Annotated in this window: 206 protein-coding genes, 6 tRNA genes and 1 pseudogene (1 of these 213 cut by a window edge); 117 read left to right on the forward strand and 96 right to left on the reverse strand. The window is 55.1% G+C overall.

Annotated elements, in window-relative coordinates; genetic code table 11:
- The first annotated feature begins 148 nt into the window (after positions 1–148).
- From AB1724_02750 to AB1724_02760, 3 genes are all read left to right on the forward strand, one after another.
- Positions 149–625, forward strand: coding sequence for a hypothetical protein (locus AB1724_02750; protein ID MEW6076712.1), 477 nt, complete (start codon positions 149–151; stop codon positions 623–625).
- 173 nt (positions 626–798) lie between these two features.
- A complete protein-coding gene (locus AB1724_02755; GenBank protein ID MEW6076713.1) occupies positions 799–1104 on the forward strand; it encodes a BrnT family toxin in 306 nt (101 codons plus the stop codon).
- The gene (locus tag AB1724_02760) at positions 1097–1366 is read left to right on the forward strand and encodes a BrnA antitoxin family protein (protein MEW6076714.1); all 270 of its coding nucleotides are present in this window, start codon (positions 1097–1099) and stop codon (positions 1364–1366) included. The genes AB1724_02755 and AB1724_02760 overlap by 8 nt, the downstream gene beginning before the upstream one ends.
- Before the next feature lie 297 nt (positions 1367–1663).
- Here AB1724_02760 and AB1724_02765 read toward each other — a convergent pair whose 3' ends face one another.
- From AB1724_02765 to AB1724_02775, 3 genes are read right to left on the reverse strand one after another with little or no spacing between them, the layout of a single operon-like run.
- Complete coding sequence (locus AB1724_02765; GenBank protein ID MEW6076715.1) at positions 1664–2761, reverse strand: hypothetical protein; 1098 nt, start codon at positions 2759–2761, stop codon at positions 1664–1666.
- 3 nt (positions 2762–2764) lie between these two features.
- Positions 2765–4147, reverse strand: a complete 1383-nt coding sequence (locus AB1724_02770) for a TIGR01777 family oxidoreductase (GenBank protein MEW6076716.1) — start codon at positions 4145–4147, stop codon at positions 2765–2767.
- 4 nt (positions 4148–4151) lie between these two features.
- A complete protein-coding gene (locus AB1724_02775; protein ID MEW6076717.1) occupies positions 4152–6146 on the reverse strand; it encodes a cation:proton antiporter in 1995 nt (664 codons plus the stop codon).
- 285 nt (positions 6147–6431) lie between these two features.
- Between AB1724_02775 and mltG the strand changes: the two genes are divergently transcribed.
- The 6 genes from mltG (at position 6432) to AB1724_02805 (ending at position 12884) form a co-directional block, all read left to right on the forward strand.
- Positions 6432–7436, forward strand: a complete 1005-nt coding sequence (gene mltG, locus AB1724_02780) for an endolytic transglycosylase MltG (GenBank protein MEW6076718.1) — start codon at positions 6432–6434, stop codon at positions 7434–7436.
- A 150-nt stretch (positions 7437–7586) separates the two neighbouring features.
- Positions 7587–8240, forward strand: coding sequence for an XTP/dITP diphosphatase (locus AB1724_02785; GenBank protein ID MEW6076719.1), 654 nt, complete (start codon positions 7587–7589; stop codon positions 8238–8240).
- Positions 8230–8811, forward strand: coding sequence for a nitroreductase family protein (locus AB1724_02790; GenBank protein ID MEW6076720.1), 582 nt, complete (start codon positions 8230–8232; stop codon positions 8809–8811). Before AB1724_02785 ends, AB1724_02790 begins: the two co-directional genes overlap by 11 nt.
- Positions 8812–8843: 32 nt before the next feature.
- Positions 8844–10796 (forward strand): phosphoenolpyruvate carboxykinase (GTP), encoded by a 1953-nt coding sequence (locus AB1724_02795; protein ID MEW6076721.1) that lies wholly within the window; start codon positions 8844–8846, stop codon positions 10794–10796.
- A gap of 281 nt (positions 10797–11077) precedes the next feature.
- Positions 11078–12028, forward strand: a complete 951-nt coding sequence (locus tag AB1724_02800; protein MEW6076722.1) for an NAD-dependent epimerase/dehydratase family protein — start codon at positions 11078–11080, stop codon at positions 12026–12028.
- A gap of 370 nt (positions 12029–12398) precedes the next feature.
- Positions 12399–12884 carry a hypothetical protein gene (locus AB1724_02805; protein MEW6076723.1) on the forward strand — a complete coding sequence of 162 codons (486 nt, stop codon included), beginning with the start codon at positions 12399–12401 and terminating at the stop codon, positions 12882–12884.
- A gap of 163 nt (positions 12885–13047) precedes the next feature.
- Here AB1724_02805 and AB1724_02810 read toward each other — a convergent pair whose 3' ends face one another.
- Positions 13048–13332 carry a hypothetical protein gene (locus AB1724_02810; protein MEW6076724.1) on the reverse strand — a complete coding sequence of 95 codons (285 nt, stop codon included), beginning with the start codon at positions 13330–13332 and terminating at the stop codon, positions 13048–13050.
- On the opposite strand from AB1724_02810, the gene AB1724_02815 reads away from it, so the two are divergent.
- The 10 genes from AB1724_02815 to AB1724_02860 all read left to right on the forward strand — a co-directional run bounded on the left by AB1724_02815 (position 13307) and on the right by AB1724_02860 (position 23040).
- Complete coding sequence (locus AB1724_02815) at positions 13307–14563, forward strand: AmpG family muropeptide MFS transporter (protein ID MEW6076725.1); 1257 nt, start codon at positions 13307–13309, stop codon at positions 14561–14563. The genes AB1724_02810 and AB1724_02815 overlap by 26 nt on opposite strands.
- Entirely contained in the window at positions 14560–16260 is a 1701-nt protein-coding gene (locus tag AB1724_02820; GenBank protein MEW6076726.1) for a DUF6178 family protein, read from the forward strand. The genes AB1724_02815 and AB1724_02820 overlap by 4 nt, the downstream gene beginning before the upstream one ends.
- On the forward strand, positions 16260–17036 hold the full coding sequence (locus tag AB1724_02825; GenBank protein ID MEW6076727.1) for a biotin--[acetyl-CoA-carboxylase] ligase: 777 nt from the start codon (positions 16260–16262) through the stop codon (positions 17034–17036). Before AB1724_02820 ends, AB1724_02825 begins: the two co-directional genes overlap by 1 nt.
- 25 nt (positions 17037–17061) lie before the next feature.
- Positions 17062–17373: a DsrE family protein gene (locus AB1724_02830; protein ID MEW6076728.1), complete on the forward strand. Its 312-nt coding sequence runs from the start codon at positions 17062–17064 to the stop codon at positions 17371–17373.
- Positions 17374–17474: 101 nt separating this feature from the next.
- Positions 17475–18332 (forward strand): outer membrane lipoprotein-sorting protein, encoded by an 858-nt coding sequence (locus tag AB1724_02835; GenBank protein MEW6076729.1) that lies wholly within the window; start codon positions 17475–17477, stop codon positions 18330–18332.
- Positions 18333–18349: 17 nt separating this feature from the next.
- The gene (locus tag AB1724_02840; GenBank protein ID MEW6076730.1) at positions 18350–19816 is read left to right on the forward strand and encodes a DUF1302 family protein; all 1467 of its coding nucleotides are present in this window, start codon (positions 18350–18352) and stop codon (positions 19814–19816) included.
- A 72-nt stretch (positions 19817–19888) separates the two neighbouring features.
- Positions 19889–20542 (forward strand): hypothetical protein, encoded by a 654-nt coding sequence (locus tag AB1724_02845; GenBank protein MEW6076731.1) that lies wholly within the window; start codon positions 19889–19891, stop codon positions 20540–20542.
- Positions 20543–20758: 216 nt separating this feature from the next.
- Entirely contained in the window at positions 20759–21409 is a 651-nt protein-coding gene (locus AB1724_02850; GenBank protein ID MEW6076732.1) for a hypothetical protein, read from the forward strand.
- 55 nt (positions 21410–21464) lie between these two features.
- Positions 21465–21728, forward strand: a complete 264-nt coding sequence (locus AB1724_02855; protein ID MEW6076733.1) for a hypothetical protein — start codon at positions 21465–21467, stop codon at positions 21726–21728.
- Between the two features lie 418 nt (positions 21729–22146).
- A complete protein-coding gene (locus AB1724_02860) occupies positions 22147–23040 on the forward strand; it encodes an alpha/beta hydrolase (protein MEW6076734.1) in 894 nt (297 codons plus the stop codon).
- Here AB1724_02860 and AB1724_02865 read toward each other — a convergent pair.
- Positions 23037–23924, reverse strand: coding sequence for an MBL fold metallo-hydrolase (locus AB1724_02865; GenBank protein ID MEW6076735.1), 888 nt, complete (start codon positions 23922–23924; stop codon positions 23037–23039). The genes AB1724_02860 and AB1724_02865 overlap by 4 nt on opposite strands.
- A gap of 105 nt (positions 23925–24029) precedes the next feature.
- Here AB1724_02865 and AB1724_02870 point away from each other — a divergent pair, with 105 nt between their 5' ends.
- From AB1724_02870 to AB1724_02890, 5 genes are all read left to right on the forward strand, one after another.
- A complete protein-coding gene (locus AB1724_02870) occupies positions 24030–25538 on the forward strand; it encodes a TolC family protein (GenBank protein ID MEW6076736.1) in 1509 nt (502 codons plus the stop codon).
- Positions 25535–26653 (forward strand): efflux RND transporter periplasmic adaptor subunit, encoded by a 1119-nt coding sequence (locus AB1724_02875; GenBank protein MEW6076737.1) that lies wholly within the window; start codon positions 25535–25537, stop codon positions 26651–26653. Before AB1724_02870 ends, AB1724_02875 begins: the two co-directional genes overlap by 4 nt.
- Positions 26650–29757, forward strand: coding sequence for an efflux RND transporter permease subunit (locus AB1724_02880; protein MEW6076738.1), 3108 nt, complete (start codon positions 26650–26652; stop codon positions 29755–29757). Before AB1724_02875 ends, AB1724_02880 begins: the two co-directional genes overlap by 4 nt.
- A 284-nt stretch (positions 29758–30041) precedes the next feature.
- On the forward strand, positions 30042–30425 hold the full coding sequence (locus AB1724_02885; protein MEW6076739.1) for a hypothetical protein: 384 nt from the start codon (positions 30042–30044) through the stop codon (positions 30423–30425).
- A gap of 99 nt (positions 30426–30524) precedes the next feature.
- A complete protein-coding gene (locus tag AB1724_02890; protein MEW6076740.1) occupies positions 30525–33491 on the forward strand; it encodes an insulinase family protein in 2967 nt (988 codons plus the stop codon).
- A 294-nt stretch (positions 33492–33785) separates the two neighbouring features.
- On the opposite strand, the gene AB1724_02895 is transcribed toward AB1724_02890, so the two are convergent.
- Together AB1724_02895 and AB1724_02900 are read right to left on the reverse strand one after the other, a co-directional pair.
- Positions 33786–34058 carry a type II toxin-antitoxin system YafQ family toxin gene (locus tag AB1724_02895; GenBank protein ID MEW6076741.1) on the reverse strand — a complete coding sequence of 91 codons (273 nt, stop codon included), beginning with the start codon at positions 34056–34058 and terminating at the stop codon, positions 33786–33788.
- Complete coding sequence (locus AB1724_02900; protein MEW6076742.1) at positions 34058–34318, reverse strand: type II toxin-antitoxin system RelB/DinJ family antitoxin; 261 nt, start codon at positions 34316–34318, stop codon at positions 34058–34060. The genes AB1724_02895 and AB1724_02900 overlap by 1 nt, the downstream gene beginning before the upstream one ends.
- Positions 34319–34852: 534 nt before the next feature.
- Between AB1724_02900 and AB1724_02905 the strand changes: the two genes are divergently transcribed.
- Positions 34853–36505, forward strand: a complete 1653-nt coding sequence (locus AB1724_02905) for an ATP-binding protein (GenBank protein MEW6076743.1) — start codon at positions 34853–34855, stop codon at positions 36503–36505.
- A gap of 99 nt (positions 36506–36604) precedes the next feature.
- Positions 36605–37044 (forward strand): annotated as a pseudogene (locus tag AB1724_02910) (YqaA family protein).
- A gap of 237 nt (positions 37045–37281) precedes the next feature.
- Here the strand turns inward: AB1724_02910 and AB1724_02915 are convergent.
- The 11 genes from AB1724_02915 to AB1724_02965 form a co-directional block, all read right to left on the reverse strand.
- Entirely contained in the window at positions 37282–37626 is a 345-nt protein-coding gene (locus AB1724_02915; protein ID MEW6076744.1) for a hypothetical protein, read from the reverse strand.
- Positions 37627–38124: 498 nt separating this feature from the next.
- Positions 38125–38412, reverse strand: a complete 288-nt coding sequence (locus AB1724_02920) for a hypothetical protein (protein ID MEW6076745.1) — start codon at positions 38410–38412, stop codon at positions 38125–38127.
- 632 nt (positions 38413–39044) lie between these two features.
- Positions 39045–39392, reverse strand: a complete 348-nt coding sequence (locus AB1724_02925) for a hypothetical protein (protein ID MEW6076746.1) — start codon at positions 39390–39392, stop codon at positions 39045–39047.
- Between the two features lie 369 nt (positions 39393–39761).
- Positions 39762–40022, reverse strand: coding sequence for a helix-turn-helix transcriptional regulator (locus AB1724_02930; protein MEW6076747.1), 261 nt, complete (start codon positions 40020–40022; stop codon positions 39762–39764).
- Position 40023: 1 nt separating this feature from the next.
- The gene (locus tag AB1724_02935) at positions 40024–40305 is read right to left on the reverse strand and encodes a type II toxin-antitoxin system mRNA interferase toxin, RelE/StbE family (protein MEW6076748.1); all 282 of its coding nucleotides are present in this window, start codon (positions 40303–40305) and stop codon (positions 40024–40026) included.
- A gap of 491 nt (positions 40306–40796) precedes the next feature.
- Positions 40797–41423: a hypothetical protein gene (locus AB1724_02940; protein MEW6076749.1), complete on the reverse strand. Its 627-nt coding sequence runs from the start codon at positions 41421–41423 to the stop codon at positions 40797–40799.
- A gap of 148 nt (positions 41424–41571) precedes the next feature.
- Positions 41572–44196, reverse strand: a complete 2625-nt coding sequence (locus AB1724_02945) for a hypothetical protein (protein MEW6076750.1) — start codon at positions 44194–44196, stop codon at positions 41572–41574.
- A 32-nt stretch (positions 44197–44228) separates the two neighbouring features.
- On the reverse strand, positions 44229–45512 hold the full coding sequence (locus AB1724_02950; protein ID MEW6076751.1) for a hypothetical protein: 1284 nt from the start codon (positions 45510–45512) through the stop codon (positions 44229–44231).
- Positions 45493–46329, reverse strand: coding sequence for a M48 family metalloprotease (locus tag AB1724_02955; protein ID MEW6076752.1), 837 nt, complete (start codon positions 46327–46329; stop codon positions 45493–45495). The genes AB1724_02950 and AB1724_02955 overlap by 20 nt, the downstream gene beginning before the upstream one ends.
- Complete coding sequence (locus AB1724_02960; GenBank protein ID MEW6076753.1) at positions 46313–46807, reverse strand: hypothetical protein; 495 nt, start codon at positions 46805–46807, stop codon at positions 46313–46315. The genes AB1724_02955 and AB1724_02960 overlap by 17 nt, the downstream gene beginning before the upstream one ends.
- A 54-nt stretch (positions 46808–46861) precedes the next feature.
- Positions 46862–49033, reverse strand: coding sequence for an adenylate/guanylate cyclase domain-containing protein (locus tag AB1724_02965; GenBank protein MEW6076754.1), 2172 nt, complete (start codon positions 49031–49033; stop codon positions 46862–46864).
- A gap of 236 nt (positions 49034–49269) precedes the next feature.
- Between AB1724_02965 and AB1724_02970 the strand changes: the two genes are divergently transcribed.
- Entirely contained in the window at positions 49270–49710 is a 441-nt protein-coding gene (locus tag AB1724_02970) for a YqaA family protein (GenBank protein MEW6076755.1), read from the forward strand.
- A 117-nt stretch (positions 49711–49827) separates the two neighbouring features.
- Here AB1724_02970 and AB1724_02975 read toward each other — a convergent pair whose 3' ends face one another.
- From AB1724_02975 to amrB, 3 genes are all read right to left on the reverse strand, one after another.
- Entirely contained in the window at positions 49828–50112 is a 285-nt protein-coding gene (locus tag AB1724_02975) for a hypothetical protein (protein ID MEW6076756.1), read from the reverse strand.
- Positions 50113–50164: 52 nt separating this feature from the next.
- On the reverse strand, positions 50165–50737 hold the full coding sequence (locus AB1724_02980; protein MEW6076757.1) for a hypothetical protein: 573 nt from the start codon (positions 50735–50737) through the stop codon (positions 50165–50167).
- 296 nt (positions 50738–51033) lie between these two features.
- Positions 51034–51888, reverse strand: coding sequence for an AmmeMemoRadiSam system protein B (gene amrB / locus AB1724_02985; protein MEW6076758.1), 855 nt, complete (start codon positions 51886–51888; stop codon positions 51034–51036).
- A 139-nt stretch (positions 51889–52027) separates the two neighbouring features.
- Between amrB and AB1724_02990 the strand changes: the two genes are divergently transcribed.
- Positions 52028–52273, forward strand: a complete 246-nt coding sequence (locus AB1724_02990) for a DUF2191 domain-containing protein (GenBank protein MEW6076759.1) — start codon at positions 52028–52030, stop codon at positions 52271–52273.
- 5 nt (positions 52274–52278) lie between these two features.
- The gene (locus AB1724_02995) at positions 52279–52707 is read left to right on the forward strand and encodes a TA system VapC family ribonuclease toxin (protein MEW6076760.1); all 429 of its coding nucleotides are present in this window, start codon (positions 52279–52281) and stop codon (positions 52705–52707) included.
- Positions 52708–52721: 14 nt separating this feature from the next.
- Here AB1724_02995 and hypB read toward each other — a convergent pair whose 3' ends face one another.
- From hypB to AB1724_03065, 14 genes are all read right to left on the reverse strand, one after another.
- A complete protein-coding gene (hypB, locus tag AB1724_03000) occupies positions 52722–53393 on the reverse strand; it encodes a hydrogenase nickel incorporation protein HypB (protein ID MEW6076761.1) in 672 nt (223 codons plus the stop codon).
- Between the two features lie 23 nt (positions 53394–53416).
- Entirely contained in the window at positions 53417–53764 is a 348-nt protein-coding gene (locus tag AB1724_03005) for a hydrogenase maturation nickel metallochaperone HypA (protein ID MEW6076762.1), read from the reverse strand.
- Positions 53765–53987: 223 nt separating this feature from the next.
- Entirely contained in the window at positions 53988–54860 is an 873-nt protein-coding gene (gene sucD, locus AB1724_03010; protein ID MEW6076763.1) for a succinate--CoA ligase subunit alpha, read from the reverse strand.
- A gap of 48 nt (positions 54861–54908) precedes the next feature.
- Positions 54909–56075, reverse strand: a complete 1167-nt coding sequence (gene sucC / locus AB1724_03015; protein ID MEW6076764.1) for an ADP-forming succinate--CoA ligase subunit beta — start codon at positions 56073–56075, stop codon at positions 54909–54911.
- A gap of 80 nt (positions 56076–56155) precedes the next feature.
- Positions 56156–58219 carry a pyruvate carboxylase subunit B gene (locus AB1724_03020; protein ID MEW6076765.1) on the reverse strand — a complete coding sequence of 688 codons (2064 nt, stop codon included), beginning with the start codon at positions 58217–58219 and terminating at the stop codon, positions 56156–56158.
- Between the two features lie 32 nt (positions 58220–58251).
- Positions 58252–58482: a hypothetical protein gene (locus AB1724_03025; protein MEW6076766.1), complete on the reverse strand. Its 231-nt coding sequence runs from the start codon at positions 58480–58482 to the stop codon at positions 58252–58254.
- A 17-nt stretch (positions 58483–58499) separates the two neighbouring features.
- The gene (locus AB1724_03030; protein ID MEW6076767.1) at positions 58500–60050 is read right to left on the reverse strand and encodes a carboxyl transferase domain-containing protein; all 1551 of its coding nucleotides are present in this window, start codon (positions 60048–60050) and stop codon (positions 58500–58502) included.
- A 132-nt stretch (positions 60051–60182) separates the two neighbouring features.
- Positions 60183–61175, reverse strand: a complete 993-nt coding sequence (gene meaB, locus AB1724_03035; GenBank protein MEW6076768.1) for a methylmalonyl Co-A mutase-associated GTPase MeaB — start codon at positions 61173–61175, stop codon at positions 60183–60185.
- Positions 61175–63295: a methylmalonyl-CoA mutase gene (scpA, locus tag AB1724_03040; protein ID MEW6076769.1), complete on the reverse strand. Its 2121-nt coding sequence runs from the start codon at positions 63293–63295 to the stop codon at positions 61175–61177. Before scpA ends, meaB begins: the two co-directional genes overlap by 1 nt.
- A gap of 20 nt (positions 63296–63315) precedes the next feature.
- Entirely contained in the window at positions 63316–63717 is a 402-nt protein-coding gene (gene mce / locus AB1724_03045; protein ID MEW6076770.1) for a methylmalonyl-CoA epimerase, read from the reverse strand.
- A gap of 23 nt (positions 63718–63740) precedes the next feature.
- Positions 63741–64919 carry a pyridoxal phosphate-dependent aminotransferase gene (locus AB1724_03050; GenBank protein MEW6076771.1) on the reverse strand — a complete coding sequence of 393 codons (1179 nt, stop codon included), beginning with the start codon at positions 64917–64919 and terminating at the stop codon, positions 63741–63743.
- 121 nt (positions 64920–65040) lie between these two features.
- On the reverse strand, positions 65041–66174 hold the full coding sequence (gene tgt / locus AB1724_03055) for a tRNA guanosine(34) transglycosylase Tgt (GenBank protein ID MEW6076772.1): 1134 nt from the start codon (positions 66172–66174) through the stop codon (positions 65041–65043).
- A 41-nt stretch (positions 66175–66215) separates the two neighbouring features.
- Positions 66216–67259 (reverse strand): tRNA preQ1(34) S-adenosylmethionine ribosyltransferase-isomerase QueA, encoded by a 1044-nt coding sequence (gene queA / locus AB1724_03060; protein ID MEW6076773.1) that lies wholly within the window; start codon positions 67257–67259, stop codon positions 66216–66218.
- 90 nt (positions 67260–67349) lie between these two features.
- Positions 67350–67535: a DUF2065 domain-containing protein gene (locus tag AB1724_03065; protein MEW6076774.1), complete on the reverse strand. Its 186-nt coding sequence runs from the start codon at positions 67533–67535 to the stop codon at positions 67350–67352.
- A gap of 214 nt (positions 67536–67749) precedes the next feature.
- Here AB1724_03065 and gatB point away from each other — a divergent pair, with 214 nt between their 5' ends.
- The 10 genes from gatB (at position 67750) to AB1724_03115 (ending at position 77523) form a co-directional block, all read left to right on the forward strand.
- Positions 67750–69183: an Asp-tRNA(Asn)/Glu-tRNA(Gln) amidotransferase subunit GatB gene (gatB, locus tag AB1724_03070; protein ID MEW6076775.1), complete on the forward strand. Its 1434-nt coding sequence runs from the start codon at positions 67750–67752 to the stop codon at positions 69181–69183.
- 9 nt (positions 69184–69192) lie between these two features.
- The gene (locus AB1724_03075) at positions 69193–70875 is read left to right on the forward strand and encodes an FG-GAP-like repeat-containing protein (protein ID MEW6076776.1); all 1683 of its coding nucleotides are present in this window, start codon (positions 69193–69195) and stop codon (positions 70873–70875) included.
- 157 nt (positions 70876–71032) lie between these two features.
- Positions 71033–71488, forward strand: a complete 456-nt coding sequence (rpsF, locus tag AB1724_03080; protein MEW6076777.1) for a 30S ribosomal protein S6 — start codon at positions 71033–71035, stop codon at positions 71486–71488.
- A 33-nt stretch (positions 71489–71521) separates the two neighbouring features.
- A complete protein-coding gene (gene rpsR, locus AB1724_03085; protein ID MEW6076778.1) occupies positions 71522–71788 on the forward strand; it encodes a 30S ribosomal protein S18 in 267 nt (88 codons plus the stop codon).
- Positions 71789–71847: 59 nt separating this feature from the next.
- On the forward strand, positions 71848–72819 hold the full coding sequence (locus tag AB1724_03090; GenBank protein ID MEW6076779.1) for a YybS family protein: 972 nt from the start codon (positions 71848–71850) through the stop codon (positions 72817–72819).
- Between the two features lie 27 nt (positions 72820–72846).
- On the forward strand, positions 72847–73302 hold the full coding sequence (gene rplI, locus AB1724_03095) for a 50S ribosomal protein L9 (protein MEW6076780.1): 456 nt from the start codon (positions 72847–72849) through the stop codon (positions 73300–73302).
- A 109-nt stretch (positions 73303–73411) separates the two neighbouring features.
- On the forward strand, positions 73412–74812 hold the full coding sequence (dnaB, locus tag AB1724_03100) for a replicative DNA helicase (protein ID MEW6076781.1): 1401 nt from the start codon (positions 73412–73414) through the stop codon (positions 74810–74812).
- A gap of 15 nt (positions 74813–74827) precedes the next feature.
- A complete protein-coding gene (gene hflX / locus AB1724_03105) occupies positions 74828–76483 on the forward strand; it encodes a GTPase HflX (protein ID MEW6076782.1) in 1656 nt (551 codons plus the stop codon).
- A 48-nt stretch (positions 76484–76531) separates the two neighbouring features.
- The gene (locus tag AB1724_03110) at positions 76532–77314 is read left to right on the forward strand and encodes an inositol monophosphatase family protein (protein ID MEW6076783.1); all 783 of its coding nucleotides are present in this window, start codon (positions 76532–76534) and stop codon (positions 77312–77314) included.
- Between the two features lie 11 nt (positions 77315–77325).
- The gene (locus tag AB1724_03115; GenBank protein MEW6076784.1) at positions 77326–77523 is read left to right on the forward strand and encodes a hypothetical protein; all 198 of its coding nucleotides are present in this window, start codon (positions 77326–77328) and stop codon (positions 77521–77523) included.
- A gap of 12 nt (positions 77524–77535) precedes the next feature.
- Here AB1724_03115 and AB1724_03120 read toward each other — a convergent pair whose 3' ends face one another.
- Together AB1724_03120 and dnaA are read right to left on the reverse strand one after the other, a co-directional pair.
- Positions 77536–78924, reverse strand: a complete 1389-nt coding sequence (locus AB1724_03120) for an FAD-linked oxidase C-terminal domain-containing protein (GenBank protein MEW6076785.1) — start codon at positions 78922–78924, stop codon at positions 77536–77538.
- A gap of 26 nt (positions 78925–78950) precedes the next feature.
- Positions 78951–80336 carry a chromosomal replication initiator protein DnaA gene (gene dnaA / locus AB1724_03125; protein MEW6076786.1) on the reverse strand — a complete coding sequence of 462 codons (1386 nt, stop codon included), beginning with the start codon at positions 80334–80336 and terminating at the stop codon, positions 78951–78953.
- Positions 80337–80907: 571 nt separating this feature from the next.
- Between dnaA and AB1724_03130 the strand changes: the two genes are divergently transcribed.
- The 4 genes from AB1724_03130 (at position 80908) to AB1724_03145 (ending at position 83385) form a co-directional block, all read left to right on the forward strand.
- Positions 80908–80983 (forward strand) — tRNA-Lys (locus AB1724_03130).
- 11 nt (positions 80984–80994) lie between these two features.
- Positions 80995–81072, forward strand: a tRNA-Glu gene (locus tag AB1724_03135).
- Positions 81073–81239: 167 nt separating this feature from the next.
- Positions 81240–83144 carry a SurA N-terminal domain-containing protein gene (locus AB1724_03140; protein MEW6076787.1) on the forward strand — a complete coding sequence of 635 codons (1905 nt, stop codon included), beginning with the start codon at positions 81240–81242 and terminating at the stop codon, positions 83142–83144.
- Positions 83145–83157: 13 nt separating this feature from the next.
- Complete coding sequence (locus AB1724_03145) at positions 83158–83385, forward strand: hypothetical protein (GenBank protein MEW6076788.1); 228 nt, start codon at positions 83158–83160, stop codon at positions 83383–83385.
- A gap of 13 nt (positions 83386–83398) precedes the next feature.
- Here the strand turns inward: AB1724_03145 and AB1724_03150 are convergent, their stop codons facing one another.
- The 3 genes from AB1724_03150 to AB1724_03160 all read right to left on the reverse strand — a co-directional run bounded on the left by AB1724_03150 (position 83399) and on the right by AB1724_03160 (position 85171).
- On the reverse strand, positions 83399–84091 hold the full coding sequence (locus tag AB1724_03150; GenBank protein MEW6076789.1) for a hypothetical protein: 693 nt from the start codon (positions 84089–84091) through the stop codon (positions 83399–83401).
- Positions 84092–84260: 169 nt separating this feature from the next.
- Positions 84261–84650, reverse strand: coding sequence for a hypothetical protein (locus AB1724_03155; protein MEW6076790.1), 390 nt, complete (start codon positions 84648–84650; stop codon positions 84261–84263).
- 47 nt (positions 84651–84697) lie between these two features.
- On the reverse strand, positions 84698–85171 hold the full coding sequence (locus AB1724_03160) for a MarR family winged helix-turn-helix transcriptional regulator (protein ID MEW6076791.1): 474 nt from the start codon (positions 85169–85171) through the stop codon (positions 84698–84700).
- 254 nt (positions 85172–85425) lie between these two features.
- On the opposite strand from AB1724_03160, the gene AB1724_03165 reads away from it, so the two are divergent.
- The 4 genes from AB1724_03165 to AB1724_03180 all read left to right on the forward strand — a co-directional run bounded on the left by AB1724_03165 (position 85426) and on the right by AB1724_03180 (position 88740).
- The gene (locus AB1724_03165; GenBank protein ID MEW6076792.1) at positions 85426–85665 is read left to right on the forward strand and encodes an amphi-Trp domain-containing protein; all 240 of its coding nucleotides are present in this window, start codon (positions 85426–85428) and stop codon (positions 85663–85665) included.
- An 11-nt stretch (positions 85666–85676) separates the two neighbouring features.
- Entirely contained in the window at positions 85677–86972 is a 1296-nt protein-coding gene (locus tag AB1724_03170) for a DUF362 domain-containing protein (protein MEW6076793.1), read from the forward strand.
- 230 nt (positions 86973–87202) lie between these two features.
- Entirely contained in the window at positions 87203–88132 is a 930-nt protein-coding gene (locus AB1724_03175; protein ID MEW6076794.1) for a PHP domain-containing protein, read from the forward strand.
- Positions 88133–88293: 161 nt separating this feature from the next.
- Entirely contained in the window at positions 88294–88740 is a 447-nt protein-coding gene (locus tag AB1724_03180; GenBank protein ID MEW6076795.1) for a PilZ domain-containing protein, read from the forward strand.
- A gap of 18 nt (positions 88741–88758) precedes the next feature.
- Here the strand turns inward: AB1724_03180 and AB1724_03185 are convergent, their stop codons facing one another.
- Genes AB1724_03185 through AB1724_03195 form a run of 3 tightly spaced genes read right to left on the reverse strand, consistent with a single transcriptional unit; the run spans position 88759 to position 90973 of the window.
- Entirely contained in the window at positions 88759–89469 is a 711-nt protein-coding gene (locus AB1724_03185; protein ID MEW6076796.1) for a DUF2760 domain-containing protein, read from the reverse strand.
- A 33-nt stretch (positions 89470–89502) separates the two neighbouring features.
- A complete protein-coding gene (locus AB1724_03190; protein MEW6076797.1) occupies positions 89503–90156 on the reverse strand; it encodes an ABC transporter substrate-binding protein in 654 nt (217 codons plus the stop codon).
- Between the two features lie 4 nt (positions 90157–90160).
- On the reverse strand, positions 90161–90973 hold the full coding sequence (locus AB1724_03195) for a VacJ family lipoprotein (protein ID MEW6076798.1): 813 nt from the start codon (positions 90971–90973) through the stop codon (positions 90161–90163).
- Between the two features lie 349 nt (positions 90974–91322).
- On the opposite strand from AB1724_03195, the gene nifJ reads away from it, so the two are divergent.
- Both nifJ and AB1724_03205 read left to right on the forward strand, forming a co-directional pair.
- The gene (nifJ, locus tag AB1724_03200) at positions 91323–94847 is read left to right on the forward strand and encodes a pyruvate:ferredoxin (flavodoxin) oxidoreductase (protein MEW6076799.1); all 3525 of its coding nucleotides are present in this window, start codon (positions 91323–91325) and stop codon (positions 94845–94847) included.
- Between the two features lie 984 nt (positions 94848–95831).
- Complete coding sequence (locus AB1724_03205) at positions 95832–97010, forward strand: (Fe-S)-binding protein (GenBank protein ID MEW6076800.1); 1179 nt, start codon at positions 95832–95834, stop codon at positions 97008–97010.
- 11 nt (positions 97011–97021) lie between these two features.
- Here AB1724_03205 and AB1724_03210 read toward each other — a convergent pair whose 3' ends face one another.
- From AB1724_03210 to AB1724_03250, 9 genes are all read right to left on the reverse strand, one after another.
- Positions 97022–97774 (reverse strand): hypothetical protein, encoded by a 753-nt coding sequence (locus AB1724_03210; GenBank protein MEW6076801.1) that lies wholly within the window; start codon positions 97772–97774, stop codon positions 97022–97024.
- A gap of 32 nt (positions 97775–97806) precedes the next feature.
- Positions 97807–98340: a universal stress protein gene (locus tag AB1724_03215; protein MEW6076802.1), complete on the reverse strand. Its 534-nt coding sequence runs from the start codon at positions 98338–98340 to the stop codon at positions 97807–97809.
- A 53-nt stretch (positions 98341–98393) separates the two neighbouring features.
- The gene (gene dctP / locus AB1724_03220) at positions 98394–99722 is read right to left on the reverse strand and encodes a TRAP transporter substrate-binding protein DctP (protein MEW6076803.1); all 1329 of its coding nucleotides are present in this window, start codon (positions 99720–99722) and stop codon (positions 98394–98396) included.
- A 275-nt stretch (positions 99723–99997) separates the two neighbouring features.
- The gene (locus AB1724_03225) at positions 99998–101299 is read right to left on the reverse strand and encodes an MFS transporter (protein MEW6076804.1); all 1302 of its coding nucleotides are present in this window, start codon (positions 101297–101299) and stop codon (positions 99998–100000) included.
- Positions 101300–102115, reverse strand: a complete 816-nt coding sequence (locus AB1724_03230; GenBank protein MEW6076805.1) for an SDR family oxidoreductase — start codon at positions 102113–102115, stop codon at positions 101300–101302.
- The gene (locus AB1724_03235; GenBank protein ID MEW6076806.1) at positions 102115–102858 is read right to left on the reverse strand and encodes a YkgJ family cysteine cluster protein; all 744 of its coding nucleotides are present in this window, start codon (positions 102856–102858) and stop codon (positions 102115–102117) included. The genes AB1724_03230 and AB1724_03235 overlap by 1 nt, the downstream gene beginning before the upstream one ends.
- Positions 102859–102887: 29 nt before the next feature.
- Positions 102888–103412, reverse strand: a complete 525-nt coding sequence (locus tag AB1724_03240; protein MEW6076807.1) for an adenine phosphoribosyltransferase — start codon at positions 103410–103412, stop codon at positions 102888–102890.
- 17 nt (positions 103413–103429) lie between these two features.
- Positions 103430–104179: an S-methyl-5'-thioadenosine phosphorylase gene (mtnP, locus tag AB1724_03245; protein ID MEW6076808.1), complete on the reverse strand. Its 750-nt coding sequence runs from the start codon at positions 104177–104179 to the stop codon at positions 103430–103432.
- 170 nt (positions 104180–104349) lie between these two features.
- Positions 104350–105849: a sigma 54-interacting transcriptional regulator gene (locus AB1724_03250; GenBank protein MEW6076809.1), complete on the reverse strand. Its 1500-nt coding sequence runs from the start codon at positions 105847–105849 to the stop codon at positions 104350–104352.
- 244 nt (positions 105850–106093) lie between these two features.
- On the opposite strand from AB1724_03250, the gene AB1724_03255 reads away from it, so the two are divergent.
- The 9 genes from AB1724_03255 (at position 106094) to AB1724_03295 (ending at position 114073) form a co-directional block, all read left to right on the forward strand.
- Positions 106094–107068: an ACP S-malonyltransferase gene (locus AB1724_03255; protein MEW6076810.1), complete on the forward strand. Its 975-nt coding sequence runs from the start codon at positions 106094–106096 to the stop codon at positions 107066–107068.
- Positions 107055–107993 carry an SDR family oxidoreductase gene (locus AB1724_03260; GenBank protein ID MEW6076811.1) on the forward strand — a complete coding sequence of 313 codons (939 nt, stop codon included), beginning with the start codon at positions 107055–107057 and terminating at the stop codon, positions 107991–107993. The genes AB1724_03255 and AB1724_03260 overlap by 14 nt, the downstream gene beginning before the upstream one ends.
- A gap of 73 nt (positions 107994–108066) precedes the next feature.
- On the forward strand, positions 108067–108807 hold the full coding sequence (locus AB1724_03265) for a 3-oxoacyl-ACP reductase family protein (GenBank protein ID MEW6076812.1): 741 nt from the start codon (positions 108067–108069) through the stop codon (positions 108805–108807).
- On the forward strand, positions 108797–109267 hold the full coding sequence (locus AB1724_03270) for a beta-hydroxyacyl-ACP dehydratase (protein ID MEW6076813.1): 471 nt from the start codon (positions 108797–108799) through the stop codon (positions 109265–109267). Before AB1724_03265 ends, AB1724_03270 begins: the two co-directional genes overlap by 11 nt.
- Positions 109264–110607 (forward strand): beta-ketoacyl-[acyl-carrier-protein] synthase family protein, encoded by a 1344-nt coding sequence (locus AB1724_03275; protein ID MEW6076814.1) that lies wholly within the window; start codon positions 109264–109266, stop codon positions 110605–110607. Before AB1724_03270 ends, AB1724_03275 begins: the two co-directional genes overlap by 4 nt.
- Positions 110585–110851, forward strand: a complete 267-nt coding sequence (locus AB1724_03280; protein ID MEW6076815.1) for a phosphopantetheine-binding protein — start codon at positions 110585–110587, stop codon at positions 110849–110851. The genes AB1724_03275 and AB1724_03280 overlap by 23 nt, the downstream gene beginning before the upstream one ends.
- Positions 110848–111588, forward strand: coding sequence for a lysophospholipid acyltransferase family protein (locus AB1724_03285; protein MEW6076816.1), 741 nt, complete (start codon positions 110848–110850; stop codon positions 111586–111588). Before AB1724_03280 ends, AB1724_03285 begins: the two co-directional genes overlap by 4 nt.
- The gene (locus tag AB1724_03290) at positions 111572–112207 is read left to right on the forward strand and encodes a 4'-phosphopantetheinyl transferase superfamily protein (protein ID MEW6076817.1); all 636 of its coding nucleotides are present in this window, start codon (positions 111572–111574) and stop codon (positions 112205–112207) included. The genes AB1724_03285 and AB1724_03290 overlap by 17 nt, the downstream gene beginning before the upstream one ends.
- A gap of 126 nt (positions 112208–112333) precedes the next feature.
- Positions 112334–114073 carry a YadA-like family protein gene (locus AB1724_03295; protein MEW6076818.1) on the forward strand — a complete coding sequence of 580 codons (1740 nt, stop codon included), beginning with the start codon at positions 112334–112336 and terminating at the stop codon, positions 114071–114073.
- Positions 114074–114412: 339 nt separating this feature from the next.
- Here the strand turns inward: AB1724_03295 and AB1724_03300 are convergent.
- From AB1724_03300 to dapF, 9 genes are all read right to left on the reverse strand, one after another.
- A tRNA-Arg gene (locus tag AB1724_03300) sits at positions 114413–114489 on the reverse strand.
- Positions 114490–114541: 52 nt separating this feature from the next.
- Positions 114542–114617, reverse strand: a tRNA-His gene (locus AB1724_03305).
- An 85-nt stretch (positions 114618–114702) separates the two neighbouring features.
- On the reverse strand, positions 114703–115599 hold the full coding sequence (locus AB1724_03310) for a TRAP transporter TatT component family protein (GenBank protein ID MEW6076819.1): 897 nt from the start codon (positions 115597–115599) through the stop codon (positions 114703–114705).
- A gap of 91 nt (positions 115600–115690) precedes the next feature.
- A complete protein-coding gene (locus AB1724_03315) occupies positions 115691–116998 on the reverse strand; it encodes a TRAP transporter large permease subunit (protein MEW6076820.1) in 1308 nt (435 codons plus the stop codon).
- Positions 116999–117007: 9 nt separating this feature from the next.
- Positions 117008–117553: a TRAP transporter small permease gene (locus AB1724_03320; protein MEW6076821.1), complete on the reverse strand. Its 546-nt coding sequence runs from the start codon at positions 117551–117553 to the stop codon at positions 117008–117010.
- Positions 117550–118575 carry a TRAP transporter substrate-binding protein DctP gene (dctP, locus tag AB1724_03325; GenBank protein MEW6076822.1) on the reverse strand — a complete coding sequence of 342 codons (1026 nt, stop codon included), beginning with the start codon at positions 118573–118575 and terminating at the stop codon, positions 117550–117552. The genes AB1724_03320 and dctP (AB1724_03325) overlap by 4 nt, the downstream gene beginning before the upstream one ends.
- Positions 118576–118597: 22 nt before the next feature.
- On the reverse strand, positions 118598–119122 hold the full coding sequence (locus tag AB1724_03330; GenBank protein ID MEW6076823.1) for a 3-isopropylmalate dehydratase small subunit: 525 nt from the start codon (positions 119120–119122) through the stop codon (positions 118598–118600).
- Positions 119119–120414, reverse strand: a complete 1296-nt coding sequence (locus AB1724_03335) for a 3-isopropylmalate dehydratase large subunit (protein MEW6076824.1) — start codon at positions 120412–120414, stop codon at positions 119119–119121. The genes AB1724_03330 and AB1724_03335 overlap by 4 nt, the downstream gene beginning before the upstream one ends.
- A complete protein-coding gene (dapF, locus tag AB1724_03340; GenBank protein MEW6076825.1) occupies positions 120414–121280 on the reverse strand; it encodes a diaminopimelate epimerase in 867 nt (288 codons plus the stop codon). Before dapF ends, AB1724_03335 begins: the two co-directional genes overlap by 1 nt.
- A 348-nt stretch (positions 121281–121628) precedes the next feature.
- On the opposite strand from dapF, the gene AB1724_03345 reads away from it, so the two are divergent.
- The 10 genes from AB1724_03345 to AB1724_03390 all read left to right on the forward strand — a co-directional run bounded on the left by AB1724_03345 (position 121629) and on the right by AB1724_03390 (position 130965).
- On the forward strand, positions 121629–123371 hold the full coding sequence (locus tag AB1724_03345) for a hydantoinase/oxoprolinase family protein (GenBank protein MEW6076826.1): 1743 nt from the start codon (positions 121629–121631) through the stop codon (positions 123369–123371).
- Positions 123341–124660: a histone deacetylase gene (locus tag AB1724_03350; GenBank protein MEW6076827.1), complete on the forward strand. Its 1320-nt coding sequence runs from the start codon at positions 123341–123343 to the stop codon at positions 124658–124660. Before AB1724_03345 ends, AB1724_03350 begins: the two co-directional genes overlap by 31 nt.
- 65 nt (positions 124661–124725) lie before the next feature.
- Positions 124726–125634 carry an EF-P lysine aminoacylase EpmA gene (gene epmA, locus AB1724_03355; protein MEW6076828.1) on the forward strand — a complete coding sequence of 303 codons (909 nt, stop codon included), beginning with the start codon at positions 124726–124728 and terminating at the stop codon, positions 125632–125634.
- Between the two features lie 145 nt (positions 125635–125779).
- Positions 125780–126127, forward strand: coding sequence for a cytoplasmic protein (locus AB1724_03360; GenBank protein MEW6076829.1), 348 nt, complete (start codon positions 125780–125782; stop codon positions 126125–126127).
- A gap of 171 nt (positions 126128–126298) precedes the next feature.
- Entirely contained in the window at positions 126299–127501 is a 1203-nt protein-coding gene (pncB, locus tag AB1724_03365) for a nicotinate phosphoribosyltransferase (protein MEW6076830.1), read from the forward strand.
- Between the two features lie 161 nt (positions 127502–127662).
- The gene (locus AB1724_03370; protein ID MEW6076831.1) at positions 127663–128508 is read left to right on the forward strand and encodes a lytic murein transglycosylase; all 846 of its coding nucleotides are present in this window, start codon (positions 127663–127665) and stop codon (positions 128506–128508) included.
- Positions 128505–128726: a PLD nuclease N-terminal domain-containing protein gene (locus tag AB1724_03375; GenBank protein MEW6076832.1), complete on the forward strand. Its 222-nt coding sequence runs from the start codon at positions 128505–128507 to the stop codon at positions 128724–128726. The genes AB1724_03370 and AB1724_03375 overlap by 4 nt, the downstream gene beginning before the upstream one ends.
- Before the next feature lie 91 nt (positions 128727–128817).
- Positions 128818–129990 (forward strand): methionine adenosyltransferase, encoded by a 1173-nt coding sequence (gene metK / locus AB1724_03380; GenBank protein ID MEW6076833.1) that lies wholly within the window; start codon positions 128818–128820, stop codon positions 129988–129990.
- Between the two features lie 99 nt (positions 129991–130089).
- A complete protein-coding gene (locus tag AB1724_03385; protein ID MEW6076834.1) occupies positions 130090–130407 on the forward strand; it encodes a phosphoribosylaminoimidazole carboxylase in 318 nt (105 codons plus the stop codon).
- 72 nt (positions 130408–130479) lie between these two features.
- Positions 130480–130965: a cupin domain-containing protein gene (locus tag AB1724_03390; GenBank protein MEW6076835.1), complete on the forward strand. Its 486-nt coding sequence runs from the start codon at positions 130480–130482 to the stop codon at positions 130963–130965.
- Positions 130966–131002: 37 nt separating this feature from the next.
- Here the strand turns inward: AB1724_03390 and AB1724_03395 are convergent, their stop codons facing one another.
- The 4 genes from AB1724_03395 to AB1724_03410 all read right to left on the reverse strand — a co-directional run bounded on the left by AB1724_03395 (position 131003) and on the right by AB1724_03410 (position 136128).
- Complete coding sequence (locus AB1724_03395) at positions 131003–131797, reverse strand: response regulator (protein MEW6076836.1); 795 nt, start codon at positions 131795–131797, stop codon at positions 131003–131005.
- Between the two features lie 154 nt (positions 131798–131951).
- Positions 131952–132770, reverse strand: coding sequence for a 4Fe-4S binding protein (locus AB1724_03400; protein MEW6076837.1), 819 nt, complete (start codon positions 132768–132770; stop codon positions 131952–131954).
- Positions 132771–132808: 38 nt separating this feature from the next.
- Positions 132809–134194, reverse strand: coding sequence for an asparagine--tRNA ligase (gene asnS, locus AB1724_03405; GenBank protein MEW6076838.1), 1386 nt, complete (start codon positions 134192–134194; stop codon positions 132809–132811).
- 146 nt (positions 134195–134340) lie between these two features.
- Positions 134341–136128, reverse strand: a complete 1788-nt coding sequence (locus AB1724_03410) for a radical SAM protein (protein MEW6076839.1) — start codon at positions 136126–136128, stop codon at positions 134341–134343.
- A 178-nt stretch (positions 136129–136306) separates the two neighbouring features.
- Here AB1724_03410 and AB1724_03415 point away from each other — a divergent pair, with 178 nt between their 5' ends.
- Positions 136307–136969, forward strand: coding sequence for a metallophosphoesterase family protein (locus AB1724_03415; protein MEW6076840.1), 663 nt, complete (start codon positions 136307–136309; stop codon positions 136967–136969).
- Here the strand turns inward: AB1724_03415 and AB1724_03420 are convergent.
- Positions 136959–138752, reverse strand: coding sequence for a radical SAM protein (locus tag AB1724_03420; protein ID MEW6076841.1), 1794 nt, complete (start codon positions 138750–138752; stop codon positions 136959–136961). The genes AB1724_03415 and AB1724_03420 overlap by 11 nt on opposite strands.
- A gap of 325 nt (positions 138753–139077) precedes the next feature.
- On the opposite strand from AB1724_03420, the gene AB1724_03425 reads away from it, so the two are divergent.
- From AB1724_03425 to AB1724_03475, 11 genes are all read left to right on the forward strand, one after another.
- Positions 139078–141132 carry a (Fe-S)-binding protein gene (locus AB1724_03425; GenBank protein ID MEW6076842.1) on the forward strand — a complete coding sequence of 685 codons (2055 nt, stop codon included), beginning with the start codon at positions 139078–139080 and terminating at the stop codon, positions 141130–141132.
- A 93-nt stretch (positions 141133–141225) separates the two neighbouring features.
- A complete protein-coding gene (locus AB1724_03430; protein MEW6076843.1) occupies positions 141226–142005 on the forward strand; it encodes an electron transfer flavoprotein subunit beta/FixA family protein in 780 nt (259 codons plus the stop codon).
- Positions 142005–142964 carry an electron transfer flavoprotein subunit alpha/FixB family protein gene (locus AB1724_03435; GenBank protein MEW6076844.1) on the forward strand — a complete coding sequence of 320 codons (960 nt, stop codon included), beginning with the start codon at positions 142005–142007 and terminating at the stop codon, positions 142962–142964. Before AB1724_03430 ends, AB1724_03435 begins: the two co-directional genes overlap by 1 nt.
- 222 nt (positions 142965–143186) lie before the next feature.
- Positions 143187–144116, forward strand: coding sequence for a J domain-containing protein (locus AB1724_03440; GenBank protein MEW6076845.1), 930 nt, complete (start codon positions 143187–143189; stop codon positions 144114–144116).
- Positions 144117–144442: 326 nt separating this feature from the next.
- Positions 144443–146266, forward strand: coding sequence for a DUF3426 domain-containing protein (locus tag AB1724_03445; protein ID MEW6076846.1), 1824 nt, complete (start codon positions 144443–144445; stop codon positions 146264–146266).
- Between the two features lie 189 nt (positions 146267–146455).
- Positions 146456–146532 (forward strand) — tRNA-Met (locus tag AB1724_03450).
- Positions 146533–146606: 74 nt separating this feature from the next.
- The gene (locus AB1724_03455) at positions 146607–146987 is read left to right on the forward strand and encodes a DUF1992 domain-containing protein (protein MEW6076847.1); all 381 of its coding nucleotides are present in this window, start codon (positions 146607–146609) and stop codon (positions 146985–146987) included.
- A gap of 30 nt (positions 146988–147017) precedes the next feature.
- Positions 147018–147962, forward strand: a complete 945-nt coding sequence (locus AB1724_03460) for a D-alanine--D-alanine ligase (protein ID MEW6076848.1) — start codon at positions 147018–147020, stop codon at positions 147960–147962.
- 40 nt (positions 147963–148002) lie between these two features.
- Positions 148003–149778 (forward strand): phosphoribosylamine--glycine ligase, encoded by a 1776-nt coding sequence (gene purD / locus AB1724_03465; protein ID MEW6076849.1) that lies wholly within the window; start codon positions 148003–148005, stop codon positions 149776–149778.
- Positions 149762–150415 carry an L-threonylcarbamoyladenylate synthase gene (locus AB1724_03470; protein MEW6076850.1) on the forward strand — a complete coding sequence of 218 codons (654 nt, stop codon included), beginning with the start codon at positions 149762–149764 and terminating at the stop codon, positions 150413–150415. The genes purD and AB1724_03470 overlap by 17 nt, the downstream gene beginning before the upstream one ends.
- A gap of 65 nt (positions 150416–150480) precedes the next feature.
- A tRNA-Leu gene (locus AB1724_03475) sits at positions 150481–150567 on the forward strand.
- A gap of 119 nt (positions 150568–150686) precedes the next feature.
- On the opposite strand, the gene AB1724_03480 is transcribed toward AB1724_03475, so the two are convergent.
- The 3 genes from AB1724_03480 to AB1724_03490 form a co-directional block, all read right to left on the reverse strand.
- A complete protein-coding gene (locus AB1724_03480) occupies positions 150687–151718 on the reverse strand; it encodes an inorganic phosphate transporter (GenBank protein ID MEW6076851.1) in 1032 nt (343 codons plus the stop codon).
- 1 nt (position 151719) lies between these two features.
- Positions 151720–152346 (reverse strand): DUF47 family protein, encoded by a 627-nt coding sequence (locus tag AB1724_03485; protein ID MEW6076852.1) that lies wholly within the window; start codon positions 152344–152346, stop codon positions 151720–151722.
- A 138-nt stretch (positions 152347–152484) separates the two neighbouring features.
- The gene (locus tag AB1724_03490; protein MEW6076853.1) at positions 152485–153708 is read right to left on the reverse strand and encodes an acyl-CoA dehydrogenase family protein; all 1224 of its coding nucleotides are present in this window, start codon (positions 153706–153708) and stop codon (positions 152485–152487) included.
- Between the two features lie 554 nt (positions 153709–154262).
- Here AB1724_03490 and AB1724_03495 point away from each other — a divergent pair.
- The 8 genes from AB1724_03495 (at position 154263) to hemW (ending at position 159763) form a co-directional block, all read left to right on the forward strand.
- Positions 154263–154481, forward strand: coding sequence for a type II toxin-antitoxin system HicB family antitoxin (locus AB1724_03495; protein ID MEW6076854.1), 219 nt, complete (start codon positions 154263–154265; stop codon positions 154479–154481).
- A 44-nt stretch (positions 154482–154525) separates the two neighbouring features.
- Complete coding sequence (locus AB1724_03500; GenBank protein MEW6076855.1) at positions 154526–154657, forward strand: addiction module toxin, HicA family; 132 nt, start codon at positions 154526–154528, stop codon at positions 154655–154657.
- A gap of 67 nt (positions 154658–154724) precedes the next feature.
- On the forward strand, positions 154725–155888 hold the full coding sequence (locus tag AB1724_03505; GenBank protein MEW6076856.1) for a radical SAM protein: 1164 nt from the start codon (positions 154725–154727) through the stop codon (positions 155886–155888).
- 5 nt (positions 155889–155893) lie between these two features.
- Positions 155894–156106, forward strand: coding sequence for a 4Fe-4S binding protein (locus AB1724_03510; GenBank protein MEW6076857.1), 213 nt, complete (start codon positions 155894–155896; stop codon positions 156104–156106).
- Positions 156103–157251, forward strand: coding sequence for a 2-oxoacid:acceptor oxidoreductase subunit alpha (locus AB1724_03515; protein ID MEW6076858.1), 1149 nt, complete (start codon positions 156103–156105; stop codon positions 157249–157251). Before AB1724_03510 ends, AB1724_03515 begins: the two co-directional genes overlap by 4 nt.
- 2 nt (positions 157252–157253) lie before the next feature.
- Positions 157254–158054, forward strand: a complete 801-nt coding sequence (locus tag AB1724_03520) for a 2-oxoacid:ferredoxin oxidoreductase subunit beta (GenBank protein MEW6076859.1) — start codon at positions 157254–157256, stop codon at positions 158052–158054.
- 3 nt (positions 158055–158057) lie between these two features.
- Positions 158058–158603 (forward strand): 2-oxoacid:acceptor oxidoreductase family protein, encoded by a 546-nt coding sequence (locus AB1724_03525; GenBank protein ID MEW6076860.1) that lies wholly within the window; start codon positions 158058–158060, stop codon positions 158601–158603.
- Positions 158603–159763 (forward strand): radical SAM family heme chaperone HemW, encoded by a 1161-nt coding sequence (gene hemW, locus AB1724_03530; GenBank protein ID MEW6076861.1) that lies wholly within the window; start codon positions 158603–158605, stop codon positions 159761–159763. Before AB1724_03525 ends, hemW begins: the two co-directional genes overlap by 1 nt.
- 7 nt (positions 159764–159770) lie before the next feature.
- On the opposite strand, the gene AB1724_03535 is transcribed toward hemW, so the two are convergent.
- Entirely contained in the window at positions 159771–160277 is a 507-nt protein-coding gene (locus AB1724_03535) for a nucleoside deaminase (GenBank protein MEW6076862.1), read from the reverse strand.
- Between the two features lie 150 nt (positions 160278–160427).
- On the opposite strand from AB1724_03535, the gene AB1724_03540 reads away from it, so the two are divergent.
- The 18 genes from AB1724_03540 (at position 160428) to AB1724_03625 (ending at position 179908) form a co-directional block, all read left to right on the forward strand.
- Entirely contained in the window at positions 160428–161483 is a 1056-nt protein-coding gene (locus AB1724_03540; GenBank protein ID MEW6076863.1) for a deoxyguanosinetriphosphate triphosphohydrolase, read from the forward strand.
- 35 nt (positions 161484–161518) lie between these two features.
- On the forward strand, positions 161519–162124 hold the full coding sequence (locus tag AB1724_03545) for a hypothetical protein (protein MEW6076864.1): 606 nt from the start codon (positions 161519–161521) through the stop codon (positions 162122–162124).
- Positions 162121–162915 (forward strand): YkgJ family cysteine cluster protein, encoded by a 795-nt coding sequence (locus AB1724_03550; protein MEW6076865.1) that lies wholly within the window; start codon positions 162121–162123, stop codon positions 162913–162915. Before AB1724_03545 ends, AB1724_03550 begins: the two co-directional genes overlap by 4 nt.
- Positions 162916–163070: 155 nt before the next feature.
- Positions 163071–163751, forward strand: coding sequence for a menaquinone reductase multiheme cytochrome c subunit QrcA (qrcA, locus tag AB1724_03555; GenBank protein ID MEW6076866.1), 681 nt, complete (start codon positions 163071–163073; stop codon positions 163749–163751).
- 59 nt (positions 163752–163810) lie between these two features.
- Positions 163811–165952 (forward strand): menaquinone reductase molybdopterin-binding-like subunit QrcB, encoded by a 2142-nt coding sequence (gene qrcB, locus AB1724_03560; GenBank protein ID MEW6076867.1) that lies wholly within the window; start codon positions 163811–163813, stop codon positions 165950–165952.
- Positions 165953–165971: 19 nt separating this feature from the next.
- On the forward strand, positions 165972–166772 hold the full coding sequence (gene qrcC, locus AB1724_03565) for a menaquinone reductase iron-sulfur cluster-binding subunit QrcC (protein MEW6076868.1): 801 nt from the start codon (positions 165972–165974) through the stop codon (positions 166770–166772).
- A 44-nt stretch (positions 166773–166816) separates the two neighbouring features.
- A complete protein-coding gene (qrcD, locus tag AB1724_03570; protein MEW6076869.1) occupies positions 166817–168049 on the forward strand; it encodes a menaquinone reductase integral membrane subunit QrcD in 1233 nt (410 codons plus the stop codon).
- Positions 168050–168090: 41 nt separating this feature from the next.
- Positions 168091–168264: a hypothetical protein gene (locus AB1724_03575; GenBank protein MEW6076870.1), complete on the forward strand. Its 174-nt coding sequence runs from the start codon at positions 168091–168093 to the stop codon at positions 168262–168264.
- 115 nt (positions 168265–168379) lie between these two features.
- Positions 168380–169630, forward strand: a complete 1251-nt coding sequence (gene murA / locus AB1724_03580) for a UDP-N-acetylglucosamine 1-carboxyvinyltransferase (GenBank protein MEW6076871.1) — start codon at positions 168380–168382, stop codon at positions 169628–169630.
- Positions 169631–169790: 160 nt separating this feature from the next.
- Positions 169791–171488 (forward strand): methyl-accepting chemotaxis protein, encoded by a 1698-nt coding sequence (locus AB1724_03585; GenBank protein ID MEW6076872.1) that lies wholly within the window; start codon positions 169791–169793, stop codon positions 171486–171488.
- Positions 171489–171613: 125 nt separating this feature from the next.
- On the forward strand, positions 171614–172774 hold the full coding sequence (locus AB1724_03590) for a hypothetical protein (protein ID MEW6076873.1): 1161 nt from the start codon (positions 171614–171616) through the stop codon (positions 172772–172774).
- Between the two features lie 24 nt (positions 172775–172798).
- Positions 172799–173065: an amphi-Trp domain-containing protein gene (locus AB1724_03595; GenBank protein MEW6076874.1), complete on the forward strand. Its 267-nt coding sequence runs from the start codon at positions 172799–172801 to the stop codon at positions 173063–173065.
- Positions 173066–173070: 5 nt separating this feature from the next.
- On the forward strand, positions 173071–174708 hold the full coding sequence (locus AB1724_03600) for a PhoU domain-containing protein (protein ID MEW6076875.1): 1638 nt from the start codon (positions 173071–173073) through the stop codon (positions 174706–174708).
- Positions 174709–174754: 46 nt separating this feature from the next.
- Entirely contained in the window at positions 174755–175636 is an 882-nt protein-coding gene (locus AB1724_03605; GenBank protein MEW6076876.1) for a GAK system ATP-grasp enzyme, read from the forward strand.
- Entirely contained in the window at positions 175633–176727 is a 1095-nt protein-coding gene (locus AB1724_03610) for an HprK-related kinase B (protein MEW6076877.1), read from the forward strand. Before AB1724_03605 ends, AB1724_03610 begins: the two co-directional genes overlap by 4 nt.
- Before the next feature lie 13 nt (positions 176728–176740).
- A complete protein-coding gene (locus AB1724_03615; GenBank protein ID MEW6076878.1) occupies positions 176741–177931 on the forward strand; it encodes a GAK system CofD-like protein in 1191 nt (396 codons plus the stop codon).
- 49 nt (positions 177932–177980) lie between these two features.
- Positions 177981–178451 (forward strand): amphi-Trp domain-containing protein, encoded by a 471-nt coding sequence (locus AB1724_03620; protein ID MEW6076879.1) that lies wholly within the window; start codon positions 177981–177983, stop codon positions 178449–178451.
- 107 nt (positions 178452–178558) lie between these two features.
- Entirely contained in the window at positions 178559–179908 is a 1350-nt protein-coding gene (locus tag AB1724_03625; GenBank protein MEW6076880.1) for an FAD-dependent oxidoreductase, read from the forward strand.
- 17 nt (positions 179909–179925) lie between these two features.
- On the opposite strand, the gene AB1724_03630 is transcribed toward AB1724_03625, so the two are convergent.
- The 6 genes from AB1724_03630 to AB1724_03655 all read right to left on the reverse strand — a co-directional run bounded on the left by AB1724_03630 (position 179926) and on the right by AB1724_03655 (position 190208).
- Positions 179926–181551 carry a methyl-accepting chemotaxis protein gene (locus tag AB1724_03630; protein MEW6076881.1) on the reverse strand — a complete coding sequence of 542 codons (1626 nt, stop codon included), beginning with the start codon at positions 181549–181551 and terminating at the stop codon, positions 179926–179928.
- Between the two features lie 143 nt (positions 181552–181694).
- Positions 181695–182744 (reverse strand): prolipoprotein diacylglyceryl transferase, encoded by a 1050-nt coding sequence (locus AB1724_03635; protein MEW6076882.1) that lies wholly within the window; start codon positions 182742–182744, stop codon positions 181695–181697.
- Positions 182745–182757: 13 nt separating this feature from the next.
- Positions 182758–183822: a phosphatidylserine decarboxylase gene (locus tag AB1724_03640; GenBank protein MEW6076883.1), complete on the reverse strand. Its 1065-nt coding sequence runs from the start codon at positions 183820–183822 to the stop codon at positions 182758–182760.
- Positions 183791–186220, reverse strand: a complete 2430-nt coding sequence (locus tag AB1724_03645) for a hypothetical protein (GenBank protein MEW6076884.1) — start codon at positions 186218–186220, stop codon at positions 183791–183793. The genes AB1724_03640 and AB1724_03645 overlap by 32 nt, the downstream gene beginning before the upstream one ends.
- Positions 186221–186354: 134 nt before the next feature.
- The gene (locus tag AB1724_03650) at positions 186355–187740 is read right to left on the reverse strand and encodes a radical SAM protein (protein ID MEW6076885.1); all 1386 of its coding nucleotides are present in this window, start codon (positions 187738–187740) and stop codon (positions 186355–186357) included.
- 17 nt (positions 187741–187757) lie between these two features.
- Positions 187758–190208: a glycosyltransferase gene (locus AB1724_03655; GenBank protein ID MEW6076886.1), complete on the reverse strand. Its 2451-nt coding sequence runs from the start codon at positions 190206–190208 to the stop codon at positions 187758–187760.
- A 259-nt stretch (positions 190209–190467) separates the two neighbouring features.
- Here AB1724_03655 and AB1724_03660 point away from each other — a divergent pair, with 259 nt between their 5' ends.
- Positions 190468–191169, forward strand: a complete 702-nt coding sequence (locus tag AB1724_03660; GenBank protein ID MEW6076887.1) for a DUF3313 domain-containing protein — start codon at positions 190468–190470, stop codon at positions 191167–191169.
- 44 nt (positions 191170–191213) lie between these two features.
- Here AB1724_03660 and AB1724_03665 read toward each other — a convergent pair whose 3' ends face one another.
- The 11 genes from AB1724_03665 to AB1724_03715 form a co-directional block, all read right to left on the reverse strand.
- The gene (locus AB1724_03665) at positions 191214–191894 is read right to left on the reverse strand and encodes a hypothetical protein (protein ID MEW6076888.1); all 681 of its coding nucleotides are present in this window, start codon (positions 191892–191894) and stop codon (positions 191214–191216) included.
- Positions 191895–192009: 115 nt separating this feature from the next.
- On the reverse strand, positions 192010–192441 hold the full coding sequence (locus AB1724_03670; GenBank protein MEW6076889.1) for an ACT domain-containing protein: 432 nt from the start codon (positions 192439–192441) through the stop codon (positions 192010–192012).
- A gap of 35 nt (positions 192442–192476) precedes the next feature.
- Entirely contained in the window at positions 192477–193016 is a 540-nt protein-coding gene (locus AB1724_03675; GenBank protein MEW6076890.1) for a 2-oxoacid:acceptor oxidoreductase family protein, read from the reverse strand.
- A 1-nt stretch (position 193017) separates the two neighbouring features.
- Positions 193018–193761: a thiamine pyrophosphate-dependent enzyme gene (locus tag AB1724_03680; protein ID MEW6076891.1), complete on the reverse strand. Its 744-nt coding sequence runs from the start codon at positions 193759–193761 to the stop codon at positions 193018–193020.
- A gap of 4 nt (positions 193762–193765) precedes the next feature.
- Positions 193766–194836, reverse strand: coding sequence for a 3-methyl-2-oxobutanoate dehydrogenase subunit VorB (locus AB1724_03685; GenBank protein MEW6076892.1), 1071 nt, complete (start codon positions 194834–194836; stop codon positions 193766–193768).
- A complete protein-coding gene (locus AB1724_03690) occupies positions 194826–195062 on the reverse strand; it encodes a 4Fe-4S dicluster-binding protein (GenBank protein MEW6076893.1) in 237 nt (78 codons plus the stop codon). The genes AB1724_03685 and AB1724_03690 overlap by 11 nt, the downstream gene beginning before the upstream one ends.
- Positions 195063–195146: 84 nt before the next feature.
- The gene (locus AB1724_03695; protein MEW6076894.1) at positions 195147–196313 is read right to left on the reverse strand and encodes a cysteine desulfurase family protein; all 1167 of its coding nucleotides are present in this window, start codon (positions 196311–196313) and stop codon (positions 195147–195149) included.
- Positions 196314–196331: 18 nt separating this feature from the next.
- Entirely contained in the window at positions 196332–196847 is a 516-nt protein-coding gene (gene nifU, locus AB1724_03700; GenBank protein ID MEW6076895.1) for a Fe-S cluster assembly scaffold protein NifU, read from the reverse strand.
- Between the two features lie 164 nt (positions 196848–197011).
- Complete coding sequence (locus AB1724_03705) at positions 197012–198016, reverse strand: kinase (protein MEW6076896.1); 1005 nt, start codon at positions 198014–198016, stop codon at positions 197012–197014.
- The gene (locus tag AB1724_03710) at positions 198013–198735 is read right to left on the reverse strand and encodes a nucleotidyltransferase family protein (protein MEW6076897.1); all 723 of its coding nucleotides are present in this window, start codon (positions 198733–198735) and stop codon (positions 198013–198015) included. The genes AB1724_03705 and AB1724_03710 overlap by 4 nt, the downstream gene beginning before the upstream one ends.
- Positions 198736–198743: 8 nt before the next feature.
- Positions 198744–199682 (reverse strand): NAD(P)-dependent oxidoreductase, encoded by a 939-nt coding sequence (locus tag AB1724_03715; GenBank protein ID MEW6076898.1) that lies wholly within the window; start codon positions 199680–199682, stop codon positions 198744–198746.
- Positions 199683–199855: 173 nt separating this feature from the next.
- On the opposite strand from AB1724_03715, the gene AB1724_03720 reads away from it, so the two are divergent.
- The 4 genes from AB1724_03720 (at position 199856) to AB1724_03735 (ending at position 206829) form a co-directional block, all read left to right on the forward strand.
- Positions 199856–200452: a thiamine pyrophosphate-dependent enzyme gene (locus AB1724_03720; protein ID MEW6076899.1), complete on the forward strand. Its 597-nt coding sequence runs from the start codon at positions 199856–199858 to the stop codon at positions 200450–200452.
- Positions 200436–200978 carry a hypothetical protein gene (locus tag AB1724_03725; protein MEW6076900.1) on the forward strand — a complete coding sequence of 181 codons (543 nt, stop codon included), beginning with the start codon at positions 200436–200438 and terminating at the stop codon, positions 200976–200978. The genes AB1724_03720 and AB1724_03725 overlap by 17 nt, the downstream gene beginning before the upstream one ends.
- Positions 200979–200983: 5 nt before the next feature.
- Positions 200984–202459, forward strand: coding sequence for a radical SAM protein (locus AB1724_03730; protein ID MEW6076901.1), 1476 nt, complete (start codon positions 200984–200986; stop codon positions 202457–202459).
- 86 nt (positions 202460–202545) lie between these two features.
- Complete coding sequence (locus AB1724_03735; protein MEW6076902.1) at positions 202546–206829, forward strand: acyl-CoA dehydratase activase; 4284 nt, start codon at positions 202546–202548, stop codon at positions 206827–206829.
- A 49-nt stretch (positions 206830–206878) separates the two neighbouring features.
- Here the strand turns inward: AB1724_03735 and AB1724_03740 are convergent, their stop codons facing one another.
- The 4 genes from AB1724_03740 to AB1724_03755 form a co-directional block, all read right to left on the reverse strand.
- The gene (locus AB1724_03740; protein ID MEW6076903.1) at positions 206879–207583 is read right to left on the reverse strand and encodes a glycosyltransferase family 2 protein; all 705 of its coding nucleotides are present in this window, start codon (positions 207581–207583) and stop codon (positions 206879–206881) included.
- 69 nt (positions 207584–207652) lie between these two features.
- The gene (locus tag AB1724_03745; GenBank protein ID MEW6076904.1) at positions 207653–208603 is read right to left on the reverse strand and encodes a transketolase C-terminal domain-containing protein; all 951 of its coding nucleotides are present in this window, start codon (positions 208601–208603) and stop codon (positions 207653–207655) included.
- A 30-nt stretch (positions 208604–208633) separates the two neighbouring features.
- On the reverse strand, positions 208634–208822 hold the full coding sequence (locus AB1724_03750; protein ID MEW6076905.1) for a hypothetical protein: 189 nt from the start codon (positions 208820–208822) through the stop codon (positions 208634–208636).
- Between the two features lie 562 nt (positions 208823–209384).
- Positions 209385–210221, reverse strand: coding sequence for a transketolase (locus AB1724_03755; GenBank protein ID MEW6076906.1), 837 nt, complete (start codon positions 210219–210221; stop codon positions 209385–209387).
- Positions 210222–210399: 178 nt separating this feature from the next.
- Here AB1724_03755 and AB1724_03760 point away from each other — a divergent pair, with 178 nt between their 5' ends.
- Positions 210400–212445 carry a glycosyltransferase gene (locus tag AB1724_03760; protein MEW6076907.1) on the forward strand — a complete coding sequence of 682 codons (2046 nt, stop codon included), beginning with the start codon at positions 210400–210402 and terminating at the stop codon, positions 212443–212445.
- 15 nt (positions 212446–212460) lie between these two features.
- On the opposite strand, the gene AB1724_03765 is transcribed toward AB1724_03760, so the two are convergent.
- From AB1724_03765 to AB1724_03775, 3 genes are all read right to left on the reverse strand, one after another.
- Complete coding sequence (locus tag AB1724_03765) at positions 212461–214035, reverse strand: radical SAM protein (protein ID MEW6076908.1); 1575 nt, start codon at positions 214033–214035, stop codon at positions 212461–212463.
- A gap of 49 nt (positions 214036–214084) precedes the next feature.
- Entirely contained in the window at positions 214085–215530 is a 1446-nt protein-coding gene (locus AB1724_03770; protein ID MEW6076909.1) for a radical SAM protein, read from the reverse strand.
- Between the two features lie 98 nt (positions 215531–215628).
- Entirely contained in the window at positions 215629–217068 is a 1440-nt protein-coding gene (locus AB1724_03775) for a radical SAM protein (GenBank protein MEW6076910.1), read from the reverse strand.
- Positions 217069–217422: 354 nt separating this feature from the next.
- Here AB1724_03775 and AB1724_03780 point away from each other — a divergent pair, with 354 nt between their 5' ends.
- From AB1724_03780 to AB1724_03800, 5 genes are all read left to right on the forward strand, one after another.
- Positions 217423–219027, forward strand: a complete 1605-nt coding sequence (locus AB1724_03780) for a radical SAM protein (protein ID MEW6076911.1) — start codon at positions 217423–217425, stop codon at positions 219025–219027.
- Between the two features lie 93 nt (positions 219028–219120).
- Positions 219121–220470, forward strand: a complete 1350-nt coding sequence (locus AB1724_03785) for a radical SAM protein (GenBank protein ID MEW6076912.1) — start codon at positions 219121–219123, stop codon at positions 220468–220470.
- A 133-nt stretch (positions 220471–220603) separates the two neighbouring features.
- The gene (locus AB1724_03790; GenBank protein ID MEW6076913.1) at positions 220604–223174 is read left to right on the forward strand and encodes a hypothetical protein; all 2571 of its coding nucleotides are present in this window, start codon (positions 220604–220606) and stop codon (positions 223172–223174) included.
- A 129-nt stretch (positions 223175–223303) separates the two neighbouring features.
- Positions 223304–225637, forward strand: a complete 2334-nt coding sequence (locus AB1724_03795) for a hypothetical protein (GenBank protein ID MEW6076914.1) — start codon at positions 223304–223306, stop codon at positions 225635–225637.
- Positions 225637–228072 (forward strand): hypothetical protein, encoded by a 2436-nt coding sequence (locus AB1724_03800; GenBank protein ID MEW6076915.1) that lies wholly within the window; start codon positions 225637–225639, stop codon positions 228070–228072. The genes AB1724_03795 and AB1724_03800 overlap by 1 nt, the downstream gene beginning before the upstream one ends.
- Before the next feature lie 14 nt (positions 228073–228086).
- Here the strand turns inward: AB1724_03800 and AB1724_03805 are convergent, their stop codons facing one another.
- Positions 228087–229493 (reverse strand): radical SAM protein, encoded by a 1407-nt coding sequence (locus tag AB1724_03805; GenBank protein MEW6076916.1) that lies wholly within the window; start codon positions 229491–229493, stop codon positions 228087–228089.
- Positions 229490–230686, reverse strand: partial view of a hypothetical protein gene (locus tag AB1724_03810; GenBank protein ID MEW6076917.1) — the 3' portion only. Its footprint extends 597 nt past the window's final position; the window shows 1197 of its 1794 coding nt (coding positions 598–1794); its start codon lies off the right edge, out of view; its stop codon occupies positions 229490–229492. The genes AB1724_03805 and AB1724_03810 overlap by 4 nt, the downstream gene beginning before the upstream one ends.

Here is a 230686-nt window from a genome sequence, read left to right on the forward strand (position 1 = left end):
TTACCTGAACCTGCCGTTGAAACTGTCAAACTGGCTGCCATTAAACACTGACGCGGAGAAAAGAAACCAAATGACGAACATTAATTATTTCTCTCCTCGCCAGTTAGCAGCTTAACTCAGACGTTAGGCGTCGGAGAGAAAAGAAGAAATGAATAAATACACATGGCCCATAACGTTCCTGTTTATTTTGATGAGTACATATGCTCTGGCACTTTCTATAGAACCTAAAGATGATTTTGAAATCGTGATCAACAAAGAAAAGAACGAGTACATGGGGATAAAATTTGACTTTCATTGCTCCAGTCATTTTGCCGACAATGGAATATACGATATAGTTATTACAGCAACGCAGAAAGAAAACGCTGCGTACATAATAGATAATACCGGAACGATAGTAATTTATGAGGGTGAAAAATTTGTATATGGCGGTAACATAACAGGTTACGAGAATGAAAAGTCGCCAGTAGAAAATATCGTGAACAAGAAGGGCGAAAGGTATAGTACTTTTTCGTTTTATCTGAACAAAAAATATATCAAAAACAGCAGATTCGGTTGCAAAATAAAAGATTCTAAAAGTAAATGTGGTGAAACTGTTAGAGTGTATTTAAAAGAAATTGTTGAATAAGCGCCTAACAACGCCACCCACACGGACTCGCAGGGGCGGTCTGTTTTTCCCCTGGCATAGTGTGGTGTTGAACTAACTTTAGCGAAGTCCGCAATCCCTGCTCTCCGGTGGTGGCGGACGTTATCTCAAAAAATATTGACATTTGTATATAATCAATATATACATAAGATGCTATGGATAGATATATATTTTTACAGGAATGTATCGGTTTCGAATGGGACCAGAACAATATTGAAAAGAATTGGGGAAAACATAATGTTACTCCGCTTGAATGTGAACAGGTTTTTTTCAATCAACCCCTTGTCATAGCTGATGATACTAAACACTCTCAAACCGAACAAAGATTCTATGTGCTTGGTCAAACAGATCTCGGGCGGAAACTATTTATCGTTTTTACAATCAGAAAGAAAAAAATCAGAATAATTTCCGCCAGAGACATGAACAAAAAAGAAAAAAGGAGCTATGAACGATATGCCTAAGAAAAAAATTCCCGTGTTTAAAAACGAAGATGAAGAGAGGGAATATTGGGCGTCTCATGATTCAACAGACTATATTGACTGGTCAAAAGCTAGAAAATCGACTTTATCAAATCTAAAGCCCTCTTTAAAAACCATCTCAATACGGCTTCCTGAAATTATGCTCGAAGAATTGAAACTACTGGCCAATAAACGAGATGTGCCTTATCAGTCCCTCATGAAAATGTTTATTGCTGAACGAGTTGAGCAGGAACTGAACAAATAATTAATTGAGATAACAATCTGCTGGTAGGGACGCGCCAACAGCCGCGCGCCCCACAGCTTGAGACGTTCCCCCTGCCCGTTGCAGCGCGGCCGGTTTTTTCGGAAAAAGCGGACAGGCTGTTTGAGTCCCGCGAAGCGGGACGAGTTCCTGTCCGCGCCGAAAAAAGCGTTTGCGCGAGGGAAGCCACGCCCTGGCGTGGCCAAGCTGCCGGGTAATATTTCTTTTGGTACTTTTCTTTGTGCCAAAGAAAAGGACACACTAAAAAGCAAAAATTCCTTATTAAAAACAACAAAAAAACTATCCCCCCTCCCCGGTTCGCTTCGCAAACAGAATAACATAAAGAAGAACGGCAAACGCCGCCACGGCCACCACGGCCGCGGCGCGGCTGTATACCCCGGCCGGCGCCAGGATCAGGGCCGCGACCCAGTGCAGCAGGACCAGTTCCCGGGAATGAAGCTGAATGGGAAAATCATCATACCGGCAGATTACGGCCAGACCGCACAGGTTCCAGCCGTACAGGGAGGCGAAGGCGTGAACCTTCAGCAGCCAGTGATAACCCTCGGGTGTATACCCGGGCAGGGTCTCCGCCAGGATATAGGCCATGCCTGAAACGGCGGTGACCATGAGAAAACAGACCCCGGAGCTTAAAAAGTTCTTTTGCTGGATGTTTTCTCCGAGCCGGTAATAGAGGATAAACGTCATGACCACCGCCGCCGACAGAATGATCGTGACGATGATCTGGGCGGAGAACATCCCCAGCAGGATGAATCCAAAAAAAACAATGACGCCCAGGTTAATGGCCCAGAAGGCCACCTCCTTGAGAGCCCGGACGCCGCCGCGGTCGGCCTGATCCAGAAAGGAAAAGATTACCGAGAGCGTGATCAGGGACACCGGAAAGGAATACCCCAGGAAAAAGACATCCAGCTCCAGCTTGGGGACGGTGATCAGTTTCAGATATTCGTTATTGGCTACCACGGCTGTTGAAAACACCAGGCCGATGGAAAGACAGAGCAGGGAGGCCTGGTGAAACTTACGGCTGACCGGCTCCCGGCGGCGGAAGAACCCGATGGGGAAAAGGGAAAAATGCCGGATCCGCGATCGCTCCACCAGAATCGCCAGCAGGAGTGAAACGATAATGGACGGCAGGTAGAAATGGAAAAACACCAGAACGGCGTAGGTCAGAGACAGAGCCAGAAACGCGGTCGCGCTGACGGAAAGTGTTCCCCGGCCTTGAGTGAAATAAAGGATAATGGTCCCGCCGGCGCAGAGGTTGAACAGAAAGATGTGCAGCCGCTGGAAACTGTACGGGGCGGCATCGACAAATAGATGCAGAAACCCGAATATCAGGGCGGTCAGAATCAGAACAAGGAAGATGGCTTTTAATCGTACGCTCACTGGTTAACCCTCTTTTCCCAACAAATGCGCCAGGCACGATGGCAGTTGCGGATACTGAAAGGAATAGCCGTGCTCCAGAAGTTTTTCCGGTAAAACCCGCGTGCCGGCCAGGGGCACTTCCCGGCCCATTTCGCCGAACGCCAGCTTGATCATGATCTCCGGGACCGGCAGAACAGCCGGCCGCGACAGCACCTTTCCCAGGATCCGGGCAAACTCGGTGTTGGTCACCGGCTCGGGCGAAACCAGATTGACCGGTCCGGCGATATCCGGCCGCATCAGCAGGTGATAAATGGCGCCCACGGCGTCATCCATGCCGATCCAGCTTAAATATTGTTTTCCCGTTCCCATCCGGCCGCCCAGGCCGGCCCGGAACAGGGGCAGCATCTTTTTCAGCGCCCCGCCTTCGGGCGTTAAAACAACGCCGATGCGCATGAGGACCACCCGGATACCGGCGTCAACGGCGGGTTGAACGGCCGCCTCCCACCCGGTGCAGACCCGGCTGATAAAGTTGCCGCCCGGGCCGGAGGTTTCGGTCATGATCTCGTCGCCGCGATCGCCGTAATAACCGATGGCCGAAGCCGACAGGAACGAGCCGGGCGGACGGGCCATGCGGGCCATGGCGCCGGTGATCAGGGTCGTCCCTTTTTCCCGGCTGTCGATGATGCGGCGTTTTTTTTCCGCTGTCCAGCGGCCTTCGCCGATGTTTTCCCCGGCCAGGTGAATGACCGCGTCCGGCCGGGCGGCCTCCAGGCGTTCGCTATCGATTTGTCCGGCGGCCGGATTCCAGAAAATTTCACTGTCTGTTTTCGGCGGACGCCGGACCAGGGTCAGAACCCGGTGGCCGCCGGTGGTTAAAAAAGGAACCAGCCGGGAACCGATGACCCCGCCGGCGCCGGTGATGACAATGGTCTGCCGGGGCCGGTCACCAAATTGCCGGTGCAGGGCCAGGTCGGCGGCCGTGACCCGGTGTCGGAAAGCGAAAATACGTTCCAGTTTCCGTATAACCAACGGACTGAATAGCGGCTGGGTGACGGCGGCCAGGGGCAGGCGAAACCGTACCGTGTCTGTCAGCCGACATTGCCCGTCCCCGGCCGGCTCAAAGGCATGGGTATGAACCCATTCCGCGAACGGCCCGCGCACCTGCCCGTCCTCAAACAGCCGATCTTCCTCATAACGGGTGTGCCGGGCGTGCCAGTGATAAGGCACGGGACCGGCCTTCATCCGCAGTACTACCTCGGCGCCGGGAAGAATCCCCCCGGAGCGGCGGATCACCTTCAGCGGATCCCAGGGCGGACTCAACCGCTCAATGGCGCCCGGCCGGGCATGCCAGGCGAAAACATCCTTTACATCCGCGTCCAGCAACGCTTGGCGGGAAAAAATGGCCATGGTTTTATCCTTTCATGACGTCGGAGCCGGGGACGGACGGCGTCGAAGCGGCCAGAAGGGAAAAATTTTCGCGACTCTTCCGGTTGCCGATGATGGCCACCAGGTCCCCGGATTCCAGCACAAAACCCGCGTCCGGGTTCGGCATCAGGCTTTTTCCCCGTACGACGCCGACCACCGAGGCGCCGGATTTTTTTCTGATTTCACTGTCGCCGATGGAATGCCCGGCCAGGGGACTGTGGGGGTTTAGGCGGAACCACTGCAGGTCGAACTGCTGTTCCGCGGCGCGGAGCTGGGAGAGAAAATGGTAGTCGTCGTTTCCCGAAAACAGGCGGCCGTAAAGCTCATGCCGGGCGGTGTCGGTGTGCCGCTGGATTTCGGTCGGCGGCACGTTCAGATGCAGCAGGGACTGGCGGGCCAGTTCCAGGCTGGCTTCGAACTCCGGCAGAACCGCCACCGCCACCCCCAGATCTTCGAACAGGGCAAAATAATCGGGGCCGGGCGCCCGGGCGATGATGTGCAGCTTCGGGTTCATGCGCCGGACCTGGCGGATGATATCCTTCGCGGCCGCCAGCCCCGGTACCGCCAGGATGAGCAGGGCCGCTTCCCGGATACCGGCCGCCTCCAGCACGAATTTCTGGGCCGCGTCCCCGAACACCACCGCCATCCTTTCGTTTTTTGCCTTTTCAAAACGGCGGTGATCCAGTTCGATTACCGCGAAGGGCGTATCCAGTTGCTTGAGCACCCGGGCGATCTGGAAGCCCACCCGTCCACCGCCGGCCACCACCACGTGGCCGCGCAGGCCTTCGTCGGGCAGGTTGAAGGTCTCCAGGGTTTCGTGGCGGAACCAGCGTTTTTTCAAGGCGTAAAGGCGGGCGGTCTGACCGGAAACCATCGGGGTCAGGACCATGGTCAGCACCGCCGCCGTCAGGATCAGGGAATAAAGGTCATGGCCGATGGAACCGGTGGTCAGCCCCACCCGGGCCAGGACGAATTCAAATTCGCCGATCTGAAACAGGCCCAGACCCACGGCCAGAGGAATAACGTTGCGGTATCCGAAAATCCGTGCGATGGCCGCGAAGATCAGTCCCTTGCCGACGCTGACCGCCAGGACCACCAGAAACACCAGGCGGAAATGGGAAAACAGATAGGTCAGATCAAAGAGCATGCCCACCGAGGTGAAAAAGAGCAGACCGAACAGATCTCGTAACGGGATGATTTCACTCAAGGCCTGGTGGCCGAAATCCGATTCGCTCAGTACCATGCCGGCCACAAAGGCACCGAAAGCAAAGGAAAGACCGGCCAGGTGGGTGATGTACCCTATTCCCAGGCCGATGGCGGTGATGGCCAGCAGGAACAGCTCCCGTGATCCGATCCGGGCGATATGGCCCATCAGCATGGGCAGCAGCCGCGTGCCCAGGATAATCATGCCGGCGATAAAGGCCGCGGCCTTGACGGCCGCGAAGCCGATCACCGGCAGTCCCGCCGCCGGGTCGTTCAACTGCGGCAGGATGATCATCATGGGAATGACGGCCAGATCCTGAACGATGAGCATGCCGATCATGACCCGGCTGGAAAGGGTGCCCATCCAGCCCTGGTTCATCAGGGTCTTGAGCAGCACCATGGTGGACGACAGGGAGATCAGCGCGCCCAGCCAGAGGGAGGCATGCCAGTCCCAGCCCATTATCCGGCCGATGCCCATGCCCAGGCCGATGGTCAGTAGCAGTTGAAGGGGGGTGCCGGCCACGGCGATCATTTTGACCGGTTTGAGGTCTTTTAAGGAAAATTCCAGGCCCAGGCCGAACAGCAGCAGGGCGATGCCGATTTCCGCCAGCAGTTCGACCTCATGGATATTGGAGACCGTCAGCCCGCCCGTGTACGGGCCCAGCAGGACGCCGGCCAGGATATAGCCGAGGATCAAAGGCTGGCCCAGGCGCTTCATCAGCAGGCCGCAAAAGAACGCGGCCACGATCAACATAATGATATCAGCGGTGATGCCCATTGTCTGTCCGGTTGTCTGGTGAGTAAATCCGGTCCGGTCAACGTGATGACCTGCCTGATCGTAAAATAGCATCATTGTTCGGTCTTACACAAGACCGTTTCCCGGATATCCGCGGATGACGGATTGCCGGATATGGCATGGGTTTTTTCGATGACCGGGAAACAACCCGGCCACAATACCGCTTGCGGTTTTTCATGGAAAACAGCAATATCATAGAGCCCAGACAGAAAGGCCTGTGAAGATTATTACCTTCATAACGCAACCGGGGAAGAACCAAACATAATAATGTACGGTAAATCCAGAATACTGACCGGGATCATCATCGCGCTGGTCCTGACTGTTGTTTCCGGATGGAAATACCTGGATTATTACGCCGTTACCCCGGCCGATCCCGGCGCGGATAAACAGGTGGTCATGGTCCGGCCCGGCCTGGGGATCAACGCCCTGTCCCGGGTGCTGGAAGAACGCCGTATCATCGACAGCCACTTGAATTTCAGGGTTTTCTTTTATCTCAAGCACCGTTATGACCGCATCAAGGCCGGTGAATACAGCCTGTCCGCGGCCATGCCGCCGGCGGAAATCATCCGCAAGCTGGTCAAAGGCGAGGTGGTCCTTCACCGGTTGACCATTCCCGAGGGGTATACCGTCCGGCAGATCGCGAAACTGGTTGACCAGACCGGCCTGGCCGACGGCGAATCGTTCCTGTGGCTGACCGCTGATAGTAAATTCCTATCCGGGCTGGGGATTTCCGCCGATACCGCCGAAGGCTATCTGTTTCCGGAAACCTATTTTTTTTCAAAGCCGATAACGGCCGAAGACATCGCCGCCGCACTGGTCGGACGCTTTCAGTCCGTGTTTTCCGCGGAATGGAAAACACGGGCCCAAGCCCTCGGCTTTTCGGTGCATCAGATCGTCACCCTGGCCTCGATTATTGAAAAGGAAACGGCGGACCCCGCGGAACGGCCCCTGATCTCCTCGGTGTTTCATAACCGCCTGAAACGGGGCATGCGGCTGGAAAGCGACCCCACCGTGATCTACGGCATTTCGGATTTTAACGGCAATATCACCCGGAAGCACCTGGATGCCCCGACGGCCTACAATACCTATCAGATCAGCGGTCTGCCGCCCGGCCCCATTGCCAGCCCCGGCCGGGCCTCCCTTGAAGCCGCTTTATACCCGGCGGAATCGGCCTTTCTTTTCTTTGTTGCAACCGGCCAGGGCGGGCACTTTTTTTCCACCAGTTATGCCGACCACAGCCGGGCCGTCCGGAAATATCAGCTCCACCAATAGGGCGCCCCCGCGCGTTTTTTTGCAAAGCGCTTTACAAAAAAAATGGGATCAAGTATAGGTTGATCGGCGGTCTGGAGGTCGCCCAAAGCGGCCAGTCGGGCCGGCGAATGTTATTAACGCGCGGATCTTAAACACGAGACGAGGGTTATTATGCAGCCGGAAACGGTTCTGGTGCTGGCCACCCGCAACCGGGGAAAAACCGAGGAGCTTCGGTCGCTGCTGGGTGCTACCGGCATTACCATAAAAAACCTGAATGATTTCGGACCAACGCCTGAAGTTGTCGAAGACGGCGCCACTTTCGACGAAAACGCCTACAAGAAATCGAGCTTTTATTCCCGCATTCTGGGGCTGCCGGCCATGGCCGACGATTCCGGGCTGGTGGTCGAAGCCCTGGGAGGCGCGCCCGGGGTCCTGTCCGCCCGGTACGGCGGCGAAAATGCCACCGACGAAGACCGCTTCCGCAAGCTCCTGGCTGAAATGACGGGCCAAACCAACCGGGCCGCGGCTTTTGAGTGCGTGATTTCCATCGCGGTTCCCACCGGCGCCGCCCTGACCTACGAGGGCCGCTGCCAGGGAGTGATTGCCGATGCCCCGGCCGGAGACGGGGGCTTTGGCTATGATCCGATCTTCTACTACCCCCCTCTTAAAAAAACTTTTGCCGAGATGAACGCGGCGGAAAAAAATCAGATCAGCCACCGGGGCCGTGCCCTGGCCGAAGTGGTGGCGGAGATGGACAAAGTAAAAACCTGGATCCGGCAGAATATGCCGGTTTTTGAAAAAGTGGCATGCAGAGATGACGATTGAAGAACTGATCATTAAAAACCGGACCTGTCGCCGGTTTTACGAAAATCACCCGGTTTCAAAAGAAACGCTGCTGTCCCTGGTGAACCTGGCCCGGTTGTCGGCCTCGGCAGCCAACCGGCAGCCCCTGCGGTATATCCTTTCCTGGGAAAAAGCGCGCAATGACAAGATTTTCCCCTGCCTGGCCTGGGCCGCCTATCTGACGGACTGGACCGGCCCGGTCGAGGGGGAGCGGCCGGCGGCCTATATCATCATCACCGGCGACACCACCATCACCGACAATTTCTGGTGCGACCACGGGATCGTCAGCCAGAGCATGCTCCTCGGCGCCCGGGAAGCGGGCCTGGCCGGCTGCCTGGTCGGCGCTTTCAATGAAAAGAAGCTGCGGGAGGCGCTGGGGATTCCGGACCACTTAAAGATCCTGCTGGTGCTGGCCCTGGGAAAACCCAAGGAAAAGGTGGTCATCGACGTGTTGGGACCGGACGGCGATATCCGCTACTGGCGGGATGCCCACGGCGTTCACCACGTTCCCAAGCGGAGTCTGGATGATGTAATCATTGAGGTTGTTGAATAAAATATATTGTCACCCAAAGGAGGAGGTCTGGCATGACACAAATTGATATCGCACGGATCATCGGCGGCATCGGGACGCTGGATGAGGCCCGGAAGGTTTTTGAAAAGAAGATGGACGCGGCCAATCTGGCCAAAATCAATAAAATCAAAACCGAGGCGGCCCTGATCAAGATCGCCAACGCCATTGCCATGGGCCAGCCGGACGCGGTTTTTGTCAACTCCGGTTCGGCCGAGGACAAGCAGTGGGTCCGCAACCACGCCCTGGAAAAAGGCGAGGAAGCGCCCCTGGCCATGAAGAACCACACCATTCATTTTGATTTAAAGGACGAGCAGGGACGGATCATCGACCGGACCTACTATATCATCAATGAAGGCGAACCCATCAGTTCCCTGGCCAAGAAAATGCTCCGGCAGCAGGCTACCGAAGAGGTCCGCGCCCACATGACCGGCATCATGCGCGGCAAGACCCTGATCGTGGGATTTTACTCCCGGGGACCGGCCGGCGCGCCGGTCTCCAATCCGGCCATCGAAATTACTTCTTCGGCCTACGTTACCCACAGCGCCGAAATTCTCTACCGCAATATTTTCGACCGGTTTGACGCCGAAGTGAAGGCCCGGGGCCACTTCTTCGCCAACATTCACAGCGAAGGGAAAAACCGGACCGAGGACCTGCCCAACGCCCGGGTATTCATGGACAGAAAAGACCGCACCACCTACAGCTTCAACTGCACCTACGCCGGCAACACCCTGATGATGAAAAAAGGCAACCATCGCTTCGCGGTGGACAAGGCGGTTTACGAAGGCCAGGGTCTGGAAGCGGCCGAGCACATGTTTATTACCGGTATCCAGGGGCCCGGCGGCCGGGTGACCTGGTGCGCCGGCGCGGCCCCCAGCGGCTGCGGCAAGACCACCACCGCCATGGCCGGGAACTTTTTCGTGGGCGATGACCTGGCCCAGATGTGGATCGAAAAGAGCGATGGCTCCATCCGCTCCATCAACCCGGAGTGCGGCATCTTCGGCATTGTCGAGGACGTCAACATGGAAGGCGATCCCATGCTCATGGCCAAACTCAGAAACGAGGGGGCCGAGGTCATCTGGTCCAACGTGCTGATCGACGAGAACAAGGTCCCCCACTGGGTCGGCAACGGCGAAATCATGCCGGACAAGGGGTTTAACTTCCAGGGCAAATGGGAAAAGGGCATGGTCGACGCCAAGGGCAAGCCCGTGCCGCCGTCCCACCCCAACGCCCGCTGCACCATCTCCTCCACGGCCCTGGCCAACTACTCGGACAAGGCCGAGGACCCGGCCGGCGTGGAGACCCGGATCATCACCTACAGCGGCCGCGATGCCGACACCATGCCCCCGGTCTGGGTGGCCCCGGATTCCGAGTACGGCGTCTTTATCGGGGCCTGTATCGTTTCCGCGGCCACGGCCACGGAAGTCGGCGCCTCCGGCGTCAAGCGGGCGCCCTGGGCCAACGCGCCGTTTATTCCGGGCGCACTGGGAGACTACATGGCCTCCCAGTTCGAGTTCTTCGGCAGCAAAAAGATCGCCGCCGACAAGCGGCCCATCATGGCCGGGCTGAACTATTTTCTCACGGACGCGGCCCGGGGCGGAACATCGCCCAAACTCCTGGGCGAGAAAAAGGACGTCAAGGTCTGGCTGGGCTGGCTGGAGCGCATGGCCCACGGCGATGTCGCGTCCATTGACACGCCCATCGGCCGGCTGCCGAAATACGATGACCTTAAGGCCCTGTTCTCTTCGCTGATCAACAAGCCGTACTCCTACGAACTGTACGAAAAGCAGTTCTCGATTTACGTGGACAACATCCTGGCCCGGCTGAATCTGCAGGAAGAAGCCTACCGTAAGGACGAAAACATCCCCGACCGTTTCTTTGAAATCCTGAACGAGCAGAGAAAGGCACTGGAAGCGCTCAAGGCGAAGTTCGGCGCCATCGTCAAACCCAAGCAACTGGAAAGCATGTAGCGCCCGCTGCTATAATTTTACAAAAGGCCATCCGCGATCACCCGATCCGGATGGCCTTTTTTGTAAATCCCGCGGTCGGCGGATTATAAGTCAGGATGTAAAAGAACATAAGCAACGATGCCCCTGCCCGTTGACATTCCCTCTGTTTTCCTTCAATATCAAACAAACATTTATTTGAAGGAAAACCGTTTGAATTCTTTTGCTTTTCACCCACAAACCGGTTCATTAACGACGCATTATATTGGCGATAAGCGCAAACCCGGATGACCCAGGAAGATAATATGAAAAAAATTTTGATAACCGGAGCGGCAGGTAACCTGGGCAGCCTGCTGGCCAGATTCATTCTCGAAAATGAAAAAGATCTTAAACTGATTCTCATGCGGCACCAGGCAAAGGTACCCGATGATATCTCAGAGAGCCCGGGAGTGACTCTAAGACAAGCCGATCTTTCCAATCCGGATACGCTCTACGACTGCCTGGATGGCGTGGACATCATCGTCCATTTTGCCGGCGTGCTGTTTAAAGCCAATCCTGAAAAATTTCTCCCTGTAACCAACACCCGGTATTTCCAGAATCTGGTTGACGTTGGAAAGAAGAAGAATGTTAAAAAAATCATATTGATCAGTTTTCCGCATGTGGAGGGGCCTACCGGCCGAAATAATCCGGCCATCGGCAGGCTGGACGGTCAGCCCGTGTCGGTTCATGCCACAACGCGGCTCGAGGAAGAACAATACCTGTTTAAAGAGGTGGAACAACCCATATCTCTCCGGGCGGGCATGGTATACGGCCAGGGAATTTTGATGATCGATGCCGCGCAATGGTTCGCGAAAAAATGGCTTCTCGGGGTCTGGAAGGAACCGACGGAAATCCATCTGATCTCAAAAACCGATTTCTGCCGGGCGGTGGTGGCGGCCGTGAAGAACGGGGACGCCAAAGGCATTTATCATATCGGCGACGAGGGCGATGATACCCTCCAGTCCTTTCTCGATCTGGCCTGTGACGCCTGGGGCTGTAAAAGGCCATGGCGGATGCCGCTGTGGCTCATTTATGCCGCCGCCGCCGGATTTGAGATGGCTTCCAGTATTTTCGGCACCAAAAGTCCCCTGACCCGGGACTTTATCGATATCGGCCGTGTTTCTTACTTTGGCGATACGTCCCGTTTCAGACGAGAGTTGTTGCCCGACCTTACATTTCGGAATATTGCTGAGGGGCTCGAAGAACTGAAAGCATAAATCCCTGCCCGTTGCAGCGCCGTCACGCTGAAGGCCGGGTGCTGCCGGACGGATAGTAAAGATAAGGACATATAATAAGGAAGACCGCGGGGAATGGTTTTGTTCGCTCACCTGATCATTTTGGGCGGGTTCATCGTCCCCGGCTGAATTTCTCGAACTCGGGCTGACGCCCTCAAACAGCGAGAAATTCTTTACGCCGGGGACATCGAACCCTTTCTCCCCAAAATGATCAACGTTCGCTCCCAAAGCCCTTTTCCCGCGGTCGGTAATAATCTTAGATGAATCACCATTCGGATCGATTCGAAGCGGTAATAATAAAACCGGCAATTTAAAAAATTGTTTTATATTATTGGGTAATAAGGGCGAAGATATGGAATGGGTTTCAGCTTTGTTTGGATTTGCTATGGGGCTACTTGCTACCCTGGTTGGGGTTAGACTTCAAAGGAGTTGGCAAGAGCATGATGATAACCAATTTTGTCAGAATATTCTTAAAAGCCTCATTGTTGAAATTCAAAACGGCCTTGAACGAACAAAGAGTCTAACCAGTTTGCGCGATCAAAGTAAAATTTCATTCGGACGTATTTATATTGCCTTATGGGGTTCTGTCAGTCAGAGGTTAGCTGGAAGTTTAAAAGATGGTGAGGTCCTCAACCTGCTTCATCAAATTTATTATCGTTTTGACCTGATAAATTTCAACTTTGAAAAAAACCGTCCGGAAGCAAGTGGAGCGTTTGCTGCAACTTATGTCGAAGAGATAGAAAACAATCTTAATCTGTTGAAAAACCGCATTGGTTTGAAGGACACAGCTATTCTAACGACCGGTTCAGCCGATGCAAAAAGAATTGTAGCGAACTAATAGAGATGTTTGAAATTCGGGGCTTGTCCCTGCCCGTTGCAACGCCGCCGAGCGTGAGCGATTTTTTCGGGGAAAGCGGGCAGACTGTTTGAGCGCCGGTTCCCGGAGAAAATATGATAAAGGGAGGTTATGCTCGATCTGGAAGTCATGTTTTAATGCCGGTTCACAAGCGAGTTTCTGCCCGCGCCGAAAAAAGCGTTCGCGCGAGGGAAGTCACGCCGCAGGCGTGGCCGGCGCTGCCGGGAAATGTTTCTTTTGGTACTTTTCTTTGCGCCAAAGAAAAGTACATATAAAAAAAATAAAATAAAGATAAACTACCTTCATTATAAAAAAGAAAAAAAACAATAATGACCAACACCCCCCACTCCCCACAAACCCCACAAAAAAAAATAAAAACCTGGGCCGTGGAAACGGCCCGGGTCATGTTCACCCGTCGCATGGCCGCCATGTTCTTTCTCGGCTTTTCCTCCGGCTTTCCGTTCTATATTATCAAAGACGTGCTCAAGGCCTGGATGACGGACGCCGGCATCGACCTGGCCACCATCGGCCTGTTCTCGGCGGTCAGCCTACCTTATACCCTCAAGTTCCTCTGGTCGCCCCTCATGGACCGGTTCGTGCCGCCTTTTTTCGGCCGCCGCCGGGGCTGGATCCTCATCGCCCAGATCGGACTGGTGGCCGCCATCGCCGTTCTGGGGCAGTTTGATCCCGGGAAATCCCTGATCTGGATCGCCATCGCGGCCATGGCCGTGTCGTTTTTCGGGGCCAGTCAGGACATTGCCCTGGACGCCTTCCGGCGGGAGTACCTCTCGGAGGAGGAACTGGGCTTCGGCACCGGTGTGTGGATGAACGCCTGGCGTCTGGGCATGTACGTGTCCGTTGGCCTGGCTTTTCTCACGGCCGACGCCCGCGTGGATTGGGCCACCATCCACCTGCTGCTGGCGGCCATGATGGTTGTGGGCATCGTCACCACCCTGATGGTGCGCGAGCCGGACATGCCGCCGGAAGCGCCGCGCTCCCTGCAGGCCGCCATCATCGAACCGTTTACCGAATTCTTCCGGCGGGACGGGGCTTTCATCATTCTGCTGTTCATCCTGCTCTATAAACTCGGGGACAACATGGCCGGCGCCCTGAACATTCCCTTTATCCTGAAAATGGGCTTTTCCAAAACCGAATATCTTGTTATTGTCAAGGGCATCGGCATGATGGGGATGTTCGGCGGCGTCCTGCTGGGCGGCGCGCTCATGATCCGCCTCGGCATTGCCCGGTCCCTGTGGGTATTCGGCGCGTTCCAGGCCGTTTCCACGGCCGGCTTTGCCCTGCTGGTCATTATCGATCATGAGTCCCGGTTCTGGGTCGCGCACCGCCAGTCCCTGCTCTCCGCCATTGTCTGCTTTGAATTTTTTTCCACCGGCCTGGGCCAGGCGGCCTACGCCACTTACATGGCGGTGAAAACCAACCGCCAGTTCACCGCCACCCAGTACGCCCTGCTGACCAGTCTCATGGCCGTGCCGGGCGCCCTGGCCGCCATGGTCACCGGGTATATGGCGGAGTATCTGGGCTGGAGCGGGTTTTACATAACCTGCGCCCTGCTGGCCGTTCCCGGCATGCTGCTGCTCTTAAAACTGGCGCCCTGGAACGCCACCAACCGGGAACTGGATGATGGAGGATCGGAAAAATGAAAGCCATTCAGAAGAAGATCACGGCCCTGGCCGAAGAACGGCGGCGCATTCTGGCTCTGCCGCCCGGACAGGCCATGGACGCCATCATCAGCTCACCGGACGGCCAGGCCATCGTCCACTCCATGGCCGACCAGGATTTTCACCTGCTGGTCAACGGAATCGGCCCGGATGACGCCCTGGAGCTGCTGTCCCTGGCGTCCAACCGGCAATGGGAATATATCCTGGACATGGAGGCCTGGAACCGGGAGCAGATCGAAAGCAAGCCGGTGGTCACCTGGTTCAACCTGCTCATGGAGGCGGATGAAGACCGGTTTGTTACCTGGATGCTAACGGAGAAGATCGACTTTCTGGAGTTGTTTCTGAACTACAATATCGAAAGCGGTTTCCGGGCCCACGACCAGGATGCCTCTGAAATCAGCGACGACTATTTTACTTTTGACGACATCCATTATGTCCGCTTTGTCCGCCGGGAGCATCCCGGTTCGGTCGTTAATAAGGAGGACGTGGCTTTCCGCGACGACGTGCTCTTTCGCTTTCTGCGCAAAGTGGCGGAAAAGGATCACCCGGCTTTTCAGGCGATTCTGGCCTATGCCGCCAATGTGCTGCCGGCCGAAGCCGAGGAGGAAGCCTACCGGCTGCGAAGCGTCCGGCTGGCTGAAAAAGGGCTGCTGCCCTTTGCGGAAGCCGTCGGTATTTACCAGCCGGTCCGGTCCGGTACACCGCTGCCAAAAAAACGCAAAGGCGTGGCGGTGGTGGATATCCGCCTCCCGGTTCCGGTCACGCCTTCCGGCCTGCCCGACCGCGAAACGGTTTTTTCGCGTGCCCTGGCCCTGATCGACTCGTCGCAAACCCTGCTCGAACTTCAGGCCGAATTCGCCGCCCTGTGTAACCGGTTGGCCGTGGCCGATCAGTTGACGATCCGGGAAAAACGCGATTTGGAACACATTGTCCGCAAGGCCTGCGGCTATCTTCATATCGGGTTTACCGAACTCACCGGGCAGACCCTGCCGGATCCGGTCCGGGCGGCGGCGCTCATGGCCGGCCATTTTCTGGCCGATATTTTTAAAACCGGCTACAGCCGTGTCACGGCCGTCAAGAGCCGGGCCGAAAAATGGTACCGGAACAGCTGGTGCCGGAAAAACAACCTGCCGGTCAGTTTCTGGGGGGAAGAGCGTCAGGGAATCCTGGGCGGGCTGCTGGTCAAGCGGCCGCTTTTCTGCGATGCCCAACGTAACGGCATGTTCCGGGAGTTTGAAGGCCCGGCGGACGTGGCCGTGGCCCAGAGAGCCCTGGATCAGGTCATGACGCTGGACGCCCTGCTGTCGGTGATGGGCCTTGATCTTTCCCCGGTGTCACAGGAGGTGCTGACGGTCGAAAACCTGCTGCTGACCCTCTGGGCCAGGCACCATCTGGGGCTGCCGGAGATTGTGGATTTTATCGATATCCGGGAGTTCCGCCCGTTTCTCAAGGAACTCCTGGGTGATGACGCCGGGCAGCCGGTTCCGGCCATCGGCGATGACATGAAGGAATCCTTTGCCTTCTGGCTGGCCGGCCGGACAGGCCGGGCGCCGGAAGACATCATTCAGGATGCCGGCCCGGTTCTGGAATCCTTTTTTTCCGGCATCGTGGAGGAGTACGGCGCGGTACCGCCGGAATCCCTGGACCCCAAATTCATCGACCTGTTCCTGGTGTGCTGATGACCGACCTGATATCCGCCCCTGATATCCCCTGGCCCTGGGCGTTTCCGGGCCGGCAGGACCGGATTCATTATTTCCCGCGAACCGGCTCCACCATGGACGACGCCCGCCGCCTGGCGGACCGGGGCTGCCCTCATATGACCGTGGTAATCGCCGGCGTTCAGACCAAGGGGCGCGGGAGGATGGACCGGACCTGGGCCTCGGACGACGGCGGGCTTTATTTTACCATGGTGATAAAGCCGGAAGGGGTGGTCCGGCCGGCGGAGGCCGTCAAATTCAATTTCATGGCCTCTCTGGCCCTGGCGGAGACCATCCGGGAGGAGTGCCGCGTCGACGCCCGGGTCAAATGGCCCAATGACCTGATGGTCGAGGGCCGGAAACTGTCGGGCATGCTTTCCGAAATGGAGGCCCCGGACGGCGTCATCGATTATGTGAATATCGGCATCGGCCTTAACGTCAACAACGACCCGCCGGCCATTGATCCCCCACCCGTCTCTCTCCGCTCCCTGACCGGCCGGTCATTCTCCCGGATCAGAATCCTCGGTCTTTTTCTGGACCGCTTCGAGGCGCTGCTGCAAAACCGCCCGGATTTTGCCGCCGTCATGACCGGATGGAAAAAATACGCCGGCAGCCTCAACCGCGAGGTGACCATCGTCACCCTCAGGGAAACCCTGCATGGATTTGCCGAGGACGTGGACGGCCAGGGCGCGCTGGTCCTGCGTCTTGCCGACGGAACGCGGCGGACCGTCTGCTGCGGGGACTGCTTTTACGGGTAATGCCAATTTGATGGAGGAAGAAAAAATGCAGGTTCTCTTTATCATCAAATCCGATGACGCTGAAACCGTGTATAACGCCATGCGCCTGGCCAATACCGGGGTGAAAAAAGGCGATGACGTCAGCGTGTTCATGCTGGGCAAAGGCGTCCTGTTCGAGCAGATCAGCACCGAGGCCTTTCCCGTGGCCGGGGAGATCGAACGGTTCGAAGGAGATTTCTATGTTTGAGGGGTGTGCATGAAAGCCCACGGTCTGGTGGGCAATAAAACCTGCCCCATCGCCTGGATGGACGACCTGTATGGCCTGATGGCGGAAGCCGACAAGGTGCTGACGTTTTAGCCCCGGATGACGTCCGGGCTTGAAAAAGCATGGTATCTGGTTTATTTTCTTTTAAAAATCAAACCGATTAACCCGGGAAGGGAACCAAGAGGAGGTATTTCATGATGGTAAAACGTTTCAGCGACATGCTTTTAAAAAACTTCGGGCGTTTAAACTGCTGGTCGATGGCGGCCTTTCTGGCGGCCCTGGCCGTTGTCTGTCCGCCGCCCTGCCCGGCGGCTGATGATGACCCCCGGGCCCGGGCGGTCATGGAAAAGGTGGACGCGCGGGATGACGGCGACAATATGGTGGCCGACATGAAGATGATCCTGATCGACAAGAACGGCAAGACCCGCGAGCGCATCATGCGGACCTTCAGCAAGGACGTGGGGCCGGACACCTATCAGATCATCTTTTTTACCGAACCGGCCCAGGTCAAGGACACCGGTTTTCTGACCTATGATTACGACGACCCCAATAAGGATGACGACCAGTGGCTGTATCTGCCGGCCTTAAAGAAAACCAAGCGCATCGCCGCCAGCGACAAGACCGACTCCTTCATGGGATCGGATTTTTCCTACGCGGACATGACCGAAGCCGAGCTCGAAAACTATAACTACAAGCTGATCAAGGAGGACGAGGTTTACGGCAGCAAGGTCTGGGTGATTGAGGCCGTGCCCGTCAACCAGAAGGTCATCGATACCTTCGGTTACAGCAAGTCACTGATTTTCGTGCGCCAGGACAATTTCGTCATTGTCCGGGCGGTACTCTGGCTGGCGGACAGCAGCGACGTTAAATACATGGACGTTAAGAAGCTGGACCAGGTGGACGGCATCTGGGTGGCGGCCGAAACCCACATGACGGTCAAAAAAGGGGATGAAACGGTTCATCAGACCATCATGCTCAGAAACAATGTCGCCTTCAACCAGAAGCTGGAAGAAGGGCTGTTTACCGAACGCAGTCTGGAAAAAGGGTTGTAGTCAGCCGGGGGGAAATCATGAAACATGTTTGTTTGTTGAAACGACTGTGCGGTCCGGTGCTGGTCGCCGTTGTGTTGCTGCTGCCGCTGACGGCGGCGGTGGATTCGTATGCCGGCGCCACCGGTTATGAAGACGTCATGTCCGGTTTTGATGAGAAAGGCGCTTCGGCCGCGAACGCTCCGGCGGCGGGTGAAGACGAAGGCCTGGCCGGCCGCCTGGACTTAAGCGGCGAGGCGACTCTGTCCTCCGTCTGGAACGTGGCCCATGAGAAGCCGGATCCGGGTCAGACCGACTATCGCGGCCTGTCCCGCCTGCGGGCGTCTCTGGATCTGACCCTGGAAGCGAAATTCACCGACACCTGGGGCGGCCAGGTCAGCGGCCGGGGGTTCTATGATTTCGCCTACCACATCCAGGGCCATGACGAGTTCACCCGCGACGTGCTGGATGAATACGAGGACGAGCTGGAATTCCGCGAGACCTATATCGAGGGCAAACCGGCACCGGGCCTGGACATCCGGGCGGGCCGGCAGCTGGTAATCTGGGGCAATTCGGAAACGTTCCGGGTGACGGACATCATAAACCCCCTGGACAGCCGCGATCCGGGCCTGGTGGATATCGAAGACCTGCGGCTGCCGGTGTGCATGATCCGGACGGACTATCAATGGCGGAACCCCTCGGGCTATTATGACCTTACCGGCATCGTCATTCCGGAACTGCGTTTCAACAAAACGCCGGTGTACGGCAACGATTTTTACCCCTTTGACATGTCCCTGCCCCACGAAGAAATTCCCGGCCAGAGCTTTGAGAACAGCGAGTATGCCATGGCGCTCAAGGGGGTGTTCCCGCACTGGGATTTTTCCCTGTACGGCGCCTATTATTACGACAATGAAAGTTACATGGAAAAAACCGGGGTCATTTCCTACCCCATTCAACTTCCCGACAACAGCGTCATCTGGCAGACGGTGGACATTTATGAACGCTGGCACTCCCGCCTGTGGATGACGGGCCTGTGCGTCAATTACGCCGTAGGCGACTGGCTGCTCAAAACCGAACTGGCGCGATCCGACGGCTACCAGTACGCCAATGACGACGGCCGCAAGTCCCAGACCCGGGGATTGGCCGGCGTCGAATACATGGGCTTCACCGACACGACTCTGACCCTGGAGTTTATGCAGTCCGTCCTCAACGGGTATGACCACGACATGGGCGAGGCTCCGGATTATGCCGATTCCAGCCGCTTTGACACGGCCTTCCGGTTCACCCAGAACCGGATGAACGACCGCCTGGAACTGGTCTTCGTGGCCGTGGTCATGGGCATGGAGGCCGAGGACGGGCTGATCGAGCGTCTCTCCGCCGCCTACGACATCACCGATGCCTTCACGGTGACCGGGGGCTGTATCTTCTACCAGGACGGCGACAGTGTGCTCAACGACAACATTCACGACAACAACCGGGTATTTATGGATCTGACGTATGCCTTTTAACGATACGGAAGAACGGCCTTTCGCAGGGGCACGGCGCGCCACGCCCCTGCCGGTTTATCAAAGGAGAAAACAATGACTGACGCCACCACCGCCGCTTTAAACGGCCTCAGGGACCTGTCCATGGTCAAATGGTACGCCATCCCCCTGCTGGCCATCGTCTGCTACATCTACGCCCGGGAAGCAAAAGAGGCCCGGCAGACCGGCAACTGGGACCCCGTCCTGGCCGGCCTGACCGTGTTCGGCATCGACTTCTTCAACGAAACCTGGAACAGCTGGGTCATGGTCCTGACCGGCCGCTCCGCCTTCTGGACGACCCCCGGAGACACGGCCCTGCGGATTTTCGTGGGCTGGAACCTCGAAATCATCTTCATGTTCCTGATCCTGGGCATCATCTATTATCATACCCTGACCAACAAACCCGGCCTGAAGATTCTGGGCCTGCCGGAAAAATGGTTCTTTGCCGTCTTCTATTCCGCCTTCTGCGTGTTTATCGAGTGCCTGCTGAACATGGGCAACCACCTGGTCTGGGAGTATACCTTCTGGAACCTGTCTTTTGCCGGAGTCTGGCTGATCTTCCTCATCGGGTATTTCCATTTCTTCTGCGGCGCCATCCTGGTCATCACCCGCAAAACCCTGAAGACCAAGATTACGATTGTCGCCGCCATTTACGCCGTGGCGATTGTCATGAACGTGATCGGCCTGGGGGTGCTGGGCTGGAACTACTAAAGGCAAGTCAAATGACAATCAGGGGGAGACGACCTTTACTGATTCGTCATTCCCCGGCTTGACCGGGGAATCCAGGATGAGCGGAGAGCCGCTTAATATAATGTGGTCGCTTCGTCAACGTCTCTTGTTCGCTCCGCGATCATTTTGGGCGGGATCAGAAGTCCTTCGCTAAATCCCTCGAACTCGGGCTTCGCCCTCAAACAGCGAGGAATTCTTATGCAAATTCCAAATCAAAGCGCTCTCTTCGTTGGCTGCGTCGTCGGCTCCTCGGCGTATTACAATACGCCTGCGTCGCCTCCTCCTGGCCGCCTTGAGATCATCTTCGATTTGAAATTTGCATCACGCGAAGGCTTTGATCCCTTGTTTCCCAAAATGATCGGAGTCGCTCACGAAGAGACGTTTGACGAAGCCGGCAATCGAAGAAGTTTCGGGGGGTGCACAATGAAAAAACTCATAATTGTAATTCTTGCTACTCTCAATTTTATCTCTTGTTCTTCTATTTTTTATGTCCGAGCGCCTATGCTATCTATTAATAGGCCATGTGCAATTTTCATTAATCCAAATGGCGCTGACACTCAAAAATTTGTTGCTGATAATAGTAATGAAGCGCGTGATGAAATTATGAGCGACATGTCCTATTATAATAGTGAGGCAGAAGAATTTTTAAGACGTGAAGGATTAGAAGTAATACACACAAATAATAAAAAAATTGAATTTATTACGAGTAATAAAGCAAAATATTTTTTAGAGTACGATCCTTCGAGTGGCGAAATATCTCCTTTGTATTTATTCAATGGTATTGATGGTCCTTTTAAAGCCTCAGCACCAGATATAAGAGGTGAATATAAGGAATATTTTAAGAATTAAGCATATAACCCTTCGCCGCGCCTGATCGGCGAAGACGTTCGGCAGAAACATGCAAATGACCACGACAATATCATACGCGCCCTTCGAAAAACTGATCGCCAGTCTCCGCGCTGATGGTCTCGCGAAAGATGCTGATTTACTTAACTATATGGTTAACAAGGTCGCATGGTCGACAGGTTCAGAACTAATGGAAGAACTTGGGGCGACTATCACCAAAATCAAGAAGGCAAAACCAAGGGAACTTTCCGATAAGAGTATCAAGAATATAAATGAGGCCATGGACATGGTGAATCGTGTTTGTCCTGACTTCCCAAGATAGAATAAGCTGCCGAACAAGCGCATGAACTTCGGGCTGGACGGGTGGCGCTGGCAACTTGTTGCCAGTGTTCGAAGTACAAGAGGAAACACCGCTAAAGTCAATCCAGGGGTGCGAGTTCCGAGGGATACAAAGCCCTGGCGCGCCACGGAAGTGCGTTATGGGTGGGGATGATTTTGTGAGCGACATTGATTGTTTTCGGGGATCAATTCAGCAAGTGCCGGAGCGCGGAAATCGCATACTGTTTGAGGCCGATAGGCCGAGTTTATGCGATTTCAGCGGAGGCGTTTGCTGAATCCCGAAAAGAATCAGTCGCGAACCAATCATCCCCGGACATAACACTACGATCCCTTGACCCCTTGATTCCTTGAACCCTTGAACCCTGCAAGCCAACCAACTTGAAGAAGAACAAGGCAGACAAATGGTCAGCACAGAGATGCACAACCTGATCACCTTCCTGCAGCACACGGTGGACAAAGGCCGCGAGCCGCACGTGGCGGCCATGCGGAACGGCCTGGAACAACTGGCGGCCATGGCCCCGCCCTATGAAGGCGTGTTCCTGAGCGGCGTTGACGCCGGCGGGGTTCCGGCGGAGTGGGTCGCGGTTCCAGGCAGTGACGGCAAGGGCGTCATTCTGTATTTCCACGGCGGCGGATACACGGCCGGCTCCCTGTCCTCCCACCGCAACCTGGTTTCCCGGCTGGCCGTCGAAGCCGGCCGGCTCCTGCTGGCGGTTGACTACCGGCTGGCGCCGGAGCATCCTTTTCCGGCGGCGGTGGATGACGCGGTCGCCGCCTATCGCTGGCTGGTGAATAGCGAAGGGGTGCCGGCCGGAATGGTGATTATCGGCGGAGATTCCGCCGGCGGCGGACTGGCCCTGGCGGCCTTGATCAAACTCAGAGAAGAGGGCGACCGGCTGCCCCGGGCCGCCTTCTGCCTTTCCCCCTGGACCGACCTGGCCATGACCGGCGACTCCATCCGGACAAAGGCCGACGAGGACCCGTTTGTCGAGCCCCGGGCTCTGGGCTTTCTGGCCGGCCAGTACCTTCAGGGCACGGACCCGGAACATCCCCTGGCCTCTCCGCTTTACGCCGATCTGACCGGCCTGCCGCCGCTGCTGATCCAGGTGGGGGAACGGGAATGCCTGCTGGATGACTCGCTGCGCCTGGCGGAAAAGGCCAAAGCCGCCGGGGTGGACGTCACCATTGATGTCTGGCCGGAGATGATCCATGTCTTCCAGAGTTTCGCGCCGGTGGCGCCCGAAGGTGTGGCCGGCATCCGGCGCGTCGCCGAATACCTGAACGCTTTGGATTAAATCCGCCGGTACAAATCGCCGTCCCTGGCCACCTTTCCGCCGGCGATCAGGTGTTCCAGGTGCTTGGCCGCCATGCCCCGCTCGCCGAAGAGGTAAAAGGCCTCCGGCTGCCGGGGCTTTTTGTAGATGAACCACTGGCGGGCGATCTCCTCCAGGGTTTTCGGCGCGTCCAGAAAATTGAAAATCTTCTCCTCCCGCTCGTCGATCACCGCCAGGTAAGCCTCGGCCGCTTTGCTGATGTCCCCCTCCATCACGCCCATGTTGTGTGAGGTGATGTAAACCCGGGCCGGGATCTCCATCAGCCGCCTCACGGACCGGATGGTGTCGTCAATATCCGACACCCGGTCCCCGTACCAGGGGCCGAAGGCGGTCATGTCCAGGTCACCGGTAAACAACAGGCCCTCTTGTTCGCAGTAGAGGCTGATATGGCCGGGCGTGTGGCCGGGCGTGTGAATTACTTCCAGGCGGGTATGGCCGAAATCAAGGACATCCCCGTCGGCCAGCAGCCGGTCCGGCGTTCGTTCCTGGTAATGAAAGGACTGCACCAGGATCTGTCTCCAGAAAACCGCTTCCTCTTCACCCAGAACACCGTACGCCTCCAGCAGGGCGTCCAGGGACCGGAAACAGGGGGCATCGGCGCCGTGGACCAGCAGGGTGGCGTCGGCAAACAGGTGGTTGAAGGCAAAATGGTCTTCATGGTAGTGGGAGTTGATCAGCAGGTCCGCCGGTCCGAACCGGGGCAGGGCGGCCAGCCGGCTTTCGTCGCAGGCCGGATCGACCACGCCTTTAATGTCATCGTCGATGAACAGGGAATTGCAGAAAGGATATTTGCCGGAATTGTTCCCCGGCATAAACACCAGATGGCCGAACCGCCGTTGCTCCATATTGCTCTCCTGTGTTAATCCGAATATATATTGCGCCGGTGATATGGCCCAATATATTATCGTTATTGCCGGTTTTTTGACAGCGGCTTTTTTTATGGGAATTGTATGAACCATAACCAACTATCGCAAATCTTGCCGCCGGTTATCCGGCTGATCATCGTCTTCAGCCTCCTGCTCTTTGCCGGATGCGCCCATCGGGGCAATGAACAATCCCTGAACGAGTATGTGGCGCCTTCGGCCGATCAGCTATGGACCCCGCCGAAAGCAGACATCTCAGCCCTCCTCCCTGCCGAAAAAACCGTCGATATCCCGGAAAACCTGCTGCGGCCCGGCAGCCAGTGGCAAATCACGGATGTGATTGAGGTGGCCCTGCGCAACAATCCCCAGACCCGGGCGGCCTGGTACACGGCCCGGTCGGCGGCCGCCGATCTTCTCAGCGAAAAAGGAACCTATTATCCGCAACTCGATATAAACACCGACGCCGCCGTTCGGGAAAATCTCGCCCCTGACGAGGTCGAGGGCGAATCCGTCCGCAGTTTTGAGCCCGCGCTGGAATTGTCCTGGCTGCTGTTTGACTTCGGCGGCCGGAGCGCCTCGGTCAAAGAAAAGCGTCAGGCCCTGCTGGCGGCCGACTTTTCCCACAATGCCGCTATCCAGGACGCGGTGCTGCTGGTGCTGCAGACCTATTTTCAGTATGTGAAAGCAAAAGCCCTGGTCAAATCCGCGGAAGCCTCTTTGCAGGAAGCGACGCAGAGCCTGGCGGCCGCGGAGAAACAACACGAGCAGGGGTTGGCCACCATTGCCGATGTCCTCCAGGCGAAAACAGCGCTTTCCCAGGCCCAATTGAATCTGGACGACGCCGCCGGGCAGGTGCAGGTGCTGCGCGGCGCCCTGGCCACGGCCATGGGCATGCCGGCCAACACCCCCTATGATATCGAGGACCTGACATGGAATCCGCCCCTGGACCGGGTGACGGATCAGGTGGATGACTGTATCCGCCGGGCCCAGGCCAGTCGCCCGGACCTGGCCGCCCGGAAAAGTGCCGTGGAACAGGCCATGGCCAGGGTCGGCCGGTTCCGCTCCGAACTGTTCCCGACCGTTTCCCTGCGCAATCGCCTGGAGGGTCGGGTGGACAGCGACACCGACCAGTGGGAAAGCGGCAACACCACCGAGCTTCTGGTGAACGTCCCCCTGTTTTACGGCTATTCCAGGCGCTACGACCTGGTCAGGGCGCGACAGGAGGCCCTGGCTCAACAGGAGCAATTCAATACACTGGAGCAGCGCGTCATTTTTCAGGTCTGGTCCAGCTACTTCAACCTGAAGACCGCCGCCAAGCGTGTTCATACCAGCGAGGACCTGTTGAGCAGCGCCCGGCAATCCTACGACGTGGCCCTGGGGCGCTACCAGGAGGGCGTGGGCGGATTTCTGGATCTGCTGGCCGCCCAGAGCACCCTGGAAAATGCCCGGGCCCAGCGGGTCGAAGCCGTGGCTGACTGGTATGTTTCCCTGGCCAATCTGGCCCGGGACACCGGCGCCCTGTGGAGCCGAAATCCGGATGAAAGAGGCGTACTGGACATGCTGCCGTCCGCGACCATGAAGGAAAACAAACCATGACCTGTTTGAAAAGACTCCTCCCGATTGTTCTGCCCGCCATCCTGGCGACGCTGCTGTCCTGTTCGGACAGGGAACAGAACCGGCCGGTTCCCGAGGTTCCGGTCAAAACCGCCGCGGCTGTTTTAAAAGACATGCCCGATGAAATCACGGCCGTTGGCACGGTGGAAGCCTATGCCACGGTCAATATCACCTCCCGGGTGGACGGACAGGTGGTGAAAATTCATATCCGGGAAGGCCAGGAAGTGGCCAAAGATCAGCTCCTGATCCAGATTGATGAGCGGCCCTATCAGGCCATGCTGGAATCGGCGCTGGCCGCCCTGTCCCGGGACCGCGTCCGCCTGGAAAAGGCCAAAAAAGACGCCGCGCGCTATGCCGAGCTGCTGAAAAAGGATTATGTCACCAGGAATCAGGCGGAACAGGCCCAGGCCGATGCCGAAGCGTTGGAAGCGGTGGTCAAGGGGGGTGAGGCGGCCGCGGAAAACGCCCGGCTCAATGTCTTTTATTGCCGGATAACGGCGCCCCTGAACGGCCGGGCCGGCGCGCTGCTGGTCGATGAGGGCAATCTGATCAAGGCCAACGAAACCACCCGGCCCCTGATGACCATCAACCAGATTCAACCCATATACGTCCGGTTTGCCGTGCCCGAGCAGCGCCTGCCGGATTTCCGGGAGTGGGGCGCCGACCGTGAACTGGCGGTTATTGCCCGCCCGGCGGGGAAAACGGAAGCGGTCAGGGAAGGCCGCCTGGTCTTTGTGGACAACGCCGTTGATCCGAAAACCGGCACCATTGACCTCAAGGCCGTATTTGAAAACAGGGACAGCGGGCTGTGGCCGGGTCAGTTCGTCAATGTCGTTCTGACGGTCGGCGCCCGTCCGCAGGCCGTGGTGGTGCCATCCGCGGCCGTGCAGATGGGCCAGCAGGGCAATTTTGTTTTCGCGGTCAAAAGCGATATGACCGTGGAAATCAGAAATATTACCGTCGCCGTCCAGGCGGGTCAGGAAACGGTAATAGAAGACGGGCTGGCCGCCGGTGAGCAGGTGGTGACCGACGGTCAGCTGCGGCTGACGCCCGGCGCCCGGATTGTCATCAAAAACGGGGAGGCCGGCCAGCCATGAGAGGCATGTCCGACCTGTTCATTTTCCGTCCCGTCATGACCACCCTGGTCATGCTGGGCATCCTGATCTTCGGCCTGTCGGCCTACCGCCGGCTGCCGGTCAGCGATCTGCCCAACGTGGATTTTCCCACCATCCAGGTGTCGGCCGGTCTGCCCGGGGCCAGTCCGGAAACCATGGCCTCGGCAGTGGCGACGCCCCTGGAAAAACAGTTTTCCACCATCGCCGGCATTGATTCCATGACCTCCACCAGCGTCATCGGCCGGACCAGCATCACTATCATGTTCGACCTGGAGCGGAATATCGACGCCGCCGCCCAGGATGTCCAGGCCGCCATCTCCGCCGCCCTGAGAAACCTTCCCGACGACATGCCGACGCCGCCGACCTTTCAGAAAGTCAACCCCGCCGACCAGCCCATTGTCTATGTGGCCCTGACCTCGCCGACCCTGCCTCTGTATGAACTGAACGAATACGGGGAAACCCTTCTGGCCCAGCGCATTTCCATGGTCAGTGGCGTGGCCCAGGTCATGGTGTACGGGTCCCAGAAATACGCCGTCCGGATCCAGGTGGACCCGGAGAAGCTCTCCAATAAAGACATCGGTCTGGACGAAGTGGCTCAGGCCATCGGCGCCGCCAATGTCAACCTTCCCACCGGCACTCTGTATGGCCCGAACGTGGCCTACACGGTTCAGGCCGACGGCCAGATCCGACGTGCCGCCGGTTACCTCGACCTGATCGTGGCCTATCGTGACGGCCGCCCGGTCCGGATACAGGACATCGGTATAGCCGTCGACAGCGTGGAAAACAACAAGGTGGCCGCCTGGTTCGGGGAACCGGAAAAGATTCAGCGGGCCATTGTTCTGGCCGTTCAGCGTCAGCCCGGGACCAACACCGTGGAGGTGGCCCGCGATGTCCGCCGGCTGGTGGACAAGCTGGGGGAGCAGCTGCCCGCTTCGGTCACCATGAAGCTTCTTTTCGACCGTTCCGAATCTATCCGCCAGTCGGTGGTCGACGTCAAGCTGACCCTGGTGCTGACCCTGTTTCTGGTGGTGGCGGTCATCTTTGTCTTCCTGCGGAACCTGTCGGCCACCACCATTCCCAGCCTGGCTCTGCCCATGTCGGTCATCGGCACCTTTGCCGTCATGTATCTGCTGGATTACAGCCTGGACAACCTGTCCCTGATGGCCCTGACCTTAAGCGTCGGGTTCGTGGTGGATGACGCTATCGTCATGCTGGAAAACATCGTCCGGCATATGGAAATGGGCAAGGACCCGCACACGGCCGCGGTGGACGGCTCCCGGGAAATCGGCTTCACCATTCTGTCCATGACCTTTTCCCTGGCGGCGGTGTTCCTCCCGGTGCTGTTCATGGGCGGCATCATCGGCCGCCTGTTCAAGGAGTTTTCCGTCACCATCGGCGTTGCCATCCTGATTTCCGGGTTTATCTCCCTGACCCTGACGCCCATGCTGTGCAGCCGTTTTTTGAAGCCGCCGGGGGAGAAACGCCATGGCCGGGCCTACAATGCCTTTGAACGGCTTTTTGAAAAAATGTTGAACGGGTACAGGATCGGCTTGCGCTGGTCCATGGCCCGCCGCCGGCTGGTGATGATTTTTTCGGCCCTGATCCTGATCGGCACCGGGGTGCTGTTTGTGAAAATTCCCAAGGGATTCATCCCCACCGAGGACAATGATCAGATCTTCGCCTTTACCCAGGGCGCTCAGGGCATTTCCTTTCAGTCTATGATGGCCCACCAGCAGGAGCTGGCGGCCATTGTCCGCCAGGATCCGGATGTGGCCGCCTTCATGTCCAGTTCCGGATCCCGGGGAACCTCCAGCAGCAACACCGGGGTGCTGTTTATCCGTCTCAAGCCCCGCGCCGAACGGCAAAGCTCGGCGGATGAAGTTGTCGTTCGGCTGCGGCAAAAGCTTGCCCAGGTGCCGGGCATCATGGCCATGCCCCAGGTGCCCCCACCCATCCGCCTGACGGGCCGCATGACCAAAGGCCTTTACCAGTATACGCTGCAGGGGACCGATACCGATGAGCTTTACCGGTACGCCGCGCGCATGGAGGAAAAGATGCGGGGCCTGCCGGGCCTGACCGACATCAACTCCGACCTGGAGATGAAGAATCCCCAGACCGATATCCGGATCAATCGGGATAAAGCCGCCAGCCTGGGGATATCCGTGGAGCGGATCGAGGACACCCTGTATTACGCCTACGGCTCGCGGCAGATTTCCACTATTTACGCGCCGAACAATACCTATGAAGTCATTTTTGAGGTGGCCGAAGACTTCCAGGAAGAACCGGCCGACCTTACCCTGCTGCATGTGCGATCCGACGCCGGAGAACTGGTTCCCATCACCGCCGTGGCGGAGATCGGCAGCAGCCTGGGCCCCCTGTCCATCAACCACACCGGCCAGCAGATTTCCGTCACCATCTCCTTCAACCTCCATCCGGGTCACCCCCTGGGGACCGCGGTCAGGGACATCGACCGTCTGGCCGCTTCGGTTCTGCCGCCTTCCATCACCACCGCCTTCCAGGGCGCGGCTCAGGCGTTTGCCTCTTCCATGCAGGGACTGGGCCTGCTGCTGATCATGGCCATCCTGGTCATCTACATGGTGCTGGGCATTCTGTACGAAAGCTTTATCCATCCCGTCACCATTCTTTCGGCCCTTCCCTTTGCCGGGTTCGGTGCGCTGGTTACGCTGATGATCTTCCAGGTGGATCTGAGTATTTATGCCTTTGTCGGCGTTATCATGCTCATCGGTCTGGTCAAGAAAAACGGCATCATCATGATCGATTTTGCCATCGAAGCGCGGCGGACCAGGCAGGCCGACCCGGAGGAGGCCATTTTCGAGGCCTGCGTGGTGCGGTTCCGGCCTATCATGATGACCACCATGGCCGCCCTGGTGGGCACCATTCCCATCGCCCTTGGCCTGGGCGCCGGCGCCGAATCCCGCCAGCCCCTTGGTCTGGCAGTGGTCGGCGGGCTGATTTTTTCCCAGTTCCTGACCCTGTTTGTCACCCCGGTTTTCTACCTGTACATGGAGCAGTTCCGGGCCTGGATGGGAGAACGATTCAAAAGGCCCGGCGCCATCGCCAAATGATTCCTTACCCTCCTTTTTTTGAGGCAATTCCGGCTTGCATTGCGTATTGCTTGTCTTTGCCGATCGCATACCCTTGATTTGTCCCATAAATTATCTTGCTTTTTGCTTTTTCATTTACTAAAAACAATTTCAGGCAATGACTTACATTTAAAGGGTGGTGGCCGCGTCAGCGGCATCCTGATGCCGGCGGGACGGCGGATTTCTGCTTGAGAGAAACACTGTGTGACTTTATGGCTGCTTCCGGGACCGACATGAATTGCTAATTTTTAACGAGGAGAATGCTCATGGCAAGAAAAGCAAAAGCCGTATCCATGGACGCAGCCTTTAAATCGCTGCTGAGAAACCTCGATATTCCCGGGAAAAAGGACATCGAGAAGCTGAACGCCAAAATTGACCGCCTGGAAAAGATGGTCAAAAAGGCCGCGGCGGCGCAACCCCTGAAGGTGAGAATCGCCGCCGGACCAAAAGGGAAAAAAGGCGGGGCCCGTCGCCTTTCCGCCACCAGCGTTGTCCTGGAAGCGATTACCCGCGCCAAAAAAGGCGCGGATTTTGCCGCGCTTCAGAAAAAAACCGGGTTTGAGGAAAAAAAGCTGCGAAACATCATTTTCCGGCTGAACAAGCTGGAAAAGATCAAGCGCGTCGGACGGGGCCAATATTTTCCAGCCTGACGTCTAACTTCAAGTCCTAATCTGCTTGTTTGCCAACACCGGTGGCGCCCGGTCGCCAATCTCCTGCCGTCCGTATGCCGCCGCCACATGGAGACCTCTATGACCTGTCGCGGGAACGCCCTTACCGTGGGCCGGGAGTGCCACGGCTATATCGTTAGAAAAATTATTCCCTTCAAAGAAATTCACGGCGTTGTTTATGAATTCGAGCATCTGGCCACCGGCGCCCGGCACCTGCATGTCGCCGTCGAGGATCAGGAGAACTGCTTTGCCGTGGGCTTTAAGACCATCCCCCGGGACTCCACCGGCGTGGCCCACATCCTGGAGCACACCATCCTGTGCGGTTCAAAGAAGTATCCCGTCCGGGACCCCTTCTTCTCCATGATCAGGCGAAGCCTGAACTCCTTCATGAACGCCTTTACCGCTTCCGACTGGACCATGTATCCCTTTGCCTCGCCCAATCGCAAGGATTTCTACAACCTCATGGACGTCTACCTGGACGCGGTTTTTTTCCCGGTTCTGTCCGAGCTGAGCTTCAAGCAGGAAGGACACCGGCTCGACACCGCTGGCGGCGGCGACGACGACAACAAGGTCCTGTCTTACCAGGGCGTGGTCTACAATGAAATGAAAGGCGCCATGTCCTCCCCGGACCAGGTGCTGTCCCACGCGCTCCTGGAACACCTTTATCCGGACACCACCTATCATTTCAATTCCGGCGGCGATCCCGGCGTCATCCCGTCCCTGTCCCACGAACAGCTGGTGGCCTTTCATCGCCGGCACTACCATCCCAGCAACGCCTTTTTCTACACCTACGGCGACATCCCGGCGGCCGACCACCTGGAATATATCAGCCGCCGGGTGCTGGACGGCGTCGGCCGCATCGACCCCGGCACGGAGGTGCCTTCCCAGCCGAGATGGCAGGCGCCCCGTCAGGCTGCCTGCGCTTATGCCATTTCTGAGGACGAGGAGGACATTGACCGGAAGCACCAGGTCTGCGTGGCCTGGCTGACGTCCGACATCCGCGACAGCTTCACGGTCCTGGCCCTGCTGGTGTTAGAAGAGGTGCTGCTGGGCAACCCGGCGTCCCCCCTCTACAAGGCCCTGATCGATTCCGGAATGGGATCTTCCCTGTCCGACGGCACCGGGTTTTCCGCCGACATCCGGGACACCATGTTCGCCTGCGGCCTGAAGGACGTGAAGAAAGAGGACGCGCCGGCTGTCGAAGCCCTCATCATCAAGACCCTGGCCGGACTGGCCGATAACGGCATCGACCGCGACCTGGTCGACGCGGCCGTACACCAGATCGAATTCCACCGCAAGGAGATCACCAACTCGCCCTACCCATACGGCCTGAAACTGTTTTTAAGCCTGGCCTCCGGCTGGTTCCACGGCGCCCCGCCCGAGGAGATGATCAACATCGATCCGGATATCAAACGCCTTTACGATGAAATGGCGGCCGGGCCGTTTCTGGAAAACATGATCCGGACCTGCTTCTTGGACAACCCCCACCGGGTGACCCTGACCCTTTCCCCGGACACGGAACTGGCCGAGCGGGAGAACCGGCAGGTGGCCGAAACCCTGGAGAAAACCCGGCAGGCACTGTCCGAAGCGGACATGAAAAAAATCGAGGAAGACAACGCGCTTCTGCTCCGTCTTCAGGAGGCCGAGGAGGATTTATCGGTGCTGCCGACCCTGGAGTTGTCCGACATCCCGCCGGAGGTCGCCAGGATCAGGGAGCAGGCCGGGCCGCCATCCGTCGTCTGCTTCCCCCAGCCGACCTCGGGCATCTTCTATTTCTCGGCCGCGGCCGGGACCGCCGAGTTGCCGGAGGACCTGACGCTGCTGGCCCCGTTTTTCTGCGCCGCCCTGCCGCGCATGGGCACCAAGAAAAGGGATTATCTGGAGGTGGCCCGGTTTATCGATCGCTATACCGGCGGCATCGGCCTGTCCGCCCAGTCCCATACCCGCTACACCCCGGCTGGAGAATGCGTGGCCTATGTTTCCTTTACCGGCAAGTGCCTGGAGAGAAACCAGGAGCGGCTGTTTGAAATCATCCGGGAACTTTTCTGCGAGTTTGATTTCTCCAACCTCGAACGCCTCCGGCAGCTGCTGATGGAATACCGGGCCTCCCTGGAATCGGCGGTGGTGCACAACGGCCACCGCCTGGCCATGTCCCTGGCCTCGCGCAACTTCTCGCCTGCCAGCGCCCTGTCCGAGCAGTGGTACGGCGTCCGGCAACTGCAATACATTAAAGCCATCACCGCCGACCTGAATGAGACGGCGCTTGCGGCCATCGCAACTGACCTGCGCCGGGCAGCGGTTGCCCTGCTGCGGCAGGGGAACTTGAGAACCGGTCTGACCGGCGATGACCCCATGCTGGGCCCGGCCGTTTCTTTTGCCGAGTCCCTGGCGGCCGCGCTGCCCGAAGCAGCCGGCAGTGATGCTTTCGCCCCGCCGGTCATCGCCCCGCCGGCGGACATTCCCCTGGAGGGGTGGAGCACGGCCACGGCCGTCTCTTTTGTGGCCTCGGTTTTCAACACCATCCGCCTGGGTCACCCGGACGCGCCGGCCCTGGCCGTCATCGCCCGGCTGCTCAAATCCTCCTTTCTGCACCGGGAGATCCGCGAAAAAGGCGGGGCCTATGGCGGATACGCCCTCTACAATTCCGAGGACGGCCAATTCTGTTTTGCCTCTTACCGGGATCCCCACATCGTCAATACCCTGGAGGTTTACCGCCGGGCGGCGGCGTTCATCCAGGAGGACAACTTTTCCGACGAGGAGATCAAGGAGTCCATCCTGCAGGTCTGCTCGGACATTGACCGGCCCCTGACGCCGGCGGAAAAGGGGTTGCGGGCCTTTCAGCGCAAACTGATGGCCCTGTCCGACGATCAGCGGCAGTCCTTCAAGGAGGGGGTGCTGGCCGTCACCAAAGCCAGGGTCGTCGCGGCCGCCCGCGCCTGTTTCCCGGGCGATACGCGTCAATACGGCATCGCCGTCATCTCGGATAAAGACAAGCTGGAGGCGGCCAACCACGAACTCGTCCCGCCGCTGGCGTTAAACAAGATTTGATGCAGGGGCGGCCTTCAGGCCGCCCCTGGAATCCTGCGGTCCTGCAAAAAGCATGCTTGTTCGCGCCCCGACCCTTTTGGGGCCGGCTGTCCTCATCCGCGGCGTTTCTCGAACTCGGGCTGTTCTGAATATTTCTGAAACATCTGCCTACACCCTCAAACAACGAGATACGCTTTTTGCGGATGAAGGCACCCGGCTTTCTCCCAAAAGGCTCAAAGGCGCTCACACTCACGCTTTTTGCAACGGCCGGGATTTGCCGCGAGGGAACCGAGTCGCCGTGAGCCTTAATCCTTTTTATTTTTGAAATAAATCAGCGTGCGTGCCGGTCCGCTCGAAAATAACGAGATCTGAATCAACCACATAAATCAACAGCCAGTCAGATTCAATGTGGCATTCCCGTCGTCCCTTCCAGTTGCCAAGCAACTTATGGTCGCGATGAATGGCATCAAGCGGTTCTTCCGTCATTATGGAGCAGATGATTATTTTCAGCTTATCAAGATTTTTCCCTTGCTTTCTCATCCGCTTGATGTCGCGCTCAAACTGCTTTGTATAGGAAGGGGTAAGCATCAGAGGCCTAACTTTTTAAACATATCGTCAGTATCTGTGCAAACAATCAAATCGCGACCGGCATCCGTATCGGAAAACGTTTTACGGGTGATCTTATTCGGAATGGCTACATCAAAAGGGAGCCCCTTTTTTAATTCAACCTGCTTATAGAACAGGGTTATTGCCTGAGTTGTCGTCAATCCAAGCTTTTGAAATATGTTCTCAGCTTTCCCTTTTAAGGCTGGTTCAATTCGCGCTCTGATGGTGGATGTTTTACCCATGAGTAACCTCCATTTATTTTCTTGTATTTGTACCTCAAATGGGGTGCATTGTCAAGAGTTGCAAAAGGCTTCTGTCGGGATGAATTAAGGTGCCCAAACCCCTTTTCGTATGTGACCCACTATTTGTGAATAAATTTTTGCTGGTGGAAAATATAACATGCGGTCCCGCAAAACGCATGATTGTTCGCGCCGTGACCCTTTTGGGGCCGGCTGTCCTTATCCGCGGCGTTTCTCGAACTCGGGCTGTTCAAAAATATTCCTGAATTATCTGCCTGCACCCTCAAACAGCGAGAAACGCTTTTCGCGGATGACGCCACCCGGCTATTTTCCAAAAGCTCAAAGGCGCTCACCCTCACGCTTTTTGCAACGCTCAAGGGCTCACCTGTCAATGGCCCGTCCAAGAGAGTGTGAAATTGGTTTTATGTATGATTACATTTATGATATATTTTATTCAGAAATGGGGGAGAAAAAACAACCAATATCGATCAGCGGCGCGCATGGATGACGCCATGATCAAGCGCTGTTATTTCGAATATGTTTAAAACAGACCAGCCCAGTTACGAAGCTTTGAAAAATCGGGTCAGAGAACTCGAAAAAACCGAAAAAGAACTCAAGCAGTCCCTCCAGGCCCTTTCCCATAATCAGGAGATGCTGTCCCGGACGGAAAGCGTGGCCGAGGTCGGCAGTTGGGAATGGGATATCGCCACGGACAAGGTTATCTGGTCGGAGGGACTTTACCGTCTTTTTCGGCTGGATCCAGCCGAAAAGCCCGGCCGCTGGTCCGAGCATGGCGGTTACACCCATCCGGAGGACATGGCCCGGCTGCGGCAGGCCGGCCTGACGGCCAAAGAAGGCGGCACGCCCTATGAAATGGAGATCCGGACTTATCGCAAGGACGGCGAGCCCCGCTGGTGCCTGGCCCGTGGGTTTCCGGAAAAAGACGCGGACGGCCGGATCTTCCGGCTTTACGGGACGGTACAGGATATTACTGCGCGCAAAAGAGCCGAGGCGGAAAAAGCGCGCCTGGAGGAGCAGTTTTATCAATCCCAGAAACTGGAATCCATCGGTCGCCTGGCCGGCGGTGCCGCTCACGATTTGAATAACCTCCTGACGCCGATTCTCGGTTATGGAGAACTGCTTCGGGATCAGATGGAGTCCGATGATCGCCGCCGGCAGGCAATCGAGGTCATCCTTCAAGCAGGTCGGCGGGCGAGCGATCTGGTCCGGCAATTGCTGGCTTTCAGCCGCAGGCAGCCCTTGGAATTCCGGCCGGTGGATGTGAACGTTCTGCTGACCGGATTTGAAAAGCTGCTGCGACGGACGATCCGGGAGGACATTATCATCCGCATGAATCTGGCCGATCGTCTACCCTGCATTAAAGGAGACCATGGCCAGCTGGAACAGGTCGTCATGAATATGGTTCTTAATGCCCAGGACGCCATGAACGGGGGTGGAGAGTTAACCATAACAACTGCGACCGACGAACTGAAAGGCGGAGAGGCCGACCGGTGCCCGGACATTCTTCCCGGCACATACGTCAAGCTGATGATTCAAGATACCGGTTGCGGTATGGACGACACGGTCCGGTCGCATCTTTTCGAGCCGTTTTATACAACCAAAGGGGTGGGCCGGGGAACCGGCCTGGGCCTTTCCTCCGCCTATGGCATTGTCAAGCAGCACGGCGGTGATATCCAGGTGGACAGCCATGTCGGTCGGGGCACCACCTTTAGCGTTTTTTTGCCCGTCACCCATGAGACGGCCGGCGTTTCCGCGGCTCTGGTCGAGGCGTTGGGCGCTGAAGCGTTGCCGGCCCCGGGCGGTTCGGAAACAATCCTGCTGGTGGAGGATGAAGAGCATTTGCGCCAGATGTCGCGGCAATTGCTCGAAGCCTGGGGCTACCATGTTCTGGCGGCAGCCGGGGGCGAGGAGGCCCTGTCGGTGATGGACCGCCATGACGGCCGGATCCACCTGCTGCTGACTGATATCATCATGCCGGGAATAAGTGGAAAAGAACTTTCCTTTCAGGCGCTTTCGCGGCGGCCCGAAGTGAAGGTGCTGTTTATGACCGGATATGCCGACGACGTCATCGCTCCCCACGGGATGCAGGCGGAAGGCGTCCGGATCCTGCGCAAGCCCTTCAATGCCCGTGCTCTGGCCGCCAAGGTCCGGGAAACCCTGGACGGTTGATTCGCCTGGGCCGTCTTGCCCCTGCCGCCCTGGTTGCCGGATCCGGCCTTTCTGGTTTGACCGGGCTATCCTTATTCATATTCAGAACTGTCAGGAGAGATGGAGTACTTCAGCGAATTCGGCTACGCCGGCCTTTTTATGGCCGCGTTTCTGGCGGCTACTGTTTTACCGTTAAGTTCAGAGGTGGTGTTGACCGCCCTGCTGCTGAACGGCTTATCGCCGGTCGGGCTGTGCTGGTCGCGACCACTGGAAACGTGCTGGGCTCTTTGACGAACTACGCGCTGGGATATTGGGCCAGTCTGGGCGTGATAAAAAAATGGCTGAAAATGTCCGAGGAGGATTTTGTAGCGGCCGAGCGGCGTTTTGAAAAATACGGGCTGGTTTCCCTTTGTTTTGCCTGGGTCCCGGTCATCGGTGATCCCCTGACTGTTGTCGCCGGCGTATTGCGCATCCGCATGCTGTGGTTTGCGCCACTGGTTACCGCCGGCAAACTGATCCGGTATGTCGTCATCGCTTATCTGACACTGAAAATTTCCTGACCGGGTATGTCGCCAGTCGATTGGGCCGCGGAATTGCAAAAAGCATGTTTTTTCGCGCCGTGACCCTTTTGGGGCCGGCTGTCCTCATCCGCGGCGTTTCTCGAACTCGGGCTGCACGGGATGTTTTAAAAAGACCTGCCTTACACCCTCAGGCAGCGAGAAACGTATTTCGCGGATGATGCCACCCGGCTATTTTCCAAAAGGCTCAAAGGCGCTCACAACCACACTTTTTGCCACTTATTGAATCGCTCGGTTTTTTCCCAAAAACAGAACGGTTACATCATCTCCGGCTTGGAAGGCCGCATAAAGCAGGTAAGGGGCGAGAAACATCATGCCACCGAAGAACGCTATGACGCCTAAGATAATACCACCGGCGGAAAACTGATGGCGCCAGGCCACCCAGATTCCGGAAAGGCTTAGAAACGTCATAAAATCAAAATTGAACTGACCGGACCATGACATTTCGAAAATATTGGAAAAGAAAATCGGAAGAAGGTTCCACCCATGTTTGTTCGCGACCATGAGCGTGTAAGCGGTTAAGACAATCAGAAGAATGACAAGATACACACGAAAAATCTTCATGGTGTTAATCCTCCCTGTCTTTTATTGAGGCACAATTATATCGCCCAACCTTGGGCCCGCCCAAAAAGCCCGGGGAGCGAGCCAAAACCCCTTGCCGAATGCGACCCCCTATTTGTGAATAAATTCTGCTGGTGAAAAATATAGCCTGCGGTCCTGCAAAAAACATGCTTGCTCGCGCCGTGACCCTTTTGGGGCCGGCTGCCCTCATCCGCGGCGTTTCTCGAACTCGGGCTGTCCGGAATATTCCTGAATTATCTGCCTGCACCCTCGGACGGTAGGGGCACGGCGCGCCGTGCCCCTACGACTTTTAGCGGATGACGCCATCCGGCTATTCCCCAAAAGGCTCAGAAGCGCTCACAACCACACTTTTTGCAACGGCGGCAACCAAAGGAGCTAGTGTTACTGCCTTAAAGACGGTTAATGTTCAAAATTCTCCCCGGTTAATCAATACGCGCCCACCCTGGCTGTCCTTAATGCGTTTCCTGGTTTTATTAACTGTTACTTATTCTTATCTTCAATTGGTACAAATATTCCGAGAACCATAATAATATCAACAAGCGCGGCAAAGATCGGTACTAGAATGTAACCAGCTACTAACCCTATAAAACCTATTATAAATAGGAGTACATGAATCTTTTTGCTTACAAATTTTTTATCTCCCGTTTTTTTAACACTTAGTTCTTGAAGTGAGTTATTGCTTAATTCATTTAATCCTCGACCACATGCGCATGTTCTTTGAGAATCATCTGAATTTTCAAGCCCGCAAGAAGGGCATATCCAAGCCACTAATTTCTTCTAAATATCTTTATGCTTAACATTGAAAATTTATAGAACTTTTTCCACCTATTCTCATAATAAAACCGCCGCATTCGGGAAAGGGGTTTTGGTGAGCGACCTGCGGGCATTTTGGGAGCCAAGGGCTCAAGGTTTCCGGCGTAAAGAATTTCTCGCTGCCTGAGGGTGAAGCCCGGACATTTCATGACCAGTTGAACAGCCCGAGTTCGAGAAATTCAGCCGGAATCCTTGAGCCCGCCCAAAAGCCCGGGGAGCGAACAAAATCCCCTTCCGAATGCTACCCCCTATTTGTGAATAATTTTTGCTGGTGGAGAATATAGCATGCTGTCCTGCAAAAAGCATGCTTGCTCGCGCCGTGACCCTTTTGGGGCCGGCTGCCCTCATCCGCGGCGTTTCTCGAACTCGGACTGCACGGGATGTTTTAAAAAGACCTGCCTTACACCCTCAGACAGCGAGAAACGCATTTCGCGGATGACGCCACCCGGCTATTTCCCAAAAGGCTCAAAGGCGCTCATAATCACACTTTTTGCAAGGTCAGCAGTCATAAGTAGCCGGGGCTCCCATCGGATTGATTAAAGATGGTTTAAGCGTTATGGGTTAATTCCCCGTAGCTTGCGGCTGGGTCATTCCTTTTTATCTTGCACAATAACAACCTTTTGGCCTTTCTCTATGATGCCAAAGCCTTCTTTTTTCAATTCCTCTATAAAAATATTGTAAAGCTCATCTTTGGTTACACTTTTTTGGGTCTTAAGCGTTAAATTTCCTTTCACGCCGTTATCCAGCTCAAACTTCTTTCTAGTCCATTCGCTCATTGTTGTTGCCAATACTGCGAGATCGACATCTTGAAGATCAAGATTATAAAGTTCTTCGGCGTTTGTTGAAAGCGTCTCTTCTGCATAACAATAGTTTTTACCTATAAAACCAGAAGCGAGGAGCATATAACAGATTAAGATCACAATTCGTTTTGCCAATTTAATTCTCCATTTTATTTTAGCAAGTTGGACTTAATATTGTAATCAAGCAGAAAGGTTCCCACCTGTTAGAATCAAAAACCCGCCGCATTCGGGAAAGGGGTTTGGTGAGCGACCTGCGGGTATTTTGGAAGACAAGGGCTCAAGGTTTCCGGCGTAAAGAATTTCTCGCTGTCTGAGGGTGGATTCCGGACACTCATGACCAGTTGAACAGCCCGAGTTCGAGAAATTCAGCCGGAATCCTTGAGCCCGCCCAAAATGCCCTGGGAGCGAACCCAAACCCCTTCTGAATGCGCCCCGTAAAAGCATTTCCATTCCAATCCCATTAGTATAATTTGTTAATTGAATTTACAGTTTATGCGCCAAGGGTCAGGCTGCGGGCTGTTCTTTTGTATCCCAACCAGGAAATACGAGTACCGCAGGATGGCATTTCAGCGCTCTGGCAAGAACTTTTGCCCGTTCAACACCAAGCTGGATGCGGTCGTTTTCTATAGCAGAAATGGTAGATTGAGGAATGCCGGTCAATTCAGCCAGCCCATTCTGGCTTAATTCCTGAAGCTCTCGGATAATCCGTACGGATTCTCCTACGGAAACATTTATGTTTTTTTTTGCAAGGCTGTAATCTTTCATATCACTTTCTCCTGTAATCGTGGGCGGTGATGTCAATCACCTCCACGAAAATTTTGTCGCTCTCAACCCGATAAATTATACGATACTGAAGTCCGAGGCGCGATGACCGGTGCCCAACCCACTGTCCACTCAACGCCTCATCATGAAAGCCTTTAATCAAGCGTAATCCGTCAGGCCCGGAAATGGCAACGATGTCTTTCCATTTTTCGTATCGTTTCAACGTCTCTTGAGGCAGGCGGGGTAATTTTCGAGACGCGTTTCGGTGTTCATAAATAATCCACATACTAAATATATACTATACGATATATGATATGTCAATAAACATTTAACAGGCTAACAATGTAGCTGGATAGAAGGGCTTTCGCCTATACAGACCGCCGCACTCGAAAAGGGGTTTTGTGAGCGTCCAAAATGGCCGGGGAGCGAACCCAAACCCTTTGCCGAATGCGATCCCCTATTTGTGAATAAACTTTGCTGGTGGAGAATATAGCCTGCGGTCCCGCAAAAGGTATGTTTGCTCGCGCCGTGACCCTTTTGGGGCCGGCTGACCTCATCCGCGGCGTTTCTCGAACTCGGGCTGCACCGAATATTTTTGAAAGACCTGCCTGCACCCTCGGACAGCGATAAACGCATTTCGCGGATGACGCCACCCGGCTGTTTCCCAAAAGGCTCAAAGGCGCTCACAACCACACTTTTTGCAACGCAAAGATTACCGGCTGGTACTCAGCGGCAGCGTATCACCAGTCCGCGTATAGCGACAGGTTATATGCTTTTTTAGCACCCACAGTCGCCAAAAAGGTCCATTGTTTCAACTTTTCCTGCCTTATCAATTGTCAGTTTTGTCTTGAATCTTGTGACTTCACATCCACCCTCAGATCCATTAGGGCAGACAAAAGTAATCGTATTAAAAAAATGAAGGTTTATATCTTTGTATCTAAATTGTTGGGAAAAGGTATCACCAATTTTGGGTTTATCAGGGATTTGTTCAATTTTGATGGGTTCAAGCTTAATAAGTTCGCCTGAAATGTATACTTTTGGATTTTCATAATTTGGTTCTGATTGAAAAACAAATTTATAAGGAGCTGAATCGTTGAGTCGGTAACTACAACCACAACCATATTCGATTTGAGTATTTGGGATAGGGAGAATAATGCTCTCTGCGAATGAAGTCGTAGCAGATAACCATAACAACGTAAATTGGAGTATTGTGACTAATTTCATATTCTTTTGCATATAACATAATAATTGGGCAGAAGGGTCTCCACCTGTTTGTATATTAAAACCGCCGCATTCGGGAAAGGGGTTTTGTGAGCGACCTGCGGGCATTTTGGGAGACAAGGGCTCAAGGATTCCGGCGTCAAGAATTTCTCGCTGTCTGAGGGTGAAGCCCGGACACTTCATGACCTGTTGAACAGCCCGAGTTCGAGAAATTCAGCCGGAATCATTGAACCCGCCCAAAATGCCCGGGGAGCGAACCCAAACCCCTTCCGAATGCAACCATTTTTAATTGCTCTGGATCACCCGGTCAAGCCGGGTGATGACGAAATTTCTATTCACCCTCCTCCAGCGGATACCCGTCGATATACTTGAGCTCGGCCGAAGCCGGCACCTCGCCCATGCCGTGCTCGGCATAGATGGGCACCTCGGCCAGGTCCAGGGCCTGCGCGGCGACGATGTTCAGGTTGCCGGGGTCCGTGGTCTCGGTCAGGTACAGGCTGACCTCCAGGGGCTTGATGAGATAGGACTTGCCGGTGCCGGTCTCCTGGACGGTGGTCCCGGGCGGAATGTTGATGATCTTTTCCTTGATGTCATCGGTCATTACCCAGTCGGACGCCATGAGCATGTCCTCGGCGTAGGGCACCCCGTTCAGCCAGCCGTCATAGGACAGGGCCAGCCGCCGGGAAGCGCCGTCGGGTCTGTTGACGGATATGGGATTGAACATGATCGGGTCATCGATGAGTTTGTACGCGCCGTCCTTCATGAGGTAAGTCACACTCCCCCAGCCGCCTTCGCCTTCAGGCCGCTCCCAGTTGAAAGAAACGGTTTCCCTGTTGATGACGGCTTCCAGCCCCCAGAAGCTTCCGGCCGGTTTGCCCACTTCAACGCCTTCCCTGGTCCCGGCCATATCCCGGTCATTGTCCCCGATGGTCTTGTACACCAGCATGAGATAGTACTCGCTGGAGGGATCGGTGATAAATTCATAGGTGGAGTTGTATTCCGGGTTCCAGGGATCGTAAAAGACCGTGCCGTCCGGCACGATGTCTTGGGCGTTGCCCGGGTTGCAGACGGTCTGAAGTTCCATGTGGACGTTATATTCATCCCCGGTCCTCTGGACAATATAGTTGACCCCCTGGAAATTGATATAAAACTCCCTGTCCTCCGGCATGACGAAGGGCTGGTCGCCGTCTTTTACAAACACCGGCCGCCAGGTTCGATCATCGAAATAATCCACCTGCTTTTCCACCCATCCGGTGTCGGCTCCCCTGTACTCGATATAGATGCTGCCGCCGATGTAAACAAACAGGTGCCGGATCGATTCCGTGTCCAGCGGTACCCTGGGGATTACAGGCCGCTTAACCGGCTCACCGTTGTCACCGGTGACGATTTCAGCCTCGTAGAACCCGGCGGTCATGCCGTTGGCCGCATTCGCGTTTTCATAAATGAACTGGACGTCTCTTTCTGTCGTCTCATCCCAGCCGAAAATTTCCACCATTTTTCTGGTGTTGTTTTCTCCCACGATCAGGGTTTCAAACCCCACGATTTCGTCAAAGGGCTTGGCGCCGGTTACGCAAGTGGGTGGATCCGTGGACCAGTCTGTCTGAGGACAGTAAAACCATTGCCCTCTTTCCGGATCGTAATTCAGGTTGCACTCCTGCTCCACCCAGCACTCCAGCGGGATCTTCTGGATGTCATCAAGATGGGCCTGCTGGTAGGTCCGTTTGACCAGAACGCCGCTGAAGGTTTTCCCTACGGTATAGGTTTCCGGCTCCTGGTCCGGCGGAGTGTCTTCCCGGGTGACGACAGTGCCTTCGTTCAGGGGCGTTCCGTCCTGGTCCCTGAGTTCATGGCGGCCCTCATATGAACCATAGTAAGCATAACGGATCATGTTGCCCGCGGTATACCGGACCGGGAAGCCGAAGGATTTTGTCTTCAGTACATCTTCGCCTGTTTCCCCGTCAAAGACGCCGTAAAACAGGCAGACCGGAACCATATCGTTTCTGTCCTTGTAAGTAATGCTTCCGCCCTCGGTTTGAACCGCCAGCGTGTTCCGGTCGTAGGCATAGACTGATAACGCATGGGGAATCTCGCTTCCGCCCTCGCAATCCGGGCAGAAATAGGCATCATAATCGGGGTAAGAGACCTTGCCGTATCCGGTTGAAGCCGAACGGTACATGATGGCTTTTACCTTGGTGGGAAGTCCTTCTACGCCCTCGCTTAGATCACCGGAAAATTTTTCATAAAGCCTGATCAGGGACAACCCCTCTTCACTGGTCGTGCAGGAAGCGGCAACGTAATCCTCCTCGCCGGTGTCATCAAACTTCAGGTTCATGATCCATTCGCCGTAATTTTCATACGAACCGTCATCGTTTCGCGTCGGTGGAGAAAACACTTTGAATTCCGCCTTTAAATGAAAATCCTCTTCGTCCATCCAGACCTGGATCCTCAAGGCGTCCCGGCCGTCCTCCCGGATCGAGTCCGACTGCACCACCCATTCATGGGGAATGACCTGGGTATAACCGTTTACCGTTTCCCGGGAGGACACGATGGCCCGGTAGGGGCCCTGATCGATTTCTTGGGTATAATTGGTCTGGGCCAGCAGGTCCAGGATGGAATCCAGGTGCTCATAGTGATGCAGGCTTTTCTCCTGGATATATTTTTGCGTCACCGCGCTGGAATAATCCGTTCCCGGATCCGCGGCGGCCCGGGCGATGACGTTGTTGCCCGCGGCCGCATCGGCTCCGGCCGGGATGGCGGAAATTTCATTGGGCAGGGTGAAACGGGAAAGGGTGATGGACCCGCCCCCGCCCTGCGTATCCTGTCCGCTGTTGCTTTGGGCATTGAATGAGGGCGTGCTGTTGCAGCCGGTCAGCAGGCCGACGACACACCAGATGATGATGCCGATGACGGCGGCTTTTCCACCGGACAATTTCATATTTTCTGTAATAACCATCATGTTTGCACCTTTGATAAAAAGGGTTGGGGCTATCAATATTTATAGGCGGCCGACAGATACACGGAGATATTTTCGATGACCGCGTCCTGGATCAGGGTGCTGTCGGTAATCATCTGGGCCTCACCTTCGCCGTATCCGTAGGAGAACCCCAGGGTGATGTTGGACAGTTTGTGAAACAGGGTCAGGCTGGTGTTGAACCCGTAAATATCGATGTTCTCGTCCTGGTTGACGGCCCCCCTGGACAAACTGTCCGTATTGGCGAAATCGGTATAGGCGCCGCACCGCCAGGCCAGGCGGGGGGTGACATAGTACTCGCATCCCAGGGCGAAGTTGATCACGGACTCGATATCCTTTTCCGAATCGTGGAAGGTCACATCCCCGGTAAAAAGGAGGCTGGGAGAAACAAACCAGGCCGAACTGAAGGTCCCGGACCAGGGATAATCTTCCTCGTCATCCAGGCCGCGGCTCTGAAAATAAATGGCGTCGGTATCGCTGAAATCGTACTCCTGCCCGTCAATCACCACGGGGTCGTCCGACAGGGTCTCCCGGAAGATGTCGGTGGTGTGGGTGTCATTGTCCATGATGTGGGTCTGGGACACGGACAGGCCGATGGCGACGGTATCGGCCGGTTCCCAGATAAGGCCCAGGATCGGACGGACTCCCTCGTCCTCGCGGGTTTCATAATAATTGATCAGAAAGTGCTCGCCCTGCTCAAACTGCAGGAGCTGGTTGCGGATGATCTCCGCGTCCCGGTAATAATAGTACAGGGTCGCGCCGATGGACAACGAGTCGGACAAGGGCAACGCGTAGGACGGCCCGAACAGATATTCCTTGTCGTCGTCGTTGATGTAAATCAGGTAGGATTCGACGGGATTGTCCGGGTGGGAGGAGGCGATGTTTTTAAAATAGTCCTTCTGCCTCCGGTTGGTGGAATCCGGAACCGCGTAGGACAGGCCGAGCCGGCCCGGGCCGAGCTTTCTGACAATGCCGAAGTAGTTGGGCAGCAGGCTGGAGGATTCCTGTACCCAGTCCAGGGTATGACCGCTGGCGGTGGTGAGGACATCCTCATAGGTCTTGTCCGACGTGCCGAAAACATTGACGCTGGCCGACAGGCTCATCTCCGGCGCGAAAGCGATACCGGCCGGGTTGTAATAGCACCCGGAAGGATCGTCGGCCACGGCGCCATAGGCCCCGCCTAGACCCGAAGCCCTGTCTCCCACGATCATGTTGACATAATGAAAGTCGTCGGCCAGAACAGGGCCGGGGATGATAACGGCCACTATTATCAACAGCCAGTTACGGATGAATGTTTTCATCAAACCTTCCTTTCATCAAGGCGTTGTCGTTTCCGGTCATTCCGTTGGTTTTGAGGGTGTCGCCAATTTTCGCCAGGCGCACGGCCGACAGGGGGTGCTCTTTGTCGGTATAGGTGGCGTCTTCGGGCTCAAAGCGCCGGGCTTTGGCCAGAAAGCTCCCCAGGGCCGCGGGGTTGTAGCCGGCCAGGGAGGCCATAAGCAGGCCGATCTGGTCCGCCGCCAGTTCGTCTTCCATTTTATAGCCCCGGTTAAAAAGAATATCCGCGGCCGACTCCATGGCCTGCTCCAGTGTTTTCCGGAACGTGTCGGTGGACCCGCCGATGAGGTTGCCCAGAGCGCCGGCGACCGAATCGTCTTGGCCCCGGATTTTAAGCTCCTTTATGATGTGCTTTTCGTTGATATGGGCGATTTCGTGGCCCAGCACGCCCGCCAGCTGGGCTTCATTTTCCATCAGGTCCAGGGCTCCCCGGGTGATAAAGACATAGCCGCCGGGGGCGGCGAAAGCATTGCATTCGGCCGAATCTAAAACCGCGAAGTGGAATTTGATTTCCGGCCGGCCCGCGTACAGGGCCACCGCGTTGCCGACCAGGTTGACATAACGGTTGACGCGGTCATTATCCAGCAACTGGTAATTGCCGAGGATCCTGGCGGCCAGGTCCCGGCCGAAAACGATTTCCGCTTCCAGGTCGCTCTGATCATAATAGGTTTCATTCAGAGTGGAAATCCGCGCTCTTCCTTCCCGCGCCAAAAGGCCGTCAGCGGCGGCCAGAAAGAAGATTAGAAAAAGCGGAAGCAGGACGTTAATCCTTTTTTTCATTTTCAATCCCCTCTTTAATAAATGACGTCACTTCCTCCCGGGAAACCGCCATGGCCTCTATCCTGGCCAGGGCCTCATAGTCAAGATGGTACTTTTCGGCGAAGCGCTGACGTTTTTCCCGGAGCCCCCGGGCCGCGGCCGCGGCCGTGTAGGATGACGGCCGCCGCCTGGCCTTGCTTTCCTGCTCCGCATATTGACCGGCCAGGGAACCGTCCCCGGTGTCCGCAAGCGGTTTGTCACCCACCAGAAAGCGGTATACCCAGCCGGTGTGGTCGCCCGCTTTGACCATGTGCCAGTTGCCTTTGTTTTCAATGCCGGCCAGTTTTGTCCCCTGCCCGACCGTGGTCACGACCCCCGAGGCGGTATCCGGCATCGCATACACCGGCGCGTTGACGCTGCGGACATAAAGATCGTAGGCCGGCGACGTCGCGGGCAGGAAAAGAACGCCGAGCAGAATCATTAGTGATTTTCTTGTCATACGGACCTCCTTAGAAAGGCGCCCTTAAATAGTAAACGAAAAACGGTTTTTCCGCTACTTGCTGGTCAGCACATGGGCGCCGTTCCAGTCTGCCGGCGGCGGCGCGGTCATGTGCCCGTTTATTCTTTCCATGAACATGGCCGCCAGAAAGTCATCGGGCCGGATTTTCCGTATCTCCCGGTACACGGCCATGGCCTCCTCAAACCGCCGTTCACGATAAAGGTCAAAAGCCTTTTCGGACAGGGCCGCGATTTCCAGTGCATCCCGGTCCGCCGAAGCCAGGTGCCCCAGTACCGAATAAATCATGACGGGTTTATTTTTCCCTTTGACGATCACATAATCGACCAGCCGGCACAGCACCCTGTCCCGGACATGCTGACAGGTGTCGCCGGAAATTATTATCCCGCAGTGATAGGCCTTGGTCAGCCCTTCCAGGCGCGAGGTGAGGTTGACGTTATCGCCGATGATGGTGTAGTCCAGTTTTTTCTCGGAACCGATATTGCCCAGGATAACGCTGCCGGTATTGATGCCGATGCCGATGGCCAGTTCGGGCAGGTCGCTTCTCCGGTTGTGCTGGTTGATTTCCTTTACGGCCTCCATCATGGCCAGGGCGGATTTTACCGCCCGGTAGGGGTCGTCATCGTGCCGCAGGGGCGCCCCCCAGAAAGCGACCACGGCGTCGCCGATGAATTTATCCAGGGTCCCTTCATTATCGAAAATGATGTTCACCATTCGTGACAGGTAGGTGTTCAGGATTTCCACGACCTGTTCTTCTCTGAGCTGCTCGGAAAGGGTGGTGAACCCCCGGATATCAGAAAAGAAGATGGTCAGCTCTTCCCGGGTGCCCACTTCGGCCTTGAAATAGTCCTCCTTGTGGTTTTTCAGCACGTCGTTGAGCATGGCGGGAGAGACATACTGGCCCAGGATGTTCTTGATCTTGCGCCGGTCCCGCCCGGCGGTGAGGCCGACATAGGTAAAGCTGAGAATATAGGCCCCGGCAAACGAGAGAAACGGATTGGCCGCCGGCAGGACGGTATTGCCCTCAAACATCTTGTACGCCGCGAAAAGGTAAAGGGAAACGGCGGAAATGGGGATGAGCACCTGGGCAAAAATATTCTTCAGATAGAAAATCGGCAGGACGGTTAGTATAACAAGGATGAAGATGACAACCAGGGAAACGGACCGCGGCGCGAACCTCAGAAAATCCCGGGTGATCATATTGCCGAAGATGGACGCGTGCAGGTACACCGCCGGTGTCTTGGTGGCGACGGCGGTGTGCTTGAGGTCCCCCGCCCCCACGGCGGCGCCGCCGACAAACACGGTCTTGCCATCAAACTCTTCGGGCTTGACCGGCAGATCATCCAGAATCCCTTCGTTAAGCTTTCCGATGGTAACCAGGACACCGCCATAAGAATAGACGCTGTCCTCATAGCGGCCGTACATGTTGACATAGTATTTCCCCTGACGCAGCGGGATGGTCAGGCCGGGAAGGGCCAGGGCATCGTCCGTCAGGGCGCACGCCTTGGCGTTGAGCCGGCTCAACAGCGGTGAAAGGGAAAGGCCGGGAAGATATTGGCCCTTGTAATTAAACAGGAGCCGTTCCTCCCGGAAAACGCCGTCCTGGTCGTTGTCAAAGGTGACGACCCCGACTCCCGCAGCCGCCTGATAGAGTTCCGCAAGGGGCAGATAGTAATTGTTGTACGCGGAGTAGGCGGCGTCCGCTTTAAGCCTGACCGCGTGGCTTTCCAGAAAGTCTTCCGGCATGTCCCGGTTGAGCAGGGTCTTGTTGACTTCGTCTTCATCGTCACACACCAGTTGCACGGCATGAAAGACATTGCCGGAAGAAGCGGTGACGGCGGCCAGCCGGGAATCGTCGGCTCCGGTCACGACCCCGGTATTCTGGTTTTCGGTAAACAGAACATCCAGGACAATGTCTTTTGCCCCCCATTGCTTCAGGGCGTCGATCAGGTCGGCGTGAATGGCCCTCGGCCAGGGCCATCGCCCGGCAATATTATTGACATAATTCAGGGAGGCTTCATCGATAATAATGACGGCGATGTCCGGCGGCAGGGGGAGGTTCTTTCTGATCAGGCGGGTTCGCCAGTCAATGGTCTGCCGTTCCGGGATGTCATACAAACCGGACAGGTCGGCATACACGGCCAACAGGCAAATGACGGTAATGATGAGTAAGCAGGGTCTGGTTCTGTTTTGCCATGATGTCATCATCGCTGTTTGCTTATGCCAAAAGGAATAACGGACCCCGTAAAAAGAAGGGCGAAAAACGGCTTTAATGACTGTATGTTATAGCAAACCGGGCCTGCCTGTCAATGGCCGGATCAGGAGAAACGGAACCGCAGGGGCGACCCGCGGCCGCCCGTATGTTTTACTAACGTTCTCGACAGACCCGTGTTTTCATACCATACTGTTTCCTTATTATATATTCATATCTGGCGTCAGGAGAGATGGAATACTTCAGCGAATTTGGCTACACCGGCCTATTTATGGCCGCTTTTCTGGCGGCTACTGTCTTGCCCTTAAGTTCGGAGGTGGTGCTGACCGCCTTGCTGGTTACCGGCTTATCTCCGGTCGGGCTGGTGCTGGTCGCAACCGTTGGAAACGTGCTGGGCTCTTTGACGAACTACGCGCTGGGATATTGGGCCAGTCTGGGCGTGATAAAAAAATGGCTGAAAATGTCCGAGGAAGATTTCGTAACGGCCGAGCGGCGCTTTGAAAAATACGGCCTGGTTTCTCTGTGTTTTGCCTGGGTGCCGGTCATCGGCGATTCCTTGACCGTTGTCGCCGGCGTGTTGCGGATCCGCATGCTGTGGTTTGCGCCCTTGGTTACTGCCGGCAAGATGCTCCGGTATGTCGTCATCGCTTACCTGACACTGAAAATTTCCTGACGCTGGTATGTCGCCAGTCGATTGGGCCGCGGCGGCAATGCCCGGCTTGACATTCGTCGCAGGGGCGACCCGGCGGTCGCCCTTCGGCAACGGTGTGGGGGCGGCCTTCAGGCCGCCTTATATATTCCGATAAAGGATATTGCCTGCGGTCTTGCAAAAAGCATGGTTGTTCGCGCCCTGACCCTTTTGGGGCCGGCTGCCCTCATCCGCGGCGTTTCTCGAACTCGGGCTGATCTGGATATTTTTGAAAGACCTGCCTGCACCCTCGGACAGCGAGAAACGCTTTTCGCGGATGACGGCATCCGGCTTTTCCCCAAAAGTCTCAAAGGCGTTCACAACCACGCTTTTTGCAACGGCGATAGCCAAAGAGGGTTGAGGTTCCACTGACTTGCTTAAATTCAATTCCTCCGATTCTTCAAGACCCGAAAGCCATGGCAGTCAATATTGCGTCTAGTCAAGACCCTTGTATTTTTTCTTCGAGCTCTATAGCTAGCCGATCTATAGTATTAAATGAATTTTTAATGTCAGATTCGCTTACTGAATTTAAGGGAGCATAGCCACTATTTTTTTGGTATCTTGGAATAAGATCCGTATATTCCAAAGGGCCTGGAAACTTTCCAGCCCATATTACAAACTGCTCTAAGACTTCCATCAAATATTGTTCTTCCTCAGAAAGACTAAGATCAATCTTCTCGCAAAGTACAAGTAACTTGTGCGTAGTAAACTTAAACTTATTGTTTTTGTTGAAGGCTCCGAATTTTGAAACACAAAGACCTTTTAAAAGATTTTCGATAGATAAGCCCAATAACATTAAGCAATGATGAGAAATAGACCGTTGAATTTCTTCTAACTCATCATTAAGAAATTTATCATTGTCTTTTTTAACATCTTCCCACAAAACTGCAGCAGCCCTTCTTAGTGATAGCGCGACACTTAACCAAGACATTGGCCATGATAGTCTTCGGCTATATTGCTCTATCCATTTTTCATGGTTTGCGTGTCCAATCTGTTTTGAACGTTTCATCATTTCAATTCCAGAAAAAATTGTAATTAGGCAGAAAGGGCACCACCTCTTCACATATTAAACCAGCCGCATTCGGAAAAGGGGTTTTGTGAGCGACTTGCGGGCATTTTGGGAGACAAGGGATTAAAAGCCTTCGCGTAAAGAATTTCTCGCTGTCTGAGGGAGAAAGCCGGCCATTTCATGAAATATTGAACAGCCCGAGTTCGAGAAATTCAGCGAAGGACTTTAATCCCGCCCAAAATGACCGGGGAGCGAACCAAAACCCCTTCCGAATGCTACCTTCTACTGCCTGGCCGTTCCTACTTTAAAAACACGATGCCCGCGTACCCCACGAAGCTTTCGCCCGGACTCTTGTCATAGCTGGTGGCGTATTCGGTCAGGGCCGCTTCCGTGGCGCCGAGTGCTTTGGCGGCGGATATGGCCGCGGCGGCCGCGCCGGAACAACAGGCATTGCTGCTGGCCAGCGCCTCGCGGATGACCGGCAGCGGATCCATGGCCAGCATGCGCTCGATGATGCGGCGGTCTTCCCGGTCGCGCACTTTTTCGTGGGCTTCCTGGCCGAAGCCGTAATGGGTCATGCTGAAATTGGCGCCGTAATGGGTCAGGTCGGTGGACCCGACCACCGCGATGTTCCGGCCAATCTCATTGGCGATTGCGACCACGGCCGCGCCGATCTCGACGGCCGCCGGGTTCGGCGGTACGCCGATGGGAACGATTTGCGCGTCCCGGAAAAAGTGCTTGATGAACGGCAACTGCAGCTCGATGGTGTTGTCCTGGGAAAAACGCCGGGTGGTTTCTTCCTGAAAAGAAAACCGCTCCAGAAGAGGACGGGTGATGGCCTCATCCACCTCAAGGGCGCCCAGCGGGGTTTCGATCCCCCCGGCCGCCATGATGCGCGGCTGGGCGCCCGGCGGCAGATGCATGCCGAAAACGACGATCGTCTCGGGCAGCGGCTTCCGGGCCAGCAGAGATATGGCCCGGCAGGCGATACCGCCGGAATAAACCCAGCCGGCATGAGGCACGATCACCCCGACCGCCTGCTTTTCCGGTTTTACCTTGACGCCTTCCTTGAGAAAACCGAGAATCTGCCGCTCACATTCGGCGATCGTACCCGGATACCAGCTGCCCGCGAACACAGCTCTCCTGACATCCATGATGCCCCCCCACAAATCGTTAATGACGGCAAAAATTTTTCCTCATTAAAACGATTGAACCTTTTTTTCCCCGAATGATCAACCGTAAAAGCACATAGTGATGCCTTGACATCACTCAAAATGATGCTATGATGACATCATGAGAACCACCATTACCATAGAAAATGATGTGTTGGAACGGGCGAGAGCGATTGCGGCCAAACGGCGGACCCCGTTCAAAAGGGTCATCAATGAAGCGTTGAGGGCCGGCCTGGACCAGGTGGAGCGGCCTGTCAAAAGCGGACGCTATAAAACAAAACCGCATGCCATGGGTCTTAAAGCCGGTCGAAACCTGGATAACATCCAGGAGTTGCTGACGCAGATTGAAGGAGAGGATTCCCGTTGATCCTGGTGGACGCCAACATTCTATTGTATGCGGAAGACGCGCTGTCCCCGTTTCATCGTCAGGCGCTCGGCTGGTGGGATGATCAGCTTTCCGGGAGCGATCCCGTCGGCCTGTGCTGGCCGGTTCTGTCCGCCTTTATCCGGATAGGAACCAATCCGCGGGTATTCGAGCATCCGCTCTCTCTGGATCAGGCGATTGCGCGGGTCCAGAGCTGGCTGAATCAGCCCTGCGCGCGAATCATCCGGCCGACGGAACAGCACTGGACGGTATTTGAAAGGATGCTCAAGGGAGGGCAGGCGGTCGCCAACCTGGTGGCCGACGCGCACATCGCCGCCCTGGCCGCGGAACACGGCTGCGACCTGGCCTCAACCGATGCTGATTTTTCCCGGTTTCCCGGCCTGAAATGGTTTAACCCGCTGGCTTTAAACCCGTGATAAAAGTTTCCCGCCTACCCCTTCTTTTTGGCGGCGACCTTCTTTCGGATCCAGTCCAGCCACTGGTCCAGGCCTTCCCCCGTTTTGGACGAGGTCTTGAATATCGGCATTTCCGGATTGATGCGGTGAATGTTCTCAACCGTCAGGTTGATGTCGTAGTCCAGATAGGCCAGCAGGTCGATCTTGTTAAGCAGGGCCACGTCGCAGACGCGGAACATGAGCGGGTACTTGACCGGCTTGTCCTCGCCCTCGGTGACGCTCAGCACCACGGCCCGGGCGTCTTCGCCGATGTCGAACTCCGCCGGGCAGACCAGGTTGCCGATATTCTCCACGATGAGCAGGTCGATCTTGTCCAGGTCGAAATTGGCCGCGGCGGTTTCGATGACATGGGCCGCCAGGTGGCAGTCGCCGCCGAACTCGTCGGTGTTGACCTGGACCACCTCGGCGCCGGTCACGGCCAGGCGGTCGGCGTCATTGGAGGTGCAGATGTCGCCCACGATGACGGCGCTGGTCATCTCCGGCATCAGACGCGTCAGGGTTTTCTGCAGCAAGGTCGTTTTGCCGGAACCGGGCGAACTCATGACGTTTAAGACAAACACTTTTTTATCCGCGAACTGCTTGCGGTTCTTGGCCGCCATGGTTTCGTTGACGTCCAGGACCCGGCGCACGACTTTGACTTTTTCCATGATTTTCTGCCTCCTTATTTCTATTAATCCGCAAGCTCCAGGGAGACGATATCCAGTTCCCGGCCGGAAATAATGTCCACCTGGCCACCCTGACATTTGCCGCAAATGAAATTCGGGGTCGTGACCGTCCATTCATTTCCGCATGATTTGCAGCGGACGACCACGGGAATTTCTTCGATGGAGAGCGTGGCGCCGGCCAGGGGCGTGCCCTGAGTGGCGATATCAAAGCAGAAGGTCAGGCTGGCCGGGACAATGGCGGTCAGTTTGCCGGCTCTCAAGTTGACTTTGGCGACCTTGGGGTTCTTGGCCCCGGCGGGGATGGACGAGACCGCGATATCCACGATCTGCATGGCGATTCCCATTTCGTGCATGAGCTGGCTCCTTTATCGATCATCCGCGCCGGATATGAAACAACACCCGCCGCATTAAGGCCGCGGCTGACATTCACAACTTAAGGGCGTCTCTAAAATTAGAATTTTGGTTCGAGGTCAAGGCTTGCGAAAATTTTAACCGCAGGAATACTTGCAGTATTTCGAGGATTAAAATTTGAGCATAACGCCGACATCGAGCCAAAAGGCAATTTTAGAGATGCCCTTACGAAAACACCCTGGCGCAAAGTTCGCCCAGAGTCCCCAGGTCGCGGCAGACATGAATGCCGGCTTCCTTCATGGCGGCGATTTTGCCTTCGGCCCCGCCGCTCTTGCCGCTGATGATGGCGCCGGCATGGCCCATGCGCCTGCCCGGAGGCGCCGTCAGCCCGGCAATAAAACCCACCACCGGCTTGGACACCTTTTCTTTGATGAAGGCGGCGGCCTTTTCTTCGGCGTTGCCGCCGATCTCGCCGACCATGACAATGCCCCGGGTGTCCGGGTCCTTCTGAAAAGCGTCCAGGCAGTCGATGAAATTGGTGCCGTTGACCGGATCGCCGCCGATGCCCACGCAGGTGGTCTGGCCGATATTCTGGCCGGTAAGCTGGTGGACCACTTCATAGGTCAGGGTCCCGGAACGGGAAACGACACCGACGGGTCCGCCGGGCTTGTGAATGCTGCCGGGCATAATGCCGATCTTGGCCTCGCCCGGCGTGATGATGCCGGGGCAGTTGGGACCAATCAGGCGGGAGCCCGAGCCGTCCAGGATCTTTTTGACGCGCATCATGTCCATCACGGGAATGCCTTCGGTAATGGCCACGACCAGCGGGATGCCGGCGTCGACCGCTTCCCGGATACCATCGGCCGCGAAGGGCGGGGGTACGAACACCATGCTGCAGTTGGCTCCGGTCGCCTGGACGGCCTCGGCCACGGTGTTGAACACCGGTACGCCGTCCATCTCCTGGCCGCCTTTGCCCGGTGTCACCCCGGCCACCACTTTGGTGCCGTAAGCCAGGCATTGCCGGGTATGAAACTGTCCTTCCTTGCCGGTGATTCCCTGCACCAGCAGACGGGTGTCTTTATTTACGAATATGCTCATCTGAATACCTTTTTGTTGAAATAGACCTTTGATGTTTGAAAATGCTGCTTACGCGGCCTTTACTGCCTGGGCCACCTTGCGGGCGGCGTCGCTCAGGTTTTCCGCGGCCAGCAGGTTCAGTCCGGAATCGGCCAGAATTTTTTTGCCGGCCTCCACGTTGGTCCCTTCCATGCGGACCACCAGCGGCACGTGAACGTCAATATTCCGGGCCGCCTGCACGATGCCCTGGGCAAGGATGTCGCAGCGCAGAATGCCGCCGAAAATATTGATCAGGAGGCACTTGACCTTTTTGTCGCTTAAGATGATGCGGAAGCCGTTCTCAACCATTTCGGCGTTGGCGCCGCCGCCGACATCCAGGAAGTTGGCGGGTTCGGCTCCGGCCAGCTTGATGATGTCCATGGTGGCCATGGCCAGGCCGGCGCCGTTGACCATGTTGCCGACGTTGCCGTCCATGTTGATGTAATTCAGGTTGTACTTGGACGCCTCCACCTCCAGGGGATCCTCTTCTCCGGTATCCCGGTAGGCCAGGATGTCCTTGTGCCGGAACAGGGCGTTATCGTCAAAGTTGATTTTGGCGTCCAGGGCGACCACCGCGTCCTCGGCCGTGATCACCAGGGGATTGATCTCCACCAGGGAGGCGTCCAGGTCGACAAACAGGCGGAACAGGTCGCTGACCACCTGGGTGAATTGCTTGACGGCGGCCGCCGGCAGGTTCAGGCCGTAAGCCACCCGGCGGCAGTGAAAGGCGGAAAGCCCGGACAGGGGATTGACAAAAACCTTGATAATCTTCTCCGGCGTCTTTTCCGCCACCTCCTCGATATCCATGCCCCCGGCCTCGCTGGCCATGATGACGATGCTGGCCGTTTCCCGGTCGGTGATGATGGACAGGTAAAGCTCCCGGGCGATGTTGACGCCCTGCTCCACCAGCACCTTGCGGACCAGGGTGCCGCCGGGGCCGGTCTGGGGCGTTACCAGTTGCGAACCGATCAGTTTGCCGGCAAAGGCCTCGGCTTCGTCCGCGGAACGGACCACCTTGACGCCGCCGCCCTTGCCGCGGCCGCCGGCATGGACCTGGGCTTTGACCACCACCGGAAACCCGCCCAGGGTCCCGGCCGCTTTCCCGGCGTCGGCCGCGTTTTCCGCCATGACCCCGGAAGGCGTGGGGATGTTGTATTTACGAAACAACTCTTTGGTCTGATACTCATGAATTTTCATATAAACCTCATTCTGGCGGCATGGCGACAACCTCTCGCCCGGTTTTAAGCCACCGTTTTATTCGAATTTTCGCGAGCGGATTAACCGATCACGCACAGCACCGCATCTTTTTTGACGGTATCCCCGGCTGAAAAATTGATCGCCTTGACCGTTCCGGCGGCCGGTGAGGGCAGGGCGTTTTCCATTTTCATGGCTTCAAGGACCACCACCGTTTCACCTTCGGCAACGGAATCGCCCACATTTTTTGCGTACCGGACGATCATTCCCGGCATGGGCGCGGTCAGGGGCGTTCCCTTGGCGCCGTCGGCAGCCTTCGCCGGAGCCTTTTTCTCCTCCGCTTTGACCGGTGCCGGTGACGCCTTGGGCGAAGCAGCCGGAGCCGCAGGCGCGGCCGCAGTCGGGGCCGACGCGGGAGCCGGCCTGGAAACCGCCGGCGCCGCCATAACCGGACCGGAACCGATGCGGGCGGCGGCCTGCTGGATGTAGGCAATGGCCGGAGAATCGCCGGTTTCATCCACGCCGACTTCGTAGTACTCGTTGTCCACAAACACGTTGAAGGTGCGCAAGTGTTCGCTCTTTTTGGGCATGTCCGCCTTTTCCGGCTTGACCACCAGCTTGCCGGCTCTGGCCTTTGCCATCAGCGTCTCTTCCGTCTTGGCCTCGTCCAGGGTCTTGGCCCGCACGGACTCGGGCGGATTCTCGAATCCGTACTTCCATTTTAAGAATTTTCGACCGGTCACGGGATAAAGGGCGTAAATCAGGGTGTCGTCGATGTCCACCGCCAGATCGCTGATCTCGGTCTTGGCTTTTTCCATTTCCGGCTCCAGGATCTCAGCCGGCCGGCCGGCGAACGGTTCTTCACCCCGGGCGTATCCCTTCAGGGCCTTTTTCTGGACGTCCGGATTGATGGGCACGGCTGTCTTGCCGTACAATCCGAAACACAGGTCCTTGACCTGATCGGTGATCCGCTGATACCGCTCGCCGCCCTTGTCGAACAGCACGTTGTTGACCGTCTGAACGCCGACGATCTGACTGGTCGGCGTGACCAGGGGAATCTGTCCCAGGTCTTTCCGGACCTTGGGCAATTCCTTGTACACTTCGTCCAGTTTGTCCAGGGCGTCCATTTCTTTGAGCTGGTTAAAAAGATTGGAGAGCATGCCGCCGGGGGTCTGGTGCAGGAGCACGTCGATATCGATGATGGACATTTTGGGCTCGTTGAGCAGATGCCGGTACTTGGGCATGATGTCCCTTTCCAGCACGGTGTTGATGGCCACCAGGTGTTTGATGTCAAAACCCGTGTCGCGGTTGGTGCCCAGCAGCGCCATGACCAGGGGTTCGATGGCCGGATGGGAGGTGCGGTAGGCATAGGGAGAAAGACAGGTGTCGACGATATCCACGCCGGCTTCCACCGCCTTGAGATGGGACATGGGCGCCAGCCCGGAGGTGAAATGACTGTGAAAATGGATCGGCGGTTTAACCGTTTCCTTCAGTGCCTTGACGATCTGATAAATGTCGTAGGGCGCCACCAGTCCGGCCATGTCCTTGATGCAGATGGTGTCCGCGCCCATGGCCTCAAGCTCCTTAGCCTTGGTGACGAAATAATCGACGTTGTAAACAGGCCCGCCCAGGCGCGGTTCGGTCAGGCTGTAGCAGATGGTGCCCTGAAAATGCTTGCCCATTTTTTTGATCACGGAGACCACGGTCTCAAAGTTGCGGAAATCGTTTAAGGCGTCGAAGGTCCGGAAAATATCCATGCCGTTTTCAGCGGCCCTTTCCACAAAAACGCGGGCCACGTCATCGGCATAGTTGCGGTAACCCACCAGGTTCTGCCCGCGCAGCAGCATGGAAAAGGCGGTCTTCTTAAAATAACGCTTCAGGGTCCGGATCCGCTCCCAGGGGTCTTCATTCAGGAAACGGTGCATGGTGTCAAAAGTGGCGCCGCCCCACATCTCCACGGCCCAGAAACCCACTTCATCCATCATTTCCGCCACCGGGATCATGTCTTCGGTTCTTCCCCGGGTGGCAAACAGCGATTGATGGCCGTCCCGCAGGGACAGGTCCATTACCTTCAGGGGGTTCTCCGCCTTGGGACGGTCTTTGTCATAGTTCATCTTGGTCATTTTTACCTGGCTGTGGTCACTCATATCTTCTCCTTCTATTAAAAATAGACATTTTCCTATCGATGAAACGCCTTTAACTGCATCATGACGCGGTTCTGCATCTGCGCCTGCCGGCCCTGGATGCCCCAGTTGTTCCGGAACGTGAACGGGCCCTGCTCCAGGGCGGAGGTGCCCCGGGCCGACTCGGCCATTTCCGAAATCACGGCCATCTCTTCCTGACCGGCGATGTAGGTCATCACCGCCGCGCAGATGGCGGCCCTGACTTTGTTGTTGTTTTCTTTCATCATCCGACTCTCCTGGCTGGTTATACCGGAATATTGCCGTGTTTCTTGGGTGGCCGGGTTTCCCGCTTGGTACACATCAACTCCAGGGCCTCACACAGGCGCTGCCGGGTGTGCCGGGGCTGGATGACCGCGTCCACGTACCCCCGCTGGGCCGCGCAATAGGGATTGGAGAACTGCTGCTTGTATTCCTCGATTTTTTCCTTTCGTCTGGCTGCGGGGTCTTCGGCTTCCTTGATCTCTTTTCGGTGAATGACATTGGCTGCGCCTTCGGCCCCCATGACCGCGATCTCCGCCGTGGGCCAGGCATAAACCATGTCGGCGCCGAGATGGCGGGAGCTCATGGCGATATAGGCGCCGCCGTAATCCTTACGGGTGATCAGCAGGAGTTGCGGCACGGACACCTCCGAATAGCACCAGAGCAGCTTGGCGCCGTGCCGGATGATGCCGCCCCATTCCTGGTCGCTGCCGGGAAGGTAGCCGGGCACGTCGGCGATGGTCAGCAGCGGGATGTTGAAGGCGTCGCAAAAACGGATGAACCGGGTGGCTTTGTCCGAGGCGTTGATATCCAGGCACCCGGCCAGTACCTGGGGCTGATTGGCGATGACGCCGATGGTCCGGTTGTTGAGCCGCGCGAAGCAGACGATCATGTTTTTGGCGAAATAAGCGTGAGGCTCGAAGATTTCACCATTGTCCACGATGGCCCGGATGACCGCCTTCATGTCGTAGGACTGGTTGACGTCATCGGGAATGAGAGTGTCCAGTTCCGGCGCTTCCCGAAAGGGGTCGTCGCCGGTGGCCACGACCGGCGGGTCTTCCATATTATTGGAGGGGATATAGGACAGCAGCCGCTTGATCTGCTCGATGGCGTCAAGATCGCTCTCGCAGGCGAACTGGGCCACGCCGCTTTTTTCATTGTGGGTCATGGCGCCGCCCAGGTCCTCGAAGCTGATCTCTTCGCCGGTCACGGACTTGATGACTTCCGGGCCGGTGATGAACATGTAGCTGGTGTTCTTGACCATGAAGACCCAGTCGGTCATGGCCGGGGAATATACGGCTCCGCCGGCGGTGGGCCCCATGATGGCTGAAATTTGCGGGATGACGCCGGAGCACATGGAGTTGCGGTAAAAAATTTCGCCGTATCCGGAAAGGGCGTCGACGCCTTCCTGAATCCGGGCGCCGCCGGAGTCATTCATGCCGACCATGGGAACCCCGGCTTTCAGAGCCATATCCATGACCTTGGTAATTTTTCTGGCGTGCATCTCCCCCAGACTGCCGGCCCGGGAGGTAAAATCCTGGGCATAGGCGCAGACCGGACGGCCGTTGACCAGGCCGTGCCCGGTGATGACGCCTTCGGCCGGTATATCCACCTTTTCCATGCCGAAATTGGTGCAGCGGTGGGTGACGAACATGTCCAGTTCCCGGAACGTGCCCATGTCGAACAGTGCCTCCAGCCGCTGCCGGGCGGTCAGGCGACCTTTTTCCACCTGTTTGGCCACGGCCTTGTCGCCACCCATGGCCCGGACGGCTTCTTCCTTCTGTTTTAATCCCTTGAGCTTGTCAGCAGTACCCATTTTACAAACTCCTTCCATATAATACCGGTCAACAAATATTTTTACCAAAACTCCCCAAAAACGGTCAGGCCATGACGAAAGACCCGATGCCGGCGGTGATCGCCGCGGGACGGTTCAAATCGTTAAAAATTCTTATGTTTTTGAACGCTTGTCAAGATAAAAGAGCAACCGTCCGGCGCCCCCGGCGGCCGTAATTTCACCGTCGGCCACCTGCCGGGTGATCTTCTGCAGCTGGTCTCTCACTTCCGGCAGATCCAGAAAATGAGCCCTGATGCCTTCTTCGATCAGATTCCACATCCAGCGCGTGTTCTGTTCCGAACGTTTCTTTTCGAACTCGCCGGTCCGCATCATGGCGGCCTGGTGATCGCGGATCACCTGCCAGATTTGGTCAATACCGATACCGGTCAGGGCGCTGCACGTCAGCACCGGCGGATGCCAGGCCGACCCGGTCGGCGCCAGCATGTGCAGGGCCGTTTCATAATTTTTCGCGGCCCGTTCGGCATTGGCGACATTCTCTCCGTCGGCCTTGGTGACGACAACGGCGTCGGCCAGTTCCAGGATGCCCTTCTTGATGCCCTGAAGTTCATCGCCGGCGCCGGCCAGCATGAGCACCAGAAAAAAATCGACCATGCCGGCCACGGCGGTTTCCGACTGGCCCACGCCCACGGTCTCGACGATGACGATCTCGTATCCGGCGGCTTCGCAGACCAGGATGTCTTCCCGGGTCTTGGCGGCGATCCCGCCCAGGGTTTTTCCCGAAGGCGATGGCCGTATATAGGCCCGGGGGTCGGCGGCCAGCTTTTCCATCCGGGTCTTGTCCCCCAGCACGCTGCCGCCGCTGCGGACGCTGCTGGGGTCTACGGCCAGCACCGCCACGGTGGATCCCCCGGCCGTCAGATGGGTACCCAGCGCTTCAATAAAAACGCTCTTGCCTACGCCGGGCACGCCGGTCACGCCCACCCGGATCGACTTTCCGGAATGGGGCAGCAGCCCTTCCAGTACCTGACCGGCTGCTTTTTTATGTTCCGGCAGGGAGCTTTCCACCAGGGTGATGGCCTTGGCGATCATCCGCCGGTTGCCGGCCAGCACCCCGTTGATGTACTCCTCTGGCTGGATGCCCTTCATCAGGCCCCTTTTTCAAGGACGTTCAACACCTGGTTGGCTGAATCCGTGATGACCGTGCCGGGACCGAACACGCCGGCCACGCCCTGCTGATAGAGAAAATCATAGTCCCGGGGCGGAATGATGCCGCCGACCACGACCTTGATGTTCTCGCCGCCCTCGGCCTTCAGGGCCGCGATCAGCTGCGGCACCAGCGTCTTGTGACCGGCCGCCAGGCTGGAGACGCCGACCACGTGGACGTCGTTTTCCACGGCCATGCGGGCCGCTTCTTCCGGCGTCTGGAACATGGGTCCGATATCCACGTCAAAGCCCAGGTCGGCGTATCCGGTGGCCACCACCTTGATGCCCCGGTCATGGCCGTCCTGTCCCATCTTGACTACCAGGATTCTCGGCTTGCGCCCGTTTTTGGCGGCAAAGTTGTCGGTCCGTTTGCGCAAGGAGGCGATGATTTCGCTGTTGCCGTACTCCCCGGCATAGATCCCGGAGATGCACTGGGTGGTGGCCACGTAGCGGCCGAAGACCTTTTCAATGGCGTCGCTGACCTCGCCCACGGTGGCCCTGGCCCGGATGGCGGGGATACAGGCCTCCAGCAGGTTGCCGCCCTGTTCGGCGCAGCGGGTGACGGCTTCCAGGGCCTTTTTGACCTGGGCGTTGTCCCGTTTCTGCCGGAGCTCTTTAAGCCGGGCGACCTGCTCGTCGCGCACCGCTTCGGACACTTCCAGGGTTTCCAGGGGCGTCTCATCCTTGAGCAGGTACTTGTTGACGCCGACAATGGTCTCTTTGCCCTGGTCGATCCGGGCCTGGCGCCGGGCGGCCGACTCTTCGATCCGCATCTTGGGCATGCCGGACTCGATGGCCTTGGCCATGCCGCCCAGGTCCTCCACCTCTTTCATGATGGCCCGGGCCGCGTTGGCGATTTCAGCGGTCAGGGATTCGATGTAGTAGGAACCGCCCAGGGGATCGACCACCCGGGTGATCTGGGACTCTTCCTGGACGATGATCTGGGTGTTGCGGGCGATGCGGGCGGAAAACTCGGTCGGCAGGCTGACGGCTTCGTCAAAGGAGTTGGTGTGCAGGGACTGGGTGCCGCCCAGCACCGCCGACAGGCATTCTAAAGTGGTGCGGATGATATTGTTGTAGGGATCCTGCTGGGTCAGGCTCCAGCCCGAGGTCTGGCAGTGGGTTCTCAACATCCGGGAAGTGGGTTTCTTAGGATTGAAACGGCCGACGATTTCCGACCAGAGCAGCCGAGCCGCCCGCAGCATGGCGATATCCATGAAAAAATTCATGCCGATGCCGAAGAAGAAGGAGAGCCGCGGGGCAAAATCGTCGATGGCCAGGCCGGCGTTAAGGGCCGCTTTGATGTATTCCAGGCCGTCGGCCAGGGTGAAGGCGGTCTGCAGCACCGAGTCGGCGCCGGCCTCCATCATGTGGTACCCGCTGATGCTGACGGTGTTGTACTTGGGGATGTTGTCGGAGCAGTACTTGATGATGTCGGACACGATCCGCATGGACGGTACCGGCGGATAGATGTAGGTGTTGCGGGTCAGGTATTCCTTTAATATGTCGTTCTGGATGGTTCCCTGAAGCTGGGCCTGGGCTACGCCCTGTTCTTCGGCGGTGACGATGTAGGCGGCCAGGATGGGCAGGACCGCGCCATTCATGGTCATGGAAACGGTCATCTTGTCCAGCGGGATGCCGTCAAACAGGATCTTCATGTCCTCGACCGAGTCGATGGCCACGCCGGCTTTGCCCACGTCGCCGGCCACCCGGGGATGGTCGGAATCGTAGCCGCGGTGGGTGGCCAGGTCAAAGGCGACCGACAGGCCCATCTGACCGGCGGCCAGGTTTTTCTTGTAAAACTCATTGGACGCCCTGGCGGTGGAAAACCCGGCATACTGCCGGATGGTCCATGGCCGGTAAGCGTACATGGTGGCCCGGACGCCGCGGGTAAACGGGTCAAGGCCGGGGGTCGTATCCGTGCCCTCCAGCCTGTCCAGGTCTTCCCGGGTGTACAGCGGTTTGATGGTGATGCCTTCCGGCGTCAGCCAGTTCAGGGTCTCCAGGGGCTTGTCTTTCAGGTCTTTCTGGGCGAGTTCGCTCCATTTTTTCACGTCAGCCATTTTCTTTTCTCCTTACGGCCTTATCGTTCACACAATTCCACCAGCACGCCGCTGGTCGCCTTGGGATGCAGGAAGGCGATCTTCGCTCCACCGGCGCCCATGCGGGGCTTTTCATCAATCAATTGGATCCCCTTGGCCTTCAATTCCGCCAGGGCCGCCTCGATATTATCGACCCGGAAGGCCACATGCTGGATGCCTTCGCCCTTTTTTTCGATGAACTTGGCGACGGGCCCGTCCGGAGCGGTTGACTCCAGCAGCTCCACTTCGCTTTCCCCCACCGGCAGAAAAGCCGTGGTGACCTTCTGCGCTTCCACGGTTTCGGTGCCTTCAAAGGAAAGCCCCAGTACATCCGACCAGAAATTTTTCCCTTTTTCGATGCTGTTGACCGCGATGCCGAGATGATCGATCTTTAACAGTTTCATATTCAGCTCCTTGAAAGTGGTTTTTATTTTACCGCCTCAATGGCTTTCTTAAAGCCGGGCGCGGCGTTTTCAATGGTCCGGTCATCCACGCAGTAGGCCAGCCGGAAGTAGCCGGGGCCGCCAAACCCGCTTCCCGGAACGGCCAGGACCAGTTCCTGTTGGAGTCGGCGCACAAAGGCCACGTCATCGGCCAGGGGCGATTTCGGGAAAAGGTAGAAGGCGCCGGCCGGTTTGATAAAATCATAACCGCAGTCCGAGAGAATGGCGCACAGTCGTTCCCGTTTCCGGGCGTATTCATTAATATTGACATGCTCTCCCGGCATCCGGGCGATGACGCGCTGCATCAGGGCCGGGGCGTTGACAAATCCCAGGACCCGGTTGGTGAACACCATGGCGGCCAGCAGGTCCTGCTTGTGGGCCATGGCCGGATTGACGGCGACAAAGCCAATGCGTTCCCCGGGCAGGGAAAGGGTCTTGGAATAGGAGGTGACCACCAGGCTGTCGGCGTATTTGTCGAAGATCGCGGGCACGACCGCGTTGTCATAAACAATATCCCGGTAAGGTTCGTCGGCGATCAGGTAGATGTTCCGGCCCATGCCCCGGGACTTTTCCGCCAGCATTTTCCCCAGGCGGTCGAGGGTGTCGGCGGAATAGACTACGCCGGTGGGATTGTTGGGCGAGTTGATCAGCACGGCCCGGGTGTTTTCGTCGATGGACCGGGAGAGGGCCTCCAAATCCAGGTCGAAGCCGGGCAGGGAAGGGGCGGTGATCAGGCGGCCGCCGTGATTTTGGACGTAAAACCGGTATTCCACGAAAAAGGGTGTCGGGGTCACCACGGTTTCGCCGGGATTGAGAATGGCCTTGAGGATGACGTTCAGGCCGCCGGCCGCGCCGCAGGTCATGATGATGTCGTCGCCGGTGACGGGACTGTTCTGCTCCCGGGCCACCTGTCCGGCTACGGCCTGCCGGGTCTCCGGATATCCGGCGTTGGACATGTAGGCATGGTCGATGGCAGCATTCCCGGCCACGTCCCTCAGCGCTTTTTTGAAACTTTCCGGGGGCGGAACATTGGGGTTGCCCAGGGTGAAATCACAGACCCGGTCGGCGCCGTGTTGCGCCTTCAGGGTCGTGCCCTCTTCGAACATCTTCCGGATCCAGGAGGAGGCTTGAAGTGATTCGGCGATGTGCCTGGCGATTGTCATGGATTCATCCTAACCATTTAATTTTAATGTTTTATGAAATAAATCCGTGTTTGCCCAGCTTTTGTTTCCATCATTTGATGGATAGCGTAAGAAAACTTTTTGTCCTTGTCAAATACTTTTTTTAATCATCATTTTTGTTTCCTTCCAACTGGCTGTAAAACTGCTTGCGAAACGAATCAAAGGCGCCGCTGGCGATGGCGGTCCGGATGCTGTTGAGCAGTTGCACAAAATAATAGACATTGTGGATGGTTGCCAGGCGGTAGGCCAGCAGCTCCCGGGACATGAACAGATGCCGCAGGTAGGCCCGGGAAAACCGGCGGCAGGCATAACAGCCGCACCGGCCGTCAACCGGCCCGTCATCAGCGGCGTAACGGGCGTTGCGGATATTCAGCGTGCCGCCGGCGGTAAAAAACTGGCCGTTGCGGGCGTTGCGGGTTGGCATGACGCAGTCGAACATGTCCGCACCCAGGGACACCAGCTCCACCAGTTCCGCCGGCGTGCCCACGCCCATGATATAGCGCGGTTTGTCGGCCGGCAGCAGGGGCAGGGACAGACCGGCGATTTCAAGCCGCGTTTCCACGGATTCACCTACGCTCAAACCGCCCAGGGCATACCCGGGAAAATCCAGGGCCGTCAGTTCCGCCGCCGATTGTTGCCGCAGATCCGGAAACATGCCGCCCTGGACGATGCCGAACAGGGCGCTTCGTTTGTCGGCGCCGGTCTGCCGCCATCTGTCCAGGCAGCGGCGGGCCCAGCGGGTGGTCAGGTCGGCGGCCTGCCGGGCGGCCTGCCTTTCGGCCGGAAAGGAAATGCACTGATCCAGGCACATGCGGATATCCGAATCCAGGCTGGCCTGGATGTCCATGACGCTTTCCGGGGTGAGCAGGTGGGCGGAACCGTCGATGTGAGACTGAAAGGCGGCTCCCTCCTCGGTCACTTTGGACAGTTTGGCCAGGGAAAACACCTGAAAGCCGCCGCTGTCGGTCAGCACCGGCCGGTCCCAGCCCATGAACCGGTGAACGCCGGAAAACCGGTCGATTACGTCGCAGCCGGGCCGTAAATATAAATGATAGGTATTGGCCAGAATGATCTGGGCGCCGCATTCCTCCAGGTCCTCCGGCGACAGGGACTTGACCGTGGCCAGGGTGCCGACGGGCATGAACACCGGCGTATGCACCGCTCCCCGACCTGTTTCCATGACGCCGGCCCGGGCCCGGGTGGCGGTGTCTTCGACTGATTTTATAAAACTGAACATGACGTTTCCGTAAGTTAAGATGATCCGGGGCCAGGCGGATATTACGCTATCAGCATGGCGTCTCCATAACTGTAAAACCGGTATGCTTCGGCTATGGCGGCGCGGTAGGCCGCGAGAACGTTTTCCCGGCCGGCAAAGGCCGAAACCAGCATGAGCAGGGTGGACCGGGGCAGATGAAAATTGGTGACCATGGCATCCACCAGTCCGAAGGAAAAGCCCGGGTAGATGAACAGGTCGCACTCCCCGTCAGCAGCCGCCAGGCCGCCGCCGTTTTTGTGCAGATACTCCAGCACCCGCACCACGGTGGTGCCCACCGCCACGACCCGGCCACCTTCGGCTTTTGTCCGGTTGATGGCGGCGACCGTGTCCGGGGAGATGGAAAACCGCTCCCGGTGCATGCGATGCTGGCGAATGTCCTCCACCCGCACCGGCAGAAACGTGCCGTGGCCCACATGCAGGGTCAGGGGGGCGACGGCCACGCCCTTGGCGCGGATCATGTCCAGCAGTTCCCGGGTAAAATGCAGGCCGGCGGTAGGCGCGGCCACGGCTCCTTTTTCAACGGCGTAGACCGTCTGGTAGCAGACACTGTCGTCGCACGGTGTCCGGCGGTCATCACGCTGGATATACGGCGGCAGCGGCACCCGGCCTTTCTGATACAGGAATTCCGTCAGGTCGCCGTCAAACCGGATACGATAGAGGCCCTCCTTGCCGTCCACGACGGTTGCCCGGCAGGACTCTTCAAAAACAAGTGACTGGCCGGGCTTAAGCCGTTTGGATGATTTGACCATGCACTGACAGACCGTCCCGTCCGGCGCCTGTTGTCCGGGATAATCAAGGACCAGGGCCTCGACGGCGCCGCCGGTCTCTTTTTTTCCGATAATCCGGGCCGGCACCACTTCGGTATTGTTGATCACCATAACATCCAACGGCGACAGGAAATCGGCCAGTTCATGGAAGCGGTGGTGAGCGATCCCGCCCGTGCGGCGGTCCAGCCGCAGCAGGCGGCTGGCATCCTTCCGGCGGACCGGCTGCTGGGCCACCAGTTCCGGCGGCAGATCATAGTCATAGTCATGGATGGCAAACATCAGCCCAACTTATTGTCGAACAAATAAAAAGATTACAAGGGATATTACAGCTGCAGGGACAGGCGGACGACGACCCGGGTCGCTGCCGTGTCAGCTCCGGCCGAGATACACCAGGCACAGACCCAGAACCATCAAGATCAGCCCGAAACCTCTCAATACCGCCGGATTCATCTCCAGCATCTGCGCCAGCCAGAATTTTATTTTTTCCGGAAAGGCGAAATAGGGCAGGCCCTCAATGATCATCACCATGCCGATCACACACAAGAAGAATTTCATGGTTCTCTCCGTCCGGGCACCTTCTGTCCGGGGTCTCGCCGGTAAGGCGACGCCCCCTTCCGGGTCCACAGCCGTATATACCTTGCCGCGCCGCTCTTTGTCAAAGCCAAACCCCCTGGAACAACTCCAAAAAAATCTTGACTATTAATCCTCCCTGATAGAGCATAACGGCGAAAAAACCGTTGCAACCGTAATTCTTAAAAGGCTTATTTTCATGGACTTTGAACCGGTAATCGGGCTGGAGGTCCACGCCCAGCTCAAGACCGCCACCAAAATATTCTGCGGCTGCTCCACGACGTTCGGGGCAACGCCCAACTCCCAGACCTGTCCGGTTTGCACCGGTATGCCGGGATCGCTACCGGTATTGAATCGAACGGCCGTGACCTTTGCCCTGACCATGGCGGCGGCCACGGATTGCAAGACCGCTGAAGTCAGCCGCTTTGCCCGGAAAAACTATTTTTACCCGGACCTGCCCAAGGGGTATCAGATCTCTCAATATGAACAGCCGCTGGCTGAACACGGCAAGATCGTCATCGACACGCCTGACGGAGAGAAAACCATCCGGCTGACCCGTATCCATATGGAAGAAGACGCCGGCAAACTGATCCATGATGACGGCCGGGGAGTGTCTTACGTAGATCTGAACCGGACCGGGACCCCTCTGATTGAAATCGTCAGCGAACCCGACCTGCGGTCGCCGGAGGAAGCAGGCGCTTATTTGAGGGAACTGCGGGCCATTCTCCGTTATCTGGATATCTCCGACGGCAACATGGAGGAAGGAAGTTTCCGCTGCGACGCCAATGTCTCGGTCCGCCGCCGGGGGGAAACGGCTTACGGAACCCGGACCGAACTGAAAAACCTCAACTCCTTCCGGCATGTGGAACAGGCTCTGGCTTATGAAATCAAACGTCACATCAATATTATTATGGAAAACGGCCGGGTGGTCCAGGAGACCCGGCTGTGGGACGCGGGCAGGATGATGTCCTTCTCCATGCGGGGCAAGGAAGACGCCCATGACTATCGGTACTTCCCCGATCCCGATCTGGTCCCGCTGGTGGTGGATACGGCCTGGATGAAAACCGTCCGGGAAGGCCTGCCCGAGCTTCCCAGGCCGAAACGGGAACGGTTCATGGCCGATTACGGCCTGTCATCAACCGACGCGGAGGTGCTGACCGCGTCGACCGCGCTGGCCGATTATTTTGAAGCCTGCGCGGCAACGGCAGGAAATCCCAAGCAGGCCGCCAACTGGGTGATGGTGGAACTGCTCGGCCTGCTGAACGCGCAAAACCGCACCCTGGCCGATGTGCCCATTTCCGCGGCGTACCTGGGCGCCCTGGTCCGGTTGATCAACGAAGGAACCATCAGCGGTAAAATCGCCAAGACCGTGTTTGAAAAAATGGCGGCCACCGGTCATTCCCCGGAAACCATCATCCGGGAGGAAGGGCTGGTGCAGATGACCGATTTGGATGAAATCACGGCCGTGGTGGACGCGGTCCTGGGGGAAAATCCCGGAGAGGTCGAAAAATACAGAAGCGGCAAGACCAAGGTGATGGGATTTCTGGTGGGACAGGTGATGAAGAAAACCGGTGGCAAGGCCAATCCCCAGTCCGTCAATGAGCTGCTGGCCAGAAGACTGACAAATCAATAGCAAGGGATGATGATGCGTATTAAACTCATTCGAGTCTCCGCGCTGCTGGGACTGCTGGGCGGGGTCTGGTTGTGCGTAACCGGCGCCGCTGCTCCGGCCCGGACCCTGGCGATCTTGCCCCTGACGGTGCATGCGGAAAAAGACATGGGCTATCTTTCCCGCGGAGCGGCCGACATACTGGCTTCCCGGATTTCAGCCGGAACCGGGATGACCGTTCTGGATATGCGTCAGGTGGAGGCCGCCGTGACCGAGTCGGGACAACCCGTCAGCCGGGTTACGGCCGGGAAAATCGGCCAATCCCTGAAGGCGGACTATATTGTTTATGGCAGCATCACCCGGCTGGGCGACAGGTTCAGCCTGGACGTTACCGTATTGGATATCGCCGGGGAAAAAGCGCCGTCTTCGTTTTTCGGGCAGGCGGCCGACGACAACGACCTGATCCCGGCGATCGGTGGCCTGGCTGAAAAGATTAACCAGGATTTTTTCGCTGGTTCGCCGTCGGATCAGGCGGTTTCTTCCCCAGGGATAAAGGCTGGCCCGTCTGTTTTGCAACCGCCACCGGCCGATGCTTCCCCGGTGGCCCCGGCCGCGCAGGCGTCTGGCCCGCGACTGTCGAACCCGACCCCGGCCTCCGGCAGCACGGCCGCGGCATCTCCATTGGTGGCCGCCCGTCCCGCCGAAGCGCAAAACGAATTCTGGAAAAGCCCGGACCTGGCCATAGAGGGCTGCGGTCTGGCCGTGGCCGATCTGGACGCAGACGGGAAAAACGAAGTGGTTATCGCTTTCCCGGACGGCTTGCACGTGGGACGAATAGACGGCAGCCGACTGGACAACGTGTCGAAATACCAGGCTAAATCGAATGACCGACTGATAGCGGTTGATGCGGCGGATACAGACCGGGACGGCCGGGCGGAAATTTTTGTCACCTGCACCAAAAACACCACCCAGCGACTTTGTTCCTTTGTCCTTTCTCTTTCCGGAAATCAATTGGAAACAATTGCCGAGAATCAGAACTGGTATTTCCGGTCCCCTGGAAAGGACCGGGTGTTCGGCCAGAAAAGGGGGCTTTCTGAAATTTTTATGCCCGGGGTCTGGCGCCTTGAAAAAAACGGCGCCGATTATGTCGAAAAGGAAGAAGTGTCCCTTCCGGACCCGTTTTCCGTTTTCAGCTTTTATCCCGGCGACATCGACCATGACGGTATTTCCGACCTGGTCATCATGGATAACGACGACAGGATCAGGATATATGACCAGAACAATCGATTGGCCTGGAAAACCGGCGATTATTTCGGCGGCGGCGAAACCCGCCTGACGGACGGGAAGGACCGGAAAGACGATTCTGTAGGGGAACAGGTGTTTCTGCCTCAACGGGTCGTCGTCTGCGACATCAACGCCGACGGGAGGAACGAAATCCTGACCGTTCTGAATAAGACGGTCGGCGGCCGGGTGTTTGAACGCTTTCGCAGATACAACCAGGCTTCCTTTTCATGCCTTTCCTGGGACGGTCTGGGCCTGTCTGAAATATGGCACACCAACCCGGTTTCGGGTTATGCCGCCGACTTTTCCCTGGCGGATATAGACAACGACGGACAAAACGAAATCGCGGCCCTCATGGTTACCTCACGGGGCTCCGTCATCTCAAGTCCCAGATCGGCCCTCATTTTTTACGAAACCGAAAACAGCCCGAAATAAAAGAAAAAACGAGTGGGGACGGAAAAGTATTGACTTTTGCCGGTATTTCGCGGTAAGCAGTTCGGATATTTTTACAGCGGATGGGTTTTTGTCAAATCCATCCACCCTTGCTTTGGAAACCAGGTGTCCAAGGCTTAACAACCAAAAGGAGGTGTACATGAGACATTACGAAACCGTCTTTATTGCCGACCCTGACCTTTCCCCCGACGTTCATCAGAACCTTTTTGAAAAAGCCAGAAACCTGATCAGCGGTAATGCCGGGGAACTGATCGATTTTGATGAGTGGGGGAACAAACGTCTGGCGTATGAAATCCGGAAAAAGCAGCGCGGCCATTATGTCCGTCTGGATTACTGCGGCAGCGGCGCTACGGTCAGCAGCCTGGAAAACGCCCTGCGGATTGATGAACGTGTACTCAAGTTCATGACGGTCCTGGTGGACCCGGAGTCTGACCCCGAACAGCTTAAAGCCGCTCTTGAAGCCAGCCGGCAACCGGCCAAACCCGCTGCCGATGAAGGCGAAAAGGTCGCGGCGGCGGAAGCGAACGAAGATACCGGTGGTGATGACCGGGAGGCACCGGCCGAAGGGGAAAACAACGATCAAGACAACGCCTAACAGCGTTTTTAATCAGCCAGCGAGGTGTAAAAAATGAGAAGCCCACTATCTACTGGGGGAGAACCCACGAGAAAGAAAGTGTTTCACCGGCGGAAATACTGCCGCTTCTGCGCGGACAGCAGCCTGGTGATAAATTATAAAAACACGAAACCGCTGAAAAGCTTTCTGACGGAACGCGGCAAAATAATCCCCAGGCGTATTTCAGGGACCTGTGCCAAGCATCAGCGGTTTCTGGCCCGGGAGATCAAACGGGCAAGAACCATCGCGTTGCTTCCGTACGTCGGTAATCCCAACGGCTAATCCGCCGCCGCCATCCCGGTCATTTCCGGTGGAACAATAGGAGAGGGAGGCATTGATCGGTGCCCCAGACAGTGTTCAACGGCATATCCAGAGACATCATCAGCGGCGTGGCCATATCCAGCCTGATTGTCTTTGTTTCCAGCCGGCTCCCGGTGCTAGGGGCGTTGGGACTGTTATCCCTGCCGCTGCCGATTTTTTACTACCGGGCCAAGCTCGGCAGGAAAAACGGCCTGATCATGCTGGCCGCTGTCATCGGGGTCATCTCCCTGATCATCGGGGGCGCTTCTCCGGATTTGATATTCGTGGCCGGTTTGCTGATGACGGGATTTGTGCTGTGCGAACTGGTGGAAAGGCAAATGAGTATCGAACAGACCCTGATGCTTACCGGCGGACTGGTTTTTTTCGCCGGGGTGTTTGGTCTAATCGTGTACAGCAACATGGCCGGCGCGCATCCGTGGGCGCTGCTGACCGCTTATATTGGAGAGAACCTGGCCTTTTCGCTGAAACTTTACAAAGATGTAGGCATGCCGGCGGAACAGGTGCAGATCATCTCCCAGTCCCTGGAGACCATTCAGTACTATCTGGTTCGCATCCTTCCTTCCCTGTGCGGCGCCTTTTTGCTTCTTGTCGCCTGGATCACGTTCCTGGGCGCGCGGACCGTCCTGATCAAAAGGGGGATGGGGTTTCCGGATTTCGGCCGCTTGAATACCTGGCAGGCGCCGGAACCGTTGGTCTGGGGTGTTATCGCCTCCGGCGGCCTGCTGCTGCTGTCATACAGCCCGGCCCGGCTCATTGCCTTAAACGCCCTGATCCTGCTGATGACGATTTATTTCTTTCAGGGCATTGCCATTGTTTCTTACTGGTTTGAGAAAAAACATCTGCCCGCGGCCATGCGGTTTTTCATTTACAGCCTGATCGCTCTGTGGCATGTGCTGCTGGTGTTTATCGTCGGACTGGGTTTTTTTGACGTTTGGGCGGATTTCCGGCGCCTTAAACAACCCGAAACCGGCGATACTAACCTTGATGAATGACGACGAGAATATTGTGGAGGTTATATTATGCAGGTAATACTAAAAGAAAGCATTGAATCCCTGGGAATGGCGGGTACTGAAGTCAAGGTGTCCGACGGGTACGCGCGCAACTACCTTTTCCCTCAGAACAAGGCGGTAGAAGCAACGCCCGCTAACCGCAAGATCATGGAGCAGAACCGTCAGAAACTGGAACTGCAGATCGCCCGGGAAAAAGAAGCGGCCATGGAAGCGGCTGGAAAGCTTGCCGGTGTGGTCTGCCGGGTGATGGCCAAAGCCGGACCCGAAGGACGGCTTTACGGATCGGTTACCGCCAGCGACATTTCCGCCGCGCTGAAGGACCAGGGTATTGACGTCTCCAAACGAATGCTTTTAATCCGTGAGCCCATCAAGGAAATCGGTACGTTTACGATCGCCATCAACCTGTACAAGGACATTCATCCGGAAATTACGGTTGAGGTGGTGAAAGAGGAAGACGAGGCATAGGCCTTTGTCTGGCGTTCCGGTGTAAGCGCCTGCTGTCTTTCCGGAGACCGGAGACGCAGGCGCAAAGCATATCCGCAATCGTCGATTGTGAAACGGGAAGGAGAGAGGCATGCAGAAACCCGCCCCCAAAAAAGGTCGGGCTGGCTCAAAAACGACCTCAGATCCCTGGATTCACAATCTGCCTCCCCAGAATCTGGAAGCCGAGGAATCCATTTTAAGCTCGATCCTGATTGATCCGGATACGGCCGCCCTGTTTGATACGCTCGAAGTTCTGTCACCGGAAGATTTTTATAAAACCGCTCACCAGAAAATTTTTGCCGCCATTCAGGAACTGGTCGTTAAAAACGAGCCAGTGGACCTGATTACGGTCAAAAATCATCTTCAGGAATCCGGGGCGCTGGAAGACATCGGCGGCGGCGGGTACTTGGCGAATCTGGTCGCGTCCGCGCCCTATGCCATCAACATCAGGCATTACGCGGCCATTATCAAAAACAAATCGATTCTTCGGCGGCTGATTGAGCATTCCAGCGAAATCGTCCGCAAATGCTTTGAAAATCCGTCCGAGATCGAGGCGGTGATCGATTTTGCCGAGCGGTCAGTCTTTGAGGTCGCGGAAAAAAAAACCGCCAAGGCCTATTTCCAGCTCAACCAGATCATCCAGTCCAACATCAGCACCATCGCGGCCAACCAGGGCAAATGGATCACCGGCGTGGCCAGCGGGTTTGAGCGGCTTGACAATCTGACCTCCGGTTTTCAGAATTCCGACCTGATTATTATTGCCGCCCGGCCCAGCATGGGAAAAACCGCCTTTGCCCTGAATATCACCCGCAACGCCGCGGCGTTCTCCGGACTTCCCGTCGCGTTTTTTTCCCTGGAAATGTCCAAGGAGCAGTTGTCCATGCGGCTGCTCACGTCGGAAGCCCGGGTCAACGCCTTTCGCCTGCGAAGCGGCCACATCGGCAAGGATGACTGGATCAGGATTACCGACGCGGCCAGCGTCCTGGACACGGTACCGATCTATATCGATGATTCAGCCGGCCTGACCGTCATGGAAATCAGGGCCAAGGCACGCCGGATGAAAAAAGAAAAAAAGATCGGCCTGATTGTAATTGATTATCTCCAGTTGATGCGCCCGACGGAAACCGGAGAGCGGCGGGATCTGGAAGTGTCCGAAATGTCTCGTTCCCTGAAAAGCCTCGCCAAAGAATTGGACATCCCCATTATTGTCCTTAGCCAGCTCAACCGGGCACCGGAACAGAACCACGACAAGCGCCCCCTGCTTTCCCATCTGCGGGAATCCGGCTCTCTGGAACAGGATGCCGATGTGGTGTTGTTTATTTACCGGGATGAAGTTTATAATAAAAATGAAGACAACCCCAACCGGGGCATTGCCGAAATTATTATTGGCAAACAGCGCAACGGCCCCATCGGGAAAGTGTTTCTGCAGTTTGAGCCTTCCTATACCCGGTTTCAGGATCTGGCTACAGAAAATTATCCGGAAGAAACGTAGTGTGCCCGTGCATCGATGAAGAATAAACTGGAAGGTCATGTTTCCGGACTAAAGGCGGATCAGAACCGCCGCCTGAACAACCTCTTCCGTCGTAAAATCCCCCCTGAATATATCATCACGCCGGAAATCGGCCGGGAACTGATGGACCTGTCCGACGAAATCCGGAGACAGATCGGGCTGCTGGTGGACCGCCACGGCCGGGTGGCAGAAGTCCTGGTCGGCGATCACGCCGGTATCGTCATTCCCGATATCAGCCATTACCGGACCGCTGCCGGCCGGCTGCGGGGGCTGAAATGCGTTCATACCCATCTGGGTCAAGACCCCCTGACCCGGGATGACCTGACGGACCTGTCTCTGCTACGGCTGGATATAATGGCCGCCATTGTAAAAACCGGCGGCAGCGGCCTTTTCCGGGTCTACGCGGCTCACCTTCTGCCGAACGGGCCGGACAGGGCCCCTTATAAAATAATGGAACCCCTCCCGCCTGACCGGTTGAATATCGGTTGTGATAAACTGATCGCCGAGATTGAAGATGAACTCGGCCAGTCGGGCGCTCTTCGCAAAGCCGGAACCGGCAGGGAGAAAGCCATTCTGGTAAGCGTCACCACCGCGTCCAGGACCAGAGCCGATGAGTCTCTCAAGGAGCTGGCGGCCCTGGCGGAATCGGCCGGTATCGAGGTTGTCGATACCGTCCTGCAGCAGAAGAAGGCCGTGGACGCCCGGTTCCTGTTGGGCCGGGGCAAATTGAGCGAACTGGTGGTTTTGGCGTTGCAACAGTCGGTGAATCTGCTGATTTTTGACCAGGAGTTGAATCCTTCCCAGAGTCGTTCCATCGCCGATCAGGTGGAACTCAACGTGATTGACAGAACCCAGCTCATCCTAGATATTTTTTCCCGGAGAGCCCAGTCCCGGGAAGGTAAACTGCAGGTGGAGCACGCTCAGCTTAAATACCTGCTGCCGCGGCTGGCCACGAAAAACACGGCCATGTCGCGTCTGACCGGCGGCATCGGCGGCCGCGGGCCCGGCGAGACAAAACTGGAGATCAACCGCAGACGGGCGCGGGAAAAGATCGTCCGCCTGGAAAGAGAGCTGGAGGCAATCCAGGGCCAGCGCCGGCAGCAGCGTACCCTGAGAAACAAAAAAGGGGTTCCCGTCGTCTCGATTATCGGCTACACCAACGCCGGCAAGTCAACCCTGCTAAACACCCTGACGAAAAGCGCCGTGGCCGCCGAGGACCGTTTGTTCATGACACTGGATCCATCCAGCCGGCGGTTGCGCTTTCCCCGGGACATCGAAGTCATTATCACCGACACGGTGGGCTTTATCCGGGATCTCCCTAAAGAATTGATGGTGGCCTTCCGCGCTACACTCGAAGAGCTGGAGCACGCCGATCTTTTTATCCATGTGGTGGATATCAGTAACGACCAGTATGAAAACCAGATTGCGGTCGTCAAGAAAATCATAACCGACCTGAACCTTGACGATGTTCCGATAATATACGCGTTGAATAAGCAGGATCGGCTGGACTTTGAGGCCGCCGACCGCATCGCCCGTTCCCTCGGAGGGATTCTCATATCCGCCAACGATGAAACCACGTTGATACCGTTTATTCAGGCGGTTCAGGAGCGCGTCGAACAGATTGTTCGCAACAGCGCCGCCTTCCCTTCCTGAGGTTTATCCGTTGACATACCGGCCCCGGCATGCCATATTAATTAATATATGTGCATTGATTTTGAGTATGTGAAACGGGTAGGGATCGGGGCTGCCTGCCAGGGAGCGGCGGTGCTCCGGTCTTATTTCGGCAAGGCCTTCGAAGTGAACCGGAAAGGCGAGAAGGATCTCGTCACAACGGCGGACACCACTTCCGAAAAAGCGATCATTCAGGCCATTCGTTACCGTTTTCCGGATCATGCCATCATGGCTGAAGAAAGCGGCAGGACGGACGGCTCTGCCGCCATGCAGTGGATTATCGATCCCCTGGACGGTACCACCAATTTTGCTCACGGGCTGGGGGTGTATGCTGTCTCCATTGCCTTTGCCTGCGATAATGAAGTGGCGGTCGGTGTGGTGCTGAACCCGGAAACAGGAGAACTGTTCACGGCTGTTCGCGGCAAAACCGCTGAACTGAATGGACAAGTCATCCATGTTTCGGAAACCGCTGCGATATCGGATGCCCTGCTGGTAACCGGTTTTCCATACGGCTGCAGGCAAAGCCTTCCGTCTCTGATGAACCGCTTTGGCAAATGCGTTGAAGCCGCCCAGGGAATCAGAAGGCTGGGCTCGGCCGCCCTGGATCTGTGCTATGTCGCCTGCGGCCGGTTTGACGGGTTCTGGGAGGAGCAGTTGAAGCCGTGGGACACTGCGGCGGGTATGCTGATCGCGCGTCAGGCCGGCGCGGAAATAACCGATTTTTCGGGGTTGCCATATTCCATCGACAAAAAAGAAATACTGGCGACAAATGGTGCCATTCATGAATCCATGCTGGCCATTCTGAAGGGATAAAGAGGTAAACGATGAGTGACCGTCAAGGTTCAACAACTATCAGCGATGAAGTCGGATGCGTTGGAAATTTCGATCCTTATGACCATCTCTGTTGCCGGAAATGTTCATTGGCCTTGCGTTGCATCGTGGAATGCAATCGCAGGGCCCGCCTGGAACAGGTCATGGGGTTGCTGGAATTTGAAGATATCGGGCCGGCCGATCTGCAGTAAGCCGGAGCCCGGTTATTTCCCGGTGGAAAATATCTTGCCGGGATTCAGTATATTGAAGGGATCAAACAGCGCCTTTATTTTTTTCATCAACGCCATCTCCGTCGGGCCGATCTCTTTTCCCATATAAGCCGACTTGGTGATGCCGATCCCATGCTCCCCGGAAATGGTTCCCCCTAAAAGAAGCGTATAGTCAAACAGTTCGTCTACCGCCTTCTCGGCTGCCTGCAGCTGCCGGCTGTCGCTTTTGTCCAGCATGATATTGACGTGAATGTTGCCGTCACCGGCATGGCCGAAACTGGCTGTTACCAGGCCGGTTTCGTCGCCGATCCGTTTGATCATTTCAACCATATCCGGAATACGGTTTCTGGGAACCACGATGTCCTCGTTGATTTTGTCCGGGGCAAAGGCATAAAGTGCCGGAGAAACCGCTTTCCTGGCTCGCCAGAGCCGGTCGGCCGCTTCCCTGTTTTCCGCCGTTTTGATGTCCACCGCACCTTGATCGCGGCAGATTTCCTCAAGGCGGGTCAGGGCCTCACGGTTGGCTGAAGGAGAGCCGTCCACCTCCAGCAGGAGAATGGCGGCGGCGTCAACGGGAAGCCCGGCGTTAAGACTCGTCTCCACGCAACGGATGGAGTTGTTGTCCATGTATTCAATGGTTCGGGGGATGAGGCCCTGCTGAATGATACGGGACACGGTTTGGGCGGCGGATTTCATGCTGGGAAAAACCGCCGTCATGGTTCTGATGTCTTCAGGCAGGGGCAGCAGCCGCAGCGTGATTTCCGCAATAATGCCCAGGGTCCCTTCCGATCCCGTCATCAGTCGCGTCAGGTCATAACCGACTACGCCCTTGGCGGTCGACACTCCGGTGTGAATAATTTCTCCGGTGGGCAGCACCACCTTCAGGCCCAGTACATAATCCCGGGTGACGCCGTATTTGACTGCCCGGGGGCCTCCGGCGCATTCGGCGACATTGCCACCCAGGGTGGAAAATGCCGAGCTCGCCGGATCCGGGGGATAAAAAAGGCCGAGTCGCTCCACGGCGGCGTGAAAATCCCCGGTGATGACACCCGGTTCAACCCGGGCTACCAGGTTATCCCGGTCGATATCCAGGATGCGGTTCAACCGGCTGGTAACCAGCACCACGCCGCCGTTTACGGCCAGTGACCCGCCGGTCATGCCTGATCCGGAGCCGCGGGGGACAATAATGAATTTTTCGCGGCAGGCCAGTTCAAGAATACGCGAAATTTCCTCCGCGCTCGCCGGGAAAACAACGGCATCAGGCGGGTATTTCCGGGCAGTAGCGTCATAGGCGTAACAGACCAGATCTTCTTTCTTCCGGGTACAGTAATTGTGGCCGGTGATCTGCCGCAGTGCCTGAAAAGCCCTTTCGGATAGCGTCATCGCTTATTATGCCTGTAAAGTTCAAGTTATAATTTGCCGTCTTCTATTTTTTTGCTCAGCAGATCGATCTCCTGCATGGCCGATCGCTTGGATTTGATAGCGCTTTCAACGCAATTGACGGAGTGAATGACGGTGGCGTGGTATCGATTGTAACAGCGGCCGATTTCCTTGAGGGACCGGTCCGTAAACCGCCTGGACAGAAAAATGCCTACCTGCCGCGGCCAGGTCAGACGCTGTTTCCGGGAGCGGGACATAATATCTTTTTCCAGGATGCCGTACTCTCTGCAGATGAGTTTTTTTATGGTATCAAGGGTTATCCGGCTGCGGGCGACGCTCATATTCTGGACGACACTGGCGGCCAGGGTGAGATCGACCGGTATCCCCAGCAGCGACGATTTCATGGCCACATTGTTGAGCCCGCTTTCCAGTTGACGCACATCGTCGACGAGGTTGTCTGCCAGATACTCCATGACATCAAAAGGCACCTGATAGCCATAAAGCTGTGATTTTTTCTGTAGGATCCGCACCCGGGTTTTAAAGTTCGGCGGCTCCATGGCGGTGATCAGACCGCATGCCAGCCGGGACTGCAACTGCCGGTTTAACCCGGGGATATCACCGGGAAGGCAGGCGTCGGTAAACAGCACCTTCCGGTCCGCATCCAATAGATAATCGACCACCATGGCCAGTTCAGATTGAGTCCGCTCTCGCCCGGCCAGGGAATGAACATCCTCCAGCAGCAGCATATCGCATCCGGTCCTGTATTTTTCCTTGAAACGGCTGATGGATTTGGTGTTGAAGGCATAGACCATTTCATTGGAAAAGTCATCGGCAGTAATATAGTAGACCCTCGCAGATGTATCCGTCCTCAAGGCGTGATGACCCAGCGCCTGGGTCAGATGGCTTTTGCCCATGCCCGGTTTGGACGTAAGGAACAGGGATTTGTTTAAACTGCTTTTTTTCGTTCCCATGGAGAGAACCGCCGAAAAGGCGAAGTCGTTATTTTCTCCGACAACAAAATTTTCAAAGGTAAAATCTTTTTTCAACATTCGGCCGCCATTAGGCCGGACATGGAGGTCGGGCAACAGAAGCTGTCGCTCCGGCTTTGTTTTTTTTGTCTGTTTTTCAGGGCGGTGCGTCTCGGAAACGGATTCCCCCCGGGGTGGTTGGTCGCCGGCGGTCATAACGCCCAAAGACAGGGCATATGGCTTTCCCGCTGCCTGGCTGATTCTGGACGTCAGCAGTTCGCTGTAATTTCCTTCAACCCATTTTTTTGAAAATCCGTTAGGGCAGTCGAGCGCAATCGTGCCGTTTTCAGAACCACGCCACTTCAACGGCTCTATCCACATCATATAATGACTCGACGGGATGTCTGTTTTTAATTCCGCCTTAACTTTTTCCCAGACAGATTCCATAACCCCAGCAGCAAATGAACTTTCTGTTTGAATGATGACGGCCGCCCCGGAAAGGCCCAGAGGGGCTGGCAGGCGCAAAGACCAGCCAACAATCAACCGGCATCGTATGTTGTTAGAAAACCATTACGAGACGATGAGCAAATCTAAACAAATCAATATTTTCCTAAAATACGACAAGTATGAGGCCCCTTCCCCCAAATTATTCTTTCAGATAAACCGGATCGAAAAGCAGGTCAAGCCGGGAAAAAATCGGTTTTCTGAAAGAGAAACAATGTTTGCGCCAAAATATATATATTTGAAATTATTATATATCTTTTTTCTATTTCGGCAACCTATTCGAATTAGGGCATCTATTTTTGTTTTAATTTTTTGATACTTTTCAGGGCAGTTACCGTGTTTTCAGTTTACCGCCTTCATACTTTACTTCCATTTTCTTTTTTTTTCTTAATTTTTCTTTTATTTTCTTTTTCGAAGAAATAACCGTCGGGAGGCACCATAAAAATTATTTTTGGGCCTTATAAAAATTTATATTGACACCGAAACCTCAGAAAAATATATTATGCAGATTTTAGGGCCGTTAACTCAGGCGGTAGAGTATCTGCCTTTTAAGCAGAGAGTCGTTGGTTCGAGTCCAACACGGCCCACCAGATGGGAATGCGTCCCCATCGTCTAGTCCGGTCCAGGACACCGGCCTTTCACGCCGGCGACAGGGGTTCAAATCCCCTTGGGGACGCCACTCCTTTCCCTTGTTGTCTGTCCCAGCAAACCTTTTGCATCAATCTGACCCGCAAATAATGTTTTCGAAAACAGGTCAAATCGCTTGACCTGTTTTGTTTGATATAATAAATAGAAATGCGCAGTCATCTACTAATGCCCGTCGTTTTTAATTAGGAGCGTCAAGATATGCTTCAGTTCATGCGTCAGAAAGCGTCCTCTTGGATCATCAAGGCATTATTGTCACTTATTGTGCTGGCCTTTATCATCTCAATGGGAGTAGGCAGTTATCGTAATCGCGATGATATTGCAGCGGCGGCAACCGTTAACGGAGAGGAAATCAGCGTTACCCAGTTTCAGGAACGTTATTATGTTCTGCTGGATAATGTCCGGCAGCAATTCGGTAATCAGCTGAATGAGGAACTGCTGAAGATGATGAATCTAAAGGAGCGAGCTCTGGACCAGCTGATATCGGAGACGCTTCTGGTTCAGAAGGCAAAGGAACTGGGGTTTGACGTGTCTGACCGGGAACTGTCCAGGAGCATCAAAGAGATGAGCCTTTTTCAGCGGGACGGTAAGTTCAACAAGGCTCAATACAATGGAATTCTGCAGCGGAACCGGTTGACGCCGGAAATATTCGAGCAGCAACTCCGGCGCGACATGCTGACGCGGAAAGTCAGGGACCTGATTACAGACAACATCAAAGTGTCCGAAGATGAAGCCCGCCGCTGGTATGACTGGCAGCACTCGAAGATAAAAATAAAGGTGGCCGTATTCGGCCCGGAAAACTTTCTCCCGCTCAGTCCGTCGGAAGACGAGATCGGACGTTATTTCACTGAAAACAAGGGAAAATACAAATCCGGAGAAAAACTGGAGGCGACTTATCTCCGCTTCAATCCGGATGATTATATCTCCAGAGCAGCCGTGGATGATGCCGCTATTCAGCAGTATTATGATGATCATCAGGACATCTATCAGAAAGAGAAGACCGTAGACGTCAGCCATATTTTATTTAAGGTGGATGAGAACGCCTCGCAGGAAACAGCAGCGGCCAAAGAGACGGAAGCCACGAAAGTATATGACATGGTTACCTCCGGCCAGGATTTTGCCGCCTGCGCCAAACAATATTCCGAAGATACCAGCAGCTCGGCCGGAGGAAAGCTGGGGACGTTTACCAGGGAGGAACTGGTCGCTCCTTTTGCCGATCAGGCCTTTTCCATGGAAGCAGGTGAAATCAGCCGGCCGGTTCGGACGCTGTTCGGATGGCATATCATCAAGTTGGACAGGGTGACGGAAGCCTCGGTGACGCCGCTGGAGACGGTAAGGGTCAACATCAACAAAACGCTGGCTCAAAAACAGGCCAGGGATCTGGCCCATGAAGAGGCATTAAGGTTGTTTGACGCGGCCATTAATAAAAATAGCGTGAAAGAAGCGGCGGAACAAAATGGGATGACACCTCAAACCACCCCGTTGTTTTCAATGACTGACAGACTGGAGGGAATCCCCGGAGACAGCGAATTCATCCGCCAGGCGTTTGATCTCCAGGAAAACGAGATCAGCGATGTGGTCGAAATAAACGGCAGTTATTATCTGCTCCAGGTCAACCGGCGCCTGGCGCCGGAGGAACCGGAACTGGTGGCGGTGCGGGACAAAGTGGTGGCGGACCTGGCCGCCCGGATGAGAAGGGATGAAGCTGAAAAAGCGGCTAATGCATTTTTAAATAAGCTTCAGGCCGGAACCGGAATGGATCAGGCTGCCGAAGAAGCGCATACCGAGATAATCGCCACCGGCTATTTCGGCCGTGGAGAAAACGTTCCGGAGTTGGGCCGGGAAGCCGAACTATCACAGGAGGCCCAGGCGCTTAACAGTCAGGATCGTTTTGTCAACAAGGTGATCGCCGGTCAGGACGGCAAATATTATGTCGTCTGGCTGGAAGACCGAAAGGGACCGGAGCAGGATGCCTTTTCCAGAGACAAAGAAAGCATAATGTCACAACTGGTGCAGGCTAAGAAACAGGAGATTTTTAATTCCTGGCTGTCATCCATGAAAGCGCAGAGTGAGATTACGCAGGATGATCGCATCCTGAAGCGGTGAGGAGGAATTTGGAATGGGGGATAATGAAATTAAATTGCCGCGGGCGTACAAGCAATGCCCGGATTGTCTTGAAAAACTGCCCGTACACGCAAAGCGTTGTACCCAGTGCGGGCTGCGGGTGGGCAAAATCATGCCCGATGGTAAAGCGCGAAAACCCATCGACTGGAAGGGGTATTTCATCAGCGCCGTTCTCATTGCGGCGCTGGTCTATTATGTTAAATGGGCGTTTTTTTCCGATTGATGGCGGCGCCTGATCAGAAGCTGGCGGTATAGTTGAAAAAAACCTGCGGGCCATTGATATCGACGTCACCCAGCGTGTCATTGAAATCCAGGGAGGCCGTGAACCACCTGAAGCCCATACCCAGCGCCGAGTCCCGGCTGATGCTGAATTCGGCGCCAAATCGCAGATACCCCCCGACACCTAAAGCCGAGTCGTTTTCGCTGATGTCGATCTCATCCGTTTCTTCCGTGCCGTCCTGCTCAAAATCGGCGGAAATGTGCCCGTACATCAATAGCGGTCCCGCGCCGCAATAAAACCTGATCTTGTCGCCGGCACGTGTGTTTATTTGCGGCCCTAAAAAAATATCAAAAAGAAGCAGTGAGCCGTCGGCCGACATTTCCGTCTGACCGTTTGCCGTTGTGGAGTCCACGTCGTCTGCCATCCCGCTGAAAATGGCTCCATACTCAACCCCCAGAGCGGTCTTTTCCCCGGCCAAATTGCTGTAACCGGCGGCGCCGATGGAAATCATATCGGATAAGTTCATCTTATCTTTCAGGTCAAAATTTTCCAGGCCCTCAACCTCCTTAAAATCAATCTCATCTTCATCCAGAGCAGTAAATCCAATTAAAAACTGTGAGCCGGTTTCGCCTGAAAAACCCCATACGGGTACCATCAGGCCAAGACATAATATCACCCCTCCCAGAATGAGCGAATGCCGATATTTCATTTTGGAATCCTCAATTTAATTTTTGTGTAATTGTCCCGGGCGAAGATTTCTTCCCTCCCGGAGTCGGCCTCTAACGGCCCATGTCCCTCGTGCCAGGCGTCGTATCACGTTTTGCAGATAATGAAGGTTTTGTGAAAATATTTTTACAATAAAATTTCTAAAAAACAGATTATCTGCAGCTCCAGAAAGGTTCGTCCCGCCAGTACCCGGGCCGCACTTCCAGGTTGATCCATTGGCCGGGAACCCACCGGCCGCACTCGTAGTGCGCCGGGTTCCAGACCCGTTCACAAACGGGAGGAACCCAGACCCTCCGGGTTTCACAGTAATGGTCGCGGGGCCTTGGCGGAGGGCTCGGGCAGGAATACGTTACATGCCTAACCACCGGCTGTCCTTCGGGCGCGGAACAGTTATTGATGATCGCGCTTCCCAGTATGGCGGCGCCGAGGCCGATGGCAACGCCCTGCCATTGATATCGCTGCTTGCTGCCGGCGAATACCGGATTCACGGAAAGAGACAGAAGAAAAACGACCGCTAATGATACCAGACAAAGTTTTTTCATGGTTGCCTCCTTGTTGATGTTGCCCGGTCCATTGTTTTCATGGACATTCAATTCGCTTTCTTTGATTCCGCGTAGTTGTTGATTTCGATATTGACCAACTCGACCGCTTTATTGACGATCTGGTTTAACAAATGAATATGCTCGGGGTCTTGTCCTATTGCCGCCGCCAGGGGCAGATAGGATTTTGCCCGCTGGGCTTTTATCTCTTTCACCTTTTTCTTCCCTCTTCCGGACAATTCGATCAGGTGAACCCGCATATCGGTTTTGGAAACGCTCATATCAATCAGGTCCAGATCTGACCTGAGGCGTTTGATGTCCATGGATAGGGCGCTCTGTTTTACACCCGGGAAGAAATGAGACAGTTCCGTCATACTCATGGCTCCCTGGATGTTGAGCAGTTCGAGAATCAAAACCTCCCGCTCTTTTAGATCATCGGCATCATTTTCCGCCATTTGGATGGCGCGATAGATTCTCATCTTGATGCTCAACCGCGCTATGCTGTTAAATAAGTCATTTACCATACTTTCTCCTGTTTGATTTATATTTTAAATTAAAAAATATGTTTGTCAACAAAATTATTTAAAAAAATTTAAATAAAACCAATATGCCTATTATTTAAAAAATACTTACCCTTTTCCGCTGTATTTTTAAACAGCATTTTTATATAATAAAAAAATATGGTTATAATATTAAAATATAACGCTAAAAAGTATTCTGCCGCGCTGATCGTTTTGCATCAGGGAAAAGAAATCCAAAAAAATCGGAGAGAATCGACATGACTACCAACCGGAAAAAAAGAACACGGGACATTGAGAAAACCTACCCGAGGAAGCTGTTTATCGCCAAGCTTCGCCGCCTGGCCGATTGCCTGGAGCAGGGGAAACGGTTCCGCATTCAGATCGCGGATGAAAAAATTACTGTTCCCCTGGATGCCGTCGTTACCATCGAGCACGAACGGGAAGGCAGAAACGAGGAAATCGAGTTCCAGCTGAAGTGGCACAACGAGCCGCGATAAAGGGACCACCAATGAAAAAACCCAGGGTTATACTCCGCTCTTGCCCGGAATATGATGCCGACGCTATATCGGGCATCCTGAATGAATCGGTCCGCGATCTGGGCGTGACCTTTACGGGCAATGTCTTCATCAAGCCCAACGTCGTCACTGCCAATAAAAAATATATCCATAACTCCTACACCCATCCGTCTGCGGTGGCTGCCATGGCGGAGATTGTAAAGGGAAATGCCGTCCGTCGCATCACCATCGGCGAGTCCGGCGGCTATGGCATCCCTTCCCGGCTGTTTTTAAAAGAAGCGGGTTATTATGAAATGGCCCGGAAATCAGGCGTGGACCTGGTTGATTTGAACGAGCATCCGGTGGTAAAAAAACCGCTGTCCAGAGCCCGCTGGCACAAGCACATTCTCCTGTCCAGATATATAGCCGAGGCTGATGTCAAGATCTGGATGCCCAAGCTTAAGTACCATATTTTTGCCTCCATCACCAATTGCCTTAAGCTCAATATCGGAATTCTAACCCACCGTGAAAGAATGCTTTACCATGACCACCGCATACATGACAAAATCGTGGATCTGCTGGAGCCGGGTTACCCCGACCTGATTGTGTCGGACGCGATTGACATCACCTATGGGTTTGAGTCCGCTCCCTATCCGGTCCGGCTGGGGCTGCTCATGATCGCCGATCATCCTCTGGCCGTCGATGTGGTCGCCGCTCACATCATGGGATATAATCCCGGTGATGTTTTGCACCTGAAAATAGCCGCCGAACGCGGATACGGTTCGCTGGATCTTAACGACATCGATATCTCCGGTGACATCGGTTTGGAGGACCTCAAGGCCCGTCCGAAAGGGGAAAGACGGCTGTTTCAATCCCTTCAGGCGCTGGACACCCCCATCCGTTTTTTTTCCGGTCAGGCATGGGAGACCGGACAATTGTGCGACGGCGGCTGTGAGGGCGCCGTTAAGGGATGCCTGGGGACCATCGAAAAGCGCCGTTCGGGATCCCTGCGCAGGGCCCGGGAAGGCGCCATCGTCTGCGGGGTGTATGACGGAGATGTCATCCTGCCGGCCGGCCGCCCGGTACTGATGGTGGGAGACTGCACCCGGGTCATGGGCAGGCTGGAAGCAGAAAAAATATATCGCGTCAGGGGCTGCCCTATCGGCGCCCGGGATCTGATGCTGAAAATACCTTTCATCTTTAAACTTCCCAGCCCCATGCTGGATGCGCGGGACGCGGCTCTTTTTGTCTGGAATTCCATTGTTAAGATATTTTATATATTGAAAAATCGTTTGCTGCGTCTTTCCTGAAAAGCGGCGGATGACAGGCGAACGGAGGCACCGATGGGTATCAGCAAAGCCTGGCTGGTTCATATATTATATTTTCAGTCGCTTACCATCCGCTGGAACAACCATGGACGATTGCGGACCATCTTTTGTCGGCCCGTATGATTGATTTTCCGGGAATAAAGCCATATATTAAAAAGAGACGGGTTTCGAAGAACCTGACAACGAAGTATCGGATAGGAGTCTGTAAGTACATGCACAGCAGTAACAGTTCCTTTGATGTGATGGGAGCATGCCATCGGGTTTTGTTTCAGTCGCCGGATATTCCTCAATTATGCCAGGCCGGAACCGTCGTTGACCTTCATTTTCATTCACATTATTCCGACGGCGCCAATTCCCCTCGGAAAATAGCCGAAAAAGCCGAACGGCTAGGCATCGGCATCGCCATTACCGATCACAACGGTATTGAAGGGGCGCTGGCTCTTGACCGGCAGTCAACGATCTTAAATATCCCGGGGATTGAAATCACTTCCCGTGAAGGCGCCCATATCCTTCTTTATTTTTATACCGCCCGGTCTTTGAGGCGGTTTTTCGAGGCTGACGTCAAACCGTTTCTGGGGAAGGAAAGAATGTCCTCTATCGCGCTGTCAATGGAAGACATCATCCGAAAGGCGCGGCCTTATGAGCCCGTGATCATCTTTCCTCATCCGTTCAGCGCCATGTATACCGGAATCTGTAATCCGATGTTTTCGCAGGAGAGGCAAGAAACTCTCCTCTCCTCCGCAGACGGCGTCGAAGTCATTAATTCCGGCAACCTGAAAAAGTGGAATTTACAGTCTGCTCTTCTGGGGTTTAATCTGAACAAAATCATGACCGGCGGCAGCGACGGCCACAGCCTTTACCAGATGGGTAAAGCCCTGACCTGCGCCTCCACCCCTCCGGACCGAACCGCTTTCCTGGATGCGCTCAAAGCCGGGAACACCCGGGTGGTAGGAAAAGAAATCGATTTTATTCACAAAGTCGCCTCCAACGGCGCCAAACTACCTGCCAGCGTGAAAAACTCCGGCGATCTGATGGGGAAAAACGTCCGTTACGGCTACGCGCTGTTCAATCATAAATCCCGCGGAGTGAAAACCAGTATGCGTCGCCTGTTCAACCATCACCTCATGAAAAAGTCCGCCTGATCATTTCCCGGACGTTTCTTTTTTCGGTATAATAAGGTATATTTTATCCTTGATTTCCTGTTTCCCCCTGAATATTATCATAAAAATTTAAGCGTCCGGCCAAAACTTGATTAACCGGACAACGGTTCGCAGTTGAAAAAGGGGGAGGGGAAAGATCGACGATGTCAACGGAATATTACAAAACACGACCGGTGCAGGTCGAAACTACCGTAAAACAGCCGACGGGATTGCGTAGAAGCAACCGTTTTCAGGTTACCAACGCCAGCATCAAGCTGCGCAAATCAGGCATGCTGCAGTATCTTTTGAATTCCAACAACCATGCCTCCCTGGTCAACTTGAGCATCAGCGGTATCCAGTTGATGATTACTCAGGCATTAAAGGCGGAGGACAACTACCAGATAAATCTGTATACCCCTGCTTTCATCAACCCGGTTATCATGAAAGCCAAAGTCGTCTGGTGCCGGCCCTACAAGAAGTTTTTCGACAAAACCTATTACCGGGCCGGGTTTCAATTCGTCAAGATCAGTCAGGAGGTAACCTGCGAATTGAAACGGTTGGAGGATATCGCTACCAAGCGCGTGTCAAGGCCGAAACTGCAAGCGGTCTGAATCCTATCGAAACAAGGCTTATTCCACGCCAATTTCCATGGGGGCGATGATCTCCGGGTCTCCGGAAAAGGAAAAACCGGGCAGATCCAGCTTACCGGCCCTCCAGCCTCTGTGAAGCAGCTTCCCCGAAAAAGGCGGGTCCCCCGTAACATTTCCGCTTAAGCGGTAGGCGCCGGGATCAAAACCAGCCGGTACCGATACTGTCTCCCCCTCACCCTGGCTGGATAAAGGCTGCAGGGTGACATACCGGGCCAGGGCCGCCTTGCAATGCGCATGAATACCCCGGGCCGCCGCTCCGATCTGGCCGTCTTCGTACTGTTCCAGGTCTTCGTTCAGAAAATCCAGCAGACGCCCCTCGGTCTGCAGCACGGAGAGCAGATGAAGGTAAAGCCTCTGGTCGTGGTGCAGGCGCTGCTTCTTCTCATTTGGCGATGGCTCCCGAGGCCCGGGTTTCTCCTGACCGGCGGCAGCGGCTTCTATCTCCTGCTCTTTGGGGCACGCCCGCCGCAGGCCCAGCCACAGCATCAGGCTCCAGAGTATGATCAGGACGGCCACGGCGGCCATCAGAACGGGTTTTGCCAGACCGGCGGGAATCAGGCTGCCCGGCCAGGCAGGTGATCCGTCCGGTATCAGTAAAAAGCACAGGACTTCCGTCACACAGAGGAGCAGCACTGCAAACAGGCCTGTCCACATTGCAAGACGGGCGCTTACGGAGACAGATTTTTTCATGGGAGATTTGTCTTTCTTATCGATTTTTTTCGCTTACTGCTGGCCAGCCGCTTGAGACTGACCACCGGCTTCCGGTCTGGCGGGGACGGGTGTTTCCTTCTTATTCAGTTCAACAAAAAGATCGGCGACACTCCCCTTGGCGAGGATCTCGTCAAACTGGGAGCGGTAGCTTTTAATAAAACTGACGCCTTCGATTTCCACATCGTAGACCTGCCACCGGCCTTCGGCGGAATAAAACCGGTACACCACTTTGATCACATCATTTTTGGTTTTCAAAAGGGTGGGCACAAACACCTTGTCGCCTTCTTCCGTAGCTGCTTCATAGGTTATGGTCAAATCGGAATAAAGCGATGTCTTATCCAGATATGAATTTTTGAGGCGCGTCACAAACAGGTCCACAAACCGGTCCCGTTCTTCCGGCGACAATCGGGCCCAGTTTTCCTTGCCCAGGGAAAGTTTGGCCATGAGCGGGAAATTAATGACCGGGTTGACGACATCCATGATCTGTTTTCTCTTGTCCGTTTCCGCCAGGCCTGTCTGTTCCAGAATGGCCAGAATGGCGTCGGTTCTGGTTTTCAGCAGGGTGACGACTTCGGCGGTACGGTCTCCGGCCTGGGCCGAGTAAGACAGGATGACGAACACCATCGCTATCAAGACGACCGCGACGGCACCATATCGCTTCTTCATTTTACTACTCCCTGATATTTTTGTTCCTGTTGCTCTCATAGGAATCCCGAAGAAGAATATATAGATCCAGGGAGTCCTGGGTCAAGGCCTCGTATTGGCCGATCCGGAGAGAGGTCCCGTTGACCATATTCACCGTGGTTATCGCCGCTCTTGCTTCGGAATCTTCAATATAATGAACCGGGTTCAGGAACCAGTCGGCGACTTTGCCGCAGGCGTCCCGGACATTGGAGGGGCCGAACAGGGGCAGGACGACATGAAATCCGCCGCCCATACCGAAATTGCCCAGGGTCTGCCCGAAATCCTCATCATAAACAGGCAGATCCATCCAATTGGAGGCGGGATCCCAAAACCCGGCGATCCCCGCCGTGGTATTCACAACAAACCGCGCGGTCTCCGCTCCGGCTCTTTGCAATTTAAACTGAAGCAGGTTATTGACCAGCCTGACCGGAAATCCCAGGTTGACAAAAAACCGGCCGATGCTCACCCGGATTGGTTCCGGCAGCACGAATTTGTATCCGCGGGCTATCGGTTTTAGCACCCAGTAATAAAGCCGGTCATTGACCGTGGTCATGACCCGGTTATATCCGGCCAAAGGATCAAAGACCTCTTCCCCGACGGCTTTTTCAAATTCGTCAAAGTCGCTGAATTCATCATCTCCGGCGCTTTCGGCAAAGTCGCTTCCGTCATCGACCGCCGCGGCGGTGGTCTGTCCCTGATCATCCGCCACTGTCAGATTCGAAGAGAACCCGGCGGCCATTCCGGGGGTATCGGCCGCGACCGTCGAAAACGGGCTCATGCCCGCAAGTACTATCGCCATCAGCAGGACCGCCCCGAAACTTTTTGTCTGTCGCCCACTGTTCTGATTTGTATTCATCATTACTGGCTAATATTTTTTTAAAAAGTCATGAGCCGAATTCGCGGTGGCCTTTATCCGGATCAACCCCCATGAGTCGTCCCGTTTCAACCGGAACATCAAAATACACAGTCCGGGATGAAAAATCAAGGCCGCCTGTTTTGTCCTGCTGCGTCTCCATTAAGAAGGCGGGGAAGGCAACTTTTTGATTTACATTCTATTTTTATTTGGGTATAAAAAAAATCTGCGCCTTGAATGTTCTTTGTTTCCCTTAACCGAAACCTTTGATTTCATTAGATTTTAAGGAGCTCCTATGGCAACGATGCAAACGATTGACGGCAATACGGCTGCCGCTTATGTGGCTTACGCCATGAGCGATGTAGCGACACTGTATCCCATTACGCCTTCTTCACCCATCGGTGAAACCGCGGATGAATGGGCCGCCAAAGGCAAAAAGAATATTTTCGGTCAGGCCATGCTGGTTCGTCAGCTTCAATCCGAAGCCGGCGCCGCCGCCGCGGCCCACGGTTCCCTTGCCGGAGGCTCCCTGACCGCCACCTTTACCGCCTCTCAGGGGTTGCTGCTCATGATCCCCAACATGTATAAAATGTCCGGCGAGCTGCTGCCCGGCGTTATTCATGTCACGGCCCGCGCCGTGGCCGGCCACGCCCTGTCCATTTTCGGGGACCATCAGGATGTCATGGCCGTCCGTCAGACCGGCTTCTGCATGATCGCTTCGGCGTCGGTTCAGGAGGTCATGGACCTGGGTCTGGTCACCCACCTGTCGGCCATTGAAGCCAGTCTGCCCTTTGTTCATTTCTTTGACGGATTCCGCACCTCCCATGAAATTCAGAAAATCGCCACTATTGACTATAACGACATGGCCAAACTGGTCAATCAGGAAGCAGTGAAGTCTTTCCGCGCCCGGGGCGCCAGCCCGGAACGGCCGGAACTGCGGGGAACGGCCCAGAATCCGGACATTTATTTCCAGAACATGGAGGCCTCCAACCTTTACTACGAAAAAGTGCCGGCCATTGTAGCCAAATACATGAAGAAGGTCAGCGACCTGACCGGACGAAAATACAATCTGTTTGATTACGTGGGCGCGCCGGATGCCGAACGGATCATCATTTCCATGGCATCCTCCTGCGAAACTATCGAGGAAGCCATCAACTATATGACCGCCCGGGGCGAAAAGGTCGGGCTGGTCAAGGTCCGGCTCTTCCGGCCTTTTTCCGCTGCTCATCTGCTGGCCGCTATTCCTGCCACGGCCAAAATCATTACCGTGCTTGACCGGACCAAGGAGCGCGGGGCCATGGGTGATCCCCTCTTCGAGGATGTCTGCACCGTTTACCTGGAACGTCGCGAAACCCCGACCATTCTCAACGGACGCTATGGGTTGAGCTCCAAGGAGTTCACCCCCAGCATGGTCAAGGCCGTTTATGACAACATGAAGGCCGCTGCCCCGAAAAATCATTTTACCGTTGGCATTAACGATGATGTCTCGCATACCTCCCTGCCCGTGACCGAAACCATTGATACGGCGCCGGCCGGAACGGTGCAATGCAAGTTCTGGGGACTGGGCGCGGACGGCACTGTCGGCGCCAACAAGAGCGCCATCAAGATTATCGGCGACAATACCGACATGTATGCCCAGGCCTATTTCGCCTATGATTCCAAAAAATCCGGCGGGGTGACCATGTCTCACCTGCGTTTCGGCAAGAAACCGATTCAGTCCACCTACCTGATCGATGCCGCCGATTATATCGCCTGCCACAAGGACAGTTATGTCAATGTCTATGATTTGCTGGAGGGGATCAAGGAAGGCGGCACTTTTCTGCTGAATACCAACTGGACCCTGGCGCAGATGGAGGAAAAACTTCCCGCATCCATGCGGCGAACCATTGCCGCCAAAAAACTCAAATTCTATACCATTGACGCCGTGAAGATCGCCGAAGAACTCGGGTTGGGCGGCCGCATCAACATGATCATGCAGACCGTTTTCTTCAAGTTGGCCAACGTCATTCCGGTGGAGGACGCCATTGCTCATCTCAAGGATGAAATTAAAAAGATGTTCGGAAAGAAAGGCGACAATATCGTGGCCATGAACTGCGGGGCCGTGGACCAGAGCCTGGCCAATCTGGTCGAAATCGCCTATCCGGCCTCCTGGGCGACGGCCACGGACGCAGGTGACGCCGGCGCCGGCTTGCCCGATTTCGTGAAGAACGTGATGATGCCCATGCTGGCTCAGCAGGGCGACAAGCTGCCGGTGAGCGCTTTCCGGCCGGACGGCATTTTCCCGACGGGCACGACGAAATATGAAAAACGCGGCATCGCCATCAAGGTTCCGCAGTGGGTTCCGGAAAACTGCATCCAGTGCAACCAGTGTTCCATGGTCTGCCCGCACGCGGCTATCCGGCCGGTCCTGCTGACGGAAGACGAAAAGAAGGGCGCCCCGGAATCCTTTGTCACGATTCCGGCACAGGGCAAGGAACTCAAAGACCATCATTTCCGGATCCAGGTCTATACACAGGACTGTCTGGGTTGCGGCAATTGCGCCGATATCTGCCCGGCCAAAAAGCCCGCCCTGGTCATGCAGCCCCTGGAAACCCAGCTTGACCCGCAGGTGGCCAACCATAAGTTCTCGGAAACCGTATCCATCAAAGACCAGTTGCTCAAACGCGACTCCATCAAGGGCAGCCAGTTCTGCCAGCCCCTGCTGGAGTTCTCCGGTGCCTGCGCCGGTTGCGGGGAAACGCCTTATGCCAAACTGGTGACCCAGCTCTTTGGGGAACGCATGATCATCGGAAACGCCACCGGCTGTACCTCCATCTGGGGCGGTTCGGCTCCGGCCATTCCTTACTGTACCAACAAAGACGGCTTCGGTCCCACCTGGGGCAACTCCCTGTTCGAGGACCCTGCCGAATTCACCTACGGCATGCTCCTGGCCGACAAGCAGCAGCGCGCCCGTCTGGCGGACCTGATGAACCAGGCCATGGCAGCGGATATCGACGCCGCCGTCAAAGAGGCCATGACCGGGTGGCTGGAAAAGAGGAATGACGCCTCCGGTTCACGGGAATACGGCGACAAGCTGAAAGCGTTGCTGCCGAAATTCGCTAACGATCCGCTGCTGGCGGAGATCAATGCCATGTCCAGGCTGTTTACCAAGAAATCCTACTGGGTTTTTCTGGGCGACGGCGCGGCTTATGACATCGCCTTTGGCGGCGTGGATCATGTCCTGGCCTCGGGCGAGGATATCAACGTCATTGTGTACGACACCGAGGTGTATTCCAATACCGGCGGCCAGTCCTCCAAGGCCACGCCCACCGGCTCCATCGCCAAGTTCGCCGCCTCGGGCAAAAAGACCGCCAAGAAGGACATGGGCGGCATGTTCATGACCTACGGTTACGTCTATGTAGCCAGCGTGGCCATGGGCGCCAACAAGCAGCAGCTGATGAAGGCCCTGACCGAGGCGGAGTCCTATCCCGGACCGTCGCTGATCCTGTGCTACGCGCCCTGCATCAACCACGGCATCAAAAAAGGCATGGGCAAGAGCCAGGAGGAGATGAAACTGGCCGTGCAGAGCGGGTACTGGCCGCTGTACCGGTTTAATCCCCTGCTGAAAGAAGAGGGGAAAAATCCCTTTACGCTGGAATCCAAGGAACCGGACGGAACCCTCCAGGAGTTTCTGGCCGGCGAAGTGCGTTACGCCGCCCTGCAGAAGTCCTTCCCGGAAGAGTCCAAACGGCTTACGGTTCAGCTGGAAAAGGAATACCGGGAACGGTACCAGCGACTCAAAGCCATGGCCGGCGGCGGGGAAGCCGGGAAGGCGGAATAAGTCTCGGCCGGCAAAGCGTGGACGGTACCAGCGGATCAACGCCATGGCCGGCAGTGACTTTTTTCGCGACTGATCGCTTTCGGGATTCAGCCAACGCCTCCGCTGAAATCGCATAAACTCGGCCTGACGGCCTTAATCAGTGGCATCCGGGAGCGCAGAAAGTATATTTTGTTCGCTCCCCCGAGCATTTTGGGCGGGAGCAACGTCCTTCGCTGAATTTCTCGAACTCGGGCTTCGCCCTCAAACAGCGAGAAATTCTTGACGCGAAGGACGTTGCTCCCTTGTTTCCCAAAATGCTCGAAGGTCGCTCACAAAAATACTTTTTCCGCCGCCATCTGATATTGACTATTCTTTCTCAAGCCGGACCTGTTCAATCTCTCTATTGCCCTGATTTTCATTGTGCCGGATGCTGGTTGAATTAAATCCACAGGGTTTTAAATGTATTGGAAAAATCAAGAGACGATCGTTTTTTATATTGTTGCGTTCGTGGTATTTATTATTCACCTCTGCTCCACAAATGCTTATTTTGTCGTCAGCAATATCCCGTGGCCTTAGACTTTATTGATGATTGCCTTTAATTTTCTTATGTTTGTCGGGTTAGTCGCTTATACTAAATGGTGCTGGAAGGATAAGGCGGTCGCAACAAGTCTTTACCGGATTTTTAAAATATATTTTGTGCTACTGATTTTTACGGCTGTTTTCATCGTGCGCTTAAAATCAGCAGGTAGACTATAATTAGCGCATAGCCGCCAAGTTCAAAAAAAGGTACTCAGGGCAAGTACGTTTTGAGAAAGTCCTTTGTGAGCGATCTTGATTATTTTGGGGAGAAAGCGCGAGCGACGCTGGCGTTAAAATTTTCTCGCTGTTTGAGGGCGAAGCCCGAGTTCGAGAAAATTAGCCAGGGGAGAGAAGCGCGCCCAAAATAATCAGGGAGCGAACAAACGGCTTTCTCAAAATATTTACCCAAGGGGGATGGTTGATAGCATGCAACCGTTGGATCTACGAAAAACCCTCAACTGGGACGCCTGCGTCGAATGCGGGGAGTGTCTGGTCAATTGCCGGTATATTGACTTTACTCGGGACGAGGCCGTCCGGGAAATCAAAAAGGTCAACCGGGGGGACACCTCCGGCATTCTGGAAAAATGCGTCAGCTGCTACGCCTGCGATGCCTTCTGCCCCAACGACGCCCACCCTTACGAACGGATCATCTCCGGCTGGGACGAACGCAACAAGCAGCAGGGACTGCCCATGCGGGCCGCTTACCTGATGCCCGGCCGCCGACCCAATTTCCGGGAGGACATCCCTTTTTACGCCAGCGAAAAAGAAATCCTCAACAAATGGAACCAACCCGATCCCCCGGCCCAAACCGTTCTTTACCCCGGCTGCAACCTCCTGGCCATGCCTTTTCTGGCGACGGGGAAAATCTTCGACCTGCTGCCGGTCTGGGGAAACTTCGATCTGTGCTGCGGTGAGATGTTCTTCCGCACCGGCAATCTGGACAAAACGCGAGAGATCGCGAAAAAACTGACGGAATTTTACCGGGACAAGCCGGTCCGGGAAATGGTTTTCATCTGCCCGGCCTGCTTCAACATGTTTACCAATGTTCTGCCGAAGCAGTTCGGGGCTGAGTTCGACTTCAAGACCACTTTTCTGACCGACTGGCTGACGGCGGCGCTGGCTGACGGCCGCCTGTCTATCACCCGGCCCCTGACCGGCAGCGTGGTCATGCACGACTCCTGTCATGCCCGGGTTTTAGGCGGCGCATTCATGGAGTCCCAGCGTGCCATCTTAAAGCGCCTGGGGCTGACCGTTCATGAAACACCGCAAAACAGACAGCACGGGCTGTGCTGCGGCATGGCCGCCGGCGCCAACAGGTTTTCCGTGGTCGATCTGGTCAAAAACGCCCTGCGACAGTTGCTGACCCTGGACCGGGCCGAGGGAGATGCCGCCGCCATTTACTGCACCGGCTGTCTGCTCATGCTAAGCTGCGTCCGGCCATTGGCTCCCTTCGGCAAACCGCTGGTTCACCCGCTGGAATACATCCGCCGGGCCATGGGCGAATCTGTTCCCCGGCGAAACATTCCCCGGGCCCTGTCCATCACCGCCGGGATTCTCTCCCACAGCCTGCCATGGTATTTCAGCCGGAAAACATTCCGTCCTTAGAATGACACGTGCTACGGTTTTTCCTTCCAGACCAGCCGCATCTGATTGAGTTTCAAATCCATCGTGTTGTCCATGATATGCAGATTGGGTATCTCTTCCGCCCCGTCCCCCTCCAGAGAGACGTTCGCCAGAACCTGCTCTTTAAACGGAATCGTCAACTCCGTTTTCAGGGGAATCTCTGCGGAAAAAACGGTACTGATCGGAATTTCGAAGGTGTCTTTGATCTCAACGCTTACGGGTGATTTCAGGGCCAGTTGAAAATCCTCCTTGACCACCACCTGCTGATCGACCGGAATGGTCGCTTTAACCGGAATATATCCCTTGATGGGAACAGCGATCGGAACCCCCAGTATCGTGGTTTTAATGACCGTATCCACAAAAACCTCCGTTTCAATGGGAATGTCCGACTTGAAGGGGACGGTCATGTAAACCGGGATGGTGGTATTCAGCTCAACCGGAACATCCAGCGTTTTGTTGAAGGGAATGGAGAAATGCTGCTTAAAAGGGATTGTTACGGAAATAGTATCATTGAGCGGCACGCGCAACAACTGGTCAATCTTGGCGACCACCGGGAAAGAAGCCGCCATCCGGGCTTTCAGGTCCTGCTGCCCCAGGGCTACTCTCAAACTGATCCTGTCTAAAGGGTCATAGGCCAGGAACAGGTACGCCAACCCCGCTACAATCACTACCATGCCGAACGCAAGGCCGCCCAAAGCGACAAGAAGCCCGCGACCTGCCCTGATCGTGATATGATACTCCCGCATGTCGCTGTTCCGATCGACAGGAAAAGGTCGCGTTATTTCTTGGGTGTGGGAATCACCAGAACCGGGATCCGGCTTTTCTTTAAAACGCTTTTGGTCGTGGAACCCATGACCGCCTCCGCCAAGACATTATATTTGCCGTGGCCCATGACGATCAGGTCACAGTCGTATTTTTTTACCGCCGCGAAAATTTCTCCAACCGGGTCGCCTTTTTTGACGATGATTTCATCCGCCGGGATGTCATGCTGCTGGAGTTGCCGCTTGACGTCCTCGATGCCTCCCCCCAGGGTGTCCCGGACGATATCCGCTTCCCGGCGTTTGCCGATAAGAATATCCCGGGCGCTCTGGGCATGTTCGTCATGCTGTTCATCAAGCTCCCTCATTTTTTCGCTGCCGAGAAATACGGACAGCATGTTTCTCGTGTTCTGGGGCGGATCGTCCCCCATGACATGAAGAATGACAATGCCCGCGTTGCAAAAAGCGGCGACGCTGGACGCGTATTGAAAGGAATAACGGGCATGCTCGGAAAGATCGGTGGGGAAAAGGATCTTTTTAAATTTCGTGATCACAGTTGACGCTCCTCACTGTTTTTATTGGTTTAATAAATAACGCTATGACGTTTTTATTTTTTGTGCGCTCTGTACTCTTCCAGCGCTTTCAGCACCTGATCCATGAGTTCCTTGGAAAAGGCCTGGCCGGCAAGTTTTTCACGTGTTTTGATGCCGGCCTTCCGGATCGTCTCCATATCTTCAGGAGACAGGGTCACGGGCTTTATGTTGCATTTTTGTTCAAAGGCCGCCAGGCTCTTTTCCTCATAGGCACGGCTCTGTTTCCTCCACTCATCTTCCAGGGTATTGACCTCATAAACGAGCATTTCCTGAATATTCAGCGCAAATGTTTCGGACACGTTAAACTGCTTGCGCAGCCTGTCTTTCGTATTGATGCTGACCAGCGCGGCGCCGGGGGAATACAGCAGCGGCTGCTTGACATAATAATTCACGTATTGATATGCCTGCATGCCGAGCATCCATGCCGCGGGCGCCAGATTGGTATCGGCCAGCCCGGTGCTCATGGCCGAGACGATTTCAGGGACGGCCACGGGCGTCGCGTCAATTCCGAGTTCGCCCAGAAAAGTGGTTTCCATGGTGCCGAACCAGGTCAGCACCTTCTGCTTTTTAATGTCGGCCAGGCTTGAAATCTTGTTTTTGGAAAACAGATAAAAATTACCGGTATCGATAAGGGATGACAGGATATAGCCCCGTTTCTCGCAGGCGCTGTCGAGTTCTTTTCTGAATTTTTTGGTAATGTAATCCACCTCATCGTAGTTGTTGAAAAGCCCTGGCAGAAGCAGCACGGACGTTTCCGGCGACGCCGCCAGGATACCCAGGGCGGTACAGCCGCAGGAGTCGATCTGGCCGATATCCATCTTTCGCAGAATATCGGTATCTTCACCCATGACACCGCCGCTGTATATTTTCATTACCACCTTGCCCCCGCTCAGCCTGTCGATCTGGGGGATGAGAACTTTTTCCGGCAGATTCAGCCAGGGCGTGCCGGTCGGAGCCAGGGTGGCAATGGTTATCGTCATTTTCTCGCCGTCGGGAATGACCGAGGCGCCCGCCTTCCAGACCATTTCCCTGACCTCTTCCCAGTTCATGTGGGGAGCAAGCAGTGCTTCCACGCGTTTGGGGACTTCCTGTAAAATATACCGTGAAGTCCTGATACTATTCAGGATGGAAAGGAGGGCTTTTTGTGTGGAAGCGTCTTTCAACTCCTCCTTGGTTATGGCGCCTTTGTTCACCATCTCTTTCAGCGTTACCTGCTTCTGTTTCAGGGCCGGGCTGAACTCCTCGCCGGTGAGCAGCGCTTTGATGCTTTCATTTAAGACCCCCCGGGCATCTTCCTTGGAAAGATCCGCACCGAAAGCACTTGCTGCGAGAGCGATTATCATACAGAACGCAACAGCGAGTGATAAGGCTTTTTTTCCGGATGGTTGGCGTGATGCATCACCCATGGTAATCTCCTTTCTGGTATATACTATTTGCGCATCCCTTTTGCGGCGAACGGTGGATATGATCGTTCCGGTTCAGGCCAGCCAGGTGCGTGTTTCATCAATCCCCTGTATTATGGATTTTGTCTGTATCATGTTTGCGGTTTGTTGTCAAAACACCGATTCGGGCAAATTGTGCAGCCATGCGCGGCAGCAATAAAACGCACTGTTTTTATTTATAATACAGGTCTCCGGACCGAAAACACGATAACCGCCGCGATCAAATCAAGGCCGATAAATATACCGTAAGCTCTGTTATAGGAACCGGTCAGGTCAAAGCTCGCTCCGGCAATGATGTAACCTGCCATCTGCATGACCAGAAAAACAGCCATGAACCGGAACACCGCGGTGAACGACTCTCTTCCAAACAGATCCGCTACGATAATGGGATAGGTTGCCATTACCCCTCCCATGGCAAAGCCGAACAGGAGAATAAACACGCCGATCGCCACGGCCGAATGCGCCGCCAGTGCCGCCACCAGACCGACGGCGTTGGCGATCATGATGGCCGAAACCACCCGGGTCGGGTTGATGGAGTCGCACAGGACCCCCCAGATATATTTTCCGACTGCCCCGACAAACGCCGTCACGGTCATTAAAATCATGGCGGTTGAATCGGAGAACCCCACATCCACAAATCTTGGTTTTAACTGGGACATGACGCCGACCACCCCCATCATGGCCATGGCATAGGCCAGTCCCAGCTGCCAGAACGCCGGAACCCGGATCAACCGAGCCAGGGTCCAGTAAGTCTGTCTGTTGCGGCCGCCATCGGCCGGGAGTGGAACCGCGCCGGTTACGCCGACGGCAGATGGCGGCGGATCGGGGTAGCTATACTTACCCGCTGAGGCCGGGTCACTGCTCCCCCCATCCGGGAATAAACCGCGTTTTTCGGGCCAGTCTACCACTACCAGCCAGAACAGGGGGGCCAAGGCGATAACCATCGCTCCAAGACAAACGGATGCACCGGTCATCCCCATCCGGAAAATCAGCGCCATGGCGATAATCGGCAGAACCGCCCCGGAAAAGGAGATGCCCGAGGTGGCAATACCCAGGGCCGCACCTTTTTTTTTGATGAACCAGTTGTTGACGGCTGAATTGGCGACGATGCCGCCATAGGCATAATTACCGAAAAACAGCAGCACATAAAAAAAATAGAACAGCCCCAGGCTGGATGTCTGAAAAAGCAGAATAAAAGCGACACCGCCGAGCAGTGATCCAGCCATCATCAGCTTTTTGATGCCCAGCCGCATGATCAGTGTGCCGTAAATGAACTGTCCCAGAAATCCAAACGGCGTACTGATGACCAGCGCCATGTTCACCTGGGTCCGGGTCCAGCCGTGGGCCTGGCAGAGGGGCTCCAGAAAGGCGTTAAAGGCGTAAAACCCCGTGCCGGTAGACATGAAATTGGCGATAAACGCTACTGCTACAATATACCATCCATAAAATATCGGCTCCGGACCGGATGACTCGCGCATCTATTCCATCCCTTCCGGCAGCGGTGTCATGGCTTCGCCGCCCAGTACATAACCGCCGTCAAGCCTTAACACGCTTCCGGTCATGAAGGGGGCGTCCTCGATGATATACATCACGGCCTTGACCACATCCTCCAGGCACCCGGTCCGTCCCATCAGGGTATGGCCGATAATCGCCTGTCTCTGGTCGTCGGTCAGCAGCCCCCATCCGCGGGTGTCCCGCGCGTGGCGGGTGTCAAAAAACCCCAGCATGATTTCATTGACCCGCACCTCCGGCGCGCCCATGCGGGCCCATGTTTCCGTTAAAATAGATATCCCCCGGCTGGCGGCGGCGTAACCGTCGTTAAAGACAGGTGCGGCCGGCCCGGCCCGGCCGACGATAGCCGCGATGGAGGAAAAATTGATGACTACCCCTTGGCCGGACGTTTTCAGATGCGGCAGGGCCTCTTGGAAAACCCATTGCTTGGCCCGCAGGGTGGTGGCCATTTCCATGTCCCACTGAGTCGCCTTGTAGGGGCCGTGAACCACCGGCCAGCCGCCGCGTTCAATATTATTGATCAGAATATCGAGCCGGCCGAACCGGGCGACGACCCGGTCGATCAGAGCGGGTATCCGGTCGGTTTGATTGAGATCGATCTTCAGGACTTCATAGTCTGTTCCGGTGGCGGCAAAAGCGGCCTTCATCTCCGGCAGGCGCTCTTCCCAGTCATTATAAGTCAGGCCCAGACGGACCCCCCGGCGGGCCAGGGCCAGGCCGATTTCCCTGCCGATTCCTTTTATGGCGCCGAGCACCAGGGCGGTTTTCCCGGTCAGTTCCATCAAGCCCCCGCCTGTTGCGGAAACAGCATACGGCCTGTCCAGGTCAGAGCCAAATGCAGCAGTGCCCGGTCATCCTGTTCCGCCGCCGTCAAGTCAACGCCTGTCATACCGGTCTCGGCCAGCCGGCCGGTTTCAAAGATCTCTTTCCGGAACCGGTCCAGGTCGTAACAGCCGGTATAAAAAATATTGGCTTCCGCCAGGGACAGTGAACGGCCCGGCGCAAGCCGGTTTTTAGCGCTGATCAACTCCATCATCCGGTCATTCATCCGGTTGTACTCCGCCAAGCCCTGTTCTTCTACCCACTGGCGCACCGTCTGAGTCCGGTCCTGATCAAAGCCAAGGCAGTGATCTTCCCGGATCAGGAAAAACCGTTCGCTGATTTGTTCGGTTTCTCTTGACCGGGATGCCAGCCGGATCAGGGGATAAGAGCGGCAGGAGGAAGGACGGTCTTCATAGACGCCGCATCCTTCGGGCGCGACAAACGGGCAGCGGAGATCATCTGGTGAGCCCGTCGTCAGAGAAACGACGACCAGGCCGGTTTCCCCGCCGGTCTGCTGTCGGGTGTAGCGGGAGAGAAACTCGCCCGAGGTCAGGCCCAGGCGGTTTTTAAGGCGCAGAATATCGTACGGCGTCAGGAACTGAACCAGGTCGCCGCAGCACTGGTTGAAGCAGGTCACCTTCCGGTGGCAGGCGAAACGGAACGAATCTCCCGGCGAAAGTTCAATAGGGTTATGATTGTCCATATGGTTTCGGGATAAAGCGGCGGACGCGGCTATTCCCCTTCGAACTCAACCAGAGTAAAGATGGAATACTCCTTGATCTTCTCTTTTCCCTTCAGGTCCGGCAGATCGATGACGAACGCGCACTCCACCACCTCGCCTCCCAGCTTTTCGGCCAGGTCAATAGCGGCCTTGACGGTTCCGCCGGTGGCGATAAGGTCGTCGATGATCACCACCCGGTCGCCCTTTCTGATGGCATCCTCGTGAACCTCAATGCTGTCCTGGCCGTATTCCAGGGCGTAAGACTGGCTCACGGTGCGGTATGGTAATTTTCCTTTCTTCCGGACGGGGATAAAGGGAATTCCCAGAAGGTAGGCCAGCGGTGCTCCGAAAATCAGCCCCCTGGCGTCAATCCCCAGGATGGCGTCAAGATTCATGGCCTTGTACCGGTCATAAAAGCAGTCAATAACCTTCTTGAATGCGGCCGGCTCCTGCAGCAGCGTGGTGATATCCCGGAACATGACTCCCTTGGCCGGCCAGTCAGGCACGGTCCGGATGGCTTTTTTTATATCCGACATGACACTTCCTCCTTGATTTATATTTTAACTATTGCCGCCAGTAGAATCCGCTTCACTTTTTCGGCGTTGCTGTTGAACACGGCCATGATTTCCTTCCAGGTCACCGGCTCCTCATCTTCCTTCCAGCAGTCGTAATCAGTGGACATGGCCACAGCCGCGTAAGGGATGCCCGCTTCATTGGCCAGGGTCACTTCCGTGGCCACGGTCATGTTGATGACATCCGCCCCCCAGATCCGGAACATACGGGATTCCGCCCGGGTGGAAAACCGGGGGCCTTCAATAGTGACCACGGTCCCGCGGTCGTGAACGTTAACCCCCATTTCAACGGCGCAGCCCAGCAGGATCCGGCGCAGATTTTCGTCAAAGGGGTCGGCCATGGGCGTGTGAGCGCTCAAATCCATGCCGACGAATGATTCAAAAAAGGTATTCTTTCTGTTCTTGGTAAAATCGATGAACTGATCCGGGATCACGAAATGCCCCCGGTCGATCTCCTGTCGCAGGCTGCCGCAGGCGGTCGTGGCCAAGATATGGGTGACGCCGTTGTCCTTGAAGGCCTGAATGTTGGCCCGGTAATTGACCCCGGACGGAGAATGCTGATGTTTTTTGCCGTGCCGGGGCAGAAGGACCACTTCCACGCCTTCTACCTTGCCGCACATCAGCGGCGCCGAAGGCTCTCCATACGGGGTGATGACGTCGATTTCATGGGGTTCTTTCAGCAGGTCCGGGTCGTCCAGCCCGGAGCCCCCGATAATGCCGATCTTTTTCATGGTTCCCCCTGATTTGGAAATTGACATGACGATTTTTCTTCAACAGGCCTCGGCATTGAATGCGTCGAGGTCGCCGAGAGCCTGACGCGCAATCCTGTGTTCAATAATATGGAAACAATATATTGTCAAGATATTGTGGCGTTTTGAAGTCGTCGCGCGCAACTGGAACGTTATGAGCCGGTATCCCTGTCCGAATCCCATTCCTTTATATATTTGGCGACGGTGCGCCGGTCGAGGATCGTCCGCCTGGCCACCTCTTCGAAGGTCCCGAGGCGTTCGTACAGCAGTTTGCAATAGCCCGCGATAAGCCGGTTGGCGGGGATGTTGCCCTGTTCGAGGCCGTCGGCCAGCTCATCCTTGATGTCATTGCTGACAAGCTTGTTATCCCCGGTGTAGTCTTTTTTCAGCAGAACCCTGCGGACGCACTGCTCCAGCTCCCGGACATTGCCGGGCCAGGGATAAGTCTTGCCCAGCCGGGTAGCGATCACTTCATGCACCATCTCGACAAATTCAGGGGCGTTCCGGCCGACGGTCCGCTTGACGATAACGGCGATCAGGTGGTCCAGTTCTTCCTCGTCCTGCTGGATGCGCTCCCTGAGGGAGGGGACGTAAATCACGTCCGAGCACAGGCGGTAATAAAAATCATCCCGGAAAGTCCCCTCGCTGCGGAGCTTGTCGATGGAGCCGTTGGTCGCGGCAATGACCCGACCGTAGAAACGTTCCTGTTTACGGCTTCCGACCGGGTAGTAGATCCTCTCCTGGAGAACCTGGAGCAGCTTGATCTGCATGGGCAGCGAGATCTCGCCTATTTCATCAAGAAAGATGGATCCATGCAGGCCGCATCGCGAAAAAACGCCGCTGTAATCCTCGATGGCGCCGGTAAACGCCCCTTTTTTGTGGCCGAAGAGCTCCGATTCAATGATGGACTCGGGAAACTGGGAGAGATTGACGGGGACAAAAAACCGGGTAAAGCTTTCGGCAAAACGGTTTTTTTTCATGTCAAAGGGGATATAACCTGAGTTCCCGATGGCGGCCGCCACGGCGCCTTTTCCGGCGCCTGTCTCTCCCAGGATGATGGTGGAAAAATCCTCCATGCGGTCCCGCAAATACGCCCGGTAAAGTTCAAAGTTGTGGGTAAAGATGTTGTTCCACAGATCCAGGCGCAGCTTCTGCATCACCGCGCTCCGGCCCACCAGGTTGCGGTTGATGAAAAAGAAGGCGCGCCGGAACTGATAGGACTCTTCGACAATCCGCTGGATGCTGTCTTCGTCAAACCCTCTTTTCTGGAGGGATGCCCGGGCGGCGCCGGCAAAGGGAAACTTGATGACCTTGTCGCCGGCGTCCATCTGGTCCTGTATAAGTTGATCAAACTGCTTGCGGAAGCTGTAAAAGAAATCAAAGGCGAAAAGGCCTTCGACCAGCTGCCGGTCCATTCCCGAAAACAGATTGATGTTGCCGCGGTCCGTTGCGTCCAGCACCTGGATGCGCTGCTTGACCGCGTCAACCGCCATTTCAAGGGGTCTGGCTTCCCCGGCGTCGTCGGTTGCGCCCGAGATTTTCCTGTCAATCTCGTCTCGTTGCGGGCTGAAGGGGTTGGCCAGCGTCGCCTGTTTTATAAGAAGGAGGAACTCCCGCTCCTCACCTGCCAGTTCTTTTTTTCCCTGAAGCATGGTCGCGTCTCACCGGAATCGTTTTAGGTGGGTTACCGTACATATTTTGCATAACCAATGTACACGGCATGATGATTGTCTTTTCCGAAACAAAATTCAAGCAAAACCATAAACCTGTTTTTATCTGTAATTCAGGCCAGTTGTTTAATCGCGTAAACCTGGCACGCCTTTTGTAGTCACAACGGACTTCACAAAGCAATAACAATACCAGAGAGACGGAGACTGACAGAAGGAGAGTGCCGGAATGACTGAAATAGAGACAGCGGTTGTTTTCCCCGGACAGGGAACCCAGCGCAAAGGCATGGGCGAAGATTTTTTCAACGCCCTGCCCGAGTGCCGGGAAGTATATGAGGAGGCCTCCGATACGCTTGGCTGGAACGTGGCGGACATGTGCTTTCGGGACGATCTGTTGATGAATTTGACCGAGTACGCCCAGCCGTGCATCTTCACCACGGAAATAGCGATGTACAGGGGGCTTCAGGAGAGATACGGCCTGGCCGCCGATTATTTCGGGGGCCACAGCGTCGGCGAATACGCGGCCCTGGTCGCGGCCGGTGCTTTGTCGTTCTCCGCGGCCCTGCAAATCGTTCAGGTCCGCGGGCGGTTGATGCAGTCCTGTTTCCCGACCGGCGCCGGCGGCATGTCCGCGGTGATCGGAGAAAATTTGGATGCCGATTCTATCCGTCGGGTCATGGCGGATCTGCCCGTAGACGTGGCCAACATCAATTCCGCCGGTCAGGTAGTGATCAGCGGCCGGATCGAAGCCCTGGATGAGGCGGAACAGCGGATTACCCGGGCTGCCGGCGATCCTCCGTCCCTTCGGTTCGTCCGACTGAACGTGAGCGCGCCGTTTCACAGCCGCTTCATGGCCGGCATTGAAGAGCCGTTCCGGGCCTGCCTGAACGCCGCCCGGGAGCAGATTCAGGCCCCACAGGCGGCAAAAGTCACATCTAATTATACCGGTGATTTTCACACACCCGCCCGGGAGGCCGTGATTGATAATCTGGTCCTTCAGATCAGCGGGACCGTGCGCTGGCGGGACAACATGGGCTGCCTGGCGGAAAAGGCGAAAACTTTTTTCGAGGTGGGGCCCCACCGGCCGCTGAAGGCGTTTTTCGCCTCGATCAACGTGGCCTGCCGCGCCGTCACCAGCCTGGCGGCGGCGGAAAAAACATTCGGCGCTGCAGCCGGAAAGGAAAAAGAACATGTTCTCGTTTGATTCGGGCTACTGGGCGCTGATCATCGGCGGCTCCAGCGGTTTCGGTCTGGCCTGCGCCCGGAAGCTCTCCCGGCACGGCATGAACCTGTGCATCGTTCACCGGGACCGCAAAGGCGCCATGTCCCGGATCGAACCCCTGTTCGACGAAATGCGGTCGACCGGAGTGAAGGTGGTGACGTTTAACGCCGACGCGACCGCTGCCGAGACCATCACCCGCGTGCTCGACCGCCTGGAGGAAACGTTCGCGAGAACAGATCGGATCAGACTGGTTTTGCATTCCATCGCCTTCGGAAACCTCCGGCTACTCGCGCCTTATCATCCGGCCGACACGGCGGAAAAGACCCGGGAGCTTCTCGCCCGACGGGTTGCGCTGCCGCCGGAATGGCTGGACAGCGCCGTGGAGGGCCTCTTTGAGGAAGGCGCTGACGCGCTTCATCCGCTGGCGTCGCCTCCCGAATACGCCAACGATCTGCTTCTGGAGGCCGGGGATTTTGCCCGCACCATCCAGGCCATGGGATCAAATATTGTAGAGTGGGTGCAGGAAATAAACCAGCGCGGGCTGTTCGCGGAAGACGCGCGAGTGCTGAGCCTGACCAGCGAGGGCAACACCGTGGCCTGGCGGGGCTACGCCGCCGTTTCCGCGGCCAAGGCCGTCCTGGAATCCGTGTCCCGGTCCCTGGCGGTCGAGTTCGCGCCCTATGGCATCCGCTCCAACGTGATCCAGGCCGGGGTCACGGATACGGCCGCCCTGCGGGCAATTCCGGGCAACCGCCAGATCTCGGCCCGGGCTTGCCTGCGCAATCCCTTCGGCCGGTTGACGCGGCCCGAGGATGTGGCTGATGTCATTTTTCTCCTCTGCCAGGACGAGGCCGCCTGGATTAACGGAGCCCTGATCTGCGTGGATGGGGGGGAGAGAATAGCCTGATTTGAAATCGGTATAAGTGCAGGGGAGGGCTTTAGCCTTCCAGAAGAACAACGCCTTGGAAAGGCTTTTACTGATGACTGAAAATGAAAAAATACCGGTCGCCGTCGTGACCGGCGGCACCCGGGGCATCGGCGCCGCCTGCTGCCGGGCCCTTGCCGGCGCCGGCTTTGCGGTCGGCATCAATTACCGGGGCGACGGCGCCAGGGCCGCGGCGATGCTGTCGGAACTCGGCGGTCGGGGCTTTATCCTGCCGGCGGACATGTCCGATGCGGACCAGGTGGAGCAGATGGTGCAGCGGATCAAACAGACGGCCGGCCGGGTCGACGTGCTGGTGAACAACGCCGGGACCAGCATCAACAAAACGATGATGGAGACGACCCTGGACGATTTCGACGCCCAGCGGTCGCTGATGAGGGGGGTGTGGCACCTGACCCGGCGCGTGCTGCGGCTCTTCATGCTCCGGCAGTCGGGCGGCAAAATCATCAACATTTCCAGCATCACCGGCCACACCGGCAATCCCGGCCAGATCCCCTACACCATGGAAAAAGGGGCCCTGGACGCCATGACCCGGTCCCTGGCCAGGGAAGTCGCCGGCCGGAACATCCTGGTCAATTCCGTGGCCCCGGGCTTCATCGACACGGACATGACCCGGGAGCTTCCGGAAGAAATCAAAACCAGGCTCATCGGGGATATCCCCCTGGGACGCATGGGACTTCCCGAAGAGGTGGCCGAGGTGGTGGCCTTTCTGGCCAGCAGGGGGAGCTATATCAACGGCTCGGTCATTCATGTCAACGGGGGGATCTATGGCGGCTGACCGGCAAATGAGGGAACGGGTGCTGGCGGCCATTCCGCAGCAACCCCCGTTCCGGTTCATCGACGAGATCCTCGAACTGAGCGACGAGACCGTCACTTCCGCCTACCGGTTCCGGGAGGACGAGTTCTTCTACCCGGGTCACTTTCCCGGCCATCCGGTGACGCCGGGCGTCATCCTCATCGAGACCATGGCCCAGGCCGGGCTCACCGCCCTGGGAATATACCAGCTCCTGAAGGAGGCGCCCCCCGGAGAAAAGCCCCCCGCCGTTACACCATACTTCGTCTTTGCCGACCAGGTTGAATTTTCGCGCCTGGTCAGACCCGGGGAGCGGGTGATTATCAAAGGGGAAAAAATTTATTTCCGCCGGGGCAACATCAAATCAACGGTCAGCATCACGGGCGAAGACGGCGCCGCCGTCTGTCACGGCGTGCTGACCGGCACGGGGGTAAACCGTTCATGAAAAACAGAGTCGTCATCACCGGCATCGGGGTTGTCAGCCCCAACGCCAACAACATCGCCGAATTCGAGGAGGCCCTGCGAAACGGGCGGTCGGGGGTCCGCTTCGTCCCCCGGCTGGAGGAATTGAATTTCGGGTGCCGCATTGCGGGAATTCCGCAACACATCGACGCTCTCATGGAAGAGCGGATCGAGAAGAAAAAGCTCAAGGATACCAGCTACAACATCGGTTACGCCGCCCTGGCGGCCCTGGAGGCCTGGGAGGACGCGGGCCTTCCGTCCGCCGACGACGGTGGACAAACCGACTGGGACACCGGCGCCGTCATGGGCTGCGGCATCGGCGACATGGAAACCATCGCCGAGCGGGTCATCCCCCTGGTCAACGAGGGCCGGGTCCGCCGGATCGGCAGCCGGGTGGTCGAGCAGGTCATGAACAGCGGCATCAGCGCCAGGATCGGCGGGCTGCTCGGTCTCGGCAACCAGGTGACTTCCAATTCCTCCGCCTGCAATACCGGCTGCGAGGCCATTATCGATGCCATGCTGAGAATCCGGGAAGGCCGCGCCGGGCGCATGGTGGCCGGGGGGTCAGAAGCCCCTTCGCCCTATACCTGGGGAGGATTTGATTCCATGCGGATTCTGTCCAGAAAACACAATGACGAGCCGGAAAAAGGCTCCCGGCCCATGAGCGCCTCGGCCTGCGGGTTTGTGCCGGGGGCGGGGGCCGGCGTGCTGATCCTGGAGGAACTGGAGACCGCCCTGCGGCGGGGAGCCGGGATTTACGCCGAAATCCTGGGCGGGTACGTCAACTCCGGCGGGCAGAGAGGCGGCGGGTCCATGACGGCCCCCAACGCCGACGGCGTGGTCCGCTGCATCCGGGAGGCGGTCCGGGAAGCGGATATCGCGCCCGGGGAAATCGACGCCATCAGCGGCCATCTCTCGGCCACCTTTGCCGATCCCCACGAGGTCGGTAACTGGTCCCGGGCGCTGGAAAGGGGCCCGGCCGATTTTCCCTATATCAACTCCACCAAATCCCTGATCGGCCACTGCCTGGGCGCCGCCGGCGCCATTGAAACGGTAGCAGCCGTCATTGAGCTTCACCGCGGGTTCCTTCATCCCTCCAGGAACTGCGAGGACCTGCATCCGGACATCGCGCCCTTTGCCGAGAAAGTGGTTCAAACCGGCAAAGACTTTCCCGGGATGAAAGTGCTGGCCAAGGCCAGTTTCGGGTTCGGCGATGTCAACGGCTGCCTGATCCTGAAAAAATGGGAGGGGAAAAACGCCAAAGTCATTCAAACCATTCAAAGCGAAGAGGAGAAAACAGATGAACGCCAACGCCATTTTTGATGAACTGATCGACATTATCGGAGAGTTCGTGACCGACAAGGACCTGCTGGCCGGGGCCACCCCGAACACGAACATTATCAAGGGACTCAAGGTCAACTCGGCCCGCCTGGTGGACATCATCATCAAGGTCGAAGACACTTTTGCCATCGAGATCGATGACGACGACGCCGACGCCATCAAGACCATCGGCGACGCGGTCGGCGTGGTGCTCCGCAAGACCGCCGCCGTCGGGGCGGAAGCGTGAACCGGCGCGACCTGTTCCGGCTGCGCCTGCAATACGGCCTGGGGCGGATGGCCGTCTGGCTCACCGCCCCGCTGGCCGCGTCGCTGGTCCGGCTGGCCGGTTACCGTTTCGACAACCTGGAAAAATTCAGGAAACAGATCAACGGCCTGTTCCGGGAGCACCCCGGTCCGTGGATGATCTGCGCCAATCACCTGACCCTGATCGATTCGGTCATCCTGGCCTATGCCATGTTCCCATTCCACCGGTACATGACCGCCTACCGGCTGCTGCCGTGGAACCTTCCGGAAAAGCGGAATTTCCAGCGCAGCGCCGCCGTCGGCCTGCTGTGTTATCTGTTGAAGTGCGTGCCCGTGGTCCGGGGCGGAAGCCGGGAGTCGGTCAGGGCCTGCCTGGACAAATGCGACTACCTCCTGGAGCACGGGGAAAGCATCTTGGTGTTTCCGGAGGGCACGCGTTCCCGGAGCGGTCGCGTCGACACCGAGTCCTTTTCCTACGGCCCGGGCCGGCTGGTCCATAACCATCCGGCCTGCCGCGTGCTGTGCGTTTATCTGCGCGGGCAGAGGCAGAAAACCTGCAGCAACTTTCCCGCGCTGCGTGAAAAATTTTTGATCGCCGCCGAACCCTGCCAGTGCGCTTCCGACCTGTCCGGGCTCAGGGCCCACCGGGAGTGCTCCCGGCAGATCGTCGAAAAACTGGCGCAAATGGAGGGCGCCTGCCTGAATGTCCGTGGGCAATGACATTGTCGACCTGGACTCCCCGCATGTGACCGGGAAAAGCCGGGACGAAAAATTCCTGAATCGTGTTCTGACACCGGAGGAACAGGCAGCCATTCTTCAGTCCGACGAGCCGGACGTCCTGCTCCAGGTATACTGGGCGGCCAGGGAAACGGCCTATAAGGCCATCGCCAGGTCGAATCCCACGGTTTCCTCTGCGCCAAGGCGATACCGGGTCTTTCTGGACGAACCCAGAGAACGAAGCACCTTCACCGGATATGTTCAGACACCCGCGGAAACCGTCCTCATCCGGGGATGTTGCAACCAAGAGTACGTCCACTGTCTGGGCGCGGTTACGGTTTCGGATCTTGAAAAAATTCAAAGCGGGGTTGAAAAAGTAGTCCTCCGGACCGGCCCGGATTACGGCCGGTCGTCCGTCGCCGTTTCCCGCGCGGCCCGGACCCTGGTAAAAAAGACGATCGCCTCTCTTCAATCGGTCCAGCCCGGTCATATCATGATCAAAAAATCACCTCTGCTTAGCGGGGTGTCCTTTCCCGAGATTTTCATCAATAAAAAGAAAACCGATATCCCGATCAGCCTCAGCCATGACGGCCGCTTTGTCGCCTTTGCCCTGATGTCGTAAAATACGATTACTGCATCTTCATTTAGCTGGAAATAATCAATCCGGCACCGTATTATCCATCGCAAAAGAATACAGCGGCGAGCTGGTATCATTACCGTTAGACTAACAAATTATTTAGGAGACATTATGTGTCAGAAAATAGGTGTTGGCAAAGAGCAGTCTGTTTTGATGTCCGGTAAAATCAAACGCACGATAGTAATGGTTATGGCCATTTGCCTGGCCTGCGGCTGTACCGTCACCACGGCCTGGGGCCTGGAACTGGGGGTCATCGGCGCTCTGGCGGATGACGGGACGTTATTGGGAACCAGCACGGAGAATGCCGCTCTGGGACCGTGGGCCACTGCCACCGGTCAGTGGAGTACCGCCGTCGGCGCAGCCAGCTCGGCTCTTGGCCAATACAGCACCGCCACCGGCTATGGCAGCTCCGCCACCGGCATTAGAAGCACCGCCATCGGTACGGACAGCAACGCCACGGGCTGGGACAGCAGCGCCATCGGTGCAGATTGTGTAGCCTCCGGCGATTATTCCGTAGCTCTGGGATACGGCTCATCCGACGATGGACAAAGCTACGTCGTTTCCGTGGGTGAGGCCTCCAGCCCGCGCCGGATCATCCATGTCAGGGACGGCGTCGGCAACAGAGACGCGGTCAATGTCGGTCAGATGAACTCCACCGCGGCCAATACCCTGGCTTCGGCCAACACGTACACGGATACCGCGGCTGCCGCCACGCTGACTTCAGCCAATACTTACGCCGACAATGTCGGCGCTGCCACTCTGGCTTCGGCCAACACGTATACGGACACCGCAGCGGCCAACACATTAACGGCCGCCAACACTTATGCCGACATTGTTGGCGCCAACACACTGGCTTCAGCCAACACGTACGCCGACACTGTCGGCGCCGCCACTCTGGCTTCGGCCAACACGTATACGGACACCGCAGCGGCCAACACATTAACGGCCGCCAATACGTATACCAATACAGTCGGGGCCAACACCCTGACTTCCGCCAATGCCTATACGGACAGTGTCGCCTTTGGAGCCACGACCAACGCCAATCAATATACGGATACGGTCGCGATCCAGATCCTGAATTCCGCCGGCACCTACACGGATGACCGTGTGGCCGATTTCATCGACGCCGACAACAGCGGCGGTTATGCCGATCCCGCGGCCACGGGTAGTAATTCCCTGGCGGTAGGGCCGGGCGCGGTCGCTTCGGCCGGCAACGCCCTGGCGGTCGGCATCAACGCGCAAGCCACCGGCGCTAACGCCATTGCCATCGGCAGCGGTGCCCTGGCTACCGGATCGGTGGCCGTGGGCACTGAAGCCGTGGCCGCTAACGGCGGCGCGGCAGTGGGCGACTTTGCCGCCGCCACGGGCGCGGCCGGCGCTGCCCTGGGCCGGGGAGCGGCCTCCACGGGCGAGAATTCCGTGGCCATCGGCGCCGATTCCACCGACAACGGCGCGGCGAATGTCGTTTCCGTGGGCTCGGCCGGAAACGAACGAAGGGTGGTCAATGTGGCCCTGGCCGTTGATCCCACCGACGCGGTCAATCTCTACCAGAGCCAGCGACTGGACGCGGACACGCTTGCCTCGGCCAATGCCTATGCCGATGACCGGATAGACGATCTGGACGACGAGGCCCACCGGGACATTGCCGGCGCCATTGCCATGTCCCGGGCCTTCCTGCCCCTGGCTCCCGGGGAATCAGGCATAGCCATGGGCGTCGGCAATTCTCATGGACAGAACGCCGTGGCCGTCTCGGTGCAGCATTACACCAGAGGCAACATTCACCTGAACCTCGGCACCAGCATGGCCGGGGGGCGCGTGCAGGCCGGCGGCGGAATGGGGTTCAAATTCTAAACATCTGCGGTCGTAGAGACAAGGCAGGCCTTGTCTCTACCAATTCCCCATAGAACGCGGGATTCTTCCCGCTGACGCCGAACCTGAATGTTATCCGGGGAGCGGTCTGCCGGCCGGTGCGTGATCACATACCGGCCGGTGACAAGTACTGGTCGCGGGTTTCTATGGTTACAAGGAGAATTTCCAGTTTCCGCTGATGGGGTAGAGCTTTTTCTTCCGTTTTGCCATGCCGGCAAAAAACTGACAATCCTGACTCAACGGATGCGGGCCTTTGCGGAAAGTCAGTTCACAGGAGCGGTCAATGACCTGGTAACCCCTGAAACGGGCCCTTGATTTTATTGGCGCGCCCGGCCCGACTCGAACGGGCGGCCTACGGATTCGAAGTCCGGCGCTCTATCCAGCTGAGCTACGGGCGCGAAAGAAAACCGGTGCCCTATGCGCGAATGGGGCACCGGTCGCGATTGGAGATGGGGTGAGTGATGGGACTTGAACCCACGACACCCAGGGCCACAACCTGGTGCTCTGCCAACTGAGCTACACCCACCATAAAAGTGGTTTTATGTAACATTTCGTTTTGACAGTTTCAAGCAATTTGTGCGGTTCTGGTGAAAATGATGCTGTTCTGAAGTTTAGAAGTATTCATCCATGTGATCCAGGAAAAAGCGGGCCTTGAGCTTGGCGATTTTTGTAAACGCTTCGTATCCTTGAAGAATATCGTCGTCCGCGGCCAGAACATGCTCCAGTTTACGGATGTATTCCTCCCGGTTTTTCAGTTGCGTGTCCAGGAAGCGGGCTTCAAAAACATCCACCAGGAGAAGCCGCCCATTTGAAACCGCTCTGGCTTCGGCAAACATTTTCGCCGAGGCTTCGGGGCCGCCGCCGGTTCCGAAAAAATCGGGGATCAGCGCGTAATAGGCGCCGATGAAAACTTTCCCCAGCCCGAAATAATAATTTTCGTCGATCTCCAGGGAACGCTGCACCAGGGCGACCGCGTCAGCGAGTTCAATCAGGGACGACGAATCCTCCATGTTCATGAAGATCCACAAACCGGTATTGACCCCTGTCCAGACCATGGCATCCAGGTCCCGTTTCCCCAGGTGTTGAACCACATCCGGAATATGGTTGCCGTCCTGCAGCCCTTTTTTAAAGCGGCTGTTCATTTTCAGGGCGCGTAGACCGTATCCCTTGCCCATAGCATACAGATCCGAAGCAAAGGCCGGGTCGGTATCTTCTACCATCAGGCCGTAAGCGCAATAAACATAGGCGCTTTTCCTTAACAGCCGACGGTTGGTCGGTGAAATATTGGAGAACCCGGACACCAGCAGGGCGTTGGCGCCGATTCCCTCCCTCACCACGCGGATATTTTTCGAGTTGGCCGCCTGATCCACCAGTTCACAGATCATGGGCGTTACAAAATCAGTCTGAAGTCTCAAGATGGTTGCGCAGCCGGAAAGCGATACTATCATACAAAAGAGCAGAACGGCCGGCCAGCGTATTGTTTTTGCCACGAAGATCAAGTTGTTCATTGCGCCCCTCCCCCCGGAAAATTTTTATACGGAATGATCGGAGTATAGGAAAGGCCGGCTGAAAAGTCAAAAACTTCGGATGAAATTGGGGCTATAGCTGAATTACGGGCAGGCGCTTACCCGATGTCTCCACCAGCCACAGGGAGAGATCGGGAATAGTAGTGATCAGCAGCAGGGCCAGGATCAGCAGGAGCAGGAACGGCAGGACCATCCGGTAAAGCTGGATGATGGGAGTGTGAAATCGCAGGCCGGAAAGAAACAGGTTGACGCCGACGGGCGGGGTCAGGTAGCCGATCTCCAGGTTGGCCAGAAAGATAATGCCCAGATGAACCGGATCCACGTCAAACTGGGCCGCTACAGGGGCAATCAGCGGCACCACAATGATGATGGCGGAAAAAATATCCATCAGGCACCCGACAATCAGCAGAAACCCGTTGAGCATTATCAGAAAAACAAATTTGCTGGATATGTGCGCGGTGATAAAAGTCACCAGCCGCTGGGGCACTTCCATGTCCACCAGGAAGTTGGTCAGCCCCAGGGCCGCGGCCAGAACAATCAGAATGGAACTGACCATGATCATACTGCGTATCATCAGGGATATCAGCTTGTCCGGTGACACTTCACGGTAAATCAGGCATTCCGTGATCAGCGCGTAAACCGCCGTGACCGAGGCGGCTTCGCCCACGGTAATGATGCCGGAATAGATGCCGCCGATAACGATGACCGGCAGGGGAATCAGCCATTTGATGGCCCACAGGCTGACGGCCAGACGCCGGAATGAAAAGGGGGTCACCGGGACCTTGTTCCTCATACCGCAGGTGATGCCGTATGCGGAAAGCATCAGGATGATCAGCAGCCCCGGAAGGATGCCGGCGATAAAGAGCTCGGTAATATCGACATTGGCGACCATCCCGTAAATCAGGATCGGCAGGCTGGGTAAAAACAGTACGCCGGAGCTGCCGGAGGCGGTAATCAGGCCCAGCGAAAATTCACGCCCGTAGCGGTTGGCTGCCATCGCCGGCATCAGAATGCCGCCGACGGCGATGATGGTAATGCCGCTGGCGCCGGTAATGGCTGTGAAAATCGTGCAGACCACCACCGTCACGACGGCCAGGCCGCCGGGCAGCCACCCGATCAGGGCGTCTGACGCCTTGATTAGCCGGGACGACGCATCGCTTTCGGCGAACAGATATCCGGCAAAAATAAACAGCGGGATGGCCACAAAGCCAGGCGCGTTGGCCAGGCGCCACATTTCAATGATCGGGACAACCAGGCGCTCTCCGGCGACCAGAGAAAACAGCAGCACCGACCCCCCCCCCATGATGGCGAACAGGGGCGCCCCCATCAGAATGGCGGCGATGAATACAACGATCAGGCCTGTCCCGATGAGTATGTCCATAAGCAAGCGTTATTCGTCTGGTCGTGAATAGTCTGTTTCAGCCGGTTTGTTTTTAGTCATCAGAGACTGTGCGACGAAAACGGCGCAGCGGATCGCCATGGCGGCAAAGGCGTAAGGAATCACCAGTCGGATCAGCCATTCCTCTACCCCGGGAATCATGATATCCGTTGAATAGGGCTTCATCAGGATGACATATTGAACCGCCGCGACAAACAGCAGGACACTGACACCGGCGGTAAACACATCGGCCAGCATATCGAAGACCCGGACGGCGGGTTTCCGCCTGACCAGGCGGGCGAGGATATCGATGCGGACATGGCTTTTGTACTCCGTGGCCAGGGCCGCGCCGATAAAGGTGATCCAGATGACTTCCGCCCGGAGTATATCTCCGGCCCAGATCCAGCCCGAGGAAAACAGGTTGCGCATGACGACCTGGGAAAAGGACAGCAGGATCATGGAGACCAGGAGTACAACCAGCAGGGTTTTTTCACAGAAAATAAGAGACCGGCGGGCTGCCGCCAGAAGGTTTAAGGGGGTGCTTTGCCGGAAGCTCACCTTTTCTGGCCCCGGAATTCATCAAGAATAACCAGTACCCGGTCAAGCAGATCCCGGGGATAAAGCTGCCCGGCCTGCTCGTCCCATATCTTTACCGCCGCCTGCCGGATGTTTTCAACAGTGGCCGGATCCAGCTCGATCTTTTCGATGCCGTACTTTTCCAGGGCGACCAGCGCTTTTTCATTATCGCTTCGGGTCGCTTCGAGGAAACGCCGCGATACATCCGACGAAGAATCAATAAGACCCTGCCGGCTTTCTTCACTTAACTGATTCCAGGAATCGAGGGTACACAGGACGATTGCCGGGGAATATCGTAACTTGACCGGCACCATGTATTTGACGGCCGGATAGAGTTGAGTGGCGATCATCCACAGGCCGGGGGCGATCAGGGTGTCGGCAACGCCCTGCTTTAAGGACGGCACCAGTTCCGGAATATCCACGGGAATGGGACTGGCGCCCAGACTTTTCAGCAACTGTTCTTCCAGGGGACCGTACCAGGTCATGATTTTGGCTTTTTTGAAATCTTCCATATCCTGAAAGCGCCATTTGACTGAATAGATCTGGTCGAAATCCTGATCCAGCCAGAGCAGCAACTTGAACCCCTGTTTGCGCATCATCTGGTCGAATTCGGGGGCCAGCTTCTGCCGGACGTAGTCGACTTCTTCGTAGTTCCTGAACAGGAAGGGAAGTTCCATCACCGCGAATTCCGGGCAGGCGATAACGGCTCCCTGGCCGGTGATGCCCGCGGCCTGAAGCTGACCGGCGCGCATCTTGGCGATGATGTCCTCATCGTCTCCCATGATGCCGCCCCAGTAAACTTTTACATCCAGTGAATTGCCGGTGGCGGTATGAATGACCGGCAGGATAATTTTTTCAAACTGACGGGCCCAGCCGACGCCTTTGGGCGTCAGGGTGCCCACTTTCCAGACTTTCTTTTCTTCTCCTGCAGAAGGGCTGACCGCTGCGGCCAGAATAAAGGACAGCACGACGACAAGACCGAATCTCCGGGCATTGATATGCATGGCTGCTCCCCGTTATTCGAAATTAATATCGGGCATCCGCGTATTCCACCCAGCCGCCGGCTTCGATCAGGGCCCGGTCAAAAGGGGTCAGGGAAAACAGGATCGTCTCGTTCCTGCCGGCGGCTTCGAAAATCAATTTGGAATTAACTACATCAGCCCTGACCGTGGCGTCACGGCCGGCAAAGGTTGCGAATATCCGGTCAATGGTTTCCGGCGGCAACTGAACGGCCAGCATGCCGCAGTTGAACATGTTCTGCCGGAAAATCCTGGAAAATCCGGAGGCAATCACCAGGTGGATTTGGTTGACTTCAAGTGCCCAGGGGGCATGTTCCCGGGAAGAGCCGCAGCCGAAATTGGTGCGGGTCACCACCGCGGCTTTGCCGCTGATGTCCGTGGGCGGATTGAAGCCCGCCAGGGACAGGTCTTCAAAAAGATAGGGCGCCATGGCCTGCTTGTCCACTTCCGTCAGATACCGGGCGGGAATAATTTCATCGGTGTTGATGTCATCCCGGTCCAGGAACAGGATTTTTCCGCCGAAAGCCTTCATCGTGATTCCTGCCTGTAAAGAATTGAGTTTTCAATATGCCCGGCCAGGGCGCTGGCCGCGGCGGTGGCCGGGCTGGCCAGGTGGACCATGCCGCCTTTGCCCATGCGGCCGTTGAAATTCCGATTGGTGGTGGAGACGCAAACCTCTCCCGGGGCCAGGACGCCGTTGCTCATGCCCAGGCAGGCGCCGCAGGTCGGATTGGTGACACAGAAGCCGGCCTCCATGAAAACCTGAATAATGCCTTCCTGGAGGGCCTGCCGGTAGATGGTCGGCGTGGCCGGGGAAACAATGCCGCGGACGGAATCGCTGATGGTTTTCCCTTTCAGCACGTCGGCGGCCAGGCGCAGGTCTTCCAGTCTGCCGTTGGTACAGGAACCGATATATACCTGATCAACGGGCCGGCCGGTCATTTCACTGACCGGTTTGACGCAGTCCGGCTTATAACCGTCGGTGATCTGCGGAACCAGGCGGCTGACATCCATTTCCAGAACCCGGTCATAGGCCGCGTCCGGGTCGGACACCCAGCGGCGGTAGGCCGTGACGGCCGCTTCCGGCGAGGCGAATTCGTTTTTGATAAACGGCCAGAGATAGGCCACGGTGGTCGCGTCCGGATAGCAGATGCCGCAGGTGGCCCCGGCTTCCACGGCCATGTTGCACAAGGTCATCCGGGCATCCATGCTCAGCGCGTCCACTACTTCGCCGGTGAATTCCATCACCCGGTTGGTGGCCCCGTTGACGGTCAGTTCGGCGATGACCGCTAGAATGACATCCTTGGCAAATACGCCGGCGGGCAACCGGCCGTTTAATACGATTTTGATCGTCCGGGGGTATTCCAGGGCGCAGACGCCTTTTAAAATACCGACCTCCAGGTCGGTGGTGCCCACGCCGGCGGCAAAGGCCCCGAACGCCCCATGGGTGCAGGTGTGAGAATCCCCCATGATAATGGTTTCCCCGGGCCGGACAAAGCCCTGCTCGGGAAAGAGCGCGTGGCAGACTCCGTTGCGGCCGATATCAAAGAAATCGGCTATTTCCCGGCGCCTGGCCCAGTCTCTTAAAATTTTTCCCTGTTCGGCGGTTTTGGAGTCCTTGGCCGGCGTGACGTGGTCGATCACGACTTTAATCCGGTCCGGGTCAAAAACCCGGTCCTTGCCGCGCCTGACCAGATCGTTGATGGCCACGGGAGTGGTGATCTCGTGACAGAAAACCTTGTCCAGCCGGATAACGTGGACGCCGTCACAGGGGCTGTCCACCTTATGGGCGTCGAATATTTTTTCCGCTGTGGTTTTTCCCATTATGCCTGTTTTTCGATTTCGGGTGAATAGGAGTCAAACATTTCCGGTCGGATGACGCCTTCCGCGATCGGCGTTACCGGCCCGGTTAATATTACTGAATAATCTTTATTGACGATGATGTCAAGCCGGCCTCCGGGCATGAGGACGGCGATTTCCGGGTCGCAAAGATTCAGCCGCCGGGCGGTCGCGGCCGCCACACTGGCGGCGCTGCCGCAGGCCAGGGTGTATCCGGCGCCCCTTTCCCAGACTTCAAGGGCGATAGTGTTGCGGTTGATGATTTTGATGAATTGCACATTGGCCCGGTTGGGGAAGTCCCGGTCGTTTTCCAGCAGCGGGCCCGACGTTACCGCCAGATCCCGGGAGATGTCGTCGCACAGGACAACGCAGTGCGGGTTGCCGATGGTGGCCGCGCAATAGGTGATATCCTGCCCGGCCACGGTTTTGGATTTGTTGATTACCTCCCCTGATGCACCCTGGAACGGAATGTCCTCGGCTCTGAAGCTGACCCGGCCCATTTCGACGGAGACGGGGTTGCCGCCGGGCCGGACGGTTGCCCGGGCGCTGCTGCCGGTAGTGATGATCGTGAAAGGAGATGCGTCTACCAGGCCCTGTTCCCACAGGTGCCGGGCGAAGATGCGCAGACCGTTGCCGCTTTTTTCCGCTTCGCTGCCGTCGGGATTGAAGATTCGCACGCCGTACGTCAGGTTCTCCAGCTCGACCGGCCCCAGGAGAATGCCGTCCGAACCGACGCCGTAATGCCGGTCGCAGATGGCTTGAACGCGATCGGTCGTCAAGGGGATGGTCACTTCTTCCGGATGGATCACCAGGTAATCATTTCCAAGCCCGTGGTACTTGTAAAATTTCACTGTCTTCCTCAATCATCAGGCACAGAAACAGCGGCGCGGGAGCCCGTTTATTTTCCTTGACAGGAACCGGCCCCCGACTGATAGTGGACAAAACCGTATCGTTTCATCGTTACTATCCGGAAGCTGGACGGATTGAACCATAACTCGGCGGTAAAAACAATTATAAAATAATGAACGACTGCGGCATTGACGTCGGAAGCCTCTCCCGTGACAGGGCGATCATCAACACGGAATATGGTTGCCTCGCACAGGCGCGCGCGGCGCGTTTCCCGGTATTTTTGATTTGCAAATCATCGGATATTTTCGATAGAATGAATTTTTGAAATATAACCTACAAGGATCCGGTGTATGATAATCGGACTGGATGTCGGCGGAACGCATACGGATGTTGTCCTTCTGGACAAGGACGGACTTTTAAGAGAGATAAAAGTCCACACCGACGAACTGGATCTTTTTCACACCGTACTCTCCGGGATCGAGCAGATATCCAGGGGCATCAAGCCCAAAGCCATTGAACGACTTGTCTTAAGCACCACCCTGACCACCAACCTGATCGTCCAGGGCATCAATCCGGATTTCGGCATGATTGTCTTAAGCGGTCCCGGAATTGATCCCGAGTTTTTCAGGACGCATGAACATTACTATGTGATCGGCGGCGCCCTGGATCACCGGGGCCGGGAGGTGACGCCGGTTGACCTGGGCGGCCTGAAAAAGATCGTTAAAAAGTTAAGACGGGCCGACATCCGCCATGTCGGGGTGGTGGGCAAGTTTTCCTCGCGGAATCCGGTTCATGAGTTGCAGGTCCGGGACGCGCTGAAAAAGTACTTCCGCAAGATTTTTCTGGGGCACTGGATTTCAGGCAGCCTCAACTATCCCCGCCGTATCGCCACGACATTTTTAAACGCCTCCGTTTATCCGATTCATAAAAATTTTTTTGAAGCCGTGCAGAAAACCCTGGAAAAACACGGCCTGCAGGTGCCGATTCACATTCTCAAGGCTGATGGCGGTACCATGAGCTTTGAGGCCTCCATCAATTATCCCGGTCAGACCATTCTTTCCGGACCGGCGGCCAGCGTCATGGGCGCCATCCCCTTTTCCGGGGATCAGGAGGAGGCGCTGGTCCTGGATATCGGCGGCACCACCACGGATATGGCGGTGATATTAAAAAGAGTACCGGTACTGGAACCGGTCGGCATCGAAATCGCCGGATTCAAAACCCTGATCCGCGCCCTGAAAACCCGATCCGTCGGGCTTGGCGGGGACAGTGTCGTGAAAATAATGAACGGCAAAATCACCATCGGCCCCGAACGAAAGGGCCACGCTATGGCCTTCGGCGGTCCGGTACCGACGACGACGGATGCCCTGTGCGTGCTGAACATGATGCCTGAAGGGGATGCCGCCAAAGCGGCGGCCGGCATGAAGATGCTGGCGGACGAGCTGGACAGGCCGGTGGTGGAAACCGCCCGGGCGGTCTTTGAGCACTTCTGCGCCGAAGTCGTTCGGCATGCGCGATCGCTGGTGGATGATATTAACAGCAAGCCGGTCTATACGGTTTATGAATACTGGGAAGGAAGGCAGATCAAGCCGGACAAGATCCTGCTGCTGGGGGGGCCGGCCGCCTGTTTTGTGGACCAGATCGAAAAGGTGTCCGGCGTGAAAACCATGGCGGTCCCCAAGTGCGCCATGGCCAATGCCCTGGGCGCGGCTTTTGCCCGGACCACCTGCGAAGTCTCCCTGTTTGCCGATACCGAGCGGGGTATTATAACGGCTCCCGAGGAGAACTATTTTGAAAAAATCAGCAGCGCCTTTACCCGGGAGGATGCCCAGAAGAAAGCACTGGAGTTGCTGGAACAAAAAGCCAGGAGAAGCGGGGCGTCCAGGGATGATCTGGAAATGGATATTCTGGAGAACCAGCAGTTTAATATGGTGCGGGGCTTTTCCGCCGCCGGACGGAACATCCGCATCAAAGCCCAGGTACGGCCGGGGCTGGTCAGCGGATACCAGGTGATTTCGGAGAAGCTGTCAAAAGAAATGGCGATGATGAATGGAGCGCGGCAAATATGCTCAAAGCCAGACGGAAAACAGGACTGATTTTTTTCCCGGCCTTTGACTGGGCCATTGATCCGACTCACCCGGAACGGGAAGAACGGCTCCTGTACACCCAGGATCAGGCCATGGAGGAAGGCCTGTTCGATATAGAAGGGCTGATCGAATTCAAGTCTCAACTGGTTCTGGAAAAAGATGTCCAGCGGACGCATTTCTGCGTTCCGGACGTTTCCGCGATGATGACGGAGTCTCATTTTATCAGCGCCGGCAGCGCCAAACGCATCGGTATCGCCGTGATGGAAAAGGAGATCGAAAGCGGTTTCGCCCTGGTCCGCCCGCCCGGGCATCATGCCAAACGGGTAGTCCACGGTGCCCGCGGGTTCTGCAATGTCAACATCGAAGCCATGATGATCGAATACCTCCGGTTTGCCTATGGGGTCCGGAAGGTCGCCATCGTGGACACGGACTGCCACCATGGCGACGGCACCCAGGACATTTACTGGCATGACCCCGACACCCTGTTTATTTCCCTGCATCAGGACGGTCGGACCCTTTACCCGGGGACGGGATTCCCGGAGGACATGGGCGGCCCCAATGCCGCCGGCCGGACCCTGAACATTCCCCTGCCTCCCCGGACATCGGCGGAAGGATTCCTCCATATCATCAAGAACGTCGTGAGGCCGATTCTGGATGAATTCCAGCCGGACATCGTTGTCAATTCCGCCGGCCAGGACAACCACTATACTGATCCCCTGACGGATATGAATTTTTCCGCCCAGGGTTACGCCCAGCTGACGGAAATTTTGAGGCCCGACATCGCCGTTCTGGAAGGCGGATATTCCATAGAGGGCGCGCTGCCGTATGTGAATCTCGGCATTATTCTGGCCATGGCCGGAATGGATTACAGCAAGATCAGCGAACCGGGCTTTGATCCGGACAAAATCCGTCAGACCGAGCAGGTTACCCGCCAGGTGGAGAGAATCGGAGAAACCGTCTTGAAAATCTGGAAACAGCGGGATGAACTGACGGAAAAGCGCCGGGCGGGAAAGGCGTTCGAGGAGCGGACCAACCAGATTTATTACGATACGGATGGAATCTATGAAACGCAGCAGGAGAAGGTGCGGATCTGCTCCGACTGCGCCGGGGCCCTGCGCATTGATTCTTCCTCCGACCGGGGTGCACGGATTCTGGCCGTTCATATTCCCCTTCATGCCTGCGAAAAATGCAGAGAAATCGGCCGGCAGTGGTACGATGAGGCCGATCCCCGGAGTTATTTGAGAGTGTTCCTGCAGAACCGGCCGGACGATGAGTATCTGACAAAGGGACTTCCATAAATATTCGCTCCCGGCCATTTTGCCGGGTTTTCAACAGGGAAGTCCGGAACAGCCGGGTCACAGTGATGTCCTTATCCAAACTCGCCAATCTGACCACCCGGGCACGAATGATGGAAGCCATTCGTGCTTTTTTTTCCGGACGAGGTTATCTGGAGGTGGAAACACCCTGCCGGATTCCGGCGCCGATTCCCGAGGCCACCATCGTTCCTTTCTCTTCGGACTCCTGGTTTCTTCAGACATCACCGGAGGTTTGCATGAAGCGGCTTCTGGCCCGTGGTCTCCCGAAAATTTTTCAGATATGCAAGGCTTTCCGCCGGGGTGAACGCGGTCAAAAACATCTGCCGGAATTTACCATTCTGGAATGGTACCGGGCGGGTGCCGATTATATCGACCTGATGATCGAAACCGAAGAAATGATCCGGTTCGTGGCAACCGATCTGGGTTCCGGCGGAACCCTTCGTTATCAGGGCCGCGTCATTGATTTGAACGCCGGCTGGCCGCGGATAAGCGTCAGCGAAGCGCTGGCGCGTTATGCCGGGGTCCGGCTGGAAGAGGGCCTTTCCCAGGACCGGTTTGACGAACTGGTCGTCGACGTCATTGAGCCGGCCCTGGCCGCACTGGGCCGTGTTTTTCTGTACGATTATCCGGCCGCCATCGGCGCTTCCCTGGCGAGACTGAAGTCGGCCGACCCCCGCTTCGCGGAACGGTTTGAATTGTATATAGCCGGCATGGAGTTGTGTAACGGGTTTTCGGAGCTGACCGGCGAACAAGATTACCGTCAGCGTTTTGAACACGCCCGCAGCCAACAGAAGACAACGGCCAGTGATTATCCTGTTCCCGGCGCTTTTCTTTCTGAAATCAACGAAATGCCGCCGGCCGCGGGAAACGCCCTGGGGCTTGACAGGCTGGCCATGATATTCTGTGACGAGGATGATATTACCGCCGTGACCACCTTTTCCCCCGAAGATTTATAGCTGAAGCGCTTATTTTTTCACGGCAACCGTTTTTGTTTTCCCCCGGTAGCCGCAGGAGTTAAAAAGATTGACATTTATACGGGGAAAAGAAATATTGATTATTTTTTATCCAGGGATAAACGGTAGTTCAAAAAGGAGATAAGTTATGGATCAGGATCATCGGATCAGTTTTGAAGTGGACTGCGGGAATTTGTATCGGGAGGAATCATTGACGGATCTGAAGGTGGCCGTTATCCGCAAGCTGGTGCCAATTAAAACGGACGGATCCGATGATACAGCCAGAGCATCTGTTTTTGTCGGACATTCCCAGGTCATGTCTCCGGAAGGCCCGATTCCTCTTCAGGCGGAATTGCCCGGCAATACCCTGGAGGAGGCCATGAAGGCATTTCCCCGGGCGATGGAACAGGCCATGGAGGAAATGGTTGAACACATCCGGCAGCTGCAGCGGGAGCAGCAGCGCCAGGAATCCCGGATTATTACCCCGGGCAGGTAATATGTGGAATCGGCTTGCAATTTTTTTATGACCTGTTATTATATGATAATTTGACAAAGTCTAAATTTGTGTTTAAATTATTCCTTTAAAAAGTTTGTAAAATATTTTCGGCCGGTATTTTGCATAAGAAAAACAGCAAGAAACGCTCAGCGTTAATCGGGGAGGGGTTTAATGGCGGTTATTAACAGCCTTCTGGATACGGATTTATCAAAGCTGACGACGGCTCAAATCGTTTTGCATATGCACCCCGATGCAAATGTCCGTTATACATTCGAATGCAAAAATAAAAAGAAAATAGGCCATATTCAGGAAATCAATCAGGAGATCGATAACCTCTGCCGGCTTCGTTTTACGGACAAGGAACTGGCGTTTCTAAATACCTTCTCCTGCTTCAAAAAAGATTTTGTGGAATATCTGCGGCTTTTCCAGCTGAATCGAAAATATATCAATGCTTATCTGGATAATGACCGGCGCCTTCAGATTGACATCGAGGGGCCATGGATTTCAGCGGTCTTGTTTACGGTCCCCGTGCTGGCCATCGTCAACGAAATCTATTCGAAATATCAAAGCATCAACGCCATGGGCTTCCACAGCGTCGAAGACACGCTGGACGCGGGCGAGGGGAGGTTGGCCAAGAAGGTGGAGCACCTGACCACTTTGTTAAAGACAGGTCAGTTGTCCAACTTCAAATTCGCCGATTTCGGCACCTGCCATCGCTATTCCCACTATTGGCACAACACGGTTATCGAGACACTGAAAAAATCACTGCGTTCCTACCTGTTTATCGGTACCAGCAATGTGTATTTCGCCATGAAGCACAAGCTCAATCCGATCGGAACGATGGGACATGAGTGGCTACAGGCGTACCAACAGCTGGGACCGAGGCTTGAACAGTGCCAGAAGGCGGCTTTAAAGGACTGGATACAGGAATTTAACGGCGAGCCGGGCATCGCGGTTTCCGACGTGCTGGGGTTTAATACCTTTCTGAAAGATTTTGACCTTTATCTGGCGAAACTGTTTGACGGCTGCCAGCATGACAGCGGGGATCCCACTTCATGGTGCGTAAAACTGATTGAGCATTACGATAAACTCGGCATTGATCCCAAGACAAAATCCGTCATGTTCTGTGATAATCTTGATTTTGAAACCGCCATTGATCTGCATGAAACTCTCAGCGATATGATCAATATCACCTTTGGTATCGGCAGAGACCTGACCCATGACGTGGGAATTGTCCCGCTGCAGATGCGGTTTAATATGGTCGAGTGCAATGGCGGGCCGGTCGCCAGGATTTCCGATGACGTCAACCAGTTGTCCTGCCCGGATTCAAGATATTTAACTACTCTGAAAGAAGTGTTCGGCATTGAAGACTGATCCTGGTTGCGCCGAAACACCGCGGGTCCCGGAACACCCCTTTCCGGGTCACCTGTCTCTTTAATCATGTGGCCGAAAAATTTTCTTTATTGCTTATGTTAAAACATTGCCTTGCCCAGCGCCTGTCCCGATGGACAAAAATCAATTTTCTGTGCGTCTTGATGACGGTGCTTTTTCCCCCGCTGCTGTTTTCATGCCTTCAGGCCGCGGAGCAACCACCCGATGCTTTTGCCGCGCTGCGTCAGCATCTTGTAAAAGACGGCTTTACCCGGGAGGCGCTCAATCAGTGTTATGAAAATCCCCGCGTTGTATTTGAAACAACGGCTGTCGGCCGGTTTTTTCTCCACCAGGAATCAACGCTGAATTACGGTCAATTCCTCACCCCGGAGTCAATCCAGAAAGCCCGGCAGTACATGGCCCAGCAGAGAGAATGGCTGGACAAGGCCGAAGCGGAGTATCAGGTTGACAAAGAGATCATCACGGCGATTCTGCTGGTTGAAACCAAGCTGGGCACGTTTGTCGGCAGGATTTCCACCCTGAATATCCTTTCATCGATGGCGGCGCTTTCCGACCCGGATGTCCGTGAAATGCTGTGGCAGTCTTTGTCTGACAAGACGAACATGACCCGGGAGGACTACCAGAAAAAGGCCGATCAGAAATCCAGATGGGCTTACGCGGAGCTGACGGCATTCCTCACCTATGTGGATCGGGAGAAGATCGCTGATCCGGTAGATGTCCCCGGTTCCTATGCCGGCGCCATGGGGATTTCACAGTTTATGCCGAGCAACATTCTGAAGCTGGGAGTTGACGGGGATAAGGATGGGCGGATCAATCTGTTTACCCATGCCGATGCCATTTTCAGCGTGGCCAATTATCTACGCCATTATGGCTGGAAGCCGGGCATTTCCCCGGCGGACGCCCGGAAAGCCCTGTTTGCTTACAATCACAGCACCTATTACGTTGATACGCTCATGCAAATATTCAACGCGCTGAAACCGCAACCATGACCTCAACCGCTGTTCTCATTGTCGTCGGATCGGTCATCGCGTCCTATCTCATGACCTGCTGGGCGCTGGTGGACGTGGCCGGGAGGGACTTCGGCGCGGTGGAAAAAAAGGCCGCCTGGGGGGCGGTAGCATTTGTCCCGTTTATCGGCTGGGCGGTTTATCTGGTGTGGGGGCGGAAAAGAGGAAAGCGCCGTGAGGACGCGGAGGCGGGGCGTTAAAACGGTCCGGCTTTCCTGTTGACATTGTCCCGTTTTTTACGTAATCATAACCTTCCTTTTTATAACGCATATACCATAAAGGAGTTTTTTTATGAGCAGACGCTACTTCTTCACTTCCGAATCCGTCACTTCAGGCCATCCCGACAAGCTGGCCGATTGCATTTCAGACGCCATTCTGGACGCCCTGCTGACTCAGGACAAGGATTCCCGGGTGGCGTGTGAGACGCTGGTGACCACCGGAATGGCGGTGGTGGCCGGTGAAATCACGACCAAGGCCTCTATTAATTACGCCGATATCGTCCGGGAGACTATCCGGAACATCGGCTACAATTCTTCCGCCATGGGATTTGACTGGCAGTCCTGTGCCGTCTTGACCAGTATCGACAGACAGTCCCCTGATATCGCCCAGGGCGTCAATGAAGGGGACGGCCTTTTTAAGGAGCAGGGCGCCGGTGATCAGGGGTTGATGTTCGGATATGCCTGTGACGAGACGCCCGAACTGATGCCGACGCCAATCATGTACGCCCACAAACTCGCCCGCCAGCTCAATATTGTCCGTGACAGCGGCGTTCTGAATTTTTTGCGACCTGATGGAAAATCCCAGGTGACCGTTGAATATGATGAAACCGGCCGACCCCGGCGCATTGATACCGTGGTTATATCCAGCCAGCACTCGCCGGACGTCAGCTATGACGACTTAAGGGGCGCGATTATCGAGAAGATTATTACCCCTGTTCTCCCGGCTGAACTGCTGGACGCGAAAACCCGGTATTTTATCAATCCCACCGGAAAATTCGTGGTGGGCGGGCCCATGGGGGATTGCGGTCTTACCGGCCGGAAAATTATTGTCGATACCTACGGCGGTCGGGGAAGACACGGCGGCGGCTGTTTTTCGGGCAAGGATCCGTCAAAAGTGGACCGGAGCGCTGCTTACATGGGACGGCATGTGGCCAAAAATCTTGTGGCCGCGGGCCTGGCCAGGGAGTGTGAAGTTCAAATCGCCTATGCCATCGGCGTGGCGGAACCCGTTTCCATCATGGTTGATTTCAAGGGGACCGGTGTGGTCGATGAGGTGAAGGCGGAGGAAATCGTCAGGGAGGTGTTTGACTTAAGACCGGCAGCCATCATCAGTTATCTTGACTTGAAGCGCCCGATTTACCGCGCCACAGCCGCATACGGCCATTTCGGCCGCACGGATGGCGCTGGCTTCTCCTGGGAGGCGACCAGCCGGACCGATGAGATTAGAAAGAAAGCGGGCATATAAACCGTTTTTATATCGAACAGCCATAAAACCCGGGTGAAAATTGCTCCCCGGGTTTTTTGTTCCGCCCAAATACTGAGAAGGGGGGAGGGCCGGTCCGTGATGAAGAAATCTCTGCTGGAAGGGATTCCCGAGACGCTGTCACAAGAGCTTTGTGATGTATTATGTTCGTCGGACAATATCAGGATAGAAAGAATCGTTTCCCGGGGCCAGGCATCCCCGGAAGGTTACTGGTACGATCAGGAGAAAAATGAGTTTGTACTGGTTGTGAAAGGGTGTGCCGGCCTTATGTTTGAAAACGAGGGGGGTATTCTTGTTTTGAACCCGGGCGACTATATCAACATCGGCGCCCATGTGAAGCATCGGGTGGAGTGGACGGACCCTGCCAGCGAAACCATCTGGCTCACCGTTTATTATTAGCGCCTCACCATTTAATCTGCTGATCGGGCAGCTGGTTTTGATATGGCTCCTGAATAGGATAAAATGAAACCGATGAATACACGTGCGTCCGCACTGATTGACTTGCTGGAATTGAAGCCCCATCCGGAAGGCGGATACTTTCGGGAGGTTTTCCGTTCTTCCCGACTTGTGCGGGAGATTGACAGCGGCAAGGAGAGAAACGCCGTCACCGAAATATACTTTCTGCTGACGGCTGATAACCACAGCCGCTGGCACCGGGTAGACTGGGATGAAACCTTCCATTACTACGAAGGGGCGGCGATGGAGCTTTTCTGGATCGAGAAAAACGGGGGCGAGTGCAGGCAACGTCTGTTGGGAGAAGCCGCGGACATGCGCAGGCCGCTGGAGGTGGTGCCCGCCGGCTGCTGGCAGGCTGCCAGAACGACGGGAGTGTATACGCTGGTCGGCTGCACGGTAGCCCCCGGTTTTGACTTTGCCGACTTCCGTCTGCTCAAGGGCCACCCTGAAGAGGCGGGAAAAATAAGCACCCGCTTCCCCGAATTGGCGGCGCTGATATAAGGATGCCCTTTTTTCGGCTTTCGGCGGGCCTCTTTTGTCAATCCCATTCGTACAGGGTGGAAGGGTCGATCTTTTTTGCGGCGGGGGGAGTTTTTGCGTCCGGCTTTTGCTCTTTTGTGACCGGCTTTGGTTTGGGTGCTTCTTTTTCCTCTTTTTTCGCGGCCTGTTTCTCATCCATCCGGCGTGATGCTTCCATCAGGATATTCATCAGCGGTTTCTTTATCTCTTTTTCTTTTTGCTTGTTGAATTTTAAGATTTCGATAACCGCCGCATCCCAGGTAATCATTTCGATTACCGCTTCTTCCCCCTTGAGATTTCCCGTCTCGGCCGCAATCAGTTGCCCCTGTAAACAGTATAGCTCCCCGATCAGTTTTCCCGATTTGATCCGCAGGGTGCAGCTTTTGTTTTCCATACCGACCAGTTGAAGAAAAGAAGCCAGGCTGATTCCGTTCACCTTGCCTTGAGCGCTGGAGTCCAGTGTTTCCCGGATGGAAGCCACCAATGCCTCCAGATCCATGGGCTTTTCAAAGTATTTGAGGGAGCCCAGGGCATCGATCCGTTGTTCTATTTCCGGGGAGCCCTTGGCCGTCATGACAAAAACCGGTATCTGGGGGTATTTGTTGTTCAGGTTGGCCAGCAGTTCGAAACCATCCATTACCGGCATTTCAATATCCGTTATCACCAGATCGATCTTGACGGTCTGGGCCAGATCCAGTGCCTCCTGACCGTTCCCGGCCGTAAGAACGGAAAATTCATCCGCGAACGGCTCCAGTTTTTTGGCTATGAAGCTGCGCGCCAGTTTTGTGTCGTCGACGATCAATATCGTTTTCATGAAGCTATCCAGACTGATTCCAAAAGGTTAGCACGTGCCCTCCGACACACTCCGGTCACGTGACGGCAATTACAGTCGAGCATGGCGTATATGTTCGATTTCCTTCAAATTGTTTTTAAAATAACATTCTTTATAAAAAAAATCAAATCCGATGTCACCCAACATCCACTATTTCTGAAATTCGCTCAATGGCGTGAATGATATATTTTTCATCATCGATCACCACCCGGATGGCCTTTTGCGGACAAACCGACTCACAGCGGCCGCACCCCCGGCATTCCTCCTGGTCGATTACCGCCCGGCCACCCTCCATGGTAATGGCCTTCACGAAACAGATGTCCCGCGCGCAGGCACCGCACCCGACGCACCGGTCGGTCACTTCCAGGTGCAGGCCCGGTATTCGGGATACTTTGGAACTGATGGCCGGTGTAATGACCGGCAGAATCTTCCACAGGCAGCAGCAGGGGCAGCAGTTGCAGATGGTCATCAACTTGTCGGGAGGACCGATATTCAGCCAGACGGTGTCCAGTTTGTTGCGCCCGATCAAATGGATCAGTCCGGCCTCCCGGCACCGACGAGCATGAGCCAGGGCCTCTTCCATGGTTACCAGGCGGCCAAAAGCGGGGTTGATGCCTCTGGCCGCTTCTCCCAGGAAAATACATCCGTAATTAATGGGATAGCTCTGGCACCGGGATGAATCCCGGCAGATGCAGAAGTCCATGATCCAGTGGGTGCCGGCTTTACGGATAAAATATTCCACCACCTGAGACGGCAGGGCCAGGCTTTCCGATTCATTGACCGTCTTGTCGACGGGGACGATCTGGTCACCGGGCAGATAAATTATATCATCGTTTTTAAAAAGCAGATGATCCACGATCCGGCCAATTGCTCGAAAACGGGTCAGTCGGGCGAGAAGATAGCGCGAGGAAAATGTCTTGTTGATCAGCGTTCTGATCCAGTAAGGACTGCCCATGGGCACCACCGGTTATGGGTAAAAGGGTTTTGCTCGGGCTAAAACTCGATATTCCCGGGTGTCCGGGGAAAGGGGATGACGTCCCGGATATTGGTTATGCCGGTCAGCAGCATCAGCAGGCGCTCGAAACCAAGGCCGAAGCCGCTGTGGGGAACGCTGCCGAAACGGCGTGAATCCAGATACCACCAGTAGTCTTCCGGAGAAAGTCCCATGGACGTCATTCGTGACTTCAGGACATCCAGCCGTTCTTCCCGCTGGCTGCCGCCGATAATTTCTCCGATGCGGGGTGCCAGAACGTCCATGGCCGCCACGGTCCGGCCGTCATCGTTGACGCGCATGTAAAACGGTTTTAGCCGCGCGGGATAGTTAAAGACGATCACCGGTTTTTTAAAGTGGCGCTCCGTCAGGTATCGCTCATGTTCGGACTGGAGATCATGCCCCCAGACGGGAGGGAACTCGAATGTCGTACCCGATGTTGTCAATATGTCGACGGCCTCGTCGTAAGGAATCCGGACAAAATCATGATTCACTATATTATCCAGGGTCTCCCCCAAATTTTTGTCCACAAAATTTTTAAACAGCTCAATATCTTCAGCGCAGTTCCGGGCCACTGTCGATATCAGGTGCTTGAGAAAAGACTCGGCCAGATCCATGTTCGCGGTCAGGTCGCAGAAAGCCATCTCCGGCTCCACCATCCAGAATTCAGCCGCGTGCCGGGAAGTGTTGGAATTTTCCGCCCGGAAGGTGGGGCCGAAGGTATAGACCCGGCCCAGGGCCAGGGCGAACATTTCCGCCTCCAACTGCCCGGAAACCGTCATCCCGGCGGCTTTTCCGAAAAAATCCCCCGTGTAGTCCGGTTGACCGCTGGCGCGGGGGAGGTTGGCCATGTCCAGGGTGGTGACCTGGAACAGCTTACCCGCTCCTTCGCAGTCCGAGGCGGTCAGAATGGGCGTATGAATATAATAGAAACCGCTATCCCTGAAAAACTGATGGATGGCGTAAGACAACTCGGAACGGACGCGGAAGACGGCGCCGTACTTGTTGGTCCGGGGCCGGAGATGGGCGATGGTCCGCAGGAACTCGTCCGTGTGGCGTTTTTTCTGAAGAGGGTAATCTTCCGGGGCTGGACTGACGATGTCGATTCGCCCGGCCTGGAGTTCCCATTTCTGGCCTTTGCCGGGGGACGCCTGCAGCGAACCGGATACGGTTATCGCTGACCCGGTGTTCAGACGGTTCACCTCATCGTAATTAGGCAGAGACCGGTCGGCGATCACCTGGAGATTTTTCAGGCAGGATCCATCGTTTATTTCCAGAAAGGAAAAATCCTTTGCGTCCCGCCGGGTGCGCACCCAGCCGCTGACAACGATATCGTCTTCCGGCCGGTTGCTGCTCAATATCTGCTGAATCCGTAATCGTTCCGTCATGGTCAGTTCCCCAGTTTTTTGGCGGGATCATAGCACAAGAAAAAGCCGTTCTCAAATCCGCGGAACGACAACCCGCGCCGCGGATTTGAAACGGTATTGGCTTATCTGACGGATATGGGGAAACCGCGGAAAAAGGAGGTCACGGTTTACAGAAACTGCCTGACGTAATCCTGAAACATGCTTTTGATTTCCGGGTTTGCCTCCCGGTTGTATAAGCGCTCAAACACGCCGACAAATCCTGTCTGTTTGTTGGAATAGGCCATGGAGGCGACATGATCCAGGTGGGCACTGACACCGAGGTGAGCGCCGGTAGCCGACATCCAGTCCGTGAACCGTTCCTTGAGACTGCTTTCGCCGTTCCGGGAGGGTTTTTTCAAGGCTTTCCAGCCGGCGGCCAGGCCGATGCGAAGGGCCGTTTGTGTGGAGCAGACCCGTTGAAGCGTGTCGAACATCATGAAAAAGGTTACCAGCGGGCTGCTTTTCAGCGATTCCGGAATGGCCCGGTTGGATTCCATCAAGTCCGAGGTGGTCAGGGAGCAGAAGTAGGGAGTCGTTCCTTTGCGCCCGTAAAGATAGGTGCCGTTTTCCTGTGAGTCGGTAAAGTTTTTCGAACCCGGCAAATCATTGAGAACAGTGGCCTGCAGGGTAATTTTGTTCTCCAGGCAGAATCTGGCCACCTCTACTCCGGAATGATCGTCCAGGGAATGAAAATAATCGTGCGGCAGTCCGGTAATAAAAGCGCCATGAAGCGAGATCCCCTGATCCTGGATTTTTTTTATCTGGCGGGAGTAATATTCCGGAACGGTCAGATGCTGTTCTTCAATGGCCCTGGCGGCCGGTTTGCAGATGGCTTTCAGGTTGTCGAGGTTGAGCGATTCCAGACCCACAAAAAAATGGGCGCAGCCGGAACGCCTCATCTTTTCCATCAGGCGTGGATCGTCGGCAATCTCTATGGAAATCTGGGTCAGATAATTGATTTTGATGTTTCTCCTGACCAGTTCCTCGATAATCTCTTCCAGATTTTTCCGGCTGAGCAGCATGTTGTCAGGAAGGAAGACATAAAACCGGTTTTTATAGCTGGGCCCTTCTTTTTGCATAAATTCGATTTCATTCACAAAGTCGCTGGGGGTGCGGCACATGAATTTGCGCTGGTGCCTGGGCAGGGCCGCGATGGAACAGAAACTGCAGGAGTATGGGCAGCCCAGATAGGGGGCAGCCACTTTGGCCCGGCAGGTGTGATAAAAAAAGTGGCCGATAACCGGTATTTTTTTGATGTAAGGCGCTTTCATTTCCGGCAGGAGGCGGATGTTTTCGCTTCCCCAGACGCCGTCTTCAAGGGTGATTTGGCCGACATATTCGGGTTTCAAGGTGTTGCTTTTCAGATCGGATATGATCTCGCTGATAACGATCGAATCACCCGGTCCGAGGACACGCGCCACCAGTTCCGGATGGGGAAGATGCGGCTTGAGTAGAATATCAATGTCTTCCGGAACGGAAGAAACATGAATCCCGCCGATGATAACCGGGATTTTCGCCTGGTTCAGGGCCAGGGTAACCATGGCCGCCACCGGAAAGTTGGCGCTGATGGAGGTGATCAGCACGGCCAGAGGTTTGCGGCCCTCTTTTTTTATGATGTCGGCGATTTTTCTCCGGCGGCCGTCAGCGATGTGAATAAAAACGTCTTTTTCGATTCTGGCCACCTGGTTGGCGATGTAGTAAGTGGCATAATTTTCAAAACCGAAAAATTCGTTTAATCCATGACGAACTTTGGCCTGATCAAAGTCAAGGAAATCCAAATAATTGTCTTTGTTTAACCGACCGGCGTCCCGGCCGGTGAGATAGGTCAGGGCGTCGACAATGGTGGCCGCGGGGTTATCAAGAAGGCCCATAAAATCATAGGTAATTGGATTGTATATGATATAATACCCATTCATATTCAAGAGCCTACCCGAATGGCGTTATGCATTAGTGGAAACAAACCCCCAAAAATTTAATACCAGAAAAACGGATAAAGGCAACAAAAAAATGAGGTTATAAAAATTAAGGATGATTTTCCAAGCCGGTTGCGCCATGATCGGAAACCGGGAACGACCGGCAGGGGAGAATTTAAGGATGATTATTATCGGTTTGACGGATATTCACGGGCAACTGGCGGCTGTCGACGGGATGGCGGCTGTATTGCGAAAGGCCGATATGGTGTTGCTGGCCGGGGATATTACTCACTTCGGCCGGGAGGATGCGGCCGGACAGGTGCTTTTTAAAATCCGGAAATACGCTTCGGTCGTTCTGGCTGTCTGCGGCAATTGTGATTACGCCGGGGTGGAAAAGGTGCTGACCCGGGAAAAAGTAAGTTGCCATGGCGTTCGCGTCCTGGCTGACGGCGTGGCGTTTGTCGGGCTGGGCGGGTCGTTGACGACGCCGTTTCATACGCCCGGAGAGTACACGGAAGATGAACTGGCGGGGTTCCTGGATGCCGCCGCCACGGACCTCAATAGCGAATTGCCGCTGGTGCTGATTTCCCATCAGCCGCCGCTGCATACCGCCTGTGACCGTTTGAGCGACGGCACTCATGTGGGCAGCCGCGCCGTCAGGCAATTTATTGAAAGGTACCAGCCATTGCTATGCCTCACCGGGCATATTCACGAAGCAGCGGGAATGGACCGGATCGGCCGGACCGTGATCGTGAATCCCGGTCCGATAGGCCGGGGAGGGTTTATGCGCGCTGAAATCACCGGCCGGCAGGCGGCCGTTACGCTGGAAAGGGTCAGCGAATAAACGGTTTGACATACTCCCGGAATAGGTTTCTCACTTCCGGACGGGTTTCCGCGTTGAAAAGCCTTTCAAAACAACCGGTATAACCGGTTTTCCGGTTGGAGTAGGCGATGGCTTCAATGTGCTCCTTGTGGGAGCTGACGCCCAGTTGGGAACCCACCGCTCCCATCACGTCGTAGTATCGTTCCACCAGGCTGCGGCGGCCCTTGGCAGTGGGGTGCTGCCAGGCTTTCGCGGCGGAATGGAGAGATATTTTCAGCGCGTTTTTCCGGGCGCAGACTCGCTGCACTATATCATAGGTCATGTAAAAGCTGACCAGGGGGCTGTTGTAAAGGGAGTCCGGCATGGGCCGGTTGGATTCCATCAGGTCGGAGGTGGACAGCGCGCAGAAGTAAGGGACGCTGCCCTGCCGGCCGTACCGGTAGGCGCCGCTTTCCTGGCTTTCCCTGAAGTTTTTCGATCCCGGCAGATCATTTAAAACCGTGGCTTGAATGGTAATGTTGTTGGCCAGGCAGAAGTCGGCCACGGCAATGCCGGAATGATCGTCCAGGCCTTTGAAATAGTCGTAGGGCATGCCGGTGATAAAGGCACCATGGATGGAAATGCCGTGATTCTGAATTTTTTTGATCTGCCGGGCATAGTAATCGGCCACGGACAGACCGCTTTTCTCAATTTCTTTTACCGCCGGTTTATTGATGGATTTGAGGTTGTCCAGGCTCAGGGATTCAAACCCGATAAAGAAATGCGAGGCGCCGGACTGCCGCAGCTTTTCCATGAGCTCCGGACAATCCGCTATTTCGATGGAAATCTGGGAGATGTAATTGATTTTTATCCGGCGGGCGATCATCTCATCCAGAAATGATTCCAGCTTCTTTCTGCTCAACAGCAGGTTATCCGGCAGAAACACATAAAACCGGTTTTTAAAACTGGCGCCCCCCTGCTGGCGGCTTTCGATTTCATCCACAAAGTCCTTTGGCGTCCGGGCCATGAATTTGCGCTGGGCCATGGGCAGAGAGGAGATTGAGCAGAAATTGCATGAATAGGGACAGCCAAGGTATGGCGCGGCCACGTTGCCACGGGTGATGCGGCTCAGGTAATTGCCGATCAGGGGGAGCTTTTTCAGGTAGGGCGGTTCGATGCCGGGCAGCACGGCGATATTTTTTTTCCCCCAGACGCCGTCTTCCAGGGTGATGGACCCGGTGTATTCAGGCTTCAGGGCCATGGCGTTCAAGTCGTTCAGGATTTCGGCGATGACCCTGGAGTCCCCCGGCCCTTTGACCAGGGATACCAGTTCCGGGTGAGGGACATTCCGGCGGATCAGCGTATCGACATCATCGGCCGAAGACGAGACATGGATGCCGCCGAAAATAACCGGGACCCTTCCGTAGTTAAGAGCCATGGCGGACAGGGCCGCGGTCGGGAAGTTGGCGCTGATGCAGGTCATGAAAACGGCCGCGGGTCTGCCGGTTTCCCGGTTGATGATGGTATCAATTTTTTCCCGTTTGCCGTCGGCAATATAAATTCTGGCGGAAGGATTGACCCGGGCCACCTGGTTGGCAATATAGTATGTGGCGTAATTATCGATGCCGTAGAAGGCATTGATGCCGGTTCGCTCTCTGCTGGCGTCAAATTGCAGAAAACGGGTGTAGCTGGTTTCATTCAAGGCGCGGTAATCCTGACGGGTCAGATAGGAAAGAACGTCCATCATCGTGGCGGACGGGTTGGACAGCATGCCCATCAGATCATAAGCAATGGGATTGTATACAATGTAATACTGGTCACTCATTAAGATACCCCCGCCGGTGAAATTACCGCTGCCGACCGGGCAGCCGACTTTGCGTAAAATAACACACATGAATATTTGTTCAAGCACGAAAAGCGTTGCCCGCCGGATAACCGCGGACCGACGGCCGGGTGTTTTGTACGGCTGAACAATGTTCCGTAACCTTTCTGCTAACCGCTTTATTGAGTTGCTTTTTTTCTTGACGGCTTCCGTCCGATAATATAGAAAATGAATTTTCTTCAGGCTTCAGGTTTGGTGGTCGTTCATGAATCATGAATAATGTAACTGGTTTTTAACATTTTAAAATAAGAGAAAAGAAGAGGTCGTGATGGAAAACTTAATCGTTGGTCCTGCTGATTTTTCGTTTTTAGGCATCCCCACGGTGATTTTTTCGTTTCTGATCCCCGTCGTGGGGGTGGGGTGTTTTGCCTATATTATTGCCAAGCGGCTGGCGCCGATTGTCAAGGCCGCGCCTGACAACCGGTTTGACCGCATTCCGGAGCGCCTGATCCAGTTTATTCAGATCTGGCTGCTGCAGTGGCGGCAACCCCGTTACATGATGGCCGGTGTTCTGCACATCATGATCTTTCTCGGTTTTCTGGTGCTGTCTATCCGCTCCACGGAACTGGTCGTGGTCGGTATTTCCAGTGATTTTTCCATGCCCGGGCTCGGCGGTGTGCTGGGATCGATTTACGGTTTTTTCAAGGATTACGCCGCCACCATGGTGCTGATCGCCTGTATTTTCGCCGCCATTCGAAGAGTGCGTAAATCGGAAAAGCGTTTCAACGTCCCTGAAAAATATGATCATACGGGGGAAGCCGTTTTCGTGCTGGGCCTGATCTCCACCCTGATGATCGCTGAAAGTCTGTACGAAGCCAGCGAATTGGCGGCCACCGGCCACAAGGCCTATGCCATCTTTTCTCTGGTCTGGTTCCAGCGCCTGATCCTCTCCTTCGCCTCTCCCAAAATGCTTCAGGCCATTCATATCATTTCTTACTATGTCCATGATCTGGTCTTTTTCTTCTTCCTCTGCTTTCTGCCTCAAGGCAAGCACTTTCACGTTCTTACCTCTTTCTTCAACGTTCTTTTCATGCGTGTCGACCGGGGCAATATCAAACCGGTGCGTTACGATGTTCCGGACGACAAGCTGGATGATCTGGAATCCCTCGGCGTCAAGAAGATGGAGGATTTCACCTGGAAGCATATCCTTGATTTCTATTCCTGCGCGGATTGCGGCCGCTGTTCGGACCAGTGCCCGGCCAACCTGGTGGGCCGTCCCCTGTCTCCCCGGTTTATCAGTATCAAGGCCCGCACCAAGATTTTTGAGAACTATCCCCTGCGGGGCGATTTTCTGGAAAGCAAGCCGCTGATCGGGGATGTTTTCGAAGAGGATGAAATCTGGTCCTGCACCACCTGCGGCGCCTGTGAACAGGAATGCCCGCTGGGGATTGAATATATCGACAAGATCGTTGATCTGCGGCGGGGCATGGTCGATGAAGGCATGGTTCCCCAGTCCCTTCAGAAACCCTTGAGCGCCCTGGAGAAGAGGGGCAACGCCTGGGGCAAGATGGAGAAAAAGAGAGCGGACTGGGCCAAGGTTGAGGATTTTGCCGCTGATTGTCAGGTGAAACTGCTGGAAGAGGGAGACACGGCTGATACCCTTTATTTTGTCGACAGCATTTCTTCCTATGACGACCGCATGCAGGAACTGGCCCGGGCCACCGCCCGGATCCTGGCCGCCGGAGGGACAGATTTCTGTATCCTCGGAAAGGACGAAAAAGACAGCGGCAACGAAGTCAGACGGTTCGGTGAAGAGATGCTGTTCCAGAGTCTTCGCTCCCACAACATTGACATGATTATGGAATCCGGCGTCAAGCATATCGTTACCGCCGACCCCCACGCCTTCAATGCCATTAAAAATGATTATCATGACGACAGGCTTCCGTCGATCGAGCATCTGTCCCAGTACGTTGCCAGAAAAATAAAATCCGGCGAGATTCGTCTTAAATCCGTTGAAGACCCCAGCCGGGTTTATACTTATCATGATCCCTGCTATCTGGGGCGTCACAACAGCGTGTATGACGACCCCCGGTATGCCATGGACGCCATTCCCGGGCTGCGCCGGGTGGAAATGGCCAAGTTCAGGGACCGGTCACTGTGCTGCAGCGGCGGCGGGCTGATGCTGTTTTATGAGCCGGAAGAAGAAGAGCGCATGGGCGTGGTCCGGGTAAAGATGGCGGCCGAAGCGGGCGCGAACGTGATTGTCACCGCCTGCCCCTTCTGCCTGGTGAACATCGAGGACGCCATCAAGGTCGCCAAGATGGACGACACGATGCAGGCCATTGATTTCTCCGAACTGATCGCGCGCCATTTGGAAAGATAGCGTTTCCCGGGACGAAGCCGGGCCCGGGAAGCAGAGAAAACCGTTGGGTTAATGTATGTATGGTAATCGGAAATAACAGTCGGGAGGACAAAAATGGAAATTTTAGTATGCGTGAAGAGAGTGCCGGATACCGAGGAGAACGAAATCCGGTTAAACAGCGCTGGAAACGACATCGAGCGCGATGATCTTGTCTATTCGGTCAACGAATGGGACAACTACGCGGTGGAAGAGGCCATTCAGATCATTGACCGCGTCGGCGGCTGCGTGACCGTGGTCACCGTCGGCAATGAAGAGGCCGAAGAGGTTCTTCGCCGGGAAATGGCCATGGGCGCTGAAAAGGGCATTCTGCTCAAGGATGCCGCCTTTGAAAGCTGCGATGGAAAAGGGATCGCGACCATTCTGGCCGGCCTGGTGAAGAAGGGTAAATATGATCTGATTCTGACCGGCGCCCAGGCGGATGACGGTGCCGCCCAGGTCGGCGGCATGCTGGCGGCCATGTTGGACCTGCCCTACGCCTCGCTGGTGAACAAGATCGAAGTCCAGGACAATAAGTTGAAGGTCGGACGTGAAATTGAAGGCGGCAACCAGGAGATGAATGAAATCGAGCTGCCCTGCGTTCTGTCCATTCAGACCGGTATTAACGAACCCCGCTATGTGGGTATTCGTGGTATCCGCAAGGTCGCTTCGGTGGAGATTCCCGCTTACGGCGCTTCGGATCTCGGTGTTGACGCCGGTTCCATCGGGGCGGTGGTCAAACGGACCGATTATTTCGTACCGGCCATGGGCGAGGGCGCGGAAATGATTACCGGCAGCCTGGATGAGATCGTGGCCAAACTGGTTGAAATCTTAAAAGCCAAAGGAGGGATCAAGTAATGGCTCAGATCTTTGCATATATCACCCATAAGAATGGTAAAGCGGATGATACCGCTCTGGAACTGGCCGCCGCGGCTAAAAAAATCAATGCCGGCGCCGATATCAAGGCCGTTGTCGTGGGCTCGGGCGTGGACGCGGTCTGTCAGGAAGCGGCCGCTTCCTTCAAGGAAGTCTGGAAGATCGACAAGGCGGAGGTAGCCTACCCCAACGCCGAAATTATCCGGGGCCTGCTGGTCAACGCCCTGCCCAAGGATGCCATTGTTCTGCTGGCCCATGACACCTTTGCCATGGATCTTGGCCCCGGCCTGTCCATCAAGAAGGGCGTGCCGTATGTGGCCGACGTCGTCGGCATTGACGCCGTGGAAGGGTCGACCCTGAAAGCCGTTCGCCAGGAATTCGGCGGTCAGATCAGCACCCATGTCAGCTGCGATATCGCCTCCGGCGCCGTCATCACCCTTCGGCCCGGGGCCTTTGAAGCGGATGAGAGCAAGAGCGCCGGCGGCAGCGTGGTGGACAAGACCGGCGATGCCGGAACCGTGGCGGCCAAGCGTAAGTTCCTTGAAGTCGTTCAGGCCGAGGCCGGTGAAGTCGACATCACCAAAGCCGATGTTCTGGTGTCCATCGGCCGCGGCATTGAAGATCAGGAAAACATCCCTATCGCTCAGGAACTGGCCGAGGCCATGGGCGCGGTCGTTTCCTGCTCCAGGCCGATTGTTGACGCCAAGTGGCTGGAAAAGGCCCGGCAGGTGGGTACTTCCGGCCAGACCGTCAAGCCGAACATTTACATGGCCATGGGCATCAGCGGTTCCTTCCAGCACCTGGGCGGTATCAAGGGCGGCTATATCATCGCCGTCAACAAAAATTCCAAGGCGCCGATTTTTCAGGTGGCCGACATCGGTGTCGTGGCCAACATCCTGGAGGTCATGCCCGCTCTGACCGAAAAGATCAAAGAGGGTTAACCCCAGCCCGATATGTTTATAAAAACCGCCGACGGCCTGAAAAGGTCGCCGGCGGTTTTTTTATTTTATGGAGGTGGCAGCGAAGCATTCTTTCTTTATTGTTGACTTGACAGCCGGCGGGTTCCAAACTATTTTATTGGAGAAAACGATAACATTTTGAAAGTAGAGGGGGTTTGCCTGAAATTCAGGCGGATTTCAAATTAACGGTAAAAGGGATGAAGAATGGCGGAAAACGATTATTACCAGATACTCGGGGTAGACAAAAAAGCCTCGGATGAAGATATAAAAAAGGCCTATCGGAAGCTGGCCATGAAATACCATCCTGACCACTATCAGGGGAACGACAAGGCCCAGGCCGAGGAAAAGTTTAAAAAGATAAGCGAGGCTTACGCGGTTTTAAAAGACAAGGAAAAACGGAAACAGTATGACGCCTTTGGTGAACAAGGATTCCATCAGCGCTATTCCCAGGAGGATATTTTCAGGGGGTTTGATTTTGGTGACATATTCAAGGAATTCGGTTTCGGCGGGGGCGGTGGGTTTTTTGGCGGCGGGGGGCGTGGCGGCCGTGCCCGGTTTTCGTTTGACGGCGGAGGTTCCCCCTTCGGCGGTGCCAGGCAGCAACCGCAGTTGAAGGGAGAAGACCTGGTTTATGAAATACCGTTGACGCTCAGGGAGGTCGTTTCCGGTACAACCAAATCAGTGTCTCTGGGGCAGGGTAGCCAGACAGAAAGAATCAATGTCAAAATTCCCAAAGGCATGACCACCGGGAAAAAAATACGCCTGGCCGGCAAAGGGTCGCCCGGCAGTTATGGCGGACCGTCCGGCGATTTATACATTCAGGCCCGGGTAGTGGGCGATTCGGATTTTGTGATCGATGGCTATGATCTTTATATGAAGAAGGAGATCCGGCTGACCGAGGCGTTGCTCGGCACAACCCTCACCATCCCGGCCGTCACCGAGGGCGATCTCACCCTAAAGGTCCCTCCCGGCACTAAACATAAGAGCAAGTTGCGGCTGACGGGGCAGGGGATTCCTCATATGAAGGGAAGCGGTCGCGGGCATCTGTTCGTGGAGATACTGGTTGACTTGCCGTCCAAACTGACCAAAAGGCAGAAAGAACTGGTCAGGGAACTGGCCGGAACCGGCTTGTAGGGCTCATCCATATTGACAAATCAATGTGTTGTGTGCGATAAAAAAAGAAGATGCCGCAAGGGGACACCAGACGCGGGAACGGATCCGGTGTGGAAAGGACCGCATGAATGTTGAGCGGCTGATCGTCACTTGTAAATATTCGGTTCACAGAAAAAAACAATTTTGATATAAGAATATATGCGGGTTATAATATAAAGATAAAAAATAGAAAGATGGGAGCGGTTGTGTCCCGTTTGTTTTATTATTGGTAGTGTTGAATCGGGTTAAAGCCTGCGGGGGAGCATAAGGGGTTTGTTGCCTTCAATAATTACTGAAGAGGGAATGTGATGATCATTACCTGTGAAAAATGCGGGGGAAGCTTTAAGCTGGATGAAAAGTTGATAAAACCCGGCGGTACCAAGATGCAGTGTTCGAAATGCCGGCATATCTTTCGTGCTTATCCTCCCGGCGGGACTTCACCATCAAAGGGTCCGTCAGATATTGAACTGATCACCTGTGAGAAATGCGGTGCCGGTTTTAAAATGAAAAGTTCCCTTTTGAAACCGGATGGCTCCAAAGTCCGCTGTTCAAAATGCCAGCATATTTTTCTCGCTTATTCCTCTTCAGCAACACCCGGGGCAGTAAAACCGGAAGCAGAAACAGCCAAACCGGCGGCGCCGGCAAAGCCCAAAAAAGTCGCTCCCGCCCCTTCCTTTGAGCCGGAGTCGGTTGATGATACGGCGGTTTTTGCCGACGAGATGGACCTGGACCTTGAGGAAAAGCCGAAGAAGGCGGAATCCAAGGCGTCTGATGCTATGGATCTGGAGCTGGAATTGGACGAGGACGAAGCTGGCGGCGATTTGGATCTGGACTTGGAGGAGAAGCCGAAGAAGGCGGAATCCAAGGCGTCTGATGATATGGATCTGGAACTGGAATTGGACGAGGACGAAGCTGGCGGCGATTTGGATCTGGACTTGGAGGAGAAGCCGAAGAAAGCGGAATCCGAGGCGTCTGATGATATGGATCTGGAACTGGATCTGGACGAGGAGGATTCAGGCGAGGACCTCGAGCTTGATCTTGAGGAAAAGCCGAAGAAGGAAAAAGGCAAGGCAGCCGGGGCGCCTAAAAAATCTTCGGGTGACGAGGAAATTGACTTTTCCGAGGTGGACGACCTGCTCGAATCCGAGGACGTTTCCGTAGCTGATACGGTCGAGGTTTCGTCCCATGACCTGGGGCTTTCGCTGGATGAAGACGATGACTCTGGTGGGGGAGTTGAACAGCAGGAGATCGATCTGGCGGATCTGGAACAGACCATAGAAATGGAGCTTCTGGAACCGGAAGAGGAAAGCGACAGGGAAGAGGCTGAAGATGTTGAGCTTGCGCTCGCGGATGATGACGAGGAGGAAGACGAGGAGGAAGAATCTCTGAGTGAAGGGGACGGGGATGACTTCTCTGATATAGAGGAAATGCTTTCCTCCGGTGATGATGAGGAAACGATAGAGCTTGACCTGGAAGGGGAAGAAGACAAGGAAAAAGAGGAAGCGGGAAAAGCCGAAGAAGCGGAAGAATCCGCTGCCAAGGGGAAAAAGGCGAAAGCGGCCAAGAAAGTCAAAGAGAAAAAGGTAAAAGCGGAGAAAGAGCCGGGAGAAAAGAAATCGCTCAAGAAGGTGATCATACTGGCGCTGGTGATCCTGCTGGTGCTGATCGGCCTGGGCGTCGGTTTTGTCTTTAAAGACCAGATTCTTCCGCTGATCGGAATGGGCCAGAAGGCTCCTGCCGGTAGCGGCACCCCCGTTGTTATGGATAATACCATGACCGATTTTGTTGATAACGCTAAAAGCGGTAAGCTGTTTATCATAAAGGGCAGCGTCAAGAATGAATCCGCGGAGTCCAAACGGTTCATCAGGGTCGTGGCGAACCTGTACTCGGCCGGACGCAAGTTGGAGATGACTTCGTCTGCTTACTGCGGTAATATTCTGACCAATGAAGAACTGGCGACGGCTGAACTGGCGGCTATCAATAACCGTCTGGCGGTTCAGGCCGGAGATAACAACAGGAATGCCGACGTTAAACCGGGGATGACCATTCCTTTCATGATCGTTATCAACCAAATGCCCGGTAATCTTGAGGAATATGAAGTCAAGGTGTCTGAATCCGCGCCGGTGAAGTAGCCCGGATCTTCGGCGTTCCGGCCGGATGACAGAAGGGGCCGGGTCGGCGATGCCCGTCTGGAAATATGAAGCGCCTGTTTGATATATCCTTGACTAACGCCATATAAGCTGGTATTGGGTTTTTTCGTTTATCGACGGTGGCTCTGTTTTCCCGGATCATTCCGGCAGTAATCGACAGACAGCATAGATGGCGATGTAGCTCAGCTGGTTAGAGCATGCGGCTCATATCCGCAGTGTCCGGGGTTCAAGTCCCTGCATCGCCACCAGCTTTCTGGATACAGTCAAGGCTCTTTTGGATTTTTCCGAAGGGCCTGTTGTTTTTAGACGGAAGGCAGGAAATATGCTGGCCGGCTTTTCCAGGATTGTGGAACAACGGATCGAACAGGCGAGAAAAGAAGGCGCCTTTGACAATCTTCCCGGCGCCGGCAAACCCCTGGACCTTCCCGATGACAGCCATATCCCGGAAGACCTTCGTCTGGCCTATAAAATATTGAGAAACGCTGACTGCCTGCCGCCGGAAATCGAGTTGCGCAGAGAAATTCAACGCACCGAAGACCTTCTGGCTGGAGAAAAGGACGTCCAGAAGCAATATCGACTGACAAAAAAACTGAATTTTCTTATCACCCGGTTGAATATGGCTCGCCCCACCAGAATTGCCCTGGAAGTGCCGCAGAAATATTACGGCAAACTCTGTGATAGAATCTCGGGAGACGCCAGATAAGCTTTTCAACAATCTGACAGCGGGTTAATCATGTCCACAATTGTTGTCGCCCTGATTGCCGGCGGTGCCTCTTCGGAAAGAGAAATATCTTTAAAGGGGGGGGATCAGATCTTTGCCGCCCTGGATAAAAGTCGATATACGATTTTACGTTACGACCCCAGGGATGATATCGGCCGCCTGGTCCAGGACGCCGGGCGAATTGATACCGCTTTCATCAATCTTCACGGCCGGAACGGAGAGGATGGAACGGTTCAGGGGCTGCTGGATCTGTTGGGGATCCCCTACCAGTGTTCGGGCGTTCTGGGCAGCGCCCTGGCGACCAATAAGCTGGCTTCAAAACGGATTTATGAGCAGGCCGGCCTGCCGGTATCCCCTTATCTTGCGGTCCGCAAGAGGCAGCAGCCGGACGCGGGACTGTTAAGGACCCATCTTTTTTTCCCGGACAGGCCCCTGGTGGTCAAGCCGGTCAGCGGCGGCTCAAGTATCGGGATGTCCATCATATCGGAAGAAGCGGAGTTGCCGGCGGCGCTGGAGAAGGCCTGGGCGGATGATGATGAGGTGCTGCTGGAGTCTTTTGTAGACGGCCGGGAACTGACCGTGGGGATTATCGGCAACGATATCCCGGAAGCGCTGCCGGTGGTGGAGATCATTCCCGGGGAAGAATATGAATTTTTTGATTACGAGGCCAAGTATAAAGCCGGCGCCACCCGGGAAATTTGCCCGGCTGAAATTAACGAAGCGCTGGCCCGAAAGGCTCAAGAGTTCGGGCGCCGGGCCCACACGGCCCTGTTCTGCAAAGGCTACAGCCGCACCGACATGATCGCCAGGGGGGACGAGGTGTTTGTGCTGGAAACCAACACCATCCCGGGCATGGTTCCCACCAGTCTTCTGCCCCTGGCGGCCAGGGCGGCCGGGATGCCGTTTTCCGGTTTGCTGGACCGGTTAATCTCTTTGAGTCTGGAGAAAAGAGGCTGAACCCGCTTCGTGTAAAGAAGGGGACGCTAAAGGAGGATCCATGAAAATACTGGTCATCGGCGGTGGCGGCAGGGAGCACGCCCTGGTATGGAAGATCGCCCAGAGCCCCCGGGTCAAAAAAATTTACTGCGCCCCCGGTAACGCGGGAATTGCCAGGCTGGCGACAAATGTTCCCATTGCCGCGGATGATGTTGACCGGCTGTTTGCTTTTGCCGTTGAAAAGGCCGTGGACCTGACGGTGGTGGGGCCGGAAGCGCCGCTGGAAAAAGGCATTGTCGACCGCTTTGAAAAAAAAGGGTTGCGTATATTCGGCGCCACTTCCCGCGCGGCCCAGCTGGAAACCAGCAAGGCCTTTGCCAAGAACATCATGAAAAAATACGGCATCCCCACGGCCCGGGGCCGCTCCTTTGACGTGTTTGAGGAGGCCTGCGCCTATATAAGCGAAAAGGGCCCCCGGGTGGTGGTCAAGGCCGACGGCCTGGCCGCCGGCAAGGGCGTGTTTGTCTGCGGCTCGGAAAAAGAGGCCGTTGATGCCTTAAAGCAGATCATGAAGGACAAAGTATTCGGTGAGGCCGGCAGCCGGGTGGTTATTGAGGAACGTTTGAGCGGGGAAGAGGTTTCCTTCCTGGCCTTTACCGACGGTTACACCGTTCTCCCGCTGCCCTGCTCACAGGACCACAAGACGATTTTTGACGGGGATCAGGGGCCGAATACCGGCGGCATGGGCGCCTATTCTCCGGCGCCCGTCGTGGATAAGTATCTTCACCGGAAAATCATGGAGACGGTCATGCGGCCCACGGTGCGCGCTATGGCCGCCGAAGGCATCCCCTACAAGGGGGTTCTATATGCCGGACTGATGGTGGCCGGAGGCAGGATTAACGTTCTGGAATTCAATGCCCGGTTCGGCGATCCTGAAACCCAGCCCCTGATGATGCGGATGAAAAGCGATATGGTGCCGGTCATGGAGGCGGTGTGCAACGGCACCCTTCATGAATGTTCCCTTGATATCGACGAACGCGCCGCTGTTTGCGTGGTTATGACGGCTGGCGGCTATCCCGGGCGCTACGACAAGGGTTTGCCCATCTCCGGGCTGGGAAGCGTCAGCCGAATGAAAGATGTCGTGGTTTTTCATGCCGGCACCCGCGCCAAAGGAAAACAGATCGTCACCGACGGAGGACGGGTCCTGGGGGTTACCGCCCTGGGCAGCACGGTGGAACAGGCGATCACGAGGGCCTATGGGGCGGTATCCAGAATTTCCTGGAAGGACTCCTATCACCGTACGGATATCGGCGGCCGGGCATTAAAGCGGGAAGGTGTCAGGCCGCTGGTTTCGATTGTCATGGGAAGCGACAGCGACCTGCCGGTCATGGAGGAGGTGGCCGGGGTGCTCAAGCGGTTTGATGTCGCCTATGAGATCAAGATCGCCTCCGCTCACCGGACTCCGGAAAAAGCGGCCATCCTGGCCGAATCGGCGCGGAGACGGGGCATACGGGTGATCATCGCCGGAGCCGGTATGGCGGCCGCCCTGCCCGGGTCCCTGGCGGCCCATACGACCCTGCCGGTCATCGGCGTTCCCATCAACGCATCGCCCGTTAACGGGCTGGACGCCCTGCTGTCCATGGCGCAGATGCCGCCCGGCGTGCCCGTGGCGACGGTGGCCATTGGCAAACCGGGCGCGAAAAACGCCGGGTTGCTGGCGGTTCAAATTCTGGCCGTTGCCGATGAACAGCTGGCCGAAAAATTGAGCGATTATAAAAAAGAAATGGCCGACGAGGTGGAGCGGAAAGAAAAGGCGCTCAATGAAAAACGCACCTGAAATCCGGAAAACGGATGCCCTGCATCCGGACCCGGATTTAATCGAGGCCGCCTGCCGGGTCATTCGAGCCGGTGGCGTGGTGGCCTTTCCCGCGTCATCTCTTTACGGCCTCGCGGCCGATGCTTTCAACCGGCTGGCCGTGGACAGAGTCTTCCGGATGAAGAAACGTCCGGCCGATAAACCCATTCTGTTGTTGATCAGGGATCGCGAAGCACTGTCAACACTGGCGGCGGATATCCCGCCGTCGGCCATTCGACTGATGGACGCCTTCTGGCCGGGAAACGTTACCCTGGTTTTTTCCGCCGCGAAAGAAGTTTCCGGCTACCTGACATCCGGAACCGGCAGGATCGGCGTCCGCGTGCCGGCCCAGCCGGTGGCCCGTGCCCTGGTCAACGGCCTGGACAACCCGATCACCGGAACCAGCGCAAACCTGTCCGGACATCCCGGAGTCGACGTGGCTTCGGAGTTGAGCGAAATTCTGGCGGAGCCCCCGGAGCTGATCCTGGATGCCGGAAAACTCAAGGGAGGAAAAGGTTCGACGGTGGTGGATGTTTCCGTTAATCCACCGATTGTTTTGCGGGAGGGGGCGGTCCCGGCCGGAGAGATCTTTGCGGCGCTGAATTTGTATAGATCCTGACAGATTTTTTTGCGGCGGTTTGTTGACAAGAATGCCGGAATTTTTTATAAGTGCAGGCTGATACTGCCGGAGTGGTGAAACTGGTAGACGCAGAGGACTCAAAATCCTCCGATGGCAACATCGTGTCGGTTCGATTCCGACCTCCGGCACCAGAACAAATGAAAAGGGGTTGCGGCGATTCAGGATAAAGCCGCATCCCCTTTTATTTTTGGGTTCAGGTGGTGGGTTGACCACACGGTGAGAAGAGAGACCTGGAGCCGGCTATCCCGGGCTAAAGCAGGCCGTGCAGGCTTTTCCCGATCATAAAACAGCCGGCCGCCACCAGGGCTGAAAACGGGATGGTGACTACCCAGGCCCAGACGATCCGCTGGGCCACGCCCCACTTGATCCCCGACAGTTTGTTGACGGCACCCACGCCGATGATGGAACCGGTGATGGTGTGGGTGGTGGAAACCGGCACGCCCATGTGGGTGGCCAGAAACAGGGTAATGGCGCCGGAGGTCTCGGCGCAGAATCCGCCGATGGGCTTGAGGGTGGTGATTCTCATGCCCATGGTTTTGACGATGCGCCAGCCGCCGAAAGCCGTTCCCACGGCCATGGCCAGGTGGCAGGACAGGATAATCCAGGCGGTTTTCATGTCCAGCAGGGAGAGCTGGGTGTCGGCCGGCATCATGCCGGCGGCAAACAGCAGGGCCATGATGATGCCCATGGTTTTCTGGGCGTCGTTGCCGCCATGGCCCAGGGAATAAAGGGCCGCGGAAACCAGCTGGCCTTTGCGGAACAGTTTGTCCAGCGAATAGGGCCGCCATTTGCGGAAGACCCAGATAACGGTGAACATGATGAACATGCCGATGACCAGGCCCAGCAGAGGGGCCAGGGGAATAAACTTGACGGTAATCCAGATCTTGTCCCAGCGGATGATGTCCCATCCGGCATAGGCGATGCCGGCTCCGGTAAAGCCGCCGACCAGGGCATGGGAGGAACTGGTGGGCAGGCCCCACCACCAGGTCAGCAGGTCCCAGACAATGGCGCCGATCAGACCGGTCAAAACCACATAGACAAAATGCGGGTCGGTAGGATCGATACGGACGATTTTGGAAATCGTGCTGGCAACCTTGGGGGCGAAAAAAAACATGGCGATAAAGTTAAAGAATGCGGCCCACCATACGGCCACTCCGGGACTCAGCACCCGGGTGGAGACCACGGTGGCGATGGAGTTGGCCGAATCATGAAACCCGTTGATGACGTCGAAGATCAGGGCGACCGCAACGGTGAAAATGACGACTATCAGAGCCCAGTCCATATTAAGAAGCCTCGATCACAATGCCTTCGATGGTTTTGGTCACGTCATGACATTTGTCCGTGGCCTTTTCCAGCAGTTCAAAGACCTCTTTCCACTTGATCAGCGTGAACGGGTCCTTTTCCTCTTTAAACAGCCTGGCCATGGCGGAATGAAGTATGAAATCGCCTTCCTGCTCCATCTTGGAGACAAACTTGCATTTTTCGCTGATGGCCGGGGGATCGGTGATCTTGCGCATCAGCTTCATGATATCGCCGAGGGTTCGGGAGGCGTTTCTCAGGATAATGGCAAAGGCCAGCATTTCCGGTTTTATTTCTTTTATTTCATATAGTTTGATGCAGGTGGCGGCCTCCTCGATCAGGTCGAGAATATCGTCCAGCCGGCTGATCAGCCGGCGGATTTCATTGCGGTCAAAGGGCGTGATGAAGGTCTGGTGAAGGGCCGACATGCATTCATGGGTGATGTGGTCGGCACGGGTTTCGATCTCTTTGATCCTGGCGCAGATGGCCACGACATCGACGTTCCCCTCCGCCAGCTTGATCAGGTACTCGCAGGCCTCGCTGATCAGGGCGTTATGCGCTTCAAAATAGTCAAAGAAACTCGTTGTCTTGGGCAAAAATTTTTTTAACATGACCGGGCCGTCCTTTTTTCGATTATCGGTTTTTAAGGCCGTCGCTAATCATTACGTAACGGTTTTTTTACAATTCACATGGGGGTTTCATATAACAGGTTTTTTCAGAAGGCAACACCGGATTTTATAGGCGGCTTTTCATTTGATTCCCAGCTCCAGCCGGGCGGCCGTCAGCAGGTTGATATGGGTGGTGCCGGCGCCGATTTCCAGCAGTTTGGCGTCCCGCATGAGTTTTTCGATGTGGTATTCCTCCATGTACCCGTACCCGCCGTGGATCTGGATGGCGTCCAGGGCCACCTCCACGGCCGCCCGGGCGGCGTAGGCTTTAGTGGCGCAGACATAGGCCATGTCCGGCTTGCCGGCCCGGGCCATGTCGGCCAGGCGGAGAACGATGGACCAGCAGTTCTGCAGGTGGATGTACATGTTGGCGATCTGGAGCTGAACGGCCTGGAATTCGCCGATGGGCCGGCCGAACTGGCGGCGTTTTTTAGCGTATTTCACCGACTGTTCGTAGCATTTTTCGATAATGCCCAGGCACATGGGGCAGATGCCGGTCCGTTCCGAGCCCAGGGAATCCCGGACCTCCCGGCGGCCGCCCTGCTTCTCTTTCCCGCCCAGGAGGTTTTCCGCGGGCACGGCCACATCATCCAGAAAAATCTCGCCGGTGGGCGAGTCCTTCATGCCCATCTTTTTTAAAGGGCTGCCGGTGGACAGGCCCTTCATGGCGCGCTCCAGGATAAAGGCGTGGGGGATCTGCTCGGCGGCGGGCTGGCCCTGGTCCAGCTTGGCATAGACCACAAAGATATCCGCGTACGGCGCGTTGGTGATAAAGGTCTTGCTGCCGCTGATCCGGTAATGATCCCCGTCTTTTCGGGCGGTGGTCTTCATGGCGCCCAGGGCGTCGGAACCGGCCTCGGGCTCGGTCAGGGCCCAGGCCCCGATTTTTTCAAATGTGATGGCCGGCACGGCGTACTTTCTGATCTGCGCCGGCGTGCCTTTATCCAGGATGTTGCCGCCGCACAGGCCCACGCCGGCGCCCCAGGACATGCAGAACCCCGGGCTGACCCGGGACATCTCCTTGACCACCACCGAGACCAGCAGCGGGTCCATGCCTTCCATGACGTCCATGGCGCCCTTTGACCGGGAGGCGTCCCACTGGCCGCTTTCCATCTTGTCCGCCCGCCGGTTCAGGGAATCCCTGATCCAGCTTGCGCCCATGACGTCGGTCATCATCCGCCGCATTAAATCATAAGGCAGCTCCCGGCCGCTTTCAAACTCCGGAATTTTCGGCAGGATCTCCTTTTCGGCATAGTCGCGGATGGCCTGTTCAATCATGCGGTGTTCCTGTTTGAGCTCGATCATGGCGGATCCTCCCCAAAGGCACGGCGGTTTATTTGTTTGTGGCGTTTAGTTGTTTATAGCCGCTTATATCATTATATATAGGGGGATTCAAACCTCATAAAGTCTTCGGCAACAGGCAGCGTGTGGCATAACCGGCTATTGATATTGATTAACAGTATGATATAGTTAAAATATAATTATATGTTAGGCACTCCATATGAATGTGCGCGCTAAATTCTGGCTTTTAAATGCATTCTGGATGATTGGAGGAAGTGCTCTTCTGCTGATGTGGGCGTCAAACTTATTAGGTAATGAAGCAGTCATATATCTCTTCTTCTGGATGATCATAATTTCGTTGATAAATTTTCTGGTTATTCGGTGCCCCCAATGCGGAACCTCGGCATACTTCGTCCGCAAATTTATTTACAGGGGTTGGCCGAATCGAAACTGCCGAAAGTGCGGGAGTAGAATAATATGAGACAAACCAAACTTATAACCATCTTTAAAGACAGTCGGAGAAAGCTCTGGCTGTCTCTGGCTTCCGCGGTTCGGCCATAAAAGAATGGGGGATGATTATGAAAGCAGAGTTTACGGCAATAATTGAACCGGCGCCTGAAGGCGGCTTCTGGGCGATTTGTCCGGAAGTTCCAGGCGCCAATGGTCAGGGAGAAACAATAGAGGAAGCAAAAAATAATCTTCGTGACGCTATAGAGTTGATTGTAGAAGACCGAAAGGCTGACATTCTCCGAGGGCTTCCCGATGACGCCATTCAGGAAAAGGTTCTGGTCGGATGAAGCGACGAGACTTGGAAAGAAGGTTAAGAATCGCGGGATGATACATGAAACGAGAAGGTGCCTCTCATTCTCTTTGGATAAATCCAAAGAACGGTACGATTGAAGCAGTGCCCAGACACACCGAGATAAAGGAACCATTAGCCAAAAGAATTCTGAAGAACCTCAATGCGGAGTAAATGACCGAACATATTGCAGCATTAACGCTAGCGTGTACTCATCTCAACTGTTTTGGAAAAATCAATTATGCCGGGGAAAAAAAAGAACGAGATCTACCATGGCTTTGAACAGGGGCCTATCCGACCGCCCAGCGAAGCCGCCAGCCTGCTGATCCGGGTGACCAGAAACTGTCCCTGGAACCGCTGCACCTTCTGCCCGGTTTACAAGGGGAGCCGCTTTTCCCTGCGGGATCCCGAGCATGTCAAGGCCGATATCGACTCGGTCTATCACAGCATCGGACGGCTCATGGCGGCTGCCGACGACCAGGGCATGATTTCCAGGGAGGACTTCTACCGTATCGCCGAAGAGCTGCCGGCCATTGAACAGCCGGCCCTGCACGCGGCCGTTAACTGGGTTTCCGCCGGCATGCGTTCGGTCTTTCTCCAGGACGCCAACAGCCTCATCATCAAGCCGGAAGACCTGATCGATATCCTGGAGCATCTCATGAAGCGGTTCCCCCGTATCGAGCGGGTCACTTCTTACGCCCGGTCCCATACCATCTGCCGAATCCCCCAGGACAAACTGGAGGGGATCCGGCGGGCCGGTTTAAGCCGCATCCACATCGGCCTTGAGTCCGGCTCCGACCGGGTCCTGGAGATGGTCAAAAAAGGGGTGACCAAGGCCGAACACATTGCCGCCGGCAGGAAGGTCAAGGCCGCCGGGTTTGAGCTGTCCGAATACGTCATGCCGGGCCTGGGCGGCCGGGAACTGTCCGACGAGCATGCCCGGGAAACCGCCGACGCGCTGAACCAGATTAATCCGGATTTTATCCGCCTGCGGACCCTGGCCGTGCCGCCGGGCCTGGCCCTGCATGATGAATACAAGGCCGGGCGTTTTACAAAATGCACGGATATCCAGATGGCCGAGGAGTTGCTGGCTTTTCTGGGCTCTCTGGAGGGCATCGGCTCCGCGGTAAAAAGCGATCACGTGCTCAATCTGTTTGAGGAGGTGGACGGGATTCTGCCCCAGGACAAGGAAAAGATGCTGGCGCCGATCAGGCGGTTTCTGGCCATGTCGCCGGAGCAGCAGACCCTGTATCAGGTCGGCCGGCGCCTGTCGTTTTTTCATACCCTGGATGACATGAATGATTCGGAGCGGCTGGAGCGGGCCCGGGCCCTTTGCGCCAAGATGGGGATAACGCCGGAGAATGTGGAATCAGTGATAGAAGAGGCGATGAATCGATTCATCTGATGACAATGACGGAACGACGTTACGAACATATTATCGAACGGGACTGGTGCAAGGGCTGCGGCATCTGCGCGCGCTTCTGCCCCAAGGGCGTGCTGGCCCTGGACGCCGGCGGCAAGGCGGTTGCCGAGCATCCGGACCAATGCATCGGCTGCCGGATGTGCGAGTACCGGTGCCCGGACATGGCCATTTTTGTTCGGGAGGGACAGGGCGGCAAATGAACGGAAACATTCAATTCCTTCAGGGCAATGAAGCCTGCGCCCAGGCGGCGCTGTATGCCGGACTGGCGTTTTTCGCCGGGTATCCGATCACGCCCTCCACGGAGATCGCCGAGTATCTGGCCGCGGCCCTGCCGAAAATCAGCGGCAAGTTCGTGCAGATGGAGGACGAAATCGCCTCCCTGTGCGCCGTCATCGGCGCCTCCCTGACCGGCCGCAAGGCCATGACCGCCACCAGCGGCCCGGGATTTTCGCTCATGCAGGAAGCCCTGGGTTATGCCGTCATGGCGGAAATCCCCTGTGTCATCGTCAATGTCCAGCGGGGCGGGCCGTCCACCGGGCTGCCGACCCATGCCATGCAGGGGGACGTGTGCCAGGCCCGCTGGGGCACCCACGGCGATCATGCCATGGTCGCCCTGACCGCCTCCGGCAACCAGGACGTGTTTTCCATGACGGTGGAGGCCTTTAACCTCGCCGAAACCTTTCGCACCCCCGTTATCCTGCTGCTGGACGAGGTGACCGGCCATACCCGGGAAAAGGTGATCATTCCGGAAAAGGGAGAGCTGGCCGTAGCCGACCGGCTGCGGACCACCGTCAAACAGGGTGTGGATTTCCATCCCTATCTGCCCCGGGAAGACGGGCGCCTGCCCATGTCCGATTTCGGCGGGGTTCACCGCCACAATGTGACCGGGCTGTTTCATGACATGTGGGGCTTTCCCTCGGAAGACCCCGGCGTGGTGCACAGCCTGATGCGCCACCTGGTCGACAAAATCGAAAACAACGTTGCCGCCATGGCCCACTACAAGACCTTTTACCTGGACGACGCCGATCTGGTTCTGGTTTCCTACGGTTCCTCGGCCCGCTCCGCCCTTCACCTGGTGGAAAACCGCCGCCGCCGGGGGGAGCGTTACGGCCTGCTGGAGTTGCAGACCCTGTGGCCGTTCCCAACGGAGGTCGTCCGGCGCCTGTGCGCGGCCGCGGATTACATCGCCGTGGTGGAGATGAACATGGGGCAGATCGCCAGGGAGGTGAGGGCGGCCGTGGACCATCCGGAGCGGGTCTACCTGGTCAACCGGATCGACGGGGCTTTCATCACGCCGACCGATATCCGCAACATGCTGCGGGTGATTCAGGGAAGGGGGGTATAGACATGGCGGCACGGGACTATATCCGGGAGCGGTTTTTCCCCCATCTCTGGTGCCCGGGGTGCGGCCACGGCACGGTCTTAAACGCCCTCCTTCGGGCCATCGACGAGATGACCTTGAATAAAAACGATATCGTCATGGTGTCGGGCATCGGCTGCTCCTCCCGGATCACCGGCTATGTCGATTTTCACACCCTGCACACCATTCACGGCCGGGCCCTGGCCTTTGCCGCGGGCGTGAAAATGAGCCGGCCGGAACTGACCTGCATCGTGCCCATGGGCGACGGCGACGCCCTGGCCATCGGCGGCAATCATTTTATTCACGCCTGCCGCCGCAATATCGACATGACCGCCGTGGTCATGAACAACCGTATTTACGGCATGACCGGCGGGCAGTTTTCCCCTCTTTCCGGCGCCGGCATCAAAGCCACGACCGCGCCATACGGCACTATAGATCATGATTTTAACGTGGCGGATCTGGCCAGAGCCGCCGGCGCCACCTTTGTGGCGCGAACCACCACCTATCACGTCCAGGAAATGAAAGACATTTTTATCAAGGCGATCCGGCATAAGGGGTTTTCGGTGGTGGAGGTCCTGTCCCAGTGTCCGACCTATTTCGGTCGCCGGAACAAGGCCGGCGAAGCACCGGATATGATGAATTATTATAAGGAAAACACGGTGCCCGCTGGCCGGGAAAAAGAAGCTGATGCCGGCAAGATTTTGCGCGGGGTGTTTGTGGAAGAGGCGAGGCCTGAATATTGCAGTGAATATGAAAAAACAATCGAGAAAGCCAGGAAGGGAAAATAAATCATGTCCAGAATCCGATTTATCTTTTCCGGCTCCGGCGGTCAGGGGGTCATCACGGCGGCGGTGATCCTGGGAGAAGCCGCGGTGGTTCACGAAGGGCTCAACGCGGTTCAGGCCCAGTCCTACGGGCCTGAAGCCAGGGGCGGGGCTTCCCGGGCCGAAGTGATCATCTCGGACGCGCCCATCAATTTTCCCCGGGTGAACAACGCCAATGTGCTGGTCTGCCTCAACCAGGCGGCCTATAATAAATACGCTACGGCCATCCGGCCCGGCGGGCTGGTGGTGACCGACTCCCGTAACGTCAAGCTGTTCAAGAAGGTCGACGCCCGTCAGATCGAGCTGCCCCTTTACGATACGGCCGCTGAAAAAGCCGGCAATCCCCTGGTCATGAATATCTGCATGCTGGGCGCGGTGGTCGGCTTGACCAGTGCGGTCAACCGGGAGTCGGTGCTCAAAACCCTGGCGGACCGGATCCCGTCCGATTTCCTGGGAGTCAACCGGAAGGCTTTTGAAATGGGCCTCACCCTGGCCCAGCCCCACCTCCGCTGATGTCCTCATCCTTTATTCATCAACCCGCCGGCATTTACATCCATGTTCCCTTCTGCCGGAAGAAATGCGCTTATTGTGATTTTTATTCCCTCACCGATCAATCGCTGATCGACGCTTATGTAACAGCGCTGAAAAAAGAGGCGGCCATGGTTTTGTCGGAAAAGGCCATGGCCGTTGACACTATTTACTTCGGGGGCGGTACCCCGTCTGTTCTAAATTTAAATCAAATAACTGAAATAATAAGTTTAATAAACTTATTATCAAATATTTACACTGATAGTGAAATAACAGTCGAAGTCAATCCGGAATCAGCCGGGCGGGAGTGGTTGAAGGCCGTCCGGGAGGCCGGGGTCAATCGCGTCAGCATCGGCATTCAGTCTTTTGACGATAATGCCCTGGCTTTTCTGGGAAGAATCCATTCGGCGGGCCGGGGTCTGGAAGCAGTGGCCGCGGCCCGATCCGCCGGGTTTGACAATATCGGTCTGGATATCATCTATGGCCTTCCCGGCCAGACCCGGACCGACCTTGAGGCTGATTTAAGCCGGGCCATCGCCCTGGCGCCGGAGCATATTTCCTGCTACCTGCTGACCATGGAAACCGGCACACCCCTGGAGGGGGCGTTGCGCCGGAAGGCGTTTGTTCCCCTGTCCGATGCCCGTCAGAGCGACCTGTTTCTGGCCGCGGCCGAAGTGCTGACCGCAAACGGTTATCTTCATTATGAGATATCCAATTTCGCCTGCCGGCCGGAGACCCGTTCACGCCATAACACCAAATACTGGCAGCGGGTTCCCTACGCCGGTCTGGGCCCGGCGGCCCATTCCTATACCGGATCGGTCCGGTACTGGAACGTCAGGGACGTGTCCGACTATGTGGAAAGGCTGTCCGCCGATCGCTCCCCGCGGCAGGCCGACGAGTTGCTGACCGCCCGTCAGAAGATGATGGAATCTCTCTACCTGGGGCTGCGGCTGGCCGAAGGGCTTGAGATAGACGCCTTTAACCGGGAGTTCTCAACCGACTTTCAAATTTTGTTCGCCCCCGTGCTGGCAGAACACCGGTCAACCGGAATGCTGGAGATGGCCCAGGGCCGCTGCCGGCTTTCCACCCGGGGCATGCTGTTTCATGAAACCATTGCCGCTGAACTGGCCGGGTTGCTGGAATAAAACAAGATTACTGTTCCAGAATATACGCGGCCAGAGGCGTCGATTGCAGGTATGGGTTGCCCGGATCGGCGAAAAAGGCTTTGAGCAGCAGCAGGCTTTTTTCCCGCAGCACTCCGGGAATAATGGTCACATTCTGTTTGCGGTATAAACCGGGCATCACCGACAGGTCGCAGCCGGTGCCGCCGCCCATGGCGTCTTCACAGGCATAGACGATGGTGTGAAGGCCGTGGATAAGGATGGCGCCAAAGCACATCAGACACGGCTCCAGGGTGGAATAGAGGGTCAGGCGGCCGCGGTCAAGCGGGTACCCGGAGGCGGTCAGCGCCCGTAAAGCGGTCATTTCAGCGTGGGCGGTTTCATCCGGAAAGGCCGAACGGGACCCGGTTCGGGCGCCGGTAGCTACAATGGTCTTGCCGTCGGCAATGACGCAGCCGACGGGAAATTCGCCGTTGTCCAGGGCTGTTTTCGCCTGTTCCAGGGCGATAGCCATCAATTGCTCATGAACTGTCATCATCAGAAGCCGCCATTATATCTTGATAAATGATATCAGCTAAAGGGCATAGCCAGCTAAATTCGTCTTGTCAAAATGATCTTTTTATTTGAATATATCCTTTTTTTTATTTAAATCGAAATATGTTTTTCAATATATAAAAGGGAACAGGGATTGAAAGTCCGCCGAGAGATTGAAGAAAGAGAGCCCTTCTTTATTTCCCCCCACGGGTGCTTAAGTTCCCGGATCCGGCAGCGCGACCGGGAAGAACCGGAGGAGCCGGTCTGCACCGCCTTTCAGCAGGACCGGGACCGCATTGTTTTTTCCAATGCTTTCCGCCGTCTTAACCATAAAACCCAGGTGTTTCTTTCGCCCCTGGGGGATCAGTACCGGACCCGCCTGACCCACACTCTGGAAGTGGCGCAGATTTCCCGGACTCTGGCCCGGGCCATGAAGTTGAACGAGGATCTGGCCGAAGCCGTGGCGTTAGGGCATGATCTGGGGCATACCCCTTTCGGGCACAGCGGCGAGACGGTTCTCAAGGAAATATCACCGTGCGGTTTTTCCCACAACGAACAGAGCCTGCGGGTGGTGGAAAAACTGGAAAACAACGGGCTCGGTCTTAACCTGACCGTGGAGGTGCGGGACGGCATCCTGAAACATTCCAAGGGATACGGCAATATCATTCATGATGATCCGGCGGAAATGGCCATCACTCTGGAGGGGCAGATCGTGCGCGTGGCCGATATCATGGCCTACCTGAATCATGACCTGGATGACGCCATCCGCAGCAAGGTCATCACGCCGGCCCAGGTCCCCGAAAGTTGCGTGCGGGTTCTGGGCAAAGATCATTCGCAGCGGGGCTCCACCATGATTCAGGATGTGATCCATTCCAGCACCGCGGTTCCGGGGAAAATCACCCTGCGGATCAGCGATGAGGTGTTTGAGGCCATGACGGAACTGCGGCAGTTTCTTTACGAAAACGTGTACCGCTCACCCCAGGTCCATAATGAATTCGTCAAGGCCCGCCGGATATTATCCGAACTGTACGAGTTTTTCGTGAAGAACACGGATGTGCTGCACAAGGAAATGCAGCGCATGGATATGGGCGCCTGCATGGAGGCCGAAGAGGGGCTGCACCGGGTGGTGTGCGACTTTATCGCCAGCATTACCGATGAATACGCCATTCATCTGTATACCCGTCTCTTTTTCCCGTCACCGTACGTGTAGTGCCAATGCCAACCGATTATCGGGATGATCACAGGATGGACCTGCCGACGCTGGATATCACCCGGGACTATCCCGGTTTTTCTGAACGGTTGGCCTCGATTTATGCCGCCATGGACGATGCCTATAACGCGATCGCCGACCGTTACGGCTTTACCTGCGATGGTTGCCAGGACAACTGCTGCCGGACCCGGTTTTATAATCACACTTATCTTGAATATTATTTTCTGATGGCCGGAATGGCGCATCTGCCCGAAGACCGGCGCCGGGAGATCGGCCGGGACGCGCTGACTGTTTGCCGGCAGGTGGCGGAAGATGAAGCCTGCGGGCGGACGCCCCGGCGGATGTGCCCCCTGAACACGGCGGGCCGGTGCGGTCTCCACAGCCACCGGTTGATGATCTGCCGGCTGCACGGTGTTCCCCATGAACTCCGTTTTCCCGACGGCACGGTTTCCCGCGGCCAGGGATGCCCGGTCTTTACCGGCCGGTTCCCGGACCGGGACTACATTCCCTTTGACCGGACGCCGTTTTACCGGAAGCTGTCCGCTCTGGAACAGGAATTCCGGAAGGCGGCCGGCCTGGACAGGAAATTTAAAATGACCATCGCCCAGATGATCGCCCATGACCCGGACATTCAGCCATGAAGATCATCCCCGCCGCCGCCCTTTCCTCCTGCCCCGGACAGCGCCTGTCCGAATCCGATCAATTCCGTTTTGCCTGCCATGGCGGCCTGTCCTGCTTCAATCAGTGCTGCCGGAACCTCAACCTGTTTCTCTATCCCTACGACGTCCTGCGCCTGAAAAACCGGCTGGGCATTTCCGCGGCCGAATTTCTCGACCGGTATGTGGACGTCGTCATGCGGGCCGGGAATTATTTTCCGGATGTGCTCCTGTCCATGTCCGAGACAACGGAGAAAATCTGCCCCTTTCTGACGGAAGAGGGGTGTGCGGTCTACCCGGACCGGACCTACTCCTGCCGGCTGTTTCCCATTGAACAGGGCCTGCATTATGACGGTTCCGACCGGGAAGGGCACATGGTCTATTTTTTCCGGCCCCCGGATTTCTGCCGCGGACAGGATGAGGAGCGGCCGTTGACGGTAAAGCAGTGGATAGCCGACCAGGAGGCGGAAACCTATATCCGGATGACCCGTCGCTGGGCCGAAGTCAAGGCACTGTTTACAACCGACCCCTGGGGCGCGGAAGGGCCGTCCGGTCCGCGGGCGAAAATGGCTTTCATGGCGGCCTACAACATGGATTCCTTCCGGGACTTCCTGTTCAACAGCACGTTTCTGAATCGGTATTGGGTCAGAGGAGATATCCTTGAGAATATTCGGAAAAGCGAAACGGAACGGTTGCTGTTCGGGTTCGAATGGATCCGGTATTTTGTCTGGGGCTCAACCAGCGACCGGTTACGAGTGAAAAACGGGAAACATTAGAAACAGACGCCATAAAACCGTCTGCAACGGTGCCGGAATCAATTGACAAACAATGACGGGTATGGAAAATATAAAACTTCCAAAGATACTTACGATTGTGAAGTACGGGTTCAGACGGGAGAGACAAGGTAACCGATAATAATAACGGGGTTTTCATGGACACAACAGACGACAAATGCAAATGTGACGCTGGTGAGGCCGCCGGCGGTGAGGAGACGGGTGTAAGCAAGGTGTCCCAGGACAAAGGCCTCCTGGCGGTGATCCTGGCGTTCCTGGCGGGGCTGGGGATTGCCCTGGCCGTCGGCTGGGTGGTTTATCCGGCGCTGCTTTATTCCGAGCAGGAACAGCCGGTTCAGTTTAATCATGAACTTCACATGGCCGAAGTGCCGGACGGGTGCGAGTCCTGTCATTTCTTCCGTGAGGACGGCACCTTTTCCGGTGTTCCCACCCTGGATCAATGCCGGGACTGCCACGAGTCGGCCATCGGCGAAAGCGAAGAAGAACTGAAGTTCGTGGAGGAGTATATGGAGAAGGACCAGGAGGTGCCCTGGCTGATCTATTCCCGTCAGCCGGATTGTGTTTTCTTCTCCCACGCCGCCCATGTGCTCAAAGCGGGCATGAGCTGCGAAGCGTGCCACGGTCCCATCGGGGAATCCACCAGCCTGAAAACCTACCAGGAAAACCGGATCACCGGTTACAGCCGGGATATCTGGGGCGAGGACCTGACCGGTATTTTCAAGAAGAATCCCTGGGACAGCATGAAGATGGATGACTGTGCCCGCTGCCATGATAAAGAGACCGGCAGCAAGGGCGCCTGTTTTCAGTGCCATAAATAACCGCGTTTTGAGGAAGAAAAACAGAACGGATTTGTTCTTATGAATAAGGGGAACAGTATATGAAAATTGACAGACGAAGTTTTCTATCACTGGCGGCCGGAGTCGCGGCGGGGACGGCATTGACGCCGCTGCCGCTGAAACTGACGGATGATCTCTCCATCTGGACCCAGACCTTCCGGTACATGCCCAATGAGGTGCCGGTTCCGCCGGACGGCGCGGTTTCCGTGGCGACCTCCGTCTGCTCTCTCTGCCCGGGCGGGTGCGGCATCTCCGTTCGGAAGATCGACAACCGGGCGGTGAAGATTGAGGGGCGCCAGGGATATCCGGTCAATAACGGCGGCATCTGCACCCTGGGGTTGGCGGGCCTGCAGCTCCTGTATGGCCCCTGGCGGGTTCAGGAACCGTTGAAAAAGAAAGAGGGGGGATTTGAAAAGATCAGCTGGGATCAGGCCCTTTCGGAAATCAGCGGCCGGCTCAATGATTTGCGCCGGAACGGCAAGTCGCCATCCGTAGCCGCGATCACCGGCGCCGGTCAAAATACCACCGGCCGGTTGCTGCAGCGGTTTCTGACTGTTTTCGGATCGCCCCATTTTATTCGAATTCCCGCGGTTGACGACTCCCTGGCTTTTGCCGCCGGCAGGATGCTGGGAACCGCCGGCGTCCCGGCGTTTGATTTTGAAAACAGTTCGTATGTTTTAAGTTTCGGCAGCGGTCTTCTGGACGGCTGGGGGTCGCCGGTGAGAATGTTTCAGGCCCACAGCCGCTGGAAAGAAAACGGAGCGACCCTGGTCCAGGTGGAGGCCAGGCTGTCCAACACCGCCGCCAAGGCCGATGTCTGGGTTCCCGTCAAGCCGGGAACGGAGGCGACCCTGGCCCTGGGGCTGGCGCATGTCATCGTCCGTGACGGACTTCATGATCCAGCCATCGAAGCGGCCGGCAAGGCCTTTGATGCCTTCCGGGAACTGCTCAAAAGCCGTTACGCCCCGGGCGCCGTGGCCAGGCAGACCGGCGTGGAAGAGCCGAAAATCGAAAAGCTGGCCCGGGATTTTGCCCGATCGCCCCGGCCGGTGGCGGTCTGCGGCAAAGGCGCCGGCCAGGATCCCGTGGAAAGCCTGGAGGCCATGGCTGTGCTGGCCCTCAACGCCCTGGCCGGCGGCTTCAACCGGTCCGGCGGTGTCCGGATAAACGCCGCTCCGGATTATATCCACTGGCCGGAGCCGGAAGGTTCGGCGGCTCAGAAATCAAACGGAACGCGTCTGGATGTCCACCGGCTGCCGGAGCTGATCAATGGCGGTGCGCAGCCGCCTGTTCAGGCCCTTTTTGTTATGGAAGCCAATCCCCTGTTTACCCTTCATGGCGCCCCGGCCCTTGCCGGCGCCGTTGACAAGATTCCGCTGGTTGTCAGTCTTTCTTCTTATATGGATGAAACCGCCGCGGCGGCGGATTATGTCCTGCCGGTACACGCCTATCTGGAACGGTATGAAGATGTCCTGATCACGGCCGGTTTAAAGGAGCCGCTGGTGGGGTTGTCCCGACCGGTGGTCAAACCGAAATTCGGCAGCCGGCATGCCGGTGATGTGCTGATCGATCTGGCCCGGGCCATGGGGGATGACGTGGCGGCGGCTTTCCCCTGGGAAAACTTTGAGGATTGCCTGAAACAGACCATGGCGGACAAATGGGATGTCCTGTCCGACCAGGGATATCTGGCTGAAACCGGACCGGAGATCCCGGCCGGCGGAATGAACTTTGCGGCGCTGGTGGAATCGGCCGAGCTTCAGCCGCCGGGGCAAGGCGAGAACGGCGCCTGGCCGCTGACGCTGATTCCTTATGATTCCATGAGACTCTGGGGAGGGCATATCGGAACGCCTCCCTTTGTCCTGAAAACGGTTGCCGACACGGTTCTCAAACAGGCGGATGTTTTTGTGGAAGTCAATCCCGTTACCGCTGAACGGTATCATCTGGCTGACGGCCGGCCGGCCTTTTTGGAAACCCCGGCCGGCAAGGCGCGGGTCAGAGTCCATGTCACCGATGGCATCGCGCCGGATGTGATCGCCATGCCCAGGGGGCTGGGGCACGCCGCCTATGACGACTATCTGGCTGAAAAAGGCGTCAATATCAACGCCCTGATCGGACCGGTGGAAGATCCGGTTTCCGGCCTTGACGTGGCCTGGGGCGTAAAAGCGAAACTCACCACAGCCTAATTTATAGAAGAGGTTTTTAATGAGTAACCACGGTAAAAAATACGGCATGCTCATCGACCTGGACAAGTGCACGGGGTGCGGGTCCTGCATGGTGGCCTGCATGGCGGAAAACAACGTGCCTTTTAAAAAGGATGAGTCCAACAAACTGGTCAGCATCACCTGGATGCGGGTGTACCGACTGACCAACGGCAAGCCTTTTCCGGATACGGAGATCTGCTACCTGCCCCGACCCTGCATGCAGTGCGAAGGCGAGCATGGCCATTCCCCGTGCGTTTCCGTCTGCCCGGCGGTGGCCACGGACTACGATTTTTCCACCGGTATCGTCAGCCAGATCCCGACCCGCTGTTTCGGCTGCCGGTACTGCATGGCGGCCTGCCCTTACCATGCCCGGTATTTCAACTGGTATGATCCGATCTGGCCAAAAGGGATGAAGGAATCGTTGAGCCCGCATGTTTCTCCCCGCATGCGGGGGGTGGTGGAAAAATGTACCTTCTGTTTCCACCGGTATCAGCAGGCCATGGAAAAGGCGTACTATGAAAGCCGGGAGGAACTGGAAGAAAATGAATATCAGACCGCCTGTACGCAGGCCTGCCCCGCCGGAGCCATCATTTTTGGTGACCTGAACAACCCGGATCATACCGTTACACGGGTGGTCGGTCCGGATGATGCGCATGGCGGCAGGCCGAAGAACCCGGCTGTATTCCGCCTGCTGGAACGTCTCGGCACCAATCCCAAGGTATATTACACCTCCACCAGGGAATGGGTGCGCCGCCAGGCGGATAATGATGCCGCCAGGGGGGAGAACGCCGGAAGGCATTAAAAACGCGATTCGTTTTATAACATATTTTTCAGGAGCAAGTGTTTATGGATTCCGCATTGATACCCGAGGGAGTGAAACGCTGTCCGCTGCCGCTGTTTATTCTCGGCGTGCTGGCCGTGGGGGCGGTGCTGCTGTGGGGCGTCTACGCCATGCTGCTGTGCTGGATCAAGGGCCTGAACCAGACCAACATGAACGACTATTACGGGTTCGCCTTGTGGATCTGGGCCGATCTGGCCGTCATCGCCTTAGGCGGCGGCGCCTTCTTCACCGGCCTGCTGCGGTACCTGGTGGGCAAAGACGAACTGAAGAATATCATCAACTTCGCCGTGGTCATCGGGTTTATCTGCTACAGTTCGGCACTGCTCATCCTGGCCATTGATATCGGTCAGCCCCTGCGGGGCTGGTTCATCTTCTGGCACGCCAACGTCCACTCCATGCTGACGGAAGTGGCCTTCTGCCTGTCCTGTTATTTTGCCGTGCTGACCATTGAATTTGTGCCCCTTGTCCTGGAACAGCGCCAACTGAACAAGGTAACGTTTTTCCACCATCTCGGCCACAACATGCATGAGATCATGGCGGTGTTCGCGGCCACCGGCGCGTTCCTGTCTTTTTTCCATCAGGGTTCTTTGGGCGGCGTGGCCGGCGTGCTTTACGGCCGTCCTTTTGCCTTCCGTGAAAGCCTGCTGGTCTGGCCGTCCACGTTCTTCCTTTTTACCTGGTCGGCGGCGGCCTGCGGCCCCTGCTTCACCATCCTGGTCACCAAAATAACCGAGGCCATCACCCGCAAGAAACTGGTCGGCGATCCGGCCATCCACACCCTGGCCAAAATATCCGGCTGGATGATTCTGACCTATATTATGGCTAAAACCATTGATACCGTTTACTGGGCCCTGGTGACGGCGCCGGAAGGCGGGTTTACCCTGGGGCAGTTTTACAGCCACAACGCTTTTTACGGGTACTGGATCCTGATCGCGGAAGTGATCGTCGGCGGTCTGATCCCGGCCCTGATCCTGATCAGCGAAAAAGGACGCAACAACCCCCGGATGCTGGTGTTGGCGGCCGTACTGGCCTGTGTCGGCATATCCATCAACCGCTGGGTCATGGTGCTTCAGGTCATGGCGGTGCCGGTCATGCCCTTTGACACCTGGCAGCTCTATATTCCCAGCTGGCAGGAAGTGGCCACCACCATTCTGCCGGTGGCCTATGGCGTGCTGCTGATCGCCTTCGCTCACCGCTACCTGCCCGTTTTCCCGCAGGAGAAGGAACTGAATCCGTAGATCCGGTAACCCCGCCGGCGCATAGAACAAGGAGAGAGCATATGTTTCCGTTTGTCTTTGAATGGCACTGGGATACGGCCCATCTGGTGTTTCACGGCGGCCTCTGGTACGCGCTGTCGATCCTGGGACTGGGCGTGGGATACTGCGTGGCCAAGGCCCTCTATGACACGTTTTTGAATCATGACGACCATCATGACCATGGCGGTCATCACTGATCCGGGCCGGTGATTCCGGCGCGGACGTTTGCCGTGGTTCTGTGACAAGAGGTTTTACAAAACGCCTTGCCAGTTTCTGTCAAGGCGTTTTTTCTGGGAATAGAAGGAATGACTAATGGACAGAATTGTCGTTGATGGGGGACGAAGGCTTTCCGGACAAGTCAGGATCAGTGGCGCCAAGAACGCGGCTCTGCCCATTCTGGCCGCGTCGATTCTGACCGACGGCGTCTGTGTTTTTGAAAATGTGCCCGACCTCCAGGACGTGCACAGCTTTCTGGACCTGCTGATTCAGCTGGGCGCCATGGCGGGGTTTTCCGACCATACCGCCCGGGTCGACGCTTCCGGAATCCGTAACCATGAAGCATCCTATGACCTGGTCCGTAAAATGAGGGCTTCCGTGCTGGTCCTCGGCCCCCTGGTGGCACGGCTGGGCAAGGCCCGGGTATCCATGCCCGGCGGTTGCGCCATCGGCGCCCGGCCCATCAATTTTCATTTAAAAGGACTGGAAGCCCTGGGCGCTAAAATTCACCTGGAACACGGCTATGTCGATGTCATTGCCGACCGGTTGACCGGGGCCACCATCTATTTTGATATTCCCACGGTAACCGGCACCGAGAACCTGATGATGGCGGCAGCCCTGGCCGAAGGCACCACCGTCCTGCGCAATGCCGCCCGGGAGCCGGAGGTCAAGGCACTGGCGGATGTGCTTATCCGCATGGGCGCCCGCATCGACGGCGCCGGCACCTCGGATATCACCATTATTGGCGTGCCGCGCCTGTCACCGGTTACGGCCGCGATCATTCCCGACCGCATCGAAGCCGGCACCTTCATGGCGGCGGCGGCCCTGACCGGCGGTGATTTGACGCTGACCCATTGCCGGCCGGACCACATGGAAGCACAAATTGAAAAATTCCGCCAGATCGGCGCCGATGTAACCGTTCAGGACTCCTCCATCCGGGTGGCGGGCGCCGATATCATTACCAGCGTGGATGTCAAGACGCTGCCTTACCCGGGTTTCCCCACCGACATGCAGGCCCAGTTCATGGTACTCATGGCGGTGGCCGGCGGCCTGTCGGTCATCACCGAAACCATTTTTGAAAACCGGTTTATTCACGTCAGCGAACTGCAGCGCATGGGCGCGGATATCGCCATTACCGGCAATTCGGCCGTGGTCACCGGCGTTCCCCACCTGTCCGGCGCGCCGGTCATGGCCTCGGACCTGCGGGCCAGCGCCTGCCTGGTGCTGGCCGGGCTGGTGGCCGCCGGCAGGACCTCGATCAACCGGGTTTACCATCTGGACCGGGGCTATGAGACCCTGGAAAAGAAGTTCGCCGAACTGGGCGCCGCCATCTGGCGGGAAAAATAGTCTTTTCCTTTCTCTCCCCGGTATTCCAAATTTTTGCCCGCCATTTTCTCCAGATTTCGGGCTGCCCGCTTCCGACCCTGAAATTTAATCAGCCGCTCGTAATTGCCTAATACTTGTCATGGTAAAAGACAGCTTTGTCTAATGACAAGGAGAGCAGGCAATGAAAATCGGAACCAAAATAGGTCTGTTGACGGTTCTCACCGTACTGGTCATCACCGTCATGTCCATGCTGGCGAATTTCATGTCGCTGAGAACCAACCATGAGCATCACCTGCGGGATCTGCGGACGCTTCTCTCCAACGAACGTAAGGCTCAAATCAGGGATTTGTTGTCCAACGCCTTTTCGGTTGCCTCCAAGGCGAGTTTTTATACGGACGCGGTTGAGGCATTGCGGGATATGCGCTTCGGAGAAGATCATAAAAACAGTTTTCTGGTTTTTGACAAGGACTTCTACTGTTATGTCTATCCGGAGAAGCCCGACCTGGAAAACAAGATTATAAAAGAAAACCGTGACGCGGACGGAAACTATTTGTTTCAGGTGATATTGAAAACCGCACTGGAAACGGGCGAAGGGTATCTTGAGTTCCGGGAAAAGGGGGAAGAAACGGCCGAGCCGGTTAAAAAATTGATGTGTTTTAAATATTTTCCGGAATGGCACTGGGCCATATGCACCAGCGTGAATATTTCGGATATTGATATGGTAGTGGCGAAACAGGAAAAGATCATGGCCGAGGAGCTTAACGACCAACTCATCCGCTCAACAATTATCTCCCTGACGGTTCTGATACTGGCCTCTTTCGTAGGGCTGCTGATATCCCGGCGGATCGCCGCCCCTTTGAAAAAAACGTCCGAAATGTTCCAGCAGATCGCTCAGGGCAGCGGCGACCTGACCGCCCGGCTGCGTGTCAACGGCAGCTATGAAACCGGTCGCTTGTCCCAAAACTTTAATATGTTTCTCGAGAATCAGCAGGCCATGATCCGGGATATTCTGGTCAACGCCGAAGTCCTGAATACGTCCTCGTCGAGCCTGCTGACCTCATCCTCCAAAGTATCCTTTGAAACCAGTGAGACCAAACGACAATCCATGGAGGTTTCCCGGAACACGGATCAGGTGAAGAGCACCGTGCACACCGTGGCCGCATCCATGGAGCAGGCGCTGACCAGTATCCAGCGGATCAGGGAGGTGTCGGCGGAGATGAACGCCGGCATCGGTCATGTCGTCCGGGAAACGGAAAAGGCCCTTGTGGTCACCAAAGCGGCGGTGCGGCATTCGGAGGAGATTTCAGACACCGTCATCAGCCTGGGAAAAGCGGCCGATGAAATCAACAGCATTACCGAACTGATTACCGATATTTCCGAGCAGACCAATCTGCTGTCCCTGAACGCCACCATCGAAGCGGCCAGGGCCGGGGACACCGGCCGGGGATTCGGGGTAGTTGCCCACGAGATCAAGGGGCTGGCCAGTAAATCCAATGAGGCCGCCGGCGTTATCAGCGAACGCATTCATGATATTCAGAAGATCAGTGCCAGTACCGTCAATCGCATTAATGAAATTATCCGCAACATCGAATCGGTTGACCCGATCATATCCCATATTTCTCAATCTTCCGAAAAACAGGCCATGATATCATCGGAAATCCTGGCCGGAATTTCGCAGATTTCATCGGCCATGCAGTCCCTAACGCAAAGCGTGGCCCACAGCAGCCTGGCACTGGAAGAAATCGACCGGGAAGTGGAGAAGATTGCAGGCTCCTCCGGAACCATCCATGCCGAAAGCATGTCCGTCGAAAGCAAAGCCAATGAACTCCACGGCATATCGGAAAAACTCCGTTCCGGGCTGACGCGATTCCGGATTTGACAGCAGCCCACCGACCAAGCTGACGACCACCCCTAAAAATTAACAAAACCCTAACATCAGTCCAATAAAAGCCTGCTAATTAATTTTTAAAATATCAATTTTTCCGATGGTATCAGACAGGTCAGATGATGGATCAACAGACGCCCCTTCCTATCCAAACATCCGCCGGAGTTCCGGTGGTGGGCGATGAGATTACCGAAGCGGATGAGGCGATTTTCCGGCAGATCATATCCGTCGGATTGACATCCGGGCAGATCAGCGAGATTGTCTCCCCACCGGTTTCCTATCCCCGTCAGCGCCATGTCCTGGCTGTCCACTGGCATCCCGAATATGTCCCCATGGAACTGGTCATTCGCCGATTGGGGGTCATGTTTCCGTCCCTGGAAACATCTCTGATTATTCCCACCCAGCACAATGAGATCATGTGCCATTGCGGCTATGCCGGAGTGGAGGTGGACTGTTATTCCAAAGGATTCAATCAGAAGGTGCAGCTTCTGCTTCACTTCCGCCAGGAGAAGATCGTCAATGCGCATATCTTGAAAAACATGCTGCGCCATACCTATCAGTATCGCTCCTCGCAGCTGCTTGATTTTATCCACACCCTGGTCACACCCAACGAGCACCGCCTGCGGCTTGCCGCACGCAACACCGGCGCCGGATCCGACATCATCGCCTTCGTCAGGGCCATAGTAAAGAAGGTCGGGACACTGCTCGACCGTCACGAAACCGAGATACCCGGCATCATGATCCGAAACAAGCTGCTGCGGAATTTTTTTGACAGGCTCCGGCCGGTTTACGGAGATACGGTGATTGACCGGGCCCAGGCGTTTCTTCAGGCCGTCAAGGTGATCGTCAAGGCCGATTTTTCCCTCAAGCATTTTTATCGTGCCTCGGAGATTATCGAAGAAGCCCGCCTGCACGGGGCCGGCATCGTCGTGCCTCATCCCGAACAATACTGGCCCATTCTGCTGGCGGATTACGATGTGGACGGTTATGAAGTCTGGAATCCCCAGTCCCGCCGGTACACGGAATTTCTGATCTCGGTTCTGGACAAAAAGAACCGATGCGCCGGACCGTCCGCAAGACGGCTGATGATTTTCATGGGGGATGATACCCATATGGGAGAGAAGACCCTTCCGGCAAACGAACGCAACCGGGAAAAAGCGGAACGGGAGGTCGGGTATCAGCCCGCCTGGGAGGACTTAAACATTCATAACGCCCTGGTCGCGGCGGGCTGGAATCGCCAGTCCGTGATCCGGGAATACGCTCTCCGTATCGGAGGATAACACCCAGGCAAAGGAGACGAGAAGTTGGCCAAGGACAATCAGTTTGAATTTGAATCCTATGAGGATACAGAGTCGGTGCAGAGATATCTCCAGTCCCTGCTCGACGGGTTCCGTAACGGTCGGATTACCCTGAATTCAGACAAGGAGTGCGTGGTGCTGAGTCCCAGGGGCCTGATCCAGTTCCAGGTCAAGGTGGAGAAGAAATCCCGGCAGAACAAACTGAGCCTCAAACTGTACTGGAAGGAAGCGGAACGGGATGCCGGCGGCAGAAACATCAACATCATTGCCTGACGCTTATGCTCACTGAGATTGTCGAAAATACCCGCTTTATGATCGCCGAGGTGGAAAATCTGGTCCATATGACCCACCGCCTGCTGGTCTCGTATAATCAGGACCAATTTGAAGAGATCAACGACAAGGATGATTATGTGGACAATCTCAAGACCGTCATCGAAAACCAGTGCTTTTCAAGGCTCCAGACCATGGAGGAGAGCCGCGGCGAAAAAATCAACGCTATCCGGTCGCTTCATGTTAACTGCGTCAATCTGGAGCGGATCGCCGATTTTTGTGTCAATATCGCCCGCCAGATGACTTATCTTAACAATTACGATTTCATCAGCCAATATGATTACAAGGCCATGTTCGATGAGATCACGGCGGCTCTTTCCAGGATCGTTCCGGTATTTCTTGACCGGGACCTGGCCGGCGCCCTGGCCATATGCCGGGCGGAGTTTTGTCTTGACCGGATATACAAAACCAACTTTGACCGGGTCATGAGCGAACTCCAGGACAAGAGGGAGGATGTCCGGAACCTCATCACGGTCATTTTCATTTTCCGCTACCTGGAACGGATCGGCGACGCTCTGCTGAATGTCGGGGAGGCCATGATATTTGCCATCACCGGCGACCGCATTAAAATCCGGCAGGTCGAAGCGCTGGAAAAGACGCTTTCCAACTCCGATATCCGCGGGTCCTTTCAGAATATTCATACCCAGTCCATATGGGGATCCCGTTCCGGCTGCCGCATCAGCCGGGTGGATACAGGCAAGGAGCAGCGGGACAATCCTCAGGCGATATTCAAGGAAGGGGTGCTCCGGAAAATAAAGACGGAGCGGGACAATATTCTCCAGTGGGACCGTCTTATGCCCGGCATCGCCCCCAGGGTCTTTGCCTACCATGAAAAGGGTAAAAAAGCCTCTCTGCTGGTGGAGTGCCTGATGGGCTGCAATTTTGAAGAGGTGATTCTGACCTGCGACGGAGAGTTGTTGGAAAAGGCGCTGTCCGCCCTGGAAAAGACGCTTCAAACGATCTGGGAAAAAACCCGAACCGTTGAAGACCATCAGACCGGTTACATGGGTCAGCTGCGTGATCGCCTGACCGCCACCAGGCGCATTCATCCCGATTTTATCCGGGCCGGCAGCCGTATTGACGCGTTGCGGATTCCGTCCACCGCGGAGATTATCGATACCTGCGCCGGCGTCGAAGAGAAATTTCCGGCGCCTTTTACGGTTTTTATTCACGGTGATTTTAATGTCAACAATATTATCTATGACGCCAGGCGGCAACAGGTGAACTTTATTGACCTGCATCGGTCGCGGCAGGGGGATTTTATTCAGGACGCCTCGGTTTTTCTGGTATCCAATTTCCGCCTGCCGGTCTTTGAGAGCCCGCTGCGGGACCGGCTGAACCGGGTCATTGACCGTTTCTGGCGTTTTTCCGCGGATTTTGCCGGAAGGCACGATGATGCGACATTCGGCGCCCGCATGGCCCTGGCCCTGGCCCGATCGTTCTATACCTCGACCCGGTTTGAGCTGAACAAGGATTTCGCCCGGGAAATGTTCCTGCGGTCCCATTTTCTTCTGGAACAGGTCGCCGCAAGGGCCGCGGCCGGGCCGCGGGATTTTACCTTTCCTATGGAAATTCTGTTCTACTGACAATTTGACCGCGGCTGATCGGATCGGCCGCCGGATGGAGATGCGTATGCACAAGATAGGCGTCGTGGGCGTGGCCGGAGGATGGTCCACCGAAAGGCTGGCCGATGCGACGGAAGCGATGACCGGATTCAGGCTGCTGGTGGAAATGGATCGCGTCCGCGCCGATCTGTGTACCGGCAGTGTCTGTTTCGAGGACGTTGACCTGGGGGACCTGGATGCCATCATCATCAAGAAAATCGGATCCCGGTATTCCCCCGGTCTGCTGGACCGCCTGGAAATTCTCCGCTACCTGTCCGCCAGGGGGGTGCGGATTTTTTCCCCGCCGCTCCGCATCATGCGGGTTATCGACCGCCTCAGCTGCACCATGACGCTGCGGTTGAACATGATCCCCATGCCGCCGACCACGATTACGGAAGACATTGAAACCGCTCTGGAAATCGTCCGGACTTACGACCGGGCCGTGTTCAAGCCCCTTTACAGCTCCAAGGCCAAGGGCATGGTGGTGGTAGAAAACAACCGGGAGGCCCGGGGAAAAATCGAACGGTTCAAAAAAGCCAATTCGCTGATGTATATTCAGAAGCTCATCAATCATCGCGGCCGGGACCTGGGCGTCACTTTTCTGGGCGGTGAATATTTGACGACCTATGCCCGGAACAACCGCTCATCGTCCTCCTGGAATACCACCACCCGTTCCGGCGGCGCTTATGAAGCCTGCCGGCCGGATCCGGCGATTATCGAACTGGCCCGCCGGGCCCAGGATCCGTTCGGCCTGGATTTTACCTGCGTGGATATCGCCGAGACCCCGGAAGGTCCGGTGGTCTTTGAAGTGTCCGCCTTCGGCGGGTTCCGGGGCATTCAGACGGCCGAGGGCATCGATGTGGCCCCGCTGCTGGTGGAATACGTCATCAAGTGCCTGGAGGCGGAATGACCGGACGGCTCGATCGGCGGTTAGTGACCGGAAACCTCCGTCTGTCGAATCCCGCCGGACACACCCTTGGCCTTGTTTTCGGTGGATGCCGTTTTTCAATCGAGTCCAACCGCGGTGAAATCATCGAGGCCCTGGGCGCTTACTTCAGCCCCTTCCCGGGCGACAAGGGCACGGCCACCGTAACGGTAACGGTGATCGAAGCCCCGCCACCGGATTTCGCCGAACCCTTTGTCCTCAAGGAACCTGAGCCGGGTAAAAGCCGGATCAAGGAGGAGTATCTCGACCTTGAAAACGGACGCATCGTGCGGAAACGGTTGACCGGCATGGTTTTCGTTTTCGGTGAGGGGGATAACCTGGCCGTCGGCCCCTGCCGGGAAAATCTCAATCAGGTGGTGAATTTCATCAACAACCGCTATATCGAATGGAAGCTGTGCCGGGGAGCGCTGCTGGGTCATGCCGCCGGCGTCGGGCTGAACGGCAATGGTCTGGCCCTGGCGGGGTTTTCCGGCGCCGGCAAGTCCACCCTGGCGCTGCATATCATGAGCCGGGGGGCGACTTTTGTCAGCAACGACCGGCTCATGGTAGAAAAGACGGACACCGGACTGGTCATGCATGGCGTCGCCAAGCTCCCCCGGATCAACCCCGGAACGATCGTCCATAACCCCGATCTCCAGGCTATTCTCGACGCCGACGACCACCGCAAGTTCAAGGAACTCCCTCCCGACGAACTGCGTCAACTGGAGCTGAAATACGACGCCTCCATCGATGAATGTTTCGGGCCGGGTCGATTCCATCTCCATGCCGACATGGCGGGCCTGGTCGTCCTGAACTGGAAACAGCAAGGCGGCCCCCTGTCCATCCGCCGGGTCGATCCGCTGGTCCGTACGGATTTGCTGCCCGCCTTCATGAAACCCACCGGCCTCTTCTTTTATCCCGGCAGTGAGTGTCGGATGACGGATCCGACGCCGGAGGCATACGCCCGGTTGCTGAATCACGGCTGCCTATGGGAAGTCAGCGGCGGGGTGGATTTTCATAAGGCGGCCGACGCCTGCGCGCGGTTTTTGCGTTACGGCATCATGCCGGAAATATGAGGGCCCGTTAACCATGCCGATCAAACTCACCCGCACGATCAGGATGCCGGATCCGTTCAAAATGGCCCTTTATGAACGCTCACCCGATCTCGGCCCGCGCGTTCTGTTTTTCAGCGGCGGCAGCGCCCTGCGCGAGGTCAGCCAGTCGCTGATTCGTTATACGCACAATTCCATTCATCTGATCACGCCGTTTGATTCCGGGGGCAGTTCCGCTCGTCTCCGGGACGCGTTCCGCATGCCTGCCGTCGGCGATGTCCGGAACCGGCTGCTGGCCCTGGCCGATACCAGCCTGCTCGGCCACCCGGAAATTCTGGATCTGTTTTCCCACCGTCTATCCGAGAAACGAAGTCCGTCGGAACTGGCCGCTGAACTGGACCGGCTGATCGCCGGCCATCATTATTTGATCGCGCCCATCCCGGATCCGATGCGGAAAATCATCCGCAATCACCTGTTCTGGTTCAGACGGCAGATGCCGCCGGATTTCGATCTGCGCAAAGCCAGCATCGGCAATCTGATCCTGACCGCGGGATACCTCCAGAACCGCAAGCACCTGGACCCGGTGATTTATATTTTTTCCAAACTGGTGGAGGTCAGGGGCGTGGTCCGTCCCGTGGTCAACACGCATCTCCACCTGGTTTCCGAGTTGGAGGACGGCCAGACCCTGGTGGGGCAGCATCTTCTGACCGCCAAGGGGTTACCGCCCATTTCGGCCCGGGTCCGCCGGATATACCTCAGCTCCCGCAAACGGTCCCCCCGCCCCGCTGGCATCGGCATACGCAGCAAGACCCGGGCGCTGATTGAAAGCGCCGATCTGATCTGTTATCCCTTCGGCAGTTTTTACTCCAGCCTCGTCGCGAATCTGCTACCGGAAGGTGTCGGGGCCGCCATCGCCCGGGTTGATTGCCCCAAGGTTTTTGTCCCCAACACCTTTGAAGACCCGGAGCAGCTTGGGATGAGTCTTGAAGATCAGGTGAATTGTCTGGTCGAGTATCTGCGCCGGGATGATCCGGGTACGATCAAACCGGAAAATGTCCTGAATTTTGTGTTGCTGGACCGGAAAAATGCCGCCTATCCCGGAACCGCGAAAACCAGTTCTTTTTTCAGACGTGCCGTTCAGGTGATCGACACGCAACTGGTTACGGACCGGACCAGACCGAAAGTGGATCCGCTGCTGCTGATCGAAAGACTGTTGTCTTTCACGTAGGAAGCTGCGGGAGATGGGCCAACTTCAATTACGCCAAGGAGGATGTGTGATGCAGAAAAAACCCGCCGGCCTGAAAAAAGCAGCGCCGGCAAAGGCAAAGAGCAGAAGAAGCGTGGAACCTGTTCGCAAGAACAAAACCGCGAATCCGAAAAAAACCGTCGCGGTGGAAAAGCGCGACAATTCTGGTGCGGAGGATGTAATGAAGAAAAAGTCTGTCAGCATGGAAAAAGTCATGGCCCTGAAGGATGTAATCCAGTTTCTGGAAAAGCTGACCGCCGGATTTGTGGCGGGCAGGGTCGTCGTTGAGGATGATTCCCAGCAGGTATGCCTGAACCCGCTGGAACCGGTCAAGGTGGAAGTCGAGGCCAAGCAGAAGAAAGACAAGGGCAAAATCTCCATCGAAATCGGATGGCGACTGCCGAAACCCATCATGGAAGATACCGGCCGGGAGGAGCTTTCACCGGAACCGGCCGAAACCAAGGGGGATACCGGATCGGGCAAATCTTCCGGCCAGCCGTAGGCCGTAGATCGTGTCCATCAGAAACTCGAGCAGACCCGCCCTTATGCCATGGGAAGACCCACCGGCGTGTGCCATGTGACGTGCAAGTAGTGAAGGGGGAAGCTGACATGATTCAACATCTGATCATCGGCGGTAGCGACGCCGGCATCAGCGCGGCATTGCGGATGAAGGAGATCGACCCGAAGGCTGCGGTTACGTTGATGGTTGCCGACGCTTTTCCCAACTTCAGCATTTGCGGGTTACCGTTTTACCTGAGTGGTGAGGTGCCGGATTGGAGCACTCTGGCCCATCGCACCGTGGAGGAGATTACAAAGCACAATATCGACCTGCTGCTCGATCACCAGGCGCTTATCATCGATCCGCGAGCCAAGCTGGTGCAAGTTCGTTCGTCCAATGGAAACCATCGTCTGATCGGCTACGACAAACTCCTGATCGCCACCGGTGCGGAATCAATCAAGCCGCCCATCGAAGGATTGGAAAATCCCGGCGTCTTTTTCCTGCGCTGGGTCGATGACAGCTTCGCAATCAAACGGTTCATGGACCAACAGCACCCCAAACAGGCCGTGATCATCGGCGGCGGCTACATTGGCCTGGAAATGGCCGATGCCCTGACCCACCAAGGGATGACGGTCACCCTGTTGGAATTCGCTCCCGAACTGCTGACGACGCTGGACCCGGCCCTTGGGGGGTTAGTCAGGGCCGAGCTGAAATCCAAGGGGGTGCGGGTGATCACGGGGCAAGCGGTTCAGCGCATCTCGCGAAATGATAAAAAGCTGATGGTTCATGCCGCGTCCGGCGAGACCGAATCAGCCGATATGGTGCTGGTGGCGGCTGGTGCCAGGCCCTCAACCGAACTGGCCCAAACAGCCGGCATCGGTCTTGGGGTCGGAAAAGCAATCCAGGTGGACAGGAACATGGCCACACCAGAGGAGGATATCTGGGCCGCTGGAGATTGCGTCCAGACCTGGCACCGTGTGCTGGAACGTTATGTCTATATGCCGCTGGGCACCACGGCTCACAAGCAAGGCCGGGTGGCCGGGGAGAACATGCTGGGTGGCGTTTGCCAATTTCAGGGCAGCCTAGGCACCCAGGTGGTTAAAGTCCTTGACCGGGTGGCGGCAAGAACCGGTCTGCGAGATAAGGAAGCGGCCGAAGCCGGTTTTAAACCGTTGACCGTGTCGCTGACCTCCTGGGACCATAAGGTGTACTATCCCGGGGCAAAGGAACTGCACATCCGCCTGACCGGGGATCGTTCCACCGGGCGTCTTCTCGGCGCCCAACTGGTGGGCCATCGGGTATCCGAGGTCTCCAAGCGGCTCGACATCGTTGCCGCCGCCCTTTATAACGGCATGGCCGTAAAAGAGATTTGCGACCTGGATCTTTCCTACACGCCGCCGCTGTCGTCTCCTTGGGACCCGGTACAAATGGCGGCTATGGAATGGTGTTTGAAACGTTAAGGACCATATCGTGGCGCTTACAATGGAAAGATATTGAGACTGGTCGACTGTTTGATAGGTTTCCCCTGGCCTGCGGTCCAACCGGGTTGCATCTGCCGGTTTATGGCACCTGAGGATTTGGCAACGCAGAAAATACTAATGCTGCTCTGAAGCTGCTGGGCCTGACCCGATAAATCCTCGGCTGTTGATGAAACCTCTTCGGCTAAAGCAGCGTTCTGCTGCACAACATGGTCAAGCTGAGCAATCGCCTGGTTGATCTGGGCCGCACCGGCGGTTTGTTCGTGACATGCCGCGCTGATTTCCTGGATCAGTTCCGCCGTCCGGTGAATATCCGGAACCATTTTCTCAAGCATTCGGCCAGCCTTTTCCGCCACATCCACGCTGCCGGCCGAGAGCGCACCAATTTCCTTGGCCGCTTCACCACTGTGTTCGGCCAGCTTGCGCACCTCTGCCGCCACTACGGCGAAACCCTTGCCAGCCTCACCGGCCCGGGCCGCTTCGATGGCTGCGTTCAATGCCAGCAGGTTGGTCTGCCGGGCGATTTCCTCAATGATGGAAATTTTAGCGGCGATATCCCTCATGGCTTGTACCGTGTCCCCAACCTGCCTGGCTCCGGCTTGCGCGTCCCTGGAGGCCTGAAGTGCGGTTTTTTCGGTTTCAGAGGCATTGTCAGCGTTATGGACGATCTTTGCGTTCATCTCCTCCATGCTTGAAGAAATCTCTTCGAGATGGGATGTCTGTTCAGTGGAACGGTGAGACAGTATTTCGAAAGAAGAGCTTAGCTCCTCGCTGCCCGATGCCACATTGCCCGAAGCAGTTTGGACCTGAGCCACCACGTCTTTCAACCGGGCCACCATGTTTTTCATGTCATCGGCCAGCATGCCGATTTCGTCCCGTCGATTAATATCCAAGGAAACGGCCAGATCCCCCCCGGCGATCCGCCTTGACATCTCCGATATCGTTTTCAGAGGGGCGATAATTTTTCGAGATATCAACAGACTGATAAACGAGGCCATCAACAAAACGACGATTGATAGCGATGTCGTCTGAACAAGGCGGGTATTAATCTCTTTGGTCATGATCGCTTTGTTTTCGGACACGATCTGATCGATATCAGAGATGTTGACGCTGGTACAGATGATCCAGTTCCAGTCTTTGAAATAACGGAAAAACATCAGCTTTCTGTTCAGGGGAGCCTCTTTGCCCTCCTGCGAACGATACTCCAGATATCCCTGGCCGTTTTTCTGTGCCAGCTGCAGGATATTCTGGAACACAAAGCGACCGTCCGCGTCCTGCAGCTCTTTTACGATGGTTTTTTCATACTGCTGTCGGGTCGGGTACACATAGCAGTAATAGTCCTTATCAAAAACGATGAAGCTATTCTGATCGCCTTCGCCGAAACGCATAGCTTTCAGAGCGTTAACCGCGTCCTCGTAAAATCTGGCGTTGGAGACGATGGCATAAGCATTGGAGAGAAGGTCCCGGATCTGCGCCTGGCGTTCTTTGTGCATCAGGCTTTCCAGGTTGTGAACATGATAAGCATTGTTTTTCCCGAGTGAATAGCAGTGGGAAAAGATAAAGATAGCAGAAACGATAAAAACCGTAGCCGCATTGAGCAAACTGATTTTTGCGCTGACTTTCATCCGTTCAGGCTCCATGAAAAGCCGGTTAAAAAAGCATTTCTATACTGTCCGGATTCAATAGCTATTCGGTTTATGTTGTTTTTTGATGAGTCGTTGCCGGAACCGGTTAATCTTTTCGGATGATACCGAAATCACTACTAGTATTATATCCGGTCCTGGTGGAAGAAGAAGGACATGCGGCTGCCGGTCACCATGCTGCGGCCGGTCTGCAGGAATATCAGTAACCACAAAAGCTGCACGGACAGGAGGACGCCGGGGCGCCACAGGGCCTTAAGACCGGCCGCGATATCCGGATGAAAGGGCGCCGGGGCGCCGAAGATCAGGGCTACCGCTCCGGCATAGGGAATGGTCGCTAGGGCCATGATCTGATAGGCGGTCAGCCGGCGCTCCTCTCCCCGGAAGTCCGCCCGTAGAAATTCGGACAACACCCGCCAGAGCTGGGTTGTCATCAGCGGTATCAGGAAAGCCGGAGCGGCCAGCCCGTTCAGAAAGAACGCAATACCGGTCAACCCCGCGGCAATATAAAGCACCGATGTGATGAGTTGAACGGGGATTACCGGTTGTCCGTCCCATCCGTGGGCGTAAGCGATTTTTTTTGTCTGGCCGGTGAAGGTAAAATGGAACCGGCGGAAAATTTTTTGCCAGAAGGGAGAAAGATCCGCCACCCGTCGGCCGTAACAGCAGCCGAAACTGATGCAGGCCAGTCGGCCGAAGCCTTCTCCGAAGGCATAGGCAATGGCCAGGGCCGCCATGGAAACGGTGACGGTCGTTCCTGAGCCGGTCTGTTCCCGGATGGCGTACCATATCCAGGGAGCGACGATCATGCCGACAAAGGACGCGCCGCCGACGGTGAACGTGTGTCGTTTCTTTTCCACCACTATGGCCAGCAGCTTGGACGCCGGCACGCACACAACCAGAACCAGTCCCGTCATGATCAGGATGGCGGTCATCGACGCCCCGGTCGAGCTCATCAGCAGCAGAAAGATAGAAACCGATACGGTATAGGCGCTGGCGACAATGACGCCGTAATAGGTCAGATTTCGTCCCGCCCAGGTTCCGTCATCGCGCTTGTTCCCCGGAACAGCGGCCAGGATCTGCCATTTTTCGGCCGGGAGAACCCGGGCGCCCCACCCGATCACGGCGGCGGAGGTCAGGGAAATAATCGTCATAAAGAGAATGTCCACGGTGGTCATTATTAACTCCTTGTTATTCTGATGCCTTCTGATTATCTGTCGGACCGTTTGGCCGACGCCCGTCCGGAAAAGGAATCGCCCGGGCGATCAGGGATCGCACCCGGACGTCGGTTTCCACCAGAGGCCGGCCGAATCCGACGGAATAGCGGCTGGTGACATCCGAACGGTCCCGGTTTTGAATCAGATCTTCGCAGAAGCCGATTCGTCCTTTTTGAAACAGCAGCACGTCGGTGGAACTTCCGGGGTAATAAAGACTTTTCGGCCGGCCCCGTTTCAGGAACATGCCCGGGCATACGTCCACCGGATGGTCATACCGCTCCTCGCTGTAGCACTGCTCCACGCGGCCGATCATCATGGCCACGACTTCCACCATGGCCACCAGTCCGATTCCGCTGCCGTCCGCCACATCCGTGTCAATGATGGTCACCACCCGTCTGTTCTTGGAGTGGGACGTGACCAGCTTCACCACCGCGCCGGGATTACAGGAGCAGCAGTAACCGTCAACGGCGTAACGGTCCAGCACTATCCCGGATACGGGCACGTGATTGTAGTGATATTTGTCCGGGGTCAGGCGGAAGAGGGCGTATGTGCCGCCGGCAAAAGCCGCTCGCCACGATCCCCGGTCACCGATCAATTCATCGGCGTTAAAAAATTTTTCTTTGATGGGTAGTCCCAAGGCGGCCGGCATATCCCCGATGATAACCCGTGCATCCGCGGGAGAAACGACCGTCCGGGGATCCGGGTCCATGGGGCGGTAAATCCAGTAGCGGATTTTTCTCTGAAAAAGATTCCGCATGGAGGACAGGGCCTCCGCCGGTTCCAGGCATTCGGATAGATTCACGCCCATTCTTTCCGCCGCCCGGCGGACCCGCCGTCCGCTGCCCGGCGGGCAAACGTCATAGACCAGGAACCCGATAGCGTCCGTAAGCCGGGGCGATGTCAACAGGCGAAACATGTGGCCGGGGGTCTCGTTGGTCAGACCGTAGACGGCGTTGATCAGACGGTCGCCGAATATTTTCTCGGTAACCACCCGGCGGGTGGGCCGCTCAACATACTGGTGCGGTATCAAGCGAGTCATATCTGTTTCGGGTCTGCCTTGTTTCAGCCGCGGCGATGGACATCAGCAGCAGATGGATCAGCCGCAGCAGCCGGTCATCGTCAAGCCGGTTCTCCATAAGATCGCTTTTGGAGCCCGCCAGGAATCCGGGCATATCCTGCCCATCGAGAATGGCGGTCAGGATTGGCCGGAGATGTTCATCCCTTTCCCAGCCGGCGGTAAGGGCGTCGAATTCCAGCCGGTCATAAGCTTCGGTCATGTTTTTCTCTCTCAGGGTCTCCCGGTAATAGGATTCCGCCAGGCGGTTGAACGATCCGGCGTCTAACTTAAGCGCTGAACGGGCATGGGGCTTTCCCAGAATGCCGCCCATGAGTTTTTCATAAGCCGTATGCCGCGGGGAGTCGATCCGTTGGCGGAGATCGGAGACGGTATCGCGCATGTGATTCATTTCGATAAGGTCGGCGGCGTCTTCTTCCAGAATGTCCACCAGGGCCCGGCAATATTCCGCATGGTAAACCCGGACATATCCCGGATAGCGGCGGCTTAACCGGGTCCGCCGGACACGGCTGAGGATCTTTTTTAAAAACCGGTTGGCCGTGCCGGCGTTGACGAAGAAAGTGGGAATACCAATGGCCCGGCCGAAGAATATCTGGCGACGTTCGCTTTCCACCGTCGGATCATCCGGGATGTCGTCGTGGGTCACCGCGTCCGTGATCATATATTTCCAGGCCAGGGCGGTGAGCAGGGCCTGCAGGTTCGTTCCATTGCCCATGTCGTCGCGGATGTTTTCAAACAGGCTGTAATACCGGCCTTCAAAACCGGTGAAGCCCATATCGGCAAAAACCCGGTTCCGATAAATTTGATAAAGGGACATATGCGTGTCAAACACGCCCATGTCGGCGAGGTCCTTTTTCAACCGCAGATCATTCCCCATGCGGCCGTCCAGGGACGGGCTCTGGTCAGTGCTCATGATGGACACCAGGTAATCGATCAGCCGGAAATCGGGAACGATGTCTCCCTTCAACCGCAGCAGCCGGCTGATAATGCGGTCCAGCCATTCCGGACCAAAAGGGGTAAGGGGCTGGCCTATTACCCGCAGGCTGGCTTTTTTCTTCCAGCGCCGCCAGATCATGCGCAGGTGCGTGTAGTCCAGTTCGTGCGGCAGAAATCCCAGCACTTTTTCCGGATGAAAATCCTGAAAGTCGAGGCGGTAGGGCGCGGCGCTGTATGTGCCGACGACCAGCGGCAGAAAGTGCTCCACGATCTTAATGGCCAGGTCACCCAGATATTTTTCATCGGCCGCGCCGTATCCCGATCCGTTATCCGACAGCAGGCGTGTCAATGTCCGACTGCCGAGGCTGATATGGGTTCCGTTGTTGGCCAGGCAGATGTTCGATATGTTGGGCAGGACGACCAGATTGCGCGTGATGATGCCGGCGTCCTTGAGCTTGCGCACGGCATTCATCTGGCTGCGGGAAAGAACCTGGTGGCATAACCCCATATATTCATATTTTTTTTCGCCGCGGGCCCAGCCGGACAGGCAGGGACTCATGAACAGTTCCCGATAGAAGGAATCGGAGATGCATTCGTTGAGCTGCTTCTGCCGGACCGGGGGATGAGGCGCAAAATAGACAACCGCCTCCTGCCCCGACGCTTTCAGGCCGAATTTGTTATTGGCATAGTAGGCCAGCAATTGCACCAGCAGAAACCGCTGAAGGGTTTCGTCGGCCAGGGCCGCTCCCCTCGCGGCGGGATTATCCAGGCGGACGGTATAAAACGAAAAGATTTCCGGGGAGGTGTTGTCGTTGAGAAAATGGTGGAGCAGTTTTTCACCCTGCGCTCTGATCGCCGGGTGGGCGCCGCTTTCCTGACTGACGGCGTCGGCCAGCGCCAGCTTGAGTAGGTAGCTGACCGGAAGCCTGAGGTGCTCTTCTCCGTCATGCCGCACGAAAAAACGGTCGGCGTCGCCGCGCAGCGGGCTCCCGGAATCGGATTTGTCCCGCAGCAGATCATGCCGGAAGACGTCATCGGCGAAACGGCTCAATGCCTTTCGCGGGAATCGCACCCAGCTGTTCTCCCAGATTTGGTCGGCGTTACCGTCGATGTAGGCCGTCAGATCCGCCACCTGCCGGAGGGAAAGCTCTCCGGACCGGGAGCGCCGGTTGATGTTCTTGTAATAGTTGGACTCCCGGATGACCAGTGGCAGATCGACGGTGACGCCGGAACCCTTGACCACGGTCTGAAATTCGTTCTCCGCGCCGGCGGTAATGTCGTCCGCGAGAAAGGGCAGGCGGTGGAGCTGGGGATCCGCCGGGGAAGGCTTAATTCCCAGAATTTCGCGGATTCGGCGCAGATAAAGCTTGCTGGGGGTACCGTGAGGAAAGAATACGGTTGGTTGGTTTTCAGCGGCCAGAGACATATCCCTATCCATTCGTTTTCGGGTTGCGTCGCCGGTTTCCGATAGGCACGGAAAAGCCAGCGTTGACGTGGCCATTATGTCCGGTCAGCGTGAGCGGATAATGAGAATTCTGTTTTATTATTCCAAGGCGGTCTTCAAGGGTCGAATAAATCTTGTTCAGAAAAACGGGTAATCCGGCCGGGGGCCGCGCCCGGCCCGCTTGCTTCTGTGGGGAAGAGGGATAGGTTGAGACGCCGCCACCGGGAAAGTTTTTCGGCCCCCGGGGGCTGGCGACCGTCAAAGAAATCGCAGGTCCGGTAATAGGCCATGTCCGAAAACCAGCAATGCCGATAGGTTTTATCATGCAGCAGATTGCCGCTAAACCTTCTAAAACCGGTCAAGGCGGAGAACTGTTCGGACGGATCCCGGAAACATTCCCAGTCACAGCGGCGGCATTCGGATTTTCCGCTGAAGCGGTCCGGGTTCATGCCCCAGTATTTGCCCAGGTTTTCATGACCCCGGTAGCCGCAGGGGTAGGTATCGCCTTCCCTGGCGTCGATAAAGAAGAAATCCCTTCCGCCGCGGCATCCGGCGGGCGTCATCGCGGTCGTTTCTTCACCGGCGTAATGGCGGTAGAGTGCATAGAGGGATGTCAGGGGAGAAAAAACACGAATGCGGGAACGGAATTCCCGCACGGTCTCCATCAGGATCCGAAACAGCAGTTCTTTCTCATCCCGGTCAAAGGAGACGATCCGGTCGGCGGCGGTGGCGGCGTAAACGGCGGCCAGATTCCCGGGCGAACCGTTTTCCACGCTCATGGGATAGCAGGTGTTGAGCATGGTAAAGCCCATGTCGATCACCCGATGATAGAAGCGTTGCAGGCCGACGGTATAACGGCGGTAAAATTCTTCCAGATAATCGGAGCGGCGGATAAAGTCTCTTGGCTCCAGGCCGGCGGTGAAGTCGCCGCCGAGGTTGCGATTGACGCCCAGGTTGGCCGCCGGGAAGATGCCGTGTTCGTGAAAAACGGGCAGGGCCGCTTCGATGCCCGACATAAGGCCGGGAAAACCCCGCATGCGGTCGTGGGTTTCAGGATCGCAGGAGTCCACGCTGATCCAGAAATTGCGCAGCGGGGTGGCGGCCAGTTTTTCCGCCACGGCGGACACCCGGGCCGTGTCCCGCTCCCGGCCCCCGGCGCCCGGCCGCATGAAAAAACCATTGGTGCCGGTACGAATGAACGGGATGCCGACGGCCCCCGCGTGCGAAATCATTTCCGCCAGATCATCCAGGCGCAGCAGGGGCTCGCCTCCGGTAAAAGAGACGGCCGCCACACGGTTGGCCGCGGCGGCATCAAGAACGCGCCGGATGGTATCCATGGACAGGCCGGTGCGCGGGAAGGCGCTGGAAACCCGCATGCCGCAATTGGGACAGCGGGCGTTGCATCGGTCGGTGATCTGAATGATGACCTGACCGGGCAGACGGCGGGTCCATATCGACTTTACCGCTGCCGGCAGCAAATTTGACAACTCGGCGATTCCCATGCTCGGTTTCCGGGCCGCTAATTGTTAAAATAGGCGGCTTTCAATCCATCGCAACCGGGAACCGGTTCATGATACAGGTTCCACTGCTGCTCAAAAGCCGATTCAAATGACCGGGTTTCCATATAGGACCGGGCGTTTTTTTTCATTCGCGCCAGCAGGGCCGGGTCATCAGCCAGGCGGATGATCTTTTCCAGAAAGGCGGCGATGTCCCCGGCGGGAACGATAAAGCCGGTTTCACCGTCGATCATGTTCTCTCCGGGCCCGCCCTGATCGGTGACGATAACGGGCAGTCCGGATGCCTGGGCCTCCAGCACCACGTTGCCGAAGGTGTCGGTGGTCGATGGAAACACGAACAGGTCGCATCCGGCGTAAGCCTCGCTTAAATCCTTTCCGTCCAGATATCCTGTAAACATGACGGGAAGATCCCGGACAAGCCGCTTCATTTCGTCCTGGTAGGGACCGTCTCCCACCACTATCAGGCAAACATTGGGAATCCTGGCTGAAAGCTCCCGAATGATCGCCACCAGTTGATCCAGGTTCTTCTCCTTTGACACCCGGCCGGCATACATCAGTTTTAAACAATCATCGGTCAGGTTGAACCGCCGCCGGTAAAAACCGTTGCGCTTGTCCGGGTGAAAACAGGCCGTATCGACCCCGCGCTGGTAAAAGCGTATTTTTTCCGGGCTGATGCCTCGGCCGGCCAGTTCTTCACCCGTGGCCCTGGACGGCACGAAGACCATGTCCATCTGGCTGTAAAACCAGATCATGTACTTCCAGGTCATTCCCTCCAGGCCGTCATCCCCGGTGATCTGGCGTACGTATTGCGGGAACGAGGTGTGGTAGGTGCCGTAGGTCGGCAGTTGCAGAATGCGGGCGATGGCCAGGGCGGCAAGGCCGACCGGACCGGGAGTGGCGATGTGAATCCGGTTGATATCCTGTTCAAAACAGTAGTCGATCATTTTGAGCAGCGGCGGATAGTAAAGTTTCAGCTCGGAATATTCGGGCATGGTAAAGGTATCGATGGGCGCGAAAGTTTTAAACCCCGGCCGTTTTTCCTCCGGGCCGCAGGTGATCAGGATCATCTCCTTGTTCAGCAGGGCCGCCATTTCCGACTGCTTCCGCAGGGTCCGGGCCACACCGTTGATATCGTGGAGGGTGTCGGTGAAGTGGCCCGCCCGGACCCGTTTTCTGATGAGGGGAACACCGCGGATCCGGTCGGAAATGGATTTGCAGAGCATGCGGTCCTTGGTAAACACCTTGTAGGCGATAAAATAGGGCGCCAGCATGGTATAAAGGGCGCCGCCGGCGCCGATCATCTGAAACACGTTGAAGATATTGCCGCTGGAAAGTTGCTCCATGGTGGTGTTGCACAACCGGGCCAGGATCTCGTCGGCCGCCTGATCCACAAAATCATGACAGTGCGAAATTTTTTCCTGAGTCGAGAGCGGTCCGCCGTCTCTGACGCGATGGTATGCGGGAAGGTTTTCAAGCACCTCCCTGGCCGTTTGCAGGCAGAACCCGGACAGGGCTTTTTCCATGCTCCGGTCCCGGCGCTTTTTCCCGTCGGAGGGCGGATTGCCTCCGGAATCCGGTCGGCGGTCCGGCGGTTGGGGCGCCGGCCGCGGGCCGCCCAGCACACCGTCGATGAAACCCACGAAGCGGTCTTTTTGCCTGAACCGGTCCAGCCCGAATTTTTGATTGTAGAACTGGTAAGCGATGGAGTAGAGGGCGTGAGCCAGCATTTTCGGATGATAGTCGTTGCCGCAGACCCGGCTTTGTCCGGCATTGACGGCGGCCAGAAAATCAGACAGATCGCCTTCTTTTTCCACCAGGGTGAATGTCCGGGCCACATGGAAGCCCGAGTGATCGTCCGATCCGCCGGTCAGACTTTTTTTCCAGGGTATTTTTCCCGCGGGCTGGATGCCGTGTTTATCGGCCAGCGCGCTGATCTGCTCGGCCGTCAGATGGGTCAGAATATCCAGCAGGATGGTGTTCTGATAGTTGTCCCGGGTACCGTTTAATTCAAAATTGGAAAACATCAGCAGCAGTTGTTCGAACTGATCGGCGGTGAGCCGGTCGTTGACCGCGAACAGGGGATGGGCCACCACATGGGTGATGGCCTCACGGTTGAGGTAGGCGGCCAGGTCATAAATGCTGGTTCGTGCCCGGGTGATGTCCTCGTGCTGACGTTCAGTGATGTCGTAGGCCAGCACATGGATTTTGCAGCCGTTGTCAGGGAAATAAGTGGTGATTTCTTCGCTGACAAAGGCGCCGGGCAAATGGGCGATCTCCAGGCTTCCGGCCAGGGTGTTGTGATCGGTGATGGTGACAAACCGCATACCTTTTTGCCTGGCAATGTCGTAAACGGTTTTCGGCTCCACGTAGCTTTCCGAGCATCCCAGTTTCTGCAGGATCCAGTATGACGGCCGGGTGGAGTATCTGGAGTGTACGTGAAGGTCAGCCTTCATGGTTGTATGACTTCTCTTTGTTTCGGTTGAACATCGGGCCTGGTGCTGAGGCTAATATAAAAAAAGATAAAAAAGAGTTATGTGGTTTGGTCTAGAGGACGGTTAGTTTTCGGTTTGGCCCATATTTTCCCTTTGACAGAGAGAAAATCGGATTATAATGCAGCCTTGTAGACAAGCGGGGGGGCGCGTTGGGTACGGAAAAGCGTTCATCCCGATTTTACCCCATAACAAATTATATTAATTTAGAAAAGGAATGGTCATGAAAACAGAAATAACAACCGGGCGATGGTTGCTTCTCGCGATGGCGGTAGTGCTGCTGAGCGGGTGCGCGGTGGGAAGCTACCAGGCGCGGGATGTGAAAGAAAGCGGAAGCGTCCTGGTCAGCCCGGATATTCTTGAGGCGGGAACCGGCGATCAGGCCCTCTACCGTTATGTAAACGCCAAGACGGATTTCCGGGAATACAGCAAAGTCATTATCGACCCGGTCATGATAATCAAGGACGGCGAACTGGACCAGGCTGAACTCCAGGATTACCAGACCCTCGCCAACAACGCCTATGTCTATCTCAAACAGGAACTGGAGAAGGATTATGAGATCGTCACCAAGCCTGAAAAAAGGGCCTTCAGGGTCCAGATGGCGATCATCGACGCCGACAGCTCAAAGCCTGTCCGCAATACCCTGTCCACGCTTATACCGGTCGGCATGGTCCTGTCCCTGGGCAAGTATGCGGCGACCGGCAAGCAGGCCGGGGTCGGGGAGATCACCGTGGAGATGAAAGTCACCGACGCCGCTACCGGTGAGCTTCTCGGCGCCGCCCTTGACCGGCGGGTCGGGGGCAAGCAACTGGTCAAACTGTGGAGCGGCTGGCACAACGCCGATGACGCGCTGCAATACTGGGCGAAAAGACTCGGCTTTGTTCTCTGTGAAATGCGGGGGAGCGCCAACTGCGTCAAGCCCTGATCATAAAGAGTCGGGACGGGGCCATGGGGAACGGCTGACAGCAGCTATATTTTGAAAGTAAAATTAAAAAACACCTGAGCGCCTTCAACGTCGATTTCCCCGGCATCGTCATCAAAGTCAAGGCCCGTCGCTATGGCCCGGACGCCGCCGCCCAGAGAAACCCTGTCGAAAATAAACACTTCCAGGCCGGCCCTGGCATAGAGGCCGGCCGAGAGGTGGGATTCGGTCTCATCGTCAAGGTCCTGGTCGTTTTCCTCCGGTTCATGGGTCCAGCTTCCGTATATCAGCAACGGGCCGGCGCCGGCATAGAGGCGCAGCCTTTTGGCCAGGGTGGCGGCCACATATCCTCCCCCGAAGTAGTCAAACAGAAACCACTCATTGTCGATGTCGATGGCGATATTGGTGTTCGGGGATCCGACCGAGGCGTACAGCACGTCGGTGTCGTTTTTCATGCTGAAGTTTCCGCCGGTTTCAAATCCGAACTCCAGCCGGTCTCCATATAACGGCTTTTGAGCCGCCGCGCCGAAAAAGGTCAGATCGTAACTGTCCTCCTCCAGGTTCGGCGAGTCCTGCTCCAGCTCCATCAGCGAGACAATCGCCTGGCAGTATACCGGCTTTTTTTCCCCGTCCAGCGGGTAGGCGGGGGGTGTCCACAACATACCCATCACGGCAACTGCCAGGAATGTGATGGAAATCGACCGCAAGTGCGTTATAGAGAGAGCCATTGGTTATTGCTTCCTGTCTTTTGTTGGTGTGGCGCTGTGGATGCTCGTTTCGGCTGGTATGGGAAGGCGGTGCCGCCGCAGCTTGCAAAAAGAGCGGTTTGATTCATGCCCGGTACTACAGCACGTAGATCTCTTCCCCGAAGGTATGGACCCAGTTCTTTTTGAGAATTTCGATAGCATCCTCGGAGCGGTCCACGCCGATGATGACGATGGGCTGGCCGCTTTCGCCCCGGCCCAGAAAGGGATAAAGATAATGGACGTTGATGCCGCCCGCCTTCAGGGGCCTGAGCAGGGTCTGCAGGGCGCCGGGATGGTCCGGGATTTCCACCGCCAGCACCGGGTTGATCCGGACGGTATAACCCTGCCCTTTTAGGACCGCCTCGGTCTTGTCAGGGTTGTCTGAGACAAACCGGACGGTGCTGACATCAGACCGGTCGGCCACGGAAATGGCCCGGATGTTGATGCCTTCATTGCCCAGCAGCTCGCTGATCTTGAGAAACTGGCCCGGCGTGTTATCCAGGCTCACGGAAATCTGTTTTACCAGCATGGACGGCTCCTTTGTCACGCGCCCGTTGTCCGCCGCTATCCGGCGGGAACATAGTCAAAGCCGCAGGTGAGGGCTTTTTCGTTTAACGGGATCAGTTTTTTCTTGTCCTTGAAAGCGTTGTAAAGTCCCTGGGTCAGGGCTTCCCGGGAAACCAGGCCGGTCTTTTTGACCACGGCGGCCAGCATGATCATGTTGGCGCACTTGGCGTTGCCCAGCTGGTCGGCCAGATCATTGACCGGAATCTCGATGACCTCGACGTCGCCCCGGGAGACCGGGCCGGTCGTCAGGGAAGAGTTTAAGAAGAAGATGCCGCCGGTCTGCAGCCGGTTCATGAAGCGCACTAAAGACGGTTGGTTCATGGCCACGACGAAATCCGGGGAGGATGCTACCGGTGAGGCGATCTCTTCATCGGAGATGGCCACCGTGCAGTGGGCCGTGCCGCCGCGCACTTCGGCGCCGTAGGCGGGCAGGTAGGTGACGTTTTTCCCGTCCAGCAGGGCCGCCTGGGAGAGGTTGAGGCCCATGGAGAGAACGCCCTGGCCGCCGAAACCGGCAAAAATCGTTTTCAGTACCATCTTACTTTCCTGTCGTGTCCTTGATTACGCCCAGAGGAAACACTTTGGTCATTTCCTCGTCCACCCATTTCCAGGAATCGAGAACGCCCATTTTCCAGTTGGTCGGGCAGGGTGAGAGGATTTCCACCAGGGAATAGCCCAGGTTGTCCAGCTGCACCTGAAAGGCCTTCTGCAACGCTTTTTTGGTTTTGATGATGTTCTTGGGTGAGTTCACGGCCGTGCGTTCAATGTACACGGCGCCGTCGGTCAGGGCCAGCATCTCGCTGAGCTTGATGGGATAGCCTTCGAAGTTCTTGTCCCGGCCGAAGGGGCTGGTGGTGGTTTTCTGGCTGAGCAGGGTGGTGGGCGCCATCTGGCCGCCGGTCATGCCGTAAACGGCGTTGTTGATGAAAATGCCGGTGATCCGTTCCCCCCGGTTGGCGGCGTGAATGGTCTCGCCGGTGCCGATGGCCGAGATGTCGCCGTCGCCCTGGTAGGTAAAGACTACCGTGTCCGGCGCGGCCCGCTTGATGCCGGTGGCTACCGCCGCTCCCCGGCCATGGGCCGATTCCACAAAATCCGTTTCAATATAGTTGTAGGCGAACACCGAGCATCCGGGCGGGGGCACGCCGATGGCCCGGTCGTGAATGTTCATTTCGTCCATCAGCTCGCAGACGATCCGGTGAACAATGGAGTGACCGCAGCCGGGGCAGTAATGAAAGTTGGCCCGGGTCAGGTAGCGGGGGCGCTGATAAACCTTTTCCATTTTTTTATTTGAGTCCCTGTTGATGATAATGACGGGCGATCACCCGGGCGACTTCGCTGGGCGCCGGAATGATGCCGCCGGGGCGTCCGTAGAAATCAATCCGGCGGTCACCGTTCAAGGAGAGCCTGACGTCTTCGATCATCTGGCCCATGTTCATTTCAAACACCAGAATGCCCTTGACCCGCTCGGCCGCCGCTCGCAGGGCTTTGTCGGGGAAAGGCCAGAGGGTGACCGGCCGGAACAGGCCGACCTTCATGCCGCCGGCGCGCACTTCCTTGATGGCGCCCTTGGCGATCCGGGCCGAGGCGCCGAAGGCCACCACCAGCAGCTCGGCGTCGTCGGTTAAAAAGGTGTCGGCGGCGGGCTCTTTTTCTTTAATCACCTGGTAGCGGCGGTACAGGCTCCAGTTGATTTCCTCCAGGTCGGCCGGGTTGGAGGTGAAGGACTTGACGATTTTCCGCGGCCGGCCGGAGGCGCCCCGCAGGGCGTCGGCCCGGACCGGGGGAACGGCCGGCGCTTCGCGGTCGAATTCCACCGGCTCCATCATCTGGCCCAGCATGCCGTCGCCCAGGATGAGCACCGGCATGCGGTAGGTGTCGGCCAGGTCAAAGGCCCGCATGGTCAGGTCCGCGAACTCCTGGACCGAGGCCGGCGCCAGGACGATGGTGCGGTAATCACCATGGCCGCCGCCGCGGGTGGCCTGAAAATAATCGGACTGGGCGGCGATGATGCTGCCCAGGCCGGGGCCGCCCCGGGAGATATTGACGATCACGGCCGGTAGTTCACAGGCCGCCAGGTATGAGATGCCTTCCTGCTTCAGGCTGATGCCCGGGCTGGACGAGGAGGTCATGGTCCGCACGCCGGCCACGCTGGCGCCGTGAACCATGTTGATGGCGGCGATTTCGCTCTCCGCCTGGACAAAGGCGCAACCCGGCCGCCGGCCCAGGTTGGCGGCCATGTACTCGGTCAGTTCGTTCTGGGGGGTGATGGGATATCCGAAGTAACACTGGCATCCCGCCCGGATGGCGGCTTCGCCGATGGCCGTGTTGCCATACATCAGTACTTTAGCCACGATACACCTCGATGGCGGCTTCCGGGCAGACCAGGGCGCAGGTGGCGCAGCCCGTGCAGGCGTCCTTGTCCACGCAGGCCGCGGTCGCGTAGCCGCTGGCGTTGATATACCCGGAAATGGCGAGACAGCTTTTGGGGCAGAAATAAACACACATGCCGCAGCCTTTGCAGAAGGCCTGGTCGATTTCGACAACGCCCTTTTTCCGGGTTTTGCTTTTAGTCTCCGTCATGAATTCCGCCGCCGTATGCTTACCGGTTGATAAAAAAAAGTACTCTACTCCCAACTACCCGATGCCTGTCAAGGGAAAAGCGGGCTACCGGTTCTTGTACAGCGGTGAAATCGCCCGCAGGGACTCCACGATGTGCTTGAGGGATTTCAAGAATCCCGTGATGTCCGCCTCGGTGTTTTCCACGCCGAGGGTGATGACCAGGGTGCCCTGGGCGTCGGCGTGATCCAGCCCGATGGCCATGAGTACATGGGAGGCCCGCAGGGAACCGGTGGCGCAGGCCGAACGGGTCGAAACGGTAAACCCCTCATCATCGAGCATCAGCATGATGCTTTCCCCTTCAATATATTTGGGGGACAGGGAGACCAGGTGGGGCAGGCCGTTATCCGGGTCGCCGTTGATAAAGTATTCGTCAATATAATTGGGCAGTTCGGTAAGAAGAAGTTTCTGGAGGCGTTTAAAATGGGCCAGTCGCTCCGGCAGGTGCTTCCGGGCCAGGTCCGCGGCCGTGCCCAGGCCGATGATGCCGATGAGATTTTCCGTGCCGGCCCGGCGGTTTTTCTCCTGGACTCCGCCGTCTAAAATCGGCCAGACGTTGGTGCCCCGGCGGATGTAGAGACCGCCCACGCCGGTGGGGCCGTAGAAGGGGTTGGAGGCAAAGCTCAGCAGGTCGACCCCCAGGTCCTGGACGTCGACAGGCACGACGCCGACGGAGTCCACGGCGTCGGTATGCAGCAGCACCTTTTTCTCCCGGCAGACGGCGGCGATCTCTTTAATGGGCTGAATGGTTCCGATCTCGTTGTTGCTGTGCATGATGGAGACCAGGATGGTGTCGTCCTTGATGGCCCGGGCCACTTCCTCGGGGCTGACCCGGCCCTTCTTGTCCACGGATACGGAGGTCGTTTTAAACCCCTGCTGCAGCAGTCGCTTGATGCTGCGGTTGACGGCGTTGTGTTCGATGTTGGAGGTGATGATGTGGCGGCCTTTCTGGGCATTGGCCATGGCCACGCCCTTGATGGCGTGGTTGACCGATTCGGTGCCGCCGGAGGTGAAGACGATTTCCGTGGGATACTGGCAGTTAATCAGGCCGGCCACGCATTCTCGCGCTTTGTCCAGGGCTTCGGAGGCGCGCTCCCCCGCCATGTTCTGGCTGGAGGGGTTGCCCAGCGTGCCCCGGATGGCATTGATCATGGCCTCCTGGACTTCGGGCAGCAGCTGACTGGCGGATATATGATCCAGATTGATTTTACTCATGACAAACTCCGTGCGAAATTAGTGCTCTTCTTCGATTTCCGACAGGCAGGCTTTGCAGAACTTGGCGTCCTTGTCCACTTCCGAGTCGCAATAGGGGCAGTGACAGCCGCCGTCCTCGTGGGAGTGTTCGTGCTTTTCCTGGCGTTCCTCCTCCCGGACAATGCCCGCCTTCTTATCCTCATAATTCTTGATGGCCATCTGCAGGGCGTCGGCGCCCAGGTTGGAGCAGTGCAGCTTGTTCTTGGGCAGTCCCTCGAGGGCGTCGGCCACATCCTTGTTGGTGATTTTTTTGGCTTCCTCGATGGTCTTTCCCTTGGCCAGCTCGGTCAGCATGCTGGAAACGGCGATGGCCGATCCGCAGCCGAAGGTCTGGAACTTGATGTCCTGGATGCGCTCGTCCTCAATTTTGAGGTAAATGGTCATCATATCCCCGCAGAGGGGGTTGCCGACTTCGCCGACGCCGTCGGGATTTTCGATCTCGCCGACATTGCGCGGGTTTCTGAAATGATCCATGACGGTTTTGGAATATAACATGGTCCTTCTCCTGATATTCTGTTGACTGGATACCGTTATCCCGTTAAACGCAGCTTATATTGTGATGCCGGAAGGTTATTGTCAATCGAAATCCCGCCCGACAGCCATTTTCATCGTCGATGACGTCCAGGGGGAGTTTGGCGCTGATCATACCTGACGGATTTTTAATCGCGCGGTTCATTTGTGTCATGCCCCTGAAAGATGATCCGGCTGCCTTCGGACTCAAAGCAAAAGGGTACGTGAATCAGGTGTTTTAATGTTTCCAGCACCGCCTTCTGGCTTTCCGGCGGGACAAAAAGGAGAAGAAAGCCGCCGCCGCCGGCGCCCACGATTTTTCCCCCGATGGCCCCGGCCTGGCGGGACAAGAGGTAAAGCCGGTCAATATCGGGGGTGGACACGTCCGGGCTGAGCTGGCGCTTGGCCATCCAGGCCTCGTGCAGCAGATCGCCGAAGCGATTAAGGTCGCCGTTGTCGGTCAGAAAAGAGATTCCCGTGTCTACCATCCGGCCCATCTGACGCAGGAGCGGGCCCCGGTCTTTCAGGGTTTTGACGTAACTTCCGGCCACGTCCGAGGCCGTTCGCCGGATACCGGTATAGAACAGCATCAGGTGACGGTTCAGCTCTTCCGCCCGGGCTTTGGGCAGGGACAGGGGCAGGAGGTCGATTTGGCCGGAGGGGTGAAAATCGATCCGGTTCAAACCGCCGACGGCCACGGAAAACTGATCCTGGGAACCGACCGTTTCCCGGATCATTTCCTGTTCGATATGGATGCTTTCCATGGCCAGTTGCCGGGCATCCGGCGCTTTTCCCCGCAGGGCGTAAAGCGCGTGCAGCAGGCCGACCGTAAAAGACGAGCTTGATCCCATGCCGCTTCTGGCCGGCAGGTCGCCGTTATGATGGATTTCGACGCCCTTCCGTTGATTTAAAAAACGAAGGGTTTCCCGGACCGCGGGATGGCGGATCTCTTCAAACGTTTGACACAACTCGATATTCGAATAAACAATCCGCAGCCGGTGCTCAAAAAACGGCGGCAGATAACGACAGAAAATCCAGCAGTATTTATCGATGGACGTGGCCAGTACGCTACCGCCTTCGGCCCGATACCATTCCGGGTAATCGGTGCCGCCCCCGAAAAAGGAGATTCGAAACGGTGTTCGGCTGATGATCATGGCTGTCCACCCAGGTTCGCGAAAAAGGCCGGAGCCTTCAGGAAAGATTCCCTGGTGCCGATGTCGATGAAGGCATCGTGCGTCGCCCATCCGGCCAGCCGGCTTCCGGCCAGCGCCGGAAAGATATCTGTTTCCAGGGAGCAGGCGGTGTCCCGGGGGATAGTCTCCACCAGCCGCTGGCGAATGAGATAAATTCCGGCGTTGATCAGCCCCGGTCGGCTATCCGCCGTTTTTTCACTAAATGACATTATAACACCTGCCGAATCGGCCTTTACCCGGCCGTAACGGCCGGTATCCGCCACCCGTGTCAGCACAAGGCCCGCGTCCGCGGAATGGCCCTGAAACCAGGTAAAAAACCTTTCCAGATCCGTATGGCAGTAAGAGTCTCCGTTTAACACCAGCACCGGGTCCGACTGCAGGAGATCCCGGGCATGACCCAGGGCCCCGGCGGTTCCCAGGGGCGATTCTTCCTGCGAATAAGCCAGCCTCAAGGCGCCGTGCCGGTCCCCCAGGGCTTCCCGGACCAGCCGGCCGAGATAACCCGTACACATGACCACGCGCCGGATCCCGAAATGTTCCAGCCGGTCCAGCAGGATGCGGACAAACGGTCTGCCGCTGACTTCCGCCAGGGCCTTGGGGATATCCGGCAGGGTATCGGCAAGGCGGGTTCCCCGTCCGCCGGCCAGAACGACCGCCGTAGTGCGTGAGCGCGGGTTCATCGTATCGGTTATACGTTCGCATACGGGTTGGGAGACAGCATCCGATATCCCCTGATCAGTTCGGTAATGCCCATGTCCAGCGTGTAATGAGGCCGCCAGCCCAGGGCCTCGATCTTTTCATTGCTGACCAGATAGTCCCTTTTGTCGGGATCTTCGCCGATCGGCGCGGAATGAATATAAAAGTCGGGCAGGTGCGTCCGGATGCGTTCACACAGCTGCCTTTTGGTGAGATTGGCCGAAGACAGGCCCACGTTGTAAGGCTGCCCGCGCATTTGATCAAAATGCTCAAGACCGAAAAGAAAGGCGCCGGCCACGTCCCGGATGTGGATATAGTTTCGGCGGAAATGTTCCTCGAAAAGGATGATGAAACGGTCCTTTACGGCCCGCCAGGTGAAATCGTTGACCAGCAGATCCATCCGCATCCGGGGCGATATGCCGAAAACGGTGGCCAGCCGGAAGGTAACGGCGTTGCCCTTGTCCAGAAAGGCTTTTTCCACCTCGACTTTCATGCGTCCATATTCGGAAACCGGGCGCAGGGGGGAAGATTCGGTGCAGACCGCGTCCTTTTCGCCAATGCCGTAACCGCTGTTGGTGGTGGGAAAAAGAATTTTTTGTGACGGGCTGGTCCCGGCGATAATGTCCAGGTGGGCCTCCAGGTTGACCAGGCGCGTGAGGGCCGGGTTGGCACCGCAGGCGGGCGCGCCGACGATGGCCGCCAGGGGAATGACAACGTCAAATTGCGGCAGAAGGCGGCGCATCAGGGCCGTATCGCAGATATTGCCCCGGATGAAGTCAAACCCGGGATAATGGCAGCAATCCAGAAGGGACTGCTGCCGGTAAATCAGCGCGTCAACCACCGTGACGGACATCCCCCGCTTTAACAGTTCCGGCACGAGAATCGAGCCGATATAACCGGCGCCGCCGGTAACCAGTATTTTTTCCGGCATGATCTGTTATCTCCTGCCGACCTAAATGCCATATAATGGCTGGAATATCCACATAATTTTATGACAGCCGGGCCGCCTTTCCCCGGTCGGGGTTGAGCGCCGGCCGCATTTATAATAAGATGATGCCCGTTATCTATTTATTGGCGGATCGCCATCATCTTTCCGGGGGCGCCATGCGGAAAAAAGAGCTGATTGATTTTGAGGAGCGGATTAAGACGCTTTTTGAAAACGGAGAAATACGGGCTCCCGTCCATCTGTCGGGCGGGAACGAAGACACCCTGATTGAAATATTCAGGGACTATCATGAGGGGGACTGGATTTTTTCCACCTGGCGGAACCACTACCACTGGCTCCTGTCCGGACGGGATCCGCGGGAACTCGAACGGCAGATCCTGGCCGGGGACTCCATGTCGGTTTTCGATGACCGGTTTTTCACCTCGTCCATTGTCGGCGGCAACGCGCCCATTGCTCTGGGCGTTGCCCTGGCCATCAGGCTGAAGGGAAACAGCGCCGGCAAAGACGGGGCCCACCCCCGTGTCTGGTGCTTTCTGGGCGACATGGCCGCTTCCGGGGGCCTGGCCGGAGAATGCATCCGGTATGCGCAAGGACACGATCTGCCGGTTACGTATGTCATCGAAGACAATGGCCTGTCCGTGACCACGGATACCGGCAGGGCCTGGGGGAAGGGGAAAAAGAAAAAGTCCCGCCGCTACGAATACAAACGAAAGTACCCCCATGCCGGGACGGGCAAACATGTCAAGTTCGATTAAGAAGATGATGACCTACAAAGACTGCCTGGTTCATGAGATGAACACCCTGGCGGAAAACCCGCGGGTCTTTTTTCTGGGCCAGCAGGTGGCTGAGGGGGATTTTTACGGCACCCTGAAAGATATCCCTTCTGACCGGCGGATTGAAATGCCGGTGGCCGAGGAAATGCAGATGGGAATCAGCATCGGTATGGCGCTGGAAGGGTTGTGCCCGGTTTCCATCTATCAGCGCATGGATTTTCTGCCCCGGGCCATGGACCAGATCGTCAACCATTTGAATCTCATTGAGCGCCTTTCCAAGGGGAGATTTTCTCCCAAGGTGATCATCCGGACCACCATCGGCGCCACCAAACCTTTACACCCCGGGCTTCAGCACGCCAAGGACCTGATCAAGGGGTTTCAGTCCATGGTGGATTTCCCCGTGCTGGACCTGAAAACCCAAAAGGACATCGCCGCCGGCTATAAACTGGCGCGGGAGTCGGCCCGTTCCATCATGCTGGTGGAGCGGCAGGAACTTTACGATATATAGGTAACATGACCGACCTGATTCTCATCAATCCCGGCAACAGGAAACAGGCCTACGGCAGCCTGGCCGAAAGTCTGGCCGGCGTCGAACCGCCCCTGATGATGGCGCTTCTGGCGGCGTATCTCCGGGAGAAAGGGTTTTCCGTATCCATCATTGATGCTGAAGCCGAGGGCCTGGACGCCGATCAGACGGCGGATATAATTGCACGGCATGCCCCCAGGGCCGTGGGCATCGGCGCCATCGGCGCCAATCCTTCGGCCTCCTCAACCCCCAAGATGACGGCAATCCGCCCGTTGTTAAATCGCATCAAAGGCCGGAACCTGCCCTGCAAAACGGTTTTGTTCGGCATTCATTCTTCGGCCCTTCCGGAAAGAACACTCCGGGAAGAGGCGGTCGATTTTGTCGTGCGCGGAGAAGTCTTTTATCCCGTGGAACAGCTGCTGCGTATGCTTCTGTCCGGAGAAGACGCGGCTACCATTAACGGGCTCTGCCTCCTGCGGAACGATTGTTTTGTCGACAATGGCCGTGCGGATGTGGTCGAAGACCTGGACAGCCTGCCGTTGCCGGCCTGGGACCTGCTGCCCATGGCAAAATACCGGGCCCATAACTGGCACTGCCTTGATGATGTCTCCCGCCGTTCGCCTTACGGCGTTATTTACACCAGCCTGGGGTGCCCCTTTCATTGCGATTACTGCAATATTCACGAGATGTACGGCGGCCATCCCGGGATTCGTTTCCGCAGCCCCGGCCGGGTGCTGGAGGATATCGACCGGCTGTATCAGGAATACAAGATTTGCCATCTGAAAATCATGGATGAGCTTTTCGTCATCAATGAAAACCGGGTAATGGAAATATGCGACCTGCTGATTGAGCGCGACTACGGACTGAATATATGGGCTTATGCCCGGGTGGACACCGTAACCGGAAAAGTTCTGAAAAAATTAAAACAGGCCGGTGTCAACTGGCTGGCCTTCGGAATTGAAGCAGGAGCCGACGCCGTGCGGCAGGGGGTGTCCAAGGGGCGGTTTGACGGAGACAGGATCCGGGACGCCGTGGCCAAGGCCCATGGGGCCGGGATCAACGTTTTGGGCAATTTCATGTTCGGCCTGCCGGATGACGATATGGATACGATGGGAGAAACGCTGGCCCTGGCCCGGGAGCTGGAATGCGAGTATGCCAATTTTTACACTACCATGGCCTATCCGGGCTCGGCGCTCTATGAGGACGCCGTGACCCGCGGCCTGCCCCTTCCCCGGACCTGGGGCGGTTTTGCCCAGCTTTCTCCCGAGGCAATGCCGCTGCCGACAAAGCACTTGACCGCCGCTGAAGTTTTGCGTTTCCGGGACGACGCTTTCGCGTCATATTTCAGCGCGCCGTCATATCTTGCCATGATCGAAAAGAAGTTCGGCCCCCAGGCCGTTGTTCACATCCGCCGTATGCTGTCGCTTAAGCTGAGACGGGATATTCTGTCCGGCGGAGGATAAAATCTTGTCAGGGCCTTTTTAAAAGTACTATCAACAACCAAAACCCAAATCTATTTTTTAAGACAAGAATGGCAGAAAACAACAAAATGGCCATCGTCGGCTTTGATACGGGATCTGTTTCGGTCTCGATGGTTGTTCTTGATGAAAACCGAGCCGTTGTGATGAAAAAATATGCCTCCCACAATGGAAAGGTGATTGAAACGATTCGGTCTTTCTTATCCGATCTGCCGCTTGCGTCAGGTTATATCAGCGCCACCGACTCCAGTCATGTGGCAATCAAAGCCCATCGCCGTTACCATGCGGTGATGGCTGAGGTCCGGACGTTGAAGGAACGTCAACCGGATGCAAGGGCGATGATCAGCGCCGGAGGAGAAAAATTTTATTTAACAGCCTTTCATCCGGATGGGCGGTATAAATCGACTAAATCAAATCCATCCTGTGCCGCCGGTACCGGCTGTTTTCTTGATCAGCAGGCGGGGCGATTGGGCTTCAATCATATCACCAGGCTATGTGATATGGCCTTGTCGAATACCAGAAGGCCGTTGCCGATTGCTACCCGTTGCGCCGTTTTCGCGAAAACCGATTTAATCCATGCCCAGCAGGAGGGCTGCTCTGTCCCGGGAATATGTGCCGGGCTATGCCAGGGAGTGGCGAAAAACATAGCCGACACGCTGTTTTCCGCCGCAAAGCCTGAAGGAAAAGTTGTCATGTGCGGCGGCGTGGCCTTAAATACTGCCGTGGTTCGATATCTTGAAGAACAGCTCAACAGCAGAGTGGAAATCGATGAATTCGCCTGTTTTTATGGGGCTATGGGGGCGGCCCTCCTGCTGGCTGATGATCTGGCATCGGGGAAGAAGGGAGCGATTTTTCCGGCTGAAGAGTTGACTGAAGGCTCAATTATATTAAACAAAAAAGTCGAAAACCCAGCAACCTGTAACCCGCTGACTTTTAACAATCCAGACTATCCGGACTTCTCAGCCGTTGAAAGATGGCTTTATACCACATCCAATCCGAACCGGCCTGGTGCCGGGGTTGAAGTGGAATCCCATCAAACAGTCCGCGGCGATAACACCATTTCCGTTGTTCTGGGCCTGGATATCGGGGCCACCAGCACAAAGGCCGCGCTGATGGATGGGGGCAGAAACGTCATGGCCGGTTTTTACACCCGGACGGCAGCAGATCCGGTAGGGGCGGTCTGCGGTGTTTTTGAAGCGATCGCGGATTTTATCAGACGGAAAAACATGACGCTGCATGTGGCCGGATTCGCCACCACCGGGTCAGGCAGAAAGCTGATTGGCGCCCTGATGGGGGCGGACGCATCTCCTGATGAGATCACCGCTCATGCCAGGGCAGCGGTACACATCGATCCCGCTGTTGATACCATTATCGAAATTGGCGGCCAGGACGCCAAATTCACCGCCATCAAAAACGGTATGGTATCCTTTGCCAGAATGAACAATGCCTGCGCCGCTGGGACCGGGAGCCTTATTGAAGACCTGGCGGCGCAATATAACTGCCCGATTGATCAGATATCTTGCCTGGTGGAAGGCGTAAGGGCGCCGCTATCCAGTGACCGCTGCGCGGTATTTCTGGAAAGGGATATTACCCATCTGTTAAACAGCGGATTCAATGTGGCCGAAGCCCTGGCTTCAGCGATTCATTCAGTCAGAGAAAATTATCTGAACAAAGTGGCCATAAAGAGTGCTATCGGGGAGAACATTTCTTTCCAGGGAGCGACGGCAAAAAACAGGGCCCTGGTCGCGGCGTTTGAGCAAAAACTGCAAAAAACCATAAAGGTCACTTTGTATTGCCACTTGGCCGGTGCTATCGGGGCCGCTTTGCTTCTGATGGACGAAAAGAAGATGGAAACCCGGTTTTCCGGACTTGCGATTTATGACCAGAAGATCCCTTTGACTTCAGAAGTGTGTAATCTTTGTACCAATCACTGTCAGCTGACTCTGGCGGAAGTAAACGGCACAACCGTTGCGTTCGGTTGTTCATGCGGTCGCGATTACAACACAAAAGCGCATTTGAAAAAGGCCGATAACGGGCTTGACGGCGTGAAAAAGCGACGGGAGTTAAAAGATAAATGTTTTCAACGGAACCCTTCTCTTTTTAACGAGATCACCATCGGTATTCCATCGGCCCTGCATGTTTATGATGACCTGGAATTCTGGCAGGGCTTTTTCACCCTTCTCAAGATCAATACCATTACGTCCAGAGGGTTTAAAGACGGCATTACGCTTGGGAAGAAAATTGCCGGCGCGGATTTCTGCATGCCGGTAACAACCGCTCACGGGCATGCCTGCTGGTTGACGGATAAGAGCGACTATGTGTTTGCGCCGGTGTATATGGAAGAAAACACCGGGAGCGATATTATGCAGTATTGCTTGTATACACAATATGTTCCCGCATTGATTAAGGGGGTTATTCCCGAAAGAACGCTGATGCCGCTGGTGCGTTATTTGTATTCCAGGCGTTATGTCAAAAAGCAGCTTCATGCCATGTTAAAAGGCATCACCCGCCGTAACATCGGTCTTTATGAGGTGTCCGCTGCTTATGACCGGATGATGACGCTTAAAAAGGTGTCCGAAAAACAGATACAGAAACTTGGAGACACCCTCATACAAAACCGGGATGATATTTCTATTGTCCTTCTGGGTAGGCCTTACGCCATTCTGCCGTCTTCCATAATCTGTCGAATTACTGACATGCTGGCCGAACAGGGCATCGCGACTGTCTATCAGGATATGCTTAAAGTCGAAGCCGATACGACCGCAAACATTAAATCGCTGTTAAGAAGCGTCAACTGGCATTTTGGCACAAAAGTGCTGGAGGCAGCGGAAAAAACAGCCCGGACCCGGGGGCTTTACCCGGTGATGGTCACATGTTTTAAATGCTCGCCGGACAGTTTTGTCATGGATTACGTTAAGGCAATTATGGATAATCACCACAAGCCTTATCTTATTCTGGAGTTGGATGAACATGTTTCCGGCATAGGCTATGAAACCCGGATTGAATCGGCCATCAGGGTATTCCGGCATCATCATCAGTCATCCGCATCAGCGCTGAAGATTAACCCTGGCGGCTACAGAAGAATAAATCCGGAGAAAGCGACCACGCTGAAGGGTAAAGCCGTGGTTCTTCCCAACTGGGACGCCTATACCTTCCGGTTGGTCAGGGCGGTCATGGAATCCGCGGGCCTTGACGTGTACCTGATAGAAGAAACGTCGGACACCATTGCGAAAAGCCTTACGGATAATAGTGGTCAGTGCGCTCCTGTACATGCCATAACTCAGGGGTTCTCGGAAACCATTATCAGAAACGGGCTTGACCCCGCCCGGACCGTTCTCTGGATGCTGCGGGGAAGGATCTGCAATCTGCCGCAATACCCCCACTTTATTAAAACCCGCCTGGAACGATATGGGCAGGGTTTGGAGAAAGCCCGGGTGTATACCGGCGGGCAGTTGTTGATGGACATTTCCGTAAAGCTGTTTAAGCACACCTATTTCGCTTATATGCTCGGCGGTTTTTTGCGTAAAGCCGGTTGCGCCATCAGGCCTTATGAAACAAACAAAGGGGAAACGGACCGCGTTCTTGAACAAGGCCTTTTACTTATCGAAGCCGCATTCGGGAGCAACAACTCATTGGATGCGGCGGTGGCGAAAACGGTTGAAATGCTCGGGGCGATCCCCGTAAAACGGGAAAAACGGACCAAAGTGGCGATTATCGGGGATCTTTACGTTCGAGACAACCATGTGATGAATCAGGATGTGATCGCCTTTATAGAAGCACAGGGCGGGGAGGTGGTGACGACGCCATATACGGAAACAGGCAAGATGATTGTCAGAGCCCACTTGAAGCGGCGGTTTAATGAAAGGCGAAGCACGTACAACGTCGCCCTCAGGTCTTTTATGACAACCATGCAGGTGTTTAATGTGCAGCTTTTCGGATACAAGGCGATTTTATCGACCGTCACCATGATGGAAAGAAAATACCTGAAACTGTTTAACACGCTTTTGGATGAAGCGATTCATACCTATGAGGATCCGGTCGAGTCGATTTTGTCGCCTTACGGGCTCACCATTGAAAGCAGCGGAGAGACCCAGGAAAATGTTTTAAAAGCTCATTATCTAAAAAAACATTATCCTGATATTGATTTGTTTGTTCAGTTGAGCCCGGCTTTCTGCTGCCCCTCACTGATTACCGAGGCCATGGGCGCTAAAATTGAACAGCAAACCGGAATACCGATAGTCACGATCACCTATGACGGCGCGCTTGGCTGTAAAAATGATGAGATCATCCCGCATCTGGCCTATTCGGGCGGCCGTGAAAAGTATAATGCCGCTTCCAAATCAAAGCGATTTTAAGCGTTGATGCATTCGTAAAAAGTCTTTACATCGTCATTCCGGTAGTACGTTACCGCCACACAAAAAGTTCACGCACAAACTGAAAATAATAGGCAGCCCCCCAGCGCCAGATCTGCAGTTTCCGCTGGCCGCCAATGCGCGGCGGTTCGTCTCCCGGAATTTCGGCGACGCGCAGCTTGCGCTTGGCTGCCCGCACCGACAGCAGTGGCTCGGTGCCGATCCGGGTGCCAAACAGTTTTTCCGCCAGGATAAAGCCGTCCTCCCGGTTCAATTCAAGATCATAGAAGATCCGGGTCTTAAAGGCCCGGAACATGACCATGCAGTCGGTATAGCGGGAGCCGTAGAGCAGGTTGACGGTCCCGGTGAACAGCCGGTTGCCGAAGGCGGTCAGCAGGTCGTCATCCGCGCTCCTGGCGTTGTCCAGATACCGGGAGACGATGACCATGTCATAATTTTCGTTCATTTTGTCGATCAGCGCGGGAATCAGCTCCGGAATGGAGTTGCCGTCCGGGCTGAAAGTGATGACGATATCGCCGGTCACCCGGGCAAGGGCTTCGTTATAGGCATGCCGCAGCCCGGGCTGCTTCTGCTCGATCAGCGTCCAGCCGTTGGCTTTGACGTATTCAGTGGTGCCGTCGACGGAACCGCCGTCCACGATGATGAGCTGATCAACCCACTCGTTTTTGACGCGCGGCATGATGGCCTTCATCCCGTCGATTTCGTTTAAGGTGGGGATAAGCAGCGTAACGGTCATGGACTGGTTCTCGTTTCCGGCGGATCATTGGGTTGAATGGATTGGCGCATCGGTTGCGGCAGGCTTTGTTTACACCAGCGTTGAGATTTTTTTCAACAGCGTCTTTTTATCAAGGCCATAGTGCTGGCGGATGACCTCCCTGCCCCCATATTTGTAACAATATCCCTGATCCATGGAAATGCCAAAACGATGGACGGAGATGGAGGCCTGATGGTCATTGACGACCTCCAGGACCGTGCTTCCCAGTCCGCCAGCCAGCAGATGCTCCTCGATGGTTATAATCCGGGAAAAAGGCCGTATGGTTTCCAGAAACGCGGACTCATTTATGGGAAAATTAAACAGATCCATGACCCCGACCCGGAGGCCTTTTTTTGCAAGTGAGTCTGCGATGGCCAGGGCTGTAAGCGTCATGCTGCCGGTCGTCACCAGGCAGGTGTCGCCTTCCTGCCTTAAGAGCAGAAGTCCCCGCGAAAAATCCGTTCCATCCGGATAGATCGATCCCTGGTCCTGCCGGTCCAGTCGCACATAGTTGGTAATTGTTTTATCCGCCGCGCAGGAAATCTTCGCAAAATGGGCCGCCATGGTTCCATCCGAAATGCTGTCGATGCGGATATGGGGCATGGCGCGCATGATGGCGATATCCTCGATCATGTGGTGGGTCGGCCCGGAGTCATCGTATCCAAACCCGGCGCCGACCCCGACAATGGTGATGGGGGTGCGCATAATAGCATTTTCCACCCGGATCTGTTCCAGGCAGCGCAGGGTAATAAACGGGGCAATGGCGTAGGTGAACACTTTTTTGCCGGTCAGCACCAGCCCGGTGGCCAGCATGATGGCGTTCTGTTCGGCAATGCCGACATTGACAAACTGGGTCGGCATGTCCCGCCGGAACCGGTCCAGAGAAGGTGCCCCCATGTCGGCACTGATAATGACGATATCCGGGTCCGTGCGGGCGTAATCATAAACCGTATTCCAGAAAATATCCCGCTGGAAGCCATTATTTTTAGGTGCTATTTTCAATTTTTGATACCCGCCGGCTTTGGTTTTTGGCTACTGAAAAGGATTGATAATGGAGAGTTTGGCCGATAACTGCAATCCATGCTGCATGTCTTCAGATACCAGAAATTCCGCTTCGCATTCCAAAGCGGCAGCGGCGACAAGGCTGTCCCAGAAAGAAAAGTTAAATTGGCTACGAATTTTTGATGCCTGCAATAAAATTTCCCGGGAGAATTCAAGCACAGAATATCTTTTGTAAAGGGAAGTCATAAGAGAATGAATTCGAGGTTCAGTAAACCCGGCCTTTTTTAAAAGGTTTACGCTGATTTCATTGATAATTTGAGTGCTGATAACGATTTCGTTGCCGGTAATGACGGATTGCGCCGTTCTGTTTTTTTTTCATCCTCCGTAAGGATAAAGGCATAAAGCCATATATTGGTATCTACGAAACAGCGCTTGCCAGGTGTGATATCAGTCACGCTTATATATTTCCTTCCGGGCAAAGGGCGTGAAGGATTTGATGGTTATCGGGTTCCGTAAAAGCGCATTAATTTCATCCGACTCATCCGACTCATTTTCGAAAGGATCGTTGAGAATAATGACTTTTACGGAGCTGCTCAATGTTTGCCTGTATTTTTGAGGAATATGAATTACGCCGTTTTCCACTTTTGCCTTGAACTCTATCGCTTCCATGATTCATTACCTTGTAAATAAATTGAGAACAACCATTTCAGCTAATATTCTTAACCATTTCGGAATGGTATGTCAATCGATTATGACACCGGGTTAACGGGGATGGATACTATTATTCACGGCTGTATCTCCCTTTCAGCTCCCGGCGGCAGGTTTCCGCTTCCTTGCCTCTGGGCGCCACACCGTGCCACAGCGGAACATTGGAAATGGACTCGACCCCTTCACCTTTGACTGTATCGGCGATGATGACCAGAGGCTGTGATGATCTCCGGCTGCGGACCGGCCTTAAAACATTCAACAGGCTCTCAAAGCAATGGCCGTTAATGCGCGCCACATTCCATCCGAATGCCCGCCAGCGTTCATCCATGGGCTCCAGCGCCACGATATTTTCCGTAAAATCGGTCACGCACATGAAGTTTCTGTCTACAATGGCCACCAGGTTGTTTAACCGGTGATGCCCGGCAAACATGGCCGTTTCCCAGACCGAGCCCTCATAACACTCCCCGTCGCCCAGCAGGGTAAAGACCAAATACGGCTCGCGGCTCATTCTGGCCCCAAGGGCCACACCGGCCGAGATACCGAACCCCTGTCCCAGGGAGCCGGCGGTAATTTCCACGCCGGGCACGTCGGATTGAAGGTGGACCCCGAATCTGCCGTTTTTCATGGCAAAGCGATCCAGCTCTTTCTTGTCAAAAAAGCCCAGGTCCCCCAGAATCGCGTACAGGGCCGGGCTGACCTGGGCATGGCTTAACAGAAACCGGTCGCGTCCTTCCCATTCAGGGTTTTTGGGGTCAACCCGAAGAATCCCGCCATAGTAGAGCGCTACCAGGATATCGATGCTGGACAGGGATGAGGTGACATGGCCGGTGCCGGCCCTGATGCACATTTCCAGCATGGCCTGGCGGATTTGAAAGGCTTTTTTCTCCAGTTTTTGAATAAGGGCGGTCATGCTTTTCCCCTTTCGATGCTTCGGTAGCACGCGCACTTGATTCCGACGTATAAGAGGGTATGCCCCCTTTTTATTGACATGACCCAGCAACTTTAGATACCTATGCTTATCAATAATTTTCTTGATTTACAATCCGAAAGGGTATTAGTCCCATAGCAATTAATTGAGACAGTCATCAATGAGTCCTACTCAGCAAAAAAGCGGAAAAAACATAACCGTTATAATCCCGGCATACAATGCTGCCTTATCTTTGCCTTCCTGCCTGGAGTCGGTTTTAAATCAGTCATATCAGCCCTTGGAAGTTCTGGTAGTGGATGACTGTTCGACAGACCTTACGAAGTCGCTCTTAAAAAAATATCCGGTTAAGGCACTATCACTGCCACGCCGCATGGGAGCGGCCTATGCCAGAGTCGCAGGTGCCAGGGCGGCGCGCGGTGAAATCGTGGCTTTTCTGGATGCTGACTGCGTTGCTGGACCGGACTGGCTCCACACTTTGTCTGAGGCGCTGGAAAAGGATGCCGCAGGAGTGGGGGGAGGCTATAGATTTGATGATCGATCTAACCTTTTTGAGACATTCATTGCCCGTCTGGCCCGGGACTGGTTCTCGGCCAAACAGCCTGAAGGCCAGGCTATCCTGATCGGGGGTAATTCCGCTTTTCGTAAGGACGCGTTTCTGGATAGAGAATACTTCTGGGAACTAACCCATCGCTCTCATTTTGCCAGCGGGGATGATACGCTTTTATGTCTGGAGTTGCTGAAAACAAACCGGTTGCATTATTTGCCGGGTTCACCCGTCACCCACACGCCTTATGGGGTAATGGGCTTCTTTCGCAGACAGATACGTTGGGCCAGGAGTAGAACGCTGCTTTTTCTAAAGCAGCCAGTTAAACAAAAAGCATCCCTTGCTCCTGGCCCTATGCTGAAACTCTTGTTCCAGATTGCCAGTAGTGGGCTCGTGGCAGCTGCCGGCGTTTTTATTTTAGTGCTACCCCTGTCGCTCATCGGATCGTTGCTATGCCTATTATCCTTTTTATTATTTCTGTTTGCACATTTAAGCCTTCTGAATGTATTGACTGAAACACAACGTTTTTCTTTCGCATGGATAGCGGCAGCTTTTTTTTTGTGGATCAGAAGCTTGGCCTATATAGCCGGAATTTTAAGCGCTTTGTTAAGTGAACTGCGTAATGCCGCGTCCGGTGTTTTGGACAAACTCATATTTGCATACAATTTTATTCATCCGCGCCGACTTTTTAAAATATATGTTTTTGTAACCAATCGCTGTAACCGACGCTGCGAATTCTGCTTTTACCGTAACAAGTTAGCCCGTCAGAGCGATAGGGATTTGTCGCTTCCGGACGACTACAAAAAGATCTCAAGCAACTTACCGGCTATCCCTTACCTGACAATCACGGGCGGGGAACCTTTTTTAAGGAACGATTTAGACCAGATCGCGCTTTTGTTTTATCGAAAGAATCGCACCCGGTTTATTGTCATTCCTACCAATGGAACATTACCCAGTATAACGGAAGAAATATTAGAGCGGCTTCTGATCGATGCACCCAGGCTTAATCTTACCGTTCAGGTTTCTTTAAACGGCCTGGAAAAGTTTTTCCTGGACAATACGGATTGCCCGGATAGCGAACTTATCCTTGATACCTGGCACAGGCTTGGCCGCTTGCAGAAACGATTTAAAAGGGTACGAAGGCATCTGTCATTGGTCATTACAAGTGATAATAGCGCTATGATCAAAGATCTGGCCCGACAGATACCATTGAGATTGGGCCCCGATCATTTTTTTATTACCCCTCAAAGATCAGGCCCGAATAAAGTTGAGCTCCCCCATATTTCGCTTCAAGAATTTATTTCTGTCTTGCAGAATGATGCGCCATCCGAACAGGTAAATTTATTTAATTGGATTTTTAAGATAGTTTACGAAAGGGTAAGACGGGAATTCATTAAAGTGTATCAACTGAGAAAAATGTCCTCTCCCTGCCTATCGGGTAAAAAGTTTATTGTCATAGATCCTGCAGGTCAGATTCAGTTTTGTGAACTGATCGACGATAAAGTCGGTAGCATCCTTAATAATAACTGGACGAGTTTACAAAAGACGAGCGATTATCAAAAAACAATAAACAAAATTTACCTTAAAGAGTGTGTCTGCACCTGGGGATGCGCCATTGTTTCCAATACGATTCATAGATTCCCATTTTGGTTTAAAGCATAAAACCGTGGGATTGAGTTAATATGTGGTCAATTTTTTTGATATATAACATACCGTTCGATATATATTGTTGAATATCTTATAAGACCAATAATTTCTGTAGGCTTTCCCACGCTGAAATTTACAGAAAAAGCTACACTCATAGGCTTTAACCATCTTCTCGAATTGGTCGTCAGAGAGGAAACGGTCGTCCCTGTAACCGAGCTCTTTACTACAGTTTTGGAATGATGACCTCTTATGAAATTGATAAAAATCAGTAAAACGTTTTAAATTAGTCGTCAGATTATACTTTTCGGGCTCCATGTACATCGGGCAGGCGGGGTCAAGTTGAATCCGCTCTAATATGATTTTGTCCAAATTCCGATATTGTTTTTTTAACTTATTATACCATTTAAAGTTTTCTTTGATAATTCCTGCTGTCATTCCGGGAATCCAAACCGCACCGAATAAAACCATGGTACATTCGTTCTTTTCGCAGAAGCGCAAAAAATATTTCAATTGTTTGTTCGAGTAAAAACTGCTCTTGTTTCGCCTTCTGATGGACTCAGATCGGCATTCAGGAGAAAGAGCGATATAAGACCTCAAATCCCCACTAAAAAATTTTTTATATATCTCAAGAAGTTCAACTGGTGGCATGTTCCGGCATTCTAAATAGATATGCCTGTCCGGTTTCGAAGCTATATTTGCAAAAATTTTTTCGTAAAATTCTCTATGTCCATTGAAAGGCATAAATTCTACATAAATGGTTTGGTAATCATAGTTTCCTACCGCAGTTAATGTGTTAAGAATTGAATCCAGAGGTCTGATGGTGAGCTTGCCTCTGTTGTTGATTCTCTTTTGCGCTGTTGCACTGCCTCCACAATAAGAACAGTTCTCATCGCATCCTCTTGAGATCGATAGTGGAAAGAATTTTAGCCCCGTAAGGATTGCTTTATTTCCATATTTTCCTAGCCTTGGGACCCACAACCATGTTCCGCTGACAGTGTTCATATAATCTTCATGGCGATCCATTACCGAAAAATCAGTGTAATTTAATCGAGCAAGATCCGCTTCTTGTGCTATAAAATCCAGCGGGTTAACTATTATGCCGCCTCCTTCTCCCCGAAAGGTAAGGTTGGAAATATCAGATAAAGAACCTTCGTTTTTTATGATTGATCTAAATAATTGGATAATGCCTTTTTCGCTATCGCCCCGGAGAATCCCGTTTATTTCAGGATAATTCGCGATGATTTCTTCATGGAAAAAAGACGCTGTAAATCCGCCAAGCACTATAAAAGTTTTTGGCGAAAGTTGTTTGATCTTTTTAGCAGTTTCAATGACGTCGTAAGATTGAAAATGCCAGTGCAATGATAGCGCACAAATTTTTGGCTGTTCGTGATATATGCGTTGAAAAAAATTATCCTCATTGCCCGATATCCTCTCTATGCCAAGATGTACTAATCTGGAGGGGAATCCTTCTTGATTTACTAGTGAGGTTAACGGGATAAGTCCCATCGGAAGGCAGAGGCCAAAAATATGGTCTCCCAAAAGATCATAATAATGATGAAATTTGGGGACATAGAGAAAGTAATTGAATGGCGAGCTTTTATCCATAACAAACTGTGATTGTGGGATTGTTTGCTTGTTGGCCCGGATTATCGGGCTAGTCTCTCCGCAGGGTTATCGATTCCAATGTATCCCCCAGAATGGCGGTAAAGCCCTTCCACATAGTACCGAGGGGAATGCTCCTTTTCAATAAATGAGAAAAAATTTTGGATGGCCTAAGCCAGAAGGCGGCCATTGCCAGATGTTGAAGCCTGATAAGCTCCTCCTGACTCATGCTTTCGGGAATATGCAGGATTTTTTCATTTCTTTTCGGCATGTACCAACTGGTGAACTTTTGATATGGCAGATCTTCCTCATTATTGGGGGCACAGCATTCCTCATAAAAAGGCGAACCTGGATAGGGTACTGCAATATTAAATTTTGCGAAGTCGGTGTCCAATTTTAAGGCGAAACGGATAGTTTTCAGCGCTGATGCTCTAGTTTCCCCGGGAAGCCCTAAAATATATAGCCCCAATGTTTTGATGTCTGTATCATGGGCAATTTTTACGGCGATTTCAGACTGTGCTGGACTGATCGTCTTGCCGCAACGCGCAAGGATTTTCTCATCAGCGGATTCGATTCCGAAAAGGACCATAGACAACCCCGCCCGGCGCATTTTTTTGAAGAGTGCCGGTTCTGCCATATCCACCCGGGTTTCTGTAAGCCAACAAATTTTTTTATGTAAACCCCTTCGGATCATTTCATCGCAAAACTCGACGGCTTGGGCGCTGGAAAGAGGGAAGATTGAATCCTCAAATCCGATGTTCTGCAAACCAAAACTCTGATGAAGATACTCAATTTCATTAACAATTCTCGTCACACTTTTTGTTCTGACGCCTCTGAACATGGCATTTTGGGAGCAAAAATAACAGTGATAAGGGCATCCTCGCCCCCCCTGAATCGGCAACATGACACCGTAAGCGCCGGCGACGGGGTGTGCCTTGTATGCTTGAACCGGCATTAAATGCCAGGCGGGGTAAGGCAAGGAGTCCAGATCTTCCACCTGTTTCGGTGAGCCGGTGTAAACTGTCTTTCCATTTTCCCTAAACGAAAGGCCAGGAATGACATTGAGATCCCCCCCCTTTGAAATTACTTCGGCTAGCAGAACGATTGCGTTTTCGCCTTCGCCATGTATCACAAAATCTCCCACCTCTTGCTCTATAAGGGCACTTGCGAAAATAGTGGCATGGATGTTACCTAAGACGACTGGAGTACCCGGATAAACCTTTTTGATCTTACGGGAAAGATTTTTCACGGTTGTCATGGCTGGCGTAAGACAGGAAAAACCTACCAGATGGGGGTTTTTCTCCGTTATACGCGTGATAACAGTTTGGTCGTTAATTTTTTCAGCATATTGGTCAATAACAGTGACAGAGTGGCCGGCCCTTTCCAGAACTGCAGCGATACAGGCAAGACCTAGAGGGGGTAGTGCAACCATGGTGTTGCCGTGGCGGCCAACAAGGTTTTGCGGACCGCATTGGGGATTAATCAGCACAATACGCATCAGACACTCTTTTCTTGTGCTTTTTCACAGCTTAATTACTACGTAAGTTTCGGTTTCCAAGCAGTTGTGTGACGCGAATTCAAAAGTTGTGGTGATTTTCATTTTATAGCCCATTCAATCAACTGATTTTTTATGGTAATCATGCCGCCCCTGTACATGTTTCTAAGAGAAATGGTTCTATGGAATAAATGACGGTATATCAGGCTAGGACGGATATAAAAACGGTAAAACGCTTTTTTCTGCCAGCCTTGTAGTTGTTTGGAATTGATTCCCAAAGGCGTATAAACAAGTTCGTGCCTATCAGCTTGAGATTGAAAGTTGGCAGAGAAATTTTCCCAGAGAGGGGGCGGGGCATGGCGAAAAACGTCTTTGTAAAAACGGGACCCGGGAAAGGGCACCGCTATGTTAAACTTTGCAAAATCAAGGCCTGAACATTTTGCGTAATTAATTGTCTTCTCCATGCTTTTGATCGTCTCACCAGGCAATCCCAACATAAACAACCCCAAGGTCAGCACGCGCTCAGATCGCGCCGCCCGGATAGCTTCTTCCCCATCCTCAAGGCGCAGTCCCGGTTTGATCCATTCGAGTAAAGTCTGGTCCCCGCTTTCCAGTCCAAAGATCAGCATGAAAAGTCCGGCCTGTTTCATCATTTTGATTAAAGGCCGATCTATTAACTCCGCCCGGGTTTCTGTTATCCAGCGAATTTTTCGATGAAGTCCACGACGTGTTATCTCGCTGCAGAAAATTTCCGCGTCTTCTTTCCGCAAAGGGAAGATCGCATCTGCAAACCAGAACATGTCAACCCCTGTTTTCTTGTAGATCAGTTCCACTTCGTCAGCAACAAATACCAGGTTTCGTTTTCGTACTAGCGGACTCATGATATTCTGAGCACAGAAATAGCACTGAAAAGGGCACCCTCGTGAAGCGAGCAGAGGTAAAAGCCGTTTCGTAAAAGAAAACATCGGAGGAGTTTTGTATTGGTTTAAATCCAATAGATGCCATGCTGGTAGAGGAATTTGGTCTAAATCATTCAAAAGAGCGCGATGGGGGGTCTCCTTGACCTGTTTGCCATCTAGGTAAGTGATCCCATGGATTTGGGAAAGGTCTCCTGCGCTGGCCAGGCAATGGGCCAGTTCCACAACTGTCTCTTCCGCTTCTCCCTGGACAATGATATCGCCAATGCCTTTCTGCAATAGTTCTTTCGCAAAAAGGGTGGCGTGAATATTCCCTAGAATAATTTTCGTTTTGGGGGCGTAATGCCGGATCAAGCGGCAGATGTCAGGCAGGACACCCATTACCGGTGTCAAACAGGAAACGCCCACGACTGATGGTTGGTAGAGGCGGAGGACCTCTTCTATTTTCAGCTGGTTACTTATAAAGCAGTCATAAATAGCGGTTTTAAACCCTTGCTTTTCAAGGGACGCCCCCAGATAGGCAAGGCCCATTGGCGCGAAAGGTACCATTAAAGGATCATAGTCGCCTAAAACACTATATTTCGGCCGGGGATTAATCAGCAACCAGTCTAAAGAATCTTCCATTTGTCCTTTCGAATATCGTTTAGCTGCAGTATCAAATATATATAGCGTCGCTTAAGGGCACCTCTAAAAATTGCCTTTTGGCTCGATGTCGGCGTTGTACCCAAATTTTAATCATCTAAATACTTAAATGTATTCAACCTGTTAAAATTTTCTCACGCCTTTACCTCAAACCCAAGTTCTAATTTTAGAGATCCCCTTAATCGTATATAGCATATTAAGGAGGTTGTAAAAACCTATACATAAACAGGAATATTTTTTTAAAATATGCTATGAAACTTTGATTAGTCAACAGGCAGAAATATCATTTCATGAAAATAGAGACATATCCAAAGATTAAGATAAAAGGTGAAAGGAATGGCTCGTTGTACCAGGGGATTATCCGGTAGCCCTATCGCTGATAAGAAAAAAGTAAAAATTTTATTTCTTCGCTCGCCTAGAAGTATGTGGCCCATTATCAATGAGCAGGATAATTTCTTATTGCCATTGGCTTATCCGACGCTGGCCGCCTATTTAAGAAAATTTATCCCGGATATTGAGATTTCCATTGTTGATACCATGGCACTTAAAATGGGCTGGCGTTCCCTTGAAAAGTATCTTCTTGAAAATAAGCCAGACATTCTCGCCATAGGGGAAAAGACCATTTACTATAAGGAAGGTTTCCGGGCTTTTGAGCTGGCTAAAAAGGTTCTCCCCGATATCATTAACATCGCCGGGGGTGTCATGTTTACGGCCATTCCCAAGTGGACACTGGAAAACTGTTCAGCAATTGACTTTGTCGTTCTTTATGAGGGGGAGGAAACGTTAAAAGAGTTAGTTATTACTCTAAAGGACGGCCGTTCTGTCGATCAAGTACGGGGGCTTGTTTACCGGGACGAAGACAACATACCGCAGTTTACCCCGGAACGGCCATTGATTGAAAACTTAGATGATTTGCCCCTTCCGGCGTATGACCTTGCAGGGATAAATCATTATAAGCCTTTCGGTCATCTCTGGCCCAAAGCCATAACTATCCAGCGATCTAGAGGGTGTACACGAAGCTGTAACTTTTGTACCTGGCGTATGCAGGAAGGGCGACCGGAACTGATTGGAGATAAATATATTAGTCATCAGGCCTATCGAACAAAAAGTCCGCAAAGAATGGTTGATGAGGTTGAATGGCTTTATAGAGATTTTGGTATTAGATATCTTTTTTGGGTGGATGCCACATGGAATCTTGATAATAACTGGCTGATGGATTTCTGCGAGGAAATTTTTAGAAGAGGAATAAAGCTTGACGGCTGGTGGGCCTTTGTCAGGGCAGATGAGCTGATTCATAACGAAATGGGCGGTGTGTTGCGTTATATGGTTAAGGCCGGGTTGCGACATGTGCTTGTAGGCGCTGAACATGATTCTCAAGCCAGTTATGATTTTTTGAACAAAGGTATTCGCGATTATAATGTCACCCGTCAGGCATTACGCCTGCTAAGCGAAAAATATCCGCAGGTGTTCCGCCAGGCGACATATATTACCGGCCTTCCTGAAGATACGGTGGAGTCCATCAAAGGACTGGTTAAACATGCCCATGAATGCGATCTTGATTTTGCAGCCTTCCATCCAGTTGCCCCTTTCCCCGGCACTGAACTTTATGAACTTGGGAAAAGGGAAGGATTGCTGGAAGAAAAGGATTTTGCAAAATATGACATGTTTTATCCGGCTATGAGAACCTATCATATTTCACGGGCGGAAATAGCGGCGGCAACGCAGTGGTGCTATAAAAATTTTGTTCAGAAAAAACCATTCAAATATTTACGACGCATGTTTTCTCCGTATCCGATTCGAAGAGAACTTCATCGGTGGTTTGCCTTTGCTGTGGCTAGGGTTATTTTAAAGGATATGAAAAACAGCCTCATCCACAGAAAACGATTTAAGGGCTTTTCTGGGATAGATGAGATGCAGAAGCCTCAATGGTACGATGACTAATTTTTTCAAATAGTGAGTGGGATATAGTTATCAAAAAGGCCGTTGCCGAAGCCCCGGTTGATTATTAACAGCTTTCTGCCTCTTGGAGGATAGATGCGAGCCCCCAAGCTACTTCTGGTTTATCCAGCAGTAAGATTTGAAAATAGATTAAGATATTATATGACGGATTTTTCATGCGCCGAGGCTCCGGGGGCATTCGTGTTTCCTCCTTTAGAGATGCTGTATGTCGCTTCTCTAGCGAGAGAAAACAATATTGAAGTAAAGCTAATTGATGCGGCTGCCAATAGAAAGCCCCCGGAATGGACCATAAAACAATGTATCAAAGAAAATCCGACTCACTTACTGGTCCCTGTCCCTCTTGGAGAATTGTTTTTCTCGGTTTTCGATATAATTAATGAAGTTTATCAGAAGATTCCCGATTTAAGTATAGCGGTTTTCGGGCCTGAGGTAACCATGGCCCCTGAACTTGCTTTACAATTTAACTCAATAGACGTGGTAATCATAGGAGAACCCGACAAGCCGTGTGTCGACTGGGTACTGGGCAAAAAAGATGCGGATAACCTTATATTTAAAAATCACCCCAACCCCATTAAATTAGTACCTTTTAATGATCTGGATGCCTTGCCTCATCCTTCTAGAGACATGATAAATCCAAGCAGATATTATGCACCTTTTTCAAGAAGAGGTCCTTATACAACCGTGTGGGGATCTAGAGGCTGTGTATATGGTCAATGTTTATTCTGCTCTTCTTCTTTATGGCGACCCCCTAAAACGTATATCCACCACTCGCCTGAATATATAGTTGAAGAGTTCAGGCAGGCTAAAAACTATGGATACAGAGAGGTGTTTTTCAGAGATCAAACATTCACAGGTGATAAAATATGGGCGGAAGAAATATGTAACCAGTTGATAAAATGCGGAATAAAAATCTATTGGCGATGTATGACCCGGGTGGATTGTGCGGATTTCGAACTTTTCAGGCTGATGAAAAAGGCGGGATGCTATCAAATATCCTTTGGGTTTGAATCTTCTGAGCAGCAAGTACTGGATACAAATAAGAAGGGCATAAAAGTGAACGAGGCGTTTAAAGCGGCTCGTGATGCAAAAAAGGCAGGTTTGGAGGTCGTCGGTAATTTTTTGATAGGGCTAAAAGGGGAGAGCATGGACGCTGTTTTTGGCATTCACAACTTTGCCAAACAACTTGAATGTGATTTTGCTCAATTCCATGCCGTTTTGCCTGTTCCCAGTAATGAGAAAACGGATATTCTTTCATCTGGGACTGATAATGAAAAAAAAAATATAAAAAAAGCTCAAAGAGCAGCATATTTAAAATTCTATTTGACCCCGGGTTTTATTTGCAGAAGAGGGCTTTTGTTAATTGATCCTAGAATGTTTTCTGCCACGATTAAAGCTGCTTGGAATATAATAAGATTCGGGATGTAGATAAAAACAAGTCAGAAAGACTCTGCCCTAAATTTTATGTGTAACAAGCAGTGGTTTTTATGCTGTTTATGGGGTGAATATCATCAAGTATAAAGAATGCTTATGACCTGTTCTTGGCACAGGAATCTTTAGTTTGCGGAAAGTCGCCAAAGAAAATTTGGCCGCAAGCAAAGTCTTATTGATATGGGCACCGACCAGACGGGCGCCATTAATGCAAACAATCTTAAATATACTTGCGGTCTTAAGTAAATCCCGCTCAAAAGTCGAGAGGGATTACCCTGGGCGGATTGAGAGCTTACTTTTTCTGTTTTTAATTCTAATAGAGATCATGTTCTCTATCTTTCTGGTATTCGAAAAGCGGATACTTGCCGGCCATGACGGTTTTCATCTTTTGACTATCCAGTATTGTTTTCTTAACAATGTGGTTAACTATGGTGAAACTATTCGATGGTTACCATATGTTATGCATGGAACCGCTGTAAGTATAATCTCATTGATGGCCGAGGGGTTCCTTCACTATATTCTATTGTTTTCAGGTGCCTTGTTTAAAAGTGTAAATTTTATACCCATATTTTATGGATATTTTTTTATTGATGAGCTTCTTCTTTTAGTCGGGGTGTGGCTCCTCGGAAGACGATTTTTTCATTCTGTATATTCGGTATGTTTTGTCTCCATTTCCGTTATGGGGTCTTGCATATGGATGATGCAGCCTTGGTATAATTTCCATAGTTATTATGCGATTCCTTTAATCATTCTCTTAGTTCATTGTTTTATTGATTCTGGAAAATGGAGGTTTGCTTTTTTGGCTGGGAATTTGTTGTTGGCCCAGTCTTTTGGGAACCTCCCTCATTTTCTCTCTGTTACATCATTAGTTGTTTTTTCCTATTTTTCATTCTATTTCCTATTTAATTTTTCATATACTATCAAAAAAATAAAGTCTGTAAAAATTGGGGCGCCCTTTTTTTTAACGACAGCATTGCTGATGCTTTCATTTATTCTTTTATATGTATTTATAAAGTATGAGACCGCTCAAATTGCAAGTTATAGTTTTAGAAGCCAGGACGGTTCCGTTACATTAAACGATTTTTTGACCTACGGCGGTCCTTTCAGCTGGCAGATTTGGTCAGAATTGTTCTTGGGTATATCGCCTTGCGTTGATTACACCCTATATGTCGGAGTGCTATGTATCCCGTTTATTATTTTCGGGGTAGTTTTTAATTTTAAAAAAGCAAACGGCCATTTCTATTTAATAGTAGTTGTGCTTCTTCTGTTTAGCATGGGGACGTTTGTTAGTACCTTCTTCTACTATTGCTGGCCAATGATGAAATACTACCGACACCTTGTGTCTGTCTCCCCGATAATCAAAATTTTTCTCTGCTTTTTGGCAGGATTTGGGGCTGATGTATTGTTTATAAATCAATCAGATTCAAAACATATTTGTGTGAAAAAGTTTTTATTTATAACTATATCTGCCTGTATTTTTGCTGTTTCCGTCGTATTTATTCTAATATCCAAGCAGGATGGCTTGCTAACTGAATTCGTGAAAAATATGGTGCCGAAGTTTCTGCCCGTGTTTTTACCTTTGTTTCACGATCATTTACTTTCTGCTTTACTGACCCGAACTGCGTATGTTGCTCTGGCCGCTTCTATACTCTTTATGTTTTTGTTCTATCTTCATCGAAAGGGAAGATGCCTTTTTATCGGAGTAATCTTTTTATTGTTTTTGCATGGTGCGGATTTGTATATGTTCAAATTCCTTGAAATAAATTTGATGACCGTCCCCTTGAATGATGAGATGTATAACATTACCGCATTCCAACCGTTTCGCTACTCTCAAAGAAGATCTCTTTTATTCTGGGATAACAATCATCGATCCGAATTGTTGAAACAACTGCCTGTAGTCGCTGATTCCGGATCATTTTATTCGAGTGTTCATGCCTTTGCCTTTAAAGATCAGTTAGGGAATCCCTTCCGAACGGATTTCTGGATGTTGCCCTTGGATCAATATATGAGGGCTTATTGGGGACAATCCATTGATGATATATCGGTTAAACCACAAGGGCTTTTCTATCGTTCAGAAAATGAATACCCCCGCCTGGAATTTCCTGGAGGACATCCAGCCGCTTTTAAAATTTCTGGGGTTACTGAAGATAAGATTCAATTCTTTTCTCAAGCTTATGTCACTGCCTCGGAGGATAAAATCGCCTCGTTAATCACTAGTCCTGATTATAAAGGTGATATTATATTGTTATCACCTCTTCAAAATAAATTTACAAACAGCCCAGCTGAATGTCGTCCTTTTCCAGAGTATAAGCTATCAACCGACAACAGATTGCATCTTCCGTATCAGGTGCAGCGGTTTGATTCTAATAACCTGGTGGTGACGACAAATATTGACAAGTTGGATTCTGTCTGGTTGTTTTACAGTGATGTTTGGCATCCAACCTGGCGCGCGACGGTTAATGGGAAAGAGGCACCGGTCTACAAAGCGAACCTGGCCTATAAGGCAGTTAAGCTCGAAAAAGGTTATAATGAAGTCCATTTCTTTTTTAAGTCCCGGTTTATTTCTTTTTTCCACTATTTTTGTGGTATCAATTCTTTATTCTGGCTGCTGATGATATTCTTTCTGGTTGGCAAGATCGTTTTTGCTCATAGCACAGGTCCCAAAGGGCATCCACCATCTTCTGCCCCCTTGATTGTTTAACTCCGGTTTCAGCCTATGTTAAGTAACCGTTCAAAGTTCCTCGAAAATAATGGGTGGCGGACTTTACGTATTCCTGAAACCGGTCTTTTCCCGCTGGTTATTCTGATCGAAGCCGGTATTTTTTTATATTTGATCTTGGCACGTTTTATCCCCGGCGGCAGCGACGGGTTTAAGTATTTTTATCTCCAGTATTATTTTCTGAATAATGTCGTCAACTACGGTGAAATTCCGCAATGGTGCCCGTTTCTGACGCATGGCGCCATCATGACCTGGTGGTATATTTATCAGGGCGGGATCTTGCAGGACGCCTTGCTGCTATCCGGGAGTTTGTTAAAAGCCATCAATTTCATTCCGGTTTTCTATTGCGGGATATTTGTGGACCATCTTCTTCTTCTGGCCGGTGTCTGGCTTCTGGGAAAACGGTTTTACGCCTCGCCGTTTACGTTGCTTTTTGTCGCTTTGTCCATCATGGGGTCCAGTGTCTGGGTGCTTCAGGTCTGGTGGAATTTCCATTTTTACTATGCCCTTCCTCTGATCCTTTATCTGGGTCACCGGTTTATCGACAGCGGTCAATGGCGCTACTTTCTCCTGGCCGGGAATCTGCTGGTCGTTCAGGCCGTTGGGGGGCTGCCGTATTTTCTGCCGGTGACAACGTTGGTTCTTTTTCTCTATTTCCTTTTTTATTGTCTGTTGCACTTGAGAGAATCAAGGGAGGCCATAAGACGCATCCGGTTTGGGCGGCCTTTTGTCGTTACGATTGCAGTCACGACGTTCTCTCTTGTCGCTTTGTATGCGGCCATGGATTCCGGAACGGATCAGGTCCAGGTCGCGAATCTCATGAGAAACGCGGACGGGTCGGTGGGCCTGGACGTATTTTTAATCTACGGTGGAAAATTAAACTGGAAAACGTGGCTGGAACTTGTCCTGGGTATATCCCCGGCCGTGGATTACAACCTGTATGCCGGTATTTTCTGCGCGCCGTTTGTTCTGATCGGGATCGTGGCCAATACCGGCAAGCGGAATATTCACTGGCTGCTGACGACCGTTGCTCTGGCGCTTTTCAGCATGGGGACATTTGTCAGCATCATTTTCTATTATGGCTGGCCGATGATGAAATACTTTCGCCATCTTGCTCTGGTGATTCCGATTGTCAGAATTTTTCTCTGTTTCCTGGCGGGGTTCGGCATAGAGACACTGTTCCGCGATTTGCCGGCCCGGAGAAGACCGCTATTGACACAATCGGCGTTCGCGGTCATGACCATGCTGATGATCGGTATCGCCGGGGGATTGTTTCATCTGCATCGTCACTATGAATCGGCGGCGGGATTTTATGAGTCCATGGTACCAGGGTACCTGCCGCTTTTTTTAACGATATTTGACGCCGGAGTGATGGACTGTCTGATTGCCCGCACGGCGATTTTCGCTTTGCTGGCGACCGTCATCCTGGCCGGAATAACTTTTATCCGGTGGCCGAAATTTTTATCTTTGCTGGCCATTCTTTTGCTGATCACGCATGCGGCGGATATTTACGGATACAAATACGCTCAGATCAGGCTCCGGACCGCTGCCCTGAATGATGAGTTGTACGCCATCACCGCTTTTCAACCCATGCCCTATTCCCCGAGGAGAGCCCCTGTTTACGAAAGCGACAACTCCAGGGCCGCGTTGCTGGATGTCTTGCCCATGGAATACGGGGTGCTTTACTGGACCACCCATGCCTTTCTCTTCCTGGACCAGTTGGGTAATCCGTTTAAAACAGACAACTGGCTTGCGCCCCTGGATCAGTACTTGAGAGCCTATCGGGGGCAGGCCATCAATGATGTCTCTGTCCCCCTTCGCGGACTTGTCTATCCGTCCGCGGGGGTCCGCCCCAGACTGGAGTTTCCCAAGGAGCATCCGGCGGCATTGAAGATATCCGGGGTTACGGAAGACAAGATTCAGTTTTTCTCAGGGGCGGAGGTGGTCGCTTCCGACGACATGATCGCCGCATATATTACCGATCCTGCTTATAACGGCGATATCCTTTTCCTGTCGCCTCTTGCAAAACCCAGGAAAGCGGATTCACCGGTAGAGCGGTCTGCCCTCCTGGTGAATGGCCTTTCCGCGGACGCCCGTCTTCGCCCGCCTTATCAGGTGCGACGGTTTGATTCTAACAATCTCGATGTAACCATACAGAATGACGATTCCCGGGAGGTCTGGATGCTATACAGTGATGTCTGGCATCCTTTCTGGCGGGCTGCCGTCAATGGAAAAGAAACGCCTGTCTACAAGGCGAACCTGGCCTACAAAGCCATAAAACTGGAAAAAGGATCTAACGAGGTTCATTTTTATTTTAACTCCCGTTTATTATCGACGCTGTATACCGTCATCGGCTTGAATTCATTGTTCTGGTTGATGATGATCATTTACCTGACGGCAAGGATCGTAATAGAAGGATTTGGCGAACGAAAAAGGCTGTGCTGATGAATAATGGTAAAGCGCATGGCGCCGTGCCAGAGACTGACGGTCATTATGCTCCCCGACTGGAAGCCGGCCTTTTCCTGCTGCTTGTTCTCATTGAGGCGGGTCTTGCTTTCTCCATGATCCAAGGTCGGCGGATGGTCGGTGGCCATGACGGCTTCCAGTATTTTACTCTGCAATACTATTTTTTGAATAACGCCGCTTATACCGGTGAAATTCCCCAGTGGATGCCGTTTCTGACCCATGGGACGGTTGCCGCCTGGTGGTATATCATTCAGGGCGGCATTCTGCAGAATATACTGCTTTTATCCGCCGGGTTGTGGAAAGGAGCCCATTTCCTGCCGCTGTTTTATGCCGGTATTTTCGTCGACGAAATGCTGCTTCTGGCCGGGGTCTGGCTTCTGGGCCGAAGGTTTTTCAGTTCCCCGATTACCATTTTTTTTGTGGCGTTGTCCGTCATGGGTTCCTGTGTCTGGATCCTGCAGCCCTGGTGGAATTTTCATCTTTACTATGCTGTTCCGCTGATCCTGTATTTTTTTCATCTTTTTTTAGACAGCGGTCAATGGCGGCACATCCTGCTGGCCGGCAATCTTCTGTTTTTGCAGTCTCTGGGGAACCTGCCATATTTTCTTCCGGTAACTTCTCTGGTGATTTTTCTTTATTTTCTGTTTTACGTGTCGATCAATCCGGATGTCGCCCGGCAGGTAATAAGGAAGATAAGCCTCGGCCGGACTTTTGCCCTGACAGTGTCGGTCCATGTTCTTTCTTTTGTCGCCCTCTATGCGGCCATGAATTTCGGGACCGACCAGGTGATCAATTATACCTTTCGGAGCACGGACGGGACTTCGTCTCAGGATGTTTTTTTAACCTACGGCGGAAAGCCCGTCTGGCGGACGTGGCTGGAGCTGGTGCTGGGCGTATCACCCGGCCTTGATTATACGCTTTACATCGGCATGATCGGAATGCCGCTCATTCTGTCCGGCATTTTGTTGAACTTTACCCGGAAAAGCATTCATATTCTGCTGACGGCAATCATTCTCCTGCTTTTCAGCACGGGCACGGTTGTCAGCGTCCTTTTCTATCACTACTGGCCGATGATGGAGTATTTCCGCCATCTGGCGCTGATTGCACCGCTTATCAAAGTGTTGCTCTGTTTTGTGGCAGGGTCTGGATTTGAAGCGATTGTCATCCGCCGGCCGACTCGGCGGGGGCTTGCGAGCGCAAGAATTTTCGCCGCGGTTATAGCCTTATTCCTGCTTGTCGCTGGCTTTGCTTTGTGGCGGCTATCCGGTGATGGCGAGCTTTCCACCAGGATTTTTGACGGGATGGTTCCGGAAAAACTGTATCGTTTCCTCGGGCTGGCGGATATGGATGTTATGGCAATCCTGCTCAAACGCAGCGCTGTTTTTGCCCTGGCCGCTTCAATGGCGTTTGGGGCCCTGTCCTTTATCACCAGGGGCAAAGCACTTCTGTATGCCGCTGTCGTCGTGGCCGTTCTGCATGGTGCGGACATGTATGGATTCAAGCGGTCGGAAATCTCATTAAAGTCGGCACCCTTGAACAAGACCGCCGAAGACATCACCGGTTTTTCCCCCATGCCGTATATCCAAAGAAGAGCGGTCTCTTTTGATCAAACCAATCCCAGGGGGGCTCTTCTCCATGCCCTACCCATAGATTACGGGGCTTTCTACTGGACGGCCCATGCCCTGTTGTTCATGGATGAACTGGGGAATCCGTTCAAGACGGACCATATGCTGATGCCCCTGGATCGATACCTGAAAACCTATGGCGGACAATCTCTGAATGATCGGGGGGCGCCTCGCGGCCTTATTCCTTTTTCCCGTCTGGAGTTTCCTTTGAATCATCCGGCAGCCTTGAAGATTTCCGGGGCCACGGAGGACAAAATCCAGTTTTATTCTCAGGCAGAGACGGCCCCTTCCGATGAGCTTATCGCCGCATGTATTTCGGCTCCTGACTATGCCGGAGACCGGATTTTTCTTTCTCCCCTTGAAAAGACCCGGGCCGCGGATGATGCCGCGAACGGTCGGAACTTCCCCGGAGGAGGCCTTTCCGATAACCGGCGGTTGCGACTGGCTTATTCGATAAACCGGTTTGATTCCAATCACCTCGAAGTCACAACCACTGTGAGTGATTCAGATTCCGCGTGGATGTTGTACAGCGACGTCTGGCATCCCTTCTGGCGGGCGACCGTTAACGGAAAGCCCGTACCGGTTTACAGGGCGAACCTGGCCTATAAAGCGGTCAGGCTGGAAAAGGGGGAAAACACGGTCCATTTTTACTTTAAATCCGAATGGCTGGCTTTGCTGTATAAAATATTTGGTTTAAACTCTCTGTTCTGGTTGTTCGCGGTGGTTTACCTGGCGGGTGGGATTGTTGTTTTCCGTTCCTCCGGTCATGTCAATCCCATGGTTGAATAAAAAACGACCGGGCGTTACAAGTTTTTTAGGTGCCGAAGCACCATGCGCATTTTCAGAGCCAGTGAGGTGCTGGGAATATATAGCCTGGCCATTTTGTAAGTGTAGACAATTTCATATATCGGGCGGAGAACGATCCCTGGCAGCGATAGCAGCGCTTTTCGGAGGCGCTGATGATAAAATAGAAAAGGCCAGCGGACGAACAGCGGGAAGAGACAGAACAGTTTATATATCCGGCTTTTTTCCTTTTGGCTGAAATCCAGCATGCTGCTGGAAAAATAATCCCGGGGCAGATCGCGGATGCTGGGCTCACGGCAGCAGCCCTGCTCCATGGCATACTGGGTTAATTTCAGTCCCGGAAAAGGGATAAAGATGTTGGCCAGTCCCAGATAAGGCTTGACCCTGATATTCATCTCGACGGTCTCATCCATCTGTGCGGCGGTTTCTCCCGGCAATCCAAGGATATTGCCGGTCCGGAAAGGGATCCCGTGCCGGGTCAGGCATCGCGCGGCGTGATAAATCTGCTCATCCGACATGTTCCGGTTAAGCACCGTGTTCCTTAAACGGTCATTGCCGGTTTCAATGGCCCAGTTGACCGCCTGGCAGCCGCTTTGTTTCAGGCCGGCGGCGATTTCATCATCGATCAGGTTCGCGCGGATATTGCAGGTATAGGGGAGCCCCACCGCCCGGGGATAGCGGTCACAGAATTCCGCGAACCACTTTCCCCCGAGGATAAAGATGTCGTCGTTGAAAATCACCTCTTTCAAAGGGTAGCGGTCGCGAACATCCTTGATCTCTTCTATCAGGTAGTCCACGCTTTTCTTTCTTATCGCGGGTCCGCACCCCTGAAACATCTCCCGGAATTTATGATTGAAACAATAGGAACAGTCATAGGGGCAGCCGCGCCCGGAAAAGAACTGCTTGGACGGGGAGTCCCGGAGAAGACGGTCGGCATTGTAAACAACCGACCGGTCGGGAAAAGGCAGTTCATCCATGTTCACCAGGGGGTAGAAGGACTCTGGAAATGGGTCCTGCCGGCGGAAGATGTTTTTTGTAGAGGTAAAGTCGCTACGTATAAAATCGAGCAGGGCGTATTCGCCTTCTCCGATACAAATGGCGTCTATGGCGGATGTTTTCAGAAAGGACCAGTCAAAGGTGGGGCCGGGTCCGCCGATCACGGACCTGGCCGAGCAGGCCTGCTTTGCCATCCTGTCAAAAGATATATACAGGGGAATGGTCGCCGAAAAAGAGGAATAGCAGATCAGGTCCGGTTCGATCTCTTTTATTTTTTTCAAAGCCCGTGAAAAGCTGCGCGTTCCGACATAAAACAATCGCCGGTCATCGGATTTCAGGACCCCGGCCAGGGCATAAATCCCGTGATGATCGTTGTAAAGATTCAGCAGGTCGATAAAGACGATTTTCATGGCCGGCCTTTTCGGTAAATCGCCACCCCGAATTGCGTCGATTCAAAGGGCATGGCGCCGATGACCCGTTCCAGGCGGTAGTTTTGTCGAATCCAGCCGTACAAGTCCCGGGCATAATGAACCCCGAAGAAGGGATATCCGTAATCTGAGGCGTCCCGGCTGATCACGACTACATAGTCCGCGCCGCTGTCGGAGAGCCCCTTGATTATTGTTTCTTCGCCAATGTACTGCAGCACCGGGGGCATGAAGTTGCAGTATCGTAAGGGGTTTTTTCGATCGGCCAAGAGGTTGACGGCTATGCCTTCCGGAAAGACAACCACCGACTGCTCCGGCGACGTGTTGCGGCTTAGATAATCCACGGTCGTCATAATGTCCCGGGTCTGATGGTCGTCAACCCAGTAGAACGTGCCGTGGTCGGAAACCGTTTTGAGCGTCCGGCTGTCATAATGCCGGACCGACCACCCCCAGTAATCGAAGGCCAGGACCAGGAGGAAGCAGGCCAGAACAACTTCCAGAAACGGCTTTGCGGTGGAAGGGAAAACGCGGATAATCCGGGGGACTACCCCTCTGAAAATGATCAGGTGGTACACGATCAAGCCGGGAACCAGCAGATAGAAGCCATACAATTCCGGTCCCATGTTCAGCAGCATGCGTGATGCCACGATCAGGGCCGTCAGGCAAAGACAAAACAGTTGAAGGCAGACTGGATCTTTTGTTTTTATGGATTTCCAGGCGAAATAGAGGATTCCGCCCGGTAAGAAAAGAGAAAGGCATCGATACTGGTAACACGCCAACAGGTCCGGTGAATAAATCATTACCAGCGCTATAACCAGGAGGCCTGATGTCAGGGCCGGGAGTCGCGTGGGTGTCGCGGCCGATTTCGACCGGGAGGTAATGCCTGACGCGGCCGCGCCAAGCAACGGCAACAGAACCAGGGTAAGAGCAGTCGATCCGGCGATAATTTTCAGACTGGAAACCGTATCCGCGGTCCCCATTACCGCATCCTGAAAATGGTCACTCTTCAGATACAGCAACGGATTGATGACGGATTCCCTGAATCCGGCCCAGGAACCGGAAACGGCGATAAACAGTAGATATCCGGCCGCGGTAAGGAGCGGGGGCAGTAATAAAAGCAGCCAGATCGGGATATTCTTCTTGCCGGAATTGTTGAATATGTAAACAAGGCCGGTGAC

It is taken from the genome of Thermodesulfobacteriota bacterium (assembly GCA_040753795.1).
GTDB lineage: Bacteria > Desulfobacterota > Desulfobacteria > Desulfobacterales > Desulfosudaceae > JBFMDX01.

What these genes read in the sequence shown, in the direction of transcription:
- AB1724_03360 (MEW6076829.1), top strand. Translation starts at nt 125,780, where the DNA reads ATGGATCAGGATCATCGGATCAGTTTTGAAGTGGACTGCGGGAATTTG.
- AB1724_02820 (MEW6076726.1), top strand. Translation starts at nt 14,560, where the DNA reads ATGAAAGCCATTCAGAAGAAGATCACGGCCCTGGCCGAAGAACGGCGG.
- AB1724_03150 (MEW6076789.1), bottom strand. Translation starts at nt 84,091, where the DNA reads ATGAAATATCGGCATTCGCTCATTCTGGGAGGGGTGATATTATGTCTT.
- AB1724_03155 (MEW6076790.1), bottom strand. Translation starts at nt 84,650, where the DNA reads ATGAAAAAACTTTGTCTGGTATCATTAGCGGTCGTTTTTCTTCTGTCT.
- AB1724_03440 (MEW6076845.1), top strand. Translation starts at nt 143,187, where the DNA reads ATGGCGGAAAACGATTATTACCAGATACTCGGGGTAGACAAAAAAGCC.
- AB1724_03635 (MEW6076882.1), bottom strand. Translation starts at nt 182,744, where the DNA reads ATGACCACCGTGGACATTCTCTTTATGACGATTATTTCCCTGACCTCC.
- AB1724_03720 (MEW6076899.1), top strand. Translation starts at nt 199,856, where the DNA reads ATGCGGAAAAAAGAGCTGATTGATTTTGAGGAGCGGATTAAGACGCTT.
- metK (MEW6076833.1), top strand. Translation starts at nt 128,818, where the DNA reads ATGAGCAGACGCTACTTCTTCACTTCCGAATCCGTCACTTCAGGCCAT.
- AB1724_03785 (MEW6076912.1), top strand. Translation starts at nt 219,121, where the DNA reads ATGCGAGCCCCCAAGCTACTTCTGGTTTATCCAGCAGTAAGATTTGAA.
- mltG (MEW6076718.1), top strand. Translation starts at nt 6,432, where the DNA reads ATGTACGGTAAATCCAGAATACTGACCGGGATCATCATCGCGCTGGTC.
- AB1724_03710 (MEW6076897.1), bottom strand. Translation starts at nt 198,735, where the DNA reads ATGAACCCGCGCTCACGCACTACGGCGGTCGTTCTGGCCGGCGGACGG.
- qrcD (MEW6076869.1), top strand. Translation starts at nt 166,817, where the DNA reads ATGGATTCCGCATTGATACCCGAGGGAGTGAAACGCTGTCCGCTGCCG.
- AB1724_02905 (MEW6076743.1), top strand. Translation starts at nt 34,853, where the DNA reads ATGTTTAAAACAGACCAGCCCAGTTACGAAGCTTTGAAAAATCGGGTC.
- AB1724_02785 (MEW6076719.1), top strand. Translation starts at nt 7,587, where the DNA reads ATGCAGCCGGAAACGGTTCTGGTGCTGGCCACCCGCAACCGGGGAAAA.
- AB1724_03730 (MEW6076901.1), top strand. Translation starts at nt 200,984, where the DNA reads ATGACCGACCTGATTCTCATCAATCCCGGCAACAGGAAACAGGCCTAC.
- AB1724_03250 (MEW6076809.1), bottom strand. Translation starts at nt 105,849, where the DNA reads ATGCTTCAGGGAAAAAAAGAACTGGCAGGTGAGGAGCGGGAGTTCCTC.
- AB1724_03315 (MEW6076820.1), bottom strand. Translation starts at nt 116,998, where the DNA reads ATGGACATACTCATCGGGACAGGCCTGATCGTTGTATTCATCGCCGCC.
- dctP (MEW6076822.1), bottom strand. Translation starts at nt 118,575, where the DNA reads ATGCATATCAATGCCCGGAGATTCGGTCTTGTCGTCGTGCTGTCCTTT.
- murA (MEW6076871.1), top strand. Translation starts at nt 168,380, where the DNA reads ATGGACAGAATTGTCGTTGATGGGGGACGAAGGCTTTCCGGACAAGTC.
- AB1724_03625 (MEW6076880.1), top strand. Translation starts at nt 178,559, where the DNA reads ATGATTCAACATCTGATCATCGGCGGTAGCGACGCCGGCATCAGCGCG.
- AB1724_02845 (MEW6076731.1), top strand. Translation starts at nt 19,889, where the DNA reads ATGACTGACGCCACCACCGCCGCTTTAAACGGCCTCAGGGACCTGTCC.
- AB1724_02800 (MEW6076722.1), top strand. Translation starts at nt 11,078, where the DNA reads ATGAAAAAAATTTTGATAACCGGAGCGGCAGGTAACCTGGGCAGCCTG.
- sucC (MEW6076764.1), bottom strand. Translation starts at nt 56,075, where the DNA reads ATGAAAATTCATGAGTATCAGACCAAAGAGTTGTTTCGTAAATACAAC.
- AB1724_03500 (MEW6076855.1), top strand. Translation starts at nt 154,526, where the DNA reads ATGAAACGAGAAGGTGCCTCTCATTCTCTTTGGATAAATCCAAAGAAC.
- AB1724_02795 (MEW6076721.1), top strand. Translation starts at nt 8,844, where the DNA reads ATGACACAAATTGATATCGCACGGATCATCGGCGGCATCGGGACGCTG.
- AB1724_03600 (MEW6076875.1), top strand. Translation starts at nt 173,071, where the DNA reads ATGCTCACTGAGATTGTCGAAAATACCCGCTTTATGATCGCCGAGGTG.
- AB1724_03180 (MEW6076795.1), top strand. Translation starts at nt 88,294, where the DNA reads ATGTCAACGGAATATTACAAAACACGACCGGTGCAGGTCGAAACTACC.
- AB1724_03705 (MEW6076896.1), bottom strand. Translation starts at nt 198,016, where the DNA reads ATGATCATCAGCCGAACACCGTTTCGAATCTCCTTTTTCGGGGGCGGC.
- AB1724_03290 (MEW6076817.1), top strand. Translation starts at nt 111,572, where the DNA reads ATGTCCGTGGGCAATGACATTGTCGACCTGGACTCCCCGCATGTGACC.
- sucD (MEW6076763.1), bottom strand. Translation starts at nt 54,860, where the DNA reads ATGAGCATATTCGTAAATAAAGACACCCGTCTGCTGGTGCAGGGAATC.
- AB1724_03480 (MEW6076851.1), bottom strand. Translation starts at nt 151,718, where the DNA reads ATGGACTGGGCTCTGATAGTCGTCATTTTCACCGTTGCGGTCGCCCTG.
- AB1724_03005 (MEW6076762.1), bottom strand. Translation starts at nt 53,764, where the DNA reads ATGCACGAAATGGGAATCGCCATGCAGATCGTGGATATCGCGGTCTCG.
- AB1724_03655 (MEW6076886.1), bottom strand. Translation starts at nt 190,208, where the DNA reads ATGAAGGCTGACCTTCACGTACACTCCAGATACTCCACCCGGCCGTCA.
- nifJ (MEW6076799.1), top strand. Translation starts at nt 91,323, where the DNA reads ATGGCAACGATGCAAACGATTGACGGCAATACGGCTGCCGCTTATGTG.
- AB1724_03175 (MEW6076794.1), top strand. Translation starts at nt 87,203, where the DNA reads ATGCACAGCAGTAACAGTTCCTTTGATGTGATGGGAGCATGCCATCGG.
- AB1724_03230 (MEW6076805.1), bottom strand. Translation starts at nt 102,115, where the DNA reads ATGGAACTGACCGGGAAAACCGCCCTGGTGCTCGGCGCCATAAAAGGA.
- AB1724_02885 (MEW6076739.1), top strand. Translation starts at nt 30,042, where the DNA reads ATGGCAAGAAAAGCAAAAGCCGTATCCATGGACGCAGCCTTTAAATCG.
- AB1724_03075 (MEW6076776.1), top strand. Translation starts at nt 69,193, where the DNA reads ATGATGCGTATTAAACTCATTCGAGTCTCCGCGCTGCTGGGACTGCTG.
- AB1724_03295 (MEW6076818.1), top strand. Translation starts at nt 112,334, where the DNA reads ATGTGTCAGAAAATAGGTGTTGGCAAAGAGCAGTCTGTTTTGATGTCC.
- AB1724_03435 (MEW6076844.1), top strand. Translation starts at nt 142,005, where the DNA reads ATGGCTCAGATCTTTGCATATATCACCCATAAGAATGGTAAAGCGGAT.
- AB1724_03680 (MEW6076891.1), bottom strand. Translation starts at nt 193,761, where the DNA reads ATGGAAAAGGTTTATCAGCGCCCCCGCTACCTGACCCGGGCCAACTTT.
- AB1724_03670 (MEW6076889.1), bottom strand. Translation starts at nt 192,441, where the DNA reads ATGCTGGTAAAACAGATTTCCGTGAGCCTGGATAACACGCCGGGCCAG.
- AB1724_03520 (MEW6076859.1), top strand. Translation starts at nt 157,254, where the DNA reads ATGGCGGCACGGGACTATATCCGGGAGCGGTTTTTCCCCCATCTCTGG.
- AB1724_03470 (MEW6076850.1), top strand. Translation starts at nt 149,762, where the DNA reads ATGAAAAACGCACCTGAAATCCGGAAAACGGATGCCCTGCATCCGGAC.
- AB1724_03310 (MEW6076819.1), bottom strand. Translation starts at nt 115,599, where the DNA reads ATGAACAACTTGATCTTCGTGGCAAAAACAATACGCTGGCCGGCCGTT.
- dnaB (MEW6076781.1), top strand. Translation starts at nt 73,412, where the DNA reads ATGCAGAAACCCGCCCCCAAAAAAGGTCGGGCTGGCTCAAAAACGACC.
- AB1724_02805 (MEW6076723.1), top strand. Translation starts at nt 12,399, where the DNA reads ATGGAATGGGTTTCAGCTTTGTTTGGATTTGCTATGGGGCTACTTGCT.
- AB1724_03505 (MEW6076856.1), top strand. Translation starts at nt 154,725, where the DNA reads ATGCCGGGGAAAAAAAAGAACGAGATCTACCATGGCTTTGAACAGGGG.
- AB1724_03735 (MEW6076902.1), top strand. Translation starts at nt 202,546, where the DNA reads ATGGCCATCGTCGGCTTTGATACGGGATCTGTTTCGGTCTCGATGGTT.
- AB1724_03760 (MEW6076907.1), top strand. Translation starts at nt 210,400, where the DNA reads ATGAGTCCTACTCAGCAAAAAAGCGGAAAAAACATAACCGTTATAATC.
- dctP (MEW6076803.1), bottom strand. Translation starts at nt 99,722, where the DNA reads ATGATAATCGCTCTCGCAGCAAGTGCTTTCGGTGCGGATCTTTCCAAG.
- AB1724_02980 (MEW6076757.1), bottom strand. Translation starts at nt 50,737, where the DNA reads ATGATGAAACGTTCAAAACAGATTGGACACGCAAACCATGAAAAATGG.
- AB1724_02850 (MEW6076732.1), top strand. Translation starts at nt 20,759, where the DNA reads ATGCAAATTCCAAATCAAAGCGCTCTCTTCGTTGGCTGCGTCGTCGGC.
- AB1724_02770 (MEW6076716.1), bottom strand. Translation starts at nt 4,147, where the DNA reads ATGGCCATTTTTTCCCGCCAAGCGTTGCTGGACGCGGATGTAAAGGAT.
- AB1724_03025 (MEW6076766.1), bottom strand. Translation starts at nt 58,482, where the DNA reads ATGATGAAAGAAAACAACAACAAAGTCAGGGCCGCCATCTGCGCGGCG.
- AB1724_02855 (MEW6076733.1), top strand. Translation starts at nt 21,465, where the DNA reads ATGACCACGACAATATCATACGCGCCCTTCGAAAAACTGATCGCCAGT.
- AB1724_02860 (MEW6076734.1), top strand. Translation starts at nt 22,147, where the DNA reads ATGGTCAGCACAGAGATGCACAACCTGATCACCTTCCTGCAGCACACG.
- AB1724_02825 (MEW6076727.1), top strand. Translation starts at nt 16,260, where the DNA reads ATGACCGACCTGATATCCGCCCCTGATATCCCCTGGCCCTGGGCGTTT.
- AB1724_02940 (MEW6076749.1), bottom strand. Translation starts at nt 41,423, where the DNA reads ATGAAGTGTCCGGGCTTCACCCTCAGACAGCGAGAAATTCTTGACGCC.
- rpsF (MEW6076777.1), top strand. Translation starts at nt 71,033, where the DNA reads ATGAGACATTACGAAACCGTCTTTATTGCCGACCCTGACCTTTCCCCC.
- AB1724_03240 (MEW6076807.1), bottom strand. Translation starts at nt 103,412, where the DNA reads ATGTCGGATATAAAAAAAGCCATCCGGACCGTGCCTGACTGGCCGGCC.
- AB1724_03695 (MEW6076894.1), bottom strand. Translation starts at nt 196,313, where the DNA reads ATGAGTAAAATCAATCTGGATCATATATCCGCCAGTCAGCTGCTGCCC.
- AB1724_03415 (MEW6076840.1), top strand. Translation starts at nt 136,307, where the DNA reads ATGATTATTATCGGTTTGACGGATATTCACGGGCAACTGGCGGCTGTC.
- AB1724_03660 (MEW6076887.1), top strand. Translation starts at nt 190,468, where the DNA reads ATGAAAACAGAAATAACAACCGGGCGATGGTTGCTTCTCGCGATGGCG.
- queA (MEW6076773.1), bottom strand. Translation starts at nt 67,259, where the DNA reads ATGTTTGCCATCCATGACTATGACTATGATCTGCCGCCGGAACTGGTG.
- AB1724_03425 (MEW6076842.1), top strand. Translation starts at nt 139,078, where the DNA reads ATGGAAAACTTAATCGTTGGTCCTGCTGATTTTTCGTTTTTAGGCATC.
- AB1724_03400 (MEW6076837.1), bottom strand. Translation starts at nt 132,770, where the DNA reads ATGGGCAGTCCTTACTGGATCAGAACGCTGATCAACAAGACATTTTCC.
- AB1724_03800 (MEW6076915.1), top strand. Translation starts at nt 225,637, where the DNA reads ATGAATAATGGTAAAGCGCATGGCGCCGTGCCAGAGACTGACGGTCAT.
- AB1724_02930 (MEW6076747.1), bottom strand. Translation starts at nt 40,022, where the DNA reads ATGAAAGATTACAGCCTTGCAAAAAAAAACATAAATGTTTCCGTAGGA.
- AB1724_03335 (MEW6076824.1), bottom strand. Translation starts at nt 120,414, where the DNA reads ATGGGAAAAACCACAGCGGAAAAAATATTCGACGCCCATAAGGTGGAC.
- AB1724_02835 (MEW6076729.1), top strand. Translation starts at nt 17,475, where the DNA reads ATGATGGTAAAACGTTTCAGCGACATGCTTTTAAAAAACTTCGGGCGT.
- AB1724_02945 (MEW6076750.1), bottom strand. Translation starts at nt 44,196, where the DNA reads ATGATGGTTATTACAGAAAATATGAAATTGTCCGGTGGAAAAGCCGCC.
- AB1724_03765 (MEW6076908.1), bottom strand. Translation starts at nt 214,035, where the DNA reads ATGGATAAAAGCTCGCCATTCAATTACTTTCTCTATGTCCCCAAATTT.
- AB1724_03525 (MEW6076860.1), top strand. Translation starts at nt 158,058, where the DNA reads ATGTCCAGAATCCGATTTATCTTTTCCGGCTCCGGCGGTCAGGGGGTC.
- AB1724_03140 (MEW6076787.1), top strand. Translation starts at nt 81,240, where the DNA reads ATGCTTCAGTTCATGCGTCAGAAAGCGTCCTCTTGGATCATCAAGGCA.
- AB1724_03030 (MEW6076767.1), bottom strand. Translation starts at nt 60,050, where the DNA reads ATGGGTACTGCTGACAAGCTCAAGGGATTAAAACAGAAGGAAGAAGCC.
- AB1724_03265 (MEW6076812.1), top strand. Translation starts at nt 108,067, where the DNA reads ATGACTGAAAATGAAAAAATACCGGTCGCCGTCGTGACCGGCGGCACC.
- AB1724_02775 (MEW6076717.1), bottom strand. Translation starts at nt 6,146, where the DNA reads ATGGGCATCACCGCTGATATCATTATGTTGATCGTGGCCGCGTTCTTT.
- AB1724_03585 (MEW6076872.1), top strand. Translation starts at nt 169,791, where the DNA reads ATGAAAATCGGAACCAAAATAGGTCTGTTGACGGTTCTCACCGTACTG.
- AB1724_03620 (MEW6076879.1), top strand. Translation starts at nt 177,981, where the DNA reads ATGCAGAAAAAACCCGCCGGCCTGAAAAAAGCAGCGCCGGCAAAGGCA.
- AB1724_03445 (MEW6076846.1), top strand. Translation starts at nt 144,443, where the DNA reads ATGATCATTACCTGTGAAAAATGCGGGGGAAGCTTTAAGCTGGATGAA.
- AB1724_03650 (MEW6076885.1), bottom strand. Translation starts at nt 187,740, where the DNA reads ATGGGAATCGCCGAGTTGTCAAATTTGCTGCCGGCAGCGGTAAAGTCG.
- AB1724_03345 (MEW6076826.1), top strand. Translation starts at nt 121,629, where the DNA reads ATGATAATCGGACTGGATGTCGGCGGAACGCATACGGATGTTGTCCTT.
- AB1724_02965 (MEW6076754.1), bottom strand. Translation starts at nt 49,033, where the DNA reads ATGATGACATCATGGCAAAACAGAACCAGACCCTGCTTACTCATCATT.
- AB1724_02810 (MEW6076724.1), bottom strand. Translation starts at nt 13,332, where the DNA reads ATGGCGGCCATGCGACGGGTGAACATGACCCGGGCCGTTTCCACGGCC.
- AB1724_02760 (MEW6076714.1), top strand. Translation starts at nt 1,097, where the DNA reads ATGCCTAAGAAAAAAATTCCCGTGTTTAAAAACGAAGATGAAGAGAGG.
- AB1724_03690 (MEW6076893.1), bottom strand. Translation starts at nt 195,062, where the DNA reads ATGACGGAGACTAAAAGCAAAACCCGGAAAAAGGGCGTTGTCGAAATC.
- AB1724_02865 (MEW6076735.1), bottom strand. Translation starts at nt 23,924, where the DNA reads ATGGAGCAACGGCGGTTCGGCCATCTGGTGTTTATGCCGGGGAACAAT.
- AB1724_02960 (MEW6076753.1), bottom strand. Translation starts at nt 46,807, where the DNA reads ATGACAAGAAAATCACTAATGATTCTGCTCGGCGTTCTTTTCCTGCCC.
- hemW (MEW6076861.1), top strand. Translation starts at nt 158,603, where the DNA reads ATGTCCTCATCCTTTATTCATCAACCCGCCGGCATTTACATCCATGTT.
- AB1724_03225 (MEW6076804.1), bottom strand. Translation starts at nt 101,299, where the DNA reads ATGCGCGAGTCATCCGGTCCGGAGCCGATATTTTATGGATGGTATATT.
- AB1724_02990 (MEW6076759.1), top strand. Translation starts at nt 52,028, where the DNA reads ATGAGAACCACCATTACCATAGAAAATGATGTGTTGGAACGGGCGAGA.
- AB1724_03725 (MEW6076900.1), top strand. Translation starts at nt 200,436, where the DNA reads ATGTCAAGTTCGATTAAGAAGATGATGACCTACAAAGACTGCCTGGTT.
- AB1724_03535 (MEW6076862.1), bottom strand. Translation starts at nt 160,277, where the DNA reads ATGATGACAGTTCATGAGCAATTGATGGCTATCGCCCTGGAACAGGCG.
- AB1724_03170 (MEW6076793.1), top strand. Translation starts at nt 85,677, where the DNA reads ATGAAAAAACCCAGGGTTATACTCCGCTCTTGCCCGGAATATGATGCC.
- AB1724_03390 (MEW6076835.1), top strand. Translation starts at nt 130,480, where the DNA reads ATGAATACACGTGCGTCCGCACTGATTGACTTGCTGGAATTGAAGCCC.
- AB1724_03640 (MEW6076883.1), bottom strand. Translation starts at nt 183,822, where the DNA reads ATGACTCGCTTGATACCGCACCAGTATGTTGAGCGGCCCACCCGCCGG.
- AB1724_03770 (MEW6076909.1), bottom strand. Translation starts at nt 215,530, where the DNA reads ATGCGTATTGTGCTGATTAATCCCCAATGCGGTCCGCAAAACCTTGTT.
- AB1724_02895 (MEW6076741.1), bottom strand. Translation starts at nt 34,058, where the DNA reads ATGCTTACCCCTTCCTATACAAAGCAGTTTGAGCGCGACATCAAGCGG.
- AB1724_03205 (MEW6076800.1), top strand. Translation starts at nt 95,832, where the DNA reads ATGCAACCGTTGGATCTACGAAAAACCCTCAACTGGGACGCCTGCGTC.
- AB1724_03395 (MEW6076836.1), bottom strand. Translation starts at nt 131,797, where the DNA reads ATGAAAACGATATTGATCGTCGACGACACAAAACTGGCGCGCAGCTTC.
- AB1724_03160 (MEW6076791.1), bottom strand. Translation starts at nt 85,171, where the DNA reads ATGGTAAATGACTTATTTAACAGCATAGCGCGGTTGAGCATCAAGATG.
- AB1724_02935 (MEW6076748.1), bottom strand. Translation starts at nt 40,305, where the DNA reads ATGTGGATTATTTATGAACACCGAAACGCGTCTCGAAAATTACCCCGC.
- AB1724_03020 (MEW6076765.1), bottom strand. Translation starts at nt 58,219, where the DNA reads ATGAGTGACCACAGCCAGGTAAAAATGACCAAGATGAACTATGACAAA.
- AB1724_03420 (MEW6076841.1), bottom strand. Translation starts at nt 138,752, where the DNA reads ATGAGTGACCAGTATTACATTGTATACAATCCCATTGCTTATGATCTG.
- AB1724_02790 (MEW6076720.1), top strand. Translation starts at nt 8,230, where the DNA reads ATGACGATTGAAGAACTGATCATTAAAAACCGGACCTGTCGCCGGTTT.
- AB1724_03190 (MEW6076797.1), bottom strand. Translation starts at nt 90,156, where the DNA reads ATGAAGAAGCGATATGGTGCCGTCGCGGTCGTCTTGATAGCGATGGTG.
- AB1724_02880 (MEW6076738.1), top strand. Translation starts at nt 26,650, where the DNA reads ATGAGAGGCATGTCCGACCTGTTCATTTTCCGTCCCGTCATGACCACC.
- AB1724_03755 (MEW6076906.1), bottom strand. Translation starts at nt 210,221, where the DNA reads ATGACCGCCCTTATTCAAAAACTGGAGAAAAAAGCCTTTCAAATCCGC.
- AB1724_03185 (MEW6076796.1), bottom strand. Translation starts at nt 89,469, where the DNA reads ATGAAAAAATCTGTCTCCGTAAGCGCCCGTCTTGCAATGTGGACAGGC.
- AB1724_03550 (MEW6076865.1), top strand. Translation starts at nt 162,121, where the DNA reads ATGAAGATCATCCCCGCCGCCGCCCTTTCCTCCTGCCCCGGACAGCGC.
- AB1724_02950 (MEW6076751.1), bottom strand. Translation starts at nt 45,512, where the DNA reads ATGAAAACATTCATCCGTAACTGGCTGTTGATAATAGTGGCCGTTATC.
- AB1724_03615 (MEW6076878.1), top strand. Translation starts at nt 176,741, where the DNA reads ATGCCGATCAAACTCACCCGCACGATCAGGATGCCGGATCCGTTCAAA.
- gatB (MEW6076775.1), top strand. Translation starts at nt 67,750, where the DNA reads ATGGACTTTGAACCGGTAATCGGGCTGGAGGTCCACGCCCAGCTCAAG.
- meaB (MEW6076768.1), bottom strand. Translation starts at nt 61,175, where the DNA reads ATGAAGGGCATCCAGCCAGAGGAGTACATCAACGGGGTGCTGGCCGGC.
- AB1724_02755 (MEW6076713.1), top strand. Translation starts at nt 799, where the DNA reads ATGGATAGATATATATTTTTACAGGAATGTATCGGTTTCGAATGGGAC.
- AB1724_03370 (MEW6076831.1), top strand. Translation starts at nt 127,663, where the DNA reads ATGACGGTGCTTTTTCCCCCGCTGCTGTTTTCATGCCTTCAGGCCGCG.
- AB1724_03715 (MEW6076898.1), bottom strand. Translation starts at nt 199,682, where the DNA reads ATGCCGGAAAAAATACTGGTTACCGGCGGCGCCGGTTATATCGGCTCG.
- AB1724_03645 (MEW6076884.1), bottom strand. Translation starts at nt 186,220, where the DNA reads ATGTCTCTGGCCGCTGAAAACCAACCAACCGTATTCTTTCCTCACGGT.
- AB1724_03460 (MEW6076848.1), top strand. Translation starts at nt 147,018, where the DNA reads ATGTCCACAATTGTTGTCGCCCTGATTGCCGGCGGTGCCTCTTCGGAA.
- AB1724_03665 (MEW6076888.1), bottom strand. Translation starts at nt 191,894, where the DNA reads ATGGCTCTCTCTATAACGCACTTGCGGTCGATTTCCATCACATTCCTG.
- AB1724_03780 (MEW6076911.1), top strand. Translation starts at nt 217,423, where the DNA reads ATGGCTCGTTGTACCAGGGGATTATCCGGTAGCCCTATCGCTGATAAG.
- AB1724_02955 (MEW6076752.1), bottom strand. Translation starts at nt 46,329, where the DNA reads ATGAAAAAAAGGATTAACGTCCTGCTTCCGCTTTTTCTAATCTTCTTT.
- AB1724_03410 (MEW6076839.1), bottom strand. Translation starts at nt 136,128, where the DNA reads ATGAATGGGTATTATATCATATACAATCCAATTACCTATGATTTTATG.
- AB1724_03275 (MEW6076814.1), top strand. Translation starts at nt 109,264, where the DNA reads ATGAAAAACAGAGTCGTCATCACCGGCATCGGGGTTGTCAGCCCCAAC.
- AB1724_03590 (MEW6076873.1), top strand. Translation starts at nt 171,614, where the DNA reads ATGATGGATCAACAGACGCCCCTTCCTATCCAAACATCCGCCGGAGTT.
- nifU (MEW6076895.1), bottom strand. Translation starts at nt 196,847, where the DNA reads ATGTTATATTCCAAAACCGTCATGGATCATTTCAGAAACCCGCGCAAT.
- AB1724_02750 (MEW6076712.1), top strand. Translation starts at nt 149, where the DNA reads ATGAATAAATACACATGGCCCATAACGTTCCTGTTTATTTTGATGAGT.
- AB1724_03740 (MEW6076903.1), bottom strand. Translation starts at nt 207,583, where the DNA reads ATGACCGTTACGCTGCTTATCCCCACCTTAAACGAAATCGACGGGATG.
- AB1724_03165 (MEW6076792.1), top strand. Translation starts at nt 85,426, where the DNA reads ATGACTACCAACCGGAAAAAAAGAACACGGGACATTGAGAAAACCTAC.
- AB1724_03430 (MEW6076843.1), top strand. Translation starts at nt 141,226, where the DNA reads ATGGAAATTTTAGTATGCGTGAAGAGAGTGCCGGATACCGAGGAGAAC.
- AB1724_03375 (MEW6076832.1), top strand. Translation starts at nt 128,505, where the DNA reads ATGACCTCAACCGCTGTTCTCATTGTCGTCGGATCGGTCATCGCGTCC.
- AB1724_03510 (MEW6076857.1), top strand. Translation starts at nt 155,894, where the DNA reads ATGACGGAACGACGTTACGAACATATTATCGAACGGGACTGGTGCAAG.
- AB1724_03210 (MEW6076801.1), bottom strand. Translation starts at nt 97,774, where the DNA reads ATGCGGGAGTATCATATCACGATCAGGGCAGGTCGCGGGCTTCTTGTC.
- asnS (MEW6076838.1), bottom strand. Translation starts at nt 134,194, where the DNA reads ATGACGGAACGATTACGGATTCAGCAGATATTGAGCAGCAACCGGCCG.
- dnaA (MEW6076786.1), bottom strand. Translation starts at nt 80,336, where the DNA reads ATGGAATCTGTCTGGGAAAAAGTTAAGGCGGAATTAAAAACAGACATC.
- AB1724_02970 (MEW6076755.1), top strand. Translation starts at nt 49,270, where the DNA reads ATGGAATACTTCAGCGAATTTGGCTACACCGGCCTATTTATGGCCGCT.
- AB1724_03260 (MEW6076811.1), top strand. Translation starts at nt 107,055, where the DNA reads ATGTTCTCGTTTGATTCGGGCTACTGGGCGCTGATCATCGGCGGCTCC.
- AB1724_02875 (MEW6076737.1), top strand. Translation starts at nt 25,535, where the DNA reads ATGACCTGTTTGAAAAGACTCCTCCCGATTGTTCTGCCCGCCATCCTG.
- hflX (MEW6076782.1), top strand. Translation starts at nt 74,828, where the DNA reads ATGAAGAATAAACTGGAAGGTCATGTTTCCGGACTAAAGGCGGATCAG.
- rpsR (MEW6076778.1), top strand. Translation starts at nt 71,522, where the DNA reads ATGAGAAGCCCACTATCTACTGGGGGAGAACCCACGAGAAAGAAAGTG.
- rplI (MEW6076780.1), top strand. Translation starts at nt 72,847, where the DNA reads ATGCAGGTAATACTAAAAGAAAGCATTGAATCCCTGGGAATGGCGGGT.
- scpA (MEW6076769.1), bottom strand. Translation starts at nt 63,295, where the DNA reads ATGGCTGACGTGAAAAAATGGAGCGAACTCGCCCAGAAAGACCTGAAA.
- AB1724_03120 (MEW6076785.1), bottom strand. Translation starts at nt 78,924, where the DNA reads ATGACGCTATCCGAAAGGGCTTTTCAGGCACTGCGGCAGATCACCGGC.
- AB1724_03065 (MEW6076774.1), bottom strand. Translation starts at nt 67,535, where the DNA reads ATGAAATTCTTCTTGTGTGTGATCGGCATGGTGATGATCATTGAGGGC.
- AB1724_03235 (MEW6076806.1), bottom strand. Translation starts at nt 102,858, where the DNA reads ATGGACAATCATAACCCTATTGAACTTTCGCCGGGAGATTCGTTCCGT.
- AB1724_03675 (MEW6076890.1), bottom strand. Translation starts at nt 193,016, where the DNA reads ATGGTACTGAAAACGATTTTTGCCGGTTTCGGCGGCCAGGGCGTTCTC.
- AB1724_03270 (MEW6076813.1), top strand. Translation starts at nt 108,797, where the DNA reads ATGGCGGCTGACCGGCAAATGAGGGAACGGGTGCTGGCGGCCATTCCG.
- AB1724_03575 (MEW6076870.1), top strand. Translation starts at nt 168,091, where the DNA reads ATGTTTCCGTTTGTCTTTGAATGGCACTGGGATACGGCCCATCTGGTG.
- pncB (MEW6076830.1), top strand. Translation starts at nt 126,299, where the DNA reads ATGGCGGTTATTAACAGCCTTCTGGATACGGATTTATCAAAGCTGACG.
- AB1724_02900 (MEW6076742.1), bottom strand. Translation starts at nt 34,318, where the DNA reads ATGGGTAAAACATCCACCATCAGAGCGCGAATTGAACCAGCCTTAAAA.
- AB1724_03050 (MEW6076771.1), bottom strand. Translation starts at nt 64,919, where the DNA reads ATGACAATCGCCAGGCACATCGCCGAATCACTTCAAGCCTCCTCCTGG.
- hypB (MEW6076761.1), bottom strand. Translation starts at nt 53,393, where the DNA reads ATGGAAAAAGTCAAAGTCGTGCGCCGGGTCCTGGACGTCAACGAAACC.
- qrcA (MEW6076866.1), top strand. Translation starts at nt 163,071, where the DNA reads ATGGACACAACAGACGACAAATGCAAATGTGACGCTGGTGAGGCCGCC.
- amrB (MEW6076758.1), bottom strand. Translation starts at nt 51,888, where the DNA reads ATGGATGTCAGGAGAGCTGTGTTCGCGGGCAGCTGGTATCCGGGTACG.
- AB1724_03195 (MEW6076798.1), bottom strand. Translation starts at nt 90,973, where the DNA reads ATGGCGATAGTACTTGCGGGCATGAGCCCGTTTTCGACGGTCGCGGCC.
- qrcB (MEW6076867.1), top strand. Translation starts at nt 163,811, where the DNA reads ATGAAAATTGACAGACGAAGTTTTCTATCACTGGCGGCCGGAGTCGCG.
- AB1724_03805 (MEW6076916.1), bottom strand. Translation starts at nt 229,493, where the DNA reads ATGAAAATCGTCTTTATCGACCTGCTGAATCTTTACAACGATCATCAC.
- AB1724_03545 (MEW6076864.1), top strand. Translation starts at nt 161,519, where the DNA reads ATGGACCTGCCGACGCTGGATATCACCCGGGACTATCCCGGTTTTTCT.
- AB1724_03115 (MEW6076784.1), top strand. Translation starts at nt 77,326, where the DNA reads ATGAGTGACCGTCAAGGTTCAACAACTATCAGCGATGAAGTCGGATGC.
- mce (MEW6076770.1), bottom strand. Translation starts at nt 63,717, where the DNA reads ATGAAACTGTTAAAGATCGATCATCTCGGCATCGCGGTCAACAGCATC.
- mtnP (MEW6076808.1), bottom strand. Translation starts at nt 104,179, where the DNA reads ATGAAAAAGATCGGCATTATCGGGGGCTCCGGGCTGGACGACCCGGAC.
- AB1724_03775 (MEW6076910.1), bottom strand. Translation starts at nt 217,068, where the DNA reads ATGGAAGATTCTTTAGACTGGTTGCTGATTAATCCCCGGCCGAAATAT.
- AB1724_03280 (MEW6076815.1), top strand. Translation starts at nt 110,585, where the DNA reads ATGAACGCCAACGCCATTTTTGATGAACTGATCGACATTATCGGAGAG.
- AB1724_03630 (MEW6076881.1), bottom strand. Translation starts at nt 181,551, where the DNA reads ATGAAAGTCAGCGCAAAAATCAGTTTGCTCAATGCGGCTACGGTTTTT.
- AB1724_03485 (MEW6076852.1), bottom strand. Translation starts at nt 152,346, where the DNA reads ATGTTAAAAAAATTTTTGCCCAAGACAACGAGTTTCTTTGACTATTTT.
- AB1724_03455 (MEW6076847.1), top strand. Translation starts at nt 146,607, where the DNA reads ATGCTGGCCGGCTTTTCCAGGATTGTGGAACAACGGATCGAACAGGCG.
- AB1724_03605 (MEW6076876.1), top strand. Translation starts at nt 174,755, where the DNA reads ATGCACAAGATAGGCGTCGTGGGCGTGGCCGGAGGATGGTCCACCGAA.
- AB1724_03495 (MEW6076854.1), top strand. Translation starts at nt 154,263, where the DNA reads ATGAAAGCAGAGTTTACGGCAATAATTGAACCGGCGCCTGAAGGCGGC.
- AB1724_03515 (MEW6076858.1), top strand. Translation starts at nt 156,103, where the DNA reads ATGAACGGAAACATTCAATTCCTTCAGGGCAATGAAGCCTGCGCCCAG.
- AB1724_03330 (MEW6076823.1), bottom strand. Translation starts at nt 119,122, where the DNA reads ATGAAGGCTTTCGGCGGAAAAATCCTGTTCCTGGACCGGGATGACATC.
- AB1724_02840 (MEW6076730.1), top strand. Translation starts at nt 18,350, where the DNA reads ATGAAACATGTTTGTTTGTTGAAACGACTGTGCGGTCCGGTGCTGGTC.
- AB1724_02815 (MEW6076725.1), top strand. Translation starts at nt 13,307, where the DNA reads ATGTTCACCCGTCGCATGGCCGCCATGTTCTTTCTCGGCTTTTCCTCC.
- AB1724_03490 (MEW6076853.1), bottom strand. Translation starts at nt 153,708, where the DNA reads ATGATCGAGCTCAAACAGGAACACCGCATGATTGAACAGGCCATCCGC.
- epmA (MEW6076828.1), top strand. Translation starts at nt 124,726, where the DNA reads ATGTCCTTATCCAAACTCGCCAATCTGACCACCCGGGCACGAATGATG.
- AB1724_03385 (MEW6076834.1), top strand. Translation starts at nt 130,090, where the DNA reads ATGAAGAAATCTCTGCTGGAAGGGATTCCCGAGACGCTGTCACAAGAG.
- tgt (MEW6076772.1), bottom strand. Translation starts at nt 66,174, where the DNA reads ATGTTCAGTTTTATAAAATCAGTCGAAGACACCGCCACCCGGGCCCGG.
- AB1724_03110 (MEW6076783.1), top strand. Translation starts at nt 76,532, where the DNA reads ATGTGCATTGATTTTGAGTATGTGAAACGGGTAGGGATCGGGGCTGCC.
- purD (MEW6076849.1), top strand. Translation starts at nt 148,003, where the DNA reads ATGAAAATACTGGTCATCGGCGGTGGCGGCAGGGAGCACGCCCTGGTA.
- AB1724_02915 (MEW6076744.1), bottom strand. Translation starts at nt 37,626, where the DNA reads ATGAAGATTTTTCGTGTGTATCTTGTCATTCTTCTGATTGTCTTAACC.
- AB1724_03610 (MEW6076877.1), top strand. Translation starts at nt 175,633, where the DNA reads ATGACCGGACGGCTCGATCGGCGGTTAGTGACCGGAAACCTCCGTCTG.
- AB1724_03350 (MEW6076827.1), top strand. Translation starts at nt 123,341, where the DNA reads ATGCTCAAAGCCAGACGGAAAACAGGACTGATTTTTTTCCCGGCCTTT.
- qrcC (MEW6076868.1), top strand. Translation starts at nt 165,972, where the DNA reads ATGAGTAACCACGGTAAAAAATACGGCATGCTCATCGACCTGGACAAG.
- AB1724_03255 (MEW6076810.1), top strand. Translation starts at nt 106,094, where the DNA reads ATGACTGAAATAGAGACAGCGGTTGTTTTCCCCGGACAGGGAACCCAG.
- AB1724_02890 (MEW6076740.1), top strand. Translation starts at nt 30,525, where the DNA reads ATGACCTGTCGCGGGAACGCCCTTACCGTGGGCCGGGAGTGCCACGGC.
- AB1724_03145 (MEW6076788.1), top strand. Translation starts at nt 83,158, where the DNA reads ATGGGGGATAATGAAATTAAATTGCCGCGGGCGTACAAGCAATGCCCG.
- AB1724_02870 (MEW6076736.1), top strand. Translation starts at nt 24,030, where the DNA reads ATGAACCATAACCAACTATCGCAAATCTTGCCGCCGGTTATCCGGCTG.